The sequence below is a fragment of the Luteipulveratus mongoliensis genome (assembly GCF_001190945.1).
GTDB lineage: Bacteria > Actinomycetota > Actinomycetes > Actinomycetales > Dermatophilaceae > Luteipulveratus > Luteipulveratus mongoliensis.
In genome coordinates, this window is sequence record NZ_CP011112.1 from 3,169,972 (window position 1) to 3,398,687 (window position 228,716).

217 protein-coding genes, 2 tRNA genes, 3 pseudogenes and 2 riboswitches (3 of these 224 cut by a window edge) are annotated in these 228,716 nt (G+C 68.0%); of the genes and pseudogenes, 106 read left to right on the forward strand and 116 right to left on the reverse strand.

Translation table 11 applies throughout. The features are described from left to right. The 8 genes from VV02_RS15085 to VV02_RS15120 all read left to right on the forward strand — a co-directional run. Positions 1 to 33, forward strand: partial view of a preprotein translocase subunit YajC gene (locus VV02_RS15085; RefSeq protein ID WP_083450186.1) — the end only. The gene continues 378 nt to the left of window position 1, outside the view; 33 of the gene's 411 nt are visible here — the last part of the coding sequence; its start codon lies beyond the left edge, outside the window; its stop codon occupies positions 31 to 33. Between the two features lie 8 nt (positions 34 to 41). Beyond that, positions 42 to 1,841, forward strand: coding sequence for a protein translocase subunit SecD (secD, locus tag VV02_RS15090; protein WP_052592740.1), 1,800 nt, complete (start codon positions 42 to 44; stop codon positions 1,839 to 1,841). Then, positions 1,841 to 3,004, forward strand: coding sequence for a protein translocase subunit SecF (secF, locus tag VV02_RS15095; protein WP_052592742.1), 1,164 nt, complete (start codon positions 1,841 to 1,843; stop codon positions 3,002 to 3,004). The genes secD and secF overlap by 1 nt, the downstream gene beginning before the upstream one ends. Beyond that, a complete protein-coding gene (locus VV02_RS15100) occupies positions 3,001 to 3,531 on the forward strand; it encodes an adenine phosphoribosyltransferase (protein WP_052592745.1) in 531 nt (176 codons plus the stop codon). Before secF ends, VV02_RS15100 begins: the two co-directional genes overlap by 4 nt. A 102-nt stretch (positions 3,532 to 3,633) precedes the next feature. After that, a complete protein-coding gene (locus VV02_RS15105; protein WP_052592747.1) occupies positions 3,634 to 5,949 on the forward strand; it encodes a RelA/SpoT family protein in 2,316 nt (771 codons plus the stop codon). A gap of 16 nt (positions 5,950 to 5,965) precedes the next feature. Beyond that, positions 5,966 to 6,592 carry a hypothetical protein gene (locus tag VV02_RS15110; RefSeq protein ID WP_052592749.1) on the forward strand — a complete coding sequence of 209 codons (627 nt, stop codon included), beginning with the start codon at positions 5,966 to 5,968 and terminating at the stop codon, positions 6,590 to 6,592. Positions 6,593 to 6,630: 38 nt separating this feature from the next. Then, entirely contained in the window at positions 6,631 to 7,254 is a 624-nt protein-coding gene (locus VV02_RS15115; protein WP_083450188.1) for a recombinase family protein, read from the forward strand. 161 nt (positions 7,255 to 7,415) lie between these two features. After that, positions 7,416 to 8,759, forward strand: a complete 1,344-nt coding sequence (locus VV02_RS15120; protein ID WP_157063419.1) for a glycosyltransferase family 39 protein — start codon at positions 7,416 to 7,418, stop codon at positions 8,757 to 8,759. A gap of 1,078 nt (positions 8,760 to 9,837) precedes the next feature. Here VV02_RS15120 and VV02_RS26925 read toward each other — a convergent pair. Together VV02_RS26925 and VV02_RS26940 are read right to left on the reverse strand one after the other, a co-directional pair. After that, on the reverse strand, positions 9,838 to 10,086 hold the full coding sequence (locus tag VV02_RS26925) for a transposase (RefSeq protein WP_245633092.1): 249 nt from the start codon (positions 10,084 to 10,086) through the stop codon (positions 9,838 to 9,840). Between the two features lie 23 nt (positions 10,087 to 10,109). Beyond that, a pseudogene (locus VV02_RS26940) lies at positions 10,110 to 11,024 on the reverse strand (Tn3 family transposase); the annotation flags it as partial. Here VV02_RS26940 and VV02_RS27350 point away from each other — a divergent pair. Then, the gene (locus VV02_RS27350) at positions 10,990 to 11,646 is read left to right on the forward strand and encodes a phosphotransferase family protein (RefSeq protein WP_281177308.1); all 657 of its coding nucleotides are present in this window, start codon (positions 10,990 to 10,992) and stop codon (positions 11,644 to 11,646) included. The pseudogene VV02_RS26940 and the gene VV02_RS27350 overlap by 35 nt on opposite strands. A gap of 8 nt (positions 11,647 to 11,654) precedes the next feature. Here the strand turns inward: VV02_RS27350 and VV02_RS15135 are convergent, their stop codons facing one another. The 4 genes from VV02_RS15135 to VV02_RS15150 are packed head-to-tail and all read right to left on the reverse strand — an operon-like array spanning position 11,655 to position 15,821. Then, complete coding sequence (locus VV02_RS15135) at positions 11,655 to 11,966, reverse strand: EthD family reductase (protein WP_052592757.1); 312 nt, start codon at positions 11,964 to 11,966, stop codon at positions 11,655 to 11,657. A gap of 12 nt (positions 11,967 to 11,978) precedes the next feature. Beyond that, positions 11,979 to 13,322, reverse strand: coding sequence for a M18 family aminopeptidase (locus tag VV02_RS15140; RefSeq protein ID WP_245633094.1), 1,344 nt, complete (start codon positions 13,320 to 13,322; stop codon positions 11,979 to 11,981). Further along, a complete protein-coding gene (locus VV02_RS15145; RefSeq protein ID WP_083450189.1) occupies positions 13,315 to 15,087 on the reverse strand; it encodes a DUF349 domain-containing protein in 1,773 nt (590 codons plus the stop codon). The genes VV02_RS15140 and VV02_RS15145 overlap by 8 nt, the downstream gene beginning before the upstream one ends. Before the next feature lie 5 nt (positions 15,088 to 15,092). Then, positions 15,093 to 15,821 carry a peptidylprolyl isomerase gene (locus VV02_RS15150; RefSeq protein ID WP_245633095.1) on the reverse strand — a complete coding sequence of 243 codons (729 nt, stop codon included), beginning with the start codon at positions 15,819 to 15,821 and terminating at the stop codon, positions 15,093 to 15,095. Positions 15,822 to 15,968: 147 nt separating this feature from the next. Between VV02_RS15150 and VV02_RS15155 the strand changes: the two genes are divergently transcribed. From VV02_RS15155 to VV02_RS15165, 3 genes are all read left to right on the forward strand, one after another. Continuing rightward, the gene (locus tag VV02_RS15155) at positions 15,969 to 16,664 is read left to right on the forward strand and encodes an MBL fold metallo-hydrolase (RefSeq protein WP_052592759.1); all 696 of its coding nucleotides are present in this window, start codon (positions 15,969 to 15,971) and stop codon (positions 16,662 to 16,664) included. Between the two features lie 14 nt (positions 16,665 to 16,678). After that, positions 16,679 to 18,019 (forward strand): histidine--tRNA ligase, encoded by a 1,341-nt coding sequence (gene hisS / locus VV02_RS15160; protein ID WP_052592762.1) that lies wholly within the window; start codon positions 16,679 to 16,681, stop codon positions 18,017 to 18,019. Positions 18,020 to 18,097: 78 nt separating this feature from the next. Further along, entirely contained in the window at positions 18,098 to 19,129 is a 1,032-nt protein-coding gene (locus VV02_RS15165) for a LacI family DNA-binding transcriptional regulator (protein ID WP_052592764.1), read from the forward strand. A gap of 11 nt (positions 19,130 to 19,140) precedes the next feature. Here the strand turns inward: VV02_RS15165 and VV02_RS15170 are convergent, their stop codons facing one another. Beyond that, positions 19,141 to 19,905: a hypothetical protein gene (locus tag VV02_RS15170; RefSeq protein ID WP_052592766.1), complete on the reverse strand. Its 765-nt coding sequence runs from the start codon at positions 19,903 to 19,905 to the stop codon at positions 19,141 to 19,143. A 190-nt stretch (positions 19,906 to 20,095) separates the two neighbouring features. Next, entirely contained in the window at positions 20,096 to 20,899 is an 804-nt protein-coding gene (locus VV02_RS15175) for an aminotransferase class IV (protein WP_052592768.1), read from the reverse strand. A 32-nt stretch (positions 20,900 to 20,931) separates the two neighbouring features. Between VV02_RS15175 and xerD the strand changes: the two genes are divergently transcribed. From xerD to VV02_RS15240, 13 genes are all read left to right on the forward strand, one after another. Continuing rightward, entirely contained in the window at positions 20,932 to 21,837 is a 906-nt protein-coding gene (gene xerD / locus VV02_RS15180) for a site-specific tyrosine recombinase XerD (RefSeq protein WP_052592770.1), read from the forward strand. Between the two features lie 62 nt (positions 21,838 to 21,899). Further along, a complete protein-coding gene (locus VV02_RS15185; RefSeq protein WP_052592773.1) occupies positions 21,900 to 22,808 on the forward strand; it encodes a ParA family protein in 909 nt (302 codons plus the stop codon). A 4-nt stretch (positions 22,809 to 22,812) separates the two neighbouring features. Continuing rightward, positions 22,813 to 23,853 carry a segregation and condensation protein A gene (locus tag VV02_RS15190; protein WP_083450190.1) on the forward strand — a complete coding sequence of 347 codons (1,041 nt, stop codon included), beginning with the start codon at positions 22,813 to 22,815 and terminating at the stop codon, positions 23,851 to 23,853. Continuing rightward, positions 23,831 to 24,481, forward strand: coding sequence for an SMC-Scp complex subunit ScpB (gene scpB / locus VV02_RS15195; RefSeq protein WP_083450191.1), 651 nt, complete (start codon positions 23,831 to 23,833; stop codon positions 24,479 to 24,481). The genes VV02_RS15190 and scpB overlap by 23 nt, the downstream gene beginning before the upstream one ends. Further along, complete coding sequence (locus tag VV02_RS15200) at positions 24,478 to 25,455, forward strand: pseudouridine synthase (RefSeq protein WP_052592775.1); 978 nt, start codon at positions 24,478 to 24,480, stop codon at positions 25,453 to 25,455. Before scpB ends, VV02_RS15200 begins: the two co-directional genes overlap by 4 nt. After that, entirely contained in the window at positions 25,452 to 26,534 is a 1,083-nt protein-coding gene (locus VV02_RS15205; protein ID WP_052592777.1) for a prephenate dehydrogenase, read from the forward strand. Before VV02_RS15200 ends, VV02_RS15205 begins: the two co-directional genes overlap by 4 nt. A gap of 49 nt (positions 26,535 to 26,583) precedes the next feature. Further along, complete coding sequence (cmk, locus tag VV02_RS15210) at positions 26,584 to 27,291, forward strand: (d)CMP kinase (RefSeq protein WP_052592779.1); 708 nt, start codon at positions 26,584 to 26,586, stop codon at positions 27,289 to 27,291. After that, positions 27,284 to 27,964, forward strand: coding sequence for a lysophospholipid acyltransferase family protein (locus VV02_RS15215; RefSeq protein WP_052592781.1), 681 nt, complete (start codon positions 27,284 to 27,286; stop codon positions 27,962 to 27,964). The genes cmk and VV02_RS15215 overlap by 8 nt, the downstream gene beginning before the upstream one ends. Positions 27,965 to 28,028: 64 nt before the next feature. Continuing rightward, on the forward strand, positions 28,029 to 29,525 hold the full coding sequence (gene der / locus VV02_RS15220; RefSeq protein WP_052597070.1) for a ribosome biogenesis GTPase Der: 1,497 nt from the start codon (positions 28,029 to 28,031) through the stop codon (positions 29,523 to 29,525). 124 nt (positions 29,526 to 29,649) lie between these two features. After that, positions 29,650 to 29,723, forward strand: a tRNA-Pro gene (locus tag VV02_RS15225). Positions 29,724 to 29,982: 259 nt separating this feature from the next. Then, complete coding sequence (locus VV02_RS15230; protein ID WP_157063420.1) at positions 29,983 to 30,597, forward strand: GTP-binding protein; 615 nt, start codon at positions 29,983 to 29,985, stop codon at positions 30,595 to 30,597. Further along, entirely contained in the window at positions 30,594 to 31,205 is a 612-nt protein-coding gene (locus VV02_RS15235) for a roadblock/LC7 domain-containing protein (RefSeq protein ID WP_052592784.1), read from the forward strand. The genes VV02_RS15230 and VV02_RS15235 overlap by 4 nt, the downstream gene beginning before the upstream one ends. Positions 31,206 to 31,227: 22 nt before the next feature. Next, positions 31,228 to 31,617, forward strand: coding sequence for a hypothetical protein (locus tag VV02_RS15240; protein WP_052592786.1), 390 nt, complete (start codon positions 31,228 to 31,230; stop codon positions 31,615 to 31,617). A 90-nt stretch (positions 31,618 to 31,707) separates the two neighbouring features. On the opposite strand, the pseudogene VV02_RS15245 reads toward VV02_RS15240, so the two are convergent. The 3 genes and pseudogenes from VV02_RS15245 to VV02_RS15255 all read right to left on the reverse strand — a co-directional run bounded on the left by VV02_RS15245 (position 31,708) and on the right by VV02_RS15255 (position 34,806). After that, positions 31,708 to 32,610: pseudogene (locus tag VV02_RS15245) on the reverse strand (dioxygenase family protein). Further along, positions 32,585 to 34,165 (reverse strand): 4-hydroxyphenylacetate 3-hydroxylase family protein, encoded by a 1,581-nt coding sequence (locus tag VV02_RS15250; protein WP_052592788.1) that lies wholly within the window; start codon positions 34,163 to 34,165, stop codon positions 32,585 to 32,587. The pseudogene VV02_RS15245 and the gene VV02_RS15250 overlap by 26 nt, the downstream one beginning before the upstream one ends. Positions 34,166 to 34,239: 74 nt before the next feature. Beyond that, positions 34,240 to 34,806: a flavin reductase family protein gene (locus VV02_RS15255; RefSeq protein ID WP_052592790.1), complete on the reverse strand. Its 567-nt coding sequence runs from the start codon at positions 34,804 to 34,806 to the stop codon at positions 34,240 to 34,242. Positions 34,807 to 34,945: 139 nt separating this feature from the next. Between VV02_RS15255 and VV02_RS15260 the strand changes: the two genes are divergently transcribed. The 3 genes from VV02_RS15260 (at position 34,946) to VV02_RS15265 (ending at position 37,353) form a co-directional block, all read left to right on the forward strand. Then, positions 34,946 to 35,833 carry an IclR family transcriptional regulator domain-containing protein gene (locus tag VV02_RS15260; protein WP_083450556.1) on the forward strand — a complete coding sequence of 296 codons (888 nt, stop codon included), beginning with the start codon at positions 34,946 to 34,948 and terminating at the stop codon, positions 35,831 to 35,833. A gap of 160 nt (positions 35,834 to 35,993) precedes the next feature. Next, a complete protein-coding gene (locus VV02_RS26440; RefSeq protein ID WP_157063421.1) occupies positions 35,994 to 36,146 on the forward strand; it encodes a hypothetical protein in 153 nt (50 codons plus the stop codon). A gap of 1 nt (position 36,147) precedes the next feature. Next, on the forward strand, positions 36,148 to 37,353 hold the full coding sequence (locus VV02_RS15265) for a hypothetical protein (RefSeq protein WP_052592792.1): 1,206 nt from the start codon (positions 36,148 to 36,150) through the stop codon (positions 37,351 to 37,353). Here the strand turns inward: VV02_RS15265 and VV02_RS15270 are convergent. From VV02_RS15270 to VV02_RS15295, 6 genes are read right to left on the reverse strand one after another with little or no spacing between them, the layout of a single operon-like run. After that, positions 37,317 to 38,252 carry a Gfo/Idh/MocA family oxidoreductase gene (locus VV02_RS15270; RefSeq protein ID WP_052592795.1) on the reverse strand — a complete coding sequence of 312 codons (936 nt, stop codon included), beginning with the start codon at positions 38,250 to 38,252 and terminating at the stop codon, positions 37,317 to 37,319. The two genes, VV02_RS15265 and VV02_RS15270, sit on opposite strands and share 37 nt — an antisense overlap. After that, the gene (locus VV02_RS15275; protein WP_157063422.1) at positions 38,249 to 39,148 is read right to left on the reverse strand and encodes a carbohydrate ABC transporter permease; all 900 of its coding nucleotides are present in this window, start codon (positions 39,146 to 39,148) and stop codon (positions 38,249 to 38,251) included. The genes VV02_RS15270 and VV02_RS15275 overlap by 4 nt, the downstream gene beginning before the upstream one ends. After that, positions 39,145 to 40,053, reverse strand: coding sequence for a carbohydrate ABC transporter permease (locus VV02_RS15280; RefSeq protein ID WP_052597074.1), 909 nt, complete (start codon positions 40,051 to 40,053; stop codon positions 39,145 to 39,147). Before VV02_RS15280 ends, VV02_RS15275 begins: the two co-directional genes overlap by 4 nt. Positions 40,054 to 40,084: 31 nt before the next feature. Continuing rightward, entirely contained in the window at positions 40,085 to 41,353 is a 1,269-nt protein-coding gene (locus VV02_RS15285; protein WP_052592797.1) for an extracellular solute-binding protein, read from the reverse strand. Continuing rightward, positions 41,350 to 42,789, reverse strand: a complete 1,440-nt coding sequence (locus VV02_RS15290; RefSeq protein ID WP_083450194.1) for a sulfatase family protein — start codon at positions 42,787 to 42,789, stop codon at positions 41,350 to 41,352. The genes VV02_RS15285 and VV02_RS15290 overlap by 4 nt, the downstream gene beginning before the upstream one ends. A 1-nt stretch (position 42,790) precedes the next feature. Further along, positions 42,791 to 43,825 (reverse strand): hydroxyacid dehydrogenase, encoded by a 1,035-nt coding sequence (locus VV02_RS15295; protein ID WP_052592799.1) that lies wholly within the window; start codon positions 43,823 to 43,825, stop codon positions 42,791 to 42,793. Between the two features lie 110 nt (positions 43,826 to 43,935). Here VV02_RS15295 and VV02_RS15300 point away from each other — a divergent pair, with 110 nt between their 5' ends. Both VV02_RS15300 and VV02_RS15305 read left to right on the forward strand, forming a co-directional pair. Further along, positions 43,936 to 45,120 carry an ROK family transcriptional regulator gene (locus tag VV02_RS15300; RefSeq protein ID WP_052592801.1) on the forward strand — a complete coding sequence of 395 codons (1,185 nt, stop codon included), beginning with the start codon at positions 43,936 to 43,938 and terminating at the stop codon, positions 45,118 to 45,120. 172 nt (positions 45,121 to 45,292) lie between these two features. Continuing rightward, positions 45,293 to 46,153: a formylglycine-generating enzyme family protein gene (locus VV02_RS15305; RefSeq protein WP_083450195.1), complete on the forward strand. Its 861-nt coding sequence runs from the start codon at positions 45,293 to 45,295 to the stop codon at positions 46,151 to 46,153. Here VV02_RS15305 and VV02_RS15310 read toward each other — a convergent pair. Continuing rightward, positions 46,138 to 46,848: a polyamine aminopropyltransferase gene (locus tag VV02_RS15310; RefSeq protein ID WP_052592805.1), complete on the reverse strand. Its 711-nt coding sequence runs from the start codon at positions 46,846 to 46,848 to the stop codon at positions 46,138 to 46,140. The two genes, VV02_RS15305 and VV02_RS15310, sit on opposite strands and share 16 nt — an antisense overlap. 62 nt (positions 46,849 to 46,910) lie before the next feature. Further along, complete coding sequence (locus VV02_RS15315) at positions 46,911 to 47,543, reverse strand: nucleoside/nucleotide kinase family protein (protein WP_245633096.1); 633 nt, start codon at positions 47,541 to 47,543, stop codon at positions 46,911 to 46,913. A gap of 29 nt (positions 47,544 to 47,572) precedes the next feature. Between VV02_RS15315 and VV02_RS15320 the strand changes: the two genes are divergently transcribed. Next, positions 47,573 to 48,124, forward strand: coding sequence for a DUF1697 domain-containing protein (locus tag VV02_RS15320; RefSeq protein WP_083450196.1), 552 nt, complete (start codon positions 47,573 to 47,575; stop codon positions 48,122 to 48,124). An 87-nt stretch (positions 48,125 to 48,211) separates the two neighbouring features. Next, positions 48,212 to 50,080 (forward strand): serine/threonine-protein kinase, encoded by a 1,869-nt coding sequence (locus VV02_RS15325; RefSeq protein ID WP_052592809.1) that lies wholly within the window; start codon positions 48,212 to 48,214, stop codon positions 50,078 to 50,080. Positions 50,081 to 50,104: 24 nt separating this feature from the next. Here VV02_RS15325 and VV02_RS15330 read toward each other — a convergent pair whose 3' ends face one another. Further along, positions 50,105 to 51,334, reverse strand: a complete 1,230-nt coding sequence (locus VV02_RS15330) for a DUF2207 domain-containing protein (protein WP_052592811.1) — start codon at positions 51,332 to 51,334, stop codon at positions 50,105 to 50,107. A gap of 38 nt (positions 51,335 to 51,372) precedes the next feature. Here VV02_RS15330 and VV02_RS15335 point away from each other — a divergent pair, with 38 nt between their 5' ends. From VV02_RS15335 to gcvP, 12 genes are all read left to right on the forward strand, one after another. Next, entirely contained in the window at positions 51,373 to 53,685 is a 2,313-nt protein-coding gene (locus tag VV02_RS15335) for an FdhF/YdeP family oxidoreductase (protein WP_052592812.1), read from the forward strand. Then, entirely contained in the window at positions 53,685 to 54,530 is an 846-nt protein-coding gene (gene fdhD / locus VV02_RS15340; protein WP_052592814.1) for a formate dehydrogenase accessory sulfurtransferase FdhD, read from the forward strand. The genes VV02_RS15335 and fdhD overlap by 1 nt, the downstream gene beginning before the upstream one ends. Beyond that, on the forward strand, positions 54,527 to 55,135 hold the full coding sequence (gene clsA / locus VV02_RS15345; RefSeq protein WP_281177309.1) for a cardiolipin synthase ClsA: 609 nt from the start codon (positions 54,527 to 54,529) through the stop codon (positions 55,133 to 55,135). The genes fdhD and clsA overlap by 4 nt, the downstream gene beginning before the upstream one ends. After that, the gene (locus tag VV02_RS15350) at positions 55,132 to 56,034 is read left to right on the forward strand and encodes a DUF881 domain-containing protein (protein WP_083450199.1); all 903 of its coding nucleotides are present in this window, start codon (positions 55,132 to 55,134) and stop codon (positions 56,032 to 56,034) included. The genes clsA and VV02_RS15350 overlap by 4 nt, the downstream gene beginning before the upstream one ends. Further along, positions 56,031 to 56,363: a small basic family protein gene (locus tag VV02_RS15355; RefSeq protein ID WP_052592821.1), complete on the forward strand. Its 333-nt coding sequence runs from the start codon at positions 56,031 to 56,033 to the stop codon at positions 56,361 to 56,363. The genes VV02_RS15350 and VV02_RS15355 overlap by 4 nt, the downstream gene beginning before the upstream one ends. 5 nt (positions 56,364 to 56,368) lie before the next feature. Beyond that, positions 56,369 to 58,576, forward strand: a complete 2,208-nt coding sequence (locus VV02_RS27155) for a DUF881 domain-containing protein (RefSeq protein WP_245633097.1) — start codon at positions 56,369 to 56,371, stop codon at positions 58,574 to 58,576. Between the two features lie 48 nt (positions 58,577 to 58,624). Continuing rightward, positions 58,625 to 59,014 (forward strand): glycine cleavage system protein GcvH, encoded by a 390-nt coding sequence (gene gcvH, locus VV02_RS15365; protein WP_052592823.1) that lies wholly within the window; start codon positions 58,625 to 58,627, stop codon positions 59,012 to 59,014. Positions 59,015 to 59,158: 144 nt separating this feature from the next. After that, positions 59,159 to 59,680, forward strand: coding sequence for an FHA domain-containing protein (locus VV02_RS15370; RefSeq protein ID WP_083450558.1), 522 nt, complete (start codon positions 59,159 to 59,161; stop codon positions 59,678 to 59,680). After that, the gene (ftsR, locus tag VV02_RS15375) at positions 59,677 to 60,432 is read left to right on the forward strand and encodes a transcriptional regulator FtsR (RefSeq protein WP_245633098.1); all 756 of its coding nucleotides are present in this window, start codon (positions 59,677 to 59,679) and stop codon (positions 60,430 to 60,432) included. Before VV02_RS15370 ends, ftsR begins: the two co-directional genes overlap by 4 nt. A gap of 33 nt (positions 60,433 to 60,465) precedes the next feature. Then, entirely contained in the window at positions 60,466 to 60,966 is a 501-nt protein-coding gene (locus VV02_RS15380; RefSeq protein ID WP_052597080.1) for a bifunctional nuclease family protein, read from the forward strand. Between the two features lie 244 nt (positions 60,967 to 61,210). Then, positions 61,211 to 61,708, forward strand: coding sequence for a MerR family transcriptional regulator (locus tag VV02_RS15385; protein ID WP_083450200.1), 498 nt, complete (start codon positions 61,211 to 61,213; stop codon positions 61,706 to 61,708). A 71-nt stretch (positions 61,709 to 61,779) separates the two neighbouring features. Beyond that, a riboswitch (glycine riboswitch) is annotated at positions 61,780 to 61,876 on the forward strand. Between the two features lie 90 nt (positions 61,877 to 61,966). Next, positions 61,967 to 64,849, forward strand: coding sequence for an aminomethyl-transferring glycine dehydrogenase (gene gcvP, locus VV02_RS15390; protein ID WP_052592826.1), 2,883 nt, complete (start codon positions 61,967 to 61,969; stop codon positions 64,847 to 64,849). 6 nt (positions 64,850 to 64,855) lie between these two features. Here gcvP and VV02_RS15395 read toward each other — a convergent pair whose 3' ends face one another. The 7 genes from VV02_RS15395 to VV02_RS15425 form a co-directional block, all read right to left on the reverse strand. Then, the gene (locus tag VV02_RS15395) at positions 64,856 to 66,073 is read right to left on the reverse strand and encodes a pyridoxal phosphate-dependent aminotransferase (protein WP_052592829.1); all 1,218 of its coding nucleotides are present in this window, start codon (positions 66,071 to 66,073) and stop codon (positions 64,856 to 64,858) included. A 64-nt stretch (positions 66,074 to 66,137) separates the two neighbouring features. Continuing rightward, complete coding sequence (locus VV02_RS15400; protein WP_169787698.1) at positions 66,138 to 67,301, reverse strand: serine hydrolase domain-containing protein; 1,164 nt, start codon at positions 67,299 to 67,301, stop codon at positions 66,138 to 66,140. 210 nt (positions 67,302 to 67,511) lie between these two features. Continuing rightward, positions 67,512 to 68,468, reverse strand: a complete 957-nt coding sequence (locus VV02_RS15405; protein ID WP_052592833.1) for a GNAT family N-acetyltransferase — start codon at positions 68,466 to 68,468, stop codon at positions 67,512 to 67,514. 150 nt (positions 68,469 to 68,618) lie between these two features. Then, entirely contained in the window at positions 68,619 to 71,750 is a 3,132-nt protein-coding gene (locus VV02_RS15410; RefSeq protein ID WP_083450202.1) for an AAA family ATPase, read from the reverse strand. After that, positions 71,747 to 72,928, reverse strand: a complete 1,182-nt coding sequence (locus tag VV02_RS15415; protein WP_052592838.1) for an exonuclease SbcCD subunit D — start codon at positions 72,926 to 72,928, stop codon at positions 71,747 to 71,749. Before VV02_RS15415 ends, VV02_RS15410 begins: the two co-directional genes overlap by 4 nt. A gap of 247 nt (positions 72,929 to 73,175) precedes the next feature. Continuing rightward, the gene (locus VV02_RS15420) at positions 73,176 to 73,847 is read right to left on the reverse strand and encodes a response regulator (protein WP_052592839.1); all 672 of its coding nucleotides are present in this window, start codon (positions 73,845 to 73,847) and stop codon (positions 73,176 to 73,178) included. Continuing rightward, positions 73,844 to 75,415: a sensor histidine kinase gene (locus VV02_RS15425; protein WP_052592842.1), complete on the reverse strand. Its 1,572-nt coding sequence runs from the start codon at positions 75,413 to 75,415 to the stop codon at positions 73,844 to 73,846. The genes VV02_RS15420 and VV02_RS15425 overlap by 4 nt, the downstream gene beginning before the upstream one ends. 124 nt (positions 75,416 to 75,539) lie before the next feature. Here VV02_RS15425 and VV02_RS15430 point away from each other — a divergent pair, with 124 nt between their 5' ends. Further along, positions 75,540 to 76,904, forward strand: coding sequence for a cation:dicarboxylate symporter family transporter (locus tag VV02_RS15430; RefSeq protein ID WP_052592844.1), 1,365 nt, complete (start codon positions 75,540 to 75,542; stop codon positions 76,902 to 76,904). A gap of 615 nt (positions 76,905 to 77,519) precedes the next feature. Continuing rightward, a complete protein-coding gene (locus VV02_RS15440) occupies positions 77,520 to 79,004 on the forward strand; it encodes a glutamate-cysteine ligase family protein (protein ID WP_052592848.1) in 1,485 nt (494 codons plus the stop codon). Between the two features lie 33 nt (positions 79,005 to 79,037). Here VV02_RS15440 and VV02_RS15445 read toward each other — a convergent pair whose 3' ends face one another. Beyond that, on the reverse strand, positions 79,038 to 79,646 hold the full coding sequence (locus VV02_RS15445; RefSeq protein WP_052592850.1) for a histidine phosphatase family protein: 609 nt from the start codon (positions 79,644 to 79,646) through the stop codon (positions 79,038 to 79,040). Positions 79,647 to 79,716: 70 nt separating this feature from the next. Here VV02_RS15445 and VV02_RS15450 point away from each other — a divergent pair, with 70 nt between their 5' ends. Further along, complete coding sequence (locus VV02_RS15450) at positions 79,717 to 80,148, forward strand: OsmC family protein (RefSeq protein ID WP_052592852.1); 432 nt, start codon at positions 79,717 to 79,719, stop codon at positions 80,146 to 80,148. A 155-nt stretch (positions 80,149 to 80,303) separates the two neighbouring features. Next, the gene (locus tag VV02_RS15455; protein ID WP_052592854.1) at positions 80,304 to 80,750 is read left to right on the forward strand and encodes an SRPBCC domain-containing protein; all 447 of its coding nucleotides are present in this window, start codon (positions 80,304 to 80,306) and stop codon (positions 80,748 to 80,750) included. 3 nt (positions 80,751 to 80,753) lie between these two features. Here the strand turns inward: VV02_RS15455 and VV02_RS15460 are convergent, their stop codons facing one another. Then, positions 80,754 to 81,395 carry an N-acetyltransferase gene (locus VV02_RS15460; RefSeq protein ID WP_218917420.1) on the reverse strand — a complete coding sequence of 214 codons (642 nt, stop codon included), beginning with the start codon at positions 81,393 to 81,395 and terminating at the stop codon, positions 80,754 to 80,756. 63 nt (positions 81,396 to 81,458) lie between these two features. On the opposite strand from VV02_RS15460, the gene VV02_RS15465 reads away from it, so the two are divergent. Together VV02_RS15465 and VV02_RS15470 are read left to right on the forward strand one after the other, a co-directional pair. After that, the gene (locus VV02_RS15465) at positions 81,459 to 82,079 is read left to right on the forward strand and encodes an L-threonylcarbamoyladenylate synthase (protein WP_052592858.1); all 621 of its coding nucleotides are present in this window, start codon (positions 81,459 to 81,461) and stop codon (positions 82,077 to 82,079) included. A 32-nt stretch (positions 82,080 to 82,111) separates the two neighbouring features. After that, a complete protein-coding gene (locus tag VV02_RS15470) occupies positions 82,112 to 82,915 on the forward strand; it encodes a 2-phosphosulfolactate phosphatase (protein ID WP_052592860.1) in 804 nt (267 codons plus the stop codon). A 10-nt stretch (positions 82,916 to 82,925) separates the two neighbouring features. On the opposite strand, the gene VV02_RS26055 is transcribed toward VV02_RS15470, so the two are convergent. Both VV02_RS26055 and VV02_RS15475 read right to left on the reverse strand, forming a co-directional pair. Next, the gene (locus VV02_RS26055; RefSeq protein ID WP_083450203.1) at positions 82,926 to 83,033 is read right to left on the reverse strand and encodes a DUF2200 family protein; all 108 of its coding nucleotides are present in this window, start codon (positions 83,031 to 83,033) and stop codon (positions 82,926 to 82,928) included. After that, a complete protein-coding gene (locus tag VV02_RS15475) occupies positions 83,030 to 84,127 on the reverse strand; it encodes a calcium:cation antiporter (protein WP_052592863.1) in 1,098 nt (365 codons plus the stop codon). The genes VV02_RS26055 and VV02_RS15475 overlap by 4 nt, the downstream gene beginning before the upstream one ends. A gap of 53 nt (positions 84,128 to 84,180) precedes the next feature. On the opposite strand from VV02_RS15475, the gene VV02_RS15480 reads away from it, so the two are divergent. The 4 genes from VV02_RS15480 (at position 84,181) to VV02_RS15495 (ending at position 88,172) form a co-directional block, all read left to right on the forward strand. Further along, positions 84,181 to 84,990, forward strand: a complete 810-nt coding sequence (locus VV02_RS15480) for a methyltransferase domain-containing protein (protein ID WP_052592868.1) — start codon at positions 84,181 to 84,183, stop codon at positions 84,988 to 84,990. An 84-nt stretch (positions 84,991 to 85,074) separates the two neighbouring features. Then, complete coding sequence (locus VV02_RS15485) at positions 85,075 to 85,992, forward strand: SCP2 sterol-binding domain-containing protein (protein WP_052592871.1); 918 nt, start codon at positions 85,075 to 85,077, stop codon at positions 85,990 to 85,992. Positions 85,993 to 86,015: 23 nt separating this feature from the next. After that, positions 86,016 to 86,942 carry an SCP2 sterol-binding domain-containing protein gene (locus VV02_RS15490; protein ID WP_052592874.1) on the forward strand — a complete coding sequence of 309 codons (927 nt, stop codon included), beginning with the start codon at positions 86,016 to 86,018 and terminating at the stop codon, positions 86,940 to 86,942. Positions 86,943 to 86,966: 24 nt separating this feature from the next. Further along, positions 86,967 to 88,172, forward strand: a complete 1,206-nt coding sequence (locus VV02_RS15495; RefSeq protein ID WP_052592876.1) for a DUF4185 domain-containing protein — start codon at positions 86,967 to 86,969, stop codon at positions 88,170 to 88,172. A gap of 9 nt (positions 88,173 to 88,181) precedes the next feature. Here the strand turns inward: VV02_RS15495 and VV02_RS15500 are convergent, their stop codons facing one another. The 7 genes from VV02_RS15500 to VV02_RS15530 form a co-directional block, all read right to left on the reverse strand. Then, positions 88,182 to 89,291 carry a PQQ-dependent sugar dehydrogenase gene (locus VV02_RS15500; RefSeq protein ID WP_052592878.1) on the reverse strand — a complete coding sequence of 370 codons (1,110 nt, stop codon included), beginning with the start codon at positions 89,289 to 89,291 and terminating at the stop codon, positions 88,182 to 88,184. A gap of 81 nt (positions 89,292 to 89,372) precedes the next feature. Continuing rightward, positions 89,373 to 90,518: an RNA polymerase sigma factor gene (locus VV02_RS15505; protein WP_052592880.1), complete on the reverse strand. Its 1,146-nt coding sequence runs from the start codon at positions 90,516 to 90,518 to the stop codon at positions 89,373 to 89,375. Then, entirely contained in the window at positions 90,515 to 90,925 is a 411-nt protein-coding gene (locus tag VV02_RS15510; protein WP_052592881.1) for a YciI family protein, read from the reverse strand. Before VV02_RS15510 ends, VV02_RS15505 begins: the two co-directional genes overlap by 4 nt. Positions 90,926 to 90,968: 43 nt before the next feature. Beyond that, the gene (locus VV02_RS15515) at positions 90,969 to 91,469 is read right to left on the reverse strand and encodes a pyridoxamine 5'-phosphate oxidase family protein (protein WP_052592884.1); all 501 of its coding nucleotides are present in this window, start codon (positions 91,467 to 91,469) and stop codon (positions 90,969 to 90,971) included. A gap of 65 nt (positions 91,470 to 91,534) precedes the next feature. Beyond that, complete coding sequence (locus VV02_RS15520) at positions 91,535 to 92,362, reverse strand: acyl-CoA thioester hydrolase/BAAT C-terminal domain-containing protein (RefSeq protein ID WP_083450204.1); 828 nt, start codon at positions 92,360 to 92,362, stop codon at positions 91,535 to 91,537. A 28-nt stretch (positions 92,363 to 92,390) separates the two neighbouring features. Then, positions 92,391 to 93,593: a DNA polymerase IV gene (dinB, locus tag VV02_RS15525; protein WP_245633100.1), complete on the reverse strand. Its 1,203-nt coding sequence runs from the start codon at positions 93,591 to 93,593 to the stop codon at positions 92,391 to 92,393. Between the two features lie 50 nt (positions 93,594 to 93,643). Next, a complete protein-coding gene (locus VV02_RS15530; RefSeq protein WP_052592889.1) occupies positions 93,644 to 95,749 on the reverse strand; it encodes a DUF4185 domain-containing protein in 2,106 nt (701 codons plus the stop codon). Positions 95,750 to 95,946: 197 nt separating this feature from the next. On the opposite strand from VV02_RS15530, the gene VV02_RS15535 reads away from it, so the two are divergent. From VV02_RS15535 to VV02_RS15550, 4 genes are read left to right on the forward strand one after another with little or no spacing between them, the layout of a single operon-like run. Beyond that, the gene (locus VV02_RS15535; protein ID WP_052592891.1) at positions 95,947 to 96,498 is read left to right on the forward strand and encodes an isochorismatase family protein; all 552 of its coding nucleotides are present in this window, start codon (positions 95,947 to 95,949) and stop codon (positions 96,496 to 96,498) included. 60 nt (positions 96,499 to 96,558) lie between these two features. Further along, complete coding sequence (locus tag VV02_RS15540; RefSeq protein WP_052592893.1) at positions 96,559 to 97,281, forward strand: VOC family protein; 723 nt, start codon at positions 96,559 to 96,561, stop codon at positions 97,279 to 97,281. A 60-nt stretch (positions 97,282 to 97,341) separates the two neighbouring features. Further along, a complete protein-coding gene (locus VV02_RS15545) occupies positions 97,342 to 98,220 on the forward strand; it encodes a GNAT family N-acetyltransferase (protein ID WP_052592895.1) in 879 nt (292 codons plus the stop codon). Positions 98,221 to 98,236: 16 nt separating this feature from the next. Next, the gene (locus VV02_RS15550) at positions 98,237 to 98,881 is read left to right on the forward strand and encodes a GNAT family N-acetyltransferase (RefSeq protein WP_052592897.1); all 645 of its coding nucleotides are present in this window, start codon (positions 98,237 to 98,239) and stop codon (positions 98,879 to 98,881) included. Between the two features lie 13 nt (positions 98,882 to 98,894). On the opposite strand, the gene VV02_RS15555 is transcribed toward VV02_RS15550, so the two are convergent. Continuing rightward, positions 98,895 to 99,635, reverse strand: coding sequence for a phosphotransferase family protein (locus tag VV02_RS15555; protein WP_052597082.1), 741 nt, complete (start codon positions 99,633 to 99,635; stop codon positions 98,895 to 98,897). A gap of 81 nt (positions 99,636 to 99,716) precedes the next feature. Between VV02_RS15555 and VV02_RS15560 the strand changes: the two genes are divergently transcribed. Together VV02_RS15560 and VV02_RS15565 are read left to right on the forward strand one after the other, a co-directional pair. After that, a complete protein-coding gene (locus VV02_RS15560) occupies positions 99,717 to 100,424 on the forward strand; it encodes a 4a-hydroxytetrahydrobiopterin dehydratase (RefSeq protein ID WP_052592899.1) in 708 nt (235 codons plus the stop codon). Positions 100,425 to 100,435: 11 nt separating this feature from the next. Next, a complete protein-coding gene (locus VV02_RS15565) occupies positions 100,436 to 101,029 on the forward strand; it encodes a hypothetical protein (protein WP_052592900.1) in 594 nt (197 codons plus the stop codon). Positions 101,030 to 101,084: 55 nt separating this feature from the next. Here the strand turns inward: VV02_RS15565 and VV02_RS15570 are convergent, their stop codons facing one another. From VV02_RS15570 to VV02_RS27355, 3 genes and pseudogenes are all read right to left on the reverse strand, one after another. After that, positions 101,085 to 102,323: an MFS transporter gene (locus VV02_RS15570; protein ID WP_052592903.1), complete on the reverse strand. Its 1,239-nt coding sequence runs from the start codon at positions 102,321 to 102,323 to the stop codon at positions 101,085 to 101,087. 5 nt (positions 102,324 to 102,328) lie between these two features. Further along, positions 102,329 to 102,511 (reverse strand): hypothetical protein, encoded by a 183-nt coding sequence (locus VV02_RS27160; protein WP_245633238.1) that lies wholly within the window; start codon positions 102,509 to 102,511, stop codon positions 102,329 to 102,331. 54 nt (positions 102,512 to 102,565) lie between these two features. Further along, positions 102,566 to 102,697: pseudogene (locus VV02_RS27355) on the reverse strand (ClpX C4-type zinc finger protein); the annotation flags it as partial. A gap of 521 nt (positions 102,698 to 103,218) precedes the next feature. Between VV02_RS27355 and VV02_RS15580 the strand changes: the two are divergent. Genes VV02_RS15580 through VV02_RS15605 form a run of 6 tightly spaced genes read left to right on the forward strand, consistent with a single transcriptional unit; the run spans position 103,219 to position 109,775 of the window. Further along, positions 103,219 to 104,751: an amino acid permease gene (locus tag VV02_RS15580; RefSeq protein ID WP_052592907.1), complete on the forward strand. Its 1,533-nt coding sequence runs from the start codon at positions 103,219 to 103,221 to the stop codon at positions 104,749 to 104,751. Positions 104,752 to 104,757: 6 nt separating this feature from the next. Next, entirely contained in the window at positions 104,758 to 105,489 is a 732-nt protein-coding gene (locus tag VV02_RS15585) for a FadR/GntR family transcriptional regulator (protein WP_052592909.1), read from the forward strand. Between the two features lie 34 nt (positions 105,490 to 105,523). After that, on the forward strand, positions 105,524 to 106,876 hold the full coding sequence (locus VV02_RS15590; protein WP_157063625.1) for a glutamine synthetase family protein: 1,353 nt from the start codon (positions 105,524 to 105,526) through the stop codon (positions 106,874 to 106,876). Beyond that, a complete protein-coding gene (locus VV02_RS15595) occupies positions 106,873 to 108,240 on the forward strand; it encodes an aldehyde dehydrogenase family protein (RefSeq protein WP_083450206.1) in 1,368 nt (455 codons plus the stop codon). The genes VV02_RS15590 and VV02_RS15595 overlap by 4 nt, the downstream gene beginning before the upstream one ends. 30 nt (positions 108,241 to 108,270) lie before the next feature. Further along, positions 108,271 to 109,038 carry a 3-oxoacyl-ACP reductase gene (locus VV02_RS15600; protein WP_052592912.1) on the forward strand — a complete coding sequence of 256 codons (768 nt, stop codon included), beginning with the start codon at positions 108,271 to 108,273 and terminating at the stop codon, positions 109,036 to 109,038. Then, positions 109,035 to 109,775 carry a gamma-glutamyl-gamma-aminobutyrate hydrolase family protein gene (locus VV02_RS15605; protein ID WP_052592915.1) on the forward strand — a complete coding sequence of 247 codons (741 nt, stop codon included), beginning with the start codon at positions 109,035 to 109,037 and terminating at the stop codon, positions 109,773 to 109,775. Before VV02_RS15600 ends, VV02_RS15605 begins: the two co-directional genes overlap by 4 nt. A 55-nt stretch (positions 109,776 to 109,830) precedes the next feature. Here VV02_RS15605 and VV02_RS15610 read toward each other — a convergent pair whose 3' ends face one another. Further along, positions 109,831 to 110,697: a GNAT family N-acetyltransferase gene (locus tag VV02_RS15610; protein WP_169787699.1), complete on the reverse strand. Its 867-nt coding sequence runs from the start codon at positions 110,695 to 110,697 to the stop codon at positions 109,831 to 109,833. Between the two features lie 99 nt (positions 110,698 to 110,796). After that, a complete protein-coding gene (locus VV02_RS15615; protein ID WP_052592918.1) occupies positions 110,797 to 111,312 on the reverse strand; it encodes a putative immunity protein in 516 nt (171 codons plus the stop codon). Between the two features lie 136 nt (positions 111,313 to 111,448). Between VV02_RS15615 and VV02_RS15620 the strand changes: the two genes are divergently transcribed. Next, positions 111,449 to 111,835, forward strand: a complete 387-nt coding sequence (locus tag VV02_RS15620; RefSeq protein ID WP_052592920.1) for a VOC family protein — start codon at positions 111,449 to 111,451, stop codon at positions 111,833 to 111,835. A gap of 6 nt (positions 111,836 to 111,841) precedes the next feature. On the opposite strand, the gene VV02_RS15625 is transcribed toward VV02_RS15620, so the two are convergent. From VV02_RS15625 to VV02_RS15640, 4 genes are read right to left on the reverse strand one after another with little or no spacing between them, the layout of a single operon-like run. Then, a complete protein-coding gene (locus VV02_RS15625) occupies positions 111,842 to 114,235 on the reverse strand; it encodes an ATP-binding cassette domain-containing protein (protein ID WP_052592923.1) in 2,394 nt (797 codons plus the stop codon). A 38-nt stretch (positions 114,236 to 114,273) separates the two neighbouring features. Then, the gene (locus VV02_RS15630; RefSeq protein ID WP_052592925.1) at positions 114,274 to 114,684 is read right to left on the reverse strand and encodes a VOC family protein; all 411 of its coding nucleotides are present in this window, start codon (positions 114,682 to 114,684) and stop codon (positions 114,274 to 114,276) included. A gap of 10 nt (positions 114,685 to 114,694) precedes the next feature. After that, entirely contained in the window at positions 114,695 to 115,144 is a 450-nt protein-coding gene (locus VV02_RS15635) for a helix-turn-helix transcriptional regulator (RefSeq protein WP_218917422.1), read from the reverse strand. Beyond that, positions 115,101 to 115,724 carry a maleylpyruvate isomerase family mycothiol-dependent enzyme gene (locus VV02_RS15640; protein ID WP_052592927.1) on the reverse strand — a complete coding sequence of 208 codons (624 nt, stop codon included), beginning with the start codon at positions 115,722 to 115,724 and terminating at the stop codon, positions 115,101 to 115,103. Before VV02_RS15640 ends, VV02_RS15635 begins: the two co-directional genes overlap by 44 nt. Before the next feature lie 410 nt (positions 115,725 to 116,134). On the opposite strand from VV02_RS15640, the gene VV02_RS15645 reads away from it, so the two are divergent. After that, entirely contained in the window at positions 116,135 to 117,403 is a 1,269-nt protein-coding gene (locus VV02_RS15645) for a choice-of-anchor P family protein (RefSeq protein ID WP_157063423.1), read from the forward strand. A 134-nt stretch (positions 117,404 to 117,537) separates the two neighbouring features. Here VV02_RS15645 and VV02_RS15650 read toward each other — a convergent pair whose 3' ends face one another. Beyond that, positions 117,538 to 118,116 carry a DinB family protein gene (locus VV02_RS15650; protein ID WP_052592931.1) on the reverse strand — a complete coding sequence of 193 codons (579 nt, stop codon included), beginning with the start codon at positions 118,114 to 118,116 and terminating at the stop codon, positions 117,538 to 117,540. Between the two features lie 71 nt (positions 118,117 to 118,187). Between VV02_RS15650 and VV02_RS15655 the strand changes: the two genes are divergently transcribed. Beyond that, a complete protein-coding gene (locus tag VV02_RS15655) occupies positions 118,188 to 119,606 on the forward strand; it encodes a GntP family permease (RefSeq protein WP_052592933.1) in 1,419 nt (472 codons plus the stop codon). A 13-nt stretch (positions 119,607 to 119,619) separates the two neighbouring features. On the opposite strand, the gene VV02_RS15660 is transcribed toward VV02_RS15655, so the two are convergent. Continuing rightward, positions 119,620 to 120,126 carry a MarR family winged helix-turn-helix transcriptional regulator gene (locus VV02_RS15660; RefSeq protein ID WP_052592935.1) on the reverse strand — a complete coding sequence of 169 codons (507 nt, stop codon included), beginning with the start codon at positions 120,124 to 120,126 and terminating at the stop codon, positions 119,620 to 119,622. 237 nt (positions 120,127 to 120,363) lie between these two features. On the opposite strand from VV02_RS15660, the gene VV02_RS15665 reads away from it, so the two are divergent. Together VV02_RS15665 and VV02_RS15670 are read left to right on the forward strand one after the other, a co-directional pair. After that, positions 120,364 to 121,476 (forward strand): ScyD/ScyE family protein, encoded by a 1,113-nt coding sequence (locus VV02_RS15665; RefSeq protein ID WP_157063424.1) that lies wholly within the window; start codon positions 120,364 to 120,366, stop codon positions 121,474 to 121,476. A 66-nt stretch (positions 121,477 to 121,542) separates the two neighbouring features. Then, complete coding sequence (locus VV02_RS15670) at positions 121,543 to 122,295, forward strand: SDR family oxidoreductase (RefSeq protein ID WP_052592939.1); 753 nt, start codon at positions 121,543 to 121,545, stop codon at positions 122,293 to 122,295. An 11-nt stretch (positions 122,296 to 122,306) separates the two neighbouring features. Here the strand turns inward: VV02_RS15670 and VV02_RS15675 are convergent, their stop codons facing one another. From VV02_RS15675 to VV02_RS15690, 4 genes are all read right to left on the reverse strand, one after another. Continuing rightward, positions 122,307 to 123,989: a serine/threonine-protein kinase gene (locus tag VV02_RS15675; RefSeq protein ID WP_052592941.1), complete on the reverse strand. Its 1,683-nt coding sequence runs from the start codon at positions 123,987 to 123,989 to the stop codon at positions 122,307 to 122,309. 63 nt (positions 123,990 to 124,052) lie between these two features. Next, complete coding sequence (locus VV02_RS27170; protein WP_052592943.1) at positions 124,053 to 124,463, reverse strand: PadR family transcriptional regulator; 411 nt, start codon at positions 124,461 to 124,463, stop codon at positions 124,053 to 124,055. After that, a complete protein-coding gene (locus VV02_RS27175; RefSeq protein WP_245633101.1) occupies positions 124,460 to 124,678 on the reverse strand; it encodes a hypothetical protein in 219 nt (72 codons plus the stop codon). Before VV02_RS27175 ends, VV02_RS27170 begins: the two co-directional genes overlap by 4 nt. 169 nt (positions 124,679 to 124,847) lie before the next feature. Beyond that, complete coding sequence (locus VV02_RS15690; RefSeq protein ID WP_052597087.1) at positions 124,848 to 125,285, reverse strand: VOC family protein; 438 nt, start codon at positions 125,283 to 125,285, stop codon at positions 124,848 to 124,850. Between the two features lie 93 nt (positions 125,286 to 125,378). Here VV02_RS15690 and VV02_RS15695 point away from each other — a divergent pair, with 93 nt between their 5' ends. From VV02_RS15695 to VV02_RS15705, 3 genes are all read left to right on the forward strand, one after another. Then, on the forward strand, positions 125,379 to 126,836 hold the full coding sequence (locus VV02_RS15695; RefSeq protein WP_052592947.1) for an FAD-binding oxidoreductase: 1,458 nt from the start codon (positions 125,379 to 125,381) through the stop codon (positions 126,834 to 126,836). Positions 126,837 to 126,871: 35 nt separating this feature from the next. Beyond that, positions 126,872 to 128,263, forward strand: a complete 1,392-nt coding sequence (locus VV02_RS15700; RefSeq protein WP_083450210.1) for an MFS transporter — start codon at positions 126,872 to 126,874, stop codon at positions 128,261 to 128,263. Between the two features lie 223 nt (positions 128,264 to 128,486). Continuing rightward, entirely contained in the window at positions 128,487 to 128,846 is a 360-nt protein-coding gene (locus VV02_RS15705) for an RNA polymerase-binding protein RbpA (RefSeq protein WP_052597091.1), read from the forward strand. A 68-nt stretch (positions 128,847 to 128,914) separates the two neighbouring features. On the opposite strand, the gene VV02_RS15710 is transcribed toward VV02_RS15705, so the two are convergent. The 4 genes from VV02_RS15710 to VV02_RS15725 form a co-directional block, all read right to left on the reverse strand. Next, positions 128,915 to 129,487: an FxsA family protein gene (locus VV02_RS15710; RefSeq protein ID WP_052592949.1), complete on the reverse strand. Its 573-nt coding sequence runs from the start codon at positions 129,485 to 129,487 to the stop codon at positions 128,915 to 128,917. 108 nt (positions 129,488 to 129,595) lie between these two features. Continuing rightward, a complete protein-coding gene (locus VV02_RS15715; RefSeq protein ID WP_052592951.1) occupies positions 129,596 to 130,393 on the reverse strand; it encodes a polyprenol monophosphomannose synthase in 798 nt (265 codons plus the stop codon). Further along, positions 130,380 to 131,960: an apolipoprotein N-acyltransferase gene (lnt, locus tag VV02_RS15720; protein ID WP_052597093.1), complete on the reverse strand. Its 1,581-nt coding sequence runs from the start codon at positions 131,958 to 131,960 to the stop codon at positions 130,380 to 130,382. The genes VV02_RS15715 and lnt overlap by 14 nt, the downstream gene beginning before the upstream one ends. 306 nt (positions 131,961 to 132,266) lie before the next feature. Continuing rightward, positions 132,267 to 133,823 carry an amidohydrolase gene (locus VV02_RS15725; protein ID WP_052592953.1) on the reverse strand — a complete coding sequence of 519 codons (1,557 nt, stop codon included), beginning with the start codon at positions 133,821 to 133,823 and terminating at the stop codon, positions 132,267 to 132,269. Between the two features lie 80 nt (positions 133,824 to 133,903). Between VV02_RS15725 and ybaK the strand changes: the two genes are divergently transcribed. Next, complete coding sequence (gene ybaK / locus VV02_RS15730) at positions 133,904 to 134,401, forward strand: Cys-tRNA(Pro) deacylase (RefSeq protein ID WP_052592955.1); 498 nt, start codon at positions 133,904 to 133,906, stop codon at positions 134,399 to 134,401. 9 nt (positions 134,402 to 134,410) lie between these two features. Here the strand turns inward: ybaK and VV02_RS15735 are convergent, their stop codons facing one another. After that, positions 134,411 to 134,899: an Lrp/AsnC family transcriptional regulator gene (locus tag VV02_RS15735; RefSeq protein ID WP_052592957.1), complete on the reverse strand. Its 489-nt coding sequence runs from the start codon at positions 134,897 to 134,899 to the stop codon at positions 134,411 to 134,413. Positions 134,900 to 134,957: 58 nt separating this feature from the next. Between VV02_RS15735 and VV02_RS15740 the strand changes: the two genes are divergently transcribed. Next, a complete protein-coding gene (locus tag VV02_RS15740; RefSeq protein WP_052592960.1) occupies positions 134,958 to 135,893 on the forward strand; it encodes a 5'-3' exonuclease in 936 nt (311 codons plus the stop codon). A 4-nt stretch (positions 135,894 to 135,897) separates the two neighbouring features. On the opposite strand, the gene VV02_RS15745 is transcribed toward VV02_RS15740, so the two are convergent. The 6 genes from VV02_RS15745 to VV02_RS15770 all read right to left on the reverse strand — a co-directional run bounded on the left by VV02_RS15745 (position 135,898) and on the right by VV02_RS15770 (position 142,724). Continuing rightward, on the reverse strand, positions 135,898 to 136,449 hold the full coding sequence (locus tag VV02_RS15745) for a PH domain-containing protein (protein ID WP_052597095.1): 552 nt from the start codon (positions 136,447 to 136,449) through the stop codon (positions 135,898 to 135,900). A 60-nt stretch (positions 136,450 to 136,509) separates the two neighbouring features. After that, positions 136,510 to 139,338 (reverse strand): DEAD/DEAH box helicase, encoded by a 2,829-nt coding sequence (locus VV02_RS15750; protein ID WP_052592962.1) that lies wholly within the window; start codon positions 139,336 to 139,338, stop codon positions 136,510 to 136,512. A gap of 47 nt (positions 139,339 to 139,385) precedes the next feature. After that, the gene (gene tatC, locus VV02_RS15755; protein ID WP_245633102.1) at positions 139,386 to 140,198 is read right to left on the reverse strand and encodes a twin-arginine translocase subunit TatC; all 813 of its coding nucleotides are present in this window, start codon (positions 140,196 to 140,198) and stop codon (positions 139,386 to 139,388) included. A gap of 46 nt (positions 140,199 to 140,244) precedes the next feature. Continuing rightward, complete coding sequence (gene tatA, locus VV02_RS15760; RefSeq protein WP_052592964.1) at positions 140,245 to 140,631, reverse strand: Sec-independent protein translocase subunit TatA; 387 nt, start codon at positions 140,629 to 140,631, stop codon at positions 140,245 to 140,247. Between the two features lie 132 nt (positions 140,632 to 140,763). Beyond that, a complete protein-coding gene (locus VV02_RS15765) occupies positions 140,764 to 141,744 on the reverse strand; it encodes a helix-turn-helix transcriptional regulator (RefSeq protein ID WP_052592966.1) in 981 nt (326 codons plus the stop codon). Beyond that, positions 141,744 to 142,724: a helix-turn-helix transcriptional regulator gene (locus VV02_RS15770; RefSeq protein ID WP_052592968.1), complete on the reverse strand. Its 981-nt coding sequence runs from the start codon at positions 142,722 to 142,724 to the stop codon at positions 141,744 to 141,746. The genes VV02_RS15765 and VV02_RS15770 overlap by 1 nt, the downstream gene beginning before the upstream one ends. 41 nt (positions 142,725 to 142,765) lie before the next feature. On the opposite strand from VV02_RS15770, the gene VV02_RS15775 reads away from it, so the two are divergent. Beyond that, the gene (locus tag VV02_RS15775; RefSeq protein WP_052592970.1) at positions 142,766 to 143,950 is read left to right on the forward strand and encodes a DUF3866 family protein; all 1,185 of its coding nucleotides are present in this window, start codon (positions 142,766 to 142,768) and stop codon (positions 143,948 to 143,950) included. A 77-nt stretch (positions 143,951 to 144,027) separates the two neighbouring features. Here VV02_RS15775 and VV02_RS15780 read toward each other — a convergent pair whose 3' ends face one another. From VV02_RS15780 to VV02_RS26945, 5 genes are all read right to left on the reverse strand, one after another. Then, positions 144,028 to 144,528 (reverse strand): hypothetical protein, encoded by a 501-nt coding sequence (locus VV02_RS15780; protein ID WP_157063425.1) that lies wholly within the window; start codon positions 144,526 to 144,528, stop codon positions 144,028 to 144,030. 107 nt (positions 144,529 to 144,635) lie between these two features. Next, positions 144,636 to 145,055: an FKBP-type peptidyl-prolyl cis-trans isomerase gene (locus VV02_RS15785; protein WP_052592973.1), complete on the reverse strand. Its 420-nt coding sequence runs from the start codon at positions 145,053 to 145,055 to the stop codon at positions 144,636 to 144,638. Between the two features lie 38 nt (positions 145,056 to 145,093). Continuing rightward, positions 145,094 to 146,113, reverse strand: a complete 1,020-nt coding sequence (locus tag VV02_RS15790; protein WP_169787700.1) for an FKBP-type peptidyl-prolyl cis-trans isomerase — start codon at positions 146,111 to 146,113, stop codon at positions 145,094 to 145,096. 113 nt (positions 146,114 to 146,226) lie between these two features. Beyond that, positions 146,227 to 147,588 (reverse strand): Pup--protein ligase, encoded by a 1,362-nt coding sequence (gene pafA, locus VV02_RS15795; protein ID WP_052592977.1) that lies wholly within the window; start codon positions 147,586 to 147,588, stop codon positions 146,227 to 146,229. A 97-nt stretch (positions 147,589 to 147,685) separates the two neighbouring features. Beyond that, positions 147,686 to 148,618 carry a peptidoglycan-binding protein gene (locus VV02_RS26945; protein ID WP_218917423.1) on the reverse strand — a complete coding sequence of 311 codons (933 nt, stop codon included), beginning with the start codon at positions 148,616 to 148,618 and terminating at the stop codon, positions 147,686 to 147,688. Positions 148,619 to 148,780: 162 nt separating this feature from the next. Here VV02_RS26945 and VV02_RS15805 point away from each other — a divergent pair, with 162 nt between their 5' ends. After that, entirely contained in the window at positions 148,781 to 149,788 is a 1,008-nt protein-coding gene (locus VV02_RS15805) for a Rossmann-fold NAD(P)-binding domain-containing protein (protein ID WP_052592981.1), read from the forward strand. Positions 149,789 to 149,812: 24 nt separating this feature from the next. Here VV02_RS15805 and VV02_RS15810 read toward each other — a convergent pair whose 3' ends face one another. The 7 genes from VV02_RS15810 to dop all read right to left on the reverse strand — a co-directional run bounded on the left by VV02_RS15810 (position 149,813) and on the right by dop (position 158,092). After that, positions 149,813 to 150,520, reverse strand: a complete 708-nt coding sequence (locus VV02_RS15810; RefSeq protein WP_052592984.1) for a DinB family protein — start codon at positions 150,518 to 150,520, stop codon at positions 149,813 to 149,815. A gap of 30 nt (positions 150,521 to 150,550) precedes the next feature. Continuing rightward, positions 150,551 to 152,428 carry an ABC transporter ATP-binding protein gene (locus VV02_RS15815; protein ID WP_083450214.1) on the reverse strand — a complete coding sequence of 626 codons (1,878 nt, stop codon included), beginning with the start codon at positions 152,426 to 152,428 and terminating at the stop codon, positions 150,551 to 150,553. Further along, a complete protein-coding gene (locus tag VV02_RS15820) occupies positions 152,425 to 154,407 on the reverse strand; it encodes an ABC transporter ATP-binding protein (protein WP_052592986.1) in 1,983 nt (660 codons plus the stop codon). Before VV02_RS15820 ends, VV02_RS15815 begins: the two co-directional genes overlap by 4 nt. 176 nt (positions 154,408 to 154,583) lie before the next feature. Beyond that, a complete protein-coding gene (gene prcA / locus VV02_RS15825; RefSeq protein WP_052592987.1) occupies positions 154,584 to 155,471 on the reverse strand; it encodes a proteasome subunit alpha in 888 nt (295 codons plus the stop codon). Then, positions 155,468 to 156,304: a proteasome subunit beta gene (gene prcB / locus VV02_RS15830; RefSeq protein ID WP_052592989.1), complete on the reverse strand. Its 837-nt coding sequence runs from the start codon at positions 156,302 to 156,304 to the stop codon at positions 155,468 to 155,470. Before prcB ends, prcA begins: the two co-directional genes overlap by 4 nt. Continuing rightward, the gene (locus VV02_RS15835) at positions 156,301 to 156,504 is read right to left on the reverse strand and encodes a ubiquitin-like protein Pup (protein ID WP_052592991.1); all 204 of its coding nucleotides are present in this window, start codon (positions 156,502 to 156,504) and stop codon (positions 156,301 to 156,303) included. The genes prcB and VV02_RS15835 overlap by 4 nt, the downstream gene beginning before the upstream one ends. A gap of 67 nt (positions 156,505 to 156,571) precedes the next feature. Then, the gene (gene dop / locus VV02_RS15840; RefSeq protein WP_218917424.1) at positions 156,572 to 158,092 is read right to left on the reverse strand and encodes a depupylase/deamidase Dop; all 1,521 of its coding nucleotides are present in this window, start codon (positions 158,090 to 158,092) and stop codon (positions 156,572 to 156,574) included. A gap of 76 nt (positions 158,093 to 158,168) precedes the next feature. On the opposite strand from dop, the gene VV02_RS15845 reads away from it, so the two are divergent. Continuing rightward, positions 158,169 to 159,548 (forward strand): alpha-amylase, encoded by a 1,380-nt coding sequence (locus VV02_RS15845; RefSeq protein WP_052592996.1) that lies wholly within the window; start codon positions 158,169 to 158,171, stop codon positions 159,546 to 159,548. Between the two features lie 17 nt (positions 159,549 to 159,565). After that, positions 159,566 to 160,621 (forward strand): Gfo/Idh/MocA family protein, encoded by a 1,056-nt coding sequence (locus tag VV02_RS15850; RefSeq protein ID WP_052592998.1) that lies wholly within the window; start codon positions 159,566 to 159,568, stop codon positions 160,619 to 160,621. Here the strand turns inward: VV02_RS15850 and VV02_RS15855 are convergent. Next, the gene (locus VV02_RS15855) at positions 160,591 to 162,603 is read right to left on the reverse strand and encodes an MFS transporter (protein ID WP_245633103.1); all 2,013 of its coding nucleotides are present in this window, start codon (positions 162,601 to 162,603) and stop codon (positions 160,591 to 160,593) included. The two genes, VV02_RS15850 and VV02_RS15855, sit on opposite strands and share 31 nt — an antisense overlap. Before the next feature lie 159 nt (positions 162,604 to 162,762). On the opposite strand from VV02_RS15855, the gene VV02_RS15860 reads away from it, so the two are divergent. After that, positions 162,763 to 163,149: a DUF3054 domain-containing protein gene (locus tag VV02_RS15860; protein ID WP_052593000.1), complete on the forward strand. Its 387-nt coding sequence runs from the start codon at positions 162,763 to 162,765 to the stop codon at positions 163,147 to 163,149. 41 nt (positions 163,150 to 163,190) lie between these two features. On the opposite strand, the gene arc is transcribed toward VV02_RS15860, so the two are convergent. From arc to VV02_RS15875, 3 genes are read right to left on the reverse strand one after another with little or no spacing between them, the layout of a single operon-like run. Then, the gene (gene arc, locus VV02_RS15865) at positions 163,191 to 164,978 is read right to left on the reverse strand and encodes a proteasome ATPase (protein ID WP_179945363.1); all 1,788 of its coding nucleotides are present in this window, start codon (positions 164,976 to 164,978) and stop codon (positions 163,191 to 163,193) included. A 23-nt stretch (positions 164,979 to 165,001) separates the two neighbouring features. Beyond that, positions 165,002 to 166,006: a tRNA (adenine-N1)-methyltransferase gene (locus tag VV02_RS15870; RefSeq protein WP_052593004.1), complete on the reverse strand. Its 1,005-nt coding sequence runs from the start codon at positions 166,004 to 166,006 to the stop codon at positions 165,002 to 165,004. A 33-nt stretch (positions 166,007 to 166,039) separates the two neighbouring features. Continuing rightward, positions 166,040 to 167,179 carry a site-2 protease family protein gene (locus VV02_RS15875; protein WP_052593006.1) on the reverse strand — a complete coding sequence of 380 codons (1,140 nt, stop codon included), beginning with the start codon at positions 167,177 to 167,179 and terminating at the stop codon, positions 166,040 to 166,042. 63 nt (positions 167,180 to 167,242) lie between these two features. On the opposite strand from VV02_RS15875, the gene VV02_RS15880 reads away from it, so the two are divergent. The 9 genes from VV02_RS15880 to VV02_RS15920 all read left to right on the forward strand — a co-directional run bounded on the left by VV02_RS15880 (position 167,243) and on the right by VV02_RS15920 (position 175,907). Next, positions 167,243 to 168,085 carry a RecB family exonuclease gene (locus VV02_RS15880; RefSeq protein WP_052593008.1) on the forward strand — a complete coding sequence of 281 codons (843 nt, stop codon included), beginning with the start codon at positions 167,243 to 167,245 and terminating at the stop codon, positions 168,083 to 168,085. A gap of 1 nt (position 168,086) precedes the next feature. Further along, a complete protein-coding gene (locus VV02_RS15885) occupies positions 168,087 to 168,749 on the forward strand; it encodes a DNA methyltransferase (protein ID WP_169787701.1) in 663 nt (220 codons plus the stop codon). Between the two features lie 159 nt (positions 168,750 to 168,908). Continuing rightward, entirely contained in the window at positions 168,909 to 169,769 is an 861-nt protein-coding gene (locus VV02_RS26445) for a hypothetical protein (RefSeq protein WP_052593009.1), read from the forward strand. Between the two features lie 178 nt (positions 169,770 to 169,947). Beyond that, a riboswitch (TPP riboswitch) is annotated at positions 169,948 to 170,058 on the forward strand. 118 nt (positions 170,059 to 170,176) lie between these two features. Continuing rightward, on the forward strand, positions 170,177 to 171,307 hold the full coding sequence (thiO, locus tag VV02_RS15895; RefSeq protein WP_052593011.1) for a glycine oxidase ThiO: 1,131 nt from the start codon (positions 170,177 to 170,179) through the stop codon (positions 171,305 to 171,307). Further along, on the forward strand, positions 171,304 to 171,510 hold the full coding sequence (gene thiS / locus VV02_RS15900; protein WP_052593013.1) for a sulfur carrier protein ThiS: 207 nt from the start codon (positions 171,304 to 171,306) through the stop codon (positions 171,508 to 171,510). Before thiO ends, thiS begins: the two co-directional genes overlap by 4 nt. A gap of 1 nt (position 171,511) precedes the next feature. Beyond that, positions 171,512 to 172,291, forward strand: a complete 780-nt coding sequence (locus VV02_RS15905; protein ID WP_052593015.1) for a thiazole synthase — start codon at positions 171,512 to 171,514, stop codon at positions 172,289 to 172,291. Next, positions 172,288 to 172,941: a thiamine phosphate synthase gene (locus VV02_RS15910; protein WP_052593017.1), complete on the forward strand. Its 654-nt coding sequence runs from the start codon at positions 172,288 to 172,290 to the stop codon at positions 172,939 to 172,941. The genes VV02_RS15905 and VV02_RS15910 overlap by 4 nt, the downstream gene beginning before the upstream one ends. Beyond that, complete coding sequence (gene thiC / locus VV02_RS15915) at positions 172,938 to 174,665, forward strand: phosphomethylpyrimidine synthase ThiC (protein ID WP_052593018.1); 1,728 nt, start codon at positions 172,938 to 172,940, stop codon at positions 174,663 to 174,665. Before VV02_RS15910 ends, thiC begins: the two co-directional genes overlap by 4 nt. 147 nt (positions 174,666 to 174,812) lie before the next feature. Next, complete coding sequence (locus tag VV02_RS15920) at positions 174,813 to 175,907, forward strand: WD40 repeat domain-containing protein (RefSeq protein ID WP_052593020.1); 1,095 nt, start codon at positions 174,813 to 174,815, stop codon at positions 175,905 to 175,907. A 3-nt stretch (positions 175,908 to 175,910) separates the two neighbouring features. Here the strand turns inward: VV02_RS15920 and VV02_RS15925 are convergent, their stop codons facing one another. Then, entirely contained in the window at positions 175,911 to 176,582 is a 672-nt protein-coding gene (locus tag VV02_RS15925; RefSeq protein ID WP_052593021.1) for an HAD family hydrolase, read from the reverse strand. Then, positions 176,582 to 180,421, reverse strand: a complete 3,840-nt coding sequence (metH, locus tag VV02_RS15930) for a methionine synthase (protein WP_083450218.1) — start codon at positions 180,419 to 180,421, stop codon at positions 176,582 to 176,584. Before metH ends, VV02_RS15925 begins: the two co-directional genes overlap by 1 nt. A 184-nt stretch (positions 180,422 to 180,605) precedes the next feature. Between metH and VV02_RS15935 the strand changes: the two genes are divergently transcribed. Then, positions 180,606 to 181,454, forward strand: coding sequence for a PAC2 family protein (locus VV02_RS15935; protein WP_052593023.1), 849 nt, complete (start codon positions 180,606 to 180,608; stop codon positions 181,452 to 181,454). Between the two features lie 272 nt (positions 181,455 to 181,726). Then, positions 181,727 to 183,100: a hypothetical protein gene (locus VV02_RS15940; RefSeq protein ID WP_157063426.1), complete on the forward strand. Its 1,374-nt coding sequence runs from the start codon at positions 181,727 to 181,729 to the stop codon at positions 183,098 to 183,100. 386 nt (positions 183,101 to 183,486) lie between these two features. On the opposite strand, the gene mshC is transcribed toward VV02_RS15940, so the two are convergent. Genes mshC through VV02_RS15960 form a run of 4 tightly spaced genes read right to left on the reverse strand, consistent with a single transcriptional unit; the run spans position 183,487 to position 186,822 of the window. Beyond that, positions 183,487 to 184,752 carry a cysteine--1-D-myo-inosityl 2-amino-2-deoxy-alpha-D-glucopyranoside ligase gene (gene mshC, locus VV02_RS15945; protein WP_052593027.1) on the reverse strand — a complete coding sequence of 422 codons (1,266 nt, stop codon included), beginning with the start codon at positions 184,750 to 184,752 and terminating at the stop codon, positions 183,487 to 183,489. An 18-nt stretch (positions 184,753 to 184,770) separates the two neighbouring features. Continuing rightward, a complete protein-coding gene (locus VV02_RS15950) occupies positions 184,771 to 185,559 on the reverse strand; it encodes an SCO1664 family protein (RefSeq protein WP_052593029.1) in 789 nt (262 codons plus the stop codon). A 3-nt stretch (positions 185,560 to 185,562) separates the two neighbouring features. Next, positions 185,563 to 186,102: a DUF3090 domain-containing protein gene (locus tag VV02_RS15955; RefSeq protein ID WP_052593031.1), complete on the reverse strand. Its 540-nt coding sequence runs from the start codon at positions 186,100 to 186,102 to the stop codon at positions 185,563 to 185,565. 9 nt (positions 186,103 to 186,111) lie between these two features. Next, entirely contained in the window at positions 186,112 to 186,822 is a 711-nt protein-coding gene (locus VV02_RS15960; protein ID WP_052597107.1) for a histidine phosphatase family protein, read from the reverse strand. A gap of 54 nt (positions 186,823 to 186,876) precedes the next feature. Here VV02_RS15960 and VV02_RS15965 point away from each other — a divergent pair, with 54 nt between their 5' ends. Then, positions 186,877 to 187,872 (forward strand): magnesium and cobalt transport protein CorA, encoded by a 996-nt coding sequence (locus VV02_RS15965; protein ID WP_052593033.1) that lies wholly within the window; start codon positions 186,877 to 186,879, stop codon positions 187,870 to 187,872. Between the two features lie 4 nt (positions 187,873 to 187,876). Here VV02_RS15965 and VV02_RS15970 read toward each other — a convergent pair whose 3' ends face one another. From VV02_RS15970 to VV02_RS15990, 5 genes are all read right to left on the reverse strand, one after another. Next, positions 187,877 to 188,743, reverse strand: coding sequence for an RNA polymerase sigma-70 factor (locus tag VV02_RS15970; RefSeq protein WP_052593035.1), 867 nt, complete (start codon positions 188,741 to 188,743; stop codon positions 187,877 to 187,879). Continuing rightward, a complete protein-coding gene (locus VV02_RS15975; RefSeq protein ID WP_052593037.1) occupies positions 188,740 to 189,831 on the reverse strand; it encodes an NAD(P)/FAD-dependent oxidoreductase in 1,092 nt (363 codons plus the stop codon). Before VV02_RS15975 ends, VV02_RS15970 begins: the two co-directional genes overlap by 4 nt. A gap of 102 nt (positions 189,832 to 189,933) precedes the next feature. After that, positions 189,934 to 190,851: a pseudouridine-5'-phosphate glycosidase gene (locus VV02_RS15980; RefSeq protein ID WP_052593039.1), complete on the reverse strand. Its 918-nt coding sequence runs from the start codon at positions 190,849 to 190,851 to the stop codon at positions 189,934 to 189,936. After that, a complete protein-coding gene (locus VV02_RS15985; RefSeq protein WP_052593041.1) occupies positions 190,848 to 191,960 on the reverse strand; it encodes a carbohydrate kinase in 1,113 nt (370 codons plus the stop codon). The genes VV02_RS15980 and VV02_RS15985 overlap by 4 nt, the downstream gene beginning before the upstream one ends. A gap of 55 nt (positions 191,961 to 192,015) precedes the next feature. Beyond that, on the reverse strand, positions 192,016 to 193,080 hold the full coding sequence (locus VV02_RS15990; protein WP_052593043.1) for an LLM class F420-dependent oxidoreductase: 1,065 nt from the start codon (positions 193,078 to 193,080) through the stop codon (positions 192,016 to 192,018). A gap of 57 nt (positions 193,081 to 193,137) precedes the next feature. On the opposite strand from VV02_RS15990, the gene VV02_RS15995 reads away from it, so the two are divergent. Then, positions 193,138 to 194,070, forward strand: coding sequence for an aldo/keto reductase (locus VV02_RS15995; RefSeq protein WP_052593044.1), 933 nt, complete (start codon positions 193,138 to 193,140; stop codon positions 194,068 to 194,070). 70 nt (positions 194,071 to 194,140) lie between these two features. Here VV02_RS15995 and VV02_RS26450 read toward each other — a convergent pair whose 3' ends face one another. Then, positions 194,141 to 194,482, reverse strand: coding sequence for a hypothetical protein (locus VV02_RS26450; RefSeq protein ID WP_052593046.1), 342 nt, complete (start codon positions 194,480 to 194,482; stop codon positions 194,141 to 194,143). A 39-nt stretch (positions 194,483 to 194,521) separates the two neighbouring features. Here VV02_RS26450 and VV02_RS16005 point away from each other — a divergent pair, with 39 nt between their 5' ends. Next, complete coding sequence (locus VV02_RS16005) at positions 194,522 to 194,707, forward strand: DUF5703 family protein (RefSeq protein WP_052593048.1); 186 nt, start codon at positions 194,522 to 194,524, stop codon at positions 194,705 to 194,707. Positions 194,708 to 194,726: 19 nt separating this feature from the next. Here the strand turns inward: VV02_RS16005 and VV02_RS16010 are convergent, their stop codons facing one another. After that, a complete protein-coding gene (locus tag VV02_RS16010) occupies positions 194,727 to 196,067 on the reverse strand; it encodes a M20/M25/M40 family metallo-hydrolase (RefSeq protein WP_052593050.1) in 1,341 nt (446 codons plus the stop codon). 43 nt (positions 196,068 to 196,110) lie between these two features. Continuing rightward, positions 196,111 to 197,646, reverse strand: a complete 1,536-nt coding sequence (locus VV02_RS16015; RefSeq protein ID WP_052593052.1) for an ATP-dependent DNA ligase — start codon at positions 197,644 to 197,646, stop codon at positions 196,111 to 196,113. A gap of 64 nt (positions 197,647 to 197,710) precedes the next feature. On the opposite strand from VV02_RS16015, the gene VV02_RS16020 reads away from it, so the two are divergent. Then, the gene (locus VV02_RS16020; RefSeq protein ID WP_052593054.1) at positions 197,711 to 198,730 is read left to right on the forward strand and encodes an NADP-dependent oxidoreductase; all 1,020 of its coding nucleotides are present in this window, start codon (positions 197,711 to 197,713) and stop codon (positions 198,728 to 198,730) included. A 25-nt stretch (positions 198,731 to 198,755) separates the two neighbouring features. Here VV02_RS16020 and VV02_RS16025 read toward each other — a convergent pair whose 3' ends face one another. After that, positions 198,756 to 199,226: a DUF2599 domain-containing protein gene (locus tag VV02_RS16025; protein WP_218917425.1), complete on the reverse strand. Its 471-nt coding sequence runs from the start codon at positions 199,224 to 199,226 to the stop codon at positions 198,756 to 198,758. Between the two features lie 158 nt (positions 199,227 to 199,384). Here VV02_RS16025 and VV02_RS16030 point away from each other — a divergent pair, with 158 nt between their 5' ends. Continuing rightward, a complete protein-coding gene (locus tag VV02_RS16030) occupies positions 199,385 to 199,849 on the forward strand; it encodes an HNH endonuclease (protein WP_052593058.1) in 465 nt (154 codons plus the stop codon). Positions 199,850 to 199,898: 49 nt separating this feature from the next. Here the strand turns inward: VV02_RS16030 and VV02_RS16035 are convergent. From VV02_RS16035 to VV02_RS16045, 3 genes are all read right to left on the reverse strand, one after another. After that, positions 199,899 to 199,986, reverse strand: a tRNA-Leu gene (locus VV02_RS16035). A 131-nt stretch (positions 199,987 to 200,117) separates the two neighbouring features. Continuing rightward, complete coding sequence (locus VV02_RS16040) at positions 200,118 to 200,822, reverse strand: DUF6036 family nucleotidyltransferase (RefSeq protein ID WP_052593060.1); 705 nt, start codon at positions 200,820 to 200,822, stop codon at positions 200,118 to 200,120. Next, positions 200,819 to 201,406, reverse strand: coding sequence for a helix-turn-helix domain-containing protein (locus VV02_RS16045; protein ID WP_052593062.1), 588 nt, complete (start codon positions 201,404 to 201,406; stop codon positions 200,819 to 200,821). Before VV02_RS16045 ends, VV02_RS16040 begins: the two co-directional genes overlap by 4 nt. 154 nt (positions 201,407 to 201,560) lie before the next feature. Between VV02_RS16045 and VV02_RS16050 the strand changes: the two genes are divergently transcribed. Further along, positions 201,561 to 202,505: a L,D-transpeptidase family protein gene (locus VV02_RS16050; RefSeq protein ID WP_083450562.1), complete on the forward strand. Its 945-nt coding sequence runs from the start codon at positions 201,561 to 201,563 to the stop codon at positions 202,503 to 202,505. Positions 202,506 to 202,526: 21 nt separating this feature from the next. Here VV02_RS16050 and VV02_RS26070 read toward each other — a convergent pair whose 3' ends face one another. Continuing rightward, entirely contained in the window at positions 202,527 to 203,210 is a 684-nt protein-coding gene (locus tag VV02_RS26070) for a M15 family metallopeptidase (protein ID WP_218917426.1), read from the reverse strand. 190 nt (positions 203,211 to 203,400) lie between these two features. On the opposite strand from VV02_RS26070, the gene VV02_RS16060 reads away from it, so the two are divergent. Together VV02_RS16060 and VV02_RS16065 are read left to right on the forward strand one after the other, a co-directional pair. Next, positions 203,401 to 205,395, forward strand: coding sequence for an ABC1 kinase family protein (locus tag VV02_RS16060; RefSeq protein WP_052593067.1), 1,995 nt, complete (start codon positions 203,401 to 203,403; stop codon positions 205,393 to 205,395). Positions 205,396 to 205,451: 56 nt separating this feature from the next. Continuing rightward, positions 205,452 to 206,417 (forward strand): zinc-binding dehydrogenase, encoded by a 966-nt coding sequence (locus tag VV02_RS16065; protein ID WP_052593069.1) that lies wholly within the window; start codon positions 205,452 to 205,454, stop codon positions 206,415 to 206,417. 12 nt (positions 206,418 to 206,429) lie between these two features. Here VV02_RS16065 and VV02_RS16070 read toward each other — a convergent pair whose 3' ends face one another. Both VV02_RS16070 and VV02_RS16075 read right to left on the reverse strand, forming a co-directional pair. Beyond that, entirely contained in the window at positions 206,430 to 207,824 is a 1,395-nt protein-coding gene (locus tag VV02_RS16070) for a DNA polymerase IV (protein ID WP_052593071.1), read from the reverse strand. Positions 207,825 to 207,866: 42 nt separating this feature from the next. Then, on the reverse strand, positions 207,867 to 208,916 hold the full coding sequence (locus tag VV02_RS16075) for a glucose 1-dehydrogenase (RefSeq protein WP_052593073.1): 1,050 nt from the start codon (positions 208,914 to 208,916) through the stop codon (positions 207,867 to 207,869). Positions 208,917 to 209,039: 123 nt separating this feature from the next. Between VV02_RS16075 and VV02_RS16080 the strand changes: the two genes are divergently transcribed. Then, the gene (locus tag VV02_RS16080; RefSeq protein WP_052593074.1) at positions 209,040 to 210,083 is read left to right on the forward strand and encodes a fatty acid desaturase family protein; all 1,044 of its coding nucleotides are present in this window, start codon (positions 209,040 to 209,042) and stop codon (positions 210,081 to 210,083) included. A gap of 100 nt (positions 210,084 to 210,183) precedes the next feature. On the opposite strand, the gene VV02_RS16085 is transcribed toward VV02_RS16080, so the two are convergent. The 4 genes from VV02_RS16085 to VV02_RS16100 all read right to left on the reverse strand — a co-directional run bounded on the left by VV02_RS16085 (position 210,184) and on the right by VV02_RS16100 (position 215,453). Beyond that, positions 210,184 to 212,286, reverse strand: coding sequence for a RecQ family ATP-dependent DNA helicase (locus VV02_RS16085; RefSeq protein WP_052593076.1), 2,103 nt, complete (start codon positions 212,284 to 212,286; stop codon positions 210,184 to 210,186). A gap of 106 nt (positions 212,287 to 212,392) precedes the next feature. Further along, complete coding sequence (locus VV02_RS16090; RefSeq protein ID WP_052593078.1) at positions 212,393 to 213,148, reverse strand: lysophospholipid acyltransferase family protein; 756 nt, start codon at positions 213,146 to 213,148, stop codon at positions 212,393 to 212,395. A gap of 45 nt (positions 213,149 to 213,193) precedes the next feature. Beyond that, entirely contained in the window at positions 213,194 to 214,360 is a 1,167-nt protein-coding gene (locus tag VV02_RS16095; RefSeq protein ID WP_245633104.1) for an alpha/beta hydrolase family protein, read from the reverse strand. A gap of 112 nt (positions 214,361 to 214,472) precedes the next feature. Beyond that, complete coding sequence (locus tag VV02_RS16100; RefSeq protein ID WP_052593082.1) at positions 214,473 to 215,453, reverse strand: serine hydrolase domain-containing protein; 981 nt, start codon at positions 215,451 to 215,453, stop codon at positions 214,473 to 214,475. Between the two features lie 67 nt (positions 215,454 to 215,520). Here VV02_RS16100 and VV02_RS16105 point away from each other — a divergent pair, with 67 nt between their 5' ends. After that, positions 215,521 to 216,585 (forward strand): ATP-dependent DNA ligase, encoded by a 1,065-nt coding sequence (locus VV02_RS16105; protein ID WP_052593084.1) that lies wholly within the window; start codon positions 215,521 to 215,523, stop codon positions 216,583 to 216,585. A gap of 16 nt (positions 216,586 to 216,601) precedes the next feature. Here VV02_RS16105 and VV02_RS16110 read toward each other — a convergent pair whose 3' ends face one another. Beyond that, on the reverse strand, positions 216,602 to 217,165 hold the full coding sequence (locus VV02_RS16110) for a GNAT family N-acetyltransferase (protein ID WP_169787702.1): 564 nt from the start codon (positions 217,163 to 217,165) through the stop codon (positions 216,602 to 216,604). A 32-nt stretch (positions 217,166 to 217,197) separates the two neighbouring features. Next, the gene (ligD, locus tag VV02_RS16115; RefSeq protein ID WP_052593087.1) at positions 217,198 to 218,244 is read right to left on the reverse strand and encodes a non-homologous end-joining DNA ligase; all 1,047 of its coding nucleotides are present in this window, start codon (positions 218,242 to 218,244) and stop codon (positions 217,198 to 217,200) included. A 175-nt stretch (positions 218,245 to 218,419) separates the two neighbouring features. Between ligD and VV02_RS16120 the strand changes: the two genes are divergently transcribed. Further along, positions 218,420 to 220,834, forward strand: a complete 2,415-nt coding sequence (locus VV02_RS16120; protein WP_052593090.1) for a lamin tail domain-containing protein — start codon at positions 218,420 to 218,422, stop codon at positions 220,832 to 220,834. Between the two features lie 163 nt (positions 220,835 to 220,997). Further along, complete coding sequence (msrB, locus tag VV02_RS16125; protein WP_052593092.1) at positions 220,998 to 221,426, forward strand: peptide-methionine (R)-S-oxide reductase MsrB; 429 nt, start codon at positions 220,998 to 221,000, stop codon at positions 221,424 to 221,426. Here msrB and VV02_RS16130 read toward each other — a convergent pair. From VV02_RS16130 to VV02_RS26695, 5 genes are read right to left on the reverse strand one after another with little or no spacing between them, the layout of a single operon-like run. After that, entirely contained in the window at positions 221,386 to 221,889 is a 504-nt protein-coding gene (locus VV02_RS16130) for a hypothetical protein (protein WP_052593094.1), read from the reverse strand. The genes msrB and VV02_RS16130 overlap by 41 nt on opposite strands. A gap of 59 nt (positions 221,890 to 221,948) precedes the next feature. Further along, positions 221,949 to 222,665 carry a hydrogen peroxide-dependent heme synthase gene (gene hemQ / locus VV02_RS16135; RefSeq protein ID WP_052593096.1) on the reverse strand — a complete coding sequence of 239 codons (717 nt, stop codon included), beginning with the start codon at positions 222,663 to 222,665 and terminating at the stop codon, positions 221,949 to 221,951. A gap of 19 nt (positions 222,666 to 222,684) precedes the next feature. After that, the gene (gene hemG / locus VV02_RS16140) at positions 222,685 to 224,070 is read right to left on the reverse strand and encodes a protoporphyrinogen oxidase (protein ID WP_052593098.1); all 1,386 of its coding nucleotides are present in this window, start codon (positions 224,068 to 224,070) and stop codon (positions 222,685 to 222,687) included. Between the two features lie 42 nt (positions 224,071 to 224,112). Beyond that, positions 224,113 to 224,910, reverse strand: coding sequence for an ABC transporter permease (locus VV02_RS16145; protein WP_169787703.1), 798 nt, complete (start codon positions 224,908 to 224,910; stop codon positions 224,113 to 224,115). After that, positions 224,808 to 225,125: a hypothetical protein gene (locus VV02_RS26695; RefSeq protein WP_169787704.1), complete on the reverse strand. Its 318-nt coding sequence runs from the start codon at positions 225,123 to 225,125 to the stop codon at positions 224,808 to 224,810. Before VV02_RS26695 ends, VV02_RS16145 begins: the two co-directional genes overlap by 103 nt. Before the next feature lie 64 nt (positions 225,126 to 225,189). On the opposite strand from VV02_RS26695, the gene VV02_RS16150 reads away from it, so the two are divergent. Continuing rightward, positions 225,190 to 225,810 carry a TetR/AcrR family transcriptional regulator gene (locus VV02_RS16150; protein WP_052593102.1) on the forward strand — a complete coding sequence of 207 codons (621 nt, stop codon included), beginning with the start codon at positions 225,190 to 225,192 and terminating at the stop codon, positions 225,808 to 225,810. Here VV02_RS16150 and VV02_RS16155 read toward each other — a convergent pair. Next, positions 225,798 to 226,406, reverse strand: coding sequence for a C39 family peptidase (locus VV02_RS16155; protein WP_083450220.1), 609 nt, complete (start codon positions 226,404 to 226,406; stop codon positions 225,798 to 225,800). The two genes, VV02_RS16150 and VV02_RS16155, sit on opposite strands and share 13 nt — an antisense overlap. A 128-nt stretch (positions 226,407 to 226,534) precedes the next feature. Beyond that, entirely contained in the window at positions 226,535 to 227,947 is a 1,413-nt protein-coding gene (gene yczR / locus VV02_RS16160) for a MocR-like transcription factor YczR (protein WP_083450221.1), read from the reverse strand. Between the two features lie 60 nt (positions 227,948 to 228,007). On the opposite strand from yczR, the gene yczE reads away from it, so the two are divergent. Next, a protein-coding gene (yczE, locus tag VV02_RS16165; RefSeq protein ID WP_245633105.1) for a membrane protein YczE crosses the window boundary here: on the forward strand, positions 228,008 to 228,716 show its 5' portion. Its footprint extends 71 nt past the window's final position; the window shows 709 of its 780 coding nt (coding positions 1–709); it begins with the start codon at positions 228,008 to 228,010; its stop codon lies beyond the right edge, outside the window. Further along, positions 228,680 to 228,716 carry the 3' portion of a uroporphyrinogen decarboxylase gene (gene hemE / locus VV02_RS16170; protein WP_245633106.1) on the reverse strand. Its footprint extends 1,004 nt past the window's final position, so the window shows 37 of its 1,041 coding nt (coding positions 1,005–1,041); the start codon falls outside the window, past its right edge; its stop codon occupies positions 228,680 to 228,682. The genes yczE and hemE overlap by 108 nt on opposite strands.

The following is a 228,716-nucleotide window of genomic DNA, read 5'->3' on the forward strand; positions in this document are numbered from 1 at the left end:
GGCAAGGGCACCAGCCCGAGCCAGGGATCCTGAGGACACCCGTGGCTACACGTACCCGCGCATCGCGCACCGGCGGACGACCCAAGGCGGTCCTCCTCACGCTCATCCTGCTGATCGTCGCGCTCTTCGCCGGCATCGCGGCCACGACGGCCTGGGGTGACCCCAAGGGCGAGTGGGCACCCAAGCTCGGCCTCGACCTCGAGGGTGGTCGCCAGATCACGCTGAAGCCCGTCACCACGGTCGGCAGCAAGAAGGTCAACTCCGGACAGGTCGAGCAGGCCGTCAGCATCATCCGCAAGCGCGTGGATGGCACAGGTGTCTCCGAGGCGGAGGTCACCACCCTCGGCGCACAGAACATCGTCGTCTCGCTGCCTGGCACACCCAGCGAGGAGATGCTCCAGTCGCTGTCGCGCTCATCGGCACTCTCTTTCCGCGCGGTCATCACCTCGACGGCGAACGTGCCAGCGCCGGCACCGACCCTTCCACAGCCGCCGTCGGTCCCGGCCAAGAAGCCGACCGCCAGCCCTTCCGCCTCTGCCGGCGCCAATGGCGTTTATCCGCAGGCATTCCCGGCTGCCACCCCGACGCCGAGTCCCACGCCGTCCGCGCCGGCTGCCGCCAAGGATCCGACCAACCCGAGTGACCCGGCGTGGGCGACCAAACCGGTCGCCAGCACGTGGGTCACTGCAGGTCTGGCTAAGAAGGGCGACACCTACCAAGACCTGCTGGAGTCGTACGACTGCGGCAGTGCTGAGGCACGGCTGATCTCATCGACCGCGTCCAACAAGCAGCCTGTAGTGATGTGTGACCAGGACCAGAAGTCCAAATACCTCCTGGGGCTCGTCGAGGTGGAGGGCCAGTGGGTATCCGATGCAACTTCCGGCCCGGCCACCAACAATCAGGGTCAGCAGACCGGCGGCACGCAGATCAACCTCAAGTTCAACGGCAAAGGCAAGAAGGCCTTCGGCGACATGACCCGCCGAATCGCTCAGATTCCGGCGACCGAGCCTGGCAATGCCTCCGCGATCACGGTTGACGGACAGGTTCTGTCGGCGCCGACCACGAGCGAAGCCATCACCGCCGGTGTAGCCCAGATCACCGGTGGTGGGTTCACGCCATCCAGCGGCAAGACCTTGGCCGACCAGCTGAAGTTCGGTGCGCTGCCGTTCTCCTTCACTGAGCTGACCAATGATCAGATCAGCCCTCAGCTTGGTCAAGACCAGTTGCACAAGGGTCTGATGGCCGGCGCGATCGGCCTGGCCCTCGTCGTCCTGTACTCGCTGTTCCAGTACCGCGCACTCGGGTTCGTCACGGTCGCCTCGCTGGTGATCGCGGCGGTCGTGACCTACGGCGCGGTGACCTTCCTCGGCTTCGCCAACAACTTCCGTCTGACGATGGCCGGCGTGACCGGTCTGATCGTCGCGATCGGTGTGACGGCGGACAGCTTCATCGTCTACTTCGAACGTGTCCGAGACGAAGTCAGATCGGGCAGACCCTTGCGCTCTGCGGTTGAGACCGGCTGGTTGCGCGCGCGGCGGACGATCATCATCTCCGACGTCGTCAACTTCATGGCCTCGGCTGTCCTCTACATCCTGTCCGAGTCCAACGTGAAGGCCTTCGCCTTCACCCTCGGCCTCACCACACTGATCGACCTGGTCATCGTCATGATGTTCACCCACCCGCTGCTGACCCTCCTTGCCAAGACGAAGTTCTTCGGCAACGGCCACAAGTGGTCCGGCTTCGATCCTGAGCGTCTCGGGGCCGGTGGGGTGACGTACGCCGGTCGCGGCCGCGTCACGCTCGCCGACCGCCGCGCTGCTGCAGAAGGAGGGCAGGCCTGATGGCCAGCTTCGCCCAGTTCGGCAATGACCTCTACACGGGTCGTCGACAGATCAACTTCATCGGCCGGCGTCGCCTCTGGTACAGCATCACGGCGGTGCTGCTGATCATTGCTGCGCTCGGAGTCTTCGGGCGCGGCCTCAACCGCAGCCTCGAGTTCACCGGTGGCGCGGAACTGCGGGTCCCCAGCGTCACCAACCTGGACAACTACGACTCACGTGCCAAGGACGTCGTCCAGAAGGCCACCGGCAGTGACGACAACCTGATCGTCACCAAGGTCGGTGCCAAGGACATCCGGATCCAGACCGAGGACCTGGGCGGCGGCGGGGCTGCGACCACGGAGAAGGTCAAGGACGCCCTCGCGAAGGAGTTCAAGGTCGCTCCCGAGTCGATCAACTCCTCGTTCATCGGCCCGTCCTGGGGGAAGCAGGTGACCAACAAGGCGATCGTCTCGCTGCTCTGGTTCATCGGCCTGCTGAGCATCGTCCTGGCGATCTACTTCCGCACGTGGAAGATGGCACTGGCGGCGATCGTCGCCGTGCTGCACGACCTGTTCTTCACGGTCGGCATCTATGCCCTCACCGGCTTCGAGATCTCACCGGCGACGATGATCGGCTTCTTGACGATCCTCGGCTACTCGATCTACGACACGGTCGTGGTCTTCGACAAGGTCCGAGAGAACACCCATGAGGCGTTGTCCACCGGGCACCGAAACTACGATCAGGCGGCGAACTATGCCGTCAACCAGACGCTGGTGCGATCCATCAACACCACGATCGTGGCGTTGCTCCCCATCGCCGCCATCCTGGTCGTCGGCTTCACGTTGCTCGGCCCGGGCACGCTGCTCGACCTGAGCCTCGCGCTGTTCATCGGTATCGCGGTCGGTGCCTACTCCTCGATCTTCATCGCCACTCCGCTGCTGGCCGACCTGCGTCGCGGCGAGCCGATGATGAAGGAGCTCGCTCGCAGGGCGCGTGCCTACCAGACCTCTCAGCGCTCTGCCCTGACGGAGGCCAACACCCCGAAGGCCAGTCCCGGCGAGAGCGCTTCCGGAGTCGTGGAGCCCGAGCGAGCGGCGGCTGCTGCGGCTGCCCGCGCCACGCGTACCAAGAAGCGTGACACCCACCCGCTCGCACGGCTGGACAGTGACAGCAAGAGCCGATGAGCGGCGACACAGCCGCTGAGCTGCTCCTGCAGCACACGCGCGACGTTGCGGACTTTCCGAAGCCCGGGATCCTGTTCAAGGACCTGACGCCACTGTTCATGGCGCCAGCAGCGTTCGAGGCGGTCGTTCAGGACATTGCCGACCGCTATCGCGGCAAGGTCGACGTCGTCGCCGGTGTCGAGGCGCGCGGCTTCATCGTCGGCAGCCCGGTTGCCCTGGCTCTCGGTGTCGCGTTCGTGCCGGTTCGCAAGGCTGGCAAGCTCCCCGGACAGGTGGTAAGCCAGGAGTACGACCTCGAGTACGGCACCGCCACCATCGAGGTCCACGCGGACGCGTTCGCCGAGTATCCCCGCGTGCTGGTGCTCGACGACGTGCTGGCCACGGGTGGCACAGCTGCAGCGGCTTGCACGCTCGTCGAACGCGCCGGTGGCGGCGTGACCGCGGTCGAGATGCTGCTCGAGCTCGGCGCGCTCGAGGGCCGAAAACTCTTGTCCGCGTACGAACTCCACGTCATCGCGTCCGTCTGATCGGGTCCACGCGGACCACGTTCTCTCAGCCGACTCCCGGAGACATCACAGTTCGGTGGTGCGCCGATCGGTCGGCGTACCTGATCCCTCTACACTCTGTGCATGGCTGAGGAGTTCAGGCACCAAGCGCCCTCCACGTCGCGCGTCCGCGCGCGACTGGTGCGCTTCGGTGGGCCTCGGTCCACTGGCAACCGGGTGCTGGAGCCGCTGCTGCGGACGGTGCGCACGACGCACCCCAAGGCCGACACGGCACTGATCGAGCGGGCGTACGAGGTCGCTGAGCGTTGTCACCGCGGCCAGATGCGTAAGAGCGGCGATCCCTACATCACCCACCCGCTCGCCGTGACCACCATCCTCGCCGAGCTCGGTATGACCCCGCCGACCCTCGCTGCCGCGCTGCTGCACGACACGGTCGAAGACACCGACTACTCCCTCGACCAGCTGCGCGCCGACTTCGGTGACGAGATCGCGATGCTGGTCGACGGTGTCACCAAGCTCGACAAGGTCCAGTACGGCGACGCAGCCCAGGCCGAGACCGTGCGCAAGATGGTCATCGCGATGGCACGCGACATCCGGGTGCTGGTCATCAAGCTCGCCGACCGGCTGCACAATGCCCGCACCTGGCGCTACGTCTCCGCAGAGTCGGCTCAGCGCAAGGCCACCGAGACGCTGGAGATCTTCGCCCCGCTGGCGCACCGACTCGGGATGAACACCATCAAGTGGGAGCTCGAGGACCTGTCGTTCGCGACGCTCTATCCCAAGGTCTACGACGAGATCGTCCGGATGGTCGCTGATCGGGCGCCGGCGCGCGAGGAATACCTCAAGGGCGTACGCGACCAGGTCACCGCCGACCTGCGGGCCGCCAAGATCAAGGGCACGGTCACCGGCCGACCCAAGCACTACTACAGCGTCTATCAGAAGATGATCGTGCGCGGCCGCGACTTCGAGGACATCTACGACCTGGTCGCGCTGCGCGTCCTGGTCGAGTCTGTCCGCGACTGCTACGCGGTGCTCGGCACGATCCATACGCGATGGAGCCCCCTGCCCGGGCGGTTCAAGGACTACATCGCGATGCCGAAGTTCAACATGTACCAGTCGTTGCACACGACGGTGATCGGTCCGGACGGCAAGCCGATCGAGATCCAGATCCGGACCTTCCAGATGCACCGCCGCGCGGAGTACGGCGTGGCCGCCCACTGGAAGTACAAGGAGGAGGACACCCGCAACCCGGCCACTGTGGCCGACAGCGGTGACGCCGGCCCCATCAACGACATGGCCTGGTTGCGGCAGCTGCTGGAGTGGCAGCGCGAGACATCGGACCCGGGGGAGTTCCTGGAGTCGCTGCGCTTCGACGTCGGCAGCCGCGAGGTCTACGTGTTCACGCCGACCGGCGAGATCATAGGTCTCCCAGCGGGATCCACGCCCGTCGACTTCGCCTACGCCGTCCACACCGAGGTCGGCCACCACTGCATCGGCGGTCGGGTCAACGGCCGCCTGGTCCCGCTCGAGAGCCCGCTCGACAACGGCGACGTCGTCGAGATCCTGACCTCCAAGGCCGACGGCGCCGGACCGAGCCGGGACTGGCTGACCTTCGTCAAGAGTCCGCGCGCCCGCAACAAGATCCGCCAGTGGTTCTCCAAGGAGCGGCGGGAAGAAGCGATCGACACCGGCAAGGAGCAGCTGGCCCGGACCGTGCGCAAGCAGGGTCTGGGTCTGCAGCGCCTGATGTCGCACGACTCGCTCACCAACGTGGCGACGCAGATGCGCTACCCGGACATCGATGCCCTCTATGCCGCGGTCGGCGACAGCAATGTGTCCGCCGAGCACGTCGTCAAGCAGCTGGTCGCGTCACTGGGCGGCGAGGAGGGCACGACCGAGGACCTGGCCGAGGCGACCACGCCGAGCTCGGTGCGCAAGCGGGTCAACGACCCGGGTGTCACCGTGGTCGGCACCGACGACGTCTGGATCAAGCTCGCGCGGTGCTGTACGCCGGTGCCCGGGGACGACATCATCGGCTTCGTCACGACGGGCAAGGGTGTCTCAGTGCACCGGCGCGACTGCACCAACGCCGAGCAGTTGATGGCGCAGCCGGAACGGCTGATCAACGTTGCATGGGCGCCCTCAGCGGCGAGCGTGTTCCTCGTGCAGCTGCAGGTCGAGGCCCTGGACCGCAACCGGCTGCTCTCGGACGTCACCCGCGTGCTGTCCGACCAGCACGTCAACATCCTCTCGGCCAGCGTGAGCACCAGCCGTGATCGCGTCGCCATCTCCAAGTTCACCTTCGAGATGGGCGACCCCAGCCACCTCGACCACGTGATGCGCGCCGTACGCCACATCGACGGTGTCTTCGACGTCTACCGCCTCACCGGATCAGGCGAGCGGCGTCCGCAGGTCTCCGAGGACGCGCACCCCGCCTGACCCTCAGGATGCTTTCGTGGAGGCAGAGCTCGTAGCGCGCGCAACCGTAGCGGCGTCGTCCCTCGGCCGCGATCTCGAGCTGCAGGTGGACGATGTCGTCGTCGTCCAGAACTCCAACAAGCTGGCTCTTCGCGTGCTGCCGTGCAACGTGCTCGCTAGGACCGCTGTCGCTGGGGAAGAAGTCGCAGCGTTCGAGATTGTGGTCACGCAGCACCTCGGGGCCCTCTCAGCGCCGATCGCGCGGCCCGACCCGAGAGTCGAACCGCTCGTGTACGAACGTGACGGCTTTGCGGTCACCTTCTGGACCTTCTACGACTCTGTGACTGACGCGATCTCTTCCGTGAAGTACGCCGATGCGCTGCATCGCTTGCATGGGGCGATGCAGCGCGTCGAAGTGGAAGTCCCGCACTTCACCGAACGAGTCGCAGAGGCCGAACGTCTCGTGATGAAGCGAAGCGAGACGCCAGAGCTCGGTGCCGCCGACAGAGCCCTGCTGCTCGACACACTGCGAGTCGGGGTATCGGTAAGACCGCTGTCACCAGCCGCCACAAGGCTCAAGGACGTCGAGTGCTCTGACGAGGTTGTCCGGTACGGCGAACCTCATACGGGACACCCCATGGTCTCTCGGCAGCGCCGGTACTAGTGCCCGGTCATGGGTGGGCCAAACGGTACGTTCGCGGCATGACCAGAATGCTCGTCGGGTACGCCCGCTGCTCGACCGACGAGCAGGACCTCACCGCCCAGCGCAACGCCCTGAAAACGCTCGGGGTCAGACCCGAACGGATCTACGTCGACCACGGGCTCACCGGGACCAACCGGTCCCGCCCCGGTCTACGCGAGGCCCTCGCCGCCTGCCACGCCGGCGACACCCTCGTCGTCACCAAGCTCGACCGGCTCGCTCGCTCCCTGACCGACGCCCGCAACATCGTCGAAGAACTCACCGCTGCCGAGGTCAAGCTCAACATCGGCGGATCGGTTCACGACCCCACCGACCCGGTCGGCAGGCTGCTGTTCAACGTACTGGCCATGATCGCCGAGTTTGAGTCGGACCTGATCCGGATGAGAACCCGAGAAGGGATGAAGGTCGCCAAGGCCAAAGTACGTCTCCGCGGCAAACAACCCAGGCCCAAACCCGTACAAGAAGCCCACCTGGTCCAGCTGTGGCAGGCAGGGACGCACACCTCAGCTGAGCTGGCCGACCTCTTCAACGTGGGCCGCTCTACCGTCTATCGTGCCGTGCAGCGGGCGGCAGAACCCACGGCGAGTCAGCTCGGCCGCCTGCGACAGCACGGAGACGTTCGGTGACCAAGATAAGTGAGACGGAGAACCTCGCCACGGCGACGCGACGTGCGCCACGGCCGGATCACGAACGCTCTTCCTGGGCGGGTCTCCTGCGGGCTTGTCGGAGGCTTGCCCCTACCTACCTCGTCTTCTTCTGCGGGTCTTTGCTAACCACGATCCCGTGGTTGTCGACGGTGGGGAGCTGGCTTGATGAGGGCGCGACGATGTCCGCCGCTCAACGTTCGCCGAGCGGCATTCTGGCACTCAGCCGTCACCACGACGCGGTGCTCGGCACCTATTACGCGCTCGTCCACTCGTGGATGTCCGTGGTGGGTCAGTCCCTCACGTCAGCTCGGGCGTTGTCTGCGCTGTGCCTGGCAGCAGCGACCGTTGCCATCGTCGACTGCGGTCGCGCGGTTGGGGGGACAGCGGTGGGATGTGTGGCCGGAGTGCAGATGCTTATCGTTCCGGGCGTCGGTTGGTCGGGGTTCGATGCGCGACCGACAGCAGTGTCCGTACTCCTGCTGAGCATCGCCCTACGGGTGCTCATCCATGCTCGAGGATCAGTGCCGTCATCGTGGTTCTATGCATTGATGGCTGTGGCGGGTTGGGTCCAGCTCACTACCATCCTGCAGCTTCTCACCACCTTCCGGCGAAGCACGCTTCGTTCGTGGCGGCTGTGGGTGTCGGTTCTTGTCGTCGGCGTCTGCGTGCTCCCGGTGGCGTGGAAAGGCCACCAGCAATCGGCACAGATCAGCTGGATCCACGATGGAGTTCCGGCGCAACTGGCCTCGGTATTCGTTGGCCGATTCGCCGATTCGCCGAAGTCCACCACGCAGCTCACGCAGCTCACGAGCGTGACGAGTGCACTCGTGGGCATCTCCTACGTCGCCTTGTGCGTGTTCGGGCTCGTGGTGCTGAAGTCATCCACGGCGAGGCTTCTGGTGAGCTGGGCATTTGGGCCAGCGGTGCTGGCGGTGATCGCGGGGGCCGTGACGGGAGGAACGGTGTACCTGCCGCGATACTTCGCGGCATCACTGCCGGCCGCCTTCATCTTGGTGGCGCTGGTGGCTCGCCGCGCATGGTCTACAAGCAGTCCGACTCGAGCTGTCGCCGCGATCTCAGCCGTCGTTATTGCTGCGATTTGTGCGCCGAGCCTGATTGCGGCGCGGGTGGACGACGGTAAGTGGGGAGAGAACAGCAACCAGGTAGCGCAAGAGGTTCGCGCCCGTCAGGCGCCGGTCATCTGGATGGGCAACTCACTGAGCGTTCCGCTGACCTACCCGCATGTGGTGCAAGGCAGAGCGCAGTACCCAAGCCCCTCTTCCGCGTACAGCTCCGACTCCCTGTGGGGCAGCACACCGAACCCACGAGCAGCGATCGCGGCTACCGGCCGCTGGGGTCACGCAACCGTGCTCGTCGAAAACCGGAACTCCGTGACCCTTCAGCGGGCCTTCACCGCCGCCGGGTGCGCGACAGCCGACGACCGGCAGTACCAGCGCTACACGCTATTCACAGCGACGTGCTGACAGACGACGTCGCCCCCGGGGTGACCCGGGGGCGACGTCGTCGTTAGATCAGCAGGAACTGGGCGTCTCGGCCGGCACGCGTGCTACACCAATCGCGAAACAGTCACCTGGTGGGCTGCTCTGTCGCTTCAGCCACAAGATCCGTAGCCCTCGGCGCAGCCCGACTCCCACGTCAGGTCCTGCGTGGAGTAGAGGCGAACACTCGCGTTGTACTCCACATACACCCACCGTGCGCCACCCTCGACCCCGCGACAAGCCGGCGCCGACTGGATAGAACCACCCTTGCCCTTGATGATGTTGATCACGCGCGTCCGATTGGCTTGACAGTTCGCAAGACTGGTCACGTAACCGCGATCGGTCGCAAACCAAGTGTGCACGGAAGCCACGGCCGCCGGGTCGGGCCTGGACGCGGCCGTGCCCACAGTGCCAGCACTGGATGCGGACGGGAGTACCCGAGCGGGTGCGGCTGGGACAGTATGAGTAGATGCTTGCGCCACGGAATCATGGGCTGCGGCGTTAGCTGCCGGAGCCGCTATCCCTGCTCCGAGCAGAATGGCCGACCCCATGGACAAAGTAATCCCGGCCTTCTTTGCGTGCTTCATCATGTTCAGAATCCCCTCTGAGTCAAATACCTGAGATCTACCGATTTCATTGAGTAAGAATCGATGTTGAGGACGCTACACGGACGAGTCATTAGCGTCTGTTGTTCTGCTGGATTGCCCCGGCAGCAACGCTGACTCCCTCCCTCCCTCCCGAGCGGGATCTTGCTCTGCGCGGGGCGCTAGCGGCCGACCAACCGAGGCGGTCAGAGCAGCTGCACCTCTAACCATGACCTTCCCTTTACGGCTTTACGTCGAGCGACGGAAGACCTCGCCCGGCCACTTCGGCGAAAATATCGACGAGGACCGCACTCCGCGAGCCCGCTTCCGGAACCGGAAATCTGGCTTGTGCGCCGACCGTGACGGGGTGTACGACCACTGGAGCCCGGGAGGCCTTGGACTCCGTGGGGTCTTGGGCTGTCGCTGTCGGTCGCACCGGAGGCGACGACCGGGCGGTCTGGTTGACCGGGCCGACAGTCCTAACGCGTTCCCAGAGACAGGCGTCGGGTCATGTTAAGCCGGCAACGTGCGTCCAGTGGGGTCAGGCCGCGCCGGTCGGTCGGCGTCATGCGGTTCAACCAGTCCTCGTCAGCGAGGACGTCTTGGACCATCAGGGTGTTTACGTACACCAGGGCCGACTGCAGCACGCGTAGGCAGAGCACGGACAGCTCTTGCTCGTCGCGCCGGTTGGAGGCGATGTCGCCGCCCTTGCCGAAGAAGAAGATCACACGCTGTTGCCGCCGTTCCAGGACTCCACCACGTTCAGGCCCTCGTTGATCTCGCGTTGTAGGTCGCGGTCGCGCAGGTACCGGGTGACGAAGATGGTCTTCTGCGCGCGGCCGAGCTCGATCATCGCCTGGTAGGTGGGGTGGATTCGCGTTGGCCTTGGTGAACCGGCGCAGGATCGCCTCGGTCGAGGCTGTGCCGGAGCGGATTGCGGTGGCGTACTTGATCATCTGGTCGTACTGCTGGGCGATCAGATCCCAGCGGATCGGGCGGGTCAGCGCCGGAGCCAGGTTGGCGTAGGCGTCCGGTTCGCCGGCCTGGGGCCGGTACAGCTTGACCATGTTGATCCGCTGATCCTCGGTAGCAGGTCGAACCCGAGCAGCCGTGCCCGTGTGATGCCGAAGCCGACCTCGGACTGGCCGTGGGAGTCCCCATAGTTCCCCTCGACGGCCATGCTCGTGTCGTGGCGCATCGCGCCCTCGATCATCGCGGCGACCTCCGATGCGGTGCCGCTGACCAGCTGGGAGTGGATCGCCATCGACTTGCGCTCGACGTGCCAGTAGATCAGCACCCCACGCCCACCGTACCGGGAGTGCCACTCGGTGAAGATGTTCTGATCGAATGCCCCGAAGTGCGTGGAGTCCGAGGCGACCGCCGAAGACCCGGCGCCCCAGACCTGCTCGCGGCGCACGGCGAACGTCGCGTTCGCGATCTGCGCCGCCACCGCCCGCGCCACGTCCGGGGTCAGGTAGCGGCGCCGTACGAAGCGCAGCTGCTCCTCGGTATGGCCATGCTCACCACCAGAGGTCGCCCGGATGTCGGTGTTCGTGCCGTAGGCGTACACCGTCAGCAGCAACCGCTCGGCCAGCACCTCACGGGACAGGTCACCGCGGCCAGTGGTGCCAGTGACCGCCTCCAGGCGCCACGAATCGAACGACACCGCGTGGCAACTCGCCCCGGCCGCTCGGGAACCTCCCAAATCGGCTGTAGAACCTCAGCAGCAGTGCGAACCCGAGCTGCTGGCCATCCCCTCGCTTTCTCAAGGACGAGTTCTCGCTCGTCATCGAGCAACGTCCAGTCCTCGACCAACTCATCAAGCTCGATCGGCTGACTCACGACCGCAGCCTAGAGATGCGAGCACCGCCCTATGGCGGCTGGTGACAGTGGTCTTACCAACACCCCGAGTCGCACGGCAAGGAGTGTGCCGCCGCGCGAGCACTGACCAGCTGCTCCACGGTGAGCCCCATCCTGGCAACCTCCTTGACACCCGGGAGGGCCCGCTCTTCATCGACTTCGAGACCTGCTGCCGTGGGCCGATCGAGTTCGACGTCGCCCACGTGCCAGAAGACGTTGCGGTGCACTATCCGGGTGTCGACCAGGTACTACTTCAGGAGTGTCGTCGTCTCGTCCTGGCGATGATCGCGGCGTGGCGTTGGGATGTGCGGGACGAGTTCCCGGATGGTCGCCGACACGGGCTCAACATCCTGGACATCCTCCGCAAGGGGCCTCCGTGGCCGACGCTGGGGGCACTCTCAACGGACCACCGTGGGACCCAGCGGTAGGACCTGCCTCAGTCGGTGCCGTCCGGCACCGGATAGTGGATGACGACCGCACCGCCGGAGGCGTAGTTGACGACATCGGCGGTGACCTGCTGGCCGTGCGCCGACGCCCGCGCTGCCGCCATGGCGGCAGCGTCCGCGAAGTCGGCTTCGAAGACCGCGAAGTACGGTGCCTCTCCGGTGGTCGCTGCTACGTCGAAGCTGTAGCGCCATGCAAGTGGACCCGGCCAATTCGCGATCAGCGGAAGGTGCTTGTTCACGTAGTAGTCGCGGAAGTGGTCAGGGTCGGCGGGCGTGGAATACAGGACCAGCAGCTTATGCATGACGACCTCCGTCTAGAGAGACGAGACCAACGACGGAGCGAGGAAGCAGGCGAGCGCGGCGGCGTACATCGCTTGGTCGGTCGCTCCGGTCAGCTCGCGGGTCGAGTGCATCGACAGGGTCGGTGCCCCGAAGTCCACCGTCGTCACGCCGGACAGCGCCGAAGTGATCGGTCCCACGGTCGAGCCGCAGGGCAGGTCGGTCCGCACCACGAACTCCTGGCACGGCACACCAGCCTGGTCACAGGCGAGCTGGAAGTGAGCCGCCCCGACCGCGTCGGTCGCGTAGCGCAGGTTGGTGTTGATCTTGAGGACCGGGCCGCCGTTCATCGCAATGGTGTGCTGCGGCTCGTGACGCTCGGCGTAGTTGGGGTGGGTCGCGTGAGCCATGTCGCCCGAGGCGATCACCGAGCCGGCCAGCGCACGGTGCAAGTCCTCGCGGCCGCCGCCGAGCGTGATGACGATCCGCTCCAGGGTCGTCGGGAGCAGGGATGAAGCCGCGCCGCGGTCCGAGACGCTGCCGACCTCCTCATGGTCGAAGAGCGCAATGACCGGCGTGACGGGTTGGACGGGCTCGACCTCGACGGCCGCGATCAGAGCACGCGTGGCTGCATAGCTCGTCGCAAGATTGTCCTGCCGCGCGCCGGCGACGAGCTCACGATCACGGCCGGTACGGCGGGCGGGCGTGAGGTCGTGCGTCATCGCGTCCCAGCCCAGCACGTCTTCGGTGCGTACGCCGACCTCGCCGGCCAGGTAGGCCCGGAAGTCGCCGGGGTCGTTGCCGAGGCCCCAGTGCGGCGCCAGGTGCTGCTGCTCGTTGAGCTTGAGCCCGTCGGTGCGTACCGACCGGTCGAGATGAGGGGCCAGCTGCGAGACCCGCAGGACCGGGTCGTCGACTCGGAACAGATGGGTCTGCAGACCGTCTGCTCCGCGCGTCGCGACTCGGCCCGAGAGACCGAGATCGCGGTCGAGCCAGGAGTTGTCCAGCGGGCCGCCGTAGATCTCGACGCCGAGCAGCTGCCAGCCCGCTCGTGCGAGATCCGGGCGCGGCTTGATGCGCAGATTGGGGGAGTCGGTGTGTGCTCCGACCACCCTGAGCGGCGTGGTCGCGCCGGTGGCGTGCTCGGTCGACCAGGCGACGAGAGAGCCGGCGCGGATCAGGTAGTACCGACCTCGCACCGTCGGCCAGGCGTCGACCTCGCGCAGTCGCGTGAAGCCCGCAGCCTCGAGCAGCGTGGCAGCAGACTCGCACGCATGGAACGGCGACGGGCTGGCGTTGAGATAGGCGCACAGCCCGTCGGCGCTGTCGTCCGTGGTGAAGCCGGAAGAACCAAAGGTCAGCGTTGTGCCGTCAGCCACCGAACTCTTCCAACCCTCCGCGTGCCTGGTCCAGCCATGCCTGACGAGCGTCCAGGGCTTCCTGAGCGCTCTTAATCTTGCGGGCGTCGCCGCCGGCCCCGGCCTTGGCCAGGTCGGCCTTGAGGTCGGCCACTGCTGCCTCGAGCTGGTCCACCATCGACTTCGCTCGAGCCGCGTGCTCGGGATCGGTCTTGGTCCAGCGTGCGTCCTCGGCGTCCCGCACGGTCTGCTCGACCTTGCGCATGGCGCGCTCGATGCGCTCCATGTCCTTGCGCGGCACCTTGCCTGCGGCGTCCCACTTCTCCTGGATGGAGCGCAGACCGGACTTCGCAGCGGCCAGGTCCTTCACCGGGAGCAGTCCCTGCGCCTGGGTGAGGAGCTGTTCCTTGACCTTGAGGTTGGCCTCGAACTCGACGTTCTCGGCGGCCACGATCTCGTCCTTGGCGTGGAAGAAGGAGTCCTGCGCGGTCTTGAACCGCTGCCACAACGCATCGTCGTCGTTGCGCGCGGCACGACCTGCCTGACGCCACTCGCCCATGAGCCGCTTGAACGCCGACGCGGTCGGACCCCAGTCCTTGCTGGTGGCCAGCCGCTCGGCCTCAACGACCAGCCGCTCCTTCTCGCCCTTCGCATGGGAGTGCTGCTCATCGAGCTTGGCGAAGTGCGAACGACGCGTCTTGTCGAAGCCGTTGCGAGCGGTAGAGAACCGCTGCCAGAGCCCGTTCTCATGCTCCTTGTCGAGACGAGCCTCGCTGCGCTGCAACGCTTTCCACTCGTCGAGCAGCTGACGCATCCGGGTCGTGCTCTGCTTCCACTGCACCTTCTCGACCGGCTGCTGGGCGATCTGCTCGGCCTCGCTCACCACGGCCTCACGCTTGGCCAGGGCCGCCTGCTTGGCTACCGCACGCGCCTCGCCCTCGACCTGCGACTTCGCCTTGAGTGCGGTCGCGATCTGCTCGACCGTGGCGTCCAGCTGAGCCAGGTCGCCGACGACGTGTGCCTCGCCGATCTGGGAGCGCAGTCCCTTGAGCGACTCGTAGCCGTCGTGCGTCGACAGGTCGGTCTGCGTGACCCGCTGGAGCAGGAGAGTGGCCGAGGCGGCCAGCTCGTCGTACTTGCGGGCGAAGTAGGCCAGCGCCTCCTCGGGAGTCGAGCCGGGGTACGACCCCACCTCGCGCTCTCCGTCGGGCGTACGCACCAGGACCGTGCCGTCGTCGGCCACACGACCGAACGTCGCTGCGTTGCTCGGCGGCGCGTGAACAGGGTCCGGCGTCACGACGGCTGGTTGCTCCCCGGCAGCGAGACGCGGCGGCACGACAGGCTTGATCGATGCCGGTGTCGGCGCGGCCGGTCGGGGCCGCGGCGTCGGGACCGGAGCAGCCGGTGCGGGGGTGGGCGTTGCCGGCTCCTCGGCGGGGGCCGGCGTCTCCGCTGAGGGTTTGGCGGCCGCCGTCTCGGGTTCTGGAGTCACCGACGCTGCGGCAGCAGGCTCCGGCGTCAGGGCGGGCTCCTCGGGAGCAACCGGCTCCGAGGGCGCGGCCGACTTCTCGGGCTCGACGGCGGCTTCCTGCTCCGGAACCGCGTCCGGTGTCGGTGCGGCTTCCGGCTCCGAAACTTCCGAAACGGTGTCCTGCTCGGGAGCCGACTCCTGCGTGGCAACGGGCTCCGGTACGACGGGCTGCTCACGGGGAGCGGTCTCGGAGTCAGGTGCGGGCGACGTGTCGGCCGACGCCGTAACGGTGTCGTCGGTCGGGGTGTCAGACATGGTGCTCAGGCCTTCTTCTCAGTGACAGCAACCGAAAGGATGCTGATGGGTTGCGCTGGCGGTCCCTCCTGGCCACCGCCATCGACGCCAGCCTTGGCGATCTTGGCGACGATGTCCATGCCTTTGGTGACTCGGCCGAAGATGCTGTAGCCGACGCCAGTCGGATCGTCGATCACTGTGTCGTCGTAGACGATGAAGAACTGCCCACCGTTGCTGTTGGGATCAGAGGTCCGGGCCATGGCCAGCGTGCCACCCGGGTAGGCCGAGTCCTCAGGCGCATTCTCGACGCCGTAGCCATACCCAGGGTTGCCGTTCGGTGTGCCCATCGGGCTGCCGCACTGGAGGACGTAGATGCCGCTCGTCGTCAACCGGTGGCAGGGACTGTCCTTCCAGTACGCCTTCTCCGCGAGCTGCATGAACGACGCCACGGTCTGGGGTGCCTTGTCGCCGTAGAGATCCACCACGATGTCGCCGCAGTTGGTGTGGATCGTGCCGGTGAACGTCTTGCCAGCGGCCCGCGACTTGTCCGGCGCCTTCTCGAAGGTCTGCGCCGACGTCGGCGCGCTGGGCGGCTTGGCGCAGGCTCCGGCCTTGGGCACCAGGGCCACGGCGTTGGTAGCAGCGGGGGAGGAGGTGGACGAGCCCGTTGAGTCGTCTCCGCAGGCGGTCAGCGTCAGGGCGAGCGCCATCGCGGCTCCGACCGCACTGGACCGGGACCGGGTTCGGGGCAGCACGCAGCAACTCCTGACATCAAAGACGGGACCTGGACATCTTAAGGACACCGATCACTGCGGAACTGGCGGTTGGGGTCACGAGGTGGTGACGTTCAGGGGCGTCCCTCGCCTCCGCGATGTCGTACGACGGCCCGTAGGCTGCGGGGCGTGCTCACCGTCTCCTTCCCCGCGGCCGTGTTCGGGACCAACTGCTACGTGCTGGCCGCCGCCGAAGGCGAGGAGTGCCTCATCGTCGACCCGGGCATCGGCATCGAGCCCCAGCTGAGCGAGGTGCTGCAGGAGCTGCGGCTCAAGCCTTCAGCCGTCCTGCTGACCCACGGACACGTCGACCACGTCTACTCCGTGACGCCGGTCTGCGGCGGTCAGATCGGCGCGTACATCCATGCCGACGACCGCTACCGACTGACGGACCCGCTCTCCAGCATCGGCCCTCAGCTGGTGGCTGCGCTCGAGCAGCAGTTCGGCACGGCCGCGACCTGGACCGAGCCCAGCGACATCCGCGAGGTGCGCGACGACCAGGTGCTCGAGCTCGCCGGGATGCGCATCGGCGTACACCATGCGCCTGGCCATACCGAGGGCTCGGTGATGTTCTCGCTCGACGGGGTGCCTGACGGCGTACCGGACGAGACCGAGGTGTCATCGAGCCTGCTGTCAGGGGATGTGCTGTTCGCCGGATCCATCGGCCGCACCGACCTCCCCGGCGGCGACCATCAGGCGATGCTCACGTCCCTGCGCGAGCAGGTGCTGCCGCTGCCGGACACGACGCTGGTCCTGCCCGGCCATGGCCCTGCCACGACGATGAGTCGAGAGCGCGCGGCCAACCCGTATCTTCAAGACCTGTAAGGGAATTCATCACCATGAACAGCAAGGTCACGCCGATCAGTGGCTTCCCGGAGTGGCTGCCTGCGCAGCGCATTGCCGAGCAGCACTTCCTCGACACGATCCGCGAGGTCTTCGAGCTGCACGGGTTCGCGTCGGTGAGCACCCGCTCCGTTGAGCCGGTCGAGCGACTGTCCAACCAGGGCGAGGACGCTGACAAGGAGATCTACGCCGTCTCCCGGCTCGCGGGAGGCGACGACGCTGAGGCGCGTCTGGGTCTGCACTTCGACCTGACGGTGCCGTTCGCGCGCTACACGCTGGAGAACGCCGGCAAGCTGACCTTCCCGTTCCGCCGCTACCAGATCCAGTCCTGCTGGCGAGGGGAGCGGCCGCAGCGCGGTCGCTACCGCGAGTTCATCCAGGCGGACATCGACATCGTGGACGCGGGGGAGCTGCCCTTCCACTACGAGGTCGAGCTGCCGCTCGTCGTCGCAGACGCGTTCTCGCGGCTGCCCGTCGGGCCCTACAAGATCCAGGTCAACAACCGAAAGATCTGCGAGGGGTTCTACCGCGGTCTCGGCATCGAGGACGTCACCGGCACGCTGCGAACGGTCGACAAGCTGGACAAGATCGGCCCCGACAAGGTCAAGGCGCTCCTGCAGAGCGCCGGCCTGTCGCAGGAGCAGGCTGACCAGTGCCTGGCGCTGGCCGCCATCGCCACGCCGGACAGCTCGTTCGTGGACCAAGTCCGCGCTCTCGGTGTTGAGCACGAGCTGCTCGACGAGGGACTCGCTCAGCTCAAGGCGATCATGGACGCCGCCGCGGAGCACGCACCCGGCGTGCTGTCGGCCGAGCTGAAGATCGCGCGCGGGCTCGACTACTACACGGGCACGGTCTACGAGACGGTGCTGAACGGCCACGAGGACTACGGCTCGATCTGCTCCGGCGGTCGGTACGACGCCCTCGCCTCCGACGGCAAGCGCACCTATCCCGGGGTCGGCATCTCGATTGGTGTCTCCCGGCTGCTCGGCCTGCTGATCGGTGAGCAGGGCCTGACGGCCAGCCGCGAGACGCCCACTGCGGTCCTGGTGGCCGTCAACGACGATGACTCACGCGCGGAGTCGATGCGCATCGCGACAGCGCTCCGGGCTCGCGATGTGCCGACACTGGTCGCGCCGAAGGCCGCGAAGTTCGGCAAGCAGATCCAGTTCGCGGACCGTCGTGGGATCCCGTTCGTGTGGTTCCCGGGTTCGGGCACCGATGGTGGTGATGCCGTCAAGGACATCCGCTCGGGCGATCAGATCGACGCTGACCGCGCCACCTGGGCGCCGCCGACGGCTGACCTGAAGGCCGCACTCGTCAGCCCGCCGACGGACTGACGAGGACCGCGAGTCCTGTTGGAGCGGCGCAACGACATGTGGGGACCGTTGGCTCAAGAGTGAGTGAGGACCAGGACCATGGCGACTGAGACGCCCGAGAGGCCAGCAGTACGCCCGCGCGGCGTCGCTCCGACTCTCGCCCAGGTGGCGCAGCACGCCGGGGTCAGTCTGAAGACCGCGTCGCGTGCGCTCAACGGCGAGGCGCACGTCTCGCCGGACAAGCAGACCAGGGTTCTGGACGCGGCGCGGGAGCTCGGCTACCAGCTCAACCGGACGGCCAGCATGCTCGCTCGCGGCGTCGACTCCCATGTCGTCGGGCTCATCACCGGCGATATCGCCAACCCGTTCTACTCAGCCCTGGCCAAGGGCGTCGAGCAGGAGCTCCGCGCCTGGGACGGCCAGCTGACGGTTGCCAGCTCTGACGAAGAGCCCGACCGCGAGCGCGCGCTGGTGCACGAGCTGGTGACCAGGCACGTACGGGCCGTCATCCTCGTCTCGACCCTTGATGACCACCAGGCGATGCGAGATGTTCAATCTCGTGGGATACCAGTGGTCTTCGTCGATCGTGTCGGAGTCGGCATCGAGGCTGACTCGGTCGTCATCGACAACCGGGGCGGTAGCCGGACCGCCGTCGAGCACCTCATCGCCGGTGGCCACACGTCCATCGGGTTCATCGGTGACCTCTCGCGGTTGCCGTCGGACCGGGAGCGTTTCGAGGGCTACGTCGAGACGATGCGGGCGGCCGGTCTCGACCCGACCCGGGCCGTACGCCGCGGTGCGCACAGCGTGCAGGCAGCGGCGGAGGCTGCCCACAGCCTGCTCACGCAGGACCAGCCGCCGACCGCCATCTTCGCCGGCAACAACCGCATCACGATCGGGTCGCTGCAAGCCATGAACGAGCTCAGCGTCGAGCCTGCCCTGGTCGGCTTCGACGACTTCGAGCTCGGGGACCTGCTGGGCATCACCGTGGTCGCGCACAGCCCCGTCGAGATGGGTCGCACGGCGGCGCGCCTGGCGATCGAGGCCACCGAGCGCCGACGCACCGGAGCGACGAGTGTCACTCTGGAGACCACCCTGCTCGCCCGTGGGTCCGGTGAGCGCCGCCCCTGACAGACGCGCCTTCAGTCCTTGTCGATGGTGTCTGGCTCGTCCGGCGTGTGCAGCGGCACGGCACTCGGCTCGGTGGGCGCCTCGAACCGGTCGACGGTCGCTCCGGACCGCTCGATGGGCAGCGTCTTCGCGACATCCGCGTCAGGGTCAGTGGCGGCGGGCGCGGCCTTCGATACGGCCACTGCTGGCGGCTCTTCAGATCGCCCGGCAGTCTTCGCAACTAGTGCGGCAGCCTTCTCGACTGACGGAGCCGCTGCCGTCGTACTGATCCGCGGACGCAGGCCCAGCGAGCCGAGGTCCAGACCGGCCAGACGGCGTACGACGTCGACCTCGCTGCCCTCGTAGCCCTCCAGCGCGCGGGCCAGGTGGGCCTGTCGTGAGTAGCGCAACCGGGCCTGGGCCCAGAACGCCAGGACCAGGCAGATCGGCAGCGCCGCTACGAGGATGCCGAGCAGCTGACCCAGCTGGTCCAGGCCGAGCTGGATGTCCCGGCCGGCCTGCGAGAACGACGTGCCGGTGCGGGCGGCACGGTCGAACGGCGGCTTGAGCTGGTCGCCGACGAGCGGCACCTTCTTCAGCTGCTTGCCCGCCTCGGTCATGCTGCGAGAGAACTCCTGCCCACCGGTCTCCAGCTGGCTCGCGGAGTTGCCGGAGCCGGCGGCGCGCGCGTGGACCTCCATGCCCACCCGCACCCAGGCGACCACCCAGACAACGATCAGAATGTCCCCGATGACCTGGCGCCAGCGTCGAGCGGGCAGGTCGGCATAGAGCTGCATGCGAACACTCTTTCATCGAAACGAGCCCCGTCAGCGTTTGGCCGACGAGGTGAACAGGCACGGTGCCGCGCCCGCGACGTCCTGGGCGGCCGCGCCGATCCCGGCGAAGTTGATCAGACCTGCAGAGATGGGCGTACGGCACGCGAATTGCCTTTCAGCGCAATAGTTCTCACGTCCACCTGAGGCGATGCTAGGGGAGGGCCGGCGACTCAGCGTCGTACGTCTGGTGGAGCAGAGCGGCGAAGTCCGACCCGCCATCCGCAAACGAGTGGTCACCGATCCGGTCGACAACGATGGCCGGCGTCCACGAGTTCATCACGACCGCAGCCGAGAACGGCTCGAGCGAGTCCGCCCGGATGTCCTGTGTCCGTTGCGGCACACCCCGAGCCTTCAGCTGACGTGAGAGGACCTGCATGGTGATGCCGCGGAGCAGGTCAGCCTCCGGCCACACGACGGACGTCCCGTCCCAGAAGGCGAGGTTCCAGATCGTCGCCTCGCTCAAGCGACCCCGTGAGTCGACGAACGCGGCGTCGTCGAACCCGCGCGAGACGGCGTGGCGTAGGTAGTACGACTTGGCCACTTCACCCACGTGCTTCAGCGGCGCCAGATGGCGTTGGTAGTCGACGACGTCCAGTGCCAGGGGGCCCTCGGGCGGGTCAGCCGGCGGACCCGTACGGATGAACACGTCCAGGGCCGCGGCCGCGGTGGACCCACCTCGCTCAGGACGCGGCGCAACGAAGCAGCTCAGTGACGCGTCGGCCCGCGCGGCCTCGATCGCCTGGCGGAGGTAGCCGCGGATCTGGTCGTCCGGGAGGTGGGTCCCGAACATCTCGGTCGACGCGTGCCGGAGTCGGTCCAGGTGCAGGTCGAGGCCGCGGACCGCGCCGCTGCGGATCTGCATCGCGGTGAAGTGGGCGCCGCCGGCGAACACCACCGGTGCGAGGTGGTCGACGGTCGCGGGCGTGCCATTCTGATGGACGGCGAAGGCGGTCATGCTGCGAATCTAGGAGGTGCCCGGTGTCTCCGATGCAGCGGGCGATTCGCGGATGGCTGGACCACCTCCGGGTGGAGCGAGGTGTCTCGACCCACACGTTGCGGGCGTACGAGCGCGACCTGCGCCGCTACGCCGACTTCCTCGCGAGCCAGGACGTGACTGAGCCCGCGAAGGCCACCGAGGCTCATGTGGCGGAGTTCCTGATGCATCTGCGCGAGGGGGACAGCGAGCACCGTCCGCTCGCCGCCTCCTCGTCCGCACGCACTTTGGTCGCCGTGCGCGGCTTCCACCGGTTCCTCGCCCTTGAGGGTGAGACCCCGACCGACGCGGCCGTCGCGGTGTCCCCGCCCAAGGCACCTCGCCGCTTGCCCAAAGCCATCCCGATCGACCAGGTCGAGCGGCTGCTGGCCGCCGCCAGCACCGGCGACACGCCGTCCGCGTTGCGCGATCGGGCGCTGCTGGAGCTGATGTACGGCATCGGTGCGCGGGTGAGCGAGGCCACCGGCCTGGACGTCGACGACGTCGACCTGGAGGCGATGAGCGTACGGGTGCTCGGCAAGGGTTCGAAGGAGCGCATCCTGCCTCTCGGGACGTACGCCGCCGACGCGCTCTCGGCGTACCTCGTACGTGCTCGCCCGGTCCTCCTCAGCCGGGCCACACCAGCGCTGTTTCTCAACCTTCGCGGGGGCAGACTGTCGCGACAGAGCGCCTGGCTGATCATCCAGGCAGCGGCCGAACGCGCCCACCTCGAGGGCCACGTCAGCCCGCACACGCTGCGCCACTCCTTCGCCACGCACCTGCTCGACGGAGGCGCCGACATCCGCGTCGTCCAGGAGCTGCTCGGCCACGCCTCGGTGACGACGACGCAGATCTACACCATGGTCACCGTGCAGCAGCTGCGCGAGGTCTTCGCCCAGGCGCATCCCCGAGCGCGTTGACCGTGCGTTAGGTTGGGCGGCGATCGGCGTGATGCCGAACGATCCAACCCGGGAGTGATCTCGTGACGTCACAGGCAGCCACCGACGGCGAGCACGCTCGCCTGCCCGGCATCGATGCCGCCAGCAAGGGCCAGGTCGGCCCGACCGGGCGTGCTCTGCCCCATTTCCCAGCACCCAAACCGCTGGCCAAGCACGGTCCGGCGCGCATCATCGCCATGTGCAACCAGAAGGGCGGGGTCGGCAAGACGACCAGCGCCATCAACCTGGGTGCCGCCCTGGCGGAGTACGGCCGCAAGGTGCTGCTCATCGACTTCGACCCGCAGGGTGCCCTGTCTGTGGGCTTGGGCATCCGAGCCAACGAGCTCGAGAACACCATCTACAACATGCTGGTCGAGCCCGGCCACGACATCCACGACGTCATCCAGCACACCAACACCGCCAACCTCGATGTGATCCCGGCCAACATCGACCTGTCGGCTGCCGAGGTGCAGCTGGTCGGTGAGGTGGCGCGCGAGATGGTCCTGTCGCGCGCGATCCGTCCCGTTCTGGACGAGTACGACGTCGTGCTGATCGACTGCCAGCCCTCCCTCGGCCTGCTGACCGTCAACGCGCTGACCGCAGCCCACGGTGTACTGATTCCGCTGGAGTGCGAGTTCTTCGCCATGCGCGGCGTCGCACTGCTCGTCGAGACGATCGAGAAGGTCACCGACCGGCTCAACCCACGGCTGCAGGTCGACGGCATCCTCGCGACGATGTACGACGGCCGCACCCTGCACAGCCGCGATGTCGTCAAGAGCGTCGTGGAGCACTTCGGCGACCGGGTCTTCCACACGGTCATCACGCGGACCATCAAGTTCCCGGACGCAACGCTCGCCGCCGAGCCGATCACGTCGTACGCCTCGACCCACGGCGCGGCCGAGGCCTATCGCCAGCTCGCCCGCGAGCTCATCTCGCGGGGCGAGGCGGCCTGAGTCGATGACCATCGACCAGGTCTCCGACATCTCGGAGGCTCTGCCTGAGGCTGCCCAGGCCAACGCCACCGAGTCGACGCCGCTGGGTGACGATGCCGCGCGGGGGAGCCTGCGACCTCGGGCGGAGGAGGAGGAGCGCAGCGAGACAACGCCCGGTGGGATCCTCACCAGGCGCTCGGGGTCGGCGCCGTTCCAGGTGCATCTCGACGTGTTCAACGGGCCGTTCGAGCTGCTGCTCGGGCTCATCTCCAAGCACAAGCTCGACGTCACCGAGATCGCGCTGTCCAAGGTCACCGACGACTTCATCGCACACATCCGCTCGGTGCAGCAGGACGACGTCGAGTGGGACCTCGATCAGGCGTCAGAGTTCCTGCTCATCGCCGCCACCCTCCTGGACCTCAAGGCCGCGCGGCTGCTGCCGCAGACCGGTCCGGAGGACGAGGAGGACCTCGCGCTGATCGAGGCTCGTGACCTGCTGTTCGCCCGGCTCCTGCAGTACCGCGCGTTCAAGGAGGTTGCGGCCGTCATCGCACACCGGATGGCGACCTACGGGCGGATGACGGCGCGTCAGGCAGGGCTCGACGAGCGCTTCGCCGGTCTGCTGCCCGAGCTGATCGTGAACATCACGCCGGAGCAGCTGGCGATCATCGCGGCGCGCGCCATGACGCCGAAGCCCGAACCGACCGTGGGGCTCACCCACCTGCACGCGACGCAGGTCAGCGTGCGTGAGCAGGCGGCGATCGTGGTGGACCGCCTGCGGGAGCGTCGTACGGCGTCCTTCCGCACCCTGGTCGCCGATGCCGACTCCACGCTCGTCATCGTCGCTCGCTTCCTCGCGCTGCTCGAGCTGTTCAAGGAGGCGGCGATCGCCTTCGAGCAGGAAGAAGCACTTGGCGAGCTGGTGGTGCGTTGGACCGGCGATGACGACGGCTCGGTCGCGGTGAGCGACGAGTTCGACGAAGACGACGAAGACGAAGACGACGAACAGAACCCCGACGTGACGACGAACGGAGAGGACGCGCGTGAGCGACGACCCACTGACTGAACCCCCGATCGAGGTGGAGGCCGAGCCGGATGCGCCCGAGCCGACCGACCAGATCGCGTTCGACATCAACGACTTCCCCGGAGGGGCACGCACCGCCATCGAGGCGGTGCTGATGGTGGTCGACCAGCCGGTCACCGACGACGAGCTCGCCAGTGCGCTGGAGATGCCGACCGAGGACGTACGGGAGCACCTGCAGGCCCTGGAGCAGGAGTACGACGAGCAGCAGCGCGGCTTCGCGTTGCGGGCGATCAGTGGCGGCTGGCGGATCTACAGCCGCTCGGACTACGCACCGGTCGTCGAGAAGTTCCTGCTCGATGGTCAGCAGGCCAAGCTGACCCAAGCCTCGCTGGAAACCCTTGCGGTCATTGCCTATCGGCAGCCCATCTCCCGCTCCCGGGTCAGCGCGGTGCGCGGCGTCAACGTCGACGGCGTGATTCGCACGCTGCTGACCCGTGGGCTCATTCATGAGCTCGGACAAGACCTCGAAGGAGGCGCGATGCTCTACGGCACGACGCCCTACTTCCTCCAGCGGCTGGGCCTCGGCTCGTTGGAGGACCTGCCGCCCTTGGCGCCGCACCTGCCGGACGCCGACATGATCGACGAGCTGGTCGAGCAGGGTCACGGATGAGCCCGGGCAAGCCTCGTCAAGGAGGCACCGGAGGCGCAGGAGGCCGGGGGAGCGGCTCCCGCGGAGGTCGTGGCGGCGCACCGCGCGGCGGTGGTCGCTCTGGTGCGGCAGGTCGATCAGGCGGCGGTGGCCGTTCGGGCGGTGGAGGCCGCTCAGGGAGCTGGCGTGCCGGCACGACCAAGCCGAGCCAGCCGACGCAGCCGCCTCGTGAGCGGACGCCCCGGCCGGACGCGATCGACGTCCACGACCCCGACGGCGTACGCCTGCAAAAGCTTCTCGCCGCTGCCGGCGTGGGCAGCCGGCGGACCTGCGAGAACCTCATCACCGAGGGCCGAGTCATCGTCGACGGTCAGGTCGTCACCGAGCTCGGCGTGCGGATCGACCCGCTCAAGCAGGCCGTACACGTCGACGGCGAGCGCGTGCAGCTGGACACCTCGCGCCTCTATCTCGCGTTCAACAAGCCGCTGGGCGTGGTCTCGACCATGCACGACGAGCTCGGCCGGCCCTCGGTCGGTGACTACGTCGAGCAGCGCAAGGAGCGGCTGTTCCACGTCGGCCGTCTCGATGCCGACACCGAGGGTCTGCTGCTGCTGACCAACGACGGTGAGCTGGCCAACCGACTGCAGCATCCGTCGTACGGCGTCTCCAAGACCTACGTCGCACTGGTGCCCGCACCGCTCGCTCGCGACGTGGGCAAGCAGCTGCGCGAGGGTGTCGAGCTGGAGGACGGGCCGGTCGCGGTCGACTCGTTCCGGGTGGTCGACTCCCAGCCGGGCCGTGCGCTCGTCGAGGTTGTGCTCCACGAGGGACGCAAGCACGTGGTGCGCCGGATGCTCGAGGCCGTCGGTCACCCCGTGGAGTCACTGGTGCGCACCGATGTGGGTCCGGTCCAGCTCGGCGAGCTCCGGCCCGGCAAGCTGCGACCGCTGAGCAGTCGTGAGGTGGCAGCGCTCTACAAGGCCGCGGGTCTGTGAGCCTGCACGTCCGGATCGTCGGCACCGGCCTGCTCGGCACGTCGATCGGTCTTGCGTTGTCCCGCAAGGGCTTTCGAGTCTCCTTGCAGGACATCTCACCGACGGCTTCCGCGCTGGCCAGAGACCTGGGCGCAGGCTCGCTCGATGTCGCGGCAGCGCCCGACCTGGTCGTGGTCGCTGCGCCGCCGGACGTCGTCGGACAGGTGGTGGCCGACGAGCTCGCCGCCTGGCCCTCGGCGGTCGTCACGGACGTCGCGTCGGTCAAGGCGAGCGTGCTCGCCGAGGTGCAGCGCGCGGCCGTCGAGCAGCTGCACCGCTACGTCGGCTCCCACCCGATGGCCGGGCGAGAGCGGTCCGGCGCGGTCGCAGCGCAGGCCGACCTCTTCGAGGGCCGCACCTGGGTGATCTGCCCGTCCCCGTCCAGCGACGACACCGCGATCGATCTCGTGCGCCGCGTGGCTGATGCCGCCGGCAGCGTCACCGTGCTCATGGACGCGGCTGAGCACGACGCGGCAGTCGCAGCCGTGTCGCACCTGCCGCAGGTGGCGGCAAGCCTGGTCGCGGCCCGGCTCCGCGAGGTCTCCGACGACGCGGTGGCGCTTTCCGGGCAAGGCGTTCGCGACGTGACGCGCATCGCGGCGTCCGACCCGTTGATGTGGACCCAGATCTTGTCCGCCAACGCGCCTGCGCTGCTACCGGTGATCGAGCACCTCGCCACTGACCTCGAGGCCGTACGCGCCGCGCTGGCCCGCGTCGCCGCAGACCCTCCCGCCGAGGGCGCCCGCGGCGTGCTCGCGCACACCATCGCTGATGGCCAGCTCGGTCATGCGCGGATCCCGGGCAAGCACGGCGCGCCGCCGACGGCGTACGGCACGCTCGTCGTCGTAATCCCCGACCGCCCTGGGTCCTTGGCCCGGCTGTTCCACGACGTCGGCGAGGCCGAGATCAACCTCGAGGACATCCGGATCGAGCACGCGCGGGGCGGACCGGTCGGTCTGGCCGAGCTCTCCGTCCTGCCCGCCGTGACCGAGCGCCTGCGCGACGCGCTCGAGGCGGCCGGCTGGAGCGTGCACGACTGAGCTCGTGCTGGCGTGCGGGCCATGAGCGCCCGGCAGTACCCTGACCCGCGTGACGACGACCCCTGCTCCGCATCCTCTGGTGATCGCCATCGACGGCCCGTCCGGCTCGGGCAAGTCATCCGTCTCCCGGGCTGTCGCCGCCTCTCTCAAGGTCGGCTACCTCGACACGGGCGCGATGTACCGCGCGCTGACGTGGTGGTGCCTCGACCAGGACGTCGATCTCGCTGACACCACGGCCGTCGCCCAGGCATCACGTGAGCTGCCGCTGGAGCTCGGCACCGACCCGTCTGCGCCGTCGGTGAGCGTCGATGGCACAGAGGTCGACGCCGCGATCCGTGAGACGCGCATCTCAGAGGCCGTCTCGCAGGTGGCGACCAACCTCGACGTGCGTGCGGACATGCAGCAGCGGCAGCGCGCGCTGATCGCCGAGATCGCTTCTGCCACAGGCGGAGTCGTCGCCGAGGGGCGCGACATCACGACTGTCGTCGCGCCCGATGCTGATGTCCGGGTGCTGCTCACCGCGTCCGAGGAGGCCCGTCTGGCGCGCCGCTCCAAGGAGCTGCATGGTGACGCCGGGTCCGCCTCGGTGGAGGCCACCCGCGCTCAGGTCGTGCAGCGCGACGCCCGCGACTCGACGGTCTCCCAGTTCACCGAGGCGGCCGAAGGCGTCGTCACCGTCGACACCTCCGACCTCGACTTCGAGCAGTCCGTTCAGGCGGTGCTCTCGGTCGTCGCCGCGCGGGGCGAGCGTGTCTGACGTCGCCCCCGGCAGCCGTGGCACGGCCGCCGGCCATCAGCTCGGCCAGGTCCTCGCACCAATCCTGTACGACGCTCGTCGCCGCCATATCGAGCACGTTCCGTCGTCCGGTCCCGTCGTGCTCGTCTCCAACCACTCGGGATTTCTCGACGGTCCGCTGGTCTACTGCCTCGCGCCTCGGCCGGTGCACTTCTTGGTCAAACGCTCCTACTTCTCCACGGCCTTGGGCGTGCTGCTGCGTGGCGTCGGACAGATCCCGATCGACCAGAACAGCGCCGACCGCACGGCCCTCGCCGCAGCCCGCGCGGTGCTCGAGCGTGGGGGAGCAGTCGGCGTGTTCCCTGAGGGGACACGCGGTGCCGGCGACGTCCGAGCTGTCCAGCAGGGCGCGGCCTGGTTGGCGCTGCAGGCAGACGCGCCGGTCGTTCCTGTCGCTTGCCTCGGCACGCGCGGCATGGGAGCGGCGCGCAGCTCCTGGCCGCGGCTGCGCGGGCACCTCGAAGTCGTGTTCGGCGAGCCTTTCAGCGTAACCTCGGGAGCCGACGTACCCGGGCGCGAACGCCTGCGCCTGGCTACCGAGACCCTGCGCGACCGCCTGGCCGCGCATGTGGCGGACGCGGTCGAGCGCACCGGCATGCCACTCCCCGGCGATGAGCCACCCCGTCTCCCCTGACGACATAAGCGACAATGAGGGTTGGCCCTTGGCCACATCCCTCTTCGATCTCAAGGACGTGCCCGTGTCTGACCACCCTTCCGACGACGTGACCCCGTCGGGTCCGCTCGACGAGACCGGACACGACGAATCGGTTGAGACCGCCCTCCGGGTCGGGCTGGAGGACTTCGAGCTCAGCGAGGAGGACCAGGCTCTCCTCTCTGGCGAAGGCGCCAACCTCGATGGCGAGGCAGAGGGCGAGGCCCGCCCCGTCGTCGCCGTCGTCGGCCGCCCCAACGTCGGCAAGTCAACGCTGGTCAACCGAGTCCTGGGCCGTCGTGAGGCGGTCGTCGAGGACGTCCCCGGCGTCACCCGCGATCGTGTGGCCTATGACGCCGAGTGGTCCGGTCGACGCTTCACCCTGGTCGACACCGGCGGCTGGGAGGTCGACGCGACCGGTATCCACCTGCGGGTCGCCGAGCAGGCCGAGGTCGCCGTGGAGCTCGCCGATGCGGTGATGTTCGTGGTCGACGCGACCGTTGGCGCCACCGACACCGACGACGCCGTCGTCAAGCTCCTGCGTCGTTCGGGCAAGCCGGTGATCCTGGTCGCCAACAAGGTCGATGACCAGCGCACTGAGGCCGAGGCCGCAATGCTCTGGTCGTTCGGGCTGGGGGAGCCCTACCCCGTCTCCGCGCTGCACGGTCGCGGCAGCGGCGACGTCCTCGACGCCCTCATGGCGGTCCTGCCGGAGCGCTCCGGTGTCGGTGGCGCGTACGCCCGTGGCGGGCCTCGGCGCGTGGCTCTCGTCGGTCGGCCCAACGTCGGGAAGTCCTCTCTGCTCAACAAGCTCGCCGGCGAGGACCGCGTCGTCGTCGACAATGTCGCCGGCACCACACGTGACCCGGTCGATGAGTTCATCGAGCTCGGTGGCAAGACCTGGCGTTTCGTCGACACGGCCGGCATCCGTCGACGCGTCCACCTGACCCGTGGCGCCGACTTCTACGCGTCGCTGCGGACACAGACGGCGTTGGAGAAGGCCGAGGTCGCGGTCGTGCTGATCGATGCCGAGGACAGCATCGCCGAGCAGGACATCCGGGTCATCCAGCAGGTCATCGACTCCGGTCGCGCCGTGGTGCTGGCCTTCAACAAGTGGGACCTGCTCGATGAGGAGCGGCGTTACTACCTTGAGCGCGAGATCGAGCGCGAGCTGGTGCAGGTGCCGTGGGCGCCTCGGGTCAACATCTCAGCCCTCACCGGGCGTCACATGGACCGGCTCGTGCCGTCCCTGGAGACAGCTCTGGACTCCTGGGACCAGCGGGTGCCGACCGGCCGGCTCAATGCCTTCTTCGGTGAGATCGTGGCCGCCCACCCCCACCCGGTTCGCAGCGGCAAGCAGCCTCGCATCCTGTTCGCGACGCAGGCCTCCACCCGCCCGCCGCGGTTCGTGATCTTCGCCTCCGGCTTCATCGAGGCGGGCTACCGGCGCTTCCTGGAGCGTCGCCTGCGCGAGGAGTTCGGCTTCGAGGGCACCCCGATCGAGCTGTCCGTCCGGGTCCGCGAGAAGCGACGTCGCAACTAGTCCCGGCCCTCGTCGTACGACTGCTCGCACCCCGCGCTGACGAGCGCCTGGCCGATTCGTTGGGTGGGGTTGGCGTGCGATAAGGTTCAGGTCGCTCGCGAGCGCCACTGGCACTCATGGGCATCGGGCTGTGGCGCAGTTTGGTAGCGCACTTGACTGGGGGTCAAGGGGTCGCAGGTTCAAATCCTGTCAGCCCGACCGATGATGTCGTAGGACATCGGCAAGGCCTCGAACCGTAGGGTTCGGGGCCTTGTGCGTGCTGAGTCTCATCGACCGGCACTGGCACCATTCCCTGAGGAACGTCGGCGAAAAGGCCCCAGTGCCAGCCTCTTTCGAGGTCGTCCCCCCTCTCGCTCCAGGCGCGTTCCTCTGCACCGGCGACGACGAGTCACGACGTTCACGGTCCTCCTTTCCGGCGCATCCCGCGCTCACATCTGGTTAGACTCGACCGCACGACGTGGCCAGCTGGGGACTGAGGGGAAAGCTGCGGATGCAGGAAGTTGTCGGCGCGGATCTTGGGCCGCAGATCTCATTTGTCGGACCGTTCGGGGTTGGAAAGACCACCGCAGCGCTCAAGGTCTGCACCAGCAATGTCCTGACGACCGAGGTCACCAGCTCCTACACCCACCCGACGATCGGCAAGCACCTCAAGCCGACCACCACCGTCGGGCTCGAGATCGGTGAGTGGGTCGCGCCCGACGGCCGACGGGTCTGCATCGTCGGTACGCCAGGACAGAAGCGCTTCGACATGGTCCGGCGCTCGGCGATGCCACGGAGCAACGCCGTCGTCCTGTGGCTCTTCGGTGCTCATACGTTGGCTGTGGAGGACGCCGGACAGTGGCTGGAGTCGGTGCTGAAAGAGATCCCCGCACGCAAGCTCGTGGTTGCGGTCACCCGGCTCGCCGACGAAGCGGAGCTCGAGCCGTTCGTCGAAGCCGTGCACGAACAGGACGACAGCATCCCGGTGATCGCCGGCGATCCTCGCGACGTCGACTCGGTCAACGAGGTCCTGGAGGCCGCCTTTGCGCTCTGTCAGCGGCGGCCGTCGAGCCGCAAGGAGCTGGCGCAATGACGGCGAACTCTCCGGACTCGGCCAAGGGCCGCAACAACCTGCGTCTCCTCAAAGGGAAGAAGGGTCGCGAACGTACTGGGTCGGCCCACATGGGGTGGGTCGGCGAGCCCAATGTTCAGGAGCTCCTCGAGGGAGCGGATGGCCATCTGCAGAGCCGACCCGAGATGGGGATCGATGCGGAGATCGCCGACAACTGGGATCTGTGGTCGGCGCATCTCGGCCGGGCGCTCATGCCCACGTTGCGTGAGCTGCACGAGAATCTGAAGGGATTCACGTGCGCCATGATCTGCACGGCCGATGGCTTCAATCTCTGCACGCTCGGGATGGATGAGGCCGGCGTCCTGCGGCTGGCCGCACTCACGTCCTCGATGCACTCCATCGCCGACGCGGTGACCCAGGCGGTGCACGACGACGCCGAGCGTCGGATCGACCTCCTCACTGTGACCGACCAGGACTCCACGGTCGTCGTCCTGGCCATCCGTGACCCGATGCTGGGCAAGCTGCTGTTGTGGGTAGCCACCGAGCACGACACACTTGGCGCCCTACTTGTCCATGCTCGTCGCGCCGCGGCGCAGATCCGTCAGTTCTTAGAAGTTGAGAATGCCTAGTAACCGAAAACGTGGAGGAATCGTGCTCGATATCGACATCGCCAAGCTTGAAGAGACCGTGGCTGTCACCAAGGCTCTGCTCAAGGAAGGTCTTTTGGCGACCGACATCTGGGACACGACAACCGGGCTGAGTCTCGCGGCGCACAACCCGCAGCCCGAGGCGACCGCAATGTTCAACATGCTGACGCTCGAAATGCACAAGACATTGACCGAGTCAGGATTTCCCGGCTTGGGCGGCTATTACATTCTTGAGCTCCAAGAGCACAATATGGCCGTCGTCCAGATGCACGGCGATACCCTGATGTCAGGAATGCTCCTCAACTCCGGAGTGGTCAACCTGGGTGTTCTCGTCAGCGTCGCCATTCCGAAGTACGCCAAGGGTGTTGCCGCGGCGTTCAACGACAATAAGTGACCTGACCGGTCGGCGTATGTCCGGCTGATCAGGATGAGCTGAGCCCGCTTCGCGGAGCGGCCGGAGCCGCCCAGCGAAGCGGGCGTCCGCTCAGGTGGGCTCGAGCTCGAAGTCGTACGTCGAGCGTCGGATGCCAGTGCCGTCGTCCCACGGGTCGAGGATCAGCTCTGGCTTGGTCGCCTCGGCGACGTCGTTCTCGAGGTAGTCACCACCGGCGAAGTAGAGCTGGGTGGTGACATGCCGGTGGCCAGCAGCGCGCACCTGGACGTGCAGGTGCGCGGGCCGCCATGGATGCCACCCGGCGGCCTCGATCATCTGACCGGTCGGTCCGTCGTGCGGGATGCGGTACGGCGCCGGCTGGATGGTCGTGATGGCGAAGCGACCCTCGCCGTCAGTGATGACCACGCCACGCAGGTTGCCGTCCGGCACCTACGGCGCGAACCCCGAGTAGTAGCCGTGGGAGTCGGCCTGCCAGATGTCGACCTCGGCCCCGGCGAGCGGCGTCCCGCCGAGATCACGGACCTGACCCACGAGCACCAGCGGCGTGCCTTCTTCGTGCTCACGCTGCGGCAGCCGGCACGCCGCCTCGAGCCTGACCTGATCGGGCAGGTAGTACGGACCCAGGATCGATCCTTTGGTGCCGTGCTGGGACTTGGAGACCTGATCCTCGACGGCGTGCTCGACGAACACGTCCATGATCAGCGGCCACTCGCCGCCCTCGCCGACCTGCATCAACCAGCTCTTGACGGCCTGGAACTCCGGATACGTGACGTCGTGCTCGGCGATCGCGCCATGGATGCCCTTCAGGACGGAGGTCGCGATGGCGGCGACGCGCTCTGGTGAGGTGTTCTCGACCCCTTGCGCTGCGGCGGCCGCCCTGAAGTTCCTGGTCGCATTGGCTCCCGAACCACCAGCGGTGGGCGATGTCTCGGTGGTGGACATGATGCATCTCCTCGATGCGGTCAGGTCAGCGGCCCGGGATCCGGCTGACATCGGTCGGATTGATCAAGTCGGGCACGGTCCAGCCGTCCAGGTCGTACTCGTTCAGGAAGGAGTCAGCGAACTCCTTCATCTGAGTGGTCGTCCCCTGAGCCTCTGCCGCGAACAGGATCTCGGCCTTGACCATCTCGTGGTTGCCCGCGTAGTTGCGCTCGTAGAGCTCGTGCCGGCCACCGAACTCGGTGCCGACCGAGTCCCACAGAGCCTTCATCAGCTTGGTGCGCTCGACGGCGTCATAGCCGTTCGAGCCGCGGACGTACTTGTCGAGGTAGGGGCGAATCTCGGGCGTCTTGAAGTCAACGGCGTTGGAGTTGAGGTAGATCAGGCCTGAGGCGACGTCCTGCTGGATGATCTCCTTCACCCGCGGATATCCCTCGACCATGAACTTCCGGTAGACCATGCCGTAGTCCAGCTTCGGCAGCACGGTCCCGTTGGGGCCGGGGTCGGGCGCCAGGGCCATCGCGTCGGCCAGCGCACGGAACATGTTGCGCCATGAGATGACCTCGCCCAGCCGGGATTGGATGCCTCGGAAGTCCTTGCTCCCGGTGCACTCCACGGCCTTCAAGAGCAGGCCGGCGATGAACTCCAGCTTGACGGCCAACCGGATGCAGCCATGGAAGGTGAACCGCGGGAAGAAGCCGGTCTGCATGGCAAAGCCGTTGATCTTGTCGACGTCGCCGTAGACGAAGATGTTCTCCCACGGCACCAGCACCTTGTCGAAGACGAAGATCGTGTCGTTCTCGTCCAGCCGACTCGACAGCGGGTAGTCGAACGGACTACCGAGGGTGTCGGCCTGCATGCCGTACGACGGCCGACAGATCAGCTTCACACCCGGTGCGTCCATGGGCACCGTGCAGACGATCGCGTACTCCTTCTTCTTGATCGGGAGCCCGTAGTGCGCGATGAAGTTGTAGTTGGTCAGCGCCGAGCCCGTGGCAACAACCTTGGCACCCGAGACGATCACGCCGGCGTCGGTCTCCTTCTCGACCTTCATGAACACATCGCCCACCTCGTCCGGAGGCAGGTCCCGGTCGACCGGCGGGTTGATGATCGCGTGGTTCCAGTAGAGGACCTTTTCCTGGCTCTCCTTGTACCAACGCTTGGCATTCTCGGTGTATGGCGCGTAGTACTCCGGGTAGGCGCCCAAAGTCCCGAGGAAGCTGCCCTTGTAGTCGGGGGAGCGGCCCATCCAACCCCACGTCAGTCGGGCCCAGTGCTCGATCGCCTTCTGATTGGCCCGGAGGTCCTCGCTGGTGCGCGGCGCCTTGAAGAAGGGATGGGTCCAGCCGCCGTTACCGGTGTCGGTGGGCACCCACAGGTCCTTCTTGAGCTGCTCGTCGTGCAGGGAGTCATAGAGCCGGGCGATCATCCGCACCGGGTTGCGGAAGGCGGGGTGCTCGGTGACGTCCTTGACCCGCTCGCCGTAGATCCAGACCTCACGGTCGTCACGTAGGGAGTCCATGTACTCCTGGCCGGTCATGGGCCTGGCGGCCGTCGCACCTTCGGGCGTACCGCGCAGCCCAGCGGTGTGGTCCTCGGTCTGTGTCATATCGGTTTCTCCTCGATGTGAGTGCGGTGCGGTTGACCTGGTGTCGGGGTTCGGAACTCGGCTGGCGGGCGTCATCAGCAGGCTGAGGACTGGACGAGCGGACGGAAGCTGTCGGCGTCGAACCAGCCCGATGTGGGGCAGTCCACCGACCCGCCCCAGTGGGTACCGGGCGCGGCCTCGTGATGCGGGTTGAGGTAGCGGTACTGCCCGCCGAAGAACAGCAACGGCTCCCGCGCCGTGACGACGACGGCATCCACCTCGCCGATGACGATGAGGTGGTCGCCGCCGTCATAGGTCCGCCACGGCTGGCAGGAGATGGTGGTAGCGCTCCCATCGAGGAGTGGCGCGGCAGGCCCTTCCACCCAGGTCGGAGGTCGGTCCGACGGGCGGCCGGCGAAGTGCCACGCCACGTCGAGCTGATCCTCGGCCAGCACATTGATCGCGAAAGGTCGATCACCGAGAAACTGGCTGGCTTTGGAGGAACGGCCGAGGGTCACCTGGGCGAGGGCAGGCTCCAGGGACACGGCGGTGAAGGCGTTGACGGTGGCGCCGTGCGGCTCGCCGTCATCGGTGGTGCAGGTCACGACGGTCACTCCTGTGGCGAAGCGACCAAATGCGTTGCGCAATTCTCGGAAATCCATGGTCAGGGCCTCCTTGATACGCTATGCGTACGCGTTGAACGCTGTGCGTACATCGTACGTGCCTGAGACCACGCGTGCCGTCAACGAGTTCGGTCGTCTCGATCAATATCGAGTCCTCGTGAATTCGAAGGGAGCGCAGATGAGCTCACCCCGTGATGCAGTGCTGGACCCCGAGGCGCCCGACGCCCGAAACCGCGACTTCGTCCAGAGCATCGAGCGTGGATTCGCGGTGCTGCTCGCCTTTGACACCGACCTGCCCAACCCGTCACTCGCAGAGCTGGCGACCCGGACCGGCCTGTCGCGGCCGGCCGTGCGCCGCATCTTGCTGACCCTGCAGCAGCTCGGATACGTCACCAACGCCACCGGACGTTGGTCGCTCACACCGCGCGTGCTGACCATCGGCCACCACTACGCCGCTACTCACAGCATCGTTGACGTCGCCCATCCGCACCTGAAGCGGATCGTCGAGGTCACAGGCGAGTCCGCATCGCTGGCCCAGCTGGATGGCATCGACGTGGTCCACGTCGCCCGTGTGAATGCGCCCCGGGTGCTCAACATCGACATCCGCATCGGCAGCCGACTGCCCGCGCACGCCACCTCGATGGGACGAGTCCTCGCGGCCTTCGCTACCGCCGATGTCGTCGACCGGATCATCGATGAGAAGGGCCTCACGGCGCTGACCGCTGCCACGATCACCGACCCGATCGAGTTCCGAGACGCCCTGCACCAGGTGCGCCAGAACGGTTACGCCCTGGTGGACGGCGAGCTGGAGGAAGGGTTCTTGTCGGCGGCCGTGCCGGTCCGAGACGTGACGGGCGATGTGGTGGCCGCGTTGGCGTACTCCACCTCCCGCGGCCGACAGACGCCACAACAGGTCCAGGCCGAGGCGTTGCCCCTCCTCATTGAGGGCGCGGCCGCCATCGAGCGTGACCTCGAGACACTCACGACGCGCCCCGGCACACCCCTCGGGGGGTCGGCCCCGGCGCAGTTGCCGAATCCGCGAGGTGTCGCGACGGTGGAGCGATGACCGACGCGACAGACCGGATCCTTATCCACGAAGCGATCAAATTGCATTCGAGCCGCCGACAGTGATTCTTGCGGCCCATCAGCGATCACACATCTGCTGGGTCCCATGGTCATCCGCCCCACATACTCAGAGGGGGTTGTCGAATGCGGGAGGGGCCGACATGACCGAATCATTTGACCAGTTGAAGCCGAAGCACGGGGACACCAAGCGGGAAGATGGCCTGTTCTGGGAGTATCACGAGCCACCTGGCGCATGGGTCGTCACACCAGAGACCGATCCGGACTACCGGAGCGCTCCGCGCGCCGACGACTGACGTGCCTTCCTCTTCCCCCGATCCTTCCGGGGCCTGGCAGCTCAGCGCAGAGCTCAAGCAGGGGACGACCGACCCGCCGCCTCCAGCAGACTCCGATGTCGTAGCACCGCCCGCATGGCTGGACGCCGCCGAGAGTGTCCGCGCCACCGTCAAGTGGCTGGTCGCCGCCTTCGCCGCCGTCGGCGCCGTGATGTTCACGAAGGGTTTCGTCACGACCCCAGCGCTCAGCTGGGAGGACAACACCGGTCAGCTGCTCGGGGCGTGGCTGGCCGGCATTGTCGGTGTGCTGGGGGTCGGATGGTTGATTCACCAGGCCATGGGCATGATTCGACCCCGTGTGTTCGAGCTCGGCGACCTGCCTGACGAATACATCGCCAAGGTCGATGCTGAGCCACGGTTTCACCTGCCCAGCGGCGCCGGCACGTTCAAGGAGTTCAAGACCACCCTCCGAAACCTGCGCACCAGCGAGGCCACGCATCGTGTCACGGTCAAGGAATTCGAGAGCGAGGTCATCGAAGCGACGTCGGACCGAGACGCTGTCCAGGCTCGCTGCGCTGCGGCGGAGGCCACGCTCAACGAGGCCAGAAGAGAACATCCGCTCGACCCAGGCAAGATCACCGCTGCGGAGCAGACCCTCACGGCAGAGCAGACCAGGCTGAGGAAGACGGAGCGCAAGCTCGACCACATCAAGGATCGGCTGGCATCCGAGAGGGCGTCTCACGACTCCCTCGTGGCACAGCTCGCCGTGTACAACCGAACCCGCAAGAACCTGCTGGATCGCGCGGGCTACTGGCAGGCCTCGCGCGGACTCGACGCCAGTGGCTTCAAGATCTTCATGGCTGCACTGGTCGCCGCGGCGGGCGGCATCGGCTACCAGCTGCTGCTGGCAACACCCAAGGACGCGGATGCGAGTCCGGCGCCGGCGGCCAGGGTGGGCGAGCTCGTTCGGACGAACACACCGGCCGGGCAAGAGCTCTGGAAGGCGCTGAACCTTGCACCCTGCCAGGCGGATTCGACGGCCAAGATCGCCGTGGCCATCAGCGGAGGCAAAGGGACGCAGGCAGACCCGTACGTCGTGTCCACGCTGCCAACGGCGCGGTGCGCTGCGCGTACGTTCACCGTGGTCAACGAGGTGGCACTCGTCAGCGTGCCGACCAAGACGGTGATCACCTATGAGCCCGCTGCATCTCCCACCTCGAGCGGCTGAGTGGTCGGGCCAATGACAGCTGGGGCACCGGTCGTACGGCTGACATGAGGGCCTTCGACGATCGCGACGGTCGCCAGGATCTCGGCCTCGCTGACGTTGGGTACACCGTTGCGGCATGAGTCGACCAGATTGGCCAGCAGGCCGGTGAGCATGGACTGCCCTGCTGTCAGGGCGAACTCGCTGCTCGCGCCTGCCGCACGATGCAGCGTGCCGGTCGTCACGGGAGACCAGGTCGGCTCTCCGTCGATGTGCGCGGTGCGCCCGTCGGCCCAGGTCACCGTCACGGAACCACCTGCCGGCGCGTCGACTAGTACGGGATCCGGGCCGAGTGTCGCGACGGCGAGATCAGCCAGATGGAATCCGTACCACGACAGATCAGGATGCCCAGGCTGCGTCGGGAGCGGACCGTCGAGGACGAGCCTGGAGATCGGAGTATCGCCAAGAACCTGGACGAACTCCGGAGCGAACCGTTTGGGAGAACCGGCCAACGGCGTACAGCCGTGGACTCGCGCGGTAGCCAGCATGCGCTTGGCCGCCTGCGTCGTGAGGGCGAACCGGGTGTCGACGTAGACCGGCTTCCCTGTGGGCGCCACCCGCTCGAAGTACGCCGGGTGGGTGCGTGCGTCAGCCGCCACGACAAGGAGCGCGTCAACAGCGTCGGCGACCTCCTCGGGTGTGGTGCACAGCTGTACGCCGAGCAGGGCTACCTCGTCGGCGAACGCGTCGACCCTGTCGAGACCGAGCGGGAAGTCTGCTGCCGGCTCGCCCTTCCAGGCGTGGGTGATGCGCGCACCCGCGACCTCGCCGTGGAGGCCGTCACCGAGCAGCCGGGTGAACTGTGGCGCGTGCGGGGAGTCGACGCCGATGAGCCCGAACCGCAAGGGCCGCCCGGCGCTCATCCCTTGACGCCGCTGGAGGTGATGCTCTCCACGATGTGCCGCTGCAGCGCGACGAACATCAGCAGACACGGCACGAAGCTGATCAGGGCCGCAGCCATGATGCTCGAGGTCGAGACGGTCTCCGTGTTGAGAGTCGCGAGGCCGACCGTCAGGGTGCGCGCCTCGTCGGTCTGGCCGACGACCAACGGCCACAGCAGGTCGTTCCAGTGCCACAGGAAGACGAAGATCGCCAGCGTGGCCAGCACTGGACGGATGAGCGGCAGGACGACCGAGACGTACGTCCGCCACTCGCCGGCGCCGTCGATGCGGGCCGCGTCGAAGAGCTCGTCAGGCAGGTCGCGGACGAACTGCCGGATCAAGAAGACGGCCTGAGCGTTCGCCAGCGTGGGCAGGATGAGGCCCCAGACGGTGTTCACGCCGCCCATCTTGGACACGAGGATGAAGGTCGGGATCAGCGTCGCCTGTACCGGCACCATCAGCGTCGCGACGATGGCCCAGAGCAGTGCGTTGCGGCCAGGAAAACGCTTCCGTGCCAGCGCGTAAGCGGCCATCGAGGCCGTGCCCAGGACGATCACGACGGACACGACCGAGTAGATCAGCGAGTTGAGGAACCACCGCGGGAACGAGCCGACCTGGAACACCTCGGTCAGGTTGTCGAGGGTCAGTGAGTCCGGGAGCGAGCGAGGGATCGTCGGTGCATCGGCCGGCGAGAGCGCGAGGATCACCACGGCAATCAGGGGTGCGACGGTGAACAGCGCGATGACGGCCAGCACAGCCGTGAGGACGCGCTGCTGGCGCCGCTCCCGCGAGACCGGACGCGCGGATCTCGAGCTCGCCCCCGCACCGGGACCCGCGGTCGACGACGCCGACTCGGACGACGTGGCGATCACGCTCATGACTGTGACCTTCCTTCGACGGTGCGCTGCTGCACGAGCGACAGCAGAAGGACGATGACGAAGAGCACGACGCCCGCGGCCGCGGCGTACCCGAAGTCGAAGAACTTGAACCCCTCGTCGTAGAGGAAGTAGATGAGGCTGTGGCTGGCTCGGTTGGGTCCGCCGCCGGTCATCACGTAGATCGTGTCGAAGACCTGAAAGCCGACGATCGTCTCGATGATCAGCACGAAGAGCGTGATCGGTCGGAGCAGCGGCAGCGTGATGTGCCAGAAGGTCCGCCACGCGCCGGCTCCGTCGATGCGGGCGGCCTCGTGGACCTCTGCAGGTAGCGCCTTCAGGCCGGCGAGAAAGATCAGCATCGAGTATCCGAAGCCCTTCCACACCGAGACCATCGCGAGCGAGCCGAGGACGAGCAGCTGCGACCCGGAGATGAACGGCACGCTCCCGAACCCGAGTCCTCCCAGGGCCGCGTTCAGCGGACCGTCAGTCGCGAAGATCCACGTCCAGACGATGCCCGCGAGCACGAACGAGCACAAGTACGGCACGAACAGCAGCGACCGGAACAGTCCGGTGTAGCGCTGCATCTGGTGCAGCAGCACAGCCCCCGCGAGGGAGACGACGACGATCAGCGGGACGAAGATCACGACGTACAGGCCGGTGACCTTAAGGCTCTGCCAGAACGCGTCGTCCTGAAGGATTCGGCTGTAGTTGTCCGCTCCCACGAAGGTGTAGTCGCCGTTGAGCTGGTAGTCGGTGAGGCTCATCGCACCGGCGCCGAGGATCGGGAGGAACTTGAATATCCCGAAGATCACGACAGTGGGCAGCACGAAGAGGATTCCGGTGATGGCTTCCCGGCGGCGCTCGGTCGAACGTGCCGCTCGTCCGAGCAGTGTCTGCGCGGTCATGGTGCTGCCTCCTCGGTACGTCGTCGGCCGGTCAGCCGCGAACGGTGCGCTCGAGCGCACCGTTGGCTTCCTTCGCCGCCTGGTCCAGGGCGTCCTTCGGGCTGAGGTCACCCCGCAGCGCGGCTTGGATCTTCGGCGCGAGGGCGGCCATGATCTGGCGTGCTGCGGGGGAGGGCTCGCCGGGGTTGGCGTACTTCTGGGCCGCGGTCATAGCGGCCACGTCAGGACTGCCGCTGGTCTTGACATCGGTGCGGGTCGGGAACGTCCCTGAGGCGGCAATGAGCTTGGTCTGCTCCGGCGCCGACGACAAGAACTTCAGGACTTCGTACGCCGCCTGACGGTTGTCCTTCTTGTTGATGGACGTCAGCGCGAGCAACCCGGGGCTGCCGTACGTCGCCTGCGTGGTGCCCTTGAGTGGAGGTCCGAGCTGGACGTTGTCCTTGCCGAGCGCCGCACGCATCTGCTTGACGTCGGGAAGGGCGGCCTGCACGCGCAGACCTACCTTGCCCGCTGCGATCGGCGCTCCCTCGACCTTCGGTCCATCCGTGGCCGCATCCGGGTTCAGCCCGCCGGCCTTCTTGAGATCCACCAGGAACTGCAGCGCCGAGACGCCTGCTGGTGAGTTGAAGGCGACGCTCTTGCCGTCCTTGCTCATCACATCGCCGCCGGCCTGCCACAGCAGCGGGTAGAAGGACAGGTTGAGCGTCTGCTCCGGGTTGCCCGCGTAGTCCATGACCGCGATGCCCTTCTTGGCCAGGACCGGCGCGGCGGCGCGGACGTCGGCCCACGTCTTGGGCAGAGCGAGGCCGGCGTCCTTGAACACCTTGGTGTTGTAGGCGGTGGTGTTGACGTTCGCGAACAGCGGTACGCCGTAGACGTGGTCATCGAACGTGGCGACGTCGAGGGCGGCCGGCAGGAACTTGCTCTTGCTGTCGGCGACCGCGTCATCGACAGGCTGCACACCGCGCACGTTGAGGTAGGTCGCCGCCTGGTCCGGAGTGATCAGGACGATGTCGGGCCCGGTGCCCGCGGCGAGCGCCGCCGAGATCTGTGCATCGCGCTTGTCGAACGTCTGCATCTCGATCTTGAGGTCGATCTTGGGGTGGGCCTTCTCGAAGCTCTTCTCCTCCGCGGCCCAGAACTGCTTGCTCTTGACCGGGTCCTTGATGACCGGATACATCCACAGGGTGACGCTGCCGCCACCGTCCGAGCCGGATCCTGAGCTGCCGCCGCAGCCGGTCATGCCGATGGTGACTGCGGCCACGAGAGCGGCCACTCCGGAAGTACGTCGTGTGATCATGCCGATTCCATCTCTCGTGATTCGTGGTCGGGGGAGTCGTCGTTGGTGGGGTCCGGGTTCCAGGGCCGGGCACCGTCGCCGGCTGTCGAGGTCAGGCATCCGGACTCGAGGCCGGCGAGGACGAGACGGTGCCGACCGGTGGTCGTGCGCGCGCTGACATCTAGCAAGGGGTCATCGACCCGGCGCATCCAGGCGAGCAGCTCGGTCGCGAGGTCGTTGCCGATCGCTGCCGTGGCGGGCTCGGAGGCGAGGTTGGTCAGCTCCAGCGGATCGGCGACGAGGTCGTACAGCTCGAAGGCTGGGCTCGTGCCGACGGTCGAGCCGGCCAGGTCGACCGGTCTGCTGCGATGCACCCATGACTGGGTCGGGTCCATGACCTTCGGCGCGTTCGCGAAGTTCGCCACCAGCTTGTGGGTCGCGGAGCGGACCGAACGCTTCGGGTCGAAGTAGGTGTGGTGGCTCAGGTGTCCGAACGTGAATCTGCTTGTGGGACGGGAGCTTTCGACCACCTGCGTCAACGTCTGCCCCTCCACGTCGGTGGGCACGGGCTGGCCGACGAGGTCGAGCAACGTGGGTACGACGTCGAGATGGCTGACCATGTCGGGCACCCGACGCCCGACCCACGCCGGCCGGCCAGGCACGCGGACCAGGAGCGCGACCTCGAGACCGGGGTCGTACAACGTGCACTTCGCCCGAGGCATCGGCAGGCCGTGGTCGGTCGTGAAGACGACGACGGTGTCGTCGGACAGCCCGAGCTCGCCGAGGCGGCGCAGGATCGAGCCGACGCCTTCGTCCATGTGCCGTACGGCGCCCTGGAGCTCGGCGATCTCACGCCGCGAGCCGTCCTCGTCGATGAGGTACGCCGGCACGGTCACCCCGCGGCTGTCGTCCGGGCCGAAGCCTTCGCCGAGGAAGCCCATCACCCCGGGCTCGTCATGCCGCGACGGCGTGCGGTGCGGCTCGTGGAAGCCGACTTGGAGATAGAACGGGCGCTCGTCCTGCGCAGCGCCTTCGAGCGCCTCGACCGCGCGTTCGACCACGAGGTCACGACCACCACCGGTGCGGACCCGGTCGAAGCCGAGACGGCTCGCGACCGCCTCGTCGTCCAGGACCAGCGACTCGTGGTGCACGCCGACGAGCTCGGTCCGGTAGCCCACATCGTGCAGCCGGTGAGCGATGTGTGTCCTCGGCTCGCGCAGGTCCCAGGCGAAGGGTGCGTGCGTGAGCCCGAGCACGCCGTTGTGCTGCGGCGAGGTGCCCGTGAACAGGGACGCGCGGGCCGGGCTGCAGTGCGGAGCGGACGCGAAGGCCAGATCGAAGGTCGTGGCATCGCGGGCGAACGCGTCCAGATCGGGCGTCTGCACGGTCGACACGCCGTAGCACCCGACGAATCGGCCGAGGTCATGAGCGTGCAGGAGCAGGATGTTGCGCGCCATGTCAGCCCCTCGTGGAGAGGTCGTTGCGGCCGACGGCGTGCTGCAGCGGCCGCCCGTCGAGGTGCCGCTGGATCTCGTCAACCACGATGAGTCCGGCGCGTCGTCGCGAGTCCGCCGTGGCTCCGCCCCGATGGCCGGTCAGCAGCACGTTCGGCAGGAGGCGCCAGCGATCGTCGACGGGAAGCGGCTCGGTGTCGAACACGTCGAGCGCCACATCGATCCTCCCGGCGGACGCCGCCTCGAACAGCGCGTTCATGTCCAGGAGCGCGGACCTGGCGGTGTTCACGACCAGTGCGCCGTCCGGCATCGCGGAGATCTCCGCCGCGCCGATCAGGTGGTGTGTCTCCGACGTCTCGGGCGCATGAACGGCGACGACATCGCTGGTGGCGACCAGGGTGGACAGGTCTTGCGCGACCCCATGGAGTGGGTCGTCCGCCGGCAGGTAGGGGTCGTACACCGTCACCTGTGCACCCAGCGCCTGGCAGGCCGTGATGTAGGCACGTCCGGTGCGCGAGGCGCCGATGACGCCGATGCGTGAGCCGGACATCTCTCGGGCCCGCGGGATCTCGCGGGCCGTGTCCCAGTCGATACCGGCGCGCAAGGCATGGTCCATGCGGTGCGTACGTCGCAGGAGACTGAGCGTCGCCGTGAGGGAGAGCTCGGCGACAGCTGGGCCCATGGCCGAACCAGCCTGGGACAGAACGATTTCGCGCTCCCACAGGGCGTCGCTGACGAGGTATTTCACCGAAGCCGCGGCGTGCATGACCAGCCGAAGTCGCGGTGCTGCCGCCAGGCGCTCCGCATCCAGCCGCGGGAAGCCCCAGGCGGTGACGACGATGTCCGCATCACCCATCACGTCGCTGAACTCGGCGAGCGTCTGCACGTCCTGCGGCTCGACGGTCCGGACCTGCGCCAGGCGGCCCAGCTCGTCGGCCGGAGGCGGGAAGAAGGCGTCCCGTTCCGACGCGGCGACCGCGAGCACGAGCCTCGGAAGGCCGGATGCCGCCGCACCTGCGTTGTCGCTGGGCTGATTCATGTCGGCGACCGTAGGCCGAACGAACTCGTTTTGTCAATGACTAAAATAAGTGACAATATCGATCTGGACAGGCGGGTACCCGAAGCACGGGATGGCAGAAGGGATCGCAGATGAGCAGGGGACGGGCAGGCAGCAAAGCGCTGATCCGTGAGATCAATGAGGCTCTCGTTCTCGACGTCGTCCGCGGGCAGGGGCCGGTGTCGCGCGCTGAGATCACCGCGCGCACAGGACTGTCAGCAGCCACCGTCACGGGCATCACTGGCTCCCTGATCGGGGGCGGCTACCTCGTCGAGACGGATGTGGTGCGGGGGACAGGTGGGCGGCCGGCTCGCCTGGTCGACCTGGCGCAGGACGGACTGGTGATCGCAGGCGTCCATGTGTCGGCGACCGAGGTGGTCGCCGTTCTCGTCGGCCTGCGCGGCGATGTGGTGAGGACACGCCGGGCGCAGCTGCGCTCCACCGAGCCCGAGGTCGTGGCGCGCGCGTCCGCCCGAGCGGTGAGTGCACTCGTGGAGAGCCATCCGGGTTCGTCCCTGATGGGCGTAGGAGTGGCTGTGTCCGGCGTGGTGGACCAGGCGGGCGGGCAGGTCCGTCACAGCGGAGCCATGGGGTGGCAGGACGTCCCGTTGGGGGACTTGCTCGCCCAGGAGATCGGCACACCGATCCTGCTGGACAACTACGCCAACGCCGTCGCGATGGACCTCTTGCTGTTCGACGACACGCTCGCCCGGAGCGACCTGCTGGTCCTCAGCATCGGCGTCAGTCTTGGTGCTTCCGTCGTGCTCGGCGGCAAGGTCCATCGAGGATTCAGCGGGTCTGCCGGTGGCTTCGCCCACTCCCAGGTCAGCGATGCCCCGGCCAAGCGACAGTGCCACTGCGGAGCCGACTCGTGCCTTGAGACCTGGTCCAGCCTCTGGGGTGTTCGCGGTGAGCTCGACCGGCAGGGGACCGCGGAGGGCACGCCGTTGGATGCTCCCGGGACCGAGGCCGTGGTTCTCGACGCCGCGCGTCACCTCGGAGTGGCTATTGCCAACAGCAGCAAGCTGATCGGCCCGGAACGGGTCGTCGTCGCCTACTCCCCGGAGATCGGTGTGCCTCCGTTCGTGGAGCAGACCCAGGCCTCGTTCATCGAGCAGTACGCCCACGAGAACAGCTCACGACCCGAGCTCCAGCCGGCAACGGTGGAGCCAATGAGCCTGGCGCGGGGCGCGGCGTACGGACTGCTTGCGCAGCTGTTCGCGACCGACTCTGATCGGCAGCCGTTGCGTATCGGACAGCCAGAGATGGCTCGCTGAGCCCCGGCTACAGTCGCCGGTGCCGCCGCACGACCACCTGAGGGAGAGGACACCCGTGGCCCCCGAGCACCAGCCCCGCCCGTGCTGCGCCCCGGCGCGAGCGGCCACCGAGTCTCCGCTGCCGCAACCCGTCCCCTTGGTTGCCAGGGCGCGGGTGTCGGACCGGACCGGCATGGTGCAGCTGCCTGGCGGGACGTTTCGGATGGGCACGGACGACTCGTCCGGCTTCGCCGCTGACGGAGAGGGGCCGATCCGAGAGGTCGAGCTCGATCCTTTCCTGATCGACCGGTTCGCGGTCAGCAACGACGACTTCGCGGCGTTCGTCGAGGCGTCGGGCTATGTCACCGAAGCCGAGCGCTACGGATGGTCGTACGTGTTCGCCGGCTTCCTCGCGTCCGAGCTGCGCAGGATCTCACCGCGGTTGGAGGCCACCCCGTGGTGGGCTGGCGTCGAAGGCGCGCAGTGGCGCAGCCCCGAAGGCCCCGGCAGCACGTTGCAGGGCCGGGCCGACCACCCCGTGGTGCACGTGTCCTGGGACGACGCGCAGGCGTACGCGCAGTGGGCCGGGAAGCGACTGCCGACGGAAGCGCAGTGGGAGTACGCCGCCCGCGGGGGTCACGAGCAACGCCGCTACTCGTGGGGCGAAGAGCTCACGCCGGGCGGGGCGCACATGGCCAACATCTGGCAGGGCCGGTTCCCCGTCAAGAACACCCTCGATGACGGATTCGCTGGGACTGCGCCGGTCGATGCCTTTCCACCGAACGACTACAGGCTGCACAACATGGCCGGCAACGTGTGGGAGTGGTGCGCGGACTGGTGGACCACCGACCACGACACCGCTGTCCAGCAGAACCCACCCGGACCTTCGACCGGTTCGGCCAAGGTGATGAGGGGCGGCTCGTACCTGTGCCACGAGTCGTACTGCAACCGGTACCGAGTCGCCGCGCGCACCAGCAACACGATCGGGAGCGCCGGCGGAAACCTCGGATTCCGTTGTGTCGCAGACGTTTTCGGCTCTCAGCGCGCGACGTAGACCGTGTTGGTCGACTCTCCACCTGTGAGGAAGTTGGCGAAGCTGACGACCTGCGCCTCGGACTGGTCGAAGACCTGGCCCAGCAACGCGCTGAAGTCATCGTCCGGCGGGTCATCGGACCAGAGCGCAAACACGCCGCCGGGGTTCAGCTGGCCCTTGAGCAGGCGTAGACCGTCGGCGCTGTAGAACGCCGCATGGCTCGGGTGCAGCACGTGTCGGGGCGTGTGGTCGATGTCGAGCAGCACCGCGTCGAAACGGCGACCGGGTGAGTCAGGGTCGAAGCCCGTCTCCGATGAAGCCATCGCAAAGAAGTCGTCGAGGACGAGGCGGGTTCGCGGGTCCTGTACGAGCTCGGCCGCACCCGGCAGCAGGGCGCGCTCGTGCCATTCGATCACCTGGGGCATGGCGTCGACCACGATCATCGAGCGCACCCTGTCGTCCTCGAGCGCCGCTCGCGCGGTGTAGCCGAGGCCGAGCCCGCCGACCACGATGTCCAGGTCGGTGCCTGGCGTCTGCGCCAGACCGAGCCGGGCGAGCTCGATCTCGGCAACGGTGAACAGGCTCGACATGAGGAACTCCTCGTCGAGCTTGACCTCGTAGACATCGACCTTGAGCGTCGGCTCCAGCCGGCGACGCAGACTGATCGTGCCGCGCGGGGTCTCACTCCAGGCGAGCTCCTCGAACCGTGCGCTCACCGTGGTGTCTCCGTCTGCAGGTATCTGCGCGGGAAGCCCCGCGTCGCCCAACGTAGCGGTGACTACGACAGGCGTACGACGACGTCAGCCGCCTTCCGTACGCGACGCACCCGCTGGGCATTGCGCTCGTCGCTGCCGAGCGCACGAGCCACTGCCTCCTCGTGGGTCCGGCCGAACGTCTCGTGCCGCGCGATGAGCCGAGACCGGCGTACGTCCTCGGGCACCTCGACGTACCAGACCTCGTCGACCAGTCCGCTGACCCGCGTCCACGGCTCCTCCTGATCCAGCAGGTAGTTGCCCTCGGTCACGACCAGACGGGCGGACGACTCGACCGCGATGGCTCCGGCGATGGCGTTCTCGATGGCCCGGTCGAAGACCGGCGCCCAGACGGTCGAGGCACCTGGCCGGCGTACGCGCCGCAACAGCTCGACATAACCCTGCGCGTCGAACGTCTCGGGAGCGCCCTTGACGGGTGCCAGTCCAGTGGCGTCGAGCACCGACTGAGCCAGATGGAAACCGTCCATGGGCACGAGCACCGCTTCGATCCCGCGGTCACGATGATGGGCGACGACCTGGTCGGCGAGAGTGGACTTGCCGGCGGCGGGCGGACCTACGATGCCGAGCAGCGCGCGCTCGCGCCCGTCGAGCAGCTGCGCCACCCGCTCCATCGCCGCTTCGACGCCCAGCTCGAGCACCTGTCACCTCCACACGAAATACTGCGCCCATGAGTCGTTCCACCACAGTCCAGCCGCTCGTGGCCTTCCTGCGAGCCATCAACGTCGGCGGCCACACCGTCACGATGGCGCGTCTGCGCGAGCTGGTCGGCGAGCTGGGCTATGCGGATGTTGCCACGTTCATCGCGAGCGGCAACCTCATCGTCACCACCGACCGGACCCCACGCCAGGTCGAGAAGGACGTGGCGAGCGGTCTCGAGAAGGCTCTTGGCTACGCCGTCGAGACCTACGTGCGTACGCCGGTCGAGCTGTCCGCGATCGGCGAGGCCGAGCCGTTCGGCACGGTGGAGGACGGCCACAAGGTGCAGGTCGGCTTCCTCACCGCCGCGCTGAAGGCCGACGCAGCGCGCGCTGTGGAGGATCTGTCGAACGACTACGACACCCTGCGGGTCGACGGCCGCGAGATCTACTGGCACACCCGGGGCGGCGTCAGTGGATCGCTCATCAAACCGGCGGTCTTCGCCCGGACTCTGACCGTGCCGACGACGATGCGCAACGTGAACACGATCCGTCGACTGGTGGCGAAGTACCCGCCGGGCTGATCATCGAACCTCGGCCGCGGATGCGAATCTGTCGGTGTCATCGGTAGGTCGCGGACACCGGATGAACGCAGTGGTCATACTTGGCTCGTGAAGCTGCCTGAACCCGGCACGGTCATTGGGGGACTACGGATCGACGGCGTCGCGGGCAAAGGGGCGATGGGGGTTGTCTATCGAGCTCACCATCTGGCCCTTGACCGCACCGTCGCCATGAAGATCGTCAACCCGGACCTCGCCAACGACGACGTCTTCCGCGAGCGTTTCCGGCGTGAGGCGCGGCTAGCTGCCGTCCTGGATCACCCGCACATCGTGCCGATCTATCACGCGGGCGACGACCAGGGGCATCTCTACCTGACGATGCGTTACATCGATGGCGTCGATCTGTCGACGATGATCGCCCGACACGGACCCCTCCCACCAGCGGACGCGATCGAGATCGTGGCGCAGATCGGTGACGCACTCGACGCCGCCCAGGCGCGTGGCCTCGTACACCGCGATGTGAAGCCGGCCAACATCCTCATCACCCGCCCGCGCGACCGTTGGTACGCGTACCTCACGGACTTCGGCATCAGCAAGGACGTCCGCGATGGCGCGTTGACCCAGACCGGGACGGCCATCGGGACGCTGGACTACATCGCGCCGGAGCAGCTGGAGGGCGGCGCGCTGGATCACCGGGCGGATCAGTATGCCCTGGGATGTGTGCTGTTCAAGACTCTGACCGGCCGAGTGCCGTTCCCTCGGGAGACCGACGCCGCACGGATGTACGCCCATGTCAGTGCGCCTGTACCACCTCTGGACTCGGTACGTCCCGGCGTCGGTGGCCCGCTCGACGGAGTGGTCGCCCGAGCGATGGCCAAGCGCCCGGTCGATCGGTACGGCAGTGCGGGTGAGTTCACTCGCGCCGCGCGCCAGGCGATCGCCTCTCCACTCTCGACCGGATCCGCAGCGATCCCAACACCCGCCACACCGACCGGAGGCACGAAGCGCAGAGCCTGGGTGATCGGCGGCGTCGCCGCGACCGTCCTGGCCCTCGGCGGCGTCGCAGCGCTCACCCTCCCGGACCGGTCTCCGGCTGCCGGACCGACCACGTCCACCACGGCTGGCGGCCCGCCCGCCGGACGCATCGTTGGTGCGCCCATCAAGGTGGGGACCGGACCGGTCGACCTGACTGATGGCGACGGCTATCTCTGGACAGCCAACGGTGACGCAGCCTCGATCTCACGCATCGATCCACGAAGCCGCGCCGCGACCGACTTCAGTGTGGCCGGACAGCCCACCGAGATGGTCGTCGGACAGGGCAAGGCGTGGGTCTGGAACTACTCCTCAGCCATTACCCCGGTCGACGTCCGGACCGGCACGAGCGGCGCACTCATCAGACTCGCCGCTGACATCGGGCAGATCGCGGCAGGGGACAAGGCGGTCTGGTTCAGCGCCCCGAGCAAGGGAGCGATCGGCAAGATCGACATGGTCACCGGGCAGTTCGACGGACGATACATCCATGTTGGCCAACGACCGGTCGCCATCTCGGTTGCGAACGGCAAGGTCTACGTCGTCAACCAGAGCGACCGGACTCTGGTGACCGTCGAGGAGAAGACCGGTCAGGTGATCGGCTCGCCGCGCACCCTGCCCAGCGGCGTCACTCAGGTGAGCGCAGTCGGCGACCGGCTGTACGTCCTGGGTTCGGTCGGTATGGCCCTGGCCGGCCCCGCCAACATCTCGAGCAGCCAGCTCGTCCCACTCCGCGGCGCGACAGGTCTGACGATCGGTTCGTCGTTCTGGCTGAGCTACGCCGATCGCGATGAGGTCCAGCGCATCGCACCAGATCTGCGCACCCCGATCGGCGGACCGGTCAAGGGATTCGGACGCTCCGTCAGTGACATGGAGGTCATCGACGGCTCTCTCTGGGTGGCCGACCGGGATGCGAGCACTCTCGTACGTGTCGAGATTGCCTCTCCCTGAACGGAATACGCCACGACAGGCTGCTCAGAAGCTGAGGCATCCGGCGATGTCTGCACACCCGCCGCAGCCGTCCGCGCACCCATCCGCGCCATCGAACAGGTCACCTGCCGACCCGACGAAGTCGCCGACGCCGGAGACCAAGCCGTCGACACCGCTGGTCACGCCGTCGATGAACCCGAAGTCGGCTGATCCCACCTGCCCCAGGCTCCCGATGCCGTCCACCACCGCCGAGACGTCGAACGCCGAGCCGGCCAGGTCCGCGAGATGACCGACCAGCTCCCACGCTGCGGGATCGCCGAGGCCGGCGGAGGCATCCCAGAGCTCGGACATCCGCTGCTGGTTGAGCACTCGGGAGATCACTTTCGCCCAGTGGTCCGCCAGGCCGAACACCATGGCGTACGGCAGGTATCGGGCGAACAGACCCGCCGCCTCCTCGACCCGGATCTGGCGGGCCTCTGCGGTCTCGAGGTACTTGCGGAAGCCGAGCGTCTGGACGCGCATCGCCGTCCCTTCGGCCGTGCGCGGCGTACGGCCACGACCCCAGATGGCCATCACCAGACCGGCCAGCAGCACGCCAGAGGGGAGCGCCCACCAGTACTCGGTCGCGTGTCGCTGGGCGTACGCGTAGAGGGCGAGCGCGAGAGCGCCTGCACCCACCATGGCCAGCATCCCGAGACAGCCGAGCACCGCGTTGCGAGAGCGCGGATGTTTGCGGTACCAACCGCGATCGACCACCTCGCGGTAGAGCCCGATCTGTGCCTCTCGCAACGAGATTCCGAGGTGGTGATGCAGCTCGGACATGCGCTGCACCGGGCCGGTGCGGAACAGTGCGTCGACGATCGCGCGCTCGGTCGGCGACAGCGCGTCCTGAGCGGGTGGGTTCAGACGTCGTAGCTCCCAGTCCTTACCGACTCTCGTGATGTCGAACCAGCGCCGAACCGAGAGGTCGACGACGAGCGAGCCCAGATCGCGCGGATCGGCAGAGCTGTCGATCAGCACACCCGCGATAGCGGGACTGACGCCGACCGGCGGATGGAACTGCACGGCGACGTTGCCAGACCATTCCTGACCGCCGCGGACCCGACGCCGACGCGGCGACTGCCCAGGCGCCGGTACGAGACCAGGCGTGAGGCCGACGTACTCAACATCTCTGCGCCGCCAGCGCATCCACATGACCAGCGCGATCGCCAGCAACGGCACGACGATGCCGATGACGATGTAGCCCAGGTCCTCGTCCCGCACGGTGGTGGTCACCCTGTCTCCCCTCTGACGGCGGAGACATACTGGCAGGCATGGGTCACACCACGAGCGCCGACCAGCCCCAGCCTGTGGACAAGGACCTGTCGGTCGGTCAGCCGCCCGCCTACGCCGCCGGAGTTCCGGCCGTGGTCCGCGCCCTGCGGATGTCCGTCGCTCAGATGGGAGTGGGGCGTGCGACGCGCACTCTGCTGCACGTCAACCAGCCGGACGGCTTCGACTGCCCGGGCTGCGCGTGGCCCGACCCGAGTGACACCCGTCGCGCGGAGTTCTGCGAGAACGGCGCGAAGGCGGTTGCCGAAGAAGCCACGACCCGTCGGGTAACGCCGGAGTTCTTCGCCGAGCACTCCATCGAGCAGCTGCGCGGCCGCTCCGACCACTGGCTCGGCTCGCAGGGGCGGCTCACGACGCCGATGCACCGGCCTGCCGGCGCTGACCATTACGTGCCCGTGTCCTGGGACGCGGCCCTCGACATCCTCGCGAATCACCTTCGCGCTCTTGATGATCCGGACGAAGCGGTCTTCTACACCTCAGGTCGCACCAGCAACGAGGCGGCGTTCGTCTACCAGCTGTTCGTCCGAGCCTTCGGGACCAACAACCTGCCGGACTGCTCCAACATGTGCCACGAGTCCTCGGGCTCGGCGCTCACCGAGACGATCGGTGTCGGCAAGGGCACCGTCTCCCTGGAGGACCTCGAGCAGGCCGAGCTGATCGTGATCGCCGGGCAGAACCCCGCCACCAACCACCCGCGCATGCTCAGCACCCTCGCCGCCGCCAAGGAGCGTGGCGCCGTCATCGTGGCGATCAACCCGCTGCCTGAGGTGGGGCTGAAGCAGTTCAAGGACCCGCAGACCGTCAAGGGTGTCGTCGGCGGGGGAGTGACGATGGCGGACGACTTCCTGCAGGTCCGGCTCGGAGGTGACCAGGCGCTGTTCCAGGCCGTCGGGCATCTCCTGCTTCAGCACGAGGCCTCGATCGACCACGACTTCGTCGCCGCGCACACGTCTGGCTTCGAGGCGTACGCCGCCGCTCGAGCCTCCCTGGACTGGCCCCTCACAGAGCGGGCGACCGGCCTGACACGGGCCGAGATCGAAGGGCTGGCACAGCGATTCATCGACTCGGGCGCCACTGTCGTCTGCTGGGCGATGGGGCTGACCCAGCACCGGCACAGCGTGCCGATGATCCGCGAGGTCGTGAATGTCCTTCTGCTGCAGGGCAATATCGGCCGACCGGGCGCCGGCGTGTGCCCCGTGCGCGGGCACTCCAACGTCCAGGGCGATCGCACCATGGGCATCTACGAGAAGCCTGCCGAGCCGTTCCTGGCCGCACTGGACCGCGAGTTCGCGATGACCTCACCTCGCGAGCACGGCCTCGATGTCGTCAACGCCATCCGGGCGTTCCGCGACCACCGCGCCAAGGTGTTCGTCGGTATGGGCGGCAACTTCGTCCGCGCGACGCCCGACACGGCGGTCACCGAGGACGCGCTGTCACAGGCCGACCTGACCGTGCATGTGTCGACCAAGCTCAACGGGTCGCACGCCGTCGTCGGACGGGAGGCCCTCATCCTGCCGACGCTGGGGCGTACCGAGCGCGACGACCAGGTCACCGGCCCGCAGCTGGTGACCGTCGAGGACTCGATGAGCATGGTGCATGCCTCCCACGGACGACTGAAGCCGGCGGCTCCGGGGCTGCTCAGCGAGGTCGCCATCGTCTGTGAGCTCGCCCGTCGGGTGCTCCCGGACGCTGGGATCGACTGGGTCGGGCTGCGCGGGGACTACCGCCGGATCCGTGGCCACATCGAGCAGGTCGTGCCCGGATTCGAGGAGTTCGAGAAGCGGATCACCGAGCCCGGCGGCTTCCGGCTGCCCAGCGGTGCGCGGGAGCGGGCGTTTGCGACGGCGACGTCACGGGCACAGTTCACGGTCAATGCGCTGCATGTCATCGACTGCCCACCCGGCCACCTGATCCTGCAGACCGTGCGCAGCCACGACCAGTACAACACCACGATCTACGGCCTGGACGACCACTACCGAGGGATCAAGCAAGGCCGGCGGGTCGTGCTGGTCAACCCTTCCGACCTCGAGGAGCTCGGCTTCGCCGACGGCGACCATGTCGACCTCGTGTCCGTCTGGCGCGACGCGGGGAGCGACCACGACCAGGAGAGGCGAGCCGTACGCTTCCGCGTCGTGGCGTACCCGACAGCACGAGGGTGCGCGGCGGCGTACTTCCCGGAGACCAACGTCCTTGTACCCCTCGACTCGACCGCCGAGATCAGCAACACCCCGGCGTCGAAGTCCGTCATCATCCGGCTCGAGGCCGCGTCCTCGACGACCGCACCGCAGCGCTGATGGGTCGGGTCACCGCGCGACGACCGGTGCTGCGGATCAACCTCGACGGGCAGGACCGTCGGCGGGCCGACACCGTCGCCTCCGAGGAGCCTCTGGAGATCCGCCTCGACGGGCAGGCCTTGACGGTCACGATGAGGACCCCGGGCCACGACCTCGAGCTGACGCACGGCTTGCTCCGTGCGGAGGGCATCATCTCCTCGGCCGCGGACATTGTGACGGCGCAGTACTGCGCGGGATCGACCACCGACGTCGACGGGCACGAGGCCAACACCTACAACCTGCTGGACGTGTCGCTGCGCGAGACGTCCGCAGCAGTGCCCGTCAGCGCCCAGCGGTCGCTGATGATGCACAGCGGCTGCGGTGTGTGCGGCAAGACCAGCATCGACGCACTGGAAGCCAGCCTGCCGACCCGGAATCTCCCTCAGGAGTCACTGACCGTGGCGCCGGCCGTCATCGCTGCCCTGCCCGACCGGCTCCGTGAGGCGCAGAGCGTGTTCGCCCGGACGGGAGGCACGCACGCGGCAGGCCTGTTCGACCTCGAGGGCCAGGCCCTCGTCGTACGCGAGGACGTGGGTCGGCACAACGCTGTCGACAAGGTGCTCGGCTGGGCCGTCATGCACGACCGGCCGGTGCACGAGACGATCCTGATGGTGTCATCGCGTGCGTCGTTCGAGATCGTGCAGAAGGCCGCGATGAACGCCATCCCGGTGCTGGCGACCGTCTCAGCACCGTCCGACCTGGCTGTCGACACTGCCGATCGGCTCGGCATCACGCTGCTTGGCTTTGTTCGTGGGCGATCCCTGAACGCCTACAGCCACACGCACCGCCTAGCATCATCCTCGTGAGCGAATCGGGGACCGGCTCACCACCTGGGTCGGTGGTGAGCACACGCATCTGGACCGTCCCTAATGCGCTGTCGATGCTGCGGCTGGTCGGCGTCCCCGTCTTCTTGTGGTTGATCCTGAGTGAGCACGACACGGCTGCCCTGATCGTGCTCGCGCTCTCCGGCGTCACGGACTACCTCGACGGCAAGATCGCCCGACGCTACGGCCTCATCTCACGCCTGGGTCAGCTGCTGGACCCGATCGCGGACCGTCTCTACATCCTGTCGACCCTGCTGGGCTTCGCCTGGCGCGACATCATCCCGTGGTGGCTGGTGATCGTGCTCGTCGGTCGCGAGGTCTTCGTCGGCGCCCTTGCCCCCCTCGTACGCCGCCACCGCCTTCCGATCCCGCCTGTCCACTTCATCGGAAAGGCGGCCACGTTCAATTTGATCTACGCCTTTCCGCTCCTTCTGCTCGGTGAAGGTGATGGGGTAGTGGCCGACGTCGCGCTGCCGATCGGCTGGGCGTTCACCTGGTGGGGCACGGGCCTGTACTGGCTCGCCGCCGCGTTGTACGCGGTCCAGGTGCAGGGCATGGTCAGGCACAAGAAAGCAGTCACCGCATGAGCGATGCACCTCGGCCCCGGCCGGCGCGTCCGCCTGGGTCGAGCATGTCCCTGCTCACCGACCTCATGGAGCACCCGCTGGACCCGGGCTACCAGGAGGCAGCCGACCGGCGTACGGCTCGGGGTGAGGCGGCAGCCTCCTTGCGCGGCCCACTGCTCATCACGGTGTGCGTCCTGACGGGGCTGCTGCTGATCATTGCGGCCAACTCTCTCCGCGTACCCAAGGACGCCGCCAACCAGGAGCGTGACCAGCTCATCGGCCAGATCCACCGTCAGCAGAAGGTCGTCGACAACAAGGTCAAGGACATCAAAGGCCTGCAGGGGCAGATCAGTGCTGCCCAGCGCCAGGCGCTCGGCCGCGGTGACGGTCCGAGCATCGCCGAGGAGCTCTCCCGCGCTGAGGTGGCCTCAGGAGCGGTCGGGGTGCACGGGCCCGGCTTCCAGCTCACCCTCGACGACGCCCCGAGTGACCCGGGGGCCGGCGGCAACGCGGGCTCGGAGGGTGAGGAGCAGACGTCGGTCAAGTCGAGCGACATCCAGGTCCTGGTCAACGGGATGTGGCAGGCCGGCGCCGAAGCCATCTCGATCAACGGACAGCGGCTGACCTCGCAGTCGGCCATCCGGTTCGCCGGTTCTGCGATCTTGGTCGACTTCCGACCGCTGTCCCGCCCCTATGTCATCTCGGCGATCGGCGAGGCCGGCGCCCTGAAACAACGATTCGAGGCCGGCCCGTCCGGCAGCTATCTGAAGAGCCTGACTTCTCAGTTTCGAATGAAGGTCAAGGCTGAGAACAAGGACAATCTCAGCGTGCCCGCGTCCGCATCCCTGGGGATGCACTCCGCGTCGCCGGCCCCCGCATCCACGGCCAGCGCGTCGTCTGCTCAGAAGGAGAGCCCGTGATCCCCGCCGCCGGACTCGTCGTAGGACTTGTCATCGGGCTGTTCTTCCATCCCGAGGTGCCCTTGTGGCTGCAGCCGTATTTGCCGATCGCGGTCATCGCGGCGCTGGATGCGATCTTCGGCGCGGTGCGAGCCGTACTGGACGGCATCTTCGACGACAAGGTCTTCGTGGTGTCGTTCCTGTCCAACGTGGTGGTCGCGGGGCTGATCGTCTTCCTCGGTGACCAGCTCGGCGTCGGCTCCCAGCTGTCCACCGGCGTGGTCGTCGTGCTTGGGCTGCGCATCTTCAGCAACGTCGCATCCATCCGCCGACACCTGCTCAAGGCGTGATGTCGATGGCCAACCGCAAGAAGCGCATCAAGATCCGCCGGGCACAGTCGCCCGTCGGTGCACCCGCATCGGACGCCGAGCAGACCGATGTCGAGCCCGAAGCTCAGGACGCGACCACCGCGCCGCCTAAGGGCGAGGCGCCGAGTCCGGCTGAGCCTCCCGTGACCGAGGTCCAGGAACCCGAGGACGAGCCGGAGGCTCCCGAAGGCGACGCCGAGTCCGGGGCTGATGATGCGGAGGTGTCTGGTGATGACGACGCCGACTCCGCGTCGGCCGATGCAGACGTGCCTGCACCCGTGGACGAGACACCCGACGAGGACGACAGCCCCTCGCCCAAGGCCGCCACATCCGACGACGCCGAGGACGCCGAGGACGCCGGCGAGGACAGTGACGAGGATCCCGAGGACCAGGCGCTGCCTGCCGCCGACGACAACGAGTCTGAGGCGCCGGCCGAGGGGGAGGGCGACGGGTCTGCAGCCTCTGCCACTGCCGTGTCCGAGACCGAATGGCCGGACCTCGATGCTCCGAAGCTCGACTGGCCGGACCTCGATGGCCCTGCGCTGGGGAGCCCTACGGTCCTGACCGTCGGCGATAGCCCGGCCCGTGACGAGGCCGAGCCCGACGAGGTCGAGCAGGACACCGAGGACGCGGCACTGGAGTCGGAGGCATCTGATGCCCCGGAGGCCGAGCAGGACACCGAGGACGCGGCACTGGAGTCGGAGGCATCTGATGCCCCGGAGGCCGAGCCGGTCACCGCGGTCGACGAGCCTGAAGCGGAAGAGGCCGAGCCCGCCGCCGAGGTCGATGCGGAGTCCGAACCCGAGGCCCAGCAGGCGGAGGAGCCGGAGACTGCCGTAGAGCCGGAGGCAGCAGAGCCGGAGACCGACGAGCCCGAAGCGCAGGAGCCCGAGTCAGCTGCCGAGGTCGACGAGCCCGAAGCGCAGGAGCCCGAGTCAGCTGCCGAGGTCGACGAGCCCGAAGCAGACGAGGTCGACGAGGTCGACGAGGTCGACGAGCCACAGCAGGCGGAGGAGCCCGAGCCTGCCGTTGAGCCCGAGCCGGAGGCAGCAGAGCCGGAGACCGACGAGCCCGAAGCGCAGCAGACCGAGACAGAAGACGTCGCGTCGGACGCAGCGGACGCAGCGGACGAATCCGAGGAGCCTGAGGAGCTCGAGGCAGCAGAACTCGAGCCCGCTGGCGAGGTCGAGCCGGACGAGGCTGACACGGCTGAGCATGGTTCAGGCGCCAGCCCGATCCCGGCCGCAGCGGTGGATGCTGCGAGCACGAAATCAGCCACGGCCGGCGCCTCCCGCCTCGTCCGGATCCCCGCGCAGACCACGGCGGCCCCGAAGGCGACGAAGGCCAAGCCGGCCGACGTCGAGCCGGCGGACGTCGAGCCGGCGGACGTCGAGCCGGACGTCGCAGGCGACACGGACGGCGATGGCTCGGACGACGAGCCGACCCCTCCCACCGAGACAGCGGAGTCGACCGAACCCACGGCATGGGCACGGCTCGCGGACATGGCCCGCGTTCGGGCCACCAAGGCCAACCTGCTGGCGGCTGCTCTCGCCCTGCTGCTCGGATTCGCGGTGGTGACCCAGGTGCGTCAGACGCGGACGTCCGGGCTGGAGAACCTCCGTCAGGCCGACCTGGTCTCGTTGCTGGCGAGCGTCAACAACCAGTCGAGCCGACTCGACAAGGACGTCGGTGACCTGACCCGTACCCGTGACGGGCTGCGATCGGGGACGGACGACGCCGCGGCGGTCAAGGCCGCGCGCGACCGGCTGAACACCCTGGGCATCCTGACCGGCACGGTCAAGGCCACCGGTCCGGGCGTCAAGATCATCATCAACGATCCGAACGCCGCTGTCGGCGCGCCCAACATCCTGGACACGGTGCAGGAGCTGCGCGACGCGGGTGCCGAGGCGATTCAGATCGGCGACGTACGAGTGGTTGCCAACAGCTGGTTCGGGACCTCACAGAGCGGCAAGCTCGTGGTCGACGGCAAAGAGGTCCGGCCGCCGTACACCATCCTGGCCATCGGCGACTCCCACACCATGGCCACGGCCATGGCCATCCCGGGCGGGGTCGTCGAGCAGGTCAAGCAGATCGGGGCGCAGCCCACCGTGCTGGAGCTCCACAAGGTCGATGTCAACGCGTTGCGGGCCGCCTCGAAGGCTCGTTACGCTCAGCGCGACGACAAGGGTCCGTGAGCCGATGTCACGGCATCGACGAGATTCCCTGATAACCAAGGAGATTGCATGAGCGAGCTGGAGTACCCCGCTGACCTTCGCTACACCACCGATCACGAGTGGGTGGCTGACAAGGGCGACGGCGTCGTCCGTGTGGGGATCACCGCTTACGCTCAGGACGCGCTGGGTGACGTCGTCTACGTGAGCCTGCCGGCGGCGGGCGACAGCGTCACCGCTGGTGACAGCTGCGGCGAGGTCGAGTCCACCAAGTCCGTCAGCGACCTCTACTCACCGCTGACGGGCGAGATCGTGACGGTCAACGAGGCGTTGGACGCTTCACCCGAGCTGGTCAACAGCGACCCTTACGGCGAGGGCTGGATGTACGAGCTCAAGGTCGCCGACGCGGCGGCGCTGGAGGCACTCCTGGACGTCGCGGCGTACCAGGCGACCCTCGGCTGAGCCGGCCCGCACGACCTCTTTTCGGACCCCAGGTCAAGCCTGGGGATTCCGACGCTTGATGTCCCGGCAGTCGCCTAAGGTTGGCTGCCTGACCTCAGACCTCCACGAGAGGTCTGACCGACGTACGACGACAGGTAGGTGGACATGTCCGACCAGGACCGGGGTTCCCAGCCGGGCGACCCCGACGAGGGCCGGGTCAGCGACAATGCGTTCGAGCCACAGGGCTCGGGCAGCTACGCCGACGATGCGACAACGGCACGGCTGCCGTCCTTCACCGAACCCGGGAGCCCGGAGTTCGTGCCGGACGGCGAGAGCCGTCTGTCCAACTCCGACCAGGCGACCGTCGAGGCGCTGCGCCCCGGCACCGCGCTGCTGATCGCTCTGCGCGGGCCTAATACCGGAGCGCGCTTCCTGCTGGATGCCGACGAGGTGAGCACGGGCCGTCACCCGGACAGCGACATCTTCCTCGATGACGTCACCGTCTCGCGTCGGCACGCGATCTTCCGTCGCACGACCGGCGGCTTCGAGGTCCAGGACGTCGGGTCGCTCAACGGCACCTACGTCAACATGCAGCTCGTCGACTCAGCGCCGCTGCGTACGGGTGACGAGGTGATGGTGGGCAAGTTCCGCCTGGTCTACTACGGCAGCGCCCAGCCAGCGTCGTGACCACCAGGCCCGGCAAGGCCACGATGCCGGACCGATCGAGCGCGCGAGACAAGTCGGACGCGCCCGCCGAGACCGTTCGCGGCGGGCGCGGGCTGACGATCGGCGCCGTGCTGGCGCACTTGCAGGACGACTTTCCTGACCTCACGGTCTCGAAGGTCCGCTACCTGGACGCTGAAGGGCTCGTCTCACCCCAACGCCGTGACTCCGGCTACCGCGAGTACTCCGAGCGAGACATCGAGCGGCTCCGGTTCGTGCTGGCAGCCCAGCGCGACAAGTTCTGGCCGCTCAAGGTGATTCGTGATGCCTTGGATGCCTTCGACCGCGGCCTGCAGCCCGACGCCGGACCCTCCGGACGGCCTCACGTGCCGGCGGCAACGGAGAACGCAGAGGTGCCGGACGCCGAGTCCCTGGCACAGGCTCCGCGAGTTCTCCGCCTGACCCCGCGTGAGCTCGCGGAGGGCAGCGGCCTGACCGACGCCGAGGTGGCCGAGCTCGTGACGTTCCACCTCGTGCGGCCGGATGGTGACGGGCACTTCACCGAGTCCGACCTGACGGTGGCTCGGGCCGCCCACGCTCTCTCGGCGTACGGCGTACAGGGTCGGCACCTGCGGGCGTTCCGTCTCGCGGCCGACCGGGAGATCGGGTTGGTCGAGCAGGTGGGCGGCACTACTCCCGAGCAGCGCGCACAGGTACTCGCGCAATGCCTCTCCCTCCATGTGGCGCTCGTCCGCGCGGGTCTGCACGAGCAGTGATCGCCCGCGCTCCCAGGGGGTAGCGTGGTGGTTGTGAAACAGGTCGACGTGATGGGCGTCCGGGTCGAGATGCCGACCAACAACCCGATCGTGCTGCTGCGCGAGCGCGACGGCGAACGCCACGTCCCGATCTGGATCGGTGCGCCGGAAGCCACGGCGATCGCGTACGCCCAGCAGGGGGTGACGCCTCCGCGGCCACTCACGCACGACCTGCTGGTCGACCTGGTCAATCGTCTGGGCCACTCGTTGACCGAGGTCCGCATCACCAAGATGGAGGACCAGATCTTCTACGCCACCCTCGTGATCGACGGTACGACCGAGATCAGCTCGCGCTCCTCGGACGCGATCGCCGTGGCGCTGCGCGCGCAGGTACCGATCATGGTGGCCGAGGGCATTCTCGATGAGGTCGGCGTGGTCGTCCCCGTTGAGGAGGAGGATGAGGTGGAGAAGTTCCGCGAGTTTCTCGACCAGGTCTCGGCCGAGGACTTCGAGGCGCCGCCAGGCGAGGGCGGCGAGACGCCGCGCGAAGACTAACGATCAACTACAACTCAAGACTTGACCGGAGTCCACGCGACACGCCGACCGCTGGACCCCTCGGTCGTTGACCGTGCCCCTGGCCAGGCATAGCGTCAAGGACAAGTCACCAGTCGGCAGGACGTCCGTCAGGACGAGTCACTCGGAGGTTGTCGTGGTTACCACGGGCGAAGCACGGTCGACAGGTTCGACAACCCCAACGCCTTTACAGGGCGCACTGTTCACCGAGGTCCTGCCGGAGGAGATGACCGACTCGGTCGGTTACCGCGGGCCGGCTGCCTGCCGCGCCGCAGGAGTCACCTACCGACAGCTCGACTACTGGGCCCGCACCGGTCTCCTTGAGCCGTCCGTGCGCAACCCGTCCGGCTCGGGTCATCAGCGGCTCTACAGCTTCCGCGACATTCTCGTCCTCAAGGTCATCAAGCGCCTGCTCGACACCGGCGTCTCGCTTCAGCAGATCCGTATCGCGGTCGCCGCGCTGCGTGACCACGGTGTCTCGGACCTGGCCGGCATCACGCTCATGTCAGACGGTGCGACCGTCTACGAGTGCACGTCCGACGACCAGGTCATCGACCTGATGCGCGGCGGCCAAGGGGTCTTCGGGATCGCGGTCGGTTCGGTCTGGCGCGAGGTCGAGGGCAGCCTCGCCGAGCTGCCCAGCGAGCGTCCTGACGACGAGGAGCCGGCCGTCCACCCCGACGACGAGCTGCGCGCACGCCGGGAGCAGCGCAACGCGGGTTGACCGCACCTCCCCGCTGATCTGAGTGGCTGGATGGGCTTCACCGCGCGCACTGGTAGATTTGGCCCCGCCGAAAACACCGGACGGGAGAGTCCCCATCGCATCTGACGATGGGGCGCCGAAGGGGCAAACTCCCCGGAACCTCTCAGGCGCCAGGACCGCCCGGATCAGGCAGCTCTGAAGCGGCACGTCCGCGACAGAGGGGGAGACGCACCCGCCCGTGCAGCAGGCACGCGCGGCCGCCTCACCACCGGGAGTGTCATGACCCACGCGCCACAGCACCACACCCCTGACTTCGTCGGCCGACACATCGGCCCCTCGGACGACGACGTATCGGCCATGCTCAAGCTGATCGGCCAGGCGAGCATGGGCGGACTGGTCGAGCAGGCCATCCCGGGCCTGATCCGCGCCACTGCCGCGCTTGACCTGCAGGCCGCCGAGTCCGAGCCGGCCGTGATCGCCGAGCTGCGCGCGAAGGCTGACCGCAACACCGTGCTGCGCTCGATGATCGGGCTCGGCTACTACGGCACCCACACGCCGCCGGTGGTACGCCGCAACATCCTTGAGAACCCTGCCTGGTACACCGCCTATACGCCCTACCAGCCGGAGATCTCCCAGGGCCGGCTCGAGGCGCTGCTCAACTTCCAGACCGTGGTCAGCGACCTGACCGGGCTGCCGACCGCCGGCGCGTCCCTGCTGGACGAGTCCACCGCGGTCGCCGAGGCCATGACGCTCATGCGGCGGGGGAGCAAGGCCGCCAAGGACGCGGTCCTGCTGGTCGACGCTCAGGTGATGCCGCAGTCGATCGCGGTCACCCAGACCCGCGCCGTGCCTCTGGGGATCGACATTGTCGTCGCCGATCTGACCGGGGTCGCCGATGAGGCTGCACTGACGGCCGCCGCCGACGGACGCGCGGTCTTCGGCGTCGTCGTCCAGTATCCGGGTGCCGACGGCGCCATCCACGACTGGTCCGGTCTGGCGCAGGCTGCGCACGCCGCGGGAGCCCTGGTCACGGCCGCCGCCGATCTGCTCGCCCTCACCCTCCTCACGTCCCCTGCGTCATGGGGCGCCGACATCGCGGTCGGCACCACGCAGCGTTTCGGTGTGCCGATGGGCTTCGGTGGCCCGCACGCCGGCTACATGAGCGTGCGCGCCGGACTTGAGCGCACCATGCCCGGCCGCCTCGTCGGCGTGAGCGTCGACGTCGACGGAGCACCGGCGTACCGCCTGGCTCTGCAGACCCGTGAGCAGCACATCCGTCGTGAGAAGGCGACGTCCAACATCTGTACTGCCCAGGTGCTGCTGGCCGTCATGGCTTCGATGTACGCCGTCTGGCACGGACCCGACGGTCTGTCACGTATTGCGCGGGAGACCCACGCCAAGGCGGTCGCGCTGCACGACTCCCTGCACGCGGCCGGTATCGAGACCACAACCGAGCACTACTTCGACACCCTGACCGCGATCGTCCCGGGGCGGGCAGATGCTGTCGTCGAGGCCGCGGTCGAGCACGGCGTCAACATCTGGCGGGTGGACGCCGACCACGTGTCGCTCAGCGTGGACGAGACCACCACGGCCGACGATCTGCACGCCGTCGCCTCGGCCTTCGGGGTCAACATCCCGGAGCCGCAGGACGGTGAGCCGACCTGGCCGGCCGAGCTCCGTCGTACGGACGACTTCCTCACCCACCCGGTCTTCCACAGCCACCACAGCGAGACCGCGATGCTGCGCTACCTGCGCGCGCTGTCCGACCGGGACTACGCGCTGGACCGCGGCATGATCCCGCTCGGCTCCTGCACCATGAAGCTCAATGCCACCACCGAGATGGAGTCGGTGACCTGGCCGGAGTTCGCCAACCTGCACCCGTTCGCGCCGGCCGACCAGACCGTCGGCATCCGTGAGCTGATCACCGATCTCGAGCAGTGGCTGTGCGACATCACGGGTTATGACTCGGTGTCATTGCAGCCCAACGCCGGTTCGCAGGGCGAGCTCGCCGGGCTGCTGGCGATCCACGCCTACCACCAGGCCAATGGTGACTCCGACCGCAACATCTGCCTGATTCCGGCGTCCGCGCACGGGACCAACGCGGCCAGTGCGGTGATGGCCGGCCTCAAGGTCATCGTCGTCAAGACCGCTCCGACCGGCGAGGTCGACATGGAGGACCTCAAGCAGAAGATCAAGGAGCACGGCGAGAGCCTCGCGGCGATCATGGTGACCTACCCGTCGACGCACGGCGTCTTCGAGGACACCATCACCGATCTCTGCTCGCTGGTGCACGAGGCGGGCGGTCAGGTCTACGTCGACGGCGCCAACCTCAACGCGCTCGTCGGGCTGGCTCAGCCGGGCACCTTCGGCGGCGACGTGTCGCACCTCAACCTCCACAAGACGTTCTGCATCCCGCACGGCGGCGGCGGTCCGGGTGTCGGCCCGGTCGCGGTGCGCGCTCACCTCGCGCCCTACCTGCCCAATCACCCGTTCTCCGAGGAGGCCGGGCCGCAGACCGGCGTCGGTCCGATCTCCGCGGCCCCGTTCGGCTCGGCGTCGATCCTGCCGATCTCGTGGGCGTACGTCCGCCTCATGGGTGGGGCGGGTCTGACCCAGGCGACCGAGACCGCGATCCTGTCGGCCAACTACATCGCCACGCGCCTGCGCAAGCACTTCCCGGTGCTGTACGCCGGCGAGAACGGCCTGGTCGCGCACGAGTGCATCCTGGACCTTCGCGGTCTGACGAAGGAGTCAGGCGTCACCGTCGACGACGTCGCCAAGCGGCTCATCGACTACGGCTTCCACGCGCCGACGATGTCGTTCCCGGTGGCCGGCACGCTGATGGTCGAGCCGACGGAGAGCGAGGACCTCGGCGAGATCGACCGCTTCTGCGAGGCGATGATCGCCATCCGCGGCGAGATCCAGCAGGTCATTGACGGCAAGGTCGACGTCGCGGACAGTGTGCTCCGGCACGCGCCGCACACGGCCATCTCGTTGACGACCGAGTGGGACCACCCCTACACCCGCGCCGAGGCGGCGTACCCGTCCGGTGTCGACCCGCTGCGCAAGTACTGGGCGCCGGTCCGACGGATCGACGGCGCGTACGGCGATCGCAACCTGGTCTGCTCCTGCCCCTCACCCGAGGCGTACGACGAGTCCTGACGATCGTCAGGTGCGGAGGGTGGCGAGGTAGTCGCCGATGCGGTTGATCGCCTCGGTGAGGTCCTCGACGCGGGGGAGAGTGACCAGCCGGAAGTGGTCGGTACCGGGCCAGTTGAACCCGGTGCCGTGGGTGATCAGGATCCGAGTGGCGCGCAAGAGGTTGATCGCGAACTTCTCGTCGTCGTCGATCGTGTAGACGTCCGGGTCGAGGCGAGGGAAGCAGTAGAGAGCGCCCATCGGCATCACGCAGCTCACCCCGGGGATCTGCGTCAGCAGGCGGTGGGCGACATCGCGCTGCTCGAGCAGCCGACCGCCCGGCAGGAGGAGCTGCTCGACGGACTGCGTGCCACCGAGTGCGGTCTGAATCGCATGCTGGGCGGGCACATTGGCGCACATCCGCATGTTGGCCAGCAGCGTTAGGCCCTCGAGGAAGTTCTCCGCACGGAAGCGCGGGCCGGTGACGACGACCCAGCCGCTACGGAAGCCGGCGACTCGGTACGCCTTGGACAGGCCACTGAACGTCAGGCACAGCACGTCGTCGCCCGCGTAGGTCGCCGTGTGGTGGTGCACGGCGCCGTCGAAGAGGATCTTCTCGTAGATCTCGTCGGACAGCAGGACCAGGTCGTGCTTGCGAGCCAGCTCGACGAACCCCTTGATGATGTCGGGGGAGTAGACCGCGCCCGTGGGGTTGTTGGGGTTGATCAGCACCAGCGCCTTGGTGCGCTCGGTGATCTTGGACTCGATGTCGGCGAGGTCAGGGTTCCAGCCGTTGTCCTCGTCGCAGATGTAGTGCACGGGCCGTCCGCCCGCGAGGCTCACCGCACCGGTCCACAAGGGATAGTCCGGTGCGGGGATGAGGATCTCGTCGTCGTTGTCCACGAAGGCCTGCAGGACCAGCGAGATCATCTCGCTCACCCCATTGCCGATGTAGACGTCATCGACGCCGACATCGGCAAGGCCCTCCTCCTGGTAGTACTGCGCCACGGCGGTCCGCGCGGAAAAGATGCCGCGCGAATCGGAGTAGCCCTGCGCGGTCGGCAGGTTGCGGATCATGTCCTGGAGGATCGCGTCCGGCGCCTCGAATCCGAACGGTGCCGGGTTGCCGATGTTGAGCTTGAGGATGCGGTGCCCCTCAGCCTCCATCCGCTCGGCCTCGACGAGGATCGCTCCGCGGACGTCGTACCGGACGTTCTGCAGCTTCGAGGACTGGGTGATGGGGCGCACGAAGCCAAGCGTGGCACACCGCGTGCCAGCGTCCAGGCGTTGTCCGAGGTACGACGCCGAACGGCTAGGCGGACGGGCAGAAGATGGTCTCGACGGCCTTGCCCATGGCCTGGGCCGCCTCGGCGGGGTCCTTGACGCTCAAGGTGGCCGACATCGAGAGCTGACGACGCCCGTCATCTGAGTAGATAGTCAAGGTGAAGTAGCCGGCGGTGGACCCGCCCAGGACGTTGAAATCGCTGCCGCAGTCGCTGCGACCTTGGGCCTGGTAGGGGTGATGTGGCACCGGCTCAGTGATGACTCGCTGGAGCTCCGGCGGCAGCAGCCTGCCTTGGTTGAAGGCCCGTTGGAAGGCGCTCATGTCGTGCGCGGTGGAGATCACCCCTCCGGCTCCCGTGCCGAAGCTGGCGTTGAACCGGTCGACGTCGCGCAGCCTGCCGTCACCGTCGGGGTAGTAGCCGTGGCCGTGCGGCCCCTTGATGCCCTCCGGCGGCTTGACGGCAAGGTAGGTCTTGGTCATCCCGAGTGGACCGAACAGCTGCCGGTGCAGCACCGTGGCAAGGCTGTTGCCGGTCACCCGCTCGATGATCAGGCCGAGGAGGGTGTAGTTGGTGTTCGAGTAGGAGAACTTCTCGCCCGGCTCGCCGGTCCGTGGCCGATCGCGGCTCCACTTCACCAGCTCGAGTGGCCGGTAGTAGGTCGTGAAGTCGAAGGGGTCGAATGAGATGTCTCCCTCGGTCCCGTCGGGCTTGGGCTCATCGGCGTACCAGTCAGGAATGCCGGAGGTGTGCTGGATCATCTGCCGCACCGTGATGTCGTCGGCCCGTGTCACCAGATCCTTCTTCGCCACCACCGGCAGCACATCACTGAGCTTGTCGTCCACGCTCAGCTTGCCCTCGTTGACCAGCTGCAGCACCGCAGTGGCCACCATCTCCTTGGTCTGGGACCCGATCCGGAAGCGAGAGTCTGCCGGGATCTTGCCGCCCTTGCCGCCCAGCAACCGAGTGCCGCCACTGGCCAAGCCGATCGGCTTCCCGTCGACGTATGCTCCGCCCACAGCCCCGACGACCCCGGGAACTCTGGCCAGCTCGTCCATCGCCTTCTGCACGTTGTCGACCCGCGCCGTTGCAGCGGTGGCGCTGGCAGGTCCCGCCTGAGCCACCATGAGCATGGCGATACCGGCAGCCAGACCGGCCGTTCCCAGCCGCGGACGAACGTTCTTGTACGACACGACGCACTCCTCTTCGTGGTCACCTTCCGAAGCCGCGACAGCGCGGCCTCGCCATGAACCGCTGTGGTCCATGGCTCCACTGAAGACGGAGCATGGTTGCGGTGCCGTATCCGTTTTTCGATACGCCCGCCATATGGCCGGGACCGGGGCATGTCCGAGGACGACCCCGCGGGCTGCCTACATCGCAGCCACGCGGGATCGTACGACGGCCTATCGCAGGACGTAGTCCAGGCGGGTCTGGATCTGCGGGAAGGCGACCGACCCGAAGGCCGCAGCCATCGGCACGTTGGTGACATCGGTGTCCGCGATGATCTCCTCGACGCCCGCTTCGCTCAGCCGCGTCGTCATCGCTGTCGTCAGCTGCGCGGCGTAGCCGTGACCACGGTGATCAGGGTGCACACCGACGAAGGACACGGACCCGCGCGGCGTGCCGTCCCAGGACGATCCGACCACGAGGCCGACGTCGTGCCCGTCAGGATCAACCGCGAGGAAGAACGACTCGATGCCGTCCGCCTTGAGCATGAAGGTGAGCTCTTCGTCCGACACCTCCTGCACCGTGTGGCGTTGCAGTCCGTCGACGTGGTGAGCGTCGAGCGAGCCCTCCAGAACAGCCAAGTGCATCGCCCGCAGCCGAGGGTCGTCGAGCGATGACACCGGATCGAGTCGCAACCGGGTCGGCGTCGGCGACCACGTGTCATCCGCAGGTCGCAGGGCATAGTTGCGCCGCTGCACCAGTGGCGCAAACCCCGCCGCCTCCACGGCGGTCACGACGGGTACGACGTCCGCGAGCTCCGTCGGCACATCACTCGGCGGGGTGAAGACGATCAGCGCGAGCTCGTCGAGCGCGTGTTCGTCGCGCATCGTCTCCGCCGCGTGGCGCAGCAGCTCGACCCCGGCCTCTGGCCGGTCGGACGGAAGGTCCATCACGTCGATGACCTCAGGTGCTTCGCGTCCCTGTCCGGCCACGAGACCGACCTGATGGCCTTGATCGTCGAGGGCCGCGAATGTGTAAGCGGGAGAACGAAGTCCGCGATCCAGCCCGAACTGCGCGTAGCCCTCGGAGAAGTAGCGGTGGTTGGACGGGGAGTCGATGCGGGCCGTCGCGTGGGACCACAGCTCGATCACGTGTGCGTCGTCCGTGGCACGGACGATGGTGATGTCAGACATTGCGCCTTCCTTTCGGGGAAGGTCAGGCGCTCTTTCGGTGAGGGAGAGCGCGAGTGCGTGAGGCGAGCACGGCATCTCCTTTCGTCGTCGGTGCAAGACCGCCCGAACGTTACCGGCCGGACCGTCCGACCGTCATCCGCTTTTGCGACGTCAGGCGGCGGGCGCTCCGGCCAGGTGCACCCGCAGTGTGGAGCCCGACTCCGTCTTGGCCACCTCGATGCGCGCCGTGACCCGGTGGCGCAGCTCGGCGACGTGACTGACGATCCCCACGCTTCGCCCTCCGGCACGCAGGGTGTCGAGGACAGCCATCACCTGCTCGAGGCTCTGCTCGTCGAGCGAGCCGAAGCCCTCGTCGACGAAGAGGGTCTGCAGCTCCACGCCACCAGACTCCTGGCGGACCGCCTCCCCGAGGCCCAGAGCCAGCGACAGCGATGCCAGAAAGGCCTCGCCGCCGGACAGAGTGGCGGTGTCGCGGGTCTGACCGGTCCAGGCGTCGTGCACCACCAGGCCCAGGCCGCTGCGGAGCCCGCCCTTGACGCGAGCATCGGAGTGAGCCAGCTCGAACCGGCCGTCTGTCATCACCGTCAACCGCTCGTTGGCCAGCCGCGTGACCTCCTCGAGACGGGCGGCCAGCACGTAGGAGGACAGCCGCATCTTCTTGAGGTTGTCCCCACCGCCGTTGACCGTGTCCGCGATCGAGGTGACCGCACGCAGCTCGGCCTCACGCGGTCGCCACGCCGCCAACGCCGCGAGCAGGTCGCGGCTGACCACGTCGAGCCGAGCAGCCGCTCGCTGTGACGTGGCCATCGTGGCGTGTGCCTCGCGCGCTCGCTGCGCCGCCGCCGTGGCCGCGTGCTGCACCTGCTCGAGGTCCGGGCGTTCCTGCTCGCGGGCGGCCACCACCGCTGGCTGTTCGAGAACCGCAAGGGATCGCTCCCGCGCTGTCTGATGAGTGTCGATCTGCTGCTGCAGCTGCTCGACTCTCGCCTGATCACGCCATGCCGCCGATGCCAGCTGCGCGTCGGCGAATCCGTGCTCGTCGAGCAACGTCGCCAGATCGTCGGTGGCACGGGTGGCAGCGTCCTGGGCGCTCGTCAGTCTCGCCTCGGCTCGACGAGCAGCGAGTACGCCGGCACTCACCTGATCATGCCGGCGTCGGCTCTGGTCCCAGGCGCGCGCGTGGGCCTCGAGCGTCGACTCATCATCTGCCTGCTCGTGGGCGCGCGACCTCCACATCTCGCAGGGACAGTCGGCGCGGTGCTCCCGCTCCAGGGTCTCAAGCCTGAGGAGCAGGTCGGCCAGTCGAGCCGAAGCTGCGTCCTGAGCGGCCTGCAGGACCGCGTGCTGTCGTTCGTGCTCCTCGCGCCGTGCATCGACCGCGGCGACCTGCGCCACCGTCGTACGCCGTTCGCTCACCAGCTCGGCCAGCCGCAGCTCGGCCGCCCGCGCCGTCTCGACCTGCGCGGTGATCTCGTCGAGGAGGATCGTGAGCCGGTCCGGGGTCGGAGCATCCTCAGGCGCGCCGTCAGCGCCGAGCTCGAGATCGAGACGAACGCAGGACTCGGCCAGGGCGTCCTCGGCCGACGTCACCGCAGCGTCCGCGACCGCGACCCGTGCCGTGACGTCTCGCAGCCGCAGTCCGGCTGCGGTCGCGCGCTCCTCGGCCTCGTCGAGAGTGTCCTCGGAGACGTCCAGCAGGGTCAGACGGGCCGGGTCAGGGTGCTCGGGCGAGCCGCATACCGGACACGGTGCGCCGTCATCGAGACCGTCGGCCAGAGTCGCGGCAAGGTGCTCCAGGCGTACGGTCCGCAACCTCAGCACGTCACGCTCGGCGGACGCGAACGAGGCGGTCGCCTCGGCGGCCACAGCCCGTGTGGACCCCAGGGCCACTCGTGCCGTCGTGACCTGGTCGCGTCGTTGCTCAGCCTGTCGCACCTGCTCGAGCCGAGCCTCAGCAGCCGCCCGCGTCGCGGCGTCTCGCTGGGCGACCTCGAGCTGTGCCTCCAACGCGTCCACGCGTCGGCGGGCACGCTCCAAGAGCTCGTGATGCTGCGCCTGCGCAGCCGTCACCCGCGTCAACGCCTGTGCCGCCTGGGCAACCTCGGCGCCTGCGGACCGGGCCTGTCGCACCAGCCCGACGCCCTCCCGAAGACGGTCGCTGCCGAGCCTCAGCGCCTCCTCGTGCTCGGCGTCGATGGCACCGGCACGTGGCGCGATGTGGGCCAGGGCAGCCAGCGCACTCTCGTGGTCCGCGTGAACCTGCTGCAGCTCTTGCGTGGCGCGACCAGCTGACCGGCGGCTGGGCTCGACCTGGGCCGCGCGTCGGGCGCGCGCCAGCTCGCCCCTGCACGCGTCGAGGTCGGCGGCGCGCTGATCGAGCCGATCGAGGTCGGCCTGCGCGCGCTGTGCCTGCTGCTGCAGGTCGAAGGTCTGGCGAGCCCGAACCAACAGCTCCCGGTCCCGATCTGCGGCCGCGTCAGCGCGGGACGCCGCCGCCATCGCGGCGTCCGCTGCTGCTGAGGCCGCACTCCGCTCACGGCGCAGAGCTTCAGGGATCTGAGCGTGCTCGAGCTCGCTCCACGCCACGGTCTCCTCGTCCTGGGGAGCGAGCTCACTGAGCACGGACTCCAGGACGCGCAGCTCGGTGGTGACGCGGGTACGGGCGTCCTGGGCTGCCGACGTTGCGTCGCGACGGCGTCCGGCCAGCCATTCCTCGAGGTCAGCGAATCGCTGGACGTCGAAGAGCCGACGCAGCACCGCACCCCGCTCGTCCGGCCGTGCCTGCAAGAAGGCCGCGAACTGACCCTGGGGGAGCAGCACGACCTGAGCGAACTGATCCAGTCCCATCCCGAGTGCCTGCTCGATCACGTCGCCGACCTCATCGAGCCGGGTGCTCACACCGGACCATCGACCGCCGACCTGCTCCTGCAGGACGACCTTGGCCTGGCGACGGGTGAGTCCGGCGCCGCGCTTCTTGGGCGCCCGGTGCTCGGGGGAGCGTTCGATCCGCAGCCGTCGCCCGCCGACCGTCGCCTCGAGCGTCACGGTCGGCACCGCACCAGCGCCCGCATGATCGCTGCGCAGGCTCTCGCGCTGCCCGTGCCGCGAGCCGGGGAGCTGGCCGAACAGTGCGAAGCAGACTGCGTCGAGGATCGTGGTCTTGCCCGCGCCGGTGGGGCCGTGGATCAGGTGCACGCCCTGCTCGGACAGCGCGTCGAAGTCGATGGTCTCGACGCCGGGGAACGGACCGAATGCCTCGATTCGCAACCAGTGCAACCTCATGCGACCCCGCTCCGCCCGACGGAGACGTCGCCGACCTCGCCTTCGTCATCCCGACGCCGCCGGGCCACGGTGGACTCGGCGAGCGCGCTCGCGAAGACCTCACGCTCCTCGTCCGACGCCGGCGCACCCTCACGGACGTGCTCCAGGAAGTCGCAGCACACGTCGATGTCAGAGCGGCCACGCGTCCGCTGCGCGTAGCTGCGCGCCGCGATCTGGTCGGTCGGACCGTCGAAGAGCAGCTGGAGCGTGTGCGGGAACCGAGACCGGACGCGCTCCATGGCCCCGAGCGGTCGCACCGGATCGGTCAGCGTGACCTGGCACCAGCCCGTCTCAGCCGGCGCGTACGTCGGCCCGGCGAGGAGGTCGTCGAGATTGCCGCGCAACCGGTGCAGCTGCCGCTCGACCGGTGCCTCGACGAAGGTGAAGGAGGGCTCGGCACCGTCCAGGTCGACCAGCCACGAACCCTTGACGTGGCCGGTCTCGCTGAACGACATGGCCACCGGCGACCCGCTGTAGCGGACGTGCTCGCGCGGCTGCTGGGCACCGTGCAGATGGCCGAGGGCGACGTAGTCGACCCCGTCGAACACCTCGACCGGCACCGCGCCCATGCCTCCGACACTGATGTCGCGCTCGGACTCCGAGGTCGTGGCACCGGTGACGAACGCATGAGCCATCACGACCGACTGACCGCCTCGCGAGCGCTGGTCAGTCGTGACCCGCGACATCACGGCGCGCAGCACCGCCGCGTGGGTCCGGTCTTGGCAGCCCAGCTCGTCGGCGACCAGGGAGGGCTCGAGGAACGGGATCGGGTAGACGTGCGTGTCGCCCAGGGTGACGGGCGTGCCGACCGACTCCAGCGTCGTACGGATGTGCAGGCCGGCGCGCTCGAGCACTCGGGAAGCGAAACCCAGCCGGGTGGCCGAGTCGTGGTTGCCGCTCGAGAGGATCACCGCGGCGCCCGCGTCCAGGAGTCGTACGACCGCGTCGTCGAGCAGGGCGACCGTGTCTGGGCTGGGCAGCGCACGGTCGTAGATGTCGCCGGAGACGAGGACGGCGTCGATCTGCTCCTGCCGCACGACATCGACCAGATGGTCCAGATAGCGCCCCTGGGCACCGAGCAGCCCGACCCCGTGGAACGACCGTCCCAGGTGCCAGTCGGAGGTGTGGATCAGGCGCACACTCGCAGGCTAGGAGAGTCCACCGACACTGTCGGGGAGCCTGGTCGGCGAGCCTTCGAACGACGGACGATGTCCAGCCCCCAGGTTGCCCGACCGGCCGGAAGGCCACTTACCGACCGGTCGGACAAGGGGTGACGCCTGGACGGCGTCAGGATGCGATGTAACCGGGTCCCATTGGAGCCGTTGGCGCCGCGCTGTGGTGGCACCACAGTGCACTGGCACTTACGGCCCGTTGCGCGGTCACGGACTACGAGCTGCGGTACTCCACGTGCGGCCGTCCCGAGCCGCCGTGTCGCGTCGACCGATCGACCTGCCCGGCGTCGGCGAGGTACTCCAGGTAGCGACGAGCCGTCACTCGTGACGTCCCGATCCGGTCCGCGACCTCGGATGCCGTACGCGCCTGGTCTGACCCACCGAGGAGCTGTCGAACCTTGACGAGCGTCTCGGCGCTGAGACCCTTGGGGAGTGCCACCTCACGACGGGGACGCATCGCGTCGAACACCGCGTCGACGGCGGTCTGGTCGACCGATGCCGTGGTCTCCAGCGCTGACCGGAAGTCGGCGTACTGCCGCAGCTTGGCCTCCAGCATCGCCGCCGTGAACGGTTTGAGCAGGTAGCCGACGACGCCCTGGGAGGCGGCCTGTCGTACGACGTCGGCGTCGCGCGCCGAGGTGACCGCGATGACATGGCTGGGGTGGGCGGTCGCCCGCAGCTGGCGCAGCAGGTCCAGGCCGTGGCCGTCGGGCAGCTGCATGTCCAGCAGCACCAGGTCGACCTGGTGGGCACCGAGCGCGCGGACCGCATCGGCGAAGGTACCGGCGACGTCGACCACCTCGAAGCCGGCCATCCGTTCGACGAACGTGCGATGCGCACGCGCTGCGACCGGCTCGTCCTCGACGACGAGCACGTGCACGGTCATGGCGTACGCCTCGCCGGGACGCGGACCGTCAGCCGCGCTCCACCGAGCGTGCTGCGCCCGACCTCGGTGGAGCCCTCGTGCCGGCGCACCACCTGCCCGACGAGCGCCAAACCGACACCGCGCCCGCGCGCCTGGGTATCCGGCTTGCTGGTCCAGCCGGGTTCGAAGATCTGGTCCCGGTGCTCGGGGGCGATCCCAGGTCCGCTGTCATCGACGGCAACCATCAGTCCGTCGTCCTCGGACTTCACCAGCACTTGTACGACCGCCTCGGCAGTGCCCTGGGCCGCGTCGATGGCGTTGTCGAGCAGGTTGCCGACGACCGTCACCAGGTCGTGCGCGGACAGACTCGTGTGCGTCACCGAGCTGTCCGGGTCGACGACCAGCGCTACGCCACGTTCCTGGGCCTGACTCGACTTGCCGAGGAGGAGCGCCGACAGGACCGGCTCCTGGACGGCCCCGACGACGTCATCGGTCAACCGCCGGGCCAGGTCGAGCTCGTCCGTCGCAAACGCGACAGCCTCCTCTGTCTCACCCATCTCGACCAACGACACCATCGTGTGCAGGCGATTGGCCGCCTCGTGGTTCTGCGCTCGCAGTGCCGCCGCCATGCCACGGACGGTGTCGAGCTCGGCCGTGACCTCCTGCAGCTCGGTGCGGTCACGCAATGTCACGACCGACCCCACGACCCGGTCGTTCCACCGCGCGGGCGCCCGGTTGACCAGTAGCACCCGGTCCCCGACCACGACCGGCAGGTCGTGCAGCTCGGGTCCGGTGTCCGGCGTGACGAGCCCGAGCTCGGCCAGCGTCTTGCCGTCGTACGACTCAGGCAGGTCGAGCAGCCGCCGCGCCTCGTCATTGGCGAGGGTGACCCGATCGTCGTGTCCGAGGAGGACGAGTCCTTCACGGACCGCACGCAGCACGGCGTCGTAGTACTCGTACATGCGGGTGATCTCGACCTCGCCGAGCCCGTGCGTCTGACGACGAAGGCGTCGCCCGACCAGCCACGCGCCCACCAGACCGAGCGCTCCGAGCCCTGCCGCGACGAGCAAAACGGCCGGAAGGGCTTCCCAGACCTTGTGATTCACCTGCTGCAAGGTGATCCCGACCGACACAAGAGCGACCACCCGGTCGCCGGACCGCACGGGTACGACGGCGCGCACCGACGGCCCGAGCGTGCCGCTGTAGGTCTCGGTCACCTCGCCACCGCGCAACGCGGGTCCGGTCGATCCGCGGAAGTGGCCACCCAGCTGACTCGGGTCGGGGTGGGAGTACCGCACACCGTTCGTGCTCATGACCACCACGAAGTCCGTCCCTGTCGCGTGACGGACCCGCTCGGCGTACGGCTGCAGTGTCTTGCTCGGATCGGCGTCGCCGAGAGCGCGGGTCACGTCGGGGGCGGACGCCACCGTGCGGGACACCTCCAGCGCACGGTCGCGAGCAACGTCGTACGCGTCCCGGCGCGCGTCGTACCAGGCCAGGCCCACGCCGAGAGCCACCACGAGGAGCACGACAGCGAGGTGCCACACGAGCATCTGCGCCGCGATCGCGCGGGGCCGGCGTACTGCCATGTCCGGATTGTGCACGACCGAGCGGATGAGCAGCGGGCGTGACCGGGATCACGAACACTACGAACACAAGTGTGATGGGCGTCACGTGCGGCTCCAAACTCGGAAACGGACCCGAGGAGGAGCCATGACCATTGCCGCCGAGCCGCAGCCGAAGCAGCAACCCAAGGATCGAACGCACTACCTATACCTGTCCGTCATCGTCGCCGTGGTGCTCGCCATCGCCGTCGGACTGCTCGCACCAGACATCGCCGTCGAGCTGAAGCCGCTGGGCACCGGCTTCGTCAACCTGATCAAGATGATGATCAGCCCGATCATCTTCTGCACGATCGTGCTGGGCATCGGCTCCGTACGTTCAGCCGCCCAGGTCGGCAAGATCGGCGGACTCACCCTGGGCTACTTCCTGGTGATGTCGTTCGTAGCGCTCGCCATCGGACTCGGGGTCGGCAACCTCCTGCACCCCGGCGACGGGCTGAACATCACGGCGGACGTGGCCAAGGCCGGCGCCAAGCAGGTGAAGGAGCAGGAGAGCCTGCCGGACTTCCTGCTCGGCATCATCCCGGACACGATGGTCTCGGCGTTCACCTCGGGTGAGGTTCTCCAGACGCTGGTCGTCGCGCTGCTGGTCGGGTTCGCACTCCAGGCGATGGGCCGTCCGGCCGAGCCCGTGCTGCGTGCCATCGGATCGATCCAGAAGGTCGTCTTCCGGATCCTGAAGATGATCATGTGGGCCGCGCCTGTTGGCGCCTTCGGTGCCATGGCTGCCGTCGTCGGCGAGACCGGTGTCGATGCGCTCAAGAGCCTGGCAGTCATCATGTTCGGCTTCTACGCAACCTGTGCGGTGTTCATCTTCGTCATCCTGGCGACCGTGCTGAGAGTCGTCGCCGGAGTCAGCATCCTGCTCCTGCTCAAGTACCTCGCGCGTGAGTTCCTGCTGATCGTGTCGACGTCGTCGTCTGAGTCGGCGTTTCCACGGCTGCTCGCCAAAATGGAGCACGCCGGCGTCGAACGGCCGACTGTCGGCGTCGTCGTCCCGACCGGCTACTCGTTCAACCTGGACGGCACGATGATCTACCTGACGATGGCGTCACTGTTCCTCGCCTCGGCGATGGGCGACCCGCTGTCGCTGGGTGAGCAGATCTCGCTCCTGCTCTTCATGATGATCGCCTCCAAGGGCGCGGCCGGTGTCACCGGCGCGGGCCTGGCCACGTTGGCCGGTGGCCTGAACGCGCATCGTCCCGAGCTCGTCGACGGCGTCGGCCTCATCGTCGGAATCGACCGGTTCATGTCCGAGGCGCGGGCGGTGACCAACTTCACCGGCAACGCGGTGGCGACCATCGTCATCGGGTCCTGGACCGGCACGGTCGACAAGGAGCGCCTTGACAACGTCCTAGCCGGGCGTCTGCCGTTCGACGAGAACCTCTTGCTCGACGAGGACGACGAGCACGCACCCGAGGATCGGACGGACGAGCCCGCGCTCGCGAACCGCTGACGGCCCAAGGCGCCGCGGTGAGGGTGATCCCTCACCGCGGCGCCCTTGTGTCCGGGGTTAGATACCGAGGGAGAGATGGATTGAGCGATCGAGGACAGCGACCGAAGAATGAACTCCGCAGCCCCAAGCCCCCAACCGACGAGTAACGCGCCCGCGCCAATCCTCGGTGTGGACTTCGGCAGAGTCATACAGGGCGGACCGGACCTATCCGGCCGCGCTGCTGACACGGACTTCCTCGATATGCCGCTACACGAAGCGATCGAATGCCCCGCGAGCCCCGCAGCAACCTGCGGTTCTGCCGCCAACGCGCCGACAAGGCCATCCATTGTCGTGAGATCGGGATATCTCACATGATCGACGACCGACTCGACGTACACCAGGCGATCAGAGACATCGTGCCCAACCGCTATCTCTTTGGCCCGCAGTATCAGCAGATACCAACATGGGTCATACACGCGAGAACGTGGAAAGAGCTCGGAGCCGCCATCCTCAGCGACACGTAGGCAGACTCGGACGGAGACAACTTCCGGGACACGCGAGCCTCCGCGGAGCCGCATACCGAACCTGCACTCCCGAACCAGTGACACGGCGGGCGGCGCTGTGGTGAGGTGAGGCATGGGTGAGGACGTCAGCAGCACGTCGTACACACGCGAAGAGCGACAGCGCTATCGCGAGAAGGTCCGTCAGGACCTCGACGTCTTCGAACGCATGCTCACCACCAGCAGCTTCGAGTTCGACCGCCCGCTCACCGGCATGGAGATCGAGCTCAACCTGGTCGACGCGGCCTATGAGCCGACGATGACCAACGCCGAGGTGCTGGCCAAGATCGCCGATCCGGACTACCAGACCGAGCTCGGGCAGTACAACATCGAGCTCAACGTCGACCCGCGTCCGCTGCCCGGCACGGCCGCGCTCGATCTGGAGAGCGACCTGCGCGAGAGCCTCAACCGCGCCGAGAAGCTCGCCAACGAGACCGGCGCACACATCGTCGCGATCGGCATCCTCCCGACGCTGATGCCCGAGCACTTCCACCCCGAGTGGATGAGCGCCAACGCGCGTTACCAAGCGCTCAATGAGGCGATCTTCGCCGCCCGGGGCGAGGACCTGTGGATCGACATCGAGGGGCCCGGGGGAGAGCAGCTCGCGACGTACGCCGACTCCATCGCGCCCGAGTCGGCGTGCACGTCGGTGCAGCTGCACCTGCAGGTCCAGCCGAGCGAGTTCGCCGCGCACTGGAACGCTGCTCAGGCGCTGTCCTCAGTCCAGCTGGCCATCGGAGCCAACTCACCGTTCTTCTTCGGCAAGCAGCTGTGGCACGAGAGTCGCGTCGAGCTCTTCCAGCAGGCGACCGACACCCGCTCCATCGAGCTCAAGAACCAAGGCGTACGCCCCCGCGTGTGGTTCGGCGAGCGCTGGATCACCTCGATCTTCGACCTGTTCGAGGAGAACGTCCGCTACTTCCCGTCCCTCCTGCCGGAGACGAGCGACGAGGATCCGGTCGCCCTGCTGGAGGCCGGCAAGGCGCCGCAGCTGTCCGAGCTGCGGCTGCACAACGGCACGGTCTATCGCTGGAACCGCCCGATCTACGACATCGTCAAGGGCCGGCCGCACCTGCGCGTCGAGAACCGTGTCCTGCCGGCCGGGCCGACGATCGTGGACTGCCTGGCCAACTCGGCGTTCTACTACGGAGTGGTCCGAATGCTCGCGGAGAGCGACCGACCGGTCTGGACCAGGATGAGCTTTGCCGCGGCCGAGGAGAACTTCCGGCAGGGCGCGCGGCGCGGTATCGACGCCCGCGTCTACTGGCCGGGCTACGGCGAGGTGCCGGCGGACGAGCTCGTGCTGCGTCATCTGCTGCCCATGGCCCACGAGGGCCTGCAGCGTTGGGGCGTGGCGTCGGAGGTCAGCGACCGCTACCTCGGCGTGCTGGAGGCGCGCTGCCGCCAGGAGATGAACGGCGCCTCGTGGCAGATCAAGTGCGTCGAGCGTCTCGAGGCGAGGGGCAAGGACCGGATGACCGCCCTGCACGGAATGCTCGAGCGCTACATCGAGGGTATGCACAGCAACGAGCCCGTCCACACCTGGCCACTGCCCAAGTAGCCGAAACACGTTGGTGCTAAAAGCGTCTCGACCTCAGGTGACGCGGTTCCAGACGTCGATGGTCGGTACGCCGTGGTGCTCACCGAGAGCGCTCACCGAGCCGGCGTCCAGCGACAGCTTCGCGCCGAACCTTGGCTGCTCGCGCAGCCAGACCGTGCTCAGGATGCGGAGCAGGTGTCCGTGGGCGACCAGGACGACGTCACCGCGGTGCAGATCTGGCCAGACCCGTCGGAGCACGTGGCTGGCGCGCGCCGCAACATCCTCGACCGTCTCGCCGGGAGTCTTGCCGGCGACCACACCGTGCCGGAAGATCTCCCACTTGTAACCCAGCTGCTCGCGGATCTGGGGGGTGGTGAGGCCCTCGTACGCGCCGTAGTCCCACTCACGCAGGTCGTCGTCGAGCTGGTAGTCGGTCAGCCCGGCGAGCTCAGCCGTACGCCGGGCGCGAGTCATGGGGGAGACGTAGGCCGCCACGATGTCGTACGCCTTCAGCAGGCCCGCGGTCTCGCGCGCCGCAGCCTCGCCGACGGGCGTGAGAGGGATGTCCGTGGTGCCGGTGTGCTGGCCCGACTTGCTCCACTCGGTCTCACCGTGGCGTAGCAGGACGAGGCGGCCTTGCGGGAAGGCTGGTTCGGCGCTCACAGGACGGAGGCTACTGGAGTGATGGAGCGCAGTCGCGAGCGTCAGGAGCGCCGGTGGCAGGCTTGGCCGTATGACGACCCAGAGCCCCCATCGTTCGATCAGCCTCGCGCGCGACTCCGCAGGACGGTTCACCGCGACCAACGCCCGCGGCGGCACCCTCTCGTTCGGCAGTGGAGCCGACGACGACTTCACCCCCGTGGAGCTGCTGCTGACCGCCATCGCCGGCTGCTCGGCCATCGACGTCGACATCCTGACGACCCGCCGCTCAGAGCCGGCGACGTTCACCGTCACCGCCGAGGGCGACAAGCTGCGTGATGACCAGGGCAACCACATGGGTCCGATCACGGTCACCTTCGACGTCACGTTCCCGGAGGGCGAGGAAGGCGACGCCGCTCGCACGGTGCTCCCGGACGCGGCCCGCCAGTCGCATGAGCGCCTGTGCACGGTGACCCGCACGGTGCTGCTGCCGACCGACGTGACGACCACCGTCGTACCGCACTGACAGCGGCCAGCGCCCAGCGCCCAGCGCTGAGGCGGGCGCCTCGTTGTCCACATCCCACGCCGAGCGCGGGTGGATTTCCACAACCGGAAATCAGCTCGCGACTCCGGCTCTTCGCATGCACAGACTTGTCGCGGAGCCGGGGAGAGGGGTGGGGCGTGCCTGCCAGCGATGTTGTTCTGTCCTACGACCTGCCGGCGTCAGCCCGACAGGCGTTCATGCTGTACGTCGACCGGATCGGTCTGTGGTGGCCAGGCACATATACCGCGGATCCCGCCACCTACGCCGGCGTCGTCATCGAGCCGCGCGTCGGAGGCCGCGTCCTCGCGCGCTACAACAACCGTCACGCCGACGAGTGGGGTCGGGTCACGCGTCTCGAGATGGGCGCTTCGTTGGAGCACACGTTCACGCTGGCGCACGCCAGTCGGGTCGCCAGTCTGGTGAGCGTCTCCTTCGCCGACCACGACACCGGCTCGCGGATGTCCTTCCGACACGGTGGCTGGACCGAAGACAACAAGCTGGACCGCCACCGGTTCAACGACTGGCCGCTGATCCTGTCCGGCTATGTCGACCTGGTGCGCGTCACCGTGCGACGCGCCTGCTGAGACTCATCGCACCCACAGCTGCACCGAGCCCACAGGCACGAAGCCGCATCGCAGGAAGGTGCGCAGCGCACGAGCGTTGCCCGGCGCGACGGCCGCGACCACAGGACCAGCGACGCCGACCACTGCAGCCTCGATGAGCTCACCGCCAGAAGGACCGCTGCCGTCGGCATCGACCTCCACACCGATCTCGGTCATGCCGGCCAGCCCACGACCCAGCGTCACCAGGCTGCCGCAGGACCTGTCTGTAGTCCCCAGGACCCGTAGGTCGTCGCGTACCCGTCCTGCGAAAGCCGCTCGCGGGTGTCCGGCCAGGTCGTCGCGCGGCACGAGGTGGACGGCGGGGTCGAGCGCCGCACTCGTGCGGACCAGGATCACATCGAGGCTGTCGATCCAGCCGTGCGGGCCGGCCAGCGCATGGATGACTCTGGGGTCGTGCGCGCCACCGAAGCCGTCCACTCCGAGCTCATGGAGGCGGCTGGGTGCGACGTCGTCGCGCACCGCGATGTAGGCGTGGCCGGTCAACGCCACGATGGCCTCGACACGGTCTGACCACGGGCTGGCCAGCTCCCACCCGCCGTCGACCGGCGGGAACCGGCCCTGTGCGGCAGCTTCCAGCACCGGCCCGAGCTGCACGGTTGGCGTCACGGCGAACAGACTCGCAGACCCCCTTGCTGGCATTGACCTGCGTCCTCCTCCTAGCGTGGCCCCATGGCGCGCTACCTGGATGTCCACCCGAAGGACCCGCAGCCGCGGCTCATCCGACAAGCTGCTGACCTGGTGCGAGAAGGCGGTCTCATCGCCTATCCGACGGACTCCTGCTTCGCTCTCGGCTGCCGCCTCGGCGACCCGGACGGCAAGGAACGGATCACCCGGATCCGGCAGCTCGACGACAAGCACCACTTCACGCTGGTGTGCCACGACTTCGCCCAGCTCGGTCAGCTGGTGCAGCTGGACAACTGGGTGTTCCGTGCGGTGAAGGCGGCGACGCCGGGCTCCTACACGTTCATCCTGCCGGCCACGGCGGAGGTCCCACGTCGGCTGCTGCACCCCAAGAAGCGGACGGTGGGGGTGCGGATCGTGGACCACCCGGTCGCCTGCGCCCTGCTCATCGAGCTCGGCGAGCCGCTGCTGTCGAGCACCCTGCTGCTGCCCGGCGAGGACGAGCCGCTCACCGACGGCTGGCAGATCAAGGACGCTCTGGACCACCAGATCGACGCGGTGCTCGACTCCGGCGAGTGCGGTCTGGAGCCGACGACCGTGGTCGACTTCTCCGGGGGGTTCGCGGACGTCGTACGCGTGGGCGCAGGAAACCCGGCGCCCTTCCAGTAACGCGCCGGTCGCCGCCCCTTAGGGTGTGGCCCATGGGGAGTGTTCATGGGCAGCAGGGCAGCAGGATCCGCTTCGATTGGGGGCCCGACGGGGCGGCCGAGATCGCGCACGGCGCATCGGTGGCGGTGGTCGTCGACGTCCTGAGTTTCACCACGACCCTGACGGTCGCGGTCGAGCTCGGCGCCGAGGTCTACCCCTATCCGTGGCGCGACGACACAGTCGCCGGCTTCGCCGAGGCGCGCGATGCGTCGTACGCCGTCGGCCGGTTCGAGGCGCGTGACTCCGGCCCGCTGGTCGCCGTGAGCCTGTCTCCGTCCAGCCTGCGCCACGCGTCTGGTCTGCAGCGGCTCGTGCTGCCCTCACCGAACGGGTCAACCATCAGTGCGCAGCTGCGCGACACGGGTGTGACGGTCGTGGGCGCCTCGTTCCGCAACCGTCACGCGGTCGCCCAGTGGCTCGCCGACCGGCTGGTCGAGCCAGCCGCCTCCATCGCCTTGGTCGCCTCCGGCGAGCGTTGGCCGCGCCACTCGCTGCGGCCTTGCGTCGAGGACCTCTGGGGCTGCGGCGCCGTGCTCTCGGCACTGCTCGGTATCCGCCCGGACCTACGTCGGGACCTCAGCCCAGAGGCACAGATGAGCGTGCACGCCTTCGATGCGGTGGTCCGTGACCTGCAGCCCGCACTGCTGGACTGCGCCAGCGGCCAGGAGCTGATCGAGGTGGGCTACCGCGACGACGTGGTGACTGCCGCTGAGCTCGACGTCAGCACCGTCGTTCCGGTGCTCAAGGGCGAGCGGTTCGTCGACGCCGTCGGACGGGGCGCCCAGCAGGCCTCCTGATCTGCCCGAGTCACTGGATGACCTGATCCAGGTCGGCCCTTATGCGTCCCTTCTTCTCCACCTTCGCGAGGTAGTGGGGATAGACCGACGCGACGCTGGTCGGGGAGATCCTGCTCACGGGTTGGCCGCCAAGAACACGAAGGCGGCCGCCAGCACGAGGTGAACCCCACCCTGCAGCCGTGTCGCCCGGCCGGGAACGATCGTCAGCACCGACACGGCCACGGTCATCGCGAGCAGCACCAGCTGGGTCGGCTCCAGACCGAGGTGCAGCGGCCCGTCGAGCCAGATGCTCGCCACAGCGATCACCGGGATTGTCAGCCCGATGCTTGCCATCGCCGAGCCGAGTGCGAGGTTGAGGCTCGTCTGCACCATGTTGCGACGGGCGGCGCGTACAGCGGCCAAGGTCTCGGGCAGCAGCACCAGCAGTGCGATGACCACGCCGACGAACGTGGGCGGCAGCCCGAGCGCATCGACACCGTCCTCGATCGACGGCGACGCCACCTTCGCCAGGCCGACGACACCGACCAACGACACGAGCAGCAAGCCCAGGCTGATCAGTGCCGTTCGGTCCGACGGCGGTTCGGCGTGTGTCTCGCTGTCCGGCTCAGGGGTGGCGTCGGGGACGACTGGCAGGAAGAAGTCACGGTGCTTCACGGTCTGGTTGAACACGAACAGCCCGTAGACCGCCAGCGATGCCACCGCCGCGAACGTCAGCTGGGACCCGGAGAACTCCGGCCCGGGAGCCGCGGTCGTGAAGGTCGGGAGTACCAGACACACGGTGGCGAGCGTGACGACACACGCCAGCGCGCTGCCCGTGCCCTCGGCGTTGAACGTCACCGTGTGGTGCCGCAACGACCCGACGAGCAACGCCAGCCCGACGATGCCGTTGCAGGTGATCATCACCGCTGCGAAGACCGTGTCCCGCGCCAGCGACTCGGAGTCCTTGCCACTGGCCATCAGTGTCACGATCAGCGCGACCTCGATGATCGTGACGGCGACCGCGAGGACAAGCGAGCCCATCGGCTCGCCGACCCGGTGCGCGACCACCTCGGCGTGATGCACCGCCGCGAGGACCGCTCCGACCAGCAGCACCGCCACCACCAGGACGACAACGATCGGCAGGTGTCGCCCCCAGGTGAGGGCGAGGCCGACGAGCGCTAGGACGGGGGCGGAGGTGGTCCATGTCAACGCAGCTGGTCTCTCTTGGGCCATGCCTTACCTTTTCATTCCTCGCAGGTGCCGCCGCGCACCGGTAGCGTCCGAAGATGTCTTCGACCGACGACTTCGCCTCGGGGAGCGCCACCTGGTTGAGCCGGCTCGACAACCTGCGCAACGTCGTACGCCAGGAGATGGTGGCGCGTCAGCTCCAGCGCCACCTGAGTCCGACGGCCCGCGTCCTCGACGTCGGTGCTGGTCAGGGCACGCAAGCACGTCGACTCGCCGAGCACGGACACACGGTCACCTGCATCGAGCCTGACCCGGACATGCGCAAGGCCTTCCAGACGGCGCTCGCGACAGCACCCGCGGACGTCGGCCGCAGGATCGAGCTGTACGCCGGTGCGCTGGGCGACCTGGACGGAGCGCTGGGGGAGCGCACCTTCGACGCAGTCCTGTGCCACGGCGTCCTGATGTACCTCCCGGAGCCGGAGTCAGCCGTACGCGAGCTCGCCACGTTCGTAGCGGCCGGCGGCATCCTCTCCCTGGTCGCTCGCAACCGGGACGCGATGGCCTGGCGGCCCGCTCTGCGCGGGCAGTGGCCGGCCGCGCTGGCCGCCCTCGACGAGCTGGACGCCGCCCGAGCGCAGGACCGCGATGCGCGCTATCGCAACGAGATCGGCGTGGACGCACGTGCCGACGACCACGAGCACCTCATCGCGCTGTGCCACGCGGCCGGACTGTCCGACGTGCAGTGGTACGGCGTACGCGTGGCCAGCGACGGCGTACCCGTCGATGAGCCTGTACCCGAGGATCCTGCGACCCTCGAGGCGCTGCTGGCGGTCGAGGAACGGCTCGGCGAGCGCGATCCTTACCGTCGACTGGGCACCTTGGTGCACGTACTGGCCAGACGTCGGTGACCGGTTCACCACGCCGCACCAAGGTATGTGGAACTCCCGGTAACACTCAAGTAGAGTGACGCGCATCACTTGAGGAGGACGTACGTGAGCGCGTTGTCAGAGCAGCTCGGGGCAGCAGATCCCGACCAGATCCGGACGTTTCTGAGCACCACGCCCGCCAGCACGCTGGCCGACCTCTTCGAGGCGACCTCGGACGAAGAGCTCCAGGAGCTGCTCGACACTCCGGGCACCCGTAAGGAGGTCGTGGCGATGCTCATGCGCCGGATGCCTGAGCTCACCGAGCCGAAGCTGCTGCGTGCGCTTGATGCGACCATCCGGTTCGAGCTGACCCACCGAGGCAAGGTCACCGAGGACCACGTGCTGACCTTCCACCGCGGCGCGGTGACCGAGGTCGAGCAGTACGACGACCCGAACGTCACGATCCGCACCACCGTCGTGCACATCATCCGGCTCGTGACGGCGCAGGAAAATGCCGCCCTGCTCGCGATCGCCGGCGACCTGACCTTCGACGGCGACGCGATCCTGGCGCTCGACCTCGCAGCCGCGTTCGCCGGCCGGGTCGGCAAGGTCGTCGCGGTGGCCGAGCTCGAGCCGAGTGACGTGGCCGCCGCCGTGAAGCGGGCCTCCGGCGCCAGTCTGCGTGCCTTCATGAGCACGTCGGCGCGAGGACTGGTCCTGACCGAGGTCTTCCGGCGCTTTCCCGACTTCATCGACGACAGCAAGAGCGCGTCGCTCGGCTCGACGATCGTCTTCCGACTCGGCGGGGCGGATGAGCCGGAACGCTATGTCGTCCGGTTCGTCGACGGCGTCTGCACCACGGCCGAAGGCGACACGGAGGAGCGGGACGCGACTATCGTCATGGACGGCGCCGACTTCCTGCGCCTGGCCACCGGCAACCTCAACATGATGAAGGCCGGTGTGCTGGGCAAGATTGCGGTGAAGGGCAACCGGGCGGCCGCCCTCGCGCTGAGCCGCGCGATGGACGTACCTCGCGCCAGCTGATCCGTTGATCCCAGGAGGCCCTGATGAACAGCATCTCCACCATGCCCGCGTCGACGGATGCGGCAGAGCTCGAGTCATATCTCACCAGTACTGCCGCCGAGCCGCTGGTCGCCGATCTGGCGGCGACTTCGGACGAGGACCTCACGTCGCTGCTGCGTCGTGCGGACGCGCGCGAGCTGCTGATCGACACGATCCTCGGGCGCTTTCCGGAGCTCGCGGTGGCCGAGCAGGTGCAGCAGATGACCGGCGTGGTCGGTCTTGAGCTCACGCTCGACGGCGATCTGGTGGAGGACCGCACCCTCGACTTCGACGGCAAGTCGGTCCAGGAGATCGATGATGCACAGGAGTGGGACGTCATCCTGTCGACCTCGGTGCTGCACTTCCTCCGCGTCGTCACCGGCCAGCAGAACGCTGCTCTGCTGGCGATTGCCGGAGACCTCACAATGGAGGGCAACGCCGAGCTGGCGATCGACCTGGCGGGCGTCTTCTCCGTGACCGGAGAGCCAGGCGTCGCCGTCGATCCGACAGCGCTGGACCCCGTCGAGGTCGCTGCGGCGGTCAAGCGGTCCACGCCGGACAATCTGCGCGCGGTGATGAGCAGCAGTGTGCGGCCGATGGTCCTCAGTGAGATCTTTCGCCGCTTCCCGGACTTCGTCGACCCGGCGAAGGCTGCCCGACTCCGTTCGACGATCGTGTTCCGACTGACCGGGCAGGAGGAGCCGGACCGCTACGTCGTGACCTTCGCCGACGGTGCGTGCGATGTGGTCGAGGGCGACAGCAAGACCCGAGACGCCACGATCATCATGGACGGAGCCGACTTCCTGCTCCTGGCGACTGGCAACCTCAACCCGATGAAGGCTGGCATCCAGGGCAAGATCGGGATCAAGGGCGACCGCGGAGCCGCGATCGCCCTCAGCCGTGCCATGGACGTACCCCGCTCTGGACGCTGACCCAGCCCGAGCTCGCAGCCACCTATGGTCAGCAAGCGCTACCGCCGGCGGGTGCTCGAACCTGTTGCAGCAGTCGGCATTGTCGCCGTCATCCTCATCGCACACGCCCCGTCGGGCCCGAATCCGTTGATCCGGCTGCCGCACCGGTCCTCGACGACGTCCGATGCCTCGGAGGAGGACGCGTCGTGGCCTCGGCTCGAGCCGGCGTGCGCTCCCGAGACCGCCGGCGCGGCACCCGCCAAGGTCACGGTCGCCGAGCTCAACCAGCTGGTCGACCATCTCGATCTCCCCTACTGGCAGGCGGCCGACATCGGCGCCAGTGGACGCCTGAGCGACAACCGTCTGGTCCTGGCTTTCGGCGACACGCTGCGCAAGCCCGACGTCGCGCCCAACCTGGTCGCGAACTCGCTCATCGTGGCCACCGGGCAGTGCGCGTCACAGGTGATGGTGCGCGACCACGGGGCGGTCATCCCCGATCGGCAGGACGGCGTCGTCTACTGGCCGACATCGCTCGTGGTGCTGCCCGGCTCCGGCTCCGACCAGGTGCTGGTGTTCACCTCACGCATCCGGCGTACGGGCAAGGGTGGCTTCGCCTTCACCTACCTCGGTGCCAGCGCAACCCGGTTCACGGTCCAGCCTGGAGGAGCACCGGTCCCGCAGGAGCAGATCGACATCACCCCTGACAGCGCGGACGAGACGCAGGTCAACTGGGGTGGTGCCGCGATGGCGGCGAAGAGCTGGTTGTACGTCTATGGCACGGGCCGCGCCACCGCCGGGCCTGGTCGATCGTTGTACGTCGCACGCGCACCGCTGAGCAATCCCGAGGACCGCTCGCAGTGGCGCTTCTGGGACGGCGACTCGTGGGACCGGTCGCCGGACAAGGTGGAGCAGATCCTTCCGTCCGACGGCGTTTCACAGACCCTGTCTGCCGACTACCTGGGTGGCCGTTATGTCCTGGTGTCCAAGCGGGGCGGGGACTTCGGCGACGAGGTCTACGCATGGTCCTCGTCATCGCCCGTCGGACCATGGCGCCGATCCAAGGGCGTCAGGGCCGAGTTCCGTGATCCCGCAGGCGGATTCCGCTATGCACCGCTCGCTCACCCCGAGGTGCCGCTGCAGTCGGGCAAGCTGCTGGTGAGTATCTCGCGCAACACCGACGACCTCGGCAAGCTGTTGCGCGACCCCCGAGTCGGGCGGCCCTACCTCGCCGAGATCGCTTGGCCACGCTGACGCCGCGCGCTAAACAGCTCTTCGAGCGGCCGGCAGCGCCGGGAACCGGATGATGCTGTCGCCCCCTCCGCCGTTCGCGGTGGCGACCCACAGCCAGCCGTCGGGCGCCTCCTCGACCGTCCGAAGACGTCCGTACGTTCCGTGCAGGACGGCAACCGGGTCTCCGCCATCGGTGAGCGGGACCTGCCAGAGCTGCTCGCCACGCAGTGCGGCGACGTACACGACATCGATGTGCACGCTGACACCTGACGGTGACGCGTCCTCCGTGTGCCACGTGGCGATCGGGTCCACATAGTCCGGGTTGTCGCCTGGCCCCTCGACGTCGGGCCAGCCGTAGTTCTTACCGGCCTCGATGTGGTTCAGCTCGTCCCAGGTGTCCTCTCCCAGCTCGCTGGCATAGAGGTCCTTGCCTGGCGTCCAGTCGAGACCCTCGACGTTGCGGTGACCGAGCGTGAAGACCGGCGAGCCGGACGTCGGGTTGTCCGACGGCACGCTGCCGTCGGGGTTGATCCGCAAGATCTTGCCGCCCAGGCTCTCGATGTCCTGGGCGTTGTCGCCATTCATGGCGTCGCCGGTCGTGACGTAGAGCATTCCGTCCGGTCCGAAGCGCAGCCGCCCGCCGTTGTGGTGCTCAGCCTTGGGGATGCCGTCCAGGATGATCTCCGGCTCCAGGGAGTCCAGCTTCACCCGCCCCACCCGGTTGTCGTCCTCAGCGGTGAAGTAGATGTAGACGAGGCCGTCATCGTTGAACGTCGGCGCGACGGCCAGGCCGAGCAGCCCGGTCTCATTCCCGTCGCCGTCGGACTTCACGCCCGGGATGCTGCCGATCCGCTCGACCGCACCGCCAGCCTTCACGCTGAACATCTCGGCGGTGTCGCGCTGGTTGAACAGGGCCGTCGTCGCGTCGGTTCCTGTCGAGGCCGGGTAGAAGTCCAGGCCCCACGGGTAGTCCAGTCCTTCGGCGACGATGTCCGGCTTGTCGAATTCGAAGTACTGCGGGATGGCCGTGACGCGGGAGCGTGCGGCGGAGGATGCGGCTGGGGCGCTGGTCGCGAGTGTCACAGCTCCGGCGCCGAGCACGAAGGTCCGACGGGTGATGAGGGCTGCTGGGCGCTTCATGAGGACTCCTTGGGATCGAAGAGCTCAACCGACCGTATTGAGCGCGGCAGGGACCGGTCCCAATGCGGCGACGCACAACGCTCAGCCGCGCAGCTGGGCGTTCAGCCGTGCAGCCTCTCTCATGAGATGGTCGCGTTCGGGGATGCTCGGCGCTGATCCGGCGGCATCGGCGTAGAGCCGTGCAGCCGTAGCCGGGTCGCCGTCACGCTCGTGCAGGTAGGCCGCGACAGCGGTGTAGCGGGGGAGTGCGGGATCGAGCTCCGCCAGGGCCGCCAGGCCGGCTCGCGGCCCATCGGCCTCGCCCACCGCGACGGCTCGGTTGAGGCGCGCCACCGGACTGTCCGTGAGGCGTACGAGCTCGTCGTACCACTCGACGATCTGGACCCAGTCGGTCTCCTCAGCGGTCTGGGCATCGGCGTGCAGCGCGGCGATGGCTGCCTGGGCCTGGAACTGGCCCAGCCGGTCGCCGACGAGGGCCGTCTGGAGGATGTCGACGCCCTCGGCGATCAGACCGGTATCCCAGAGACGGCGATCCTGGTCGGCCAAGGTCACGAGGCTGCCGTCAGTCGTGGTCCGCGCTGGACGCCGGGCGTGGTGCAGCAGCATCAGCGCGAGGAGGCCTGCGACCTCCTCGTCATGGAACCTGGCCGCCAGCTGGCGGGTGAGCCGTATGGCCTCGGCGGCAAGGTCCACATCGCCCGAGTAGCCCTCGTTGAAGACGAGATAGAGCACGCGCAGCACCGTGGCGACGTCGCCGGTCTCGGTGAACCGGGCGTCTGCGACGGTCCGCTTGGCGCGGCTGATCCGCTGAGCCATGGTCGCCTCCGGCACCAGGTAAGCCTGCGCGATCTGCCGCGTGGTCAGGCCGCCCACCGCGCGCAATGTGAGTGCGACGGAGGATGCCGGTGTCAGGGACGGGTGAGCGCACAGGAAGTACAGCCGGAGCGTGTCGTCCACCGCCCCGACCGGTCCGGGCATGGGCTCGTCCTCGATGCGTTCCTCGCGTCGCCGCCGGGAGGTCTCAGCGCGGGCCGCGTCGAGGAACTTGCGCCAGGAGACGGTGACCAGCCAGCCCTTGGGGTCACGTGGCAGATCATTCGGCCACAGACGTACGGCCTCGACCAAGGCGTCCTGCACGGCGTCCTCGGCGGACGCAAAGTCCGCGCCGCGCCGCACGAGGACACCAATCACCGCGGGCACGAGATCCCGCAGCAGCGACTCGTTCACTCAGTGACCGCGGCCTGCACGCCGTAGAACGGACGCACCTCGAGCCACTCGTGAAGCGACGTGCCGCCGGGGCCGGGGGCATCGGACAGCTCACTGGCCACCTGCATGGCCCGGTCCCATGACTCGACGTCGATGACGGTCCACCCGGCGATCAGGTCCTTGGTCTCGGCGAACGGACCGTCGGTCACCGGCGGTCGCCCCTCGCCGTCGGACCGTACGAAGGCGCCTCCGGGAGCCAGCGCTTGGTGCTCCACGAACTCGCCCGACTCCTCTAGCCGGGCCGCGAAGTCGCGCATGAACTGGACGTGCGCGTCGACCTCCTCCGGCGTCCACCGGTCCATCGGCGGGTAGTCCACCGTGGGGGCCGGGCCACCCCGGTAGTGCTTGAGCAGCAGGTACTTGGCCATCAGGTTCTCCTTCACGTACGCGGTCTCTTCGGGACTTCAGCGGTCAGCTCGCCTGACGCTCCGCCTGCTGCTGAAGCAGCTCCTCGACAGCGCTCGGCAGCGTCGACTCGAAATCGATCAGCTTCGCCCAGGTCGGAGTGACGACGATCCGGACCATGCCGTCGTGATAGAGCGAACGCACGCCGGCCTCCCACTCGACCCGTTGCTCGGCCGACATCTCATAGGAGCTGGTCGGCTGGAGATACTCCTGCGGGATGCCGTCGACATAGTCCAGCTCGGCCCTACCTCGGATGAGCAGGATCTTGGGCGGGTGGGCCTCGGTGTCGATCGTCAGGGCAACCATCGGGTTCGCCTTCAAGGCGTGCAGCTTCGGAGCGTTCTTGGCGGTGCACATGACCGCCTCGGAGCCGTTCCAGGCGAACGCGATCGGGATGGTGCGCGGTGTGCCGTCCTTGGCCACGTAGGCCAAGCGGGTCAGATCTCGGGCCAACAGCTCTCGACTGAGCGGTCGGTCCAGCACCTCGGTGATCTCGTTCTGTCGCATGGTCGTCGTCCTCCTCCGCCGCGCGGCCTCTCGTGGCCGCTGATGCACCAGGGACGGAGCCGGCGTCATGTTCTCGACATCCGGAGAGCGGTGAGAATGTGTGGCCACGCCAGGTGGCCAAGTGCGGCATCCGCCTCCGGTGACCCGCCCCGGGCCATCGTCTGGCCACCGCTGACGGGCGTCTCTCGGGGGAGGGGCGTCCGGTGGCCGGCGTCGGGATCGGTGACGACGGTCGTCTGCAGACCGTGCCGCGCCCTCCGGTCGAGGATCGTGGGCGCCCAGTCCATCGCTGGCCAGACCTGGTCGTCTCCGCCAGCAACGAGGACGACGTCACCAGTGATCCGCTCGACCGGGATCGTCGCCGCCGCCAGCTGGTCGGCCGATGCGGCAGCCAGGCTCTCGGCGTACAGCTCCCGATAGGCAGGCGGGTCGTCGGGCGCCTCCCAGTCATCGACGTACGGCACGAACGGCACGGGCTCACCGCCCAAGGTCCAGTGCGAGGTCTGCTGACCGTCCGGTCGTACGCCTGCCCACACCACGGGCGTCGGCGCGAAGGCCACGACGGCGTCCAGTCTCGGGTCGTGAGCCGCCACCAGCAGCGATGCCTCCGCGCCCCACGACGAGCCCATCATCACGAGGCGGTCGCACCGGGCGGCCAGGTCATCGAGTGCCGCGATGAACGTCTCGAGCGGCACGTCGTAAGGCCCGGCCTGCTGGCCGGGGCCGCCGAACCACCGGATCGACATCGCCGTGGCACCGTGTCCGGCGAGCATTCGCGCTCGCTGCTCCTCGAGCCGACCACTGGACCCCGAGAGGACGAGAACGCCTGTGCCACAAGGATTCTCAGGCACGAACAGCACTCCATCGGGGGACGTCAGCGGCTGTCGCTCCATGTCAGCACGGTCTCATACCGCCGCGCGCCTAGTCGGGCAGGAGCGGGACGGATACGCCCTGGTCACGGCCGAGGAGCACAGCCCGGGTCACGATCGAGGTGCCGTAACGGTCCCGCAAGTCGTCGATGGCCGCGTCGAGCGACCCGCGGTCGACGCGGTCGAACGGCAGGGCCAGCTGCAACGGGTCGTCGTCCAGCAAGTTGCTCAACGTCAGCCCGAGCAGCGTGCAGCCGTCGCTCTCGATCAGCGGCATGGCCGCCTCAAGCAGCTCACGCCCCGCTCGCAGGATGGTCTCGGTGTGCATCGTCGCCTCGGGCAGAGTGTGTGATCGTGTGGCGCGCGAGAAGTCGTCAAACCGCAGCCGCAGCACCACCGTTCGGCACACCCGATGCGCGGAGCGCAGGCGTTTGCCGAGCCGGTCGGCGATGGCGACCAGGGTCTGCTCCAGCTCCTCGATCGTCTTCGGACGGCGACCCATCGCTCGTTGTGAGCCGATCGACCGCCGCCGGCGACCGACCTCGACCGGACGCGGGTCCCGCGCCTTGGCCAGGGCGTGCAGGTGGCGCCCGGAAGCCTGCCCGACCACGGACGTGAGTCGAGCCTCCGGAAGCGCGGCGAGCTGACCGATGGTGGCAATCCCTCGCTCGTGCAGGGTGCGAGCGGTGACCTCGCCGACACCCCAGAGTCGCTCGATCGGCAACGGGTGCAGGAAGTCGAGCTCAGTGCCGGCCGGAACGACCAGCAGGCCGTCAGGCTTGGCCACTGCACTCGCCACCTTGGCGAGGAACTTCGTGGAGGCGATCCCGACGGTGATGGGCAGTCCCACCTCGTCAAGAACCCGCGCCCGGAGGCGCCGTCCGATGGCCTCGGGCGCGCCACCGATGCGACGAAGCCCGCCGACATCGAGGAACGCCTCGTCGATCGACAGACCCTCGACCAGGGGAGTGGTGTCCCGGAACAGCGCAAACACGGCCTTGCTCGCCTCGGAGTAGGCCTCCATCCGCGGTCGGACGGTCACCGCATCGGGGCACAGGAGCCGGGCACGCCGCTCATTCATGGGCGTGCTGACTCCGCGTGCCTTCGCCTCGTAGCTGGCGGCCAGCACGATGCCGCCCCCCACGAGAACCGGACGGCCCCGCAGCGACGGGTCGTCCCGCTGCTCGACCGAGGCGTAGAAGGAGTCGAGGTCGGCATGCAGGATCGACGCCTCGGCGCGAGCCTTGATGGACACGAACACATGTTCGCATGCGGGCCCGACAGGACCCGGCTGTGTCAGGGGAGTCAGCCTTCTGTGGCAGTCACGTCATCGAGCTGCAGGAACTGATCGGCACCGCTACCGGTGAACCCCACGGCGACCGTGAGAGAGGTCGCGCCGGGTGGCGCTGTCACGGTGACCTGATGCTGGACGTATCCGCCCGAGGCCGGCGCGGGAGCGGATCCCACCACAGGCGTCCCGAGTCCGCCGGTTCGTACCTCGAGCCGGCCGCCCGCCATCCCAGCCGACGACTTCGTCCACACGCCGAAGGTGTAGCGGTGCCCCGGCTGCACGGGCACGGACTGGTTGTACTCACTCCACCCGGTGCCCGATGTCCGGATCCAGCCGTTGTTCGCGCCTGTGTGGGCGAAGCCCAGACCGCGGTCGACGCCGTGACCGGTCGTCCCCTCGAACGACCAGGCGGACGGCCCGCCCAGCGACTCGAAACCAGCATCGGCGACCTGGGTCGCATAGCCGACCTTGAGCGCCGCGACGGAGGTGAACGTCCTACTGCCGCCTGGGAATCCAAGCACGCGGACACCGCTCGTCGTCGCCGGGACGAACGACAGGTCGTACGTCTTGCCCGCCCCAGCGCTCGCGTCGCCGGGGTAGGTCGGAGAGATGGTCTGGCCGGCAGCGTCGACCCACTGGCCTTGATCGTTCTTGAGCTGAACACGTGGTCGTGCCGTGAACCAGCCGCCCTGCTCGGTGACCGGCCCGGTCGTCAGCTGCACGCGGTTGACCGAGCGCGGGCTGGGCCAGGTGTAGCCCCACCAGCTCTGGCTCTTGACCTCGTCGTCGAGGTCGTCCACAGCAGTCGCGGGGTCGCCGTCGTTGAGCGCCGAGAGCGTGCCGGACCGGGACGACTTGGACACCGCGACGGCACCGGTCGCCGGCAGGGCTAGGTCGGTCGACGCAGCTGGCACGTTGCCCAGGGGAGTGGGGTCGGACGGCGTCAGCTCAAGCTTGCGCAGGCTGTAGTGGTAGACGCTGGTGCCGGCCGGCGCGCACGGACAGACATTGGACTGGACGTAGAGCGACCGACCGTCCGCGCTCATGAACTTCGACGGCATCGTCGTGCCGTAGCCGCCGTACTTCGTCGGCGCCCAGGGGTAGCCGCCGAAGTCCTTGCTCTGGAAGTGCTTCCACGGTCCCCACGGCGTCGGCGACTCGTAGAACTCGTACGTGAACTCGGTCCAGGACGCGTAGAGGTACCGCTTCAGAGGAGCGTCGTACGTCACGCCGCCCTGGCTCACGACCGAGAAGCCACGCGCGGGCTGGCTGCCGGAGTAGGTCTGCTCGTAGAGCCGTCGCCCGTCGTGCATGATCGGCTGCTTGTCTCCGATCCTCTTGCTCCACAACGGGTTTCGCTTGGCGTCAAGGCCCCGGTAGAACTGCCACGCCCCGCGGTTCTGGATCTTGGCCTTGGGCACGCGCGCCAGGAACAGGTCCTGCGGATCGGGCACGGTGTCATCGAACGAGTCGCGCCAGTTGTCATCGAGGCCGTACGCGTAGACGTAGCCGTCCGGCGCCGCCGCCTTGCCGCGACCGAAGTCAGCGAACCAGACAGTGGTGAACTCGTGGTCGGAGAACATCGGCTTCGAGCGGTCCCAGGTCCACGTGCGACCGCCGTCCACGGACTTCACGATGCTGGCCGCAGGTACGTCGTTGAAGTCGAGGGCGAGGTCCTGGACCGCGAGATAGATCGTGTTGCCGTCGCAAACCATGCCGGTCGGCTTGCGGTTGTAACCCTCGCCGCTCCAGACCGAGCCGATCTGATCGCCACGCGCGATCGTCGTACCGGACAGGCTGGGCACGGTTCCACGGATCTCACTGACGGCGATGTCGGAGAACTCACCGTCGGTACTGAAGCCCTTGCCGTCGCCGTTCGCGGAGTACAGCGTGTCGTTCGCCGCCCAGCAGGACGGCCAGAGGTCGCCGTCGCTCTTGGTCGTGACGGACTCGTGGGACTCGACAGAAGACGTCCCGATGAAGGTGCTCGGGGGCGCATCATCGCCCGTACGGCTGGCTGCGTGCCCAGGGGAGTCGGGCCGCTCGACCGCACCGGCTGACGTGGTGACGAGGGTGAGCATGATCGCCGTCGTGACGGCCGCAAGACTGGTACGCCGCATGGAGCCACCTCTGCGAGTTCGACCTCGCCTCGGTGCGAAATCGATTTCTCGAAATCTAAGGGTGACTGTCGAGTCGGTCAAGCAAGTCGCCAGAACTCGCCTCCAGATCACTCACCGGGGCCCGGGAGAGTGTCAGTACGTCCGCCTACCGTGGGGTCGTACAGGCAGGGGAGTCCGAGAGCACCAGGAGAGCGCCCATGAGCACACTGACCGATCGACCAGGCACAGCGCTGCTGGTCATCGACGTCCAGAACGATGTCGTGGCCAAGGCCCACGACCGCGACGCCGTGGTCGCCAACATCCGTAGTCTCGTCGACAAGGCTCGCGCGGCCGACGTACGCGTCGTCTGGGTGCAGCACTCGCACGACCAGATGACCCAGGGGAGCGAGGGCTGGAAGTACGTCCCGGAGCTCGTGCGTGAGGACTCAGAACCGTTGGTGCACAAGACTTTCGGGGATGCGTTCGAGGGCACCGACCTGGAGGATGTGCTGGCCTCCGGGGGTGTCGGGGGACTGGTCGTGACGGGAGCCGAGACCGATGCGTGTATCCGATCGACGATCCATGGCGCCTTCACCCGTGGCTACGACGTGACGTTGGTCGGCGACGCGCACACGACGAACGACAACAGCGAGTGGGGCGCACCGCCGCCGGAGCAGGTGATCGCCCACACCAATCTCTACTGGCAGTTCCAGGACGGGCCCGGACGCACTGCAGCAGTCACGGAGACCAAGGACGTCACCTTCGACTGATGAGGGTCGCCGGATCAATCCCGTTGCATGCCAAGAATGTGGGCGCCTAGCGTCAGTTCGGTGACCACTCATATCGTTGCCGTCTGCTTCGAAGCGAATGACCCGCGCAGTCTCGCGAGGTTCTGGGGGAGTGTCCTGGGCTGGGAGATGGCCGACGACCCCGTCGATGGGGAAGCCCTGATGCCGAACGATGACACCGGCTTCGCGATCCGCTTCGTCCCGACCGATGCGCAGAAGGCCGGCCCGAACCACATCCACTTCGATCTGACGAGCGACTCCGTGGATCACCAGCACCGGACGGTCGCGACGTCGCTCGAACTCGGCGCCCAGCGCATCGACATCGGTCAGCGTCCGGAGGAAGGCCACGACGTCCTTGCCGATCCCGAGGGCAACGAGCTCTGCGTCATCCCGCCGGGCAACAAGTTCCTCGCCGAGTGCGGATTTCTCGGAGCGGTCAACGGTGACGGTTCGCAGGAGGTTGGCTACTTCTGGAGTGCGGCGTTGGGCTGGCCACTCGTCTGGGACCAGGACGAGGAGACCGCGATCCGCTCGCCGCACGGCGGCCCGAAGTTCGCGTGGGGAGGCCCACCACTCGAGCCGAAGACCGGCAAGAGCCGGGTGCACTTCGACATCGCACCACCGGCCGACGGCGACCAGCAGGCGGAAGTTGCGCGCCTCGAGTCGCTAGGCGCTAGGCGCATCGACATCGGGCAAGGCGACGTCAGCTGGGTAGTCATGGCTGATCCCGATGGCCGCGAGTTCTGCGTGCTGACTCCGCGATAGCGCAACGCGCGGCGCAATAACCACGTGCGACCTCGCTGCGGTGCGTAGTTGGATCGGCGCATGGCGATCACTCTGCAGACCGCGACCGTTGCCTCGTTGGATGAGTTCGCGGAGGCCGTGGCGGCGTGCCAGCACGAGGGCGGGCCAGTTCAGCTCCATCCGGGTGACCTTGGCTGGAACTGGAGTCTGGGTGCCGACGAGCTGGCCCGGTCCCTTCGTGGCTGGCGTCGCGACGACGAGATCCTGGCCGTCGGCATGGTGGACGCGCCCACCGGATTGATCCGCATGGCCATCGCACCGACCGTGGACCACGACGACACCTTCGCCGAGCAGCTGGTCGCTGATCTGTCGGATCCCGAGCGAGGCGTACTGCCCGCAGGCGCCGGCTCCGTCGAGGCTCGATTCGGCACTGCGTTCCGAGATCTCTTGAGTCGCAGCGGTTGGGAGGTGGATGAGTCGTGGACCCCGTTGCGTCGTGAGCTCACCACACCGGTCGAGGACTACGGCCTCAGGATCGAGATCGTCGATGAGCACAGTGCCCAGCTGCGAGTCGCAGTGCACCAGGCCTCATTCGGCACCCAGAAGTTCACCCTCGAGCGCTGGCACGCCATGGCTGCATCCTCGCCATACCAGCGGGCGCGGTGCCTGCTCGGGTACGACCGCGATGGCGAAGCCGTCGCCGCGGCGACGGTGTGGTCAGCCGGGCAAGGACGACCGGGTCTGATCGAACCGTTGGGCGCCCATCCCGATCACCGTGGCCACGGCCACGGCAGGGCCATCACCGTGGCGGCTGCCGCGGCGTTGCAGGAGATGGGCTCATCAAGCGTGACCGTGTGCACGCCGAGCAGCAACATCGGCGGCGTGGCGGCGTACGTCTCGGCCGGGTTCGAGCAGCTCCCTGACTCCACCGACTTCCGCCGCCCGAACCCACAACCGTGAGCAGGGTGACTGACTCATGAAGAACTACCCGCTCCTCGACGTACGAATCAGCACGCCGAAGCTGGAGCTACGCGGCGCGACTGACGAGCTGTTGGACGAGCTTGCCGAGGTCGTACGCGCGGGCAAGACCCACGCCGAGCCTGCTCCGTACGACGACCCCATGTCGTTCTATGAGATCGATCCTGACGTGCGTGTTGCCAAGTGGCTCCAGGCGGTCTGGCGGCGCCGCGGCAAGGTCGAGCCGGATGCCTGGCGGCTGAACTTCATCGTGATGGTCGACGGCCGCGCGGTGGGGGAGCAGACTCTGAGCGGGGTGCAGTTCTCCACTCTCGGGACGGTGGCCTCCTTCTCGTGGCTGTCTGTCGACGAGCGAGGCCGCGGGCTCGGGCACGAGATGCGGGCCGCGATCCTGCACCTGGCGTTCGAGGGTCTCGGAGCGAAGGAAGCAGGCAGCGACGCATTCGTGGACAACGAGAGCTCCAATGCGATCTCGCGGGGACTCGGCTACGAACCCAACGGGTCGGAATGGGCGACGCGGCAAGGGGATCCGGCCCTGTTGAACCGCTGGAAGCTGACCAGGCCCACCTGGGAACAGCACCGCCGAGACGACATCCAGCTCCACGATCTCGAGGCCGGCCTGGCCGCCCTACCTCTCGCTTGAGCCAGGGGAGCGTTCACATCTGAGATCGCAGCACATCGAACTCGGCGCCCGGAGTGTCCGGGTCGAAGCCGTGCTCGATGAGCCAGCGCGCCGCGCACAGACTTCGCCATGACCACCAGGCGCGGATGACCGCGCGGTCGACGTCGATGCCGTAACCGGCAATGACGTCGTCGAGGTGCTCCTCGTGGCCTAGAGTCAAGATGGCGAGGTCGTACAGGGCGTCGCCCGGAGCGGCCTCGGACCAGTCGATCACCCCGGTGACCTGGTCGCCGTCGACGAACACGTGCGTGATCTGCAGGTCGCCGTGGATGAAGACCGGTGTCCACGGCCGGAGTGCAGCTTCGGCCACCTCGCGGTTGCGCGTGACCACGTCGGCGGGAAGGACGTCGTTGGCGACGAGCCCCTCGCATTCGTCGTCGAGCCGGGTTCTGATCTCCTCCAGGCTACGGCGGCTGGACCACGGCGGTAGGGGAGCGTCGTGCAACTTCCGGATGGCGGCACCGGCTGCAGCCCAGGCCGCCGACGACGCAGGCGACGGCTCACCCAGCCGGCCGAGTGCTGATCCGGAGAGAGCGGCCAGCGCAAGCACGGGTGGCTTCCGCCACAGGATCTCCGGCGTCGGGATCGGCGCCAGCGCCATCGCCTTGACCTCGATATCGGTGTTCGTCTGATCAGAGTCGACCTTCAAGAACACATCGCCGACGCGCAACGTTGCGCGCTCCGTATGGGCGACGACGACCTCGACCTCATCCATGGCGGTCAGCATCGCGGGATCACCACCGACATCGCCACGGGTTATCCCGCCGCGTGCTGATTCCGGGGATAGGTTCCGTCCATGGACATGCTGAAGGGCGAACAGATCGCCGCGGCCAACCTGACCGACTGGCGCAAGCTGGCCCAGGGACTGCATGCCCGCTACCTGGTTGACGACTTCAGCACCGGCGCACGGTTCGTCGCCGCGGTGGGTGAGGCGGGCGACGCGCTCGGCCACCACCCGCGGGTGTCGATCGGCGATCGGTACGTCGATCTCAAGCTGGTCAGCGACGACGCCATCTACCGCGACGATGAGGGCACCGAGTACGTCGTCGAATGGGTGACCCAGCAGGACGTCGACCTCGCGCGTCGGATCACGGAGCTCGCCGCCGACCACAAGCTCGACGCCGAACCGGGCTCGGTCAGCGACGTCGAGCTCGGCCTCGACACAGCGCACTCCGCGACCATCGCCCCAGTCTGGGCCGCGCTGCTGACCGGGAACGCCGATGCCCAAGGTCGGGGGACCCCCGGCGACGAGATCCGGGACGCCACGGAGCGCGTACCGAACCTGTGGTTTGGCGACGCCGACGAGAGCGATACATCGAGTCAGCGATTCCACGTCGAGGTCTACGTGGCGCCCGAGGTGGCGGACCAACGAGTTGCCGCTGCCGTCGCCGCGGGTGGAACCGTCGTCGACGACAGCGACGCGCCGTCGCTCACCGTGATCGCCGACCAGGACGGCAACAGGGGAGTCCTCTGCATCGACGCATCCGCTGCGAACAAGGACTGAGCCGTCGTCGTATGCCCGAGTTCTCGTGGCTTCCGGCCAATCAGGCAGCGACCGCGGACGTCGAGGCGGTGTTCGGCGCAGGCGGTGCCCGGAAGTGTCGTTGCCAGGCGCTGAAGGTGCCGGGCTGGATCTGGCGCGACACCACCCAGGAGGAGCGGGATGCCGCGCTGCTGGAGCAGACCGCCTGCGGCACCACCGGACCGACGTCCGGACTGATCGGGTACGTCGACGGCGAGGCCGCCGGCTGGGTCGCGGTCGAGCCGCGGGAGAACTATCCCCGGCTTTGGAGCCGGAAGCAGCCATGGATGCGGATGGACCCGGAGCTTGAGGCCGTCTGGTCGGTCACCTGTTTCGTCGTGCGCAAGGGCATGCGCAAGGCGGGGCTGATGTACGAGCTCGCCGCGGCCACCGTCGAGTACGGCGAGCAGGCCGGCGCGCGGGTCCTCGAGGGCTATCCGATCGAGCCGCCGCCGGGCAAGGCTGTGATTTGGGACGAGGCATCGGTCGGGTTGCTGCAGGTGTTTCTCGAGGCCGGCTACGAGGTGGTCGCTTCGCCCACTGTGCGCCGGCGAGTCGTGCGTCGACTGCTGAGCAACCATTCGTGATCATCACCGACCCCGTCCACCTAGTACGGCCAGGCACCTGTAGCTGCGAGAACCGCTAGAGCAGGTCGCCTTGCAGGGTGGTCAGCAGCGCGAGTCCGCCGACCCAGGCACCGAGGATGAGGCAGGTGGCGGGAACGGTGACCCAGGTCAGCATGGCCCCGGTGATGGCAGCGCCCGCGGGAAAGCTACTCCAGGTGATCATCCTGAACGCTGTGCCCACACGGCTCAGCAGGTGGTCCGGGGTCGCGGACAGTTGATGGCCGAGGACGGTAACGCCGAAGACCTGTGCCGTGACGACGAACACGACCAGGAGCGCGGCGATGAGCAGTAGGTGGTGGGATGCCACGCCGATCAGCACCCACACGACAGCCTGTATCCAGATGACGCCCAGGATGACCCGACCGGGGCCAAACCTTTTCGTCGTACGTGTTGCTGCAACGGAGCCGGCGACGCCCCCGATGCCGACAGCGGCGAGCACGAGGCCGGTCACTGCGGCGGAGGCCCCGGCATCCTGGGCGGCGACGATCACGACGAGCTCTGCGCCCGCCATCGCAAGTTGCAGTCCTGCCGCAGCGACGGTGTAGGTCCGCAGAACTGGCTGGGACCACAACCACCTCAGTCCGGCCGCGATCTCGGACCCCAGCGCGGACATCGGCGCGGACCGTGCCCGTCCACCGTCTGTCTGGAACTCTGATCGAACCATCCGCAACGCAACCGCGGACAGCAGGTAGCTGACCGCGTCGAGAAGGAACGGCAGGCTTCGAGAGGCTTGGTAGAGCGTTCCGCCCAGCAGCGGCGCAGCTACCGCGGTCGCCGAGCTGGTTGCCTGCTGCGCGGCGACCGCCGAGGTCAGTTGGTCGCGTGCAACCACGTGCGGTAGCGCGCCGGCGTCTGCGGCGCTGAAGAACACGAAGAGCGCCCCGCCGATGAAGCCGGCCACGTACACGTGTGCTGGATAGAGGTGGCCCCACCACATTGCTATGGGCAAGGACACGACGTTGACCGCGCGAGCGAGCTCGCAGCAGATCATGACCCGTTTGCGGTTCCACCGGTCGACCAGAGCGCCGGCGGCGAGACCGAACAGCAGGTAGGGAAGGGAGCTGACCGCGGCGACGGCACCGGCTTGCGCCGGCGAACGCGTCAAAGTGAGCATCAGCAGCGGATAGGCCAGTGTGGTCATGCCGGTGCCGAGGTCGGACAGTGTCTGGCCGCCCCAGATCAGCCGGAAGTCACGGTTGCGCCAGAACGAAGGCGACGGCGATTGAACCCTCCCGTGGTCCTGCGGGTGCGACACGGGCGTTATTCCTCGCCGGAGAAGCGTCCCCAGGCGGACTGTCGTGTCATGCCCATGGCCGCGCCGATGCGAGCCCACGCGATCCCGCGGTCACGGGCCCGTAGCACCCACTGCCTCAGGTTGGCTTCCACCTGCTCTCCGACAGCGGCCACGCGCGGCAGGTGGGCGAGCAGCTCGTCGTCGCTCATCGACTCCCACGCCGGCAGTTGAGGCCGGTCGGACCGCCGGTCCTCCGCGAGGATTCCCTCACATCTCCCGACGCACCCGTCGCAGATGTAGATGCCCGGTCCGGCGATGATCTTGCGGACCTCACGCTCGGTCCTTGCGCAGAAAGAGCATCGCACCTCGACCGGACCATCACATGTACTAGCCACGCGGTTCCCCTCCCGTCAGGTGACGCCTGACGCGTCAGGGCGCACCTTACGCATGTCAGGTGATTCCTGACAAGAGGTCCAGGCGCGTGGGTAGCCGGCTCGGAGACCTACTGCGGTGCGCAGCGCGGCGCCTGGTTTGGCCGACTTCCATGCACGCCCGGCGCCGTCGCAGTGACGATCCTTGCTGCGTTTGTGCAGGTCAGGCGCGAGGTCGGCACCTTTGGTGGGGCAGCGGTTCAGGCGGAGGCGATACGCAGACTAGTTGACATAATGTAGATTATCGGCGTTTCCGACCGCCGGCAGTCCGAAGGTCTCGAGCCCCTCCCTGCCAGCGCCGCAGAGGAACGCAGCCGCCTCTCATTTGGGAGTTTCAGGCTCGCAGCTCGCGTCCGCGCAACTCGAGAACCACGGTGTCGATCGGCGTCACCGTTGCGACCGCTCCACATAAATGGACCATAAGTAGCCCATTGACGTACTCGGCCGTCAGGTGTTTGATCCATCCAACAGAGGTGGAGGAACCCATGTCGATCGACGTCACAACTCCCGATGAGGACGCGGCCAAGCTGGCTGCCCTGGGCTACAAGCAAGAGCTTCATCGCGGGATGTCCGCGTTCTCCAACTTCGCCGTGTCCTTCTCGATCATCTCGGTGCTCGCTGGATGCATCACCACCTACTACCTCGCCATGGACGGCGGTGGGCCGATGGCGATCAACCTCGGCTGGCCGCTCTGCTCGATCATGGTGCTGTGCGTTGCGATGGCGATGGGCGAGATCTGCTCGGTCTACCCGACCTCGGGCGGCCTCTACTTCTGGGCTGGACGCCTCGCCCGGACTCACAAGCGCGAATGGGCCTGGTACACAGGCTGGTTCAACTTCATGGGCGAGGTCGGTGTCACGGCGTCCGTGGACTACGGCGCGGCTGTCACCTGGATGGCCTTCGCGAGTGAGGTGTGGGGCACCGAGGTCACACTCAAGAAGACCTTCGCCCTGTTCCTCATCTTCGTCCTCCTGCACGGCCTGCTCAACACCTTCGGCGTGAACATCGTCAAGATCCTGTCATCGGTCAGCGCCTGGTGGCACCTGGCCGGCGTTGGGTTCATCGTCGTCGTACTGGCCTTCGTCCCCGACCATCACCAGTCGGCGAGCTATGTGTTCACCCACACCAACAACGGGCTCGGCTTCGCGGACGGACTGTTCTCGACTCCGGTCTACGCGTTCTTTATTGGTCTACTCATGGCGCAATACACCCTCACCGGCTACGACGCGTCGGCCCACATGGCCGAGGAGACGCATGACGCGACGAGGCAGGCTCCCAAGGGCATCGTTCGGTCGGTATGGGTGTCGGCGATCGCCGGGTGGATCCTGCTGATCGCCGTGACCGCAGCCATCCAGAACTTCGACAAGGAGCGGGCCAGCGCCACGGGACTCCCCCCGGCGCAGATCTTCCTCGACGCAGCCGGACGGTCGCTCGGGCTGACACTGCTCGTGATCTGCGGAGTCGCACAGTTCTTCTGCGGGATGGCCTGTGTCACCTCAAACTCCCGGATGTCGTACGCCTTCTCCCGTGACGGGGCGCTGCCCGGTTCTCGTATCTGGGCCAAGGTCAATCCCCGCACCGGCACACCGACGAACTCGATCTGGCTCTGCGTGACGTGCTCAGTGGCCCTTACCTTGCCTGCTCTCTGGAACGCGACAGCGTTCTTCGCCGTGGTCTCGGTCGCTGTGATCGGGCTCTACATCGCCTACACCGTGCCGATCTACCTGCGTCGTCGCAATCGCGAGTTCACTCAGGGCGACTGGCACCTGGGCCGCTGGTCGGCGCCGATCGGCTGGATCGCCGTGGCGTGGGTGGCGTTCATCGTTGTGATGTTCATGCTGCCGCAGTACTCCCCCGGCACGATCGGCGACAAGACGTTCAACTATGCGCCGGTCGCGGTTGTCGGCGTGCTGCTGTTTGCCAGCGTGATGTGGCTGGTCACGGGCCGAAAGCACTTCATGCGCGACGTCCCAGAGGGTCACGACACTCGCCCCGCCGCCGAGCTGCTGGAGGACTGACCCGTCGTGACCGCCGCCACCCACCCCGTCCCCGCCCTGTCGCAGGTGATCCTGCAGCCGACCGGCAACAACGTGTTCGAGGCGACGGTCGGCCAGCTCGCCACCGCGATCCGTCTCGGCGTGTTCGCCGATGGGGAGCAGCTGCCGCCCGAGAGGGAGCTCGCCGAACAGCTGTCCGTCAGCAGGATGACACTCCGAGATGCGATCAGTGCGTTGCGCGAGGCCGGCCTCGTGGAGACCCGGCGGGGACGTGGCGGGGGCACCGTGGTGACGTACGACGGGCCGGCGGCACCCACTGCGCCCGACACCGAGGCAGCATCTCCGCAGCGCCTGAACGACGTGCTCAGCTTTCGTCGAGTCGTCGAGTCCGGCGCGGCCGAGCTGGCGGCCGACCAGGCGCTCGACGGGTCGCAGCGCGCCTGGCTGGTCGAGTGTGTCGACCATGCCGCCGCAACGGTCGGCTCCCCCGCATACCGGGTCGCCGACGCGCGGCTGCACCTGGCGGTCGCGTCGCTGTGCGGGAGCTCGATGCTGATCAGTGCGGTCCGACAGGCACAGGCGGCGCTCGGCGAGATGCTCGCGTTGATCCCGGTCCTGCCGCGCAACATCGAGCACTCGCAGACGCAGCACGATGCCGTCGTGAGGTGCATTCTCGCGGGCGATGCGGCCGGCGCGCGCGAAGCCATGATCGAGCACTGCGACGCCACGGCCGAGCTACTGCAGGGACTACTGGGATGAAGGAGCTCCGATGACCGCAACGCCACCGAGATCCATGCTCACTGTCGAGGCGCTGACCGCGCTGGTCGACGGCGGTGAGGTCGACACCGTCATTGTGGCCTTCACCGACATGCAGGGTCGGCTGCAGGGCAAGCGGCTCCATGCGCAGTACTTCCTCGACTACGCCTTGCACCAGGGCGTTGAAGGCTGCAACTACCTCCTGGCCGTCGACGTTGAGATGAACACCGTTGCGGGATATGCAATCTCGTCCTGGGAGCGCGGTTACGGCGACTTCGTCATGGAGCTCGACCTCTCGACCCTGCGATACACACCAGGGGACGTACGATCCGCGACGGTCCAGTGCGACCTCACCTGGATCGACGGCTCAGGTCCGGTACGACCCTCGCCCCGCTCGGTCCTCAGAGCGCAGGTCGAGCGGGCCGCGGCGAGCGGCTGGACCGCACACGCCGGCACTGAGCTGGAGCTGATGCTTTTCGAGGACTCCTTCGAGACCGCCTGGGACAAGCGCTACGTGGATCTCCAGCCCGCGAATCGCTACAACATCGACTACTCCATCCTCGGCGGAGCACGTGTCGAGCCCCTGCTCCGGGAGATCCGTAACGAGATGCACCGGGCAGGCATGGTGGTCGAAGGCGCCAAGGGTGAGTGCAACTTCGGTCAGCACGAGGTCGGTTTCCGCTTCGACGAGGTGGTCCGCACCTGTGACAACCACGTCGTCTACAAGGAGGGCGCCAAGCAGATCGCCGCCCGGCAGGGCACGTCGCTCACCTTCATGGCCAAGTACAACGAGCGCGAAGGCAACAGCTGTCACATCCACCTGTCGCTGCGCGGCGCCGACGGATCGATGGTGTTTGCTGACGACAGTCGTCCCGGCGGGCACAGCGAGTTGTTCGACCACTTCCTCGCCGGTCTGCTCGCAAGCGCTCGCGAGCTGACCTACTTCTATGCACCGAACATCAACTCCTACAAGCGTTTTGCCGCCGGATCGTTCGCGCCGACGGCCATCGCATGGGGCACGGACAACCGCACCTGTGCGCTGCGGGTTGTCGGTCATGGGCCGTCCCTGCGAGTCGAGAACCGACTGCCGGGCGGCGATGTGAACCCTTATCTCGCAACCGCAGCGATGCTGGCCGGCGGGCTGTACGGCATCGAGCACGAGCTCGCTCTCGAGCCGCCCTTCGCCGGCAACGCCTACGAGAGCGACAAGGAGCGAGTACCGACGACGCTCGCGGAGGCACGCGAGCTGTTGCTCGGGTCCGAACTGGCCCGAGCCGCGTTCGGTGACGACGTCGTTGAGCACTACGCGCACGCCGCGGAGGTCGAGATCGCGGCGTTCAACGCTGCGGTGACCGACTGGGAACGAGTGAGAGGATTCGAACGCCTGTGACGACCTACGACGTCATCAACCCGTCGACGGAGCAACGGATCCGTACGGTCGAGCTGGCCGACACCGAGCAGACCGATGCCGCCGTCGAGCGCGCAGCTGCCGCTGGGCCCGGCTGGCGCGCGATGGCACCAGCGGATCGGGCACGGCTGCTGCGCGCCTTCGCCGACCAGGTGGACGCGCACCGGGATGAGCTGGCACGGCTGGAGGTGCACAACGCCGGCCACACCATCGGCAATGCTTTGTGGGAGGTCGGCAACGTCGTCGACGTGCTGGAATACTTTGCCGCAGCACCAGAACGCCTGTGCGGCAAGCAGATTCCCGTCGCCGGGGGCATCGACATCACGTTCCACGAGCCCCTAGGGGTGGTCGGGATCATCGTGCCGTGGAACTTCCCGATGCCGATCGCCGGCTGGGGCATGGCCCCTGCGCTGGCAGCCGGCAACACGGTCGTCCTCAAGCCTGCCGAGCTGACTCCCCTGACCGCTCTACGGCTCGGTGAGCTCGCCCTCGAGGCGGGCTTTCCCGAAGGAGTCCTGACTGTCCTTCCCGGTGCGGGCACCGTGGTCGGACGTCGGCTGGTGACTCACCCTCTCGTGCGCAAGGTCTGCTTCACCGGGTCATCGCGGGTCGGCACGGAGATCATGGCGGCCGCCGCGGCGGACCTGACGCGGGTCACGCTGGAGCTCGGCGGCAAGAGCGCCAACATTGTGTTTGCCGATGCCGATGTGGAGCGAGCTGCGGCGGCCGCACCCGGAGCGGTCTTCGACAACGCCGGCCAAGACTGTTGCGCACGAAGCCGGATCCTGGTGCAGCGCAACGTGTTCGACCGCTTCATGGAGCTCCTCGAGCCCGCGGTCAAGGCGTTCCGCGTCGGGCAGCCCACCAACACCGAGTCCCAGATGGGTCCACTGATCAGTGCTGCGCAGCTCGACCGTGTCCGCGGATTCGTCGACGCTGCTGACGTGGAGCTCGCCTTCCGCGGGACCGCGCCCGACGGCCCCGGGTTCTGGTACCCGCCGACCGTCGTCCAGCCGACCAGCACCACGGATCCGGTGTGGCACGAAGAGGTCTTCGGTCCCGTGGTGGCCGTGCTCCCCTTCGATGACGAGGCCGATGCGATCGCGATGGCCAACGACACGGCGTACGGCCTGTCCGGCTCCATCTGGACGGAGAACATCGGGCGCGCGTTGCGGGTGACTCGCGCCGTCGAGGCGGGCAACCTCGCAGTCAACAGCAACTCGTCTGTACGCCACAGCACGCCGTTCGGCGGCTTCAAGGGCTCCGGTATCGGCCGGGAGCTGGGTCCGGACGCACTCGACGCCTTCACCGAGGTGAAGAACGTCTTCATCGCGACTGATCACTGAAACACCCACGGACGTAAGGAGATTCGTCAGATGGCAGGCAGACTGTACGGCAAGGTGGCGGTTGTGACCGGCGGATGCTCCGGCATCGGGCTGGCGACGGCACGACGCTTCGCCGAGGAGGGAGCGCACGTCGTCATCGTCGACCTTGACGAAGAGGGCGGAGCCAAGGTCGCGGCGGAGGTCGGCGGCCTCTACGTCCGCTGCGATGTCACGAGCGCCGACGACGTCGAGGCGGCCTTCGCGGCGGCGAAGCAGACGTACGGAAGTGTTGACGTCGCGTTCAACAACGCCGGCATCTCGCCACCGGAGGACGACTCCATCCTGACCACCGACCTGGAGGCATGGCGCCGGGTTCAGGAGGTTAACCTGACGTCGGTCTACCTGTGCTGCAAGGCGGCGCTCCCCTACATGATCGAGCAAGGCAAGGGGTCGATCATCAACACCGCCTCGTTCGTGGCTCTCATGGGCGCAGCGACCTCGCAGATTTCGTATACCGCGAGCAAGGGCGGTGTCCTCGCGATGTCACGCGAGCTGGCGGTGCAGTTCGCCCGCCAAGGAGTTCGGGTCAACGCACTGTGTCCTGGGCCGGTCAACACTCCCCTGCTGCAGGAGCTGTTCGCCAAGGACGTGGAGCGCGCGCAGCGCCGGCTCGTCCATGTTCCGATGGGTCGTTTCGGAGAGCCGGAGGAGATCGCCAACGCCGTCGTCTTCCTCGCCTCCGACGAGTCGAGCTTCATCACAGCGACGGACTTCCTGGTCGACGGCGGCATCGCGGGCGCCTACGTCACGCCGCTGTGACCGCACCCGTCATCGGGATTACCTGCTACCTCGAGGCAGTGGACCGCGATCCGTGGCGTGGTCAGCGCAGTGTGGTGCTGCCGGAGCGTTACGCGGCGCACGTCGATGCCGCCGGCGCAGTGCCGCTCATCGTGCCGCCAGTTCCCGATGCGGACGAGGCGTGGGCCGCCACCGTGCTGCGGCGGGTCGATGCGCTCGTCCTGGCCGGCGGCGCCGACCTTGCTGCGGATCACTATGGCGAACAACCGGATTCGCACGCCCAGGAGCCGCGGCATGACCGGGACAGCAGCGAGCTCGCCCTGGCCCGCGTCAGTGAGCGACTTGATCTGCCGGTGCTGGGGATCTGTCGTGGGATGCAAGTGCTCGTCGTCGAGGCAGGCGGCACCCTCGTACAGCACCTGCCCGACGTCGTGGACAGCGACCTGCACCTCCCGGTGGCCGGGGAGTGGCACGAGCACGCGATCCGCACCGTGCCCGGCACCCGCATCGCAGATCTCCTTGGGGACACGTTCAGCGCGCCGACCTATCACCATCAGGCCGTGGCAACGGCGCCCGGGTTCACCGTCAGTGCCCACGCGCCCGACGGCACGGTGGAGGCGGTCGAGCACCCGACCGCGCGGTGGAGGATCGGCGTGCAGTGGCATCCCGAGGAGGCCGCCGACCCGCGACTGTTCGAAGCCCTGGTATCGAAGGCACAGGTACGACCCGCTGACCGAAGGTCCGCGAGCAGCATCTGACGAGCTGAATTGCCTACTTCCAGCCGCTGAGCCGCGGGGCGACAGCACGGGCCACCTACTCGGATACCGAGCCGTACCAGGTGGTGGCAGATGTTGGACGGAACCCCACGGCCCTGTACAACGCACCAGCCGCCTCTGATCCGTACGAGATCTTCACCCGCTGGGCGCCTTTCGCTGCCAGCCGGTCGATCCCAGCGACCAGCATCGCGCGTGCCAGGCCTTTCCGCTGGAACTCGTCCTCGACCCTGACGGGTTCTACGAGCCCGACCTTGGTGATCGGATCGAACCAGTACAGGGAGTAGCCGGCGACTCGACCATCAGCGGTCTCGACAGCGAGGTCGAGCCCCGGGTCGTAGAGCGAGCACTGGGCCAGGCGCTGCGCGACGCCGTCACCACGTCGCTTTCGCATGGGATGCGGTGCATCCGGACGCTGAGTGCGATCGACGATCACGAATCCGTCCGGTGGCGCCGGCGCAGCCGGCCGGTCGGCAACGTCCATCCAGCCGGTGCTGTCCTGGTAGCCAGCAGTGAGTCCCGATCGCAGTGCAAGATCCTGGAAGGTCCGATCGTCCCCTCTTACCGGGATCTCGAAACCCTTCGCCGAGTGCACGGCAGCCTGCTCGGTTGCCCGTGTCCACACGACCTCCAGCTCGACGACCGACGTGCCCGGGACAACGACCGGGTCGCACTGCCAGCAGCCATCGGGTGCACTCGTCAGCAGGATGCCGGCAACAGGCCCCGCGTCGTCGAGCCAGAAGAGCTTTTCGATCTCATCGGACTGCTGCGGTCTCCCCCACCACCACTGCACATCGGCGGCTTCCCAGAGACCGGCGGTGAGATCGGCCAGGCGGGCGCGCTGCAACAGCTCCGTCGCCAGCGCCAATGCTTCAAGCCCTGTTGCTCTGACCTCATTCACGGACACGCCCAACTCCCCTTCGACCGTCCTGATCGACCGCATGACGAACGTCAGTGTCCATGCGGGACCTCACAGCCGGCCATCAGTTTTCTCGAGCGGGTCTTCTCAGCAGTCGAACACCGACCAGCAGATCTCGTTGCGCAGTCGCTGGTCATCGAGGACGAGCCCACGAATCGCCTCAGGGAGCTGGTCTCGCTGCCACTGACATTCGAGCCGTCCGGCGGCGTCGGCCTCGCTGACCGGCACGGATGCACGGACGGCTTTGATCGCATAGGCGGCCGCACCGAGCTCGTGCGCCGCGACGTGCGCGACGGCGCCCGCCTGGCCGGCGGCGTACGCGGCGTGCCGAGCCGCTCCCCGCAGATCCCGGGCCGCGCCCATCGCATGACCGCCCGCAGCCCGAGCCTCCATCATCTTGACCTCACCCCGCACCCAGGCGCGCGCGTACGCGATCGCCTCACGCGGCCGAGGATCGCTCGGTCGCGCCGACTCGAACAGACCGAGAACATGCTCGGCACAGGTCGCCGCCCAGAGGGCGAGAAGGTGATGGTCGGAGTCAGTGAGGCTTCCGCCGCGGCGAATCGTCACCAACCGAGGATCCCGGACCTTCGGGAGGATCACGCCGCACTCCTTCTGAACCGTGAGGGTTATTGCATCATCGGGCCAGAACCGACAACCCGTTCAGGTGCACATCCTCCAGGTCTAGCGTCGAAACGAGGAGCACCTTCGAGTTCCTCGACAGCAGAGGAGCTTCACCATGTTGAACGACAGCCAGGTCACCGCCAACATCCCCGCCGCCGACCTCGAGCGAGCACGCAGCTTCTACGCTGCCAAGCGCGGCCTCTCCCCCACGCAGGAGAACCCGGGCGGTCTCATCTACACGACCGCCGGGGGGACGATGTTCTTCCTCTATCAGACGGAGTACGCCGGCAAGGCCGAGCACACGATCGCCCAGTTCCACGTGTCGGACGTCGGCAACGAGGTCAAGGACCTGCGGGCCAAGGGTGTGACCTTCGAGCACTACGAGATGCCAGGTGCGACCTGGGACGACGACGTCGCGAGCTTTGAGGACATGGGTCACGCGGCGTGGTTCAAGGACAGCGAGGGCAACATTCTGTGCGTCGACGACATGACGCCGGCCTGAGGCTCGTCACTTGGCACCGACGTACGCCGCCAGGTGCTCTCCCGTAAGCGTCGACTGTTTGGCGACCAATTCCGTTGGGGTGCCTTCGAATACGACCTTTCCACCGTCGTGGCCGGCACCCGGACCGAGGTCGATGATCCAGTCGGCGTGCGCCATGACGGCCTGATGATGCTCGATGACGATGACTGACTTACCGGAGTCCACGAGGCGGTCCAGCAGACCGAGCAGCTGCTCGACATCCGCAAGGTGCAGACCGGTCGTGGGCTCGTCGAGGATGTAGACGTCGCCCTTCTCCGCCATCTGCGTCGCCAGCTTGAGGCGCTGTCGCTCGCCGCCGGACAGAGTCGTGAGCGGCTGACCCAACGTCAGGTAGCCGAGTCCGACGTCGACGAGCCGCTGGAGGATCTTGTGCGCGGCCGGGATGCGGGTCTCCCCCTCGCCGAAGAACGTCGCTGCCTCGTCCATCGACATCGCCAGGACTTCGGCGATGTTGCGGTCACCGAGCTGGTACTCGAGGACAGCTGCCTGGAAGCGCCGGCCCTCGCAGTCCTCACAAGGCGACTCCACCGTGGCCATCACACCCAGCTCAGTGAAGATCACGCCGGCCCCGTTACAGGTAGGGCACGCGCCCTCCGAGTTGGAGCTGAACAGTGCCGGCTTCACACCGTTGGCCTTCGCGAACGCCTTACGAATCGGCTCGAGCATGCCGGTGTACGTCGCCGGGTTGCTCCGGCGCGAACCCTTGATCGCCGCCTGGTCGATCACGACCACGCCATCGCGTCCGTCGACGGAGCCGTGGATCAGCGAGCTCTTGCCCGAGCCGGCGACGCCGGTGACAGCGACGAGTACGCCCAGCGGGATGTCGACGTCGACGTCCTGGAGGTTGTGCGTGGACGCGCCGCGCACCTCGAGCGCGCCGGTCGACGTACGGACCTCCGCCTTGAGCGAGGCGCGATCGTCGAGATGGCGTCCGGTGAGGGTGTCACTCCCCCGCAGCTCCTCGACCGTGCCCTCGAAGACGATCTGCCCACCCTCTGAGCCCGCCTTCGGGCCGAGATCGACCGCGTGGTCTGCGATGGCGATGGTCTCCGGCTTGTGCTCGACCACGAGCACCGTGTTGCCCTTGTCCCGCAGCCGCAGGAGCAGACCGTTCATCTGGGCGATGTCATGCGGGTGCAGCCCGATCGTCGGCTCGTCGAAGACGTAGGTCACGTCAGTCAGCGACGACCCCAGGTGGCGAATCATCTTGGTGCGCTGGGCTTCTCCGCCGGAAAGCGTGCCGGCCGGCCGGTCGAGCGAGAGGTAGCCGAGCCCAATCTCGGTGAATGAGTCGAGCAGGTGCTGCAGCCCGGCCAGCAGCGGTGCGACCGAAGGCTCCTTCAGGTCGCGCACCCAGGCCGCGAGGTCACTGATCTGCATGGTGCACAGGTCAGCGATGCTCTTGCCCTGGATCTTCGAGGAGCGCGCCTCGGGCGTAAGCCGGGTGCCCTCACACTCGGGGCAGGTCTGGAAGGTCACGGCTCGCTCGACGAAGCGACGGACGTGCGGCTGCATCGCCTCAGGATCCTTGGACAGCATCGACTTCTGGATCTTGGGGATGATGCCCTCGTAGGTGAGGTTGATGCCCTCGACCTTGATCTTGGTCGGCTCGGCGTACAGCATCGTCTCGAGCTGCTTCTTGGTGAACGTCGCGATCGGCTTGTCCATCGGCAGACCGACGCCTTCGAACAGCCGGCCGTACCACCCGTCCATCGAGTAGCCGGGCACCGTCAAGGCGCCCTCACTGAGTGACTTGGTCTCGTCGTACAGCGCCGTCAGGTCGATATCACTGACGTGACCCATGCCCTCACACCGCGGGCACATCCCGCCCAGATAGACGGCCTGGCGCACGACATTCTTCTCGACGCGGCCGCCCTTGTCGGTGGACATCACGCCGCTGGCCTTGCGAGTGGGCACATTGAAGGAGTACGCCGTCGGCGGCCCGACATGCGGGTCACCGAGCCGACTGAACAAGATGCGCAGCATGGCGTTGGCGTCGGTGGCGGTGCCGACGGTCGAGCGCGGGTTGGCGCCCATCCGTTCCTGGTCGACGATGATCGCCGTGGTCAGGCCCTCGAGACGGTCGACCTCCGGCCTGGCCAGTGAGGGCATGAAGCCCTGGACGAACGCGCTGTAGGTCTCGTTGATCATGCGCTGGGACTCGGCAGCGATCGTGCCGAAGACCAAGGAGCTCTTGCCGGATCCGGAGACACCGGTGAAGACCGTCAGCCGCCGCTTCGGCAGCTCGACGCTGACGTCCTTGAGGTTGTTCTCGCGTGCGCCTTGCACGCGGATCAGGTCGTGGGCGTCGGCATCATGCTGCACCGGCGACGGTGTCGCCGTCGTCGTGGCCTTGCTCATCGTGTCTCCATCTGTGGGGTCAGTTCCGGCCCAGCGGCTCAGGACAGCTGCTGGATGCGGACCAGGTTGCCCGCGGGGTCGCGGAACGCGCAGTCGCGCACACCGTACGGCTGGTCGGTCGGCTCCTGGACGACCTCGGCATCGCTGCCCTGCAGCTTGTCGAAGAGCCCCTCGAGATCCTTGGTCGCCAGGTTGATGTTGGCGTAGCTGCCCTTGGCCATCATCTCCGCGATGAGTCGTCGCTCGTCGTCGGTGTGGCCCGGAGTCGCCTCCGGTGGGTAGAGCACGATCGAGGTGTCGGGCTGTCCGGCGGGGCCGACCGTGATCCAGCGCATGCCCTGGTGGCCGACATCGCCTCGAACCTCGAAGCCGAGGGCGTCGCGATAGAAGGCCAGCGCGGCGTCGGGGTCGTCCTGCGGGAGATAGCTTGCGTGAATGGTGATGTCCATGTCGGTCAGGCTATGGGCGGCCGGGAGCGGACGCTTCTCGATTCCTGATCGGTCTGGTGACCTGTTTCGCCACGCAGGGAGCCATGCCGACCGTGGCGTTCGCACCCTCCTGCCGATAGACGCTGGGCGGTACGCCGACGAGCTCGGTGAAGCGGGTACTGAACGTCCCGAGTGACGAGCAGCCGACCTCGAAGCAGACGTCGGTGACGCTGAGGTCGCCGCGACGCAGCAGGGCCATGGCCCGTTCGATGCGTCGAGTCATCAGGTACGAGTACGGAGACTCCCCGTACGCGCGCCGGAACTCCCGGCTCAGGTGACCGGCTGACATGTGCGCGTCGCGCGCGAGAGTCTCGACGTTGAGCGGCTGGGCGTACTCCCGGTCGATCCGGTCGCGGACACGGCGAAGACGCGCGAGGTCACGCAGGTGCTGACCCTCGTCCGATCTGCTCGTCACCTGCATGATCGTGCCACGACTCGCCGACCGGAGACCGGCCACTTCTACGCAGCAGGGCCACGAGATCGCCGCCGGAGGCAGGCCCAGACTGCTGCGCAAAGCCCTCCGCCGCGAAAGACTCCCCCAGCAACGCGGTCAGCCCAACGTGTGCGACGGCGACGGCCTCGTGCTCGAACGCGATCTCGAGTCCCAACGACGTGGCCAGATCCCAGGTGTGGATCACCGACTCGGCGATCAGCTCGTCGACCAGGACGGACGTCGGCGTCTCTCCGCGATACGGCATCGTCAGGGTCGGGCCGGCTGATTCCAGGCTTTCCAGCAGCGCCAGGGACGCCGCACGCTGATCGACCGACACGTCCTCGGATGCCACATAGGTCGGCGAACCATCGGCCAGGGGCGGCTCGAGCCCGGCCGCGCTTGCGGCAAAGACCTGCTGCCAGCCGACGATGTGCTCGACCAGGCGACGGACGTCGTACTCGGCACACGGGGTGACTCGGCCCAGGTCATCGGGTCCCATCCCGTCCACCACGCCCTGCATGGTCCGCAGAACTCCCGCGAGCAGCTGCTTCCGGTGATCGCTCTCCACGGGTTGACCCTAGGCGCCACGCGCGCGGAATCGATTACTAGGGCCTTCTTTGGCAAAGATTCGGCAAAGTTCCGGACGAACCGCACAAAACGCTCGCTCCTACCTTCCAGTAACAGCACCGCGCGTGCTCTAGTTGCCCAAACACCCGCCAACCAATGGCACCCCGCGACGCTTTTGCGTGCCCGTTCACAAAAGGCGTTCCGGGGTGGAACGGTATGCCCTGAACGTTGGCGGGTACCTGTCCAGTTGAACCATGGAGCTCTGCGTATCTCCAGCTGAGATTCTCGAATCTTGGCGATTCGCAATGCTCTACAACCCATTTCGCCCCACTAGCATCATCGCCACGAGCCAATCCTGGCTCGCTCTTTCTGGCCTGTCGGGGCGCGGGCCTCATATGAGGGGAATCACCTATGAAGAGATTGCAAGTCGGACTGGCCGCTTCTGTTCTGGTGGCCGGATTCGCAGGACCGGCTGCGACGGCCGACGCTGCCACTCCGACCGCTGTAGCACCGTTCACGCAGACGGGCTTTACAGCAGGTGCCTTTGGCACCCAGGTTTCGACCACTGTGGCGAACCTGCGTTCAGGGCCGACGTCGTACTCCGGCGTCAGCTGCACATCACTCGCGGGCCTCACGCGTAAGAACAGCGTGGCGTCGCTCAACCTCCCCGGTGTGCTCACCGGTGGGGCTGTCTCCACGACTTCCAAGAGCATCAGTGACGCCCGCGGCCGCACGGCCGAGGCCACCTCGACCGTCGGTGCGATCAACCTGCTCAAGGGCGCAGTGACCGCTAAGGCACTCAGCACCAAGGCCAGCTCCACGGTCTCGCTCGCTGGTGCGGCGTCCGGCACGAACTCGATGACGCTCGTCGGCCTCACGATCGGTGGCCGGACAGTGGGTGCCGACGTCAGCCCCAACACGACGCTGGCCCTCAACGTCGGCGGCAAGCCGCTGGCCAAGGTCGTCATCAACGAGCAGGGCAAGACGACGGTCAACGGCCTCGTCCGCGCCTACACCCGTGCGCTGCACGTGACCGTCAACGCGAAGAACACGCTGGGCCTGCCCATCGGCGCGGAGATTGTCGTCGGTCAGTCGTCGGCTGCGCTCAACGCGGTGCCGGCCGGCTTTGCGACGGGCAACGGTTACGCGCTCAAGGCCACGCTGCTCAATGGCACGGTCAAGTCGGGTCCGCACGCTTACATGTCGGTGCCTTGCGCAGGTGGCGCCGCACACAACAGCACCGCAGACGGCAGCGTCCCGGGCCTCGTGTCCGCGGGTGTCACCACGGTCGACACCAAGAGCACGACGGTTCCGTCGACCAAGACCGACGTCAACAGCACCATCGCGAGCGCGTCCGTCCTGGGCGGTCTCGTGAAGGCGACTGGCATCAAGGCGGAGACGTCAGCCAGCCGTCTGGCCCCGATGTCTCCGGTCGTCACCACCGACACCTCGAAGTTCCTGAGCGTGAAGGTTGCCGGCCTGCCGGCCATCACCGGCGCGGTGGCTCCGAACACGAAGGTTCGCGTTCCGGGGCTGGGTTCGGTCACGTTCCACAAGGTGGAGAAGACCGCCACCGGAATCCGCGTGACGATGGTTTACATCGTTCTGGAGAAGCTCCTCGGCAACCTGCCGACGAACAGCGTTGTCGAGCTCGGAGTTTCCGAGTCCGGCGTGCGCTGATCACGGAGTCACAGCAGCACTAGCAGTGTCTGGCGGCGTCGCGGGGTCCTCCCCCGTGGCGCCGCCCATTGCTGTTCCCCGTGAACGTGGCCGTGGAAAGGCCCGACCCACATGTACTTCTGCCCCAAGAATGATCAGCGGTAGGCTTCCGCCGCCTCTTGGATACCCGCGACGTAGCTCGTCCACCATGCCTTGTCGCCCATCTGGTCGTGCCCCGAGCCTGTCCGTCCGTCGATACCTTCACGCAAGATGTCCGCATGACCCGCATGCTGCGCGGTCTCGGCCACCATGCGGACAAGAAGGTGACCGAGCGTCGTACGCCTCCGGTCTTCTGGCCACCACTCCACTTCAGCCGGGGTGCTGAGTGGGAGCTCATTGATCACGGCATCTGCGTGGACCCAGGTCGTGCGGTAGGCCCGGATCAGCGTGTCGCGTGACTCATCCACTTTTGCCCACATATCCCCGTTCTGCCAGATCGACTCGTCCTCGTCCCACGGCGGGACCCCGGGCACCGGGCGGCCCACGCACTCACCGAGATATCCGGCCTCCAGTCCTGTCAGGTGCTTGATCAGGCCGAGCAGGTTGGTGCCGCTGGGCGTGAGCGGTCGACGGACGTCGTACTCACTCAGCCCGTCCAGGGTGCCGAGCAAGGACTCCCGGGACTGCTGGAGATAGCGCTGCAGATCGGTCGCGAGGTCGGAGTCGTGAGCCATGCTGGGAACGTAGTCCGGACCACCGACTCGCCTCCCGCACCGGAGGTCGCCCACGGTTCTACGGTGGCGTCATGCGCCTCGCTCTTGCCACTGCGGACCCGCCGATCAGTCACGCCGGCAACACCCAGCTCCTCCTGGCGGCGCTCGCCGGGATCGCCGTGGTCGTCCTGCTGATCACCGTCGTCAAGCTGCACCCGTTCGTCTCGTTGATCCTGGGCTCGGCCGCGCTTGCGCTGGTGGCCTGGGTGCCGGGCGAGGACGCGATCTCCAGCTTCACGGACGGCTTCGGCAGCACATCGGGCGCCGTCGGTCTGCTGATTGCCCTTGGCGCCATGCTCGGGCAGATCCTCGCGGACTCCGGAGGCGCCGATCGCGTTGTCGCCACCATCACCGACAAGTTCACCGGGCACGCGCTGCCCTGGGGCATGGCCTTGATCGCCGCGATCATCGGGCTGCCGATGTTCTTCGAGATCGGTGTGGTGATCCTCGTGCCGATCGTCATCCTCGTCGCGCGACGTACCGAGCAGCCGCTGATGCGAATCGGCATCCCTGCACTGGCCGGGCTCTCAATCCTGCACGGCCTGGTGCCACCACACCCCGGACCCGAGACCGCGATCGCGGCGTTGCACGCCGATCAGGGGCGCACGCTGATGTTCGGGCTCCTGGTGGCGGCGCCGACCCTGGTGATCGCGGGCCCCTTGCTCGGCAGGTTCATCGAGCGCTTCGTGCCGATCACCGCGCAGACGCACGTCGACGAGGACGGCACGTCGGGAGCGCCGACCCAGGTGACGCAAGGCAGTGACCTGCCGCCCGGACGGAGGATGCCGGCTTTCGCGCAAGCCGTGGTCGTCGTACTCCTCCCAGTGATCCTGATGCTGCCCGCGGCCATCGTGAACCTGTTCATGGATGAGGACAGCACGGTGCGCAAGGTGCTGGACGTGCTCGGTACGCCTTCGGTCGCCCTGCTCATCGCGGTCGTCGTCGCCTACTTCGTGCTCGGTCTCGGCACGGGGATGTCACGCACACAGACCAGCGACTCACTCGGTCGGGCGCTGCCTGCGATCGCGGGCATCATGCTCATCGTGGCGGCCGGCGGCGGCTTCAAACAGCTCCTCGTCGACGCGGGAGTCGGTGGGGTCATTGCGGATTGGGCGAAGGACTCCAACGTCTCCGTACTCCTGCTCGGCTGGCTGGTCGCCGTGGGCATTCGTCTCGCGACCGGCTCGGCGACCGTCGCAACGGTCACCGCGGCTGGCATCGTCGGTGGGCTCGCCGAGACGTTGAGCACCTCGCACGTCTCACTGCTCGTGCTCGCGATCGGGTGCGGCTCGCTGTTCTTCAGCCACGTCAATGACGCCGGGTTCTGGCTGGTGAAGGAGTACTTCGGTCTGACCGTCGGGCAGACGATCCGCTCGTGGTCGTTGATGGAGACCGTGATCTCCGTGGTCGGCTTCTCGTTCGTGATGATCCTGTCGGTGATCTTCACCTAGCGGTCGGTCGCTCTCAGCGCACGACTGCGCGCTCCCATCGGCGCAGGAGACGGGACAACGTGGCCCGGTCGTTGTCGGACAGACCATCGAGCATCGTCTCGTCGCTGCGCATGACCTCGCCGAAGACCTCGTCCAGCAGCTCTTGACCTTCCATGGTCAGCCGGACGAAGACCGTACGACGGTCGGGCTCCTCGCGGATCCGCTCGATGAGTCCGCGCGCCTCGAGTCGCGCCACGCGCTGCGTCGTCGCGCCGAGCGTCACCTCGCAGCGGAGCGACAGCTCGGTCGAGGTCAGTCGATAAGGAGCGCCGCTGCGCCGAAGTGTGGCCAGGACGTCCAGGCCCGAATGATCGAGGTCGAACGCAGCCAGGGTCCGTTCCCGGTTGAGCACGACCGCCCGACCGAGCCGCCACAGGGGCGTGATGATGCTGATCGAGGACACATCGACATCGGGTCGCTCCCGGGACCACGCGGAGAGGATCTCCTCGGTGTGATCACTTCGGCTGTCATCTCGCGCCACGCTCATTACTTTAGCGATAAATCACAATGCCGGCGGAATGCACAATTCACCACCGCCCTGCTTGAGCCGGGGGCAGCATGAGTCGCCCAGGGGAAGTCGTCGCTCCCCTGCGGCAAGAGAACGGCTTTGCCGTCCGTCCGGGTGCGACGCACGTGCGCCACCCCATCAGCTCTCCAGCCACCCTCGCTGAGGACGCTCTTCCCCGTGGGCAGCCTCGGCACCCGACAGGAAGTCATCATGCGTCCAGTCCGCACCACCGTCACGGGGCTCGCTCTTGCCTCAGCACTCGTCGCCACTATGGGCGCCCCGTCGGCCGAGGCTCGCAGCCGGCCGAAGCCGCCACCCAAGCCCGTCACTGTCGCCAGCGGCTTGCTCACACCGCTCAGCCTTGCCGTCGACTCGCACGGCACGGTCTACACCACGCAGAACTTCGCCGGCCAGCTGCTCCGACTCGGCCCGCACGGTGCGCGCACCACGCTCTACACCTCTGCGGGAGGCGCCGAGGTCGGAGGCGTGTCCGTACGCGGCTCGTCGCAGGTCTTCGCGGTGACCGGCGCCACGCAGACCGTCAAGCAACGCGACAAGTGGGGTCACGTCTCGACGCTGGCGGATGTCGGGGCGTACGAGGCTCGTAAGAACCCCGATGGCCGCACGCACTACGGCATCCGCGGTCTCGCACCGTCCTGCGCGGCGCAGTTCCCCGAGCAGGTGCCCGCGTCGTACACCGGCATCGTGGAGTCACATCCCTACGCCACGGCCACCTGGGGAAGTACGACGTACGTCGCCGACGCCGCCGGCAACAGCGTGCTCAGCATCGACGGTCGAGGACACGTACGGACCGTCGCCGTACTGCCTACTCGACCCTCGGTGATCACCGCCGAGGCGGCAGCTGGGGCGGGTATCCCCACGTGCGCGGTGGGCAAGACCTACCACTTCGAGGGCGTGCCGACCGACGTCGAGGTCGGCCCCGGCGGCTGGCTCTACGTCACCAGCCTGCCGGGCGGACCCGAGGACGCGAGCCTCGGCGCCCGCGGAGCGGTCTACAAGATCAACCCCCGCACGGGTCACGTCGTGCAGATCGGCAAGAACCTCCTCGGCGCGACCAACCTGGCCGTCACACCACGAGGAGACGTCTATGTCACGGAGCTCTTCGGCAACCGAATCACCTTGATTGCCAAGGGTTCTCACACCAACCGCACGTTCCTCAACACGGTTCTTCCAGGCGCCGTCGAGTGGACGCCCAAGGCGGTCTACGCCACCACGGGTGTGCTGATCGGCGCGGATCCGGAGAACCCGGCGCCTCCCGGAGGTGCCGTGATCAAGGTCCCGACCTGGCCACACTGGCACTAGGTCTGGCAGCTGACCGGGGGCCGTCGCCGCGGCCCCCGGTCAATGCTTTAGCGCTATAGTTAAGTCATGAGTCCCTCCACTCCCCCAGCCCTGATCATCACGGGCGCCGGATCAGGCATCGGTCGGAGCACTGCGATCCGCCTGGCCGACCGCGACGACCAGCTCGTGCTCGTGGGCCGCCGCCCCGAGGCGCTTGATCGCGTCGCGGACGAGGTTGCCGGCCTGACCCGCGGTGGCCCCTCCCCCATGTCCGTCCCGTGCGACCTCGCCGATCCCGTCGCGGTGGAGGCACTCGCCGCCACGCTCGACGGGCGCGCAGTGTCGGGCCTCGTACTGGCCGCGGGAGGTGTCGCGTCGGCCGTCGATGGGCTGGGCCTTACCGCGGTCCGAGATGCCTGGCTGCGTCAGCTGGAGGTGAACATCATGACCTCGGTCCTGATCACGGAGGCGCTGCGCGACCAGCTGGCCGACGACGCGTCGATCATCGCCATCGGCTCGATCGCCGGCACTCGCGGTGGCGGCAGCTATGGAGCGGCGAAGGCGGCACTCGTGCCCTGGATCCGCGACCTGGCACGCGATCTCGGCCAACGCGGCATCAATGCCAACGTCATTGCGCCCGGGTATGTGGCCGGTACCGAGTTCTTCGGCGACAAGATGACCACGGACCGTCATGACCGTCTGGTCGGCGAGACCTTCGACCGACGACCGGCGAGGCCGGACGAGGTGGCCGGACTTGCGGCGTACTTGCTCTCAGCCGAGGGACATCACGTCACGGGGCAGGTCCTGCACCTCAACGGGGGCGCCGTCCTCGGCGGTTAGGTGCCCGCGCGTCAGCCCTCGTCGTACGCCGTCATCGGCTCGCGCAGCAGCGAGGTCGTGCCCCGATGGATCCACAGCTCGGCCGAGGAGATGTCGTAGGTGACGCCCTTGTTGTCGACCCGCCAGCCGCCCGACACCTTGACCGGATTGGCGATCTCGATCGCCTGCCCCGACTTGGTCGAGTGGCCGCGGTAGTAGTAGGCGCCGGTCTCCGTGCGACAGATGACGATCTTGGTCGACTTCGAGCTGGCCACCATCATCGCCGGATCGATGTAGTTGCAGCGCGCGGTGGGCGTCGAGACCCAACCCTGGTAGTCGTAGCCCGGACCCGACAGGCCCGGACCCGTGGTCGGGCTCGCCGTCGTCGGTGCAGCCGAGCTCGAAGACGTGGCGCTGGACGGCGGGTCGACCGGAGGGCCGGCCGGACCAGGGATCGATGGCGTGGCCGTGGTGGGCGCGGCGGTGCTCGTGGCGGTCGGCGCCGGCGCCGCATCGGTCAGCGACACGCTCGCGCCAGGGTTGTCCGCCTGCTTGTCGTCACCGGTGAACGTCGAGCGCACGATCAGACCCACGACACCGAGCACGGCGACCACCAGCACGGTCAGCAGGATGGGGATCACCGGGCTGCGCCGCTCCTGGTCGCGACGAGGGGCCTGCGTGACCATCGGCACGGGGTGCGCGGCCGGCTGGCGTGGATCGTACGGCGGTGGACCCGCGGCGTACGACTGCCCGGCCTGCCCCGGCGGCCGACCGGTCGGGTGCGGTGTCAGGTCGCGTCGCGGGATGGGCGCCGTGTGATGCGGGGACGGTGCGCCGGCACCGGCCTGCGCGATAACGGTGTTGGCCTCGGTGGCCTGGGCGCCGGACAGGGCAGCCTTGGCCGCAGCGGCGAGCTCGCCGGCCGTGCGCTGGCGCTCGGCAGGGTTCTTGGCGAGCGCACGCAGCAGCACGTGGTCGAGCCCCGGTGGCACCTGGGGGACGACAGAGCTGACCAGCGGCGGTGGCTGGTAGAGATGCGCCTTGATCTGGGCGCTGACCGTCCGTGACGGATAGGGCGTCGACCCGGTCAGGCACTCGTGGAGCAGACAGCCCAGGGAGTAGACGTCCGCCTGGCCGGAGACCGGAGCATCATCGAACCGTTCGGGTGCCATGTAGGCGAAGGAGCCGATAGCGCTGCCGTGCGTGGTGAGCTTGCTGTCGTTCTCGCGGCTGGCGATGCCGAAGTCTGCGAGGTAGGCGAAGTCGCTCTCCGTGAGCAGGACGTTCTCCGGCTTGACGTCGCGATGCACCAACCCGTCCGCATGTGCTGCGTCGAGCGCGGCCGCGATCTGGCCTGCGATGGCGACTGCGCGACCGGGGCGCAGGACGCGCTCCTCGCGCAGCACCGAGCGCAGGTCGCGACCGTTGACCAGCCGCATGTCGATGTAGAGCACACCGTCGATCTCACCGAAGTCATGGATCGGGATGACGTGTGGCTCCTGCAGCCGTGCCGCCGTGCGCGCCTCGCGGCGGAACCGCTCCTGGTAGTCCGGATCGCTGGCCAGCTCGACGGGCAGCAGCTTGAGCGCGACGGTGCGGTCCTTGACCGTGTCATAGGCGGCATAGACCTCGCCCATACCGCCGCGGCCCAGCAACGAGCGCAGCTCGTACGGACCGAACCGGTCACCGATGCGGGACGGTTTGTCCTCCCCCACGCCACCCCTCCCACGACAGAGCACCCGCGGCAGGATGCCGCGGGTGCCCAGGATAGTCAGGTGTCAGTCGGTGACGGTGGTCCCCGAGTCCCCGGCAAGGGTCCGGTAGACCGTCTTGCGAGTCTCGACCAGCAGGCTGCGAACCGCAGCGATCTGCTGCTCGTCGCCTCCGATCGCGACCTGCTGCACAGCCGCGCCGAGCTGGCCGACCTCGCGCTGCAGGTCGACGAACGCCTGGTGCGGGCTGGTGACCTTGTCCCACGGCTCATCGAGCTCGTCGGCGTGCGCCTCGACGTACGCCTTGCCCTCGTCGGTGAGAGCGAAGACCTTGCGGCTGCCCGAGTCGGAGTCCTCCGGCTGGATCAGACCCTCGTCCTCGAGGAGGCCGAGTGCCGGGTAGACCGAGCCGGGGCCCGGACGCCAGAGCCCGTCGGTGCGCTCGGCGACCGACTTGATGACCTGGTAACCGTTCATCGGCTGCTCGACGAGCAGCGCGAGGATGACATTGCGGACGTCCCCGCGGCGGCCACGGCCAGGGCCTCGACCCGGGCCGAAAGGGCCGCGACCGAGGTCGCCCCACTGCTCGCGGCGGCCACGGCCCCGGTGAGGGCCGCCTCCGCGATGACCCCCGCCGCGACCCGGACGTCCACGTCCGTGCTGCTCGCGAGGTGACTGGAAGGTGCTGTCATGTGAGTTGCGGTGCATGGTTGATCTCCGTTTCGTGGAGCGGGTGATCGTCTGCGGCACTCCCCCTGCCGGCGGTCGACCCGCGCTGTGTCGTGAGGCCCGTTGCCTCGAACGACCATCGACGGTATGTCGTCGATATACCGATACTATGCGCTCATCGATATATCGATGTCAACCCTGCGACTCGCGCAGCCATCGGCGCGAGGCCTCCACCAGGCCGTCTCCGAGCGGCGACGGGTTGTGCGCGATCTCCCAGCGGAAGCCGTCCGGGTCGACGAAGTAGCCGGTGTAGCCACCCCACTCGCGTCGCTCGCCGGCATGCACGGTGGCGCCCGCAGCGCGCGCGTCGGCGAGGACCGTGTCGACCTCGTCCGGCCCAGAAACGTTGTGCGCCAACGTGATTGGCGCTAGTCCAGAAGATGGCTCACCGACCTCGGCGACAAAGCTCTTGCGATCCCACAGGGCCAGAACGACACCCTGGGCGATGGGGAGAAAGAGCACGTCGTGCTCCTCGGCGACTGCCGACCAGCCGAGCCCTTCGATATAGAACCGACGAGCTGCTACGAGGTCTGCCACGGCCAACGTGATGAAGTTCACTCGTTGTTCCATCGTCCGACCGTACGACTGTCCAGCGACACCCGTCAGGGCCCGCACCACGGGCGTCTTGCCAACCGTGCAGGCCCGCCAGACGTCTCAAGAGGCATGAGCACGATCACGCGCAGAGCGCTTCTGGGGGGATCAGTCGGGGTTGGCGCAGTCACCGCCCTGGCGACACGTTCGTCGTACGCCGCACCAGGCGTACGGCTCACAGCAGCACCGACCACGGCGGACTGGACCGCCTTCGCACGCACGCTGAACGGGTCGGTGTTCTTGCCGGGCTCGTCGCAGTACGCCTCGACCAAGCTGTTGTTCAGCACCCGCTACGACGGGTCCACGCCGGCCGCCGTCGTGCAGGTCGCCAGCCAGGGGGACATCCAGAAGTCGATGGCCTTCGCGACGAGGTACGGCCTGAAAGTTGCCGCCCGTAGCGGCGGCCACTCCTACATCGGTGCGTCGGCGGCCAACGGGACGATGGTGCTCGACACCCGTCACTACGCCTGGGTGACCTACAACGCGAGCAACCAGACAGCACAGGTCTTTTCGGGCGCCGGTCTCTACACGGTCCACAACACACTCGCCGCACACGGACGTACGATCCCGACCGGCACCTGCCCGACGGTGGGGGCCGCCGGACTGACGATGGGTGGCGGCCTCGGCGTCGAGTCGCGGCAGTGGGGCCTGACCGCTGATCGGCTCACCAGCGTCAACCTGGTGCTCGCGGACGGCCGGTCGGTCACGGCGTCGGCGACCCAGAACTCCGACCTGTTCTGGGCCATGCGAGGTGGCGGCGGCGGCAACATCGCCTTCCTGACCGCGATGACGTTCAACACGCACGCGACGTCCTCCAAGGGGATCTTCTCGCTGACCTTCCCCTCCAGCGCCGCGTCGCAAGTCCTGACCCGCTGGAACACCTGGAACCGCGCCACCTACTACTCGCGCTGGTCCAACGTGCACGTGGATGCGCTCGGCAACGGAAACATCGCGGTGCGCATCCTCGGCGTCGTCAACGCCGGCGCCGAGCACACGGCTGCCGACAGCCTCATCAGCGCGATCGGCGTCCGACCGACGGCGAGCAGCTATCGCCAGCTCGGCTACATGGATGCGGTGCGCTACGTCGGTGGCGGTTCGACGTCCTCCCGCCAGGGCTTCGCTGGCGGCTCCGATGTGATCTGGACGCTGTCGAGCACGGTCGCCAATCTGATCCTCGGTGCAGTGTCCGCACGTTCTCGTGCCGGCCGCACGGGCTCGGCGCTGATCGATCCGCTGGACGGCGCGGTCAACCAACCGGCAGCAACCGCAACGGCATTCCCGTGGCGGGACCACACGGCGTCTGTCCAGTGGTACGTCGGCGTCACCTCGTCCAGTGCGTACACGTCCGCCTACTCCTGGATCAACCAGGCGCACACGATGATGGCCCCGCAGTCCGCGGGTGCCTACGTCAACTACCTCGAGACCGGGCAGGCCGCCTCCCGCTACTACGGGGTCAACCTGGCGCGGATGGCTCAGCTGCGCCAGACGTACGACCCGAACCGACGGTTGTACTCCGGTGTGACCATCTGACCGAACCGCGTCTCCACCTGTGCCAGAGTTCGTCCGTGACCGAGGCCGAGCTGGCGTACGCCCAGACCCTGACCCCGTCCGAGCAGGACCATCTCCAACGCCGTTGGTACTGGTACGACTGGGCGAACTCCGCATATGCCACCACCATCGCGGCGGTGCTGATCTCGCCGTACCTGACCGCGGTGGCCAAGGAGTCGGCGTGCCCAGGGATCGAGGACGGGCAGACCTGCCACACCAACCTCAATGTGCTCGGCGTGGGGATCGCGCCCGGGTCGCTGGCGCCGTTCACCATCACGGTGTCGACGCTGATCTCGGCCGTGGTGCTCATCTTCATCGGAGCGGTGGCCGACCGGTCGGAGCACCCGACGCGGCTGCTCGGGATCTTCTCCTGGGCGGGTGCCCTGACCGCCTGCATGATGTTCTTCATCAGCGGGACCAACTGGCAGCTCGGTGTCGTCCTGATCATCCTGGCCAACGTCTTCTTCGGCGCGTCGATGATCGTCTACGACGCGCTCCTGATCCGGATTGCGCCGCCCGACGACCGCGACCGCGTCTCGTCCCGCGGCTGGGCGTTCGGCTACCTGGGCGGTGGCATCCTGCTGGCGCTCAACCTGGTGCTGCTGAGCCTGCACGACACGTTGGGCATCTCGGAGGGCATGTCGGTCCGGATCAGTCTGCTGAGCGCCGGGTTGTGGTGGGCCGGCTTCGCGATCATTCCGGTCCTCGGGCTGGCCTCCCTGCGCGGCACCGTCGCGACACCCGTCGAGCGGTCCGCCGGCGTGGTGCGTGGCAGCATCACCCAGCTGGCTACGACATTCCGCGAGCTGAAGCACTATCCGCAGACGTTGAGCTTCTTGCTGGCGTACCTGTTCTTCAACGATGGCATCCAGACGGTTATCGGCAGCGCCAGTCTTTATGGCAAGGAACAGCTGAAGTTCTCCGACAGCCAGCTGGTGCAGACCATTCTGCTGGTCCAGTTCGTGGCGTTCGGTGGCGCGCTGCTCTTCGGCCGGCTGGCCAGGGAGCACGGCGCCAAGAAGCTCATCCTGTGGGGACTCGGCCTGTGGGTCCTCGTCGTCCTGGCGGCGTTCTTCCTGCCGGAGCGAGCCTTCATGCTGTGGCTCGCCCTCGGCCTGGCGATCGGCATCGTGCTCGGCGGCACGCAGGCTCTGTCGCGCTCGCTCTACAGCCAGCTCATCCCCCGCGGTCGCGAGTCGGAGTTCTTCAGCCTTTACCAGGCCATGGAGCGCGGTACGAGCTGGTTCGGAACATTGCTGTTCGGTCTCGTCTACCAGTTCGCGCACTCTTATCGACTGTCGATCGTTGCCCTCATGGTGTTCTTCGTACTCGGCGGATATCTGCTGTCCAAGTGCGACATCCGTGAGGGAATTCGGGCCGCAGGCAACCAGGTCCCGCGCGTCGTCTGATCAGGTCAAGCACGCCGGTGTGAAACCTGTCACACTGGCCAACCTGGGGGCGTCGTAAGGCGTCTATCACACCGACGGGTCGGGGAGGCTCGTTCCGCAGGTGTCGTTGCGGACAACTTTTGTCTGGTTTGTGGAACATCAACCGGAACTTGTCCGTTGCACCGCTTAGACCGCCGCAGCACAGGCAGTGCTCGCGGCACGGCAGACGTAGGGAGAGATGACCATGGCAGAGCGTTCACTTCGAGGGACGAACCTCAGCACGCTGTCGCTGGAGTCCGACGATGGTGTTGCGTTCAGCGAGCGTCAGATCGTCCGCTACTCCTGCTCGGAAGGCCACATCAGCGAGCTGCCGTTCTCGGTCGAGGCCGATGTACCGTCCCTCTGGGAGTGCCGGTGCGGCCTGGAGGCCAAGCTGATCGATGGGCCTGAGCCGGAGCGCAAGCCCACCAAGCCGCAGCGTACCCACTGGGACATGCTGCTGGAGCGTCGCTCCATCCCCGAGCTCGAAGAGCTCCTCGAGGAGCGCCTCGCTCTCCTCCGCGCCTCGCGTGGCGAGAAGCCGCGCCGCAAGCGCACCGCCTGACACTGACGACGAAGCCCCGCCGACCTCATGGTCTGCGGGGCTTCGTGCTGTCCGGTACGCCGGGTGGCTCAGTCCTCGTCCACGATCCGGCCCTCGATGACTCGGGGCTCGGACGGATCCGATGGCGCCGGACCAGGGCTGCGCGTCGGCGGCGTCTGATCGTCCTGGACCACCTGTCCCGGGACGACCCCGCCACCGAAGGAGCGGCCGGCACCGCCATAGACGCGGACGCCGGCTGCCTGCCAGACACCGCGGGCCGCGAGGAACGATGCGAGACGGCGCACGGGTCGGTGGCTGGCGGGAATGAGCAGGACGAGTCCGATGACAGCGGTGACGAAGCCCGGCACCAGGAGCAGGACTCCACCGATCACGTTGATGACCGCGTCCGAGGCGCTGCGCTCCGGAGCCTTGCCGGTTCGTCCCAGGTCGCGCATCTCGCGCCACGAGCGGCGGCCGGTCCGAGAGATCACGATCAGGCCGATGAACGACAGCACGAGCAGCGCCGGCAAGGTCCACCAGCCGATGGCGCGCGCGACGAGGATCAGCACGAGCACTTCGAGCAGGAGGACCAGCAGGGGCGCCGCGCGCAACAACCTGCCAAGCCCCGAACGGCGCCGCGGCCCTGAGGCGCTGTTGGCCATCATCGACTCCTCACACCCCGCGTCCGCCGGACCTCGTGGCCCGGCTCGGACGTACAGGTCCACCGTATGTCAGCACGGTGGAGGGCCCACTGGAGACCCGGCCACTCGTCAGCGGCGTCGGGTCAGCGAACGCAGCTGGTGCCAGCGGTACTCCGCGCCCCAACCCGTGATGCGGGTGAGTGACTCGCGGACGACGTTCTGGTCCATCTTGGAGTCACCGATCTCGCGCTCCACGAACCTGATCGGCACCTCGACGACCGTGAGGCCGGCGCGAGTGGTGCGCCAGGTCAGGTCGGTCTGGAAGCAGTAACCGGCCGAAGCCACCTCGTCCAGACCGATCTCTCGCAGGGCCGATGAACGGTAGACGCGGTAGCCCGCTGTCGCGTCCTTCACAGGCATACCCAGGAGCACCCGGATGTAGAGGTTGCCGCCGCGGCTGAGGGCCTCGCGATGCCATGGCCAGTTGACGACCGAGCCACCGGGGACCCAGCGCGAGCCGATCACCAGGTCGGCATCAGCTGCCGCCTCGAGCATGGCGGGCAACGACTCGGGAGGGTGCGAGCCGTCGGCATCCATCTCGACGAGGGCGTCGTAACCCTGCGCGAGACCTTCGGCGAAGCCCGCGAGGTAGGCGGCGCCGAGGCCCTCCTTGCCGGCCCGGTGCATGACCTTGATCTGAGGATCGTCACCGGCCAGCTCATCGGCGACTTTGCCCGTGCCGTCGGGCGAGCCGTCGTCGAGGACCAGGACATCCGCCTGTGGCACGGCAGCCCGCACCCGTCGCACGATGATCGGGAGGTTCTCACGCTCGTTGTAGGTCGGGATGAGGACGAGGACCCGGGACAGCGGTGATCTGTCGGGGGCGGACGCAGCGGAAGTCTCGGAGCGTCCCTCAGAGGCGGTCATGCACATCCTTCTCACGATGCGGCTGGAGGTTGGGATCCGCCGGCGGTGCCGTAGCGGGTCGAGCCCGCACCTTATCGTCGCGACGGCGGCGCGCGGCTCGAAAGAGCAGCAGCGCGGCCACAGCACACACGATCAGCTCCGGAGCCTGTCCCCAGCGATCAGCCAGAGTCATCCCCGAGCGGAGCGGGACCTGACCGACGAGAGCCTTGCGAGTGAAGAGCGACGACCGGTCGTGCACGACACCGTCGGGGGTGATGAGGCCGCTCACGCCCACCGTCGAGATGTGCACGACCGAACGGCCGTGCTCGATGGCGCGCAGGCGTGAGATCGCCAGCTGCTGCTCGGACTCCGCCGTACGGCCGAACGTCGCGTTGTTGGTCTGGACGGCCAGCAGCTGGGCGCCTCGTTGGACAGGCTCGCGAGTCAGACCGTCGTAGGCCACCTCGAAGCAGATGACCGGACCCACCTTGACCGTGCCCTCACGCGTCGGCACCGAGAACAGCCCGACACGGTCGCCCTGCACGAAGTCCTTGGTGACCAGGTCGACCTTCTTGCTGAAGATGCGGAAGAAGGATCGGTACGGGATGTACTCGGCGAACGGCACGGGGTGCTGCTTCACGTAGCGGTCGATGACACCTCGACCCGGCACGTAGAGCAGGGTGGCGTTGGAGACCTTGGGCGAGGGTTCCTGCAGCACCGCCCCGACCATCGTCGGCGCTCGGATGTCGGCGACCGCCGCGGTGATCTCACTCGCGGCGTCCGGATTGCGCAACGGGTCGATGTCGGAGGAGTTCTCCGGCCAGATGACGATGTCCGGCTGCGGGGTCCGCCCGGCTCGTACGTCGGTTGCGAGCTGTCGGGTCAGCCGGACGTGGTTGTCCAGCACCGCCCGTCGCTGGGAGTTGAAGTCGAGCCCGGCCTGCGGGACGTTGCCCTGGATGCCCGCGACGGTGATCGCCCGACCACCTGTCGCCACCGGCCACACCCAGGCGACCAGAAGGGTCGCTGCGATGGCCAGGAGCTGACGTACGGGCACGGGACGCTGCCGGCGGGAGCCGTGCACCCGGGCGACACCGATGGCCAGCCAGCCGCCGATGAGCGCCACCACGAACGTGATGCCGGGTGCTCCGGCCACGGACGCCAGGTGCATCAGTGTCGAGTCGGCCTGGGAGAAGGCGAGACGGGCCCAGGGGAAACCGCCGAACGGCACACTCCCCCGCAACCACTCCTGGGCGACCCACAGGCAGGCCACCGCCCACGGCCGAACCCTGCGGCTCTGGACCACCGCACAGGCCAGACCGAGGAAGGCGACGTAGACCGCCTCGGTGATGCTGAGTGCCAGCCAGGGCACCGCGCCGACGTAGACACCGCTCCAGTGCAGGGCCGGCGCGAAGCATCCGAGACCGGTGAGCATGCCGAGTCCGAGGCCGGCGCGCGCGGAGACTCCGACCGTTGCGAGGGCGAGACCGGCCACGCCGACGAACGCCAGCGGCCAGAGGTTGATCGTGGGAAGGGCGAGGAAGAGGCACAGCCCTGAGGCCACGGCGAGAGCAGTCCGACGCAGCACCACGACAGGTTAGGCGACGAGGCTGCGGAGGACCGACCTGGGCACACAGATGGGCCCACTCGCCGTTGGGGCCAGTCGTGCTCGGCACGCTGTTGTCTACTGAGCGAGGGGCCCATCCGTAGTCTGGTTGATGACCTCTGGAGAGGTAACCAGGCAAGCGAACATACCCCCACGATTCCCCGTGTCAACAGTCCACTGACCTGGCCTTTTACGCGTCGTCGCAGGTCAGGCGGGTTGTCGCGAATCCAGTTCTATCGCAATCTTTTTCTCGGTGACGGCGTGTCGCACAAAACACGCCGTGCCGTCTCACCCGGACGCTCCGAGCAGGGGCCGGCCCCGCACGACAGTCCGCACCGCCTGGGGCGCAGAGCCGTCGTCGTCGAGACGTGGCAGGCCCTCGGTCGAGTCCCAGATGACGTACGACGCAGGGCTCCCAGGGCGGAACCGCCCACCGTCGTCCTGGCCGGCCGCGGTGTGCCCTTGCGCGGTGTGCAGAGCCAGAGCGGTGCGAGCATCGATGCGCTGAACCGTGCTGTGGTGTCGCACGCAACCACGCATGGCTTCCCATGGAGCGAACGGTGTGACGGGGCTGTCCGACCCCAGAGCGACGACCACCCCGGCGCCCACCAGATCGGCGATCGGGTTGGCCGCCAGAGATCGCTCGGGGCCCAGCCGGGCGGCGTACATGCCCTCGGTCCCGCCCCAGAACGAGTCGAACGCAGGCTGCACGCTGGCGGTCACGCCGAGCTCGGCGAGAGCCCGGATGTGTTCGGGATGACACAGCTCTCCATGCTCAATCCTGTGTCGTACCAGTCTCATTCGGTCGGCGCCGACGTCGGCCTCGGCCATCCGCAAGCCTGCCACGAGGCAGTCCATCCCGGCGTCACCGATGACGTGGAACCCGGCCTGGAGGCCCGCGCGAGTGCAGGCGGCCACGTGGGCAGCAACGTCCGACTCGGCGAGATAGGTGTAGCCGCGGAGGTCGATGGCGTCGAGGTACGGCTCTCGTACGGCCGCGGTCCGGGAGCCGATGGACCCATCGACGTTGAGATCGCCGGCCAGCCCCTTGACTGAAAGCCGGGCCGCGAGCTCGGCTGCCTCGTGCTCGTCACTGACCAGCTGACCCCAATACGCAACAACATCAGGCAGTTCCGGCGACTCAGCGGCCGCTTGGACGTCTAGCAGGTCCTCCTCGCTGGTCAGCACCGGCGCGCCCATCTCGTGGAGACAGCCGATGCCGGCGCGGGCCGCCGCGCGGAGAGCGACCTCGATGAAGTGGCTCCGGTCTGCCGCGGTGATGCCCGCTCGATGGGCATCCCGCACGAGGTGGTGCGCGTCCCGTACGACCAGCCCGGTCCCGTCGGAACCTGGTGCGTGCCAGGCCTGTGCGCGACCCATGAGCGAGATGGACGCACTCGCGGAGTGCACATCGACACGAGTCGCGTAGACCTCGACGCCATCGCCGGCCCGATCGAGCTCCTCCGCCGTCATGGCTCGCTGCTCCGCCCAGTTGGTCTCGTCCCAGCTGTGGGCGTAGACCGGCCTGCCGGGACGACGCCGCGCACCAGCGGCAACGAGATCGAGCGCCTCCGTCACCGACCGAGCGGAGCCGAGGTCGACTCCCCCGAGGGCCTTCCCGGTGTCACTCGTGTGGACATGCGCATCAACGAATGGCGGTGTCACTAAACGACCTTCGAGGTCGATGACTTCCGCAGCATCATCGCTGTCCACCGTGGCATCGTCGCCGATCCATTCGATGACAGGGCCGCGAACCAGCATCGAGGTCGCCGTCGCCCCGCCGTCCGTGATCACGCCGCCGCGCAGGAGAGTCAGCACGTCGCGCGCAGGGTCAGGACCGCTCATAGGAGCAGTGTGCACAGCGAGTTCAGCCGCCCGTAGGCGAGGATGGTCGACGTGACTCCCCCAACCTCGGCAGGCCGCTGATGTCTCGCCGTCGCGATGCCGCCGGCACGCCTGCCATTCGGGCGCTCCTCGATGCGGATGTGCCGCACGAGGTGCGGGCGTACGAGCACGACCCGCGGACGACGTCGTACGGTCTCGAAGCCGCCGAGGCCCTGGGAGTCACGACAGATCGCGTCCTCAAGACGCTGCTCGCACAGACGGACGACGGCCTGGTGGTCGCCGTGATTCCGGTCGACTGCCAGCTCGATCTGAAAGCCGTTGCTGCTGCTTGCCATTCGAAGCGCGCGACGATGGCAGATCCGGCGGCGGCCGAGCGATCGTCCGGCTACGTCGTAGGCGGCATCAGCCCGTTGGGCCAACGTCGTGCGCTGCTCACGCTCGTGGAGGAGTCGGCGCTGACGCATACGACTGTCCTCGTGAGCGCCGGCCGTCGTGGCCTGGACGTCGAGCTGAGCCCGACCGACCTGGTGGCTCTCACGCGTGCCTCCGTCGTGGCCATCGCTCACCAGAAGCGTTGACACTGCTGGCTACTCAGCCTCGGACTCGCCCTCGGCGGCTGCGTCGTCCACCAGGTCGTGGCTCAACGGCGAGCGGTCCTCCCACGGCGTGCTCAGCACGACGGTCGTACGGGTCGTGACGGCCGCGGCGGCGCGCACCTCGGCCAGCAGCTCCTCCAGGGCCCCTGGCCCTGACACCCGCACCTTGAGGACGTAGCTCTCCTCACCCGCGACCGAGAAGCAGGAGTCGATGGCGGTGATACTGCGCAACCGGTCCGGTACGTCGTCGGGCGCCGCTGGGTCGAAAGGTGTCACCGAGATCAGCGCTGTCAGCGGCACATTGGCCTCGTCGTAGTCGACCAGCGCGCGATAGCCCTGGATCACGCCGCGCTCCTCCAGCCGTCGCACGCGCTGGTGTGCGGCTGAGGTGGACAGCCCTGTGCGCCGACCGAGGTCGGTGTAGCTCATCCGACCGTCACCGGCCAGGAGCTGCACGATTCGACGGTCCAGGGCTTCCATGACGGCACTGTACGACCGTCGGCCCGCTTCAGCCGCCAGAAGGTGACAGCATGTCCGCATGCCAAGCCGTCTGATGCTGCTGGACTCGGCGAGTCTGTACTTCCGCGCCTTCTTCGGCGTCCCGGATCGCAGGCCGACGCCGGACTCCCCACCCAACAACGCGATTCGCGGGTTTGCCGACATGATCGCGACCCTGATCACGACGTACCGACCCACCGACTTCGTGGCCTGCTGGGACAACGACTGGCGGCCCGAGTTCAGGGTGAACGCGATTCCGTCGTACAAGGCGCACCGGCTCGTCGAGGGCACCGAGACGCAGGAGGAGTCGCCGGACGACCTCACCCCGCAGGTGCCGGTGATTCGCGACCTGCTCGCGGCGTTCGGGATCACCCGGCTCGGTGTGGACGGCTACGAGGCCGACGATGTGATCGGCACCCTCGCGCATCGTGCCCACGGCACGTCCATCGTCGACGTCGTCACCGGCGATCGTGATCTCTTTCAGCTCGTCGATGACGAGCAGAGCGTGCGGATCATCTACACCGCCCGTGGCGGCGTGCGTGACCCCGACCTTGTCGACGAGTCATGGCTGCTGAACAAGTACGCCATCCCGGGCGGCCGGTCGTACGCCGAGATGTCGATGCTGCGCGGTGACACCAGTGACGGACTCCCCGGCGTACAGGGCATCGGTGAGAAGACCGCGGCGACGTTGATCAACAAGTACGGCAGCCTCGCCGCCATTCGTCAGGCCATCGCCGATGGTGATCCGCAGCTCAAGGGTGCGCAGCGCAAGCGCCTCGAGGCAGCGTCGGACTACCTCGACGTCGCACCGTTGGTCGTCAACGTGGCGCTCGATGTCGCCGTGCCCGACGACCTGCCGACGGCTCTGCCGATCGCGCCCGTCGATGTGGATGCCATCGAGCGGATCGCGCGGGACTACGACGCTGCTACGCCACTACGCCGGCTGGTTGAGGCGTTGGGAGCCCCGCGCAGCTGATCAGCTAGAACGGATTGGTCGGGGCGACCGGCCCACGCGGCGGCTCCCCCGGCGGGAACTCGCCGTCGTCCGAGCCGTCGTCGTGCTGGAAGAGCAGCTCGTTCATGGTGACGTGGACCTTCTCGACCTTGGGTACGTCGTACAGCTTGACGCCGGCCTTGTCGGTCGCGTCAGAGACGATCAGGGTGCCGCAGCCGAGGAGACGGTCGAGCAGGTCCTTCTCGTAGGTCACGTCGTTGATGCGGTAGAGCGGGATGTCCCGACCGGTGCGAGTGACGATGCCTTCGCGGGTGATGAGACGCCGGTTGGTCACGACGTAGATGCTGGTCCGCCAGCGCAGGAACGGGATGACCACCCAGAGCACGATGGCCAGTACGGCCACGGCCACGATGACGTAGACGATCCAGTCGTTCGAGCGGACCCACCACGCGAGCAGCAGCGCCGCCACGATCGTGAGCACCAGCACGATGAGCGGCACGACCATCTTCTTGATGTGGGTGCGCAGCTCCATGACCACGCGCTCGCCCTGGGCGAGCAACTTCGGTGAGAACGCCATGCCGGTCATCGTGCCAGGTCACGAGGCACAGCGCGCGCAGGCCGCGAGGGTGTCAATCGGTCAATCCAGCTTGTCGGCGGCGACCACGCCGCGCACGACGCCGTCGATGGCTTCCTTCGCTGTACGCCGGACCGCGTCACTGGGTGCGGCGTCGGCCACCTGACCGAGCAGGTCGGCCAGCTGCTTGCACCGGCGGACGAAGTCGCCCGCGGACAGATCACTGTCCCGCAGCACCGACTCCAACCGTTGCCCGCTGACCCAGCGGTGCACCATCCAGGCGATGCCCGGATCGGGTTCGCCCATGGGCGTGAGCCGGTGCGCACGCTGGCGTTCCTGGAGGTCGGACCACAGGCGTACGAGGTCCTCGCACGCACTCAGCACGACGTCGTTGGGCATCCGCGGGGAGACGTCGGTCTGCTCACGGCGAGGCTCGTGCACGAGGGTGCTGACCACTGCTGCGAGCGATGCCGCGTCGAGCCCACGCCAGGCGTCCGTGCGCAGGCTCTCGGCCGCGAGCAGGTCCTTCTCGGTGTAGATCCGCTGCAGCACGTGACCCCGCTCGGTCACCTCACGACCGTCTGGGCTGAGGTAGCCGAGCTCGCTCAGCAGGTCACAGATCCGATCGAAGGTGCGGGCGACCGTGTGCGTACGGTTGCCGACCTGGCGCTCGAGGCCGTCGGTCTCGCGTCGCAGCCGCCACCAGCGCTCGGCCCACCGTGCGTGGTCCTCGCGGTAGGGACAGTCATGGCAGGGATGCTCGCGCAGCCGACGTCGCAGGTCCGCGACCTTGGCCTCCTGCTCCTCGTCCTGCGCCTCCCGCTGCTCGCGTTCCTGACGGGCGGGCGGTGGGTCGTGCGGCACCTTGGCGCGCAGGGTCGCTGCCAGGTCGCGTCGTGACTTGGGGCTGCGGTCGCTGAAGCTCGCGGGGATCTTGAGGCTGGTCATCGGCGTGACCGGACCATCCACATCCGTCTCGGTCAGTCGGCGCACCTGCGCCTCCGACGTCAGCACCGTGGGCTCAGGCCCGCTGCGACGGCCACCGCTGTTGCCCTTGATGACGATCGCCAGGCCGGCGCGGCGTCCGGCGGGGATGCGGATCACATCCCCCTCTTTGAGCTCCTCGAGCGACCGCGCTGCCGCGGCTCGCTGACTGCTCGCCTTGGCCTTGTGCGCCTGCTTCTCCAGGTCGGCCAGCTCACGGCGCAAAGCGGCGTACGCCGCGAAATCTCCCAGGTGGCAGCGCATGGCCTCGGCGTAGCCCTCCAGGGCCTCCTCGTTGCGCTTGATCGCCCGAGCGGTGCCCACCACGCCCCGGTCGGCCTGGAACTGGGCGAACGAGGACTCCAAGACCTCACGCGCCCGGTCCCGACCGACCTGGGCGACGAGGTTGACCGCCATGTTGGACGTCGGCACGAAGCTGGACCGCAACGGATAGGTGCGGGTCGAGGCAAGACCGCCAACGGCGTGCGGGTCGAGTCCGCGGTTGTGCAGGACGACCGCGTGTCCCTCGATGTCGATGCCGCGGCGTCCGGCCCGCCCGGTCAGCTGGGTGAACTCGGCCGGCGTGATGTCGACGTGCGCCTCGCCGTTGTACTTGACCAGCCGCTCGAGCACCACGGTGCGTGCGGGCATGTTGATGCCCAGAGCCAGAGTCTCGGTGGCGAAGACCGCACGGATGCGGCCGGCCGTGAAGAGCTCTTCGACGATCTCGCGGAAGGTCGGCAGCATGCCGGCGTGGTGCGCCGCGAATCCGCGGCTCAGGCCCTCGACGAAGTCCCAGTAGCCGAGTACGCCGAGGTCTTCCTCGGGCAGGCTCGAGACACGCTCCTCGACCAGCCGGCGGATCCGGTTGCCTTCCTTCTCCGGGATCAGCTCAGTGCCCCAGGCGAGCAGCTGAGCGACCGCCCCGTCGCAGCCGGCGCGGCTGAAGATGAAGGTGATGGCCGGCAGCAGACCGTCACGGTCGAGCCGGTCGATGACCTCGGCTCGGCTCGGGCCACCGCCCGGCCGCGCCGGGCGCCCGCCCCGCGCGACTGCTGGTGTGTCGTTCCGGCCTCGCACCTGGCGACCTCGACGACCACGTGGTGCACCGGCGTCCTCGCGGCGACCGTGCCGGTCCGTGCGAGTTTCCAGACGCGAGATCCGTTGCAGGAGCTCGGGATTCACCTTGACGGGTGCATCTGGGTCACGCTGTGCGGTGGCACCGGCTTCCTCGACGAAGAGGTCAAGCAGGTCTCGGCCGACCATCATGTGCTGCCACAACGGGACGGGACGATGCTCCTCGACGATCACCTCGGTGTCGCCGCGCACCTCGCGCAGCCAGTCACCGAACTCCTCGGCGTTGCTGACCGTCGCCGACAGCGAGATCACCTGCACCGACTCCGAGAGGTGGATGATGACCTCTTCCCAGACCGCGCCGCGGAAGCGGTCGGCGAGGTAGTGCACCTCGTCCATCACCACGAAGCCGAGGTCGCGCAAGGTGGTGGACCCGGCGTACAGCATGTTGCGCAGCACCTCCGTGGTCATGACCACGATCGGTGCCTCACCGTTGATGGAGGAGTCGCCGGTCAGGAGGCCGACGTTCTCGGCTCCGTGGCGGGCCGCCAGGTCGGTGTACTTCTGGTTGGACAGCGCCTTGATGGGCGTTGTGTAGAAGGTCTTGCGACCCGTGTGCAGCGCGAGGTAGCAGGCGAACTCACCGACCACGGTCTTGCCCGAACCGGTCGGTGCTGCGACCAGCACGCCACGACCGTCCTGAACCGCGGCGCACCCGCGCAGCTGGAAGTCGTCCAGCGGGAAGGTGTACTGCTCAGCGAAGCGACCAACGTGGCTGCTGTCGAAGCGCCGGCGCTCGCGCGCAGCGGCATGACGTTCAGCGGGGGTGGGCATGAAACCGAGACTAAGCGGTCGCCCTGACCGCGTCGCGGAGGCTCGACTTAGAGCGGCGACGCCTGGTCGTCAGGCACGTCCATCCAGTCGGACCGCCCACGGCCTGCGCGACGCTTGTCCATGAAGATCGAGAAGGCGCACGCGAGGTAGTACAGGCCCACCATCGGTGTCGCGAGAGCCAGCATCGTCCAGGCGTCCGGGGTCGGGGTCATCATCGCGGCGAAGACGAAGATCGCGATGATGGCGATGCGCCAGCCCTTGAGCATGATGCGGCCCGGCAGGATGCGCGCCGAGTTGAGACCGACGAGAAAGACCGGCAGCAGGAAGGCGATACCGAACGCGAGGATGAAGCGGGTGCAGAACGTGAAGTAGTCGCCCGCCGGAGGCAGGTTGGCCGCGTCGTCGGGGGTGAACCCCAGGAGCACTTCGACAGCCTTCGGCAGCGCCCACGTCGCGAGGTAGCAGCCGATCAGGAAGAGAGGAACGGCAGCTGCCACGAAGTAGCGCGCGACGCGCTTCTCCTTCTTGGTCAGACCGGGCACCAGGAAGGCCCAGATCTGCCACAGCCAGACCGGGCTCCCGACGATGAAGCCGAGCCACATCGCAATCTTCAGGTGCAGAGTGAAGGCCGAAGTGATGCCGGCGTAGTTGAGCTTGACGAACTCGCTGTTGCGCTCTTTGGAGAGGTCCTGCAGCGGCTGGGTCAGGAAGTCGACCAACCAGTCGTAGACGAGCCAACCCACCACTGAGCCGGCCGCGATCGCGAGGGCAGCGATCAGCGCGCGGTTACGGAACTCACGGAAGTGGTCCGTCAGGGACATGCGTCCCTCGGGGTTGGCGTTCTTGCGGAGCAGCGCCATCTATCGAATCCGGAGGCTCAGTCGAAGTACAGGTGTCACGTCTCCGTCAGGACGCCTGGCCACCGGTGCCCGGACCACCCTGCTGCGGCGGGTGATACTGCGGCTGCTGCGGCTGAGTCGGGTCGTAAGGCGGCTGCGCGGGAGGCTGCGGCGCAGCGGTGTCCTGCGGAGCCGCGTTCTGCGGAGCCGGAGCCTCGCCGGGGACGGTGCCGCCGGCCGGGGCCGCGCCCTGCTGCGGGGCTGCCTCGCCCTGCACGGTCTGACGGGAGGCTTCGCTCTCCTTGTTCATCTCGCCCACCTCGCTCTTGAGGATGCGGGCGGAGCGGCCGAGGCTGCGAGCGGCGTCGGGCAACCGCTTCCAGCCGAAGACGACAACAACCACCAGCACCATGATCACCAGGTGCCAGCCGTCGAAAAGGCCCTTGATTCCCATGCTTCTGCTCTCCCTCGAGCTCGTGGACGCTTGCCCTCGGGCTCACGTTTGGTGCAACTCTCGTCAGTCTACGTGCGACCTGCCCCGGGCGTGACGCCGCGCACGTCACATCGTGGTCAAGCAGGTGAACTGTTATCGGCCAACGTCTAGCCGGTACGCCGCCAGGGCCTCTTCGGCGCCCGCCGTCACCTGCTCGGCGAGCGACTCGGGAGCCAGCACCCGCGCCTGTCCGCCGAGCCGCCAGACCAGGGCGCGAACCCAGGTCGGGTCAGCCGCGCGCAGCGAGACGAGGGTCCGTCCCTCGCCCAGATCCTTGATGTCATCGACCGGGTAGTACTCGGTCACCCAGGACGCGCCCGGCTCCAGCTCGAGCTGCACCTCGAGGTCCTCGGGGGCGGGCGTAAAGATCCCGTCGTCCAGGTCGCGGGGGCGCGCATCGGGCGGCGGGGTGCCGTCGACATCGAGGATCTCGGCACGCTCGACGCGGTCCAGCCGGAACAGTCGTACGGCCTGGGCCCGGTGGCACCAGCCCTCGAGGTACCAGTGGCTGTCGATGTTGACCAGCCGCATCGGGTCCACATCACGCTCAGTGGCCTCGTCGCGAGCCGCCACGAGGTAGCGCAGGTGGATCCGGCGCCGCGGGTCCTCCATGGCCTGACGGACGAGCGCGAGCGTCTCGCGGACGGACGTGTCACCCAGCGCTACCTGCACGCGGGTCGATCCCTCGCCGGTCTCGCCGGTGGCCTCGGTCAGCTTGGCCAGCGCCCGGTCGATGGCATCCCGCTCCCCCAGACCCGGCACCTCGGCGAGTGTGCGCAGCCCGACGATCAGGGACAGCGCCTCGTCCCGGCTGAGCCGCAGTGGCCGGGCGATGGTGTCGGCGTTGCGGAGGAAGACTCGACCCTCCTCCCACTCGGCCTCGATCAGATCGTCCGGCAGGTGACCGGGTGTGCCGCACAGGAAGAGGAGCTGGAGGTCGGCCTCGATCTGACTCGTCGTGACGCCGAGGTCGCGGCTGGCCTCCTCGATGTCGACGCCCTGTCGGTTGACCAGCCACGGGACCATGGTCAGCAGCCGCGACAACCGCGCGGTGGCGTTCTCGGGGGCGGTCATCACCTGGCCGCCTGGTGCAGGTCGCGGACGGCGACCAGCCGGCGTACGACACGTTCGACCAGTCCCTGCGGCTCAAGAGCGACGACGGCTGGGCCGAACGCGGCGATCTCGTTGGCCAGCACCTCAGCGTCGCGGAACTCGACCTCGAGCTCGCTCCAGCTCCCGTCATCGGCCACCCGGAGCGCACGACGCCGCAAGGTGTTGCCCGCGCCGACCCGCGCTCTCAGCCGGGCGGTCTGCGGCGCGCGCTCGTCCTGGGTGCCCGCGATCATCTCGACCGGGTCATGGTCGGTGGGGACGTCGTACGACGCCGCCTTGCCCTCCCGGGCAACCTTGCCCTCGACCCGGCTGAGTCGGAAGACGCGCGGAGCCTCGCGGTCGAGGTCGTGCCCGGTGAGGTACCAGTGGCCGTGCCAGCTGGTGATCGCCCAGGGCTGGACGCGCCGCGCCTCGCCCTGAGCGCCGCGCTTGCGGTAGGAGAAGCGGATCGGCTGACGCTGGACCACGGCGTTCTTGACGGCGTCGAACGCTGGCTCACTGGTGTTGACGCGGGGCTCCAGGGCGAGCACGGAGGCCGTGTCGCGCTCGATGTCCTGAGCCTGCAGCTTGCGCATCGCCTGAGCGGCCGGCCCGCCGAGGCTGGCCTGCTGCCAGGTCCGGCTCGCGAGGCCGAGCACCGCGAGCTCGTCGGCCTCGAAGGAAATCTCGGGCAGGGCGTACTCACGCTGGTCGATGCGGTAGCCGGGCTCGTCGTCGAAGTAGGCGTCCACCGGCTCGGTCTTTAGTGGGATGCCGAGCTCGCGCAGCTCGTCCTTGTCACGCTCGAACATCCGGTCGAAGGCCTCGTCGGACACGGCCTCGCCGTACTGCGGGACGGCGCTACGGATCCGCGCCTTCGACAACGGCTGGCGGGTGTAGAGCAGGCAGATCACCAGGTTGAGGAGGCGTTCGGTCTTGGCGGCCGGCGAAGGGGCAGGCATGCCCCGAACGCTACCTGAGGTTTCGCACTAGTGTGCGACGTGTGATCCAGTGGCGAGCCGGTGTCGTGGAGTCCGAACGCAACCGCTGGAGTGGCGCGATCGAGTACGCCGTCCGCTTGTCCGAGATCGACAGCACTGTCCGAGCCCTCGCCTACCCCGAGCTGGTGGGCGAGCCGGCCGTCGGGGACCGGGTGCTGCTCAACGTATCTGCTCTGGAGCGCGGGCTCGGTACGGGTGGGCTGGCTCTCGTGGTCGCCATCCCCGACCGGTTGCCGGCTGACTCCCCAGTGGGGCCGGGTCACATCGTCAAGGCGCGCTACACACCGACCCAGAGCATGCTGCTCGGTGTCGATGAGCAGGAGTCGCCGCACCACGAGCTGCTGCGCGACGCGGACTCGATCGACGGCATGCCCGTCGTGGTCGCCGATCTCCACTCAGCCGTGCCCGCGATCATCGCCGGCCTCCGCGCCGGCCCCGCTGATCGAGCAGAACCCGCTGGTCGAGTAGGCGAGCCCCCTGGGTCGAGCCGTATCGAGACCAAGGTGCCTCGCGTCGCGTACGTCATGAGCGACGGCGGCGCACTGCCGATCGCGTTCTCGCGCACGGTCGCGGGACTGCGTGAGGCCGAATGGCTCGTCGGCTCAGTGACCGTCGGACAGGCCTTCGGCGGCGACCTCGAGGCGGTCAACGTGCACACCGGACTTCTCGCGGCACGTCACGTGCTGCAGGCGGATGTCGTGGTGCTGTCCCAAGGCCCGGGCAACCTGGGCACCGGCACCCGCTGGGGTTTCTCGGGAGTCGCAGCCGGCGAAGCGGTCAACGCAGCGGCCACGCTGGGCGGTCGTGCTGTTGCCTCGCTGCGCGTGTCGGAGGCCGACCCCCGCGAACGCCACCGCGGCATCTCCCACCACAGCCGGACGGCGTACGGCCGGGTCGCCCTCTCCCCCGCCGACGTGCCAGTGCCGACCTTGGACGGCGAGCTAGGCGCACTGATCGACCGGCAGGCGACCGAGCTCATCGAGCAGGCAGGCGGCCGCCTGACTCGTCACGACATCAGGATCGACGGCCTGCGTGACGCGCTGGTCGCCAGCCCGGTGCGGCTGCGCACGATGGGCCGCGACCTCGACGCCGACGAAGCGTCCTTCCTCGCGGCCGCAGCCGCCGGTCGCTACACAGCCATGGTCCTTGCACGGTCGAGCACAGAGCGGGCCGACTCAGGTTCCTGAGCCGGCCCGCTCTGTGTCAGAAGATCGAGCGGCGCAACACGGCCGCCTGATATGCGTACTAGGTCACTCCGAGCGGATCACACTCCACACCAGAGTTGCCGCTCAATGTAGATCTTCTCAGCACCATCGAAAACGCCGATAATGTCCACATCGATCACGGTTCGCCACGTCCCCTTCACCACAATGCTGGTGCATCCGTTCTTGGTCGTGACCTTATTGCGCGAACCAGGCTTAAGGATTTTTGAGGCGGAGGCACGTTGTACCCACTTTCCGCCCTTTTTAGCCTGTAGCCAGATCGTCACCCGCGCCGTCTTGCCCGATCCCGCGTACTTCACCCACCAACCAGAACCCTGGGCCGCGTAATAGCCGCTCTTAACGAGCGTCGTGTCCCCAAAGGTCTTGTAAACACCCGCTCCCATCGGCTCAACCGACTGCGCCGGACTGACCGTTTGGACCCTTGAGTGCGCGTTCGAATCCGATGCTTTGGCGGTAACTGTGGTCGCCGCACCCGCGCTGCCTGCACTCGCAGCGGCAACCGCAAGGGAAGTGACCAAGACGGAAGTGACTCTGTGATTCATATAAGCCCCCTGTGATGTTCGAAACCGCCGGACTTGTGTGCCCGGCGGTTTCGACCATAGATCGGGTCGACCGATCGACCTGCATCAGCTTCCGGTTGTGGAAATCTTCAGCTCAGGCCGAAGGCAGATCCGGCGCCAGGCTTGTTGGTGCTGACCAGGTCGACGACGAAGATCAGCGTCTCGCCGCCCTTGATGGCGGCGCCGGCGCCGTGGTCGCCGTAGCCCAGCTCGGGCGGGATGACCAGCTTGCGGCGGCCACCGACCTTCATGCCGACGATGCCCTGGTCCCAGCCCTGGATGACCTGGCCGACACCGACCTGGAAGTCCAGCGGCGTACCGCGGTTCCAGGAGGCGTCGAACTCCTCACCCGTGGACCAGGCGACACCGACGTAGTGCGCCTTGATCTGGTGGCCGGCCTCGGCCGCCGGGCCATCGCCCTCGGTGATGTCCTCGACGACCAGCTCGGTGGGCGGGTTGTCGCCCGGGAAGTCGATCTCCGGCTTGGTCGTGGTGGGGTCGAACGGCATTGCTGCTCCTTGCGATTCGTCAGGTCAGGGTGCGGCGGTCAGATCGCTGCCAGGATGTCGACGACGAAGACCATGGTGTCCGTCGGCTTAATCGCCCACGACCCGTCCTGGTTCTTCTTGCCGGTCTTGCCATATCCCTCAGCGGGCGGCACAACAATCAGAACTCGACTGCCGACGGTTTGACCGACGAGCGTCTTGTCCCAACCTGCGATGACCTGACCCGCACCGATCTGGAACGGGACCGGCTGGCCCTGCTTGGCCGCAGCGTCGAAGACGGCGCCGCCCCACACCTGGCCGGTGTAATTGGAGAGCAGCTGCTGCCCTGCAATAACCTTCGGTCCCGTGCCCTTGATCAGCACCTGTGACTTGAGCGTCGTTGGGGGCTTCGAACCCTTGGCCACGGTGATCTTGGCCTGCTTCACCGGGCCTGCAGGCACGGAGACCTCGGGCATACCCGGATCGGTCTTGGCCTGAGTGCCCTTGACCTCGCTGAGCAGCTCAGTCGCATCGTTGACCTTGAGGTAGAAGATCATCGTGTCCTTGGCGGTGATCTTCATCTGCGGGTTGCCCTGCGGACCGAAGCCCTCGGCGGGCGGCACCGCGACGACGATCTCGCTGCCGACCTGCTGGCCCTTCAGCGCCTGGGTCAGACCCGGGAACGTCTTCTTGTCACCGAGGTTGAACGCCGCGCTCGGCTTGCCGAACGTCGTCTCGATGGTCTTGCCGGTGGTGCCGTTGACCGCGACGTACGAGACGTACGCGATGTCCTTGGCGGTCGTCTTCTTGCCGCTGCCGGGCTTGAGCACCTTGGTCGTGGTCTTGTTGACCTGGAAGGGCGCCTTGGCAACCTTCACGGCCGGAGCGTTCGGCTTCGGCGTACTGACGGAGACGTCACTGATCGGGGCCACCTTGTCGGGCGCGACGGTCAGCGGACTCGCCGGACTGGCCGAGCTCGACTTCGATGAGGACTTCGCGTCCTTGCTGTCGTCTCCGCAAGCGGTCAGAAGAGCAAGCGGGAGGATGCCGGCAGCAAGGAGCCGGACACGGGTGGAACGCACAGGTGAACCCTTGAGATCGGGGACGACGGGACAGCACACCATAACCCGCTCGACCTTGACGTTCGCTGGACACGACAGGCCTTGTCGTACGGCGACGGGTCAGGCGGTTCCGTTCACATCCCGTCGATGAGCCGCTGGACTCGTTGGTCGTGGGAGGAGAACGGGTCCTTGCACAGCACCGTGCGTTGGGCCTGATCGTTGAGCTTGAGGTGCACCCAGTCAACGGTGAAGTCGCGACGCTTCGCCTGTGCGGCCCGGATGAAGTCACCGCGCAGCTTGGCCCGGGTGGTCTGCGGCGGGAACGTCTTGGCCTCGAAGATCTCAACATCGGTGGCCACCCGGGCGGCCATGCCGCGCTTCTGCAGGAGGTAGAACAGGCCGCGGCGGCGGTTGATGTCGTGGTAGGCGAGGTCCAGCTGGAGCATCCGCGCGTCGTCCAGCCCGAGGCCGTGCTTGGCGGAGTACTGGTCGAGCAGCTTGTGCTTGATGACCCAGTCGATCTCGGTGTCGACCAGACCCAGGTTGCTGGTCTCGATGGCCGTCAGCGTGCGCTGCCACAGGTCCAGGACGCGCTTGATCAGCGGATCGGTCAGGCCCTGCTGGTCGACGTAGGTCTGCGCCTTCTCGAAGAACTCCATCTGCAGCTGCAGCGCCGACAGCTCGCGCCCGTTGGCCAGCCGGACCGGCTTGCGCCCCGTGACGTCATGGCTGATCTCACGGATCGCGCGGATCGGGTTCTCCAGGCTCAGGTCCCGCATGGCGACACCGTCCTCGATCATCCGCAGCACCAGGTCGGCCGAGCCGACCTTGAGCAGGGTGGTGGTCTCGCTCATGTTGGAGTCGCCAACGATGACGTGCAGGCGGCGGTAGCGCTCGGCGTCGGCGTGCGGCTCATCGCGGGTGTTGATGATGGGCCGCGACCGCGTGGTGGCGCTCGAGACGCCCTCCCAGATGTGGTCGGCGCGCTGGCTGACGCAGAACGTGGGGGTGTGGCCGAGCATGGTGATCTTGCCGGCGCCGCAGGTGATCTGACGACTCACCAGGAACGGGATCAGGATGTCGCTGATCTTCTGGAACTCACCCTGCCTGCTGATCAGGAAGTTCTCGTGGCAGCCGTAGGAGTTGCCGGCGGAGTCGGTGTTGTTCTTGAAGACGTAGATCTGACCCTCGATGCCCTCATCGCGGAGACGCGCCTGAGCGTCCTCCACCAGGCCCTCGATGATCCGCTCCCCCGCCTTGTCGTGCACGACCAGCTGATGCACGTCGTCGCACTCGGCGGTCGCGAACTCCGGGTGGCTGCCGACGTCGAGATAGAGCCGCGCACCGTTGCCGAGGAAGACGTTGCTGGAGCGGCCCCAGCTGACGACCTTGCGGAACAGGTAGCGCGCGACCTCGTCAGGCGTGAGCCGGCGCTGACCGTCGAAGGTGCACGTGACGCCGTACTCGTTCTCGATCCCGAAGATGCGCCGATCCATGTCACGACCTTAGTCGCGCAACCCGATCCGCGAACCCGAAGCCACGCGTCGAGGCGCCCCCTGCGGGCCTCGTGCGCGGCGTTCGGCCGGTGCCGTCTCAGCGGGTGAGCAGATCCCAGGTCTTCGGTCCCGGGTAGCCGTCTGCGCCACTGCCCGTCCAGCCCTGAGCCAGCTGGAAGTCACGCACGTTGAGGCGGGTCGCCTCGGTGAACAGGTCGTTCGGGCGGCTCGCATCATCCGGGTGCCGCGTGTAGCAGGCGCGGACGAGGGCCAGGTGGAGCATCCGGACGCTTGGGTCGGAGTGGCCGATCTGGAAGGCGTCGCGGCCGGGGAACGCCGGCGGCGTAATGCGGGCATCAGCCTCGGCACGCAAACCCGGTCCGGTGTTCTTGACCCAGTCCAGCAGGTCGGGTCCGGGGCACTCGGTGTCGTAGTGCGCGTGGTGGCTGCTCACCTCAAGCGCGTGCAGGATCCGACCGCCGCCCGGACGCGCCTCGGCGAGCACCTGGTTTGCCCGGCGGTACAGCGCGGCCAGCGCATCGAGGGCCTCCCTCGAGGGTCCGGTGCCCTCGCGGATGTGCACCTGCGCCGAGATGGCCGGCGTGTTGAAACCTTCGACGGCACCCGCCAGCAGGTCCCAGCCGCGTCCCTCGTAGATCTCGCCGTGCTGGGTGATCACGAAGTTGTACTCGATGCCGGGGCCGTCGTCGTCCTTGGCGATCTCGTGCATCTGCTTCGGGGCGCCAGGACCGTTCTCGATCTCGTCACCGGCAACGATGTCCTTCACCCAGTTGCGCTTGGGTCCCTGCCAGTGGACGACGAAGGTGGTCCGTTCGGCGCGGTCGACCTCCGGGACCGGCTTCGCCCAGCCGTCGAAGCCCCAGCTGTCCCGGGACTGGATGAGATCGTCGGCGCTGGCGTGACCGGCGAGGCTCAGTGCACCAGCTGCCGACAGAGCGGTTGCTGATGCGCCGATACTCACCGTCTTGATGAGGTCTCGACGGGACATCCCCGTGATTCGGTGACTCATGACTCTCCCTGTGGCACGTCGCGCCGGTCGATCCGAAGCTGCTGCCCGGTGTCTGACCTCCTCGGCACGCATCGGGTTCCCTTGCGTTGTCCGGCGGATGCTCGATCTGCTCAGAGCAAAGGAGGCTGGCGCCCGACTGGTCGTCTGTGATCGGCTTCCGCCATGAGACTTCTGGTGCTTGGTGGCACGGCTTGGCTCGGTTCGTACGCCGTACGCGAGGCACTCGCCCGCGGTCACGAGGTCGTGTGCCTGGCTCGCGGCGAGTCCGGTGCGGTCCCTGATGGGGCGACGCTCGTGCAGGGCGACCGCTCGACGGTGGAGGGCTACGGCGCCCTGTCGGGTGACTTCGATGCCGCGATCGATGTGACGCGGTTCCCGGTCCATATGCGAACAGCGTTGGAGGCATTGGCAACTCGCGTCAATCACTGGGTCTTCGTGTCGTCCTGCTCGGTGTATGCCACGCACGACGTCCCCGGCGCAGACGAGTCAGCACCGTTGCTCCCGGCGCTCGAAGGCGACGAGTGGACGATGGAGGTCTACGGGGAGGGCAAGGTGGCCTGCGAACAAGCCCTGCTGGACGCGGTCGGCCCGGGCCGCGCGACCATCGTTCGCAGCGGACTCATCGCAGGGCCTGACGACATCAGTGACCGAACGGGCTACTGGCCGCTGCGTTTTGCGCATCCGTCCACAGATGACGGATCGGTCCTCGTGCCCGACGCGCCTGACCTGCAGACAGAGATCATCGACGGTCGCGATCTGGCAGCCTGGCTGGTCACGTGCGCCGAGCAGACCACCGCCGGCATCTTCAATGCGTCCGGTCGGGCGCAGCCCTTCCCAGAGCTGATCGATGTCGTACGACGCACGGTCGGACATGACGGACCGACTGTGCTCGTCGACCAGGAGTGGCTGAGCGAGCACGGAGTGGAGCCGTGGGCCGGCGAGAACTCGCTGCCGCTGTGGCTCCCGCTCCCGGAGTACGCCGGTTTCATGGCGCGCTCCAGCGAGGCGGCGTACGCCCATGGCCTGGTCACCCGTCCCCTCGCCGAGACCGTCCGCGACGGCCTCGAGTGGGAGCTGCGCGCCGGGCCCGGACGCAAACGCAAGGCCGGGCTGAGTCCCAGCGCCGAGGCGGAGCTCATCGCCCAGAAGCGGCAAGAGGATGACGACTGACGAGCAGACATCCGTCGGTCAGTATCAGGCGCCCAGAAGCGTCAGGTCTCGGACGCAGAAGCGGTGGTGCTCCCATTCCTCGTTGAGCACCGTGCCCAGACACTGCAGCACAGTGCGCCCCCGCGCGTAGGGCGGCCAGCCCGGGTCATCGGGAATCGGAGCCGTCTCGGCCAGCTGCTCGGATGTCACTGACGCGAGCCACTTCTCGAGCTCGGCGGCCTGCTCGTCGCGCACCGCCAGCACGTCGTCGAGAGTCGGGTCGGCGCTCGGATCGATCCCCTGCTCCACCTGATCCGGGACGAGATCACCCGCCAGCCCGATGGACGTGAACGGGTCGGTCGAGCCGAGACAGCAACGCCGGAACCACGAGTCGTGCACGAAGACCAGATGGCGCAGGGTCTGCACCGCCGACCACTCGTCATTGGCGGTGCGGTGCTCGACGCCGGGGACGCTACGGGCTCGGTTGATGGTCATCACCCATTCCGAACGCAGCTGTCGCCAGCCCTCTCGCAGGTCGGCCGGATCGTCGGACCGGAGCAGCGGCCGCACCGGATGACGCCTGTCCAGCTCGGCGCCGACGTATGCCATCACCTCGACCTCGTTGACGACGAGGTTGGTGACCAGCCCGTTGATCTCGACGTCCTGCATCACGACGCCGACAAAGGTGGCCTGGCTGAGGTCGCACTCTCGGAACTGCGCGCCCTGCATGTCCTCGTCAACGAAACGCTTCATGGGCCGAGGCTAGGCACCGCCTCTGACAGCTCAGGCGAGCGAGGAGATCCAGGCCTCGTGCAGAGCGGCGTAGTGACCGCCCTTGGTGTCCATGAGCTGTGCCGGTGAACCGTCCTCCAGGATGCGGCCGTGCTCCAGCACGAGGACGCGGTCGGCCACCTCGACGGTCGACAGCCGGTGCGCGATGATCAACGCGGTGCGGTCGGCCAGCACGGTCTCCAGGGCGCGCTGCACGAGGCGCTCGCTCGGGATGTCCAGACTGGATGTCGCCTCGTCGAGGATCAGCACTGCCGGATCGGCGAGGAAGGCGCGCGCGAACGCGACCAGCTGACGCTGACCGGCTGAGAGCCGACCACCGCGCTTGGCGACATCGGTGTCGTAGCTCTGCGGCAGCGCCTCGATGAAGGTGTGCGCACCGACGGCCTCTGCCGCCGCGCGGACCTCCTCGTCGGAAGCGTCCGGACGACCGAACCGGATGTTGTCCGCCACAGTCCCCTCGAACATCACGTTCTCCTGGGTCACCATCACGACGTGATGGCGTAGCTCGTTCTGGGTCAGATCGCGCAGGTCGACGCCATCAAGCGTGAGCCGTCCAGCGGTCGGGTCGTAGAACCGACCCATCAGCTTGGCGATCGTCGTCTTGCCCGCACCTGTGGTCCCGACCAGCGCGATGGTCTGCCCCGCCGGGATCTCGAGCTCGAGATCAGGCAGCACCGGCCGGCCCTCGACGTAGGAGAAGCCGACATGGTCGAAGCGCACTGCACCCGCCACCTCAGCGAGGTGGCGCGGCTCTTCAGGGTCGTCCACCGCGGGCTTCTGGGCGAGCACGCCGGCGATCTTCTCCAGGGCCGAGGTCGCTGACTGGAACGTGTTGTAGAACTGGCTGACCTCCTGCATCGGCTCGAAGAACATCCGCAGGTAGAGCAGGAACGCGGTGAGGACCCCGATGGTCATCTCGCCATGGAAGACCCGCCAGCCGCCGTACAGGATCACCACACCGGTCGTGATGTTGCCGACCAGCTTGATGGACGGCATGAAAATCGCGAAGAGACGGAAGCCCTTCTCGTTGGCGTGCTGATAGCGGGTCGCGACGTCCTCGAAGATGTCCTGGTTGCGGCGCTCGCGGCGGTAGGCCTGCACCGCCTTGATGCCCGTCATCGTCTCGACGAAGTGGACGATGACGAGCGCGGCGTTCTCACGAACGGTCCGGAACGTCGTCGCCGACGCCCGGCTGAACCACCGCACAACCAGCAGCAGCACCGGGAAGCCGACCAGGCAGGCCAGGCCGAGCTGCCAGTCGAGAGTGATCAGCAGGATCGCCGTGCCGACCATCGTCAGGACTGCGGTGATCAGACCGTCGAACCCACTATCGGTCATCTCCTGGATGGCCTCGACGTCGCTGGTCGAGCGGCTCACCACGCGGCCCGAGGTGTAGCGGTCGTGGAAGCCGACGTCGAGCCGCTGGAAGTGCTTGAACAGCCGCCGCCGGACCTCGATGAGCACGTGCTGCCCGATCCGACCGGACTGCCGCAGGAAGATCACCCTGCTGGTCGCCTGGAGCAGCACGGCTCCGATCAGGGCAACGAGGACCAGAGTCAGGTTGTGACTGTCGGACCGGTCACGCAGGGGCGGCACGCCATGGTCGATGCCGATCTGGACCAGTCGCGGCACCGACAGGCGTGCGAGGTTCTCCAGGACGACCACGATGGAGAGTGCGGCGAGCACCCGACGGTAGGGCCGCAGCAGGTCGACGAGCAGCCGCTTGGCCTCCGAACGCATCGGAGCTGCGTCCTCGAGGGGTACGTCGTCCTGAGCCTCGACAAGCTGGCCGCGCCAGCGGTCCTCCACCTCGGGTGCGCTTGGCTGCTGGTCCTCGGGCCGATCGGTCGTCGTCTGGGTCTGGGTCATCGGCCGATCTCCTCGAGGTCTGCGTCAACGTCCGACCGGGCATCGTGCTCGTCATCGCGGCAGACATCGCGCACGGCGTGGTCGACCAGGCCACGCTCACGGGCCTCCTGGTCGTGCCAGCCACGAGTGACATCTGCTGGAACGGCACTGTCCGGGGAGTCCGCGCCGTCGGCCGCGAGCAGGTAGCGGTAGTAGGGCACGGTCGCCAACAGCTCGGCGTGCGTGCCGACGTGCGTAATCGTGCCGGACTCGAGCAGCGCGACCTTGTCCGCGATCAGCACCGTGGAGGCGCGGTGGGCCACGACGATGCCGGTCACGTCGTGCAGGATGCGGCGCAGCGCCTCCTCGACGAGGGCTTCGGTGTGCACATCGAGTGCCGAGAGCGTGTCGTCGAGAACCAGCACCTTGGGCTCGGACAGCACCGCTCGAGCCAGGGAGAGCCGCTGTCGCTGGCCTCCGGACAGGCTCATGCCCTGCTCGCCGATCCGGGTGTCGAGTCCGAACGGCAGCTCATACACGAACTGCGCCTGGGCGATGTCGATCGCGCGGTTCATGTCCGACTCGCTGGCGTCCGGTCGCCCCAGCGTGAGGTTCTCGCGCACGGACATCGAGAAGAGCGTGGGGTCCTCGAACGCCGTCGCCACCGTGCTGCGTAGCGAGGGCAGCGTCAGCTCACGGATGTCGACCCCGTCGAGGGTGATGCGACCCTCGCTGACGTCGTAGAGACGCGGGATCAATGAGGTGAGCACGGACTTGCCAGACCCGGTGGCACCGACCAGCGCCACGGTCTCACCCGGATGCAGGTCGAGGTCGACGTGGCGCAGCGTCCACTCGCCGGGCTCTGCGTCGGGGAACTGGAAGCCGACGTCCTCCAGGCGGAGGTGACCGAGCGGGCGTACGAGCTCGGTGTCGCCGTCCTCGATCGTCCTGGCCTCGTCGAAGACCTGCACGATGCGGTCGGCTGCGGTCATGGACTCCTGCGTCATGGACAGCAGGAATCCCAAGGAGGCGATCGGCCACACCAGCGAGAGCATCATCGTGATGAAGGCGACGAGCGTGCCGATGGTGATGCGTCCATCCCCCACCGCGACGGCGCCGAAGCCCAGCACGACGATCAGGGTGATGTTGGGGATGACCTCCAGCAGGGTCCAGAACCGGGAGGTCAGCCGGACCTTGGCCAGCTGGGTGTCCAGGAGCTTGGTGACGCGGTCGTCGAACTTGCTGTAGGCGTGCTCGTCCCGACCGAACGCCTTGATGACGCGGACCCCGTGTGCGCTTTCCTCGACGATGGAGGCGACGTCACCGGTCTGGTCCTGGGACAGCCTCGACAGACGGGTGTATTCCTGCTCGTTGCGCATGACCGTGATCACGATGGGCACCACGGACAGCAGCACCACGATGCCGAGCGGCCAGTACATCGCCAGGAGCAGCCCCGTCACGATGAGGACCTGCAGCATGTTGAGGATCAGGAAGACCAGGCCGAACCCGAGGAACCTGCGAATCACGCTGAGATCGTTCATGATTCGGGACAGCAGCTGGCCGGACTGCCACTGGCCGTGGAAGCGCATCGGCAGCTGCTGCATCTGCGCGTAGAGGTCCTTGCGCAGGTCGGCCTCGACGCCCAATGTCGCCCGGGCGACGACCCAGCGGCGGATGAACCAGAACACCGCCTCCACGATGCCCAGGACCAGCGCGACGCTGCCCAGCAGGATCAGACCGGTCTGGTCGCGGTGCGCGATCGGGCCGTCGATGACGGCGCGGGTGACCAGCGGCGTCACGATGCTGGTGGCGACCACCAGGATCGAGAAGACCAGCATGGTGATCCAGCGGGCCTTGTAAGGCGTGAGGTAGCGCGGAAGTCGCATCAGCGACGCGGCGCGATGCGTGCGGTGCGACGGTGGCAGCACCGCTGGTGCTGGACGTAGCCGCGGGACCGTGACGTGAGTTCTGACGTGGCCATCCCGTGGCGCGGCAGTCATCTGGTGTGCGTCCCCTCCTGAGTCGTTCATCCCCGTCCCGCCAGTATGGCGGCGACCACCGACACCAGTCACATGGGTTTTCAATGCGACTAGGCAGCCCACAGGGCAACAGTGCCGGTGGCCCAGCCATTCCCTGGCGGAGCTCAGAAGAGGGTCAGATCAGTGAAGCGGATCGGTCAGGCGTCGTCCGAGGACTCCTCGTCGGTGGCCGAGTCCGACTGCTGTGTCTCAGGATTGGTGCTCGCGAGACCTGCGTCCCCAGGCTCGACCGACTCACCGGACTCGCCCGTCAGGACGTTGTGGCTGCCTGGGGTCGGGTCGTCCTGACTGGGTACGTCGCTGGTCGGGTCGTCGTGGTTGAGCAGAGCCACCAGAAGCGGGCCACTGACCCGGCGGAACGTCCTCCGGGGGCGCTGCCGGTCCAGCACGGCAACCTCGAGCTGGTCGGGACCGAGCTCTCGCGGCTGCCCGTCCTGCGTCTGCTGACCGTCCTGGGCCTGCGCGCCGAGCAGCTCCACGGCCAGGCGGAGCACCGTGCCGAGATCAGAGCCTTGCTGCCAGCGCTCCTCCAGCCCACTCGTGAGCTGCTCACCCGCACCACCCATGGCGACGAAACCCGACTCGAACGCCACGGAGCCGTCATAGGTCAGCCGGTAGATCTGGTCGTCATCGACCGTGGCACCGACCTGAGCGACGACGATCTCCACCTCGTACGGCTTCTGCTCCTGGGTGAACACCGCGCCGAGCGTCTGGGCGTAGGCATTGGCCAGACCGCGAGCGGTCACGTCGCTGCGGTCGTAGGAGTAGCCGCGCATGTCGGCGTAGCGAACGCCGGCGACGCGCAGGTTCTCATACTCGTTGTACTTGCCGACCGCTGCGAAGGCGATGCGGTCATAGATCTCCGACACCTTGTGCAGCGCGCGAGAGGTGTTCTCGGCGACGAAGGCGATGCCCCCGTCGTACGCGACGACCACGACGGACCGGCCACGGGCGATGCCCTTGCGGGCGTAGTCGGCCCGGTCCTTCATCAGCTGCTCGGGCGAGACGTAGAACGGCATCGTCATCGCGCACCTCCAGGGTTGTCCCGACGGTCGGCCACGACCTGCTCGACCACCTGCTCCAGCTCGTCGTCGCCCAAGAAGCGGACACCGTCCTCGTCCAGGACGCAGATGGTGGGCCAGATGCGGCGCCCCAGGTCAGGGCCACCGGTCGCCGAGTCATCGTCAGCCGCGTCGTACAGCGCCTCGATGACCGCGCGCACCGAGTCCGCCTCAGACAGGTCGGGTCGCCAGAGCTTCTTGAGCGCACCGCGCGCAAAGAGCGAACCCGACCCGACGCTGTGGTGGTGCTGCTCCTCGTAGCACCCGCCCGTGACGTCGTAGGAGAAGATCCGGCCGGCGCCGGCCGCCAGGTCGTAACCGGCGAACAGCGGCACCACGGACAAACCCTGCATGGCCATCCCGAGGTTGCCTCGGATCATGGTGGCCAGGCGGTTGGCCTTGCCCTCGAGGGACAGCAGTGCGCCCTCGATCTTCTCGTAGTGCTCCAGCTCGACCTGGAACAGCTTGACGACCTCGATCGCGATACCGGCGGTGCCGGCGATCCCGACCGCGGAGTATTCATCAGCCGCGAACACCTTCTGCATATCGCGGTTGGCGATCAGGCTGCCCATGGTGGCCCGCCGATCACCCGCCATCAGGACGCCACCGGCGTAGGTCGCAGCAACGATCGTGGTGCCGTGCGGCGCGTCGAGCGTCATCCCCGCTGGCAGCGTGTGTGCCGACGGGACCAGGTGTGGTGCATGGCTGGCCAGGAACTCAGAGAAGGAGGAGCTGCCCGGGCGCGTGAACGCCGAGGGCAGGCGACCGCTGTCATCGCCTCCATGTCCTGCGCTCACTGGCCGCCCTTCTGGACGAAACCGCGCACGAACTCCTCGGCGTTGGACTCCAGCACCGAGTCGATCTCGTCCAGCACACCGTCGGTGTCCTCGTCGAGTCCTTCCTTGGTGGCTGCGCCGGCGGGGGCTGGGGCGCCGTCGTCCTCGGGCCCGTCATCGTCATCCCGTCGCTGCGGGCTCTTGTAGTCCTGAGTAGACATGTGCGGCCACCTTCCGTCGTTGTCCTGTCATCACCCTAACGAGCGGGACCGTCAGCGACCTCCCCGGTCAGGCCGTGTCCTGAGACAACCGCCGCAGCAGGTCGGCGGCGTCGGTGCTCTCGTCCAGCAGCGCGCCCACCCCGGCCTTGGTGCCGCGCTCGGGCTCGAGCATGGGGACGCGCTGCAGGCTCGGCTGGCCAGGGACGTCGAAGATGATCGAGTCCCAGGACGCGGCCGCGACCTCCTTGGGGAAGCGGGCGAGGCAGGTACCGCGGAAGTAGGCCCGCGTGTCCTCGGGCGGCTCGGTGACGGCCCGGCGTACGACGTCCTCATCGACGAGCCGCTCGACCGCACCTTTGGCGAGAAGCCGGTTGAACAGCCCCTTGTCCTCGCGGACATCCGACCACTGGATGTCGATCGCGCGCAGCCGGGGGTCCGACCACTCGAGCCCGCCTCGGTCCTGATAGCTGCGCAGCAGCCGCAGCTTGGCGACCCAGTCCAGCTCGCGGTAGAGGCTCATCGGGTCGGTCTCCAGACCCGTCAGCACCTGCTCCCATCGCTGCATGACCTCGGCCGTGTCGTCGTCCGGCATGCCGCCGTGCGTCGCCTCGAGCCACTTGGAGGTCATCTCGAAGTAGCGCCACAGCAGCTGCACCGAGGTCATCTGGCGGCCGCTCAGGAGCTTGACCGGCGTCTTGAGCGACGGGTCGTGGCTGAGGTCGCGCAGGGTCGTGACCGGCTGCGCCAGGGTGAGGTCCTCGGTGATCGCGCCGGCCTCGATCATGCCGAGCACGAGGCTCGTCGTGCCCATCTTGAGCACGTTGGCGACGTCGCAGTGGTTGGCGTCGCCGATGATGACGTGCAGCCGGCGGTAGCGGTCGGCCACGGCGTGCGGCTCGTCGCGGGTGTTGATGATGGGTCGCTTGAGCGTTGTCTCGAGGCCGACCTCGACCTCGAAGAAGTCCGAGCGCTGCGCGATCTGGAAGCCATGCTTGGTCGACTCGGTGCCGATGCCCACGCGCCCCGAGCCGCACATCACCTGGCGGACCGTGAAGAACGGCACCAGGTGGCGCACGATGTCGCTGAACGGCGTCTCACGGCTCATCAGGTAGTTCTCGTGGGTGCCGTAGGAGCTGCCCTTGCCGTCGGTGTTGTTCTTGTAGAGGTTGACGCCCGGCATGTCAGGGATCGACAGCAGCCGTACGGCCTCGCGCATCACGAGCTCGCCCGCCCGGTCCCACGCCACGGCCGCGCGGGGCGTCGTGACCTCGGGCGAGCTGTATTCCGGATGGGCGTGGTCGACGTAGAGCCGGGCCCCGTTGGTCAGGACCACGTTGGCGAGGGTCGGGTCCTCCTCGTCCGTCAGCTGGCTCGGGTCCGCCTGCGAGCGCGCCACATCAAAACCACGGGCATCGTGCAGCGGCGTCTCGTCCTCGTAGTCCCAGCCGGCGCGCGCGGCGCGCATGCCGACCTGCGAGGCGTACGCCGTGACGACCCGTCCCGAGAGCACCATCGGGTTGGCCTCGGGGTTGCCCGGGACCGAGATGCCGTACTCGGTCTCGATCCCCATCACGCGGCGAACTGTCATGTCCGCAACCCTAGGCGCAGGCTCCCCGGCCGCTAGCGTCTCCCTCGGTTCGCACTCACGACCTGAGGAGCCCGCCATGTCCCGTACGACCCTCGCCCTTGCCCTGAGCGCTGCAGGTTGCCTGAGTCTCGGGCTACCGGCGCCCGCCAGTACGGCTCAGACCGCGGCTGGCACCAAGGACGTGACAGCGGTGCTGTTCGAGTGGTCCTTCGCCTCCGTCGCGCGGGAGTGCACCCAGCGGCTCGGTCCGGCCGGCTACGGCTCGGTGCAGGTATCTCCCCCTGCCGAGCACATCCAGGGCTCGCAGTGGTGGACCTCGTACCAGCCGGTGAGCTACAAGATCGCCGGTCGCCTCGGCGACGCCCACGCGTTCAAGAACATGATCAGCACCTGCCACGCGGCCGGTGTGAAGGTCGTCGTCGACACGGTCATCAACCACATGTCGGCCGGCAGCGGCACGGGCACCGGAGGGTCGGCGTACACCAAGTACGACTACCCCGGGCTCTACTCCACCCGCGACATGGACGACTGCACGTCCGAGGTCACCAACTATGCGGACCGCGCGAACGTCCAGAACTGCGAGCTGGTCGGACTCGCGGACCTGGACACCGGCGAGGAGTACGTCCGCTCGACGATCGCCGGCTACCTCAACACGCTGCTCGGCTACGGCGTCGACGGCTTCCGGATCGACGCCGCCAAGCACATCCCGGCCGGCGACCTCGCCAACATCAAGTCCCGCCTGACCAACCCGTCGGCGCCGTGGAAGCAGGAAGTGATCACCGGCGACGGCAATGCCGTCCAGCCCACGGAGTACACCGGGACGGGCAAGGTCCAGGAGTTTCGTTACGCGTACGACCTCAAGCGGGTCTTCAACAACGAGAACCTCGCCTACCTCACCAACTTCGGCGAGGGCTGGGGCTACCTCCCCAGCTCCGACGCTGCCGTCTTCGTGGACAACCACGACACCGAGCGCAACGGCTCGACGCTGAGCTACAAGAGCGGCGCCGCCTACACGCTCGCCAACGTCTTCATGCTGGCTTGGCCCTACGGAACGCCCGATGTGCACTCCGGCTACGAGTGGTCCGACAGCGACGCGGGGCCGCCCAACGGCGGCACTGTCAACGCGTGCTGGCAGAACGCCTGGAAGTGCCAGCACGCCTGGCCCGAGATCCAGTCGATGGTGGCGTTCCGCAACGCCACCGGTGGCCAGCCCGTCACGGGTTGGTGGGACAACGGCGGTGACGCGATCGCCTTCGGACGTGGCAGCGCTGGCTATGTGGCGATCAACCACGAGTCGACCTCGCTGACGCGCACGTTCCAGACGTCACTGCCCGCGGGCTCCTACTGCAACGTGCAGAGCAACCAGCCGGTGAGCGTCGACGGATCGGGTCAGCTGACCGCGACCCTGGGTCCCGACACGGCACTCGCGATCTATGCGGGCAAGACCAGCTGCTGACGCGTCAAGATAGGCGCATGTCTGCTCCTGTCACGCTCCCCCAGCCCCGCACCCTCGACCCGCAGGACGCGCCTCCCGTGCGCTGGGGCGTGATCGGCCCCGGTGGCATCGCCTCGAGCTTCGTGTCGGCGCTGCGAGCCGGGACGCAGCAGCAGGTCGTCGCGGCCGGGTCGCGCAGCCTGGACCGGGCGCAGGCGTTCGCGGACGAGCACGGCGGCTTCGCGGCGTACGGCAGCTATGAGGAGGTCGTGGCTGATCCTGACGTCGACGTGGTCTATGTCGCGTCCCCGCACTCTCAGCATCACGAGCACGCTCTGCTCGCGCTGAGGGCCGGCAAGCACGTTCTTGTCGAGAAAGCCTTCACTCGCAACGCTGCCGAGGCAGCTGAGGTGGTCGACACCGCCCGCGCGCAAGGTTTGTTCTGCATGGAGGCCATGTGGTCCCGCTTCCTCCCCCACTACGACGTCATCCGTCAGGCCGTCGAAGGCGGGCTGCTCGGCAGCCTGCAGACCGTCATCGCCGACCACGGCCAGCACCTCTATCCGAACGGCCCGGAGCGGCTCAGCTCGCCCGACCTCGCCGGTGGCGCGTTGCTGGACCTCGGGATCTACCCGATCTCTTTCTCCGCCATGTTGATTCGCGAGTTCGCCAAGGTCAGCGCAGCGGGCATCCTCACCGATCTTGGCGTTGATGCCCAGGCGTCCATCACCCTGCAGGGTGCCTCTGGAGAGCTCGCTGTGTGCACGTCCACCATGACCGCTCAGACGACCAACACCGCTGTGGTTGCTGGAAACTCGGCGCGTCTCGAGATCGACGGGTGGTTCTATCAGCCCAACGTCGTACGCCTCATCGCGGTCGGCGACAAGGAGCTCGACCGCTACGAGCCCGCCGCCGACGACCGCGAGCACGGTCTGCGCTACGAAGCCGCTGAGGTGGCCCGATGCATCACGGCCGGTCGCCTAGAGTCCGAGCTCATGCCGCTCGACGAGACGCTGCGCATCATGACGGTGATGGACGACGTACGCCGCCAGCTCGGCATCGCCTACCCGGGCGAGCCGGCCGCCTCGGCCTGAGGCACGCCCACGGCCTGATCGCGCCTGCTGGCGAGCTGCAGGTCGACGTCGAGAGACGCGTTGGTTACCACGATGCTGCGCGACGTCGAGCACTCCGTGGCCGGGTCGATTGCCGTCAGCACGTATCGCCCGGGCGGCGGCAGCTCGGTGCAGTAGCGACCATCGTCGTTGGTGGTGGCCGTCGACTGGTACTCGCCGGAGTGCTTCACCAGGGCGACCGGTACGCCGACCTCCGGCTCACCGTCGCGCAGCACCGTGCCGCGGACCGAGAGTCGGTCGAGCATGTCCAGGGCCGGGATCGCCTCACCTTGGATGTCCCAGAAGAGTGATCGCGAGGCGAAGCCGTCGGCCGAGACCACGAGCACGTGGCGACCGAGCTCGCCGATGGCCAGCCGGTAGGTGCCACGCTCGTCGGTGCGGCCCCAGTCGACGTGCTGGCCGTCCGGCCGGATCGCCGTGACGACCGCGCGGGTCAGCGGCTTGCCGTCGGTGTCGATGACTTGACCGGACACGATGTGCTCGGCGTGGTCGCCGGATGACACCCGGTCACGCTCAGCCGTCGCGCCCGCTGCGGCCTTCGCCGCGGCGGCCCGAGGCAGCAGCATCGCGACACCGGCCGCGGCTGTGGCTGCCAGCGCGGCCAGCCAGAAGCTGTGCTTGAAGGCGTCCAGAGTGGGCACGGTGACCGCGCCGAGCTGCATGGTGGTCGCGGACAGCAGCGCGGCCAGGGCAGCCGAGGACGTGGTCGTACCCACTGCACGCAGCAACGTGTTGAGTCCGTTGGCGGACGCGGTCTCGGTGATGGGTACAGCGCGCATGATGAGGGTCGGCATCGCGGCGTAGCCGACGGCCGTGCCGATGGAGATGACGCTGGAGCCGATGACGACCTGGGTGATCGAGTCGGTCAGGAACACCCGTCCGACGTAGCCGACGACCATGATCAGGGCTCCGACGATAAGGGTCGTACGAGCACCGAACCGGCGCGTGATCGCCGCCGAGATCGGCGAGAACAGCACCATCGACAGGCCACCGGGCAGCATGCACAGACCGGCCGCGGTGACGCTCAGCCCGAAGCCGTAGCCCGTCGCCTTGGGCATCTGCATCTGCTGGGTCGTGCTCAGCATGTTGCCGAACATCGCGAAGCCCAAGAGGATCGAGGCGATGTTGGTGAGCAGCACCGGCTTGCGAGCCGACGTACGCAGGTCGACCATCGGCTGGCCGGTCCGCAGCTGGAGCGGTGCCCAGATCGCCGCGACGACCACGGCCAGCAGGAAGCAACCGAGCGTCGCCTCGCTGGTCCAGCCCCACGTGCCGCCCTTGGAGATGCCGAGCATCAGCGCGCCGAGGGCGACGGACAGCAGCAACGCACCTACGTAGTCGAAACGACCGCCCGTGCGGACCTCTGACTCCGGGACGACCAGCAGTACCAGCACGAACATCAACGCCGCGAAGACCACCGAGACCCAGAACAGCGCGTGCCAGGAGAAGTGCTCGTAGATCACACCCGCCAGCGGCATCCCGATCGCGCCGCCGATGCCGAGCGTCGCACTCATGAGCGCTACGGCACCGCCGACCTTCTCACCCGGCAGCTCGTCGCGCATGATGCTGATCCCGACCGGGATGAGTGAGGCGCCGATGCCCTGAAGACCACGACCGAGCAGCACCGCGGGCAGACCGGAGAGCAGCGCGGGGATGAGCGAGCCGATCACGACCGCGCCGAGCGCGAACAGCATCATCCGCCGTTTGCCGAACATGTCGGCCAGGCGCGACACGATCGGCGTCGCGACCGCACTGACGAGCAGCGTCACCGTGACCAGCCACGAAGCGTTATCGGCGGTGGTGCCGAGGATCTTCGGGAAGTCAGGGAGCAGCGGCACCACGAGCGTCTGCTGCAGGGACACGACGGTCCCACAGATGCTCAGGACAGCAATGACGAGTGCCGTTGAGGGACGGCGACGTTCGGACACAGACGGGCTGGACAACGGACTCCTCGGGCGCGGCGCGAGCATCGAACGGCCGACGGCCGCGAGCTCGAAAGGTTTGCGGGTGACGGTCCCGCCCCTTCAGTCAATCATCGTTGCTCTATGCATCGCCAGTTTGCCTCCCCTGCTGAGACCGGCGTCACGGCTAGGTTGGCGCTCATGAGTCCGCGCGCCGCCATCGGCCTTGCTCTCGATGTCGTCCTCGTGCTCGTCTTCGCCGCCATCGGTCGCGCAAGCCATGACGAGGGCAACGCGGTGGTCGGCGTCCTGGCTACGGCCGCACCATTCGTGGCCGGCACGGCCGTGGGCTGGATCGTGGTCAGCCGGCCCGGCCGGCGGAGCCCGCTCGACCTCGGGCCGGGCATTCCCGTGTGGCTCTGCACGGTGGCCGTCGGGATGGTGCTGCGCCGCGTCGTCGGAGACGGGACGGCCCTGTCGTTCGTGATCGTGGCCACGCTGGTGCTGGGGGCCTTCCTGCTCGGCTGGCGCGCGGCGTACGCACGCTGGCGCGGAAGCAGACAACGGCAGAAGGTCCGAGCGTCATAGCGCTCGGACCTTCTGCCGTCGGACTGCTCGGGCTGCTCGGACTACAGGTATTGGCCGGTGTTGGCGATCTGGTCGATCGAGCGACCAGGCTCGGCACCGTCCTTGCCACTGATGAGCGTGCGGATGTAGACGATCCGCTCGCCCTTCTTGCCCGAGATCCGCGCCCAGTCATCGGGGTTGGTGGTGTTGGGCAGGTCCTCGTTCTCCTTGAACTCATCGACACAGGACCGCAGCAGATGGTCCACCCGGATGCCCTTGGCACCGATGGTCAGCTGGTCCTTGATGGCCATCTTCTTGGCGCGGTCGACGATGTTCTGGATCATCGCGCCGGAGTTGAAGTCCTTGAAGTACAGGATCTCCTTGTCGCCACCGGCGTAGGTGACCTCCAGGAAGCGGTTCTCGTCGATCTCGGTGTACATCCGCTCGACCGTTGCCTGGATCATCGCCTCGACGGTGTCCTCGACCGAACCACCGTGCTCTGCGACATCGTCCGCGTGCAGCGGCAGCTCGGTGGTGACGTACTTGCTGAAGATGTCCCTGGCGCTCTCGGCGTCCGGGCGCTCGATCTTGATCTTCACGTCGAGCCGGCCGGGTCGCAGGATGGCCGGGTCGATCATGTCCTCGCGGTTGGAGGCACCAATCACGATGACGTTCTCGAGCCGCTCGACACCGTCGATCTCGGCCAGCAGCTGCGGCACGATCGTGGTCTCGACATCAGAGGAGACACCGGATCCGCGGGTGCGGAACAGACTCTCCATCTCGTCGAAGAACACGACCACGGGCGTGCCGTCCGAAGCCTTCTCGCGAGCCCGCTGGAAGATCAGCCGGATGTGCCGCTCGGTCTCACCGACGTACTTGTTGAGCAGCTCGGGACCCTTGATGTTGAGGAAGTACGACTTCGTCTCGCCCCGACCGGTCTTCTCCGCAACCTTGCGGGCCAACGACGCCGCGACGGCCTTGGCGATGAGCGTCTTGCCACAGCCGGGAGGGCCGTAGAGGAGCACGCCCTTCGGCGGCCGCAGCAGGTGCTCACGGAACAGGTCGGCGTGCAGGTAGGGCAGCTCGACGGCATCGCGGATCGCCTCGATCTGACCGGCCAGACCACCGATGTCCTCGTAGCGGATGTCGGGGACCTCCTCCAGGACCAGGTCGGCGACCTCGGCCTTGGGGATTCGCTCGAAGACGAACCCGCTGCGGCTGTCGAGCAGCAGCGAGTCACCGATCCGGATCTCCTCGACCTTGAGGCTGTCGGCGATGCGGCAGACGCGCTCCTCATCGGCGTGCGAGACGACGAGCACGCGTGCGTCGTCGAGGATCTCCTTGGTGGTGACGAGATCTCCGACCTGCTCGAATCCCACGGCGGCGACGATGTTGAGGGCCTCGTTGAGCATGACCTCACGGCCAGGCGCCATCCGGTCGACCTCGACCGACGGGCTCACGGCGACCCGCATCTTGCGGCCACTGTTGAGGACGTCGGCGGTGCCGTCGTCATGGACCGAGACGACGATGCCGTACGACGCCGGCGGCTGGGCTAGCCGGTCGACCTCTCCCTTGAGCGTGACAATCTGCTCGCGGGCTTCCTTGAGGGTGCGTACCAGACGTTCGTTCTGCGCGGACAACGTGCCCATCGAGGACTGGAGCTGTAGGACCTGCTGCTCCAGATGACGTTGACGGACCGGACCGTGCGACAGCTTGTCGCGCACTGCGTCGACCTCGTCACGAAGGCGATCTTGCGGGTTCTCGGAACGGGGGTCGTGAGTCGAGTCACTCATGCGGGCCTCCTTCGCCGGGCGCCAAGTGGCGCATCCACGTCGTGAAGAACGTGCCATTTGACCCTAACCTGCGGACCTGTTCAGAGCTTGGATTGATCACCCAATGAGCGGGCGAGCTTCCTCACCTTCTTGTCCGACACGGGTCGCTCGCCGAAGTCCTCGGCGGTGGGTGACTCGATGTCCGAGACGTCGACGTAGCCCTTGGCAGGACGCCGTTTGCGCAGTGGTGGCGTGACTCCGGGCGCCAGCCGACGGGTGGTGATCAGGAAGCCGGTGTGACCGTGCATCCGGTGCTGAGGGCGGACGGCAAGCCCTTCCAGATGCCAGCCGCGCACCATGGACTCCCAGGCCTCGGGCTCGGTGAAGCCGCCGTGGTCGCGCGCGGCCTCTGCAACCCGCGAGAGCTGGGTCGCAGTCGCGACGTAGCAGATGAGCACGCCACCGGGCACGAGCGCATCGGCCACGACATCCAGACACTCCCAGGGCGCCAGCATGTCCAGGACGACGCGATCGACGCTGCCGTCCTCGACAGCGTCGGGCAGCGTCTCGACGAGATCACCGACGGTCACGGTCCACGCCGGGTGGTCGACACCGAAGAACTCGCGCGCATTGCCCCGTGCGATCTGGGCGAAGTCGTCGCGGCGCTCGAAGGACAGCACCCGGCCGCTGTCGCCGACGGCCCGCAGCAGCGACATGCTCAGCGCCCCGGATCCGACTCCGGCCTCGACCACGGTGGCTCCGGGGAACACATCCGCGAAGGTGACGATCTGGCCGGCGTCCTTGGGATAGACCACGGCGGCCCCGCGCGGCATGGACATCACGTAGTCCGACAGCAGCGGCCGGAGCGCGAGGTACTCGACGCCCGCGGTGTTGGTGACCGTCGAGCCGTCCGGCGACCCGATCAGGTCGTCATGGAGCAGGTGCCCGCGGTGGGTGTGGAACTGCTTGCCGGGCACCAGAGTGATGGTGTGCAGCCGACCCTTGGGATCCGTGAGCTGAACACGCTCGCCCTCGATGAAGGGGCCGCGCCGCAGACTGGCTCCGGTGGGCGCGCTCGGCGCAGGCTGGTCGGGCTCGGTGGTCATGACGGGTCAGTCTAGGTACGACGGCCGCTCGCCTCAGGTGCGCCCGTCCGCCTGTCGCAGGGCGTCGGCGAGCCGCTGGGTCACCACGAGCCCAACTGCCCGTGGGTCCTCGCGGGTGATGACCACGACCTGCTCCGCGCCGGAGGCCTGGACGGCGCCGAGCACGTCACTCACGTCCGCGTCCATGGAGGGCACCTGGATGGCCCATCCAGCGGGCTGTGCGCGAGCGACGGAGGCCAGGACGGCGTGCTCCCGCGACCCTGGTGGGATGGCCGCCACGGCCTGCGTGTCGACGAGTCCCCATAGGCCACGTGACTCGCTGTGCACTGCCACCGGTCCCGGGGGCATCAGGTCGAGAGCAGCCACCGGCGTGGAGTCGTCCAGGATGGTGAGGGGGTCGGCGACCGAACGCAGTGGCACCCGATCGACGATGTGCTTGACCTGGCCGGCCCTGATCGACGCACTGGCGCCGGCCCACAGGAAGGTCGCGAGGAAGACCGACCACGCCACCGTGACCAGGGACGGCGACTCGCCCTGGAGCAGCGGACGGAGCAGCGCCCACGCCAGCACGGCAACGGTCACGACCCGTCCGCACCAGCCGGCCACGACCATGCCCTTGGCGCGCGACCCCGTGATCCGCCAGACCAGCGCGTCGACGAGGTAGCCGCCGTCGAGCGGCAGGCCGGGCAGCATGTTGAAGGCCGCCACGAGCGCGTTGCTCCAGGCCACAACCGCAACGAGGGTCTCCGGCACGCCATCGGGCGTCGCGGGCAGCGCGAGCCAGGCGATGAGCGCGAGGACTCCGTTGCTGAGCGGTCCGACCACCGCGACCAGCGCGGTGGAGCCGGGAGAGGTGTCGGCGTGCTCGTACGCCGTGTGCCCGCCCCAGAGGTCGGCCACGATCCGGGAGACGCGGTAGCCGCGTGCCTGACCCATGAGCGCGTGCGCGGCCTCGTGCACCAGCACGGAGATGAGGAGGAGGACCGCGTAGATGGCAGCCACGAGGTAGGCCTTGGCGCCGAGATCAGGGCGCTGGTCCTGCAGCTGCGGTCCGAAGAGGGCGACGATCACGACGGCGATCACCGGCCAGGTGCGGCCCAGATAGACCGGCACGCCGCGAAGCGTGCCGATCTGCCAGCCCGGTGCGGAGCCGGACGCGTCGGCTCCAGACATGAGGCGAGCGTAGCTGTGGACAGGGCAGGTCCTGGTGTCGGTAGTGGCGCCTAGAGTTCCTGCATGGTCGCCGCACTGTCACCGAGCCGGGCCTCGGACTTCATGCAGTGCCCGTTGCTCTACCGCTTCCGCGTCATCGACCGGTTGCCTGAGGCACCGAGCGCTGCAGCCGCCCGAGGCACGCTCGTGCATGCCGTGCTGGAGCGCCTGTTCGATGTTCCCGCGGCCGAGCGCACGGTCGCGGCGGCGCAGGCCCTGCTCGAGCCGCAGTGGGCGGCCCTCGTCGAAGCCGAGCCGGCCCTCGCCGAGCTCGTGGGTGACGAGGCCGAGGCGCACGCGACCTGGCTCGCGGAGGCCGCGCGACTCGTCGAGCGGTGGTTCCTGCTGGAGGACCCGACGCGTCTCGAGCCGGCCGAGCGCGAGCTCTACGTCGAGGCCGATGTGGACGGGCTCCTGCTACGCGGCTACGTCGACCGCCTCGACATCGCACCGACGGGCGAGCTTCGCGTCGTGGACTACAAGACCGGGCGCGCGCCGTCGGAGTTGTTCGAGGCCAAGGCGCTGTTCCAGATGAAGTTCTACGCGCTGGTCCTGTGGCGGACCAGAGGTGTTGTGCCCCGGATGCTCCAGCTGGTCTACCTCGGCAACTCCGAGCTCATCCGTTACGCGCCCGATGAGGCCGACCTGCTGGCGACCGAGCGCAAGGTCAAGGCGCTGTGGGCGGCGATCGAGCGCGCCGCAGAGACCGGTGACTGGCGTCCGAAGAAGTCGCGGCTGTGCGACTGGTGCGATCACAAGGCTCGCTGTCCCGAGTGGGGTGGCACTCCCCCGCCGCTGCCCGATGACGCCTCTGCTCGCGCCCTCGACCCGCGGCGTGCCGGTGAGGTCGAGGTGGCGGTGGACTGACGTGACCGCTGCCCTTCCGATGCGGCGGTACGTCTTCGTGCGCCACGACGACGTCATCCGCGAGCGGCACCCGTCGGCCACCGAGGACGTGCACTTCGCCCAAGCCGTCGTCTCAGCCGTGCTGGACGACCTGACTCAGCCTGGTGATCGCGTACTCGATCCGTTCGCCGGGTTCGGTACGACGTTGTGCGTCGCCGAGCGCAATGATCGGGTCGCAACAGGCGTGGAGCTCATGCCCGAACGCTGCTCAGTGATCCGAGAGACAGCGCCGAACTCCGTTGTTGTACAAGGTGATTCGCGACGGCTTCTCGATCTGGTCGATGGTCCTTTCGACCTCGTCCTCACGTCACCGCCCTACATGACGGCCACCAACCATCCCCAAGATCCGTTCGAAGCGTACGAGCAGCTCGGCGCCACCTACGACCGATATCTCGACGAGCTCACGGACGTCGTACGCCAGGCGGCTAGCCTGCTGCGCCCGACCGGTCACGTCGTCCTCAATGTCGCCAACATCGCGGCCGAGGACCACTTCACGCCGCTTGCATGGGACGTCGCCCGAGCGGTGTCGCGCGTCGCGACACTCAGGCAGGACGTGGTGGTCTGCTCTGACCATCCGCTCGCCGATCTGGCCGGTGACTACCTGCTCGTCTTCACGCCGCGCTAGCCGCAATGTTTCAGGCGTGACCCACTTCTGAAAGTGACCCCACGGCTGCGTCCGGTTGGGCCACAGTCCGAGGCGCGGCCAGTCTGACCACGGGGGTATGGCGGGTACGCACCCACTGATATCGGCCCGGCTGGGCCCGGGCCCTGAAGGGGACCTCTCGTGACCACTACACGCGCACGCTCGACCGCCGCTGCCCTCGGCCTGACCGCGGCGATGGGACTCGGCGTTCTGGCGACGACTGCGGCCGTCGCTGCCCCGCCCGGCAACAACGGCACGCTCAAGGTGCACGAGCTCGGCACGCCGGCCAACACCGAGAGCAACGACCCCAAGGTCTGCAAGTTCAACTTCGAGGTCTACGGCCTCGACGCCGGCCAGGACGGCCTGATCAAGGTGGCGCCGCAGGGTGGCGACACCGACACCACCGACACCGTCGAGGTGCCGCTGCTCGCCACGGACGACAACGGTGACGGCCAGACGGTCTACGTCAACGCCGACCCCGACGGCGAGACCGACGGGCTGACGCTGGAGGACGGCCACTACAAGGCGACGCTGTACAACAAGTTCGGCACCGAGGAGATCAAGAAGGCCAAGAGCAAGGTCTTCAAGGTCATCTGCGACGAGCCGACCCAGCCGCCGACCACCACATCGACGAGCACGCAGCCGCCCACATCCACGACCACGTCGAGCACGTCGACGGCGAGTTCCTCGACCTCGTCGACGTCCAACCCGACGACCCCGAGCACGACGGGCAGCACCACCACCGAGCCATCGTCGTCGAGCTCCTCGTCATCGACCTCGTCCAGCACGACTGGCTCGACCGGGTCGACCACGACGCCAGGCGACACGACGACGCCGCCGCCTGGCGGGACGACACCCCCGCCCAGCGGCCCTCCGGTGCAGACCGACTGGTTGCTTCTCGGGAGCAACGGATCCAACACGGTGCTGACCGGTTTGGCCGCGGTAGTGCTCGGCCTGGTCGTCGGTGCCGCCTACTGGATGCGCCGCCGCCTGACCGACTGATCCTGAGCGGGGACCCTGTCCCCGAGTGAGCACCTGAGGGTGGGTTCCGCGCTGCGGAGCCCACCCTCTGGCCATCTCGCCTCAGCCGAAACACGTTGCAAACCAATGCTTCTCGCCACTTCGCCCCCTGATCTGCAACCACCTGGGTCGCACTCAGCGACGTTGCTGGTACGGTCGGCACGTCCTTCGCGGGAGTCCGGCGCACCGGGCTGAGAGGGGGCTGTCGCGGCCTCGACCGTTCCGACTTGATCCGGGTCATGCCGGCGCAAGGAGAAGTCGATCGTGTCGTACGCCGTGGTGGTGCATCCCTTCGTCGGAGCCTGTCGTCTCGAGCATGCCTCGAGCACCGCTCCGCCTGATCCGAACGGATGGTGTCCCCGGCACGTGATCCCCACCCGAGCTCGCCGATGACTGTCGCAGTCGTCGGTGGTGGGATCGCTGGCCTCTCCGCCGCATGGGGACTCTGCCGGCGCGGCCTCGACGTGGTCGTGTACGACGACCGCGCGACTGGGCGCGCTTCGCCCGTGGCCGCCGGCATGCTCGCACCGGGTTCGGAGCTGGACTACGGGCACGACGCGCTCCATCGACTGTGCGAGGAGTCGCTGGCGCGATGGGACCGGTTCGCCGACGAGATCTCCGCGGCGAGTGGCATCGACATCGCTCCTCGTCCGCCCGGCACTCTCCTGGTCTCCATCCATCCTGACGACGACGACCGACTCGTGCGCCGAGCCGCATTGCTGGCCACGCAGAGCGTGCCGGCCGAGATGCTCTCGGCCGCGATGTGCAGGCAGTGCGAACCCGAGCTCACGAACAGGGCACGTGGCTGCCTCCGAATCCCCCGTGACACGTCCGTCGATGCACCCGTCGTCATCCGTGCGCTGCGAGCAGCCCTGCAGGACAACGGAGCTCGGATCGTGACCGACCGCGTTCTGCTCGCGCGCAGCGGCGGGCGAGTGATCGGCGTACGGCGTGGGGATCGCCTCGTGCCCACCGACGCCGTCGTCCTCGCGGCCGGTGTGCAGAGCACGAGCCTTGCGGCGGATGTCGACGAGACCGTGCCGACCCGACCGGTCAAGGGCGAGATCCTCCGCCTGCGGACCTCGGACGACCTGCTCACCCAGACCGTCCGGGCGCGGGTCGACGAGGTCGATGTCTATCTCGTGCCTCGCGACGACGGCGAGATCGTTGTGGGCGCCACGAGTGCCGACGTCGGCCACGACACCCGACGCACGCCGCGCGCGATCCTCGACCTCCTGTCTGCAGCGACCACCGTCCTCCCACAGCTCAGGGACGCCGAGCTGCTCTCTCACGATGTCGGCCTCCGGCCTGGAACGCCCGACAACGGGCCCTACCTCGGGGCCACGGAGGTGGACGGTCTGTTCGTGGCCACCGGCCACTACCGACATGGGTTCCTGCTCGCTCCGATCACCGCGGACGCGCTCGCCGCGGCCGTACTCGGCGAACCGCTCAACCCGGCTGCTGCTGACTTCACTCTTGCCCGCCATCGATCCGCATCGCACAGGAGGCAGACCGTATGACCGCGACGATCCTCGTCAACGGCGAACCCGCCCGGCACCGCCCAGGACTGACCGTGACCGAGCTCCTGGAGTCCCGTGGTCTCCAGAGCATGAGCGTGGCCGTGGCCCTGAACGGCGCCGTCGTGCACCGTGAGGAGTGGGCCGGCACCGTCGTACCCAGCGGTGGCGAGGTCGAGATCCTGACGCCGATGCAGGGCGGCTGAGGTGACCGAGCACGAGGACGTTCTCGAGCTCGCCGGTCGCAGCCTGCGGTCCAGGCTGCTGCTCGGATCCGGCGGTGCGATCAGCCCGAGCTCACTCACCGACGCCGTCCTGGAGTCCGGCACGGGCGTGGTGACCGTGTCGATGCGGCGCGCCGGCGATGGGGTCGCGAACGGCTTGATGGAGGCGCTCGCGGGACTACCGGTCGAGATCCTGCCCAACACCTCCGGGTGCCGCACCGCGCGTGAGGCGGTCCTGGTGGCCGAGCTGTCGCGTGAGGCGCTCGGCACCGACTGGGTCAAGCTCGAGGTCGTGGCCGACGACCGTACGCTCCTGCCGGACGTCATCGAGCTGCTCGACGCAGCAAAGGCATTAGTGGACAACGGTTTTCACGTGCTGCCATACACCGGCGACGACCCGGTCGTCGCTCGGCGACTGCAAGATGTGGGATGCGCAGCGGTGATGCCGCTGGGTGCCCCGATCGGCAGCGGGCTCGGCATCCGCAACCCGCACGCGATCTCCCTCCTGCGCGAGCAGGTCACGGTGCCGGTCATCCTGGATGCCGGCATCGGTACGGCCTCCGAGGCGGCTCTGGCCATGGAGCTCGGCTGCGACGCCGTGCTCCTCGCCACCGCAGTCACCCGTGCTGAGCGGCCGGTGGTCATGGCGCGTGCCATGCGACGAGGCGTCGAGGCCGGACGGCTGGCCCACCTCGCCGGCCGCATCCCGCAGCGTCGTCTGGCACAGGCATCGTCTCCCTTGGCCGGGGTCCTCGGGTCATGAGGGATGTCCCGCGCCTCCTCCTCGTCACGGATCGGACGCAGCTCGCCGATCCGACCAATCTGCTCGATGTCATCGCTGCCGCCGTTGCGGCCGGTGCGCACGACGTCCTGCTGCGCGAGCGGGACCTCACACCCGCGGCGTACGCACCGCTCGCCGACCAGGTCGACGCGATCCTTCGCTCGGTCGGCGGCCGTCTTGTGGTGCGGGACATGGCGCACGCCACCGGGCGGCGCGGCGTGCACCTGCGTTCCAGCGATCCCCAGCCGAGGCGACGTCCGGCCCTGCTCGGCCGATCTGTCCACGACACAGGGCAGCTCGCCGCTGCGCGCGTTGCGGGAAGCGACTACGTGACCTTGTCTCCCGTCGCGCTGTCGACGTCCAAACCCGACTACGGGCCGCCGCTTGGTCCGGCTGGAATCAGCCGGACTCGCGCCGCGGTCCCCGGAGCGCCGCCGGTTCTTGCCCTCGGCGGTGTCGAAACACCGCTGGTGCCGCAGCTCCTGGCGGCCGGTGCGTACGGCATCGCCGTGATGGGGGCCGTCATGCGCGCACCGGACCCCGCCCTCGTCGTCGAGCAACTCCTCGACGCCCTCCAGTCCAGTCCACCGAACCGATCCATCATGTCCGACTTGAAGGAGCCACGAGCATGACCAACCCGTCGTCCAACGCGCGCACCAAGGTCTACGCCGAAGGCCCTCACGGCCTCCGCGTCCCGTTCACCGAGATCGAGCTCGACCCCTCTCCGGGCACCGGCGAGGCCAACCCGCCGTTCCGGATCTACGACACCTCCGGACCCGGCTCGACACCGGAGGAAGGGCTCGCGCCCCTCCGCCACGCCTGGATCAAGGACCGCGAGGACGTCGAGACCTACACCGGCCGGGGACGTCAGCTGACCGATGACGGGCGCTCCGCGGTACGACGCGGCGAGTCTGCGGCAGAGTGGCGTGGCGTACGCCGAGAACCGTTGCGTGCCAAGGCTGGTCACCGAGTGACGCAGATGCACTACGCCCGCCTCGGCATGGTGACACCAGAGATGGAGTTCATCGCGGTCCGCGAACGCTGCGACGTGGAGCTGGTGCGGTCCGAGGTGGCGGCCGGACGCGCGATCATCCCGGCCAACATCAATCATCCCGAGACCGAGCCGATGATCATCGGCAAGGCATTTCTGGTGAAGGTCAACGCCAACATCGGCAACTCGGCTGTCACCTCCTCGATCGCGGAGGAGGTCGACAAGATGTCCTGGGCCACGAAGTGGGGTGCCGACACGGTCATGGACCTGTCGACCGGAGACGACATCCACACCACCCGCGAGTGGATCGTGCGCAACTCCCCCGTACCGATCGGCACGGTGCCGATCTATCAGGCGCTGGAGAAGGTCGACGGCAACGCCGACCAGCTCACGTGGGAGACCTACCGCGACACGGTGATCGAGCAGTGTGAGCAAGGCGTGGACTACATGACCGTGCACGCCGGGGTGCTGCTGCGCTACGTGCCGCTGACAGCCAACCGCATCACCGGGATCGTCAGCCGCGGCGGCTCGATCATGGCCGGCTGGTGCCTGGCGCACCACGAAGAGAGCTTCCTCTACACCCACTTCGACGAGCTCTGCGAGATCTTCGCGCAGTACGACGTCGCGTTCAGCCTGGGTGACGGGCTGCGGCCCGGCTGCACGGCCGACGCCAACGACGAGGCACAGCTGTCGGAGCTGCGTACGCTCGGCGAGCTCACCTCGCGCGCGTGGGAGCACGACGTGCAGGTGATGGTCGAGGGCCCGGGTCACGTGCCGCTCAACCTCGTCGAGGAGAACGTCCGGCTCGAGCAGGAGTGGTGCCACGGCGCGCCGTTCTACACCCTCGGACCGCTCGCCACCGACATCGCCCCGGGTTACGACCACATCACCTCCGCCATCGGTGCCGCGACGATCGCGATGCACGGCACCGCGATGCTCTGCTACGTCACGCCCAAGGAGCACCTCGGCCTGCCGGACCGCGACGATGTGAAGACCGGCGTCATCACCTACAAGCTGGCTGCGCATTCCGCTGACATCGCCAAGGGTCACCCTGGCGCGCGCGACTGGGACGACACGTTGTCCAAGGCGCGCTTCGAGTTCCGGTGGAACGACCAGTTCAACCTCTCGCTGGACCCGGACACAGCGCGGTCGATGCACGACGAGACGCTGCCTGCCGACGCTGCCAAGACGGCGCACTTCTGCTCGATGTGCGGTCCGAAGTTCTGCTCCATGCGGATCAGCCAGGACGTACGGGACCGCTTCGGGTCGACGCCTGCTGACGTCCAGGAAGGGATGGAGCAGATGAGCAAGACGTTCGTCGAGCTCGGCTCGTCGGTCTACGTCGACGCCTCCCCCAGCGACTGACCCGAACGTCGGTCGGGGTCCTACGACCTGGTCGTAGGACCCCGGTCGGCCGGATCGTCCCAGGTCCCGTAGAGCCGAATCGCCTGTCCCGGCAATGCTGTTCACACAGCGGCAACGAGCGCCGCATCTGAGCAAGGGGGAAAGACGATGAATGCGAACACGATTCGGCGCAGCGCACTCGTGGCGTCAGGCACATTGGTGGCTGCCGCGGGACTGATCACCGGCACGGGGCTCGCCGACGCTGCACCCTCCGGTGGCGCGCACGCCGCGGTCTCGAGCGGGGTCGTACCGCCGCCCGGCGCGCCGACGGCGTACGGCTACACCGCGCTCGTCCGCCACGCGACCGGGCCGACGGACAACAAGGGTGCGCTCGTGCTGCTCGCCCCGAACGGCCAGCACACCACGATCGGCGCAGTGTCCAACGACGCCTTTGTCCTCGACATCAGCAGCAACGCACGCACCATCGTCACCGGGTTCTTCGTCGGCACCGGCAGCGAGCTGCGACTGACGATCTGGGATGCCGAGACCAAGAAGCCGACATACCTGCGCGTGCCCAATGGGAGCACGGCGACCCTCGTCAAGGACGGCCTGGTCGTCTCCCGCTACGACAAGCCCGCACAGCTCTTCTCGCGTGCCGGCAAGCTGCTGAAGACCTACTCGGGAGGCGCGTCCGGCGAACTCGCCGCGACGGCCGACGGCACCCGCGTGCTGCAGTCCGACACCGCCGGTCGAGTCTTCGTCCGCGATGTGGCCGGCGGCACGATCATCAAGACCGTGCCGATCCCGAAGGGCGAGCGGTGGTGCACCCCGGACTACCAGTACGGCGCTACCGAGTTCACCATGAGCTGCAGCAAGGACGCCGGCTTCAGCCAGGTGTACCGGTTCGGTCTGGCCACCAGCACCGCGGCGATCCTGACGGTGAGCCACGACAACCAGGCGCAGAGCGGCCGCAAGGTCAGCGCGGGCGTGCTCTTCGACGCCTCGACCGAGTCGCCCGCCCCGACTCCCATGCTGGCCAAGGGAAACACCTTCACGAGCCTGAAGGTCGGGGGCGTACCGAACTACAGCGTCGCCGGCGCCTACGGTGACGCTGCTTACCTCTGGGGCGACGGCCAGGACTGGACTCCCTGGAACGGCATCTACCGCTACACGATCAGCACGGGCAAGACGACCAAGGTCGCGGGCACCAACACCCCGCTCGGCGGCTTCGTCACCTCTGCCGTCACCGTCGACGGCACCTGAGGATCAGGGACGTACGAGCGGCAGCAGGTCGTCGGCGGTCAGACCGTCGAGAGTGTCGATCTGCGTCACTCCCTCGATCGGGGGGACCGTGACGATGTGCGGGACCGCGATCGTGGGTACGCCGGCCGCGACAGCTGAGCGGACACCGGGCGGTGAGTCCTCAATTGCCACACAGTCTTCCGGGCGGACGCCGAGTGCGGCGGCGGCCGTCAGGTAGGGCTCCGGATGCGGCTTGCCATGGGTCACCGCGTCACCGGTGACAACCGCCGCGAAGGTGCCCTCCGGCACTGCCTCGATCAGCACCTCGGCGAACGAGGTGTACGACATCGTCACCAACGCGCACGGAACCCCTTGCGCACCAAGGGACTTGAGGAGCTCTGCTGCGCCCGGACGCCATGGCACGTGCTCGTTCATCCGTTCTGCGACGCCCTTGAGCAGAACGTCGACGACCTCCTCCGGCGACAAGGTGACCGGCGAGTTGGCGAGAATGATCTCGGCCGACACCAGCAACGGGTTCCCGACGAGCTGGTGGGCGATCTCGTCCGACCAGGCGCCACCGTAGGACTCGACGAGCTGGCGCTCCACGCTGATCCAGAACGGCTCGGTGTCGACGATGGTGCCGTCCATGTCCCACAGGACGGCAGCCGGAAGCCCGGCGTCGAGGCGTGACTCCATCAGTCCTCCGGCTCGTAACCGAGGTTGGGCGAAAGCCACTTCTCCGCCTGCGCGAGTGTCCAGCCCTTGCGGTCGGCGTACTCCTCGACCTGGTCACGATCGAGCCGCCCGACCACGAAGTACTGCGACTGCGGGTGGGAGAAGTAGAAGCCGCTGACGGCCGCGCCCGGCCACATCGCCATGCTCTCCGTGAGCTGGATACCGGTCTGCTGCTCGACATCGAGCAGCTCCCAGAGGAGCTCCTTCTCAGTATGGTCGGGGCAGGCGGGATAGCCCGGCGCCGGCCGGATGCCGGCGTACTTCTCGCCGATGAGGTCCTCGTTGGTGAGGTGCTCATCGCCGGCGAAACCCCAGAACTCCTTGCGCACCCGCTGGTGCATCCGCTCGGCGAACGCCTCGGCCAGCCGGTCGGCCAGCGACTCGAGCAGGATCGCGCTGTAGTCGTCGAGGTCGGCCTTGAACTTGGCGATCTGCTCCTGCGAGCCGAGTCCGGCGGTGACCGCGAAGCCACCGATGTAGTCGCGCAGGCCGGTCTCCTTGGGCGCCACGAAGTCGCCGAGCGCGCGGTTGGGGATGCCCTCTCGGTGCTGGCCCTGCTGGCGCAGGTGGTGCAGCGTCATCCGGACCTGCGTGCGGGACTCGTCGGTGTAGACCTCGGTGTCATCGCCGACCCCGTTGGCCGGGAACAGCCCGATGATCCCGTTGGCGGTCAGCCACTTCTCCTCGATGAGCCGGTCGAGCATCACCTGTGCGTCGTCATAGAGCTTGCGCGCGGTGTCACCGGTGGCCGGGTTGTTGAGGATGTCAGGGAAGCGACCCTTCATCTCCCACGCGTTGAAGAACGGCTGCCAGTCGATGTACTCGCGCAGCTCCTCGAGGGAGTAGTCGTGGAACGTCTTGGTGTACGACGCCCCGCCCGTCGGGTGGGGACCCTCGTGCATGTCCTTGGCCTGCTGGGCGAGCAGGTGCGGGCGCGGCGGCTGGTAGCCGGACCAGTCGACCGGAGTCGCGTTGGCGCGAGCCTGCTCGAGGCTGATCAGCGGGCGGTCGTTCTTCTTGGCCGCGTGCCGTTTGCGCAGGGAGTCGTACTCCTGGGTGACCTGCTCCAGCAGCGCCGGGCGGCGCTCGTCCGACAGCAGTGAGGCGACGGTCGGCACGGAGCGCGACGCGTCCTTCACCCAGATGACCGGGCCGTGATATTTCGGCTCGACCTTGACGGCCGTGTGCGCCTTGGAGGTCGTGGCGCCGCCGAGCAGCAGCGGGATGTCCAGACCCTGCCGCTCCATCTCCTCGGCGAACGACACCATCTCGTCCAGCGAGGGCGTGATGAGGCCGGACAGCCCGATCACGTCGGCGTTCTCCGCCTTGGCAGCGTCCAGGATCTTCTGGCCCGGCACCATCACGCCGAGGTCGACCACGTCGTAGTTGTTGCACTGCAGGACCACGCCGACGATGTTCTTGCCGATGTCGTGCACGTCGCCCTTGACCGTGGCCATGACGATCTTGCCCTTGGCCCGCTGGACGTCGCCGGGCTTCTTCTCGGCCTCGATGAACGGGATGAGGTGGGCGACGGCCTTCTTCATGACGCGCGCCGACTTCACCACCTGGGGCAGGAACATCTTGCCGGCGCCGAACAGGTCGCCGACGACGCCCATGCCGTCCATCAGAGGGCCTTCGATGACCTCGAGCGGGCGGCCACCGGACGCCGACAGCTCCTGTCGCATCTGCTCGGTGTCGTCGACGATGAACTCGTCGATGCCCTTGACCAGCGAGTGCGTGATGCGCTCCCTGACGGGCAGACCGCGCCACTCCTCGGTGACGACCTCCTTCTCGGAGCCGTCGGACTGGAACTGATCGGCGATCTCCAGCAGCCGCTCGGTCGAGTCCTCGCGCCGGTTGAGGATGACGTCCTCGATCCGCTCGCGCAGCTCGGGGTCGATCTCGTCGTAGACCACGAGCGCACCGGCGTTGACGATGCCCATGTCCATGCCGGCCGAGATCGCGTGGTACAGGAAGACCGCGTGGATCGCCTCGCGGACCGGGTTGTTGCCTCGGAACGAGAACGACACGTTGGAGACGCCACCGGACACCAGCGCGCCCGGGAGGTTCTGCTTGACCCACCGGGCACCCTCGATGAAGTCGACGCCGTAGTTGGCGTGCTCCTCGATACCGGTCGCGACGGCGAAGATGTTGGGGTCGAAGATGATGTCCTCGGCCGGGAACCCGACCTCCTCGGTCAGGATCCGGTACGCCTCGCCGCAGATCTCCTTGCGACGCTCCAGCGTGTCCGCCTGGCCCTGCTCGTCGAACGCCATCACGACGACGGCCGCGCCGTACTTGCGGCACAGGCGCGCGTGCTCGATGAACGGCTCGACGCCTTCCTTCATCGAGATCGAGTTGACGATCGCCTTGCCCTGGATGCACTTCAGACCGGCCTCGATGACCGCGAACTTGGAGGAGTCGACCATCACGGGCACGCGGCAGATGTCGGGTTCGCTGGCGATCAGCTTGCAGAAGCGATCCATCGCCTCCACGCCGTCGATCATGCCCTCGTCCATATTGATGTCGATGACCTGCGCGCCGGCCTCGACCTGCTGGCGGGCGACGGCCAGCGCGGTGTTGTAGTCGCCGTTCTTGATCAGCTTGCGGAAGCGGGCCGACCCGGTGATGTTGGTGCGCTCACCGACGTTGACGAAGAGGGTCTCCTCGACGATGTTGAGCGGCTCGAGGCCGGACAGCCGACAGGCCGGCGACGTCGTGGCCGGGACCCGAGGCGCCTTGCCCTCGACCGCCTCGGCGATCGCGGTGATGTGCTCCGGAGTCGTGCCGCAACAGCCGCCCAGGAAGTTGACGAGGCCGTCAGCGGCGAAACCCTCGACGACGGTCGCCATCTGCTCGGCCGTCTCGTCGTACTCGCCAAAGGCGTTGGGCAGACCGGCATTCGGGTAGCAGGAGATGAAGCAGTCGGCCAGGCGAGAGAGCTCGGCGACGTACTGCCGCATGTCGGAGGCACCGAGCGCACAGTTCAGGCCGATGGCGAGCGGCCGGGCGTGGCGGACGCTGTTCCAGAACGCCTCGGTGACCTGTCCGGACAGCGTGCGGCCGGACGCGTCGGTGATGGTGCCGGAGATGATGACCGGCCAGCGGCGCTCGCGCTGCTCGAAGAGCGTCTCGAGCGCGAAGATCGCGGCCTTGGCGTTGAGGGTGTCGAAGATCGTCTCGACCACGAGGATGTCCGAGCCGCCGTCGACGAGGCCGTTGGCCTGCTCGAGGTAGGCCGACACCAGCTCGTCGTAGCTGACGTTGCGCTTGCCCGGGTCGTTGACGTCGGGCGAGATCGAGCCGGTGCGGTTGGTCGGGCCGAGCGAGCCGGCGACGTAGCGCGGCCGGTCGGGCGTCTTCGCCGTCATCGCGTCGCACTCGGCCCGCGCCAGCTGCGCCGAGGCGAGGTTGAGCTCGTACGACAGCTCCTCCATGCCGTAGTCGGCCATCGAGATGACCTGGGCATTGAAGGTGTTGGTGCCGATCACGTCGGAGCCGGCCTCGAGGTTGAGCCGGTGGATCTCGCTGATCACCTCGGGCTGGGTCAACGACAGCAGGTCGTTGTTGCCCTTGATGTCGGAGGGCCAGTCCGCGAAGCGCTCGCCGCGGTAGTCCTCCTCGGAGAACTTGTGACGCTGGATCATCGTGCCCATGGCACTGTCGAGCACCAGGATGCGCTCGCGCAGAACCTGCGTGAGCTCATCGGTCAGGTCCGGCCGAAGCTGGGTTGCATCAGGCTTGGGCGGGGTGGCGAGCCCGGCGGACCGGCTCTCGCGCTCGTCGGAGCGGCTGCTCACTGTTTCCTCCAACTGCTGGATGGCTCCAGCGACGGGTGTGCGGTCATCTTAACGACGCGCCGCGACACGTTTTCGGCCCGCTTCGACGTAGGGGCCGGTCGATCCTTAGGGTGGGACGACGCCGGTGGCCCCGGCGGCCGGGCCCGGCTCGCCGTGTGCTCTCAATCGTCCCGAGGGAGGCTGCGTGATCCAGCTCGAGGATCTGCCGGAGCTGCGCGACCCAATCATGATCGCCGCGTTCGAGGGCTGGAACGACGCCGGTGAGACCGCGACTGCCACATTGGCCCACCTGGCCCGTATGTGGGACGCCGAGCCGATCGCTGCTCTGGACCCCGAGGACTACTACGACTTCCAGGTCAACCGGCCGCGAATCACCAACGAGGACGGCCGTCGTACGCTCCGCTGGCCCACCACGCGGGTGCTGCTGGCGCGCGACACGCCGCTCGACCGGGACGTGCTGCTGGTCCAGGGCATCGAGCCGTCGATGCGGTGGGCAGCCTTCACCGAGGAGATCATCTCCCTCGCCGAGGACCTCGACGTCACGATGCTCATCACGCTCGGCGGCCTGCTGGCCGATGTGCCGCACACTCGGCCGATCCCGGTCACGGTCACCTCCGAGCACGAGGAGACCCGGCACCGCTACGACCTGGAGCAGAGCCACTACGAAGGCCCGACCGGCATCATCGGCGTCGTGGTCGACGCGGCCGACCGTGCCGGGATGTCGACACTGTCGTGCTGGGCAGCTGTGCCGCACTACGCCGGCGGCAGCCCTTCGCCCAAGGCGACGCTCGCGCTGCTCACCCGGCTCGAGGAGCTCTTCGACACGTTGATCGGGCACGCCGACCTGGCTGACCTAGCACGTGCCTGGGAGCACGGCGTGGACGAGCTGGCTGCTTCCGACGACGAGGTGGCCGAATACGTCCACTCGCTCGAAGAGGCGCAGGACACCACTGATCTGCCCGAGGCCAGCGGCGATGCGATCGCGCGCGAGTTCGAGCGCTACCTGCGCCGTCGCCAGGAGGACGAGAGCTAGCCGCCTCGCTGGACAGGCCCGAAGTTCATTGACCCGGGAGACGTCCACACGTCGTACCGCTCCCTTAGCATCGCGCCTGGCACGTGTTGGACCGTTGGGGGGCAGACGATGGTTGAGATCCAACCGAATACGACGACGAGGTCGACCGGCTGTCGATCTGCGGAGCGCGATGGGTCACTGAGGTGAGTGCGGATTCGGGGTTTGAGATCCCGCCTGGTGATCCGGACGGCCTGGATCGGGCGGCGCGCACGTTGGGGTCGTTGGGTACGTCGTTGGGCACCAGCGATTTGAAGCGTGCCGAGTCGGGGATGGTGACCGCGACGCGGGGGTGGACCGGTCCGCGGAAGAACGACTTCACCGACGCCGGTGCGGGGATGCAGATCCACCTCAAGACGTTGGCGACCGCGCTGACGGGGGCCAGTGGTGCGTTGCACCGGTACGCGACGGTGCTACGGACCGCGCAACAAGACATCGCCCGCTACGCCGGCGCGGCGCAGCACGCCGCGGACGTCGCCGACCGAGCCGAGAAGAACGGCAAACCCGATGTCACCGCGGACACGCGTGCGACGCAGGCAGCCAACCACAACCGGAACATGGCAGGCGGCGCCCGGAGTGACGTGCACACCGCGAAGACTGCGTTGTTGGGCAAGCTGCACGACATCGGAACGGTCCTGGTCCCTGGCACCGAGACCCTCACGGATGCGCAGGTCGCGCAAAAGGTGCTGGCCGCGTTCGGTCAGACCGGGCTGCCCGCGACCGGCGCCACCAAAGACCAAGCCTGGGGCGCCCTGGCCAAAGCCCGCACCGACTCACCAACCGATGTCGTCCGTGCTGATGGCACCGTGGCGTGGGCGGTGCTCTACCCACCACCAACCAAACCCGCCACCGACCTGTCCACGCTCGGCCCACTCAGTGCCACGTCCACCGCCCACGGCAAGTGGGGATTGAAGTCGATTGGTTCCGCCTTGGGAGGCTTCGTCCGCTCCACCGCGGAGGGCCCCGTACGCCTCGTCCAAGGCACCGCCCAGTCCACCTTCGGCGGACTCATCAGCCTGGGGGGCGCCGCCAGCTCCAACCCCACCACCAAGCACGTCGCCACCAACCAGGCGTGGCGATACCAAGCCGACGGCACCACGAACACCCAAGCCGGCGCCGTACCCACACTCCTGCTGTTCGCCGGCGTGGGCGCCGGGACGGAGTCGGCGCCGGTCGGTTCCTGGCTTCGGGCACGCTACCCATTCGGAACCGCTAAGAGCATCGGAGCAACAGAAAACGTCGTCGACGTTACCGGGCCCAGATTCTGGACATCGTGGCCGAATTACCCAAAGGTAACCGTAGACGGTAAATCCTACGCGCAGATCGGTGACCGCCTCTACTCTAGACACGCCGTAGACCGAATGCAGCCCAGCGGTATGCGCTATTCACCTCACCCAGGTCCAGGCGAGGGTGGGAAGACTGGCGGTATGCCCGAAATTCGCCAGGTGGGCGGCGACTACGGGCGGGGAGTCGCGCCGCGTTATATTGAGGACGTCATCATGAACACCAAAGGGGAGACGCAAGTCAACGGCAACACTATTCATGATGGGGGTAGTTTGGAAGTTATTCTTAGCCCACAGGGACGAGTTGTGACGGTGATCACCAAGTGAATGAAGGAAACCCAGCAGAGGACCTTCGCAGCGTTCGCCGTCGACTGCGCGAGGCCGACGCAGACGTTGACGTTGAATCTATCCAGGACGAATTCCATCGCCTAGTATTCCGCCTCCATAACGCCAGTCCAGATGGCGAGCGAAAACTCGCAACTATGCTGAACGACGTCGAAAGGATTCGATTCTCGCTCCTGCCTGAGGATCAACCAAAAGCCGTCGCCGAGGTTCTAGACCGGGCTCAGGTGCTCTTCGATGACGCTTCGTGAGCGTCGTTACCCCGCAACCGTGCGATCCGCGTCAGGGGACGGCTGAGAATCAGCAGTCCGACGATCCCGTTGCGCGCTCTCGCAGTCCTGACCCGCGACGGTTGATCAGCTCGCTGAAGGTCAGAGGCGAACGCCGAGCAGGGTGTCGAGGGCGGCCGACAGCTGCTGACCGGGACCGTCGACATGCGTCTCGGACTCGCGACCCGCCTCGGCGACCCAGGCGTCCACGACCTCCAGCGCGCGTTCGCTGTGCAGGTCGTCGGCCAGGAATCCGCGGATCGCCTCGACCACGGGCTCGGCCGCCGGACCACGGTCGGCCGCGATGGCGTCGCGCCAGCGCTCGAGACGCTCGCTCGCCTGCTTGAGCAGGCTGTCGGTGTACTCCCAGTCGGTGCGGTAGTGCTGCGCCAGCAGGACCAGCCGTACGGCCATCGGGTCGATGCCATCGCGCCGCAGGTCGGAGACGCGGACGAGGTTGCCCTTGGACTTGCTCATCTTCTCGCCGTCGTAACCGACCATGCCCTGGTGGGCGTAGACCTGCGCGAACGGCGTGTGACCGGTCAGCGCGGCTGCCTGCACCGCGCTCATCTCGTGGTGCGGGAAGATCAGGTCGCTCCCGCCGCCCTGCACGTCGAACCCGTCACCGAGCAGGTTGAGCGCCAGCGTCGTGCACTCGATGTGCCAGCCCGGGCGGCCCGGCCCGGCCGCGCCGCCGTCCCAGGACGGCTCCCCCGGTCGCACTCCGTGCCACAGCAGGGGGTCGAGCTGGTCGTGCTTGCCGACGCGGTCCGGGTCGCCTCCACGATCGGCGAAGACGTCCATCATCTGCTCACGAGACCAGTGCGACACCTCACCGAAGGACGGCTGCTGCGCCAGGTCTAGGTAGATGTCCTGGACACCCTCCTGCCCGGCCTCCGACGGGTCCACCGCCAGGGCGTACGCCGCGCCTGAGCTGAGCAGGCGCGTCACCGTCTCGACGTGCTGAGGCATGGTCTCCACGACCCCGACGTAGTGGTCCGGCGCGAGCACTCGCAGCGCGGTCATGTCGTCGTGGAACAGCTGGATCTCCGAGGTCGCCAGGTCCTGCCACGCAACGCCGTCACGCTCGGCGCGCTCCAGGAGCGGGTCATCGATGTCCGTGGTGTTCTGCACGTAGTGGACGTCGTGGCCCGCCGCCCGCAGGGCGCGGTTGACCAGGTCGAAGGTGACGTAGGTGGCCGCGTGGCCCAGGTGCGTGGCGTCGTACGGGGTGATGCCACAGACGTACATCCGCGCAGTGCCCTCGGGAGACACCGCCCGTCCCTGCTGGGACGCGGTGTCGAAGAGGGTCAGTGGTCCGCTCTGACCAGGGAGCTCGGGCAGGACAGGCGAGGACCATGACTTCACAGCGGGCAGCCTACGGCGTCACCAGAGAGGCCACGGGAGGGGCGTCCGGCCCGCCGGTGGCACCGGGAACGTTCCACGCTGCAACAGCCTGTCGACCCGGTTGCTGAGCGCATCCACCTCGTCCTCAGTCAGGACAGGGGCGAGGTCAGCGGCGAGCGAGCCGTCCGCGAGCGCCGCGGCCAGGCGTTGCAGCCGGCCACGGTCATCCTCCGGCAGCGGGTCACCGGCCCAGCCCCAGAGGATCGTGCGCAGCTTGGGCTCGGCATGGCAGGTGATGCCGTGGTCGATGGCCCAGAGCTGGTCACCGTCCTCGATGAGATGGCTGCCCTTGCGGTCGGCGTTGTTGATGACGATGTCGAGCACCGCGAGCGAGGCCAGTCGCGGGTCGTCGGCGTGCGAGAGCGCGACCGGGCCGTCGTCCTGCAGCTCCAGCGCCACGATCGGCAGGAAGCCCTCCGCCAGGTCCGCCACCGGGTCCAACCGAACCAGTGAGATCGCGTCCTCGGGCTCCAGCGGTCCGACCCAGCGTTGCACCGAGCCTGGTCCGAGGGGGCCGTCGCGCAGGACGGTCTCCGGGATGTGGGTCCAGCCACCCGCCCGAGCGATCAGGTAGGTCGCGAGCTCGCGTCCGGCCAGCGTCCCGTCCGGGAAGTCCCACAGATCACGTTCGCCGCGAATCGGCTTGTAGACCGCGGTAACTCGCTCGTCGGCCGCGTCGACCCAGACCCGCAGCGCGAGGTTGGATGCCTCAACGAGCTGGCCCTCGACCTCGACCTCGCCGGTCGCGAGGACAGATTCGATGTCCACCGCTCAGCGGCGGTAGCCGTTGGCGCGCGGACAGATGTGACCCTCGGTGTCGAGCGGGCCACCGCAGAACGGGCAGGGCGGTCGGCCCTGCGCGACAGCGGCCAGGCTGCGCCGGGCGAACTCGCGGGCGTCGGCCGGCCCGACGATGACGCGCAGCACGGAGGAGTCCGGTTGGGTGACCTCGACCAGCTCGTCGCCCTCCTCGGAGGGTTCGAGCTGCACCTCACCGTCGTGGCACTCGATGACGACCGCGTGCCGCGCTTCCTCCCACGCGAGGCTCAAGGTGCCGACACGGAACTCGTCCTCGATCGGCGTGCTCAGCGGAGCGTTGTCCTCCGGCGCCGGCGGTGCGTCCGCGGCCGCGCCGACCTCATCGAGCAGCTCGTTCACGCGATCGGCCAGCACTTCGACCTGTTGCTTCTCCAGGGACACCGAGGTGACCCTACGGCCCTGAGAGACCTGCAGGAAGAAGGTGCGTTGGCCGGGCGGACCGACCGTGCCGGAGATGAACCGGTCCGGTCGGTCGTACTCGATGACGGGCATGGACCGAGCCTAATCCGCAGCGCCGGTCTCGCCGCCAGGGGTCGCATCGCTCGCCCGCGCCTGCTCCTCGGTCGGCGGCCGCAGGTCCTCGATCGAGGCGCCGTTGTCGTTGGTGCGTACGACGAACGGCCGGCTCTCGGTGTAGCGCACGGCCGAGACCGACGCCGGATTGACGGTGATCCGTTGGAAGAGATCGAGGTGCGTACCGAGGGCGTCGGCCAGCACCGCCTTGATGATGTCGCCGTGCGAGATGGCTGCCCAGACCGCACGAGCGCCGTGCTCGGCCTCCACCTGCGCGTCGATCCGTCGTACGGCTGCCACGGCTCGGGCCTGCATCTGGGCCATCGACTCGTTCTCGAAGTCGGGTGACGGCGGGAAGGTGACTGCGGACGGCTGCTGCTGCACGATCTTCCAGAGCGGCTCCTGCGCCAGGTCCTTGATCGAGTGTCCTGTCCAGGCGCCGTAGCGGCACTCCCCCAGTCCGTCCTCGGTCACGACCTCGAGCTCGCGGCCGCTCACGAGGGCGCTAGCCGTCTCCCGGCAGCGCTGGAGCGGGCTGGAGACGAGGCGCACGAGCGGAAGGTCGTGCAGCCGCTGTGCGACGCCCTCGACCTGCTGCTGTCCGGTGTCGTCGAGACCGACGCCCTCGGACCAGCCGGCGAGCACACCGGAGGTGTTTGCGGTCGTACGTCCATGGCGGATGAGGAGGACGGTGGGCACTCGGTCACTGTACGGGTGCGTGCGCTGGAGGGCCGGGCGTGGTGACATAGGCCAGTGATCGTGGACCAGGCCGTCTATCGCGACGGCAAGCGACTCCAGTGCGGGGATCTCAGCGACGAGCTGGACCAGCTGCACAAGGAGAAGGCCGGGTTCCTCTGGATCGGGCTCAAGGACCCGACTCTGGAGGAGTTCGACCTGGTCAAGGACGAGCTCGACCTCCATCCGTTAGCCGTCGAGGACGCCGTCACCGGCGACCAGCGGCCCAAGGTCGAGCGCTATCCCAACGGCAACCTGTTCGTCGTCATGAAGACGCTGAGCTACGTCGAGGAGACCTCGGACGTGGAGACCGGCGAGGTGATGCTCTTCATCGGCGAGCGCTTCGCGGTGACCGTACGCCGGGGCGAGCCCGCTCCCCTCGCTCCCGTCCGGGCGGCCCTGGAGCATGCGCCCGAGCTGCTCGCGCACGGCCCGGTCGCGGTGCTCTACTCCGTGATGGACGCTGTGGTCGACAACTACATGCGCATCGACGACGAGCTCGCCGATGACCTGGACCGCATCGAGCGGGACGTCTTCTCGGCTGACCGCACCACCAACGTCCAGGAGATCTACTCCCTCAAACGTGAGGTGCTGGAGACCCGCCGAGCCGCGCTGCCCCTGGTGGAGCCGCTCATGCGCATGCTGAAGGCCGGGCTGCTCCCGAAGGAGGCGCTGCCGTTCTTCCGCGACATCAACGACCACCTGCTGCGGGTCGTGGACCACATCGAAACCTACGACCGGTTGCTCACCGACGTGCTCAACGCCCACCTGGCGCAGGTGTCGGTGCAGCAGAACGGCGATATGCGCAAGATCTCGGCCTGGGTGGCGGTGGCGGCGTTCCCGACCATGGTGGCCGGCATCTACGGCATGAACTTCTCCGGCATGCCAGAGCTCACGGCCTCCTTCGACATCGGCGGCTCGGAGTACTACTACGGCTACTTCGTCGTGCTCGCGTTCATCGTCGTCGGCTGTGTGTTCATCTACCGAGCATTCAAGAAGTCTGGCTGGCTCTGACGGTCTAGCTGGGTCCGCCCACGGACGTGAGCTTCTCCGGGTTGCGGACGCAGTAGATCGCGGTGACGCGGTCGCCGCGGACCTCCATCGAGGTGACCTGGTCGATCACGCCGTCCAGGTGTACGACCACGGCCGGCATGCCGTTGTAGACGCCGACCCGGATGTCCATCTCGCCCATCCCGGCGCCTTTGGTGAGCAGCCCGAGGACGAGCCGCGCGACCTTCTCCTGGCCCTCGACCGGCCGTCGTACGGTCGTGACGACGCCGCCACCGTCCCCGATGAAGACGACATCCGGGGCCAGCGCCTTCATCAGCCCGTCGATGTCGCCGGTGGCCGCGGCCGCCATGAACCGCTCCGCGACAATCTGTGCCTCGGCCGGCGTGGCGACCGCTGTCTGCCGTCGCTCGTGCACGCGCTCACGGGCGCGATGGTTGATCTGGCGTACGGCTGCCTCGGTCTTGTCGACCGCGGCCGCGATCTCGGGATAGCTGAAGGCGAACACTTCGCGGAGCACGAACACCGCACGCTGAGTCGGGTTCAACGTCTCCAGCACGAGCATCATCGCCGTCGTCACGGCCTCGCCGGTCAGGACGTGGTCGACGCTGTCCGGGGACGTCTCGATCGGCTCGGGGAGCCAGGGGCCGACGTAGTCCTCCCGCCGGCGGGACGCCGCCCGCAGCATCGTGAGCGCCTGCCGGGTAACGATCTTCGCGAGGTAGGCCCGCGGGTGCTCCACCGTTGTCTGATCGACCGACTGCCAGCGCAGGTACGAGTCCTGCACGGCGTCCTCGGCCGCTGTCACCGAGCCGAGGATCTCGTAGGCGATCGAGAACAGCAGCGGTCGGTGACTCGTGAACTCCTCGGCAGTCACCGTGCCCCCGGCAGCCAGACGTAACGGGCGGTCCGCGGCCCGTAGGCCGCGTAGCGGCAGACGACTTCCTTGACGAGCGACGCGAGCCGGCCAGAGACGTACAAGCGTCGCGGCGAGTCATCGCGTCGGCACACCTGTGCCACGGCATCGCGCCGACCGAGACTGACGTTCTGCCCGACGTATCCCATCGAGTACGGCTTGGGCCGGGCTCCGGAGATCATGCGCGCCAACGTATCCGCGGCATGAGCACCCTGGGGCGCGGCCGTCGCACACGCCATCCGCATGCCAGGAACGGCGGCACAGTCACCGACGACGAAGACCCGCGGGTCGGTCACGCTGCGCAGGTACTCGTCCACGATCGCGCGACCCTCGGCGTTGACCGCAAGGCCGCTGCGTCCGGGCAGGTCTGCCCTGCTCGACACGATCGCCCACAGGGTGAGGTCTGAGTCCAGCATCGCCCCGGAGCCGAGCGTCAGGACGTCATGCTCTCCGGGGATGGCGTCCACCTCGGCGACGGTCTCTTCGAAGACCTCGACACCCAGCCGGTCGAGCGCCCGATGCACCCGCTCACGAGCCCCGGCCGACAGGCTCGCGGCGATCGTCCCCGCCACGAGCCGTACCTCCAGGTCCGGGCGGGCCTCGGCGATCTCGGACGCTGTCTCGAGCCCGGTCAGTCCTCCGCCGACGACGGTGACGACGCTGCCCTCCGCCAGCTCGGCCATGGCCGCGCGGGCCTGCTCGGCCCCCTCCCAGGTCCCGACCGGGATCGTGCCGGGCATCGGCGTGACCGTGCTGCCCACCGCAAGGAACAGGTAGTCGAAGTCGAGGCTCTCGCCATCGGTCAGCGTCAGAGAGCCTTCCCCCACCTTGTCGACCTCGCCGATCGTCATCGCGATGCCCTCCTGGAGGGCATTCACCAGCGGTGTCGCCGCGGTGCCGGACCCGGCCACCTGCTGGTGCAGTCGTACTCGTTCGACGAACTCAGGGCGTGGGTTGACCACCGTGATCTCGACGTCCTCGGCTTTCTTGGCCAGTCGATTCGCTGCGAGCGTCCCTGCGTAACCGGCGCCTACCACCACGACCTTCATACCTGCCTCCTGCGTGAGTCCGATCGGTCGTAGATGGGATGCCGCCCAGACCGCTCCTGTGACAGGTGCGGTCGTGACGTACGTCACGTCTTGACCGCGGACTCAGCCTGCCGCGTACGCCTTCGCGATCCGGGCGCCCAGCCGCGCGTTGTTCTTCACGAGGGCGATGTTGGCGACCAGGCTGGTGCCGCCGGTGAGCTCGACGATCCTCCCGAGGAGGTACGGCGTCGCGTCCTTGCCGTGGATACCGAGCCTGTCGAGGTCGGCCAGCGCCTGCTCGATGGTCGCGTCCATCTCACCGGCGGGGATCTCGTCGGCTTCGGGGATCGGATTGACGACGGCCAACCCGCCGGCGATACCGAGGTCCCATTTCGCGGCCATGACAGCCGCCACCTGCTCGGGGGCGTCGGCGCGCGCCGGTGCACGGTGGCCGCTCTGGCGCGAGAAGAAGGCCGGGAAGTCGTCGGTCCCGTAGGCCAGCACGGGAACGCTCAGCGTCTCCAGCGTCTCCAGCGTCAGGCCGATGTCGAGGATGCTCTTGACGCCGGCCGAGACGACGGCGACGTCGGTGAGCGACAGCTCGGTGAGGTCCGCGCTGACGTCGAAAGTCCGCTCTGCTCCTCGGTGTACGCCACCCAGCCCCCCGGTCACGAACACCCGGATCCCGGCGAGCGCGGCGAGTCGCATCGTGGCGGCGACGGTGGTCGCGCCGTGACCGCCGGCTGCGACGACCGTCGGGATGTCCCGCACGCTGACCTTGCTCACGGCGTCGCTGGTGGCCAGCAGCTCGAGATCGTCCGAGCCGAGGCCGATCCGAGGCCGTCCGTCGAGGATCGCGATCGTCGCGGGCACCGCGCCCTCCTCACGGATGATCGCCTCGACCTCGACCGCCATGGCGACGTTCTGCGGGTAGGGCATGCCGTGACTGATGATCGTGCTCTCGAGCGCCACCACTGGGCGACTGTCTCGCAACGCCTGCGCCACCTCGTCGGTGACGGTGAGAGAAGGGTGCGGCGTCATGCGTGCTCCTGGGTGAGGGCCGAGCGGATCAGCCGGTCGGTGAGGTCGGGACGGACGGTGTGGGTGGACGCGACGGTCAGGGTGGCCGCCGCCTGGCCGAGCCGAGCGGCCACGGCGAGCTCGTCGCCCGCCAGCAGCCCGTGGCAGAAGCCCGCGAGCATCGCGTCGCCCGCGCCCGTGACGTCCTGCACCTCCGTCGTCGGTGCGGCGATGCGCGTCGTCGTGCCGTCGTGGGAAGCCAGGACCGAGCCGCCCTCTCCGAGACGCACCCAGACGTGCTGTACGCCGCGAGCGTGCAGATCGCCGATCGCCGCGCTCAGCTGGCGCTCGGTCCGTGTCGGCAGGCCGGTCAGGGCGGCCAGCTCGTCGCGGTTGGGCGTCACGGCGAACACCACCTGACCGGCGACCAGATGAGGAGCGAGGAGCCCGGCCTTGGCCACGCTGACGGGCTCGACGACCACCCGCACCTGCGCTGCAGTGGCGAGGCCGAGCGCGTGCGCGAACGTCGGTGCAGCCAGGTTGCCGTCGAGGACCACGACGCCCGCGGTCGTGATGACGTCCCGGCCGGCACCGAGGTGCTCGGGGGCGAGGGCGTCGGTGGCGCTCATGTCGGCCACCGCGACCAACAGCTCACCGTCGGCGTCCAGCACAGCGGCGTACGTGCCGGTCGGCAGGTCGGTGCGGTGCACGTAGTCCAGTCGTACGCCCGCCGCGGCGGTCTCGGCCAGCAGGGTGTCGCCGAAAGGGTCCCGCCCCACGGCGGCGATGAGGTGCGTACGGGTGCCGAGGCGGGCCAGGTTTTCCGCGATGTTGCGGCCCACGCCGCCCGACGACATCGACGCATGGCCGGGGTTGCTGGTCCCCGGTGTCGCCTTGGCACCGCTGCGCGCCTTGAGGTCGACGTTGGCACCGCCGATCACGACGACACCGGGCTGCTCGCTCAGCAGATAGCCGCGGCCGAGGATGACGCCCTTCTTGCCGAGGTTGGAAAGGTGCACGTTGACCGCGGCCCGGGTCATGCTCAACCGTTCGGCCATCGCCGCCGACCCGATCATCGGGTCCCGTCGGAGCAGCTCGACGACCTGCTGTTCGCGCTCGGTCAGGTTCATGCTTGCCACACTAAGGTGTACTTACTGCAATAAGTACGCCTTTTCGCTCAACCGGTCAGTCCGCGAGGCCTTCCTGCTCCAGCAGCTCGGCCATCGCCCGGACGGTGCGCAGCCGCTGCTCGAGGTCGTCCCCGTAGGGCGCGACGCAGAGCGTGGTGACGCCAGCTTCGGCGTAGCGGTGCATCCGGTCGGCGATCCGCGCCCGGTCGCCGACCAGCGCTGTCGCGTCAAGGAATTCGCGCGAGAGAGCGGCCGCTGCGTCGCGCGGTTTGCGATCGAGGTAGAGCTGCTGCACCCGCTCCGCCTCCTCACCGAATCCCGCTCTCACAGCCAGCCGGTTGTAGAAGTTCTGCTTCGCCGAACCCATGCCACCGACGTACAGCGCGGCATACGGACGGACCCGGTCGTACGCCTGGTCCAGGTCATCGCCCAGGCTCACCGGCACGCTCGGCGCGATATCGAACCCGTCCAGCGTGTCCGGGAGGTCAGCCGTACGCCGACCCGCGCGGATTGCGTCGTGCAGGTCACCGGCGTGCTCGGGCATGTAGAAGACCGGGAGCCACCCGTCGGCGAGCTCTCCGGTGAGCTTGAGGTTCTTGGGCCCGATCGCGGCCAGGTAGAGCGGGATGTGCTCGCGTACGGGACGCGTCGTCAGGTGCAGGGCCTTGCCCGGCCCGTCGGGCAACGGGAGCGTGAAGTGATCACCGTCGTACTCCAGGCGTTGCCGGCTCAGCGCCCGACGCACGATCTCGGCGTACTCACGCGTGCGGCCGAGCGGATCGGCGAACCGGACACCGTGCCAGCCCTCGCTGACCTGCGGGCCCGACACGCCGAGACCGAGGCGGAACCGGCCATCGGTGAGGGTGTCCAGCGTGCTCGCCGTCATCGCCGTCATGGCCGGTGTGCGCGCAGGGATCTGCATGATCGCGCTGCCGAGGTCGATGCCCTCGGTCTGCGCCCCCAGCCAGGCCAGGATCGTCGGCGCGTCCGAGCCGTACGCCTCGGCCACCCAGGCGACGTCGTAGCCGCATCGTTCGGCTTCCTGGACCAGCTCGCGCGGAGCCGACGCCTGCGCGTCCTTCGCCGAACCCCAGTAGCCCACCATCAGCCCAAGTCGCATGGCCCGACGTTATCCCGACGCACCCGGACCTCCCGTCCAGTCGGTAGGTTGCGCCTCATGCGTCACACTCCCCTCGGCCGGTCGGGCCTCCGTGTTTCCACGCTCACCCTGGGCACGCTCGGTTGGGGCACCGACGTCGACGTCGACTCCGCGCGCGAGCACCTCACCACCTACGCGGAGGCCGGCGGCACCACGATCGACACCGCCCACGGCTACGGCCTCGGTCAGACCGAGGAGATCGTCGGCGCGCTCATCGGCGACGTGATCCCTCGCGAGGACGTCACGATCATCACGAAAGCCGGGATCTCGCGTACGAGCGGGGACCGGGTCGTGGACACCTCGCGTGGTGCACTCATGCGCCAGCTGGACACCTCACTCAGCCGGATGCGTACCGACCACGTCGACCTGTGGCTGGTCCACACCTGGAGCGACGAACCGGCCCTGGAGGAGACGCTGTCGGCCCTGGAATGGGCGGTCACATCCGGTCGCGCGCGCTACGTCGGAGTGTCCAACTACCTCGCGTGGCAGATGGCGCGGGCGTACTCGTTGCTCGAGCTGGCTCGAGTTCCGTTGGTAGCAAACGAGATCGAGTACAACTTGCTTCGCCGCGACGCCGAGCACGAGACCGTCGCGGCCGCCGAGGCACTCGGCATCGGACTGCTGGCCTGGTCACCTCTGGCGCGCGGAGCGCTCACCGGCAAGTACCGGCACAACGTCCCTGCTGACTCGCGCGCCGCAGGACGGCCAGCGCTCCTGGAGCCCTATCTCGACGGGCACGCACGAGCGGTCATCGAGGCCGTCTGCACGGCCGCCGACGGCCTCGGCGCCAGCCCGGGCGAGGTCGCCCTCGCCTGGCTGACCGGACGGCCGCAGGTGAGCGGCGCCGTCATCGGCGCCCGCACCCTGGCTCAGCTGACCTCGGCACTCAAGGCGACCGAGCTCGCCGTGCCCGACCAGGTCATCCAGGCTCTCGACGAGGTCTCCGCCTGACGCAATCGGGGGGTCGTCCCGCGCCCTAGAAGGCACGAGATGACCCCCCGATCGTCAGGAGGCGATCAGCTCAGGTCGGAGCGTTGGCCGGCTTCTCCTCGGTGTCGTACTCCTCGTCGTCGAGCCCGGAGTACTCCGAGCCCTCGTCGTCATCGTCCTCGAAGTCCTCGTCGTCGTCTTCGTCTTCGTCATCATCGAAGTCCTCCTCGTCGCCGGCATAGATCTCCAGCGGCGTGACCTCGCCGTAGGTGTCCATCAGGGCGTCGTCGTAGGTCTCGAACGCGTCGGCGACGTCTCGATACGCAGCCACCACGGTCGGGTCGTTCTCCCCGCGCCGCGATGCTGCGGACTCCAGGTGCCGTTCAAGTGCAGTTACGAGCGCGGACAGTGCGGCACGCGGGTCATCCGTCATGACGCTGACGGTAGCGAATGTGTCGCAGAATAGGCAGCAATGATCCAGTACGAGTACCGCGTCCTCACGTTCCCGCGGGACGCCACCCGAACCGACGTCCGTCAGGTGCTGACCGAGCACGCTGAGTACGGGCACTGGGAGCTGGCGCGTACCCGCCTCTACCTCGGCGGCCACCGGCGTGTCTGGCTGCGGCGCAAGATCATCCGCGTCCAGCGCACTGCCTAGGGGCGCCCGACGACGTCGGTCAGCAGTCCGCCAAGAAGCGCTGCAGCGTACGAGCCCCGAACTTCAACGACTCCAACGGAACTCGCTCGTCGATGCCGTGGAACATCGGAGCGAAGTCGAGATCGGCGGGCAGCCGCAACGGGGCGAACCCGTAGCCGGTGATGCCGAGCTTCTTGAGTGCCTTGTTGTCGGTGCCGCCGGAGAGGCAGTACGGCAGGATCGCCGCGCCCGGGTCCTCGGCCAGCAGCGCACCCTTCATCTTGTCGACCAGGGCACCCTCGAACGGCGAGTCCAGCGCAATGTCACGATGCACGATCGTCACCTCGACGTGCTCACCGGCCAGCTCTCGGATCGTGGCCATCAGGTCCTCCTCGTGGCCCGGGAGGAATCGGCAGTCCAGTGACGCACTCGCACTCTGCGGGATGACGTTGTGCTTGTAGCCGCTGTCCAGCATGGTGAAGTTCGAGGTGTCACGCAGGGTGCCCTCGACGAATCCCCGCGCACCGCCGAGGTGCTGCAGCAGGTCCGAGGCGTCGTCGTCGGCGTACGAGACACCGGTCAGGTCGGACAGGCCGTCGAGCAGCTGGCGCACGGAGCCGATGTATTCACGCGGCCACACGTGCGCATCGATCCGCGCGATCGCCGCAGCCAGTCGTACGACGGCGTTCTCGTCGTTGGGGACCGAGCCGTGGCCCGCACGACCGTGCGCCGTCAGGCGCAGCCAGGCGATGCCCTTCTCGCCCGTCTGGAGGAGGTAGGCGCGCTGGTCCTGACCGTTCTTGTCCGGGAAGGTGACGCTGTAGCCGCCCACCTCGCTGATCGCCTCGGTCACGCCGTCGAACAGGTCCGGGTGCTGGTCGACCAGCCAGTGGCTCCCCTTGACTCCCCCGGCCTCCTCGTCCGCGAGGAAGGCGATCACGAGGTCGCGCGGCGGCTTCTTGCCGGTGCGCGCGAGGTCGCGGACGACGGACAGGATCATCGCGTCCATGTCCTTCATGTCCACCGCACCGCGGCCCCAGACGCAGTCGTCCTTGATCTCTGCACCGAACGGATTGACCTGCCAGTCCTCAGCATTGGCGGGTACGACGTCCAGGTGACCGTGCACGGCGAGTGCGCCTCGTGAGGAGTCCTCGCCCTCAATGCGTACGACGACGCTCGCCCTCCCGGGCTCACTCTCGAACAGCTCCGGGTCCAGGCCGACCTCGGTGAGCTCGGTCATGACATATTCGGCGGCTTTGCGCTCGCCGGGACCGCTGCCGTCGCCGTAGTTGCTCGTGTCGATCCCGATCAGGTCCTGACAGATCCGGACGACCTCGTCCTCGGGTGTCACGGTCTGGTCGGTCTGAGAGTTGTCGGCCATGTCATCCACTCTGCCACGGAGTCCGACAGCGCTGAGGGGCCCCTCAGGTCCAGTCGCGAAGTGCGCGGACCTGGTCGATGGTGTCGGCTTCCTCGGCCCGCTTGTCGTCGCGGTAACGCAGCACGCGGGCGAACCGCAGCGCCATCCCGCCCGGGTAGCGCGAGGACCGTTGTACGCCGTCGAACGCGATCTCGACGACCTGCTCAGGCCGCACTGTGACCACCCAGTCCCCGAGGTCTGTCGCGAGCTCGGTGAAGCGCGTGGTCTGCCAGGCGAGCATCTCGTCGGTCATGCCCTTGAACGTCTTGCCCAGCATCACGAAGCCGCCGGTCTCGGGATCGCGGGCGCCGAGATGGATGTTGGACAGCAGTCCTTTGCGCCGGCCGCTCCCCCACTCGATCGCGAGTACGGCGAGGTCGAGCGTGTGACGCGGCTTGACCTTGACCCAGCCGGCGCCACGCCGACCCGCGGCGTACGGCACCGACAGGTCCTTGACCACGACGCCCTCGTGGCCCTCGCTCACCCAGTGGTCGAAGAACTCCTGCGCCTGAGCCGGGTCCTGGGTCTCCAACCGGGGTACGACCATGGATTCCGGGACGAGACCGACCAGGGCCGCAATGCGCTCGTGCGCAGGCGCATCGATGAGATCCCGCCCGTCCACGTGCAGGAGATCGAAGAACCACGGCGTGACCGGCGTCGTACGCCGCAGCTCGGCCGGGTCCTTCGAGCTGGCGGTACGAGCGCCGGTCACCTGGAACGGATGAGGTGAGCCATCGGCGCGTAGCGCAATCACCTCTCCGTCGAGCACGACAGACTCGGCGGGCAGCGCGGCGACGGCGTCGACGATCTCGGGCAGCCGCTCGGTGACGTCGTCCAGGCTGCGGCTGAACAGCCTGACCTGGTCACCTCGTTTGTGAGCCTGGACGCGGATGCCGTCGAGCTTGCACTCCACCGCGAACGGCACGTCGGCCGGCAAGGTGTCCACGGCCGCGCTCACATCTGCGGCCGATCCGGCCAGCATCGGCCGCAGCGGCCTGCCGACCTCGAGCGTGATCTGGTCCAGCGCGGCCTGTCCCCCGGTCAGTGCTGCCGCGGCCACCGGGCCGGCGAACCCGGCGAGCATGACCGCACGCCTGACCGAGGCCTGCGGCACCTCAGCGGCCTCGGCGATCGCCGCCAGCATCACGCCGTCGAGAGCGCCCTGGCGGATCTCGCCGGTCATGAGCCCACGCAGGAACCCCTGCTCCGGCTCCGTGGCCGATTCGAACAGCTCCCGGACGAGCGCTGCGCGCGTAGCGGTCGAACCCACGCCGGCCGTCTCGGTGAGACGCCGCATCACCGCGTCGACGGCTGTCACCGTCAACGCAGCGGCGGGCGCGGGGTCGGGGAGCTGCGCGAGACCGCGCCACCCGACGCCGGTGCGTCGCTGCGGCAGCACGCCCGACAGGTAGGCAGTGACCAGCTCCACCTCGTCCGCAGGCGCAGTCCGCAGGAGCTCGGCAATGACCTGGGTCTTGGTGGTGCGCGAACGGGTGGCGCCGACCCGCGCGGAGGCGTCTACGACGTCGTACAGAAGCACGTCGTCAGTGTGGCGTAGGGCACCGACAGTTGCTCGGATCGGCTGCCTCCCGGAGAGTGGCCGCATGGCACAGACGACCCGCATCGTTCTCGCGTCCCGGCCGCACGGTGAGCCCACGCAGGAGGACTTCAGGACCGAGACCGTCAACCTCCCTGACCCAGGCCCGGGCGAGGCTCTGCTGGACACCCTGTATCTCTCGCTGGATCCCTACATGCGCGGCCGGATGAGCGATGCGCCGTCGTACGCAGCGCCGGTCCCGATCGGCGGCACGGTCGTCGGCGCCACGGTGTCTCGGGTGGTGCACTCGGCCGACGACTCGCTCGCTGCCGGCGATCTCGTGCTCGGCTATGGCGGCTGGCAGACGCGTTCGGTCGAGCGGGTCCGCTACCTGCGCCGGCTGGACCCCAAGGGCAGCATTCCCGTCTCCACCGCGCTTGGCGTGCTCGGGATGCCCGGTTTCACCGCGTACGCCGGCCTGCTCACGATCGGGCAGCCGAAGCCGGATGAGACGGTCGTCGTGGCCGCCGCGACGGGTCCCGTGGGCTCCGCCGTCGGCCAGATCGCGCGCATCAAGGGCGCACGTGCGGTCGGCATCGCCGGTGGGCCGCAGAAGGTCGCGTACCTGCAGGAGCTCGGCTTCGACGCCGCGCTCGACCACCGCGCGCCGGACTTCGTCGAGCAGCTCGCCGCGGCAACTCCGGACGGGATCGACGTCTACTTCGAGAATGTCGGTGGAGCCGTCTGGGACGCCGTACTGCCGCGGCTGAACACCTACGCGCGGGTGCCGCTCTGCGGTCTGGTCGCGGGCTACAACGCCACGTCGTTGCCCGAGGGTCCGGACCGCTCGGGCGCGCTGATGGGCACGATCCTGCGCAAGAGCCTCACCGTCCGAGGGTTCATCCAGACCGAGTTCGCTCCGACGCAGACGGACGCCTTCGTCCGGGACATGTCAGCGTGGGTGGCGTCCGGCGAGGTGACCTATCGCGAGGACATCGTCGACGGTCTGGACCACGCCGTCGAGGCGTTCCGCGGCATGCTGCGCGGCGACAACTTCGGCAAGGTCGTCATCCGCGTCAGCGACTGATCGAGCACGGTCACGGCTGGCGGGGTTACGGCTGGTCGGGGTCCCGGATGTCGCCCGGATTGCACTGTGCCGCAACGGTATTGGCGTAGCCGACAGCGGGCCGCCAGGGCTCGAGGTAGAAATGCAACTTCTCCGGGACGAAGAGCACGTGACAGGCGAGCTGGTCAGCCATGCCACGCGTGTCGGCGGAGGGCACTCTCGCGACGACCTCGCGCCACGCAGCATCGGCCACGTCGCGCGTCGCTGAGGACCGAAGCGCAGCCGTCGGCGTCACTGACAACGCTCGCCGGCCATCGCGCTTCGTCCAGACCACCGACGCGATGAACGGACCGGTCGGACGAGGTGCGGTGGTCGGTGACGGAGTCGGGGCCGGCCGCGGCGGCGAAGAAGTCGCCCGGGTGGGCGGCGTTGTCTGGGAGGTCTCGGTCCCAGAATCGGCACATCCCGCGAGCCCGATCAGGACCAGGACGAGAGCTGTCTGTCGGATGAGCCGCACGTGCCAAACGCTACGTGGGAGAAGGCGCTGATCGCGCGCCGCGATCGCATCGGCCATGCTTGGCAGAGGATCTCGACGTCAATTCCGCTTGGCACGAGGCCGATTCCGGCAGATTATGGCTCAGCGACGCTCACACGACCGCGAGGAGGTGAGCCGCCATGACGCAGGTCGCCGTCTGGAACGCCGATGAGACGTTCCTGCACACCGTGCCGCTGAAGCACGCCATCACGATGCTGCACCGACGTGTTGCCGAGATCCACGAGGCTGTCGAGGGTGAGACCTTCGGGCCGTACGCTCGCCCCAAGGTGCTGCGCCTCATCCGTTACGTCGTACGCCGGTGGGAGTACGCCAAGACCAAGGCCGCCTACTCGCGCGAAGGTGTCCTGGCTCGCGACGACGGCCGGTGTGCGTACTGCGGCCTCCCCGGCGCGGACACGATGGACCACATCCAGCCGCGCTCGCGGGGCGGCGCCACCTCCTGGATGAATGCCGTGGCGGCGCATCGCCACTGCAATCAGGTCAAGGGCGACCGGACACCCGAGGAGGCAGGGATGCCGCTGCTGTGGGAGCCCTACGTCCCGACCCGCGGCCGGCTGCATCGGGCGCGGCTGATCCACCCCTAGAAAGCAATCGCGCGAGCGGCCATGTTGCTGGCCGCTCGCGCGATCTGACTGGTGTCCGGAGGGGGACTTGAACCCCCACGCCCGTTAAAGGGCACTAGCACCTCAAGCTAGCGCGTCTGCCATTCCGCCACCCGGACAAGGTGTGCTCCGAGTCGATCTTACGACCGCCTCAGCGACGCCAGACGTTAGCACGCGGGCGCCCGAATCCTTGAATCGGTTCGAGGCTGCAGGGCCTCTCAAGGATCGCCGCAGGACCACGTCTTGAGAGTCAGCGGTCTCGCTCGAGCCCAGGCTCGCGACGATGCGGGGCACGATCTCCATGGCCCCGCCAAACTGAAGGCTCCGCAGGCAGTCGCTTGGACTCTCGAGCCCGGCTCAGTCGTTCGCTCATGGCTGACTCATCGCCCTTGAGCTGTGGTTCGTTGACCTCTCGGTCGCGCCGGACCGTCAGATGCTCTGCGAAGTAGCGGATCTCGGCCAGACCGTCAGGAACGATCATCTCGAGCTGGCCGACGTCGTAGACCTGCGCGACGACGTCGACCGCTTCCTCCGCGGTGGTAATGCCGAGCTCGTCGGCCAGGAGGAGCAGGTCGTCGATGTCACGTTCGCGGCCGGCGGCAAGCTTCATGGCCAGGAGATGCTCCGCGGGAGCGATCTGAACGGTGAGGCCACCGAGCTGCTCAGCATGGACGCCGTCCATCGCGCGGGGAGGAATGTAGGGGCCGGCGGATGAGTTCAGCCAGTTCGGCGGCAGATCGCGTTCCTGCGCTATGTCCCTGGCAATCGCCAGGACCTCCCGCTCTGGCTCGATCGCCGCGTCGACGTCCTGCGTCGTACGCGACCGTGAGTGGCGTAAGGCGATCGCCGCGCCGCCTACGACGTACACGGTGGCGTGGATGTCTTGATCCTGAAGCCGGTCTCCGAGGTCGGCAAGGAGGTCTCTGATCTCGTCAGGCGGAAGCTCACGACTCACAGCGTGACCAGGTCCTTGGCTCGGATCTGGATGCCGAACTGCGCAAGGTCCGGGTCGATCGGGTCGCTGGGTCGAATCGAGATCCTGGTCAGCGGGGTCCAGTCCGGGCTGACTCGCTGAGGTTGGGCCCAAGCGGGCGGTTCGAGACCCTTTTTCCTGAACGTGACAGCGGTGATGACGCGCATCAAAGTCTCCCATCGATCATCAGTGAGCTCACTGACACGCTCGTCCCACAACAGCCGGGCTTGACTCCGGGGTGCGGACAGCAGCTGGTCTCTGCCCTGAAGGAGCCAGCGCAGGGCATCGCTCGGGTGGTCCTTGTAGTCGCGCTCGACCGCCTCGGTGGTCTCATCCGCCGAGGCCCACTGTGTCCCGTTGGAGGGCAGCACACGACCGGCGATATCCATCATCCGCATCACCATGACCGCGGACGGGATCGTGTCGCCGCTCCGGTAGGCCGATAGACGGGACGGAGACGTCCCGACCTTCTCTGCGACCTCAGTGGCGGTCAAACCAGACTTCTCGACGAGCCTGTCGACCCAGGCCGCGGATCGGGCACGTTCGGTCGTGGTGATAGCTGCCATGGTCAAATCTTCTCATATTTGATAACCAGCGTCGGTCACGATCTGGACACGGCAGCGGATCAATCGCGCGTCAATCGACCTCTCAAAGCGTCTTCCATTCATGATCGGGAAGTTCCCCGCCTACGGCGGGGTGCGTCTGTGTCGGGAGGAACTCATGCGCATTCGAACCACGTCGCCGACGGCTCGCGCCGCTGCGGCTCTGTCCATCGCTGTCGCTGTGCTAGCTGTCGCGGGCTGTGGGGCAGACCCCGCGAAGCAGGCCGACTCCACGAGTCAGGCGAGCTCGACACCAGCGCCGGCACGAACGACTCCGGGCCTGGCGGGCCCCAGTACGACGCCGTCTCCGACATCGACCGACCTCGAACGAGTCGTCGGCATGACGCCGCTGATCAAGCCGAGCACCTCGACGAGCACCTCGAGCACGTCGACTGCGACGGCCAGTCCCACCTCGACCGGGTCAGCGGACCTGGCCACGAGCACCGAAGTCCTCGCTGTCGGGTCCAAGGGCCCCGGCGTACAGGCCGCTCAGACACGGCTCAAGGAGCTTGGCTACTGGATCCCGACCCCGGACGGTGAGTTCGGTGGCTCGACCAAGCAGGCGGTCTGGGCGTTACAGAAGGCTGCGGGCATCTCACGTACCGGCAAGATCGACGCCACGACTCGAACAGCGCTCGTCCGCGGTGCCGTGCCGCACCCGCGGACCAGCTCGGGCAGGGTCATCGAGATCGACATCGCCCGCCAGCTCCTGCTCGCCGTCGACGGCGGACACCTGACGGCCATCATCAACGCCTCGTCAGGCAATGGCGAGACATTCACGGTCAAGGACAAGAAGACCGGCAAGGAGACCAAGTACGTCGCGCGCACCGACCGCGGCAACTTCTCGGTCTACAAGGAAGAGAACGGTATGCACGAGTCCACCCTCGAGCTGGGCTCGATGTGGCGGCCGAAGTACTTCAACGGCGGCATCGCCGTCCACGGCTCCGGCTCAGTGCCGCCCCACCCCGCATCGCACGGCTGCGTCCGGGTGACCAACGCGACGATGAACTGGATCTGGGACTCCTGGGGTGCCTCCGTCGGCACCCCGGTCCTCGTCTACTAAGCCTTCGCTGGACGCGAGAGCTCAGTAGCCCGCGGCCTGCGCGGCGTCCCGATACATCGGCGGGCAGCTGCCGCCCTTGCCGACGTGCTCGAAGTGCCACCACTCGTTGCGATAGGTGCGGCACAGCCCGAACTTCGCGCCATGCAGCTCCAGCCAGCGGGCGCCGGCGCGCGGACCGACATCGATCGCGCGGCGCTGCACGTGTGAGGAGTCCTTGGGCGGCAGCACCCAACGGCGCGCCTCCTTCTCGGAGCCGTACTTGCGCACGGCTTCCTGGAACAGCTTCTCCTGCACCGACGCCGGACGATATCCCGAGGTGACGTGCAGTCGTACGCCGGCGGGCGCCGCTGCCTGGCGGGCCTTGATCAGCGCGTTGGCCAGGTCCGGGTTCAGGCCCTTGGTGCCCGACTTGTCCTTGCGGACCGCCTTGGTCGACGTGCTCGACGAGGTGGACGGCGTACGGGTGGTTGATGGGCGCCGTGTGGTGCTGGAAGTGCTCGTCTCGCCTGAGGACTGGAGGCCCAAGGTGGGCGTCGGCGTACTCGACGCACTCGGAGTCGCAGCCGGCAGAGGTGACGAGAATGCCTGGTTGTCGCTGTCCCCGCCGCCCGTGAGGTCCGAGCAGCCGCCGAGGATCATCGCCCCCACCACCGCCGGCGTCGCCAGCATCGCCAGACGTGTGGTCCTGTTTGTTCCCTTGCGCACGTGACCTCCCCCGCTCGAGCGTGCGTCCTCGAAGAGGGTAGGTGGTCACCGACCCAGCTCGAACACCGTTTGCCGAAAGCGACTGATCCCTCCTGAGCGGGATCCCGATCCCCGCCGGGAGCGAGGCAGCCTGCGGGGACCCCTGCTCATCTAGGGTCTGGCGGGGACATCAACGTGATGAGGAGCAGACGTGGGACTACTGGTCGGCCTGGCCTCTCTGGTCAACGCCGTCATCATCGCGTTCATCGCTCGTCGGCTGCTGGGTGCGCCGGTGGGCTGGCCGCGGGCCATCCTGCTCAGCCTCATGGTCAACGCGAGCGTCCCGTCGCTGCTCGACTGGGCGTCGGGTCCGCTGAGCCTGCAACGGAATCCGGCTCAGAACACCGTTGAAGCGGCTCAGACCGCACTGGTCAGCGGGCTGCTGATCTCGTGGGTGATCGTCGCTGAGGTCGCCCTCCTGGTCATCCTCGAGGCCCTGGTGCCGACCGGCTCGTTGCCCAACCCGATCGATTGGGTGCGAGGGTTGCCGGCTCGTTGGCGTCGCACCCGTCGCTACGTCCAGATCGTTCGGATCGCCACGCGACACGGGCTGTCCCGCTACTTCCGTCGCGGCCGGACCTCCGAGTCGCCTGGATCGGACACGGCGCGCGCGCTGCGCGAGGCGCTCACCGAGGGTGGCGTGACGTTCGTCAAGCTCGGGCAGATGCTGTCCACCCGTCCGGACGTGCTGCCCGCGGCCTTCGTCCGCGAGCTGTCCCGGCTGCACAGCGACGTGCCCCCGCAGCCGTGGAGCGTCGTACAGCAGACCTTGGACACCGAGCTCGGACGGCCGCACGGCGAGGTCTTCTCGGAGATCGACCAGACGCCGTTCGCCTCGGCCTCGGTCGGGCAGGTGCACCGCGCTCGTCTCGCCGACGGCCGCGAGGTCGTGGTGAAGGTGCAGCGCTCCGACGCCAGGGCGCAGGTCACCGCTGACCTGGACATCGTGCTGCGGCTCGCCCGCTGGCTCGACCGGCGCACGGAGTGGGCGCGCCGGGTCGGTGCGCGCGACCTGGCCCACGGCTTTGCCGAGTCCTTGGACGAAGAGCTCGACTACACCGCCGAGCTCAGCAACGTCTACGCCCTCCAGGCCGCGCTCGACGCCGCCGGCGACACTCGCGTCCGGGTGCCGCAGACCTACCCCGCCTGGTGCTCCGAGCGGCTGCTCGTGATGGAACGGATGCCCGGCCTCCCGCTCTCGTCCGCTGCGGACCTGCTCGCGACGTTCTCCGACCAGACTCGCCGCGACCTGGCGGAGCACCTGCTGGGCTCGGTCCTGGACCAGGTCATCAGCAGCGGTGTCTTCCATGCCGACCTGCACGCCGGCAACGTCTTCATCGATGAGCAGGAGCGCCTCGGGCTGCTCGACCTCGGCTCCGTGGGACGGCTCGATCGTGGCGCGCGACAGTCGCTCGCCCTGCTGCTGCTCGCGGTCGACCGGCAGGACGGTGCTGCCGCGACGCATGCCCTGGTCGACCTGCTCGACCGTGGTGAGCACCTCGACGAGCGCCGGCTCGAACGGGACGTGAGCGCCCTGATCATGCGGTACGCCGTCGGCGCGGCCCCGGGACGCAGCAGCCAGATGTTCGTGGCGATGCTGCGCGTGGTGCTGGCGCACGACCTGTCCGTACCTCCGCAGGTCGCCGCCGCCTTCCGCGCCCTGGGCGCACTCGAGGGCACGCTCACGCTGCTCAGCCCGGACGTGGACATGGTGCAGGTCGCGCGAGCCAGGGGTCGATCCCTCCTGCAGCAGCAGCTGTCGCCGCAAGGACTCCGTGAGCACCTCCAGGACCAGATGGTGGCCATGTTGCCGGTCCTGCAACGACTGCCCGCTCGGCTCGCGAAGGTCACCGAGGACCTCGAGGCCGGCCGGCTCGCCATCTCGGTCCGCACCTTCGAGACGCCCCGGGAACGCCGCTTTGTGCGCGGGCTCGCCCAGCAGGTCATCGTCTCGGTCCTGGCCGCGGCCTGCGCCCTCGGCGGCATCCTCATGGTCATCGCCGAGACCGGGCCGATGATGACGACAACCCTGCGGCTGTACGCCTTCCTCGGCTTCGTGCTGCTGCTGTTCGGCTTCGTTCTCGGCGCTCGCGCGCTTGTACTCGTGTTCCGGCATGCGCGCGAGCACGCGCTGGACTCACCGTGACAAGAGGCACCCTTTGCGAGACTGCCAGCTACCACGCTCCGACGAGATGAGGCCCCATGCTTGCTGTGTACGCCGACCGCCCCTCCCCCGACGCCCCCCTCGACGCGCTCGTCGTCGGTGAGCGACCGGAGCCGGAGGTACCGGCAGGCCATGTGGCAGTGACGGTCTCGGCCGCCAGCCTCAACATGCACGACCTGTGGACGCTGCGCGGCGTCGGCATCAAGCCGGAGCAGTTCCCCATGACGCTCGGGATGGACGCCTCCGGCACCCTCGAGGACGGCACCGAGGTCGTGGTCTACCCCGTGATCAGCTCGCCCGGCTGGAGCGGTGACGAGACTCTCGACCCGCGCCGCACGCTGCTCACCGAGCACCACCAGGGCACCTTCGCCGAACGTGTCGTCGTGCCGGAGCGCAATGTGCTGCCCAAGCCTGCGGGCCTGAGTCACAGCGAGGCGGCCACGCTCGGGACCGCCTGGCTGACGGCGTACCGCATGCTCTTCACCAAGTCCGGGCTGCGACCGGGCCAGACGATGCTCGTCCAGGGCGCGTCCGGTGGCGTGTCGACGGCGTTGACCGCGCTGGGTCGCGCTGCCGGACTGCGCGTCTGGGTCACTGGTAGCACCGAGGAAAAGCGTTCTCTTGCAACGGATCTCGGCGCCCACCAGGTGTTCGAGAGCGGTGCTCGCCTGCCCGAGCGCGTCGACGGCGTCTTCGACTCGGTGGGCAAGGCCACCTGGTCGCACTCGATCAAGTCGCTCAAGCCGGGCGGCATCGTGGTCACCTGTGGGGCGACGTCCGGCGAGCCCGATTCGGCCGAGCTGACCCGGATCTTCTTCCAGCAGATGCGCGTGGTCGGCTCGACGATGGGCACCCGCGCCGAGCTCGAAGACCTGCTCCGGCTGTGCGAGACGGCCGGCGTACGTCCTCGGGTCGGCACCGAGGTGCCGTTGGAGCAAGCGCGTGACGGGTTCGAGACGATGCTGGCGGGTCAGACGGCCGGCAAGATCGTGCTGACCCGCTGACTGCACGCGCCCTCAGTCGGCCTCGGGCGCGCGCCAGTCCGGCGGGTCGGTGGCATGCAGCTCGGCGTCATCGGCGGTGAAGGTGCGAACCGCGCCCGGCTGGGTTCGTGGTCCTTCGAACCGCACGCTGACCCGGCCGATCCCCGCACCCCACACCCAGCCCGCGCCGTGGACGTCGTGTCGGACGTCCTGGCCGGTACGCCACGTGGTCGCCGCGGTGGGCCACTCCGCCGTCGCGACGACGGTCGGTGCATCGGTCAGGTCCGCGACGGAGGACTGCGTCGGCTCCTCCGCCACCAGGACCTCCCCCGTCACGGCCATGCCCGCCTCGTCGTCGAACGCAAGCTGGGTCTGCGCGTGCGCCGTGAAGCCGGAGACCCCTACGCCGAGCAGGCGTAGTCCGTCGGACACATCGACGTCAGCAAGCAGCCGCCGGGCGGTGTCGAGCACCACCGCGTGCTCCCCGGTGGCATGGGCCAGAGTCGCCGAGCGGGTGTGGGTCGAGAAGTCGTGGTGGCGGATCTTGATGGTCACCGTGCGGGCGAACAGCGCGTTCTGCCCGAGCCGGCCCACGACGCGCGTGGCCATGCCCGACAGCTCGGCGTCCAGGCGTGAGCGGTCGGGCACATCGACATCGAAAGTCTCCTCGGCCGAGATGCTCTTGGTCTCACGCTCGACCACGACGTCACGATCGTCCTGGGCGCGCGCGAGCCGGTGCAGCCCGTGACCGTGTGAGTCTCCGAAGAGGCTGACCAAGTCAGGCAGCGACATCCGTTGCAGGTCAGCGACTGTCGCGACACCGAAGCTCTTGAGTCGCTCAGCCGTCGCCGGCCCGACGCCCCCGAGCACCCGGACCGACAGCGGCTCGAGGACCTCCAGCTCACGACCGGCCTCGATCACGACCAGGCCGTGCGGCTTCTCCAGCTCGGAGCCGATCTTGGCGAGCATCTTGGACGAAGCGACACCTGCTGAAGCCGTCAATCCACCTGTGGCAGAAGCGATCTCATCGATCAGATCGGCGACCAGGTGGCGTACGCCGTCCACGCTCAAGTCGTGATGCCCCGGCGCGGCGAGGTCGACGTACGCCTCGTCGACGGAGACCTGCTCCACGACCGGCGACAGCGCGTGCAGCAGGTCCATGACCACGTGCGAGGAAGCGCGATAGGCCTCGAAACGAGGTGAGAGGTACGCCGTCCCGGGCGGGCAGCGGCGGCGTGCCTCAGAGGTCGGCATGGCTGATCGCGCGCCATAGGCACGGGCCTCATAGGACGCGGTCGAGACGACACCTCGGGTGCCGATCCCGCCGACGATGACCGGTTTGCCACGCAGCGAGGGCTTGTCTCGCTGCTCGACCGCGGCGAAGAACGCATCCAGATCCAGATGGAGGATGCTCGCCTGGGCACGCACGCCTCACATTGTGGGGCCTGGCACCGACAACCCCGACGCGGGTCAGCTGAGGGTCAGCACGACCTTGACGTCGTCGTCCTGGCGATCGAACGCCGAGGCGAAGTCCTCCAGAGCGACACGTCGGGTGATGAGTCGCTGCAGCCAGGACTGATCGGCGTCCTTCAAAGCCTTCGCACCCGCCTCGTAGTGGCGCATGTTGGCGTTGACCGAGCCCACCACCGCGCCGTTGTCGAGCACGATGTCCCGGTTGATGGCCCCGAGGTCGAGCTTGGTCTGCTCGCCGGGGTTGGAGATGCCGGTCAGCACGATGATCCCGTAGGGGACGTTCTCGGCCAGCACACCTTGAATCACGGGGACCGCGCCGGTGCCCTCGATGACCACGTCCGGCTTGACCTTCTTCATCACCGCGTCGGCCGAGTCCGTGTGATACGTCCCGCCCAGGTCCTTGACCAGCTCGGGCTTGAGGCCGTCCTTGGCCCGGTCCAGGACGTGCACCTCGAGACCCCGCTGCGCGCCGATCATGGCCCCCAGCAACCCAATTGGCCCCGCGCCCGTGACGAGCACAGACTTCGGCTCGAACCAACCACGGTCACCGATCCGGTCCACCTGCTCCCAGGCCTTGGCGACCACTGTGGTCGGCTCCATCAGCATGCCGACCTCCGCCAGGGACGCGTCCAGCTTGATCGCCATCTCCGGCTTGACGCGCCACTGCTCGCTGCCGAAGCCGTGGATCTGCTTGATGCCGTGCTCGGTGTATTCGCCGTTGCGGCACATGTCCCACTCGCCGTGCGCGCACGCACCGCAGGGCTTCGGGTCGGGCATCCGGACCACGCCCACGATCAGGTCGTCCTTGGCGAAGCCGCTGCCGTCGGGTGCCTCGATGATCTTGCCCAGCGACTCGTGGCCGAGGATCAGGCGCTCCGAACCCTGGGGCGCCCAGCCATACAGCCCCTCGGAGATCTCGTGGTCCGTGCCGCAGACGCCGAGGGCCAGGCCCTGCACGAGAACGTCGCCGTCCTTGGCGTCCGGCTCCGGCATGTCGACGACGTCCAGCGAGTCCTTCTGCTGCGGAATGACCGTGAGTGCGCGCATGTCTGCACGCTATCGACGTCGTACGCCAGGTGGGGGTGCGGCGCGTTCGTCACCCAGACGTACCCCTGGCGTTCACTCCTGTGAGTGACGACGCTTCCGGCGCAACGTCCGTATGTTCGCAGCATGTCCACCGAAGCTGTCACCGTCCCGCCCGTCCGCACCCCGACGTCACGAGGTTCTGACTTCGCCGAGCTGTCCCGTCGGATCAAGGCAGCAGGACTGCTTGAGCGGCAGCCCCGCTACTACCTGCTGCGGGCGACCGCGCTCGGGGGTGTGACCGCAGCGACCGTGGCAGCCTTCGTGATGCTGGGCAACTCGTGGTGGCAGCTCGTCGTCGCCGTCGTCCTCGCCGCGCTCTCCGGCCAGCTCGCGCTCATCGCGCACGACCTGGCGCACCGGCAGATCTTCCGGACTCGCCGTCCGAGTCAGGCGTGCGGGCTCGTCGTCGGCAACCTGCTGCTCGGTATGAGCTACGGGTGGTGGATGGACAAGCACACCCGGCACCACGCCAACCCCAACCATGAAGAGCTCGACCCGGACGTGGCGCCGGACATCATCGTCTGGTCCCAACGGCAGGCCCGCAGCAGCCGCGGCATCGCGCGCCGGCTCGCTCCGCTCCAGGGATACTTGTTTCTCCCGCTGCTCACGTTCGAAGGTCTGAACCTGCACGCCTCGGCTGTCCGCGCCGTCGCCCGGCCCGGTCTGAAGCAGCGCCGGATCGAAGCTGTCCTGCTCGTGGGCCACGCAGCCGTCTACATCAGCGCGCTTCTGCTCGTCCTCTCCCCCGCCAAGGCACTCGCGTTCGCCGTCGTGCACAAGGCTCTCTGGGGCGGGTACCTCGGGGCGATCTTCGCGCCCAACCACAAGGGCATGCCGACCCTGACCGGCAACGACCGACCGGACTTCCTGCGCCGTCAGGTGCTGACCTCACGCAACGTCACCGGTGGTCGCGTCGTCGATGTCGCGCTCGGTGGGCTGAACCACCAGATCGAGCACCACCTGTTCCCGAGCATGGCCACACCCGCACTCCGACAGGCTCGGCCGATCGTGAAGGACTACTGCCGCGAGGTCGGGGTGGACTACGCCGAGGCATCCCTGGTGTCGTCGTACGCCCAGGCGCTGCGGCACCTGCACCACGTCGGCGCACCGCTGCGCGACGCAGCGTAGGTGCCGGCACCCGAACAACCGCCACCGTCGCGCAGGTACGGCATCGGATCGCAGACAAGGCTGCGGTTCAACGCCAGATCTGCGCGGCGGTCACGACGGATCAGATGCGCCGGTGGACAAGCAACGGCAGCACTCGGGCAGCGCCCGCCTCGCGCAGGGCCGCGCCGGCGACCGTGACGACCCATCCTGAGGATGACGCGTCCACCACGAGCAGCACGCAGCGCCCGGACACCTCGTCCGCGAGGCTGCTGGCATCGAGCACCGCGCGCCAGGCCGCCGCCTCATCCGGTGACGGCAGGTCCGCATCCACTGACTGGATGGGCGGCCACGCGGCATAGCTCAGCCGGCCGACCTCGGCGAGGTGCTGGGCAACACCTGCGGTGACGTCGGTCAGGCCGGCAGCGGGCAGCGAGACGGCCACGTCGGGCCGCTGGGACCAGTCGTCCTTCCACCCGGCCAGCACCCGGACCGCAGCGTCGAGCAGGTCCTGTGGCGGCTCGGCGTCCTGAGCCAGGACGCCACGGGTGACGTCACGCCACTCGGGAGCATCGGCGTGCACGATGACCCGGCCGGGATCGGTAGCGAGATGAGCGGGGATACGTCCGCGGGCTCCGAACGCCCCACCCGGCCACATCTTGCGTGGCTCGAGGAGATGCGTCTGTCCGCGCAGCACACCTCGGACGCCGGCGATGACCTCGTCACTAGCCTGCGCCTGAAGCGGCTCGGGCAGCCGGCCGAGGCAGACGGAGCACCGGCCGCAGGGCGCAGCGTCCGGATCGTCGAGTGACTCCTGGAGCAGCTGCATCAGACAGGACCCACCGTCGACGTAGCGCCGCATGATGTCGGCCTCGCGCCGTCGAACGGCGAGGACGCCGTCGTAGTGCTCCTGGTCGTACGTCCAGGGGGTGCCGGTGGCGATCCAGCCCTCATGCGTGCGCTCGACGGCACCGTCGACGGCGAGCTGCTTGAGCATCAGCTCCACCCGGGTGCGCCGCAGGCCCGTCTCCGCCTCGAGCGCCGGCACCGACACCGGCTCCTCGTGCTGGCCCAACGTCGTCAGGAGCTTCTCGATGTGGTCCTGCCGCGGGATGGTCGCCGTTGCGAAGTACTCCCAGACGCCGTCGTCGCCGGCAGACGGCAGCAGCACGACCGCCGCATGGTCGATCGCACGACCCGCTCGACCGACCTGCTGGTAGTACGACACCGGCGAGGGCGGCGCGCCGACATGGACCACGAAGCCGAGGTCCGGCTTGTCGTAACCCATGCCGAGCGCCGAGGTGGCGATCAGCGCCTTGACCTCGTTGGCACGCAGGGCGTCCTCGAGACGCTCGCGCTCGGCGGCGTCGAGCTGGCCGGTGTACGCGGCCACGGCCAGCCCCGGCGCGTCCCCGTGCCGCGCTCTGATGGCCTCCGCGAGGCGCTCGGCATCGGCCACGGTCAGTGTGTAGACGATCCCCGACCCGGGCAGCCGAGGTAGGTGCTCCACGACCCACGCGAAGCGCGCGAGCGGGTCCATCCGGGGCAGCACCGTCAGCTGCAGGCTGGAGCGCGCGAGCGGTCCGCGCAGCACGGTGGTCGACTCGCCGAGCTGGCGCGACAGGTCCTCGGTGACACGGGCGTTGGCGGTCGCCGTGGTGGCCAGCACCGGCGTCTGCGGGTTGAGCCGTTGCAGGACATCGGCAACGCGCCGGTAGTCCGGACGGAAGTCGTGACCCCAGTCGGAGACCGCGTGTGCCTCGTCCACCACCAGCAGGCCAAGACGCCCGGCCAGCGACTCCAGCACCCGTCGGCCAAAGCCTGGGTTGGCCAGCCGCTCGGGCGAGACGAGCAGGACATCGAGGTCGTCATCGCGCAGGGCGTCCTCGATGGCCGACCAGTCGGAGATGTTGGAGCTGTTGAGCGTCGCTGCGCGGAGCCCGGCCCGGCCCGCGGCGACGACCTGGTCACGCATCAGGGACAGCAGCGGTGACACCACCAAGGTCGGACCGCCGCCACGTTCACGGCTCCACGCCGTGGCCACCCAGTAGACCGCTGACTTGCCCCACCCGGTCGCCTGCACGACGAGGACCCGCGACCCGGGCTCGGCCAGCGCTCGAACGGCCGTCTCTTGGTCGTCCCGCAGGTGCGATCCGGGGCCCGCAAGGGCGGACAGCACCCGGTCTGCGGTCGCGATCAGGTCAGCTGTGCCTGAGGTCTGGGTCATGTCTCGACCGTATGGGCAGCCGACGACAGCAGCACCATCGGCCGTGACGGGCTGTGGACGATGACGACGGTGGCGAGGGGGCTGTGCAGGACCGGTGGGACCGGCCCTACTTCGAGGCCCGCTTCGCCTTCCGGCGGGCGTTCTCCTCGTGGTCCAGCACCTTGGCGGCCTCAGGCGTCGGTGCCGTCCCTCCGAGCCGCGCCGGCACGTACTTGAGGTCGTCGCCGGTCAGGGTCGGATAGCTCTCCTGCGCCTCGTGCAGCATCTTCTCCATCACCGTCTTGAGCTCGGCGGTCGCTTCGACGGCGTTGCCACCCGCCTCGAACGTCAGCGGTGCGCCGACCGTGATGGTGATGGGTGTCTTGGACCGGCCGAGCTGCTTGGGGTGGTCCTTGGTCCACACGCGGTGGTTGCCCCACGCGATCGTCGGTAGCACCGGGACACCGGCCTCCATCGCCATCCGCACCGCGCCGGTCTTGAAGTCACGCAGCTCGAGCGAGCGCGAGATCGTCGTCTCCGGGAAGACGCCCACGATCTCGCCGGCGCGCAGCGCGCTGACCGCCTCGTCGTACGCCGCGACACCGGACCTGCGGTCCACCGGGATGTGCTTCATCCCGCGCATCAGCGGACCCATGACCCGGTGGTCGAAGATCTCCTTCTTGGCCATCCACCGCACGAGGCGACGCGACTCGAGCGCCGGCAGACCGGCGTACGCGTAGTCGAAGTAGGACAGGTGGTTCATGGCCACCACGGCACCGCCGGAGCGCGGGACGTGCTCACCGCCGCTGATGGTGAACTTGAGCCCCTGGGCTGCGAACAGCGTCCTGGCGAAGCCGATGACGGGCTTGTAGACCGGTTCCATGCGGTCAGACTAGGCCACCGAACCTACGCAGCCGTCGGCCCGCGCTCACGCACAGAAGTCGCGGACGACGCTCTCCCAGCGCACGGAGTCGACGTTCCACTCGCGGCAGTGTCGAGCGACCTTCCAGCGTTCGAGCGCCACCAGGTCCGGGCGGGCGTCCGCCAGCGCCTGGGAGGGCCCGAACGGCACGAACTCATCGTCCTCGGAGTGGATCAGCAGGATCGGATGGGTCAGCTCATCGGCCCTGGCCACCCAGTTGGTCTCCGCGATGTCGATGGGCTGAGCCAGACCGACCACAGCCCGAGAAGCCCTGCCGGACAACAGCTCTCGACCGAGTACGCCGACCGGCTCGGGCAGGTGATTGACCTCGGCCTGGTGCTTGATCACGTCTCCCCAGTCGATCACCGGGGCGTTGAGCACGACCTTGCTGACCCGGTCCGACAACCAGGACCGGTTGAGGGTCTGCAGGACGATCGCCCCACCCATCGACCAACCGAACAGGATGACCTCGGTCGCGCCGCGCTCCAGCGCGTAGAGGATGCCGGCCTCGACGTCCTGCCACTCCGACAGGCCGAGGTTGTAGCGATGGTCCGGGCTCGCGGGCGCGTCGACATCGTTGCGGTAACCGACCACGAGCGAGCTCAGACCCAGCTCGTGCAAGGTCGGGAGTGCACGCAGGCACTCATCCCGCAGGGACGCCCGGCCGTGCACCAGCACAGCCCAACGGTCGGCGTGCTCACCGTGACCGGGGACGAGCCAGGCCGGCATGTCCCCGACGTCGCCGTGGATCGCGACCTCCTGGCACGGCAGGCCGAGCGCCTCCGAGGGTGTGCCGGCGTAGAAGTAGCCGCTCCACCGCGCCCCGCCCGGCGTGAGCTCACCGGTGTCAACCCCGAGCAGCTCCCGCGTCACGGTGCCTGCTGACTCGTCTCGAGTGATGATCTCGCCGATCCGAGCATGCCCCTTGCCGCCCCCGATCCAGAGCCCATAGCGGCCGGGAGAAGCGGTCTGGTCGTCGGCGTCGACGGTCACCGTGGAGCCTGTGACCGTCCGGACCTCGGTGTCGTCCGGCTGGTCCCGCTCAGGCGTGACGACCCGGCGGGCGAAGTAGGCAGCGGTCCCGAGGCCGGCCAGGCCAGCGGCAGCTGCCAGACCGCCGAGCACGGCGGCTGACAGCCCCATGGCCTTGGCCAATCCCCTCGAGTGCGCCACCCAACCATCCTGTCAGGCCCCTACTACGGATGTACGGAAGGACCCCTCGACCTTCTGATCACACCGGTTCGCCAAGGCTGTGAACGGTTGAACCTCGTACCGTGTGGTCCGCTCAGGTCGCAAGCGCGCGGGCGATGGGCCAGGCGCCCAGCGAGGTGTTGGAGAGCACGGTGCGGGTGGTGCCGGTGCGCGGGTCGTGGGTGGACGTGAAGGACGCGCCGGCGTCCGACCCGACCAGCATCACCGTGTCGGTGCTCTCGTGCAGCCAGAAGCCGAGCCCGTAGCGCCGGCTGTCCTCGGGTACGTCACAACGCGGCCGTACGACCTCCTCGACCGAGTCCACGATGTCGCCGGCGAAGAACGCGCGCCAGAAGGCGGAGAGGTCGGCAGCCGTGGTGTGGATGCCGCCATCGCCATTGGCCAGCACCGGCAGGTGAAAGACGTTGGAGCGGTCCACCCCGTCCAGTGGGAGATAGCCCACCGCGACGTCAGCGGGCAGCTCGTCGGAGCGAAGGAAGTCGGTCCGGGCCATGCCCGCAGGGCGCAGAACTCGTTCTCGCACCAGGTCGTGGTAGCCGACGCCGCCGGCCCGCTCCGCCAGCAGAGCGAGGACCACGAAGCCGCCGTTGCAGTAGGCGAACCGTTCACCGGCCCGGAACTTCGTCGCGTGCCCGTCCAGCAGGGGCAGGAAGGCTTCTGTGGTGGTCAGCTCATGAGCCGCGCCGACGACGTAGTCGGTGATCTCGCCGTCGGCCTCTTCGTCCAGGTAGTCACCGATGCCGGAGGTGTGCGTGAGCAGATGTTCGACGGTCACGTCGTCCGCGATCAGCGGCAGATCCGCTCCGAGCAGGGATCGGGCGGTGGTACTCAGCGCCAGCGCACCCTGCTCCACCAGTGAGAGAACGGTCAGGGCCGTGAATCCCTTGCTCCCGCTGGCGATGCCGAACCTGGTGTCCAGGGTGTTGGGGACGCCGTACGCGCGGTTGGCCAGACCGTAGGCGTTCGCGAGCTCGATCTGACCGGCCCGGTCGACCGACACCACGCCGGAGAAACCGGTCTCGTGAGCGATCGTGTCGATATCCCCCAGCGGCATCGCCGCACACTAGCCCAGGCCGAGCGGTGCCAAGGCGGCTTGTCGGTCAGCCCGCCACAATGGATCCATGGAGCTCCCCTTCGACCTTCCGATCACACCGATGCTCGCCAAGGCCGTGAAAGGGGTACCCGCCGCGGACTCGGTCGAGGGCGGGTTGTCCTACGAACCCAAGTGGGACGGGTTCCGGGTCCTGCTCCTACGGGACGGCGACGAGGTCGAGCTGGCCTCGCGCGGCTCCAAGCCGCTGACCCGCTACTTCCCGGAGGTCGTGGCGGCGGCCAAGGAGCACCTGCCCGAGCGCTGTGCGCTGGACGGCGAGATCGTCGTACGCTCCGGCTCGCCTGGCGCGCAGCGTCTCGACTGGGAGGCGCTCGGTCAACGCATCCACCCCGCGGCGTCGCGCGTCGAGAAGCTCGCGGGTGAGACACCGGCCGAGGTGATCTTCTTCGACGCGCTCGCGTTCGGTGACGAGTCGCTGCTCGACCAGCCGTTCGCCACGCGTCGTGAGCGTCTCGTCAAGGCGCTGTCACGACTAGCGGCCGACGCCCCCTTCCACGTCACGCGGGTGACCGACGACCCGGCCAAGGCGGAGGACTGGTTCACCCGTTTCGAAGGCGCCGGACTGGACGGCGTGGTCGCCAAGCCGCTCGAGGGCACCTACGAGCCCGGCAAGCGGACCATGCTCAAGATCAAGCACTCGCGCACGGCCGAGGGAGTCCTGCTGGGCTACCGCATCCACAAGAGCGGCGAGGGCGTCGGCTCGTTGCTGCTCGGGATGTACGACGCGGACGGCAACCTGCGCAACGTCGGCGGCATCTCCGCGTTCACCATGGCTCGTCGGATCGAGCTGATCGACGAGCTGGCCGAGCTCGTGGTGCGTGATGATGACGGCGGCGCGCTGACGGGCGAGACCGACCGGTCACGCTTCAGCGGGAGCAAGGACGTCTCGTTCGTCCGGCTGCGCCCCGAGAAGGTCGTCGAGGTGAAGTTCGACCAGCTGGAGGGCTCTCGCTTCAGGCACACGGTGGGCTTCCTGCGCTGGCGCCCGGACCGTGAGCCCGGGTCGTGCCTGCTGGAGCAGGTCGAGCGAGCCCCCTCTTACGACCTGGACGCGGTCCTCGGCGCGGACTGACCTCGCCGCAGCCGGCTCAGCGATCCAGGGGCAGGCGTACGACGGGGCGAGTCGGTCCGGTGCGACCGATCTCCTCGAATCCTGCTGCGACGAAGGTCGACAGCGCCCCGTGGAAGAGCTCGCTGCCGCCGACCTTGCCGGTGCGGGCCTCGACATCGATCGGATGGCCCTCGATCGCCGACGCACCGTGCGAGCGCGCGAGATCGACCGCCGCGCGCAGCAGGGCGGTCGCCACTCCCCTGCGTCGATGGCCGACCTTGACGACGAAACACGTCGTGCGCCAGACGTTCTCGTCGTCGGAGTCTCCCCGGACGGCCGCCAGCGACCGGCTCGAGGTGAGGCGGTCGTACGACGTCAGCGGGCCGACGGCCAGCCAACCGATGGGCACACCACCGCCGTAGGCGAGCAGGCCGAGCGGTCGCTCCGAAGCCGCCACCTGCGCACGCAGCGACTCCTGGTTGGATGCCCGGTCCGTGGAGTAACCCTGGCCGGTCGTGACGAAGAACTGGCACCAGCACCAGGCGGGGTCACCGCGCGTGCCGAACAACGCGACGAGGTCGTCCCATCGGTCGGGTGACATGGGCCGGATCGTGAGGTCGTCCATCGCGGGCGTCAGCGGTCGGCGGGATCAGGCAGGTCGTTGCGCTTCTTGCTCGGCTGCACGCGTCGGGGCTCGCCGGGCATCTTGGGATAGTCGGGCGGGAACGGCATCTCACCGAGCCCGCGCTCCTCAACGTCCTTGTCCCACAAGGCAATTGCGGTCGCGACGTCTCCGACGGACTCCCCCATCGACGCCCACGCGTCACCTTCTGACTCCAGGTGACCAGGCGCCGTACGGACCGTGAAGTCGCTGACCTTCACCTCACGCAGCGCTGACCACGGCACCGGCATCGACACCGGCGCGCCGGGCAGCGGGCGGGCGGAGTACGCCGCCGCGATCGTCCGGTCACGGCAGGCCTGGTTGAAGTCGACGAAGATCTTCTCGCCGCGCTCCTCCTTCCACCACGCTGTGGTGACCAGGTCGGGCAGCTGCCGCTCGAGCTCGCGAGCGATACCGATGACGCCGTGTCGCACGTCGAGGATCTCGTGGGTCCGCTTGATGCGGGCGTAGACGTGGACACCGCGGTTGCCACTCGTCTTGACCCACGGCGTGAGTGACAGCGACTCCATGACGTCCTTGAGGCCGTACGCCGCCTCAACCACGTCCGCGAACGCGCGCCCGGGCTGCGGGTCCAGGTCGATGCGCAGCTCGTCGGGGTTGTCGTTGTCGTCGCTGCGCATCGGCCACGGGTGGAAGGTGATGGTGTTCATCTGGACCATCCACACGGCCGAGGCGATCTCGTCGATCACCAGCTGCGGGTGCTGGCGGCCAGACGGATAGGTGCACATGGTCGTACGCGTGTAGTCCGGTACGCCGCGAGGCGGGTTCTTGGAGAAGAACTCCTCACCGTCGATCCCCGTGGGGAACCTCTGCAGCGCGACCGGCCGGTCACCGTTGGCCGCGAGGAACGGATCTGCCACGGACGCGACGTATTGCGCCAGCTCCAGCTTGGTGATCCCGTCATCGGGCCACAGCACCCGGTCGGGGCTGGAGATCCGCACCTGTCGTACGCCGTCCGGTCCGGGGATCTCGAGGACCTGCGCCTTCGCTGGGCTCATGTCCACGGACTGTAGTGATCCGGGGCGACACGCACTGCGCCGCGGAGCAGATGTCGCGGGCGCGTGAACATCGGGAAACCGTCAGTCATTCGGGCCACAACACCGTCAGACCAGGCCTACAGTCGCCCCGTCCCGTCGCGTTCCATCCGAGCGCACCTCGCCCGAAAGGTCACCCATGCCTGTCGCACCTCGCCGCCGGCTGGCCTCCGCTGTGACGGTGTCGTCGCTCGCGGTCGCCACCGCACTGTCCTTGGCACCGTCCGCGCACGCCGCCTCCAGCAGCCTGGTCATCGCTGAGGCGTACGGCGGTGGCGGCAACTCCGGCGCCCCGTTCGTCGCCGACTTCGTGGAGCTGTTCAACCGCGGCGAGACGCCGGTCGACCTGACGGGATGGACCGTGCAGTACTGGTCCGCGGCCGGCACGACTCCCCAGAAGACCGAGCTCTCCGGCACGGTCGCGCCCGGCGGGCGCTACCTCGTCAAGGAGGCCGACGGCGCCAACACCGCGGCCCCTGCCCTGCCGACCGTGGACGCCACCGGCACTATCGCGATGTCGGCCGCTTCTGGTCGCGTCGCGATCGTCAACCCGGCCGGTGAGGTCGTCGACCTCCTCGGCTACGGAGCCGCCTCGGTGTCCGAGGGCGCCGCCGCGCCCGGCACCAGTAACACCACCTCGGATGCACGCACCAACCCGTGCGTCGACACCGACAACAACGCGGCCGACTTCACGCTGGGCGCGCCGGCGCCGCAGAACGCCACCACCGCCGTCGTGGACTGCTCGGGTACGACGGAGCCCCCGCCCTCCGGTACGACCGCGACCATCGCTCAGGTCCAGGGCGCGTCCCACACCTCGCCGTTCAACGGCCAGAAGGTCAAGGACGTCAAGGGCGTCGTCACCGCCGTGAGCTCCTCCGGGTTCTGGATCCAGTCCACGACTCCGGACGACGACCCGGCCACGAGCGAAGGCGTGTTCGTCTTCACGCGGACCGCGCCCACGGTCGGCGTCGGCGACGAGGTCACGGTCGCGGGCACCGTCTCGGAGTTCCGGGGCGGCGGCGCGGACGGCAACGACAACCTGACGACGACCGAGATCACCGCTCCGACCACCACCGTGGGGTCGAGCAACAACCCGCTGCCCGCACCGGTCGTCCTCGGCGTCGACCGGGTCGCTCCCCAGCAGGTCGTGCGCAGCGACGACCCGGGATCGGTCGACAAGCCCGGGGTCACCTTCGACCCGACCAAGAACGCGATCGACTTCGACGAGTCGCTCGAGGGCATGCGGGTCGGTCTGCGCGACGCCACCGCAGTCGGTCCCACCAACGCCTCCTTCGGCGAGCTCCCCGTCGTGCCCGGCCAGAAGGTCACGGCCCAGCGCAGCCGTACGGGCGGTGTGGTCTATGGCGGCTACGACCAGCCCAACGCGCAGCGGCTGATCCTCGATGACCCGCTGCTGCCCAAGGGCGCGATGCCGCTGGCCAACGTCGGCGACACCCTCACCGGCGACACAGTCGGCGTCATGGACTACAGCTTCGGCAACTTCCACGTCCTGCTGACCAGCCAGCCGACGCTCGCCAGCAAGAACCTGCAGCGCGAGACGACCAAGCGCGCGGGCATCACTCAGCTGGCCGTCGCGACCTTCAACGTCGAGAACCTCGCGCCCAGCGACCCGGCGACCAAGTACGAGCGCCTCGCGGGCCAGATCACCCACAACCTCCAGCGCCCGGACATCCTGGCGCTCGAGGAGATCCAGGACAACAGCGGCGCGGCCAACGACGGCGTCGTGGACTCGACGACCACGGTCAACAAGCTGCTGGCCGCGGTCAAGGCCGCGGGCGGTGGCACCTACCAGGCCCGGTGGATCAACCCGACCGATGGCACCGACGGTGGCCAGCCGGGCGGCAACATCCGCCAGGTCTTCATCTACCGCGCCGACCGCGGCCTGAAGTTCGTCGACCGTCCCGGCGGTAGCGCGACGACTGCAACCGACGTAACCGGAACCGGTCGACGTACGGCCCTCACCCAGTCTCCCGGGCGTATCGATCCTGGCAACGCAGCCTGGAAGGACTCGCGCAAGCCACTCGTCGGCGAGTTCAGCTGGCGCGGCTCCTCGGTGTTCGTGGTCGCCAACCACTTCGCCTCCAAGGGCGGTGACGACCCGCTGTTCGGTCGCTGGCAGCAGCCGACACGCTTCTCCGAGGCGCAGCGCCACGGTCAGGCGACAGCGGTGCGCGGCTTCGTCGACAAGCTGCTCAGGGCGGACGCCAAGGCCAACGTCGTGGTGCTCGGCGACATCAACGACTTCGAGTTCAGCAAGACGGCTGACCTCCTCGTCGGCTCCGGCTCGAACGCGCTGACCGACCTGCCCCGCACGGTCGAGCCGAAGGAGCGCTACAGCTACGTCTTCGATGGCAACAGCCAGATCCTCGACCACATCCTGATCAGCAAGTCGCTGGCGACGCTCCCCTGGCCGATCGAGCGCCTGGGCAAGGGTTACGCGTACGACATCGTGCACACCAACTCCGAGTTCCACGACCAGGACTCCGACCACGACCCGCAGGTCGTCCGCCTCAACCTGGTCGGGCTGCACTAGCCCGTTCATCGTTCGGAACCGCGTGGCGACGATGCCGGACCGGGTGAGCCTGCGAGCCCGGCCGGCTGAGGAGCGGCGCGAGAAGGAACTCACCCCCTGGTCGGGGGAACGTCTCCCCGACCAGGGCTGTTGTGCATGGTGAAGTGACCTTGAGGAGGCCCGCATGACCGACCAGACGGCGTACCCCGTGAGCAAGAGCGACCAGGAGTGGCGCGAGCGGCTGTCGGCCGAGGAGTTCCACGTGCTGCGCGAGGCGGGGACGGAGCGGCCGTTCACCGGCGAGTACACCGACACCGAGACGAAGGGCGTCTACAGCTGTCGGGCGTGCGGTGAAGAGCTGTTCCGCAGCGACACGAAGTTCCACAGCCACTGTGGGTGGCCGTCGTTCTACGCTCCGTCGGCCGATGACAACGTCGAGCTGATCGAAGACCGCTCGATGGGGATGAAGCGGGTCGAGGTGCGCTGCGCCTCCTGCGGCTCGCACCTCGGGCACGTGTTCGAGGGCGAGGGTTACGCGACGCCGACCGACCAGCGCTTCTGCATCAACTCGGTCAGTCTTCGTCTGGCGCAGGACGAGGAGCCGTCCGCCTGAAAGCCTCGTGCGCCGGCGCGTCCGCCGGGTGGTCCGGGAGCAGCTGCTCGCGGGCCAGCCGGACGACCCAGCGCACGATCGTCATGTCGTCCAGGTGGCCGGTGCTGCGCGGGTCCGGGATGACGTCCTGCTCGACCACGAAGTACTCCAGCGCGGCGAGCACCAGCCGCAGGTGGCTGCTCAGGGTCGGGCTCATGGCCGCCAGCAGGTCGGGCGTCTCTGCCTGCTCGAGGTGGTCGATCCGATCGACCAGCACCGACCGAGCGATGTCGACCTCGGCATAGTCGGGGAGGTCCTGGGCGCGGCCGATCCCGAAACGCTTGTGGTCGACCTTGTCCAGCAGCTCGCGGAGCAGCTCGGGAGCGTCGGCGACCTGGTCAGCGACGATCCGCGCCTCGACGAACGACCGCGACATCAGCAGGTTGCCCAGGCCCGGATCGGGGCCGTGGTCCGCGTCGGTCATGATCGCGGATGCTACCAACCGGACGGTCCTGGCCCGACCGCTTCAGCGGCGTCCCGCGCTCAGCGCAGGCGGGCGACCAGGTCAGGCAGCTCCACCCGCGGCCCGGTGAAGAACGGGATCTCCTCGCGCACGTGGCGCCGGGCCTCGGTGGCGCGTAGGTCACGCATCAGGTCCACGATCCGGTGCAGCTCGTCCGCCTCGAAGGCCAGGATCCACTCGTAGTCACCGAGTGCGAAGGATGCGACCGTGTTGGCGCGGACATCGGGGTAGTCCCGCGCCGCGACGCCGTGGTCCTTCAGCATCGTGCGCCGCTCCTCATCGGGCAGGAGGTACCAGTCGTAGGAGCGGACGAACGGGTAGACGCAGACGTAGCGCCGCGTCTCCTCCTCCGCGAGGAACGCCGGGATGTGCGAGCGGTTGAACTCGGCCGGCCGGTGCAGCGCGACGTTGGACCAGAACGGGTCGAGGTGCCGGCCCAGATCGGTCGCGAGGAAGGCGCGGTAGGCCGCCTGCAGCGCCTCGAGCGTCTCGGCGTGCCACCAGATCATCAGATCGGCATCGGCGCGCAGGCCGCCGACGTCGTACACACCGCGCACGACCACGCCCTGGTCGAGCAGTCCGTCGAGGAACGCCGTGGCCTGGGCGACGAGATCCGTACGCTCCGCCGGCAGCTCACGACTCGCACGGAAGACCGAGTACATCGTGTAGCGGATGCTGTCGTTGATCTCGTTGATCTTCTTGGCTCCCGGCCGGAGCGCCTTGGTGTCCTCGGTCATGCAGCCATTGTCCGTGGGGTCACGCGACGGCCCGCAGGCGGGTGAGCACCCGGCCGGCCGCTGCGCGTCCGGAGGCGATGCAGGCGGGGATCCCGACACCGCTGTACGCCGCGCCGGCCACCTCCAGCCCGCCCACCCGCTCGACCGAGGCCATCACCTGCGCCATCCGGTCGACGTGACCGACGGCGTACTGCGGCAGTCCTCCGCCCCAGCGCTGGACATGGGTGTCCACCGGCTGTGGCAGCGCACCGATCGCGGACCGAAGGTCGGCCCGACCAGCAGCGACGAGGTCCTCGTCGTCGCGCTGGAGTACGGCCTCCTCACCCTGACGTCCCATCGAGACCCGCAGGACGAACAGGCCCGGCGCGGCATCCGCAAGCCACGGCCACTTCGCGCTGCTGAACGTCGACGCCTTGATGGTCCGGCCGTCCACTGGTGGCACGAGGAAGCCCGAACCCGTTGGGACAGTAAGCAGCTCACTCCGCGCGAAGGCCATGGTCACGATGGCCATCGAGGCGTAGTCGAGGTCCGCGAGGAGTCGCCCTGCCTCCGGAGCAGTGGACGCGAGCAGCCGGGAGGTTGGGCGCGCGGGAGTCGCCAGCACGACGGCGTCCGCCTCGACCAGAACCGGATGGGGCACAGGGCCGGTGACGAGCTGCCAGCCGCCGGTCGGCGTACGGCGCATCTCCCGCACCGTGACGCCGGTCCGGATGCTCCCACCACGTCGGGTGATGGCATCCGCGAGCAGCACCGGCAGCTGACCGACACCGCCGTCGAGACCGGCGAACACGGGTGCACCGGCGCGGGTCCCCGCCCCCGCTGTCGCCGCAGTGGCCGTCGCGGCGAGGGACCGCCCGGCCCTGACGGCCTCGAACAGCGCCGGTACGCACGCCTCGGCTGAGAGCAGCCGCGCATGACCGGCGTACACGCCTCCGAGAAGAGGCTCGACGAGGCGGTCGACCACAGCCGGACCGAGCGCCTGCTCGACCAGGTCACCGACGGTCAGGTCGCCCTCGACCTGCACCGGCTGCTCGGCATCGGCTCGGGCGACCTCGACCGCGTCGAGGACGCCGAGCGCATCGGACGCATGGGCGGGTACTCCCATCAGCGTGCCCTTCGGCAGGTCCCGCAGCGTGCCGCGTGACCACACCTGCGCACCGACCGGGGCCGGGTGCACGGGTGCTGCCCCCAGCTCGGACAGCAGGTCGAGCGCTTCGGGCCGCCGAGCCAGCATGGACTCCGCTCCGACATCGATGCGCTGGCCGGCGATCTCAGCCGTCTGCAGCTTTCCGCCGACCTGCGCCGCCGACTCCAGGACGACGATGTCGTGGTCGCTGTGCGTGAGCAGGTGCCACGCCGCGGAGAGGCCGGTGACTCCCCCGCCGACGACGACTACGTGTGCCATGCCGCCAGGGTCTCACCGCGCGCAGACCCGAGTGGATTGGGGCTAGGCGACCACGAGATGGCGCTCTCCGTCGACGGATTCGACCTCGGGGGCCACGCGGCCACGTGCGTGCGCGGTCCAGCACATGGCGAGGCCGAGCAGGATCCAGGCCAGCAGCACGAGGAGCGGTCCACCAGAGCGCGCTCCGTCGAAGAAGGACGCCGAACGGACCAATGAGCCGAACGCCCCCGGAGGCAAGAGCTGCCCGATCGTCGACCAGCCGGTCGGCAGCATCTCCGGAGCCGAGCTCATCCCCGACAAGGGGTTGCCGAGCAGCATCATCGTGGCCGCGCCCAGGCCCATGCCCGGCGCGCCGAGCAGCGCGTGTAGCCCGGTCAGCGTGAGTCCGAGCGCCGCGACCCCGAGCGCGGCCACACCGCTCACGGTCCAGTAGCTCCCCTCGAGCGCTCCGAGCCAGACGTGGAGGACGAGGCCGATCACGAGGCCGGAGGCGCCGGCGAAGACCACCACGGCCACCGCTCGGCGCAGCGGCCTCGACGTCAGTCGGTCCAGCACGATCGTGGCCAGCACGCCGCCGAGGATCAGGGGCAGCACGCTGGTCGAGAGACCGGCGCCTCGCGGGTCGTCGGCGGGTGCAGGCACGACGTCGCGCACCGCTGTCGCGTCGGCAGGTGCCGACATCTGCTGACCCATCTGCGTGAGGATCTGCGCGACGGCAGGACTCGCAGCAGATGCCGTCAGCACCGACGGCGGACCACCCGGTCGTACGACGAGCGCGCCGTAGACCTCGCGGTCCCGGATGGCGCGCTCAGCGGCCGGCTGGTCGTCGTACCGCTGCACGTCGAACCCGCCCGGCTGCCGCGCCTCGAGCTGGTGGAGATCTGGCCTGCTGCGGCCGGCGTGCCGACCACGGCGAGCGGCACATCGCGCGGCTCGGACCGCACGCTCGGCCACGAGAACGCGACCAGCACGACCCCGACGAGGAGAGACAGACCGAGCGCAACGCCGATCAGGCGCGGCCACTCCTTGAAAAACGAACGCTCCTTCTGTTTCATGACACCAGGGTGCCTCTACGTGGCACGATCGTCAAGAACGTTCGTTCGGTTTTAAGGTGGAGACATGCCGAAGGTCACCGAGGAGTACCGCGCCGCCCGACGCCAGCAGATCCTGGAGGCAGCGTGGACCTGCTTTGCTCGCAACGGTTTTCACGCCACGAGCATGGCCGACGTGATCAAGGAGTCCGGCCTGTCCGCGGGTGCCGTCTATGGCTACTTCGTCAACAAGGAAGACCTGATCCAGCAGGCGGCAGAGGCCACCATCGGCCAGGCCGCCGGCCCCGTGGCCCGGGATCTGTCCGCTCTCGATCCACCCGACCTGGCGCGCGCGGTCATCATCACGCTCGAGCACGTCACCGAGATCCTGCTGATGCACGACATCGACAAGTCCGCGGTCGCGATCCAGGCGTTCGCAGAGGCCCTGCGGTCACCGCACCTGATGACAGTGATCCAGGGCGCGCACGGCCGGCTGCGCTCAGAGCTGACCGGCGTCGCGGTCCGCGCCAAGGCGGCCGGACTACTCGACGACGAAGCCGACCCCGAGCAGGTCGGTGCTGCGATGTTCGGGCTGGTCCCCGGAATGCTGCTGCAGCGCCTGACCCTCGGGGTCGACGTCGACGACTACTGCGCCGGCGTGGTCTCGCTGATCGGTGCAAGACGGCCGGCCACGACTCAGGCCGAGTAACCCTTCGGCGGGACCAGGCTCGCGACCTGCTCGAAGTCGAGCCAGTACTGCCCCTGGCTGAAGCCTGCGGAGTCGACGATGTAGACCTGCCGGTTGTCCGGGTTGTACCCGACCGCTGCGACGTAATGCATGATCAGGTAGTTCGGGTAGCCCGGTGGGTGGTTGTTTGCGGGAGCCCAGATATTGAGGACCAACCCGTAACCCCGATCGATGTCGAAGACGATGTCGTTCCACAGCAGGTCCTTCTGGCCCTGCGTGGGCGGGTCGTTGGGCATGTACTTGTTCTCGTACCAGCCGCCGACGTGGTTGTTGAGCGCCGTGGTCACCTGGCTGATGTCGTCGGTGCCGTTGGTGGTCGTCCCGATCTCCGCGATGAGCTGGTCCTGGCTCAGGAAGATGTTCCTGCAGGTCAGCACCACCCGCGCTGCGCACGGGCCGCAGTTGTAGTCGTAGTCCTGCCACTGGTGCTCGTGCGGCAGGATCTTCCAGTTGTCGGCGCGTGCCTGCGGCGCCAGCGTTCCCCCGAGGGCTGCGACACCGGCCGTGGCCGCCGCGCCCTTCAGCAGCGTTCGACGATCGAGAGACTCCAGACTCATGGTGCGCTCCTCGTGTTGGCTGTGCGGTTGCCCTCAGATTCGCGGCGTGCGCAGGTGCGCGGAAGGTCTTTAGTGAGTTCTTGACCAAACATTGGACGAGTTCGTGAATTCTTGACACCCGTGGGAGGTCATCGACCGCCGACCTGCTCCCACACCTGCGCGATGAGCGGTACGGCGCGCTCCAGCGCAGACGCATCCAGTGCGAACGGCGTCCGGATCCACTGCTCGAGGCCATGCCCCTCCACCGCAAAGGCCGATCCAGGAGCAAGCAGCACACCGCTCCGCTCGGCCCCCGCGGCCAAGGCCGAGGAGCGCGCCAGCGGTAGCCGCCACCAGAGCGAGAGGCCTCCCGACGGCGGCGTGACCTCCCAGCCGGGCAGCGCGGCACGTACGTCGTGGATCACCTGGTCTCGGCGTGCACGCAGCGCGAGCCGGGTCTCGTCATCGAGCGTCGGACGCTGTCTGAGCAGGTCGGCGACGACGAGCTGCTCAAGGACAGGAGCACCCAGATCGAGCGTCGCCCGAGCTCGCCCGATGGCGCCAACGAGATCGTGGGGAGCCCGGATCCAGCCGATCCGGAGCCCGCCCCAGTGCGACTTGCTCACGCCGCCAACGGTGACGGCCGTGGGCGCGTGCGCTGCCATCGGCCGCACGTCGGGCCGGTCCTCCAGCCAGATCTCGGTCACGGTCTCGTCCACGATCCCGACGACGCCCCGGCTCTTCCAGATGTGCGCCACGCGCGCCCGGACCGCGTCCGGCATCAGCGTCCCGGTCGGGTTGTGGAAGTCCGGCAGCAGCAGCATGGCCCGCGGGGAGAGGACACCGACTCGGTCCGCGATGGCCTCGACGTCGGTCGATCCGCTCACCGCCGGCACCGGCACCAGGCGCGCTCCGGTGTGCTGCAGGCTGGCCAGACCGCCGGGGTAGGTCGGGCTCTCCAGGACGACTCGGTCGCCTCGGCGCAGAACGGCCCGCTCGACAGCGGCGAGGGCCGCCAGTGACCCCGTGGTGATGATGATCTGGCCCGGGCTCGTGGGTACGCCTCGCGCGGCAAATCGGTCGGCCACCGCCTCACGCAGCTCTGGCACGCCGAGCGGGAAGTAGCCCATGCCGGAGGTGTAGGCGCCTAGCCGTGGCACGGCCGCCTCGTACGCCGCCGCCAGTCCCGGCCGGCCCGACGGTGCCGCACTCCTCAGGTCGATCACGTCCTCGCCGGGCTCGGTGACGTCGTCCAGCAGCATCGGCTCGGCGCCTCCCGGAACGGGCCCGCCCGGCACCTGCACGCGCGTCCCGGATCCGTGCTGCGCCGTGACATAGCCCCGGTCCCGCAGCTCGGCGTACGCGCGGGAGACCGTCGTACGACTGAGCCCCAGTGCGCCGACCAGGTCGCGTTCGCTGGGCAGCCGGGTCTCGTGCAGGAGCCGGCCATCGGTGATCAGCAGGCGGATGGCATCGGTGAGCCAGGCGTACGAGGCCGTCCCGGGTGTCGCCGTGCCGAGCATGCTGACTAGGCGAGGTGCACTGACGCGAGGACTGACCATGAGTCCACTCTCTCTGAAGTGGCCCTTCCAAACAAGGCCACTTCACGTCAGGCTGGGGACATGCCTCTCCGCCCCACCTCTCTTCACTCGCGCCGTGACGCGGGTCTGCAGCGCCTCACTCCTCGTGAGCAGCTCTCCGCCGGCCGCCTCCCCCGCCGCCTCACCCAGCTCATGGTCGGGCTGACGCTCTACGGGCTGGCGATGGCGATGATGGTGCGCGCCACGCTCGGACTCGATCCGTGGGACGTGCTGCACATCGGCCTCGTCGAGCACACCGGTCTGTCGATGGGCACCATCGTCATCATCACCGGCTTCGCCGTCCTGCTGCTCTGGATCCCCCTGCGGCAGTGGCCTGGCCTCGGCACCGTCGCCAACGCGATCTGGATCGGCATCGCCACCGATGTTGGACTGAGCGTGCTCACCGAGCCGGATGCCCTGTGGGCGCGGGTGCTGCTCATGACGTCGGCCATCGTCGTCAACAGCATCGGCGGTGCGCTCTACATCGGGAGCCAGCTCGGCCCCGGGCCGCGGGACGGCCTGATGACCGGCCTGCACACGCGAACAGGCTTGAGTATCAGGCTTGTTCGCACGTGTCTCGAGCTGACGGTGCTGGCGGTGGGTTGGCTGATGGGTGGCGTCGTCGGCGTCGGGACCGTGCTGTACGCCGTCGCGATCGGACCGCTCGTGCAGCTGTTCCTGCCGTGGTGCGTCGTCCGGCTGGACGTGCCGGAGTCAGCGGGCGGTGCGCTCGTGGACCCGCTCGACGACG

Coding starts and splice junctions, on each gene's coding strand:
- secF (WP_052592742.1), top strand. CDS start 1,841: ATGGCCAGCTTCGCCCAGTTCGGCAATGACCTCTACACGGGTCGTCGA.
- VV02_RS15100 (WP_052592745.1), top strand. CDS start 3,001: ATGAGCGGCGACACAGCCGCTGAGCTGCTCCTGCAGCACACGCGCGAC.
- VV02_RS15105 (WP_052592747.1), top strand. CDS start 3,634: ATGGCTGAGGAGTTCAGGCACCAAGCGCCCTCCACGTCGCGCGTCCGC.
- VV02_RS15115 (WP_083450188.1), top strand. CDS start 6,631: ATGACCAGAATGCTCGTCGGGTACGCCCGCTGCTCGACCGACGAGCAG.
- VV02_RS15135 (WP_052592757.1), bottom strand. CDS start 11,966: ATGCATAAGCTGCTGGTCCTGTATTCCACGCCCGCCGACCCTGACCAC.
- VV02_RS15145 (WP_083450189.1), bottom strand. CDS start 15,087: ATGTCTGACACCCCGACCGACGACACCGTTACGGCGTCGGCCGACACG.
- hisS (WP_052592762.1), top strand. CDS start 16,679: ATGAACAGCAAGGTCACGCCGATCAGTGGCTTCCCGGAGTGGCTGCCT.
- VV02_RS15165 (WP_052592764.1), top strand. CDS start 18,098: ATGGCGACTGAGACGCCCGAGAGGCCAGCAGTACGCCCGCGCGGCGTC.
- VV02_RS15170 (WP_052592766.1), bottom strand. CDS start 19,905: ATGCAGCTCTATGCCGACCTGCCCGCTCGACGCTGGCGCCAGGTCATC.
- VV02_RS15175 (WP_052592768.1), bottom strand. CDS start 20,899: ATGACCGCCTTCGCCGTCCATCAGAATGGCACGCCCGCGACCGTCGAC.
- xerD (WP_052592770.1), top strand. CDS start 20,932: ATGCAGCGGGCGATTCGCGGATGGCTGGACCACCTCCGGGTGGAGCGA.
- VV02_RS15190 (WP_083450190.1), top strand. CDS start 22,813: ATGACCATCGACCAGGTCTCCGACATCTCGGAGGCTCTGCCTGAGGCT.
- VV02_RS15200 (WP_052592775.1), top strand. CDS start 24,478: ATGAGCCCGGGCAAGCCTCGTCAAGGAGGCACCGGAGGCGCAGGAGGC.
- VV02_RS15235 (WP_052592784.1), top strand. CDS start 30,594: ATGACGGCGAACTCTCCGGACTCGGCCAAGGGCCGCAACAACCTGCGT.
- VV02_RS15250 (WP_052592788.1), bottom strand. CDS start 34,165: ATGACACAGACCGAGGACCACACCGCTGGGCTGCGCGGTACGCCCGAA.
- VV02_RS15255 (WP_052592790.1), bottom strand. CDS start 34,806: ATGGATTTCCGAGAATTGCGCAACGCATTTGGTCGCTTCGCCACAGGA.
- VV02_RS15260 (WP_083450556.1), top strand. CDS start 34,946: ATGAGCTCACCCCGTGATGCAGTGCTGGACCCCGAGGCGCCCGACGCC.
- VV02_RS26440 (WP_157063421.1), top strand. CDS start 35,994: ATGACCGAATCATTTGACCAGTTGAAGCCGAAGCACGGGGACACCAAG.
- VV02_RS15270 (WP_052592795.1), bottom strand. CDS start 38,252: ATGAGCGCCGGGCGGCCCTTGCGGTTCGGGCTCATCGGCGTCGACTCC.
- VV02_RS15275 (WP_157063422.1), bottom strand. CDS start 39,148: ATGAGCGTGATCGCCACGTCGTCCGAGTCGGCGTCGTCGACCGCGGGT.
- VV02_RS15280 (WP_052597074.1), bottom strand. CDS start 40,053: ATGACCGCGCAGACACTGCTCGGACGAGCGGCACGTTCGACCGAGCGC.
- VV02_RS15285 (WP_052592797.1), bottom strand. CDS start 41,353: ATGATCACACGACGTACTTCCGGAGTGGCCGCTCTCGTGGCCGCAGTC.
- VV02_RS15290 (WP_083450194.1), bottom strand. CDS start 42,789: ATGGCGCGCAACATCCTGCTCCTGCACGCTCATGACCTCGGCCGATTC.
- VV02_RS15295 (WP_052592799.1), bottom strand. CDS start 43,825: ATGAATCAGCCCAGCGACAACGCAGGTGCGGCGGCATCCGGCCTTCCG.
- VV02_RS15300 (WP_052592801.1), top strand. CDS start 43,936: ATGAGCAGGGGACGGGCAGGCAGCAAAGCGCTGATCCGTGAGATCAAT.
- VV02_RS15305 (WP_083450195.1), top strand. CDS start 45,293: ATGGTGCAGCTGCCTGGCGGGACGTTTCGGATGGGCACGGACGACTCG.
- VV02_RS15320 (WP_083450196.1), top strand. CDS start 47,573: ATGAGTCGTTCCACCACAGTCCAGCCGCTCGTGGCCTTCCTGCGAGCC.
- VV02_RS15335 (WP_052592812.1), top strand. CDS start 51,373: ATGGGTCACACCACGAGCGCCGACCAGCCCCAGCCTGTGGACAAGGAC.
- fdhD (WP_052592814.1), top strand. CDS start 53,685: ATGGGTCGGGTCACCGCGCGACGACCGGTGCTGCGGATCAACCTCGAC.
- VV02_RS15350 (WP_083450199.1), top strand. CDS start 55,132: ATGAGCGATGCACCTCGGCCCCGGCCGGCGCGTCCGCCTGGGTCGAGC.
- VV02_RS27155 (WP_245633097.1), top strand. CDS start 56,369: ATGGCCAACCGCAAGAAGCGCATCAAGATCCGCCGGGCACAGTCGCCC.
- gcvH (WP_052592823.1), top strand. CDS start 58,625: ATGAGCGAGCTGGAGTACCCCGCTGACCTTCGCTACACCACCGATCAC.
- VV02_RS15370 (WP_083450558.1), top strand. CDS start 59,159: ATGTCCGACCAGGACCGGGGTTCCCAGCCGGGCGACCCCGACGAGGGC.
- VV02_RS15385 (WP_083450200.1), top strand. CDS start 61,211: ATGACCGACTCGGTCGGTTACCGCGGGCCGGCTGCCTGCCGCGCCGCA.
- gcvP (WP_052592826.1), top strand. CDS start 61,967: ATGACCCACGCGCCACAGCACCACACCCCTGACTTCGTCGGCCGACAC.
- VV02_RS15405 (WP_052592833.1), bottom strand. CDS start 68,468: ATGTCTGACATCACCATCGTCCGTGCCACGGACGACGCACACGTGATC.
- VV02_RS15410 (WP_083450202.1), bottom strand. CDS start 71,750: ATGAGGTTGCACTGGTTGCGAATCGAGGCATTCGGTCCGTTCCCCGGC.
- VV02_RS15420 (WP_052592839.1), bottom strand. CDS start 73,847: ATGACCGTGCACGTGCTCGTCGTCGAGGACGAGCCGGTCGCAGCGCGT.
- VV02_RS15425 (WP_052592842.1), bottom strand. CDS start 75,415: ATGGCAGTACGCCGGCCCCGCGCGATCGCGGCGCAGATGCTCGTGTGG.
- VV02_RS15430 (WP_052592844.1), top strand. CDS start 75,540: ATGACCATTGCCGCCGAGCCGCAGCCGAAGCAGCAACCCAAGGATCGA.
- VV02_RS15440 (WP_052592848.1), top strand. CDS start 77,520: ATGGGTGAGGACGTCAGCAGCACGTCGTACACACGCGAAGAGCGACAG.
- VV02_RS15450 (WP_052592852.1), top strand. CDS start 79,717: ATGACGACCCAGAGCCCCCATCGTTCGATCAGCCTCGCGCGCGACTCC.
- VV02_RS15465 (WP_052592858.1), top strand. CDS start 81,459: ATGGCGCGCTACCTGGATGTCCACCCGAAGGACCCGCAGCCGCGGCTC.
- VV02_RS15470 (WP_052592860.1), top strand. CDS start 82,112: ATGGGGAGTGTTCATGGGCAGCAGGGCAGCAGGATCCGCTTCGATTGG.
- VV02_RS15475 (WP_052592863.1), bottom strand. CDS start 84,127: ATGGCCCAAGAGAGACCAGCTGCGTTGACATGGACCACCTCCGCCCCC.
- VV02_RS15480 (WP_052592868.1), top strand. CDS start 84,181: ATGTCTTCGACCGACGACTTCGCCTCGGGGAGCGCCACCTGGTTGAGC.
- VV02_RS15490 (WP_052592874.1), top strand. CDS start 86,016: ATGAACAGCATCTCCACCATGCCCGCGTCGACGGATGCGGCAGAGCTC.
- VV02_RS15495 (WP_052592876.1), top strand. CDS start 86,967: ATGGTCAGCAAGCGCTACCGCCGGCGGGTGCTCGAACCTGTTGCAGCA.
- VV02_RS15500 (WP_052592878.1), bottom strand. CDS start 89,291: ATGAAGCGCCCAGCAGCCCTCATCACCCGTCGGACCTTCGTGCTCGGC.
- VV02_RS15510 (WP_052592881.1), bottom strand. CDS start 90,925: ATGGCCAAGTACCTGCTGCTCAAGCACTACCGGGGTGGCCCGGCCCCC.
- VV02_RS15515 (WP_052592884.1), bottom strand. CDS start 91,469: ATGCGACAGAACGAGATCACCGAGGTGCTGGACCGACCGCTCAGTCGA.
- VV02_RS15520 (WP_083450204.1), bottom strand. CDS start 92,362: ATGGAGCGACAGCCGCTGACGTCCCCCGATGGAGTGCTGTTCGTGCCT.
- VV02_RS15530 (WP_052592889.1), bottom strand. CDS start 95,749: ATGCGGCGTACCAGTCTTGCGGCCGTCACGACGGCGATCATGCTCACC.
- VV02_RS15535 (WP_052592891.1), top strand. CDS start 95,947: ATGAGCACACTGACCGATCGACCAGGCACAGCGCTGCTGGTCATCGAC.
- VV02_RS15545 (WP_052592895.1), top strand. CDS start 97,342: ATGGCGATCACTCTGCAGACCGCGACCGTTGCCTCGTTGGATGAGTTC.
- VV02_RS15550 (WP_052592897.1), top strand. CDS start 98,237: ATGAAGAACTACCCGCTCCTCGACGTACGAATCAGCACGCCGAAGCTG.
- VV02_RS15555 (WP_052597082.1), bottom strand. CDS start 99,635: ATGGATGAGGTCGAGGTCGTCGTCGCCCATACGGAGCGCGCAACGTTG.
- VV02_RS15560 (WP_052592899.1), top strand. CDS start 99,717: ATGGACATGCTGAAGGGCGAACAGATCGCCGCGGCCAACCTGACCGAC.
- VV02_RS15565 (WP_052592900.1), top strand. CDS start 100,436: ATGCCCGAGTTCTCGTGGCTTCCGGCCAATCAGGCAGCGACCGCGGAC.
- VV02_RS27160 (WP_245633238.1), bottom strand. CDS start 102,511: ATGAGCGACGACGAGCTGCTCGCCCACCTGCCGCGCGTGGCCGCTGTC.
- VV02_RS15580 (WP_052592907.1), top strand. CDS start 103,219: ATGTCGATCGACGTCACAACTCCCGATGAGGACGCGGCCAAGCTGGCT.
- VV02_RS15590 (WP_157063625.1), top strand. CDS start 105,524: ATGCTCACTGTCGAGGCGCTGACCGCGCTGGTCGACGGCGGTGAGGTC.
- VV02_RS15600 (WP_052592912.1), top strand. CDS start 108,271: ATGGCAGGCAGACTGTACGGCAAGGTGGCGGTTGTGACCGGCGGATGC.
- VV02_RS15620 (WP_052592920.1), top strand. CDS start 111,449: ATGTTGAACGACAGCCAGGTCACCGCCAACATCCCCGCCGCCGACCTC.
- VV02_RS15625 (WP_052592923.1), bottom strand. CDS start 114,235: ATGAGCAAGGCCACGACGACGGCGACACCGTCGCCGGTGCAGCATGAT.
- VV02_RS15630 (WP_052592925.1), bottom strand. CDS start 114,684: ATGGACATCACCATTCACGCAAGCTATCTCCCGCAGGACGACCCCGAC.
- VV02_RS15635 (WP_218917422.1), bottom strand. CDS start 115,144: ATGCAGGTGACGAGCAGATCGGACGAGGGTCAGCACCTGCGTGACCTC.
- VV02_RS15645 (WP_157063423.1), top strand. CDS start 116,135: ATGAAGAGATTGCAAGTCGGACTGGCCGCTTCTGTTCTGGTGGCCGGA.
- VV02_RS15650 (WP_052592931.1), bottom strand. CDS start 118,116: ATGGCTCACGACTCCGACCTCGCGACCGATCTGCAGCGCTATCTCCAG.
- VV02_RS15655 (WP_052592933.1), top strand. CDS start 118,188: ATGCGCCTCGCTCTTGCCACTGCGGACCCGCCGATCAGTCACGCCGGC.
- VV02_RS15665 (WP_157063424.1), top strand. CDS start 120,364: ATGCGTCCAGTCCGCACCACCGTCACGGGGCTCGCTCTTGCCTCAGCA.
- VV02_RS15670 (WP_052592939.1), top strand. CDS start 121,543: ATGAGTCCCTCCACTCCCCCAGCCCTGATCATCACGGGCGCCGGATCA.
- VV02_RS27170 (WP_052592943.1), bottom strand. CDS start 124,463: ATGAACGGTTACCAGGTCATCAAGTCGGTCGCCGAGCGCACCGACGGG.
- VV02_RS27175 (WP_245633101.1), bottom strand. CDS start 124,678: ATGACAGCACCTTCCAGTCACCTCGCGAGCAGCACGGACGTGGACGTC.
- VV02_RS15690 (WP_052597087.1), bottom strand. CDS start 125,285: ATGGAACAACGAGTGAACTTCATCACGTTGGCCGTGGCAGACCTCGTA.
- VV02_RS15695 (WP_052592947.1), top strand. CDS start 125,379: ATGAGCACGATCACGCGCAGAGCGCTTCTGGGGGGATCAGTCGGGGTT.
- VV02_RS15705 (WP_052597091.1), top strand. CDS start 128,487: ATGGCAGAGCGTTCACTTCGAGGGACGAACCTCAGCACGCTGTCGCTG.
- VV02_RS15710 (WP_052592949.1), bottom strand. CDS start 129,487: ATGGCCAACAGCGCCTCAGGGCCGCGGCGCCGTTCGGGGCTTGGCAGG.
- VV02_RS15715 (WP_052592951.1), bottom strand. CDS start 130,393: ATGACCGCCTCTGAGGGACGCTCCGAGACTTCCGCTGCGTCCGCCCCC.
- VV02_RS15725 (WP_052592953.1), bottom strand. CDS start 133,823: ATGAGCGGTCCTGACCCTGCGCGCGACGTGCTGACTCTCCTGCGCGGC.
- ybaK (WP_052592955.1), top strand. CDS start 133,904: ATGTCTCGCCGTCGCGATGCCGCCGGCACGCCTGCCATTCGGGCGCTC.
- VV02_RS15735 (WP_052592957.1), bottom strand. CDS start 134,899: ATGGAAGCCCTGGACCGTCGAATCGTGCAGCTCCTGGCCGGTGACGGT.
- VV02_RS15740 (WP_052592960.1), top strand. CDS start 134,958: ATGCCAAGCCGTCTGATGCTGCTGGACTCGGCGAGTCTGTACTTCCGC.
- VV02_RS15745 (WP_052597095.1), bottom strand. CDS start 136,449: ATGGCGTTCTCACCGAAGTTGCTCGCCCAGGGCGAGCGCGTGGTCATG.
- VV02_RS15750 (WP_052592962.1), bottom strand. CDS start 139,338: ATGCCCACCCCCGCTGAACGTCATGCCGCTGCGCGCGAGCGCCGGCGC.
- tatC (WP_245633102.1), bottom strand. CDS start 140,198: ATGGCGCTGCTCCGCAAGAACGCCAACCCCGAGGGACGCATGTCCCTG.
- tatA (WP_052592964.1), bottom strand. CDS start 140,631: ATGGGAATCAAGGGCCTTTTCGACGGCTGGCACCTGGTGATCATGGTG.
- VV02_RS15765 (WP_052592966.1), bottom strand. CDS start 141,744: ATGACCGCCCCCGAGAACGCCACCGCGCGGTTGTCGCGGCTGCTGACC.
- VV02_RS15770 (WP_052592968.1), bottom strand. CDS start 142,724: ATGCCTGCCCCTTCGCCGGCCGCCAAGACCGAACGCCTCCTCAACCTG.
- VV02_RS15780 (WP_157063425.1), bottom strand. CDS start 144,528: ATGAATCACAGAGTCACTTCCGTCTTGGTCACTTCCCTTGCGGTTGCC.
- VV02_RS15785 (WP_052592973.1), bottom strand. CDS start 145,055: ATGCCGTTCGACCCCACCACGACCAAGCCGGAGATCGACTTCCCGGGC.
- pafA (WP_052592977.1), bottom strand. CDS start 147,588: ATGGATCGGCGCATCTTCGGGATCGAGAACGAGTACGGCGTCACGTGC.
- VV02_RS26945 (WP_218917423.1), bottom strand. CDS start 148,618: ATGAGTCACCGAATCACGGGGATGTCCCGTCGAGACCTCATCAAGACG.
- VV02_RS15805 (WP_052592981.1), top strand. CDS start 148,781: ATGAGACTTCTGGTGCTTGGTGGCACGGCTTGGCTCGGTTCGTACGCC.
- VV02_RS15810 (WP_052592984.1), bottom strand. CDS start 150,520: ATGAAGCGTTTCGTTGACGAGGACATGCAGGGCGCGCAGTTCCGAGAG.
- VV02_RS15815 (WP_083450214.1), bottom strand. CDS start 152,428: ATGACCCAGACCCAGACGACGACCGATCGGCCCGAGGACCAGCAGCCA.
- VV02_RS15820 (WP_052592986.1), bottom strand. CDS start 154,407: ATGACTGCCGCGCCACGGGATGGCCACGTCAGAACTCACGTCACGGTC.
- prcA (WP_052592987.1), bottom strand. CDS start 155,471: ATGACGATGCCGTTCTACGTCTCGCCCGAGCAGCTGATGAAGGACCGG.
- VV02_RS15835 (WP_052592991.1), bottom strand. CDS start 156,504: ATGTCTACTCAGGACTACAAGAGCCCGCAGCGACGGGATGACGATGAC.
- dop (WP_218917424.1), bottom strand. CDS start 158,092: ATGACAGTTCGCCGCGTGATGGGGATCGAGACCGAGTACGGCATCTCG.
- VV02_RS15845 (WP_052592996.1), top strand. CDS start 158,169: ATGTCCCGTACGACCCTCGCCCTTGCCCTGAGCGCTGCAGGTTGCCTG.
- VV02_RS15850 (WP_052592998.1), top strand. CDS start 159,566: ATGTCTGCTCCTGTCACGCTCCCCCAGCCCCGCACCCTCGACCCGCAG.
- VV02_RS15860 (WP_052593000.1), top strand. CDS start 162,763: ATGAGTCCGCGCGCCGCCATCGGCCTTGCTCTCGATGTCGTCCTCGTG.
- arc (WP_179945363.1), bottom strand. CDS start 164,978: ATGGCACGTTCTTCACGACGTGGATGCGCCACTTGGCGCCCGGCGAAG.
- VV02_RS15870 (WP_052593004.1), bottom strand. CDS start 166,006: ATGACCACCGAGCCCGACCAGCCTGCGCCGAGCGCGCCCACCGGAGCC.
- VV02_RS15875 (WP_052593006.1), bottom strand. CDS start 167,179: ATGTCTGGAGCCGACGCGTCCGGCTCCGCACCGGGCTGGCAGATCGGC.
- VV02_RS15880 (WP_052593008.1), top strand. CDS start 167,243: ATGGTCGCCGCACTGTCACCGAGCCGGGCCTCGGACTTCATGCAGTGC.
- thiO (WP_052593011.1), top strand. CDS start 170,177: ATGACTGTCGCAGTCGTCGGTGGTGGGATCGCTGGCCTCTCCGCCGCA.
- thiS (WP_052593013.1), top strand. CDS start 171,304: ATGACCGCGACGATCCTCGTCAACGGCGAACCCGCCCGGCACCGCCCA.
- VV02_RS15910 (WP_052593017.1), top strand. CDS start 172,288: ATGAGGGATGTCCCGCGCCTCCTCCTCGTCACGGATCGGACGCAGCTC.
- thiC (WP_052593018.1), top strand. CDS start 172,938: ATGACCAACCCGTCGTCCAACGCGCGCACCAAGGTCTACGCCGAAGGC.
- VV02_RS15920 (WP_052593020.1), top strand. CDS start 174,813: ATGAATGCGAACACGATTCGGCGCAGCGCACTCGTGGCGTCAGGCACA.
- VV02_RS15925 (WP_052593021.1), bottom strand. CDS start 176,582: ATGGAGTCACGCCTCGACGCCGGGCTTCCGGCTGCCGTCCTGTGGGAC.
- VV02_RS15955 (WP_052593031.1), bottom strand. CDS start 186,102: ATGCCCGTCATCGAGTACGACCGACCGGACCGGTTCATCTCCGGCACG.
- VV02_RS15975 (WP_052593037.1), bottom strand. CDS start 189,831: ATGAAGGTCGTGGTGGTAGGCGCCGGTTACGCAGGGACGCTCGCAGCG.
- VV02_RS15980 (WP_052593039.1), bottom strand. CDS start 190,851: ATGACGCCGCACCCTTCTCTCACCGTCACCGACGAGGTGGCGCAGGCG.
- VV02_RS15985 (WP_052593041.1), bottom strand. CDS start 191,960: ATGAACCTGACCGAGCGCGAACAGCAGGTCGTCGAGCTGCTCCGACGG.
- VV02_RS15990 (WP_052593043.1), bottom strand. CDS start 193,080: ATGCGACTTGGGCTGATGGTGGGCTACTGGGGTTCGGCGAAGGACGCG.
- VV02_RS15995 (WP_052593044.1), top strand. CDS start 193,138: ATGCGTCACACTCCCCTCGGCCGGTCGGGCCTCCGTGTTTCCACGCTC.
- VV02_RS26450 (WP_052593046.1), bottom strand. CDS start 194,482: ATGACGGATGACCCGCGTGCCGCACTGTCCGCGCTCGTAACTGCACTT.
- VV02_RS16005 (WP_052593048.1), top strand. CDS start 194,522: ATGATCCAGTACGAGTACCGCGTCCTCACGTTCCCGCGGGACGCCACC.
- VV02_RS16010 (WP_052593050.1), bottom strand. CDS start 196,067: ATGGCCGACAACTCTCAGACCGACCAGACCGTGACACCCGAGGACGAG.
- VV02_RS16020 (WP_052593054.1), top strand. CDS start 197,711: ATGGCACAGACGACCCGCATCGTTCTCGCGTCCCGGCCGCACGGTGAG.
- VV02_RS16030 (WP_052593058.1), top strand. CDS start 199,385: ATGACGCAGGTCGCCGTCTGGAACGCCGATGAGACGTTCCTGCACACC.
- VV02_RS16045 (WP_052593062.1), bottom strand. CDS start 201,406: ATGGCAGCTATCACCACGACCGAACGTGCCCGATCCGCGGCCTGGGTC.
- VV02_RS16050 (WP_083450562.1), top strand. CDS start 201,561: ATGCGCATTCGAACCACGTCGCCGACGGCTCGCGCCGCTGCGGCTCTG.
- VV02_RS16065 (WP_052593069.1), top strand. CDS start 205,452: ATGCTTGCTGTGTACGCCGACCGCCCCTCCCCCGACGCCCCCCTCGAC.
- VV02_RS16075 (WP_052593073.1), bottom strand. CDS start 208,916: ATGCGCGCACTCACGGTCATTCCGCAGCAGAAGGACTCGCTGGACGTC.
- VV02_RS16080 (WP_052593074.1), top strand. CDS start 209,040: ATGTCCACCGAAGCTGTCACCGTCCCGCCCGTCCGCACCCCGACGTCA.
- VV02_RS16085 (WP_052593076.1), bottom strand. CDS start 212,286: ATGACCCAGACCTCAGGCACAGCTGACCTGATCGCGACCGCAGACCGG.
- VV02_RS16090 (WP_052593078.1), bottom strand. CDS start 213,148: ATGGAACCGGTCTACAAGCCCGTCATCGGCTTCGCCAGGACGCTGTTC.
- VV02_RS16100 (WP_052593082.1), bottom strand. CDS start 215,453: ATGCCGCTGGGGGATATCGACACGATCGCTCACGAGACCGGTTTCTCC.
- VV02_RS16105 (WP_052593084.1), top strand. CDS start 215,521: ATGGAGCTCCCCTTCGACCTTCCGATCACACCGATGCTCGCCAAGGCC.
- VV02_RS16110 (WP_169787702.1), bottom strand. CDS start 217,165: ATGTCACCCGACCGATGGGACGACCTCGTCGCGTTGTTCGGCACGCGC.
- ligD (WP_052593087.1), bottom strand. CDS start 218,244: ATGAGCCCAGCGAAGGCGCAGGTCCTCGAGATCCCCGGACCGGACGGC.
- VV02_RS16120 (WP_052593090.1), top strand. CDS start 218,420: ATGCCTGTCGCACCTCGCCGCCGGCTGGCCTCCGCTGTGACGGTGTCG.
- msrB (WP_052593092.1), top strand. CDS start 220,998: ATGACCGACCAGACGGCGTACCCCGTGAGCAAGAGCGACCAGGAGTGG.
- VV02_RS16130 (WP_052593094.1), bottom strand. CDS start 221,889: ATGACCGACGCGGACCACGGCCCCGATCCGGGCCTGGGCAACCTGCTG.
- hemQ (WP_052593096.1), bottom strand. CDS start 222,665: ATGACCGAGGACACCAAGGCGCTCCGGCCGGGAGCCAAGAAGATCAAC.
- hemG (WP_052593098.1), bottom strand. CDS start 224,070: ATGGCACACGTAGTCGTCGTCGGCGGGGGAGTCACCGGCCTCTCCGCG.
- VV02_RS26695 (WP_169787704.1), bottom strand. CDS start 225,125: ATGAAACAGAAGGAGCGTTCGTTTTTCAAGGAGTGGCCGCGCCTGATC.
- VV02_RS16150 (WP_052593102.1), top strand. CDS start 225,190: ATGCCGAAGGTCACCGAGGAGTACCGCGCCGCCCGACGCCAGCAGATC.
- VV02_RS16155 (WP_083450220.1), bottom strand. CDS start 226,406: ATGAGTCTGGAGTCTCTCGATCGTCGAACGCTGCTGAAGGGCGCGGCG.
- yczR (WP_083450221.1), bottom strand. CDS start 227,947: ATGGTCAGTCCTCGCGTCAGTGCACCTCGCCTAGTCAGCATGCTCGGC.